Below are 222,762 nucleotides of genomic sequence, written 5' to 3'. Positions count from 1 at the left end.
CGCCTCGACCGTGTCGCAGCGCTCGGCAGGCTCGTTCAGGGCGAAGCCGAACTCCTTCAGCCTCTGGCGCGCTTCCCACTGGGTCGGCGCCAGCTGCGCCGACAGCTCGCCCCAGGCATAGCCGAAGAAGCGCAGCGGGCGGCCGGCGGTAATCCGGGGGTCGAGCTGGCGCAGGCTACCGGCGGCCGCGTTGCGCGGGTTCGCGAACGGGCGCTCGCCGCGCTCCTGCTGCCGGCGGTTGAGATCCAGGAACTCGGTGCGGTCCATGTAGACCTCGCCCCGCACCTCGATGACCCCTGGCGGTGAATCCTTCAGGCGCTTCGGGACGTCGGCGATGGTGCGGACATTCTCGGTGACGTCCTCGCCCTCCGCCCCGTCGCCCCGGGTGGCCGCGAGGACGAGCAAGCCGTCCTCGTAGCGCAGCGAGCAGGACAGCCCGTCGACCTTCGGCTCGGCGACGCAGCAGGGCGGCTCCTTGAGGTTCAGGAAACGCTGGACCCTCTCGATGAACTCGGCCGCCTCCTCCCGAGCGAAGGCGTTGCCCAGCGAGAGCATGGGCATGCGGTGCGCGACCTTGCGGAACCCCGCCGCCGGCGAGGCACCGACGGTCATGGAGGGCGAATCGGTGCGGCGCAGCTCGGGGAAGCGAGCCTCGATCTCCTCGTTGCGCCGGCGCAGCGCGTCATAGGCCGCGTCCGAGATCTCGGGCGCGTCATGCTGGTGATAGAGCCGGTCGTGATGCGCGATCTCGGCAGCCAGGGCCGCCAGCTCGCGGGCTGCCTCGTCCGGGGTCAGGCTGTCGGCGGGAGTGTTCCTGAGGGTCGGCTCGGCCATGCTGGTCCGCGCGAAAGGGGAGGGGCGGTGGCAGGATAGCGGGGCGGCCGTGGGGCGCAATGGCCGCGTCCGCGGGCCGCTCAGACGCGGGCGGCGATCAGCTTCGCGGCCGCGGCGCGGGCTTCCTCTGTGACCGTTGCGCCCGACAGCATGCGGGCGATCTCCTCGCGCCGCTCCGGCTCGGGCAGGGCGACCACGTCGGTCATCGTCCTGCCGCCCTTGGTGGCCTTCTGCACGCGCCAGTGATGGGCGCCGCGGGCCGCCACCTGCGGGCTGTGGGTGACGACCAGGACCTGGTGCGTCTGACCCAGGCGCGCCAGGCGCTCGCCCACCGCGTCGGCAACGGCGCCGCCGATGCCGGTATCGACCTCGTCGAAGACGAGCGTCGGAACCGTGCCGACCTGCGCCAGCACGACCTTCAGCGCCAGCATGAAGCGCGCGAGCTCGCCGCCCGAGGCGATCTTGGCGAGCGGTCCCGGCGGCGCCCCGGGGTTCGTGGCGACCACGAAGGCGACGCGATCGATGCCGTCGGGGCCCCAGCCGGCCTCGCCCTCGGCGGGCTCGACCACGGTCGCGAAGCGGGCCTTGTCGAGCTTCAGCGGGGGCAGCTCGGCCGCCACGGCCTTGTCCAGGCGGCCTGCCGCCCTGACGCGGCCCGCCGACAGCGCCTGGGCGGCCGCGAGATAGGCCTCGCGCGCCTGCGCGGACTGCTGGGCAAGGACCTGGAGGCGATCGCCCTGGTCCTCGATCAGCGCAAGCCGCCCGGCCAGCTCGCGCCGCAGGGCCGGCAGGGCGTCGGTGGAAGTGCCGTGCTTGCGCGCGGCCGCGCGCAATGCGAACAGCCGCTCCTCCATCTTCTCCAGCGTCCGCGGATCCATGTCGATGCTGCTCGACACGGCGTTCAGCGCGGCCACCGCCTCGGCCAGCTCGGCCGCGGCGCGGTCGAGCCCGGCGATCACGGGATCCAGCCGGCCCGCAGCCCTGTCGGCGATGCGCGAGAGCGTGCGCAGCGCGCCCGCGATGGCGCGCTCGGCGCCGCGGTCGCCCGACAGCTCGGCACTGGCGCCGTTCAGCGCCTCCATCAGCCTTTCGCCATGCATCAGCACGGCGCGACGCTCGGCCAGCTCCTCCTCCTCGCCCTCGCGGGGGTCCAGCGCGTCGAGCTCCGCCACCGCGTGGCGCAGATAGTCCTCCTCGGCCCGCGCCCGGCGGATCTCGGCGTCGGCGTTGGCGCGCGCCTCCTCGACCTGGCGCCAAGCGGCCCAGGCTTCGCGGGCGCGGCCGGCCTCGGCGGAGAGCCCGCCGAAATCGTCGAGCACGCCGCGGTGGGTGCGGGGATCGAGCAGGCCGTGGGTCTCGAACTGGCCGTGGACCTCGACCAAGCTCTCGCCGATGCGGCGCAGCAGCGCAACCCCGACCGCCTGGTCGTTGACATAGGCGCGGCTGCGTCCGTCGGCGCTCAGGACCCGGCGCAGCACAAGGGTGTCCTCGGCCTCCAGGCCCTGCTCGCGGACGATCTCCATGGCGGGATGGTCCGGCGGCAGGTCGAACTCGGCCGTGACGGATGCCTGCTCGGCCCCGTGGCGCACCAGCGTGCTGTCGCCGCGGCCGCCCAGTGCAAGACCCAGCGCGTCGAGCAGGATCGACTTGCCCGCCCCGGTCTCGCCAGTCAGCACGCACAGACCCCGCGCCCAGGCGAGCGACAGGCGCTCGATCAGGACGACGTCCCGGATCGAAAGGGCTGCGAGCATCAGGCGCTCAGAACAGCGCGTTCCAGGCGCGGCCGAACCAGGAACGCTCGGCGGGCGGGCGGACGCTGCCGTCCACCAGCAGCGCGTAGCTGTCGGTGTACCATTCGCTGCCCGGGAAGTTGTGGCCGAGGACCGCGGCCGTCGCCTTGGCCTCGTCGATGACGCCCAGCGCCAGATAGGCCTCGGTCAGGCGGTGCAGCGCCTCGGGGACGTGGCTGGTCGTCTGGTAGCGGTCGACGACGGTGCGGAAGCGGCCGATGGCGGCGTTGTAGTGGCCCTGGCGCAGGTACCAGCGGCCGATCTCCATCTCCTTGCCCGCCAGATGGTCGAGGGTCAGGTCGATCTTCAGCTTGGCGTCGCGGGCATAGGGCGTATCGGGGAAGCGGCGCACGACCTCCTGCAGGCCGTCCAGCGCCTGCTGGGTCATCTTCTGGTCGCGGGCGACGTCCGAGATCTGCTCGTAGTACGACAGGCCCTTCAGGTAGTAGGCGTAGGCCACGTCCTCGTTGCCGGGATGGAGCTGGATGAAGCGGTCGAGCGCGATGATCGCGTCGTCGTACTTCAGCGCCTGGTAGTTCGCATAGGCCGCCATGAGCTGGGCGCGCGTCGCCCAGGTCGAGTAGGGGTGCTGGCGCTCGACCTCGTCGAACTCCTTGGCGGCCTCGATATAGGCCCCCTGGTCGATCTGCCGGGCGGCCCTGTCGTAGATCTGCTCGACCGGACGCTCGACATATGGCGTCTCGTTGGGGCTCGAGGAGCAGCCGGCGAGGCCGCCGGCCAGACAGGCGGCCGCGATCAGGGACGGGACGGAGGGGCGGCGCAGGATCATCGCTGGTGTCACTCGGGAATGCGCGGAAGCGTGCGGATATATAGCACGCCCGCGTCCCGCCGAAGCAAGAACAGCCGCGCCCCTGGCGGGCGCGGCGCAATCACGCGCAGGCGGCCGCCACGCGCTTGTCCCACTGCAGGAGCCCGCCGCCGGTGGTCTCCTCCACGCGCTCCCAGGCCGAAGCGTCGGCGAAGAGCGCGTGGAGCAGGTCGTTATTGAGCTGGTGCCCCGAGCGGACGCCGTGGAAATGGCCCTGGATCGGAGCTCCGGCGAGATAGAGGTCGCCGATGCTGTCCAGGATCTTGTGGCGGACGAACTCGTTGCTGAAACGCAGCCCACCCTCGTTCATCACGCGCTGACCGTCGATCACCACGGCGTTATCCAGCGAGCCGCCGCGGGCGAGGCCGATCGAGCGGAGATGGTCGACCTCGTGCAGGAAGCCGAAGGTGCGGGCGCGGGCGATGTCCTCGGCGAAGCTTTCCTCGGTCAGCGTGAAGCTCGCCTGCTGGCGTCCCACGGCCGTGCCGGAATAGTCGAGGTCGAAGCTGAAGCTCGTGGTGGTCCCGGGTGTCAGGCGCGCCATGCGGGTGCCGTCGCCGACCGTGACCTCCTTGAGGACGCGGATGACGCCGCGCGGCTCGGCCTGTCGCTCGATTCCGGCGCAGCCGATCAGGAAGACCCAGGGAGCGGCACTGCCGTCCATGATCGGGATCTCGGGGCCGTTGACCTCGATGACGGCGTTGTCGATGCCGCAGCCGCGCAGGGCCGCCATCAGATGCTCGATCGTGCCGACCCGCGTGCCCGCCTCGTTGGCGATCACCGTGCAGAGCTTCGTGTCCACCACAGCGTCCCAGCGGGCCGGGATCACCGCGCGATCGGCCGGAACGTCAGTGCGCACGACGGTGATGCCCGTGCCGGCGGCGGCCGGCTTCAAGGTCGTCGCGACCCGGGCACCGCTGTGCAGACCGATGCCGGTGCACGGGATGGCGGCCTTGAGGGTGTGCTGGAAAGTCATGGGATGCCCTGGCTCCGGTCCTGCTCGAGACCCTCTTCTCCGAACAGATCCTACTTCCTGTTGGGGTGGATCCGGTTGGCGACGCTAGGTCTCGGCTACTAGCTAGCGGTCGCCCCTGTTGACTACAAATCACCTTTTGTTACGGAATGTTACGCCCCAACTGGGGCCAAGCCCTTGGAAAGAAAAGCCCCCGCGCCTTGGAAGGCACGGGGGCGAGGGGCGGGGGCCATGGGCCCCCGCCAGGCATTCGGACGGAAGGAAAGCTGCCGGGGCCGGCGTCAGTTCGCCTGGCGGCGCAGGAACGCCGGAATGTCCAGCATGTCCTGGTCGTGGGCGGTCACCGGACGGTCGGCCGGGGCAACCGCGAGCGTCGGCTGTTGCGGCTGCTGCGCTGGGGCGGCAGGACGCTGCGGAGCCTGGGCGGGTGCCGACAGCGTGGGGGCCGACAGGGTCGGCGCCGCCGGGGCGGCCTGGGCCGGGGCTGCCGGCGTCGCGGTTTCAACCGGATCGCTGCCTTCGACGATGCGGCGGCTCAGCCCGGTGACGATCCCGAACAGGCCTCCACGCTTCTTCGGCGCGGGATCCGCGGCGGGCGGGGTGAAGCGCTCGGGCGCGGCCACCGGCGCACGGGGGGCCTCGACGGGCTGCGGCGGGATGAAGGTCTCGCCGCGCTGAGCCGCCGGCTGCGCCGGGACAGGCTCGGCCACCGCCGCCTGGGCGGGCTGGGCAGGGGCGGGCGTCGCCGCCGGCTCGACCTGCGCGGGCTGCACGACCGGCTCGGGCGCGTGCTCGAGCTTGCGGGCGGTCGCGGCCGCCGAGGCGACCGGTGCCGGGGCCATGGGGGCCGGAGCCAGGGTGTGGTGGTAGTCGGGGCCGCTGCGGACGGCCTCGGCGCGGGCCGGCGCCGCGGCGGGGCGGAGCGCCGGGGCCGAGGCGGTGCGGCCGCCGACCACGGCCAGCGCGGGCGCCGCGACCGGGCGGGTCTGAGCGATCGGCAGGGTGTCGATGCCGGTCGCCACGACCGAGACGCGCATGCGGCCGTCGAGCGAGGGATCGAAGGTGGAGCCGAAGATGATGTTGGCGTCGGGGTCGACCTCGTCGCGCACCCGGTTGGCCGCCTCGTCAACCTCGAACAGCGTCATGTCCATGCCGCCGGTGATGTTGATCAGCACGCCCTTGGCGCCCTTCATCGAGACGTCGTCCAGCAGCGGGTTCGAGATCGCGGCCTCCGCCGCATCGATCGCCCTCCGCTCGCCCGTCGCCTCGCCCGTGCCCATCATCGCCTTGCCCATCTCGGTCATCACCGAGCGGATGTCCGCGAAGTCCAGGTTGATCAGGCCCGGCTTGACCATCAGGTCCGTCACCCCCGAGACGCCGGCATGCAGAACGTCGTCCGCCATCTTGAAGGCGTCCGCGAAGGTCGTCTTCTCGTTGGCCACCCGGAACAGGTTCTGGTTCGGGATGATGATCAGCGTGTCGACATACTGCTGCAGCTCGCCAATGCCGCTCTCGGCCAGGCGCATGCGGTGCGCGCCCTCGAAGTGGAAGGGCTTGGTCACCACGCCGACGGTCAGGATGCCCTTCTCACGCGCCACCCGGGCGATCACCGGGGCCGCCCCGGTGCCGGTGCCGCCGCCCATGCCGGCGGTGATGAAGCACATGTTGGCGCCCTCGAGATGCTCGAGGATCTCCTCGATCTGCTCCTCGGCGGCGGCGCGGCCGACATCGGGGCGCGAGCCGGCGCCCAGGCCGCGGGTGATCGTGGTGCCGAGCTGGATGCGCTTGGTCGAGAGGCTGCCCTTGAGCGCCTGGGCGTCGGTGTTGGCCACCACGAACTCGACCCCTTCGAGCTCGGAGCGGATCATGTTGTTCACCGCGTTGTTGCCGGCCCCGCCGACGCCGAACACCGTGATCCGCGGACGCATCTCGAAATCCGCCTCGGGCACGCTCAGGTTGATCATCTCTCAGCCTCCAGTCCGAAATTAAACGTCCGTTGCCTCTACGCCCCGTGTAGCCCGCGGGCTCACAGGTATTCCCTTATCCAGGTGCCGACGCGGCCGAGCAGGTGCCGCGGCGCTTCGACCTCGGCCAGCATCGGCAGTCCGTCGACACCCTGCACAGCATGGATCAGCAGGCCGGCGGCGGTCGCAAAGGCGGGACCCCCGGTCGCCTCGGCCAGGCCGCCGACACGCGTCGGGCGGCCGGCCCGGACCTGCTTGTCCAGGATCAGCTGCGCAAGCTCGCGCGTCCCGGGAAGCTGGCTCGCTCCCCCGGTCAGCACGACGCGGCGGCCCGCCGCGCGGCCGAAGCCGCCGTGATCGAGCCGGTCGCGCACGAGCTCGAAGATCTCCTCCAGGCGCGGCTGGATGATCCCCACCAGCAGCGACTTCGGCACGTGGTTCGCCTGTGCGGGCTCGTCCTCGCCGACCTGCGGAACGTCGATGTAGTCGCGCTCGTCGGCGTCGGCCGCCATGGCGCTGCCGTACAGCGTCTTCAGCCGCTCGGCATGGACGACGGGCGTCGTCAGGCCGCGGGCGATGTCGTTGGTCACGTGGGCGCCGCCGACCGGCACGGAATCCGTGAAAACCAGCCGGCCGTCCACGAAGACCGCCATGGATGTGGTGCCGCCGCCCATGTCGATCACGGTGGCGCCGAGCTCCATCTCGTCCTCGACCAGCGCCGAAAGGCCGGCGGCATAGGGCGAGATCACCATGCCGCCGACATCGAGGTGGCAGCGGGCGACGGAGGTCTGCAGGTTGCGCACGGCGCTGCCCTGCGCCGCCACCACGTGGAGCTGCACGGCAAGCCGGTCGCCCGACATGCCGCGGGGATCGCGGATGCCGCGGTTCCCGTCGATGGAGAAGCCGGTGGGAATGGTGTGCAGGAGCTTCTGGTCGGGGTTTGCCTGAACCTGCCGCGCCTGGGACATCACGCGCCGCAGCTCGGCGTCACCGATCTCGCCGCCGCCGAGCGGGACCTCGACCGGGATCGTGCGCGATGTCGGCTGCCCGCCGGACACGTTCACGACGACCTGCCGGATCTGCGCCTCGGCCATCTGCTCGGCCTGGTGGACGGCATGGGCGATCGACGTCTCGGCCGCTTCCATGTCGACGATCGTGCCGGCCTTCAGGCCGCGGGAAAGCTGGTGCCCGATGCCCACGACGCGCACGGCGCCCTTGTCCTCGACCCGGGCGATGAAGCAGCAGACCTTGGTCGTGCCGACGTCGAGCGCGGCGACGATGTCGCCGCGGGCCGGTCGCTTCGCTTTCTTTCCGCCGTTGAGGGCCATGTGAGGTCCGGATCCTTAGCGAATCGCGTTGCGCGCTATACTATCGTTAGGGTTAACCCGAAGTACAGTGCCTTTGTTAACCACGGCCACCAAATTTGGGGCCAAATCAAGATTTAGAGGCTCATATCTTTTCCTGTGGAAGCTTTCGGCGCTCGGCCGAGGCGGTCGAGGTCTGGATCACGAGTCGGTCGGGCAGGCGCAGGTCGATCGCGACCACGTCGCGGTCGAGGATCGGTTGCTTGGCAAGCACCTCTGCAAGGCGGGCGAGCGCCCGGTCCACGCCGGTTTCCGGCAGGCGGACCGAGACGCCGTTGTCCAGCCGCAGGTCCCAGCGGCGCTGGCCGACGCGGACCGCGGCCTCCATGCGCTTCACGAGATCGCCATAGGGGGCGAGGTCCTGGAGCAGCGCCGCGGCGTATTTCGGGGCGTCGCTGCCGACCAGGATCGGCAGGTTGCGGTAGCGGCCGAGATCGTGGTCCGTCAGCACGGTGCCGTCGGTGTCGATCAGCGCCAGCTTGCCGTCGTGCTGCCAGAGCGCCAGCGGGCGCCGCTCGGTCAGGCGCACGAACAACGTATCCGGCAGACGCCGCTCGATCACGGCGGTGGCGACCCAGGGGAGCCGCTCCAACTCGGAGCGCGCCCGGTCCAGGTCGACCGCCAGCAGCGGGCTGCCGCTGCCGACCCCGAGGGCGTCCATGATGTCGCCGCGCGGCGTCTCGCCCCGGCCCTCGACCAGCACGTCGCGGACCGTGAAGCCCGCCCCGGCGGTCACCTCCGCGACCCGCTCGGCGACGCTCTCGCCGATCTGGCCGACGGTGCGCTCGGCATGGCCGCTCTGCACCGACCACCAGCCGAAGCCAGCGATGGCGATGACGGGTGCCGTCCATGCGAAGACGCGCAGCGCCGGACGGGTCCAGGCCGGCCAGGCGCGCCGGCGCGTCGCCTTCTGGGCCGCGCGCTGCGCCGCCTTGCGCGAGCGCTCGGCCGCGCGGGCGCGCAGGTCGTCGGGGGCGCTCAGCGGGCGGGCTTGGCGCGACACAGGGCGTCCTCCACGATCCAGGCGCAGAGATCGGCATAGGAGATGCCGAGATGGCCGGCCTGCTCGGGAACGAGCGAGAGCGGCGTCATGCCCGGCTGGGTGTTGATCTCGAGGAAGTAGAGCCCCTCGGTCCCGGGCTTCGTGTCGTCCCAGCGCAGGTCGCTGCGGCTGACGCCCTGGCAGCCCAGCGTCTGGTGGGCGAGCAGCGAGAAGCGCATGGCCTCGGCATAGACGTCCGGGGGCAGGGGGGCCGGCACCAGGTGCCGCGCCATGCCCGCGGTGTACTTCGCCTCGTAGTCGTAGAAGCCGCTGTTGGCCTGGACCTCGGTCACGGCCAGCGCGCGGTCGCCCATCACGCTGACGAAGAGGTCGTGGCCGGGAACGAACTCCTCGACCAGCACCAGCTCGTCGGGGTCGCCCTCGATGCTGCTTCGGTTGTCGCCCTCGCGCACGACGGCGACGCCGACACTGGACCCCTCGTTGACCGGCTTCACGACGAAGGGCGCCGGCATGGCCTCGCCCCGCGCGGCCGCGGCGCGGGTCACGGTGGCGCCGCGCGGCGAGCGCACGCCCACCGTCTGGAGCAGCCGCTTCGTCATCGGCTTGTCCATCGCGACGGCCGAGGCCAGCAGGCCCGAATGGGTGTAGGTGATGCCGAGCATGTCGAGCACGCCCTGGATCACGCCGTCCTCGCCGCCGCGGCCGTGCAGCACGTTGAAGACCACGTCGGGCCGCGGCTCCAGCGCGCGCAGCAGGGCCGGCAGGTCGCGCGAGACGTCGTAGGTCGCGACCTCGTAGCCCTTCTCGCGCAGCGCCGCGGCGGCGCCCGCGCCGGTGCTCAGGGACACGTCGCGCTCGGCGGACCAGCCGCCCATCAGGACAAGGACGCGCGTCTTCATGCTCGTTCTCCAGCGGCGGGAACGCCGATGCGGCGGATCTCCCACGCCAGCTCGATGCCGGACGTCTCGAGGACGCGGCGGCGGACCTCCTCGCCGAGCCCTTCGAGATCGGCTGCGGTCGCATCGCCCGTGTTGATCAGGAAATTGCAGTGCTTCTCGGACACCTGGGCGCCGCCCAGGCGCAGGCCCCTGCATCCGGCGCGGTCGATCAGCTCCCAGGCCTTCGCGCCGGGCGGGTTGGCGAAGGTCGATCCTCCCGTGCGGGCCCGCACGGGCTGGCTGTCCGCGCGCAGGCGCGCGATCTCGTCGATGCGGGCGCCGATGACGGCGGGATCGCCGGGCTCGCCTTGGAAGGTGGCGCCGGTGAAGATCCAGTCCGAGGGTGCGTCGCTGTGCCGGTAGGACAAGCCGAGCCCCTCGGCCGGGACGCTGTGGCGCCCGCCCGAGCGGTCGACCGCCGCCGCCTCGACGAGCACGTCCTTGACCTCGTGCCCGTAGGCGCCGGCGTTCATGCGCAGCGCGCCGCCCACCGTGCCGGGGATGCCGGACAGGAACTCCAGCCCCGCAACGCCGGCGTCGCGGGCGGACAGGGCCACGTTCAGGTCCAGCGCCGCGGCGCCGGCCTGCACCAGCCCGTCCGCGCAGGACACCTCCGAGAAGCCGCGCGCCAGGCGGACGACCACGCCCGGGACGCCGCCGTCGCGCACCAGCAGGTTCGAGCCGACGCCGATCACGGTCACCGGCACATCGGCCGGACAGCCCGCCAGGAAGGCCGCCAGGTCGTCGGCATCGGCGGGCTTGAACAGCACCTCGGCCAGGCCGCCGGCGCGGAACCAGGTGGTCGCGGCCAGCGGCGCGTCGGCGCTGATCCGTCCGCGCACGGGCGGCAGCCGCTCGATCAGGTGGTTGCGCACGAGCGCGGCCGCGGCCATCAGCGGGTGGCCTCCCGCAGCCGGTCGAGCTCGGCGGGCAGGGCGTTGGCCCAGTTGGTGATGGTGCCGGCGCCCAGGCAGACCACCAGGTCGCCGGGACGGGCCAGGTCCATCACCATGGCCGGGAGCTGCTCCGGCGAGGGCAGGGCCAGCACGCCCTTGTGGCCGCGCAGGCGAAGCCCCTCGACGAGGGCGTCGCGGTCGGCGCCGGCGATCGGCGCCTCGCCGGCGGCGTAGACATCCGCCACCAGCACGACGTCGGCGTCGTTGAAGCAGGTGCAGAACTCCTCGAACAGCGAGGAGAGCCGGCTGTAGCGGTGCGGCTGCACGACCGCGATGGTGCGTCCATCGCCGGCCATGCGGGCGGCCTTCAGCACCGCCTGGATCTCGACGGGGTGGTGTCCGTAGTCGTCGATCACCGTCACGCCGCCGCTCGTCCCGGTCTTGGTGAAGCGGCGCTTCACGCCCGTGAACTTCGCGAAGGCCTGGCGGATCGCGTCGTCGGGAATGCCCATCTCGGCCCCGACCGCGATGGCGGCCAGCGAGTTCTGCACGTTGTGCAGCCCGAACATGGGGAGGAAGATCTCCGGGATCACGCGCTGCTCGCCACCCACGCGCTCGCTGACCGTCACGTCATAGCGCGCGCCCTCGGTCGAGGTGCGGACGTTGACCGCGCGGATGTCGGCCTGGGGGCTGAAGCCGTAGGTGATGATCCGCCGGTCGGCGACCCGCGGGATCATGGCCTGCACCTCCGGATGGTCGATGCAGAGCGTCGCGAAGCCGTAGAAGGGGATGTTCTGCACGAAGGTGTCGAAGGCGGCGCGGACGGCGTCGAAGGTCCCGTAGTGGTCGAGATGCTCGGGATCCATGTTGGTGACGACCGCGATCACCGCCGGCAGCTTGGTGAAGGTGCCGTCGGATTCGTCGGCCTCGACGACCATCCATTCGCCGGAGCCCAGGCGGGTGTTGGTGCCGTAGGCGTTGATGATGCCGCCGTTGATCACCGTCGGGTCCAGCGCCGCGCTCTCCAGCACCGCGCCGACCATGCTGGTGGTCGTGGTCTTGCCATGGGTTCCGCCGATCGCGATCGACCAGCGCAGGCGCATCAGCTCGCCCAGCATCTCGGCACGGCGGACCACGGGGATCAGCGCGGCGCGGGCCGCCTGGACCTCGGGGTTGTCGCGCTTGACCGCGCTGGAGATCACGACCACGGACGCGTCGGCCAGGTTCTCGGCGCGGTGGCCGACCTCGACCGGGATGCCCAGCGCGCGCAGGCGCTTCACGTTGGCGTTCTCGGACAGGTCCGAGCCGCGTACGGCGTAGCCGAGGTTCTTCAGCACCTCGGCGATGCCGCTCATGCCGATCCCGCCGATGCCGACGAAATGGATGGTGCCGATGTTCAGGGGAAGGGCTCTCATGCGGCGTTCTCTCGGGTCTCGATCTTTCGGCCGGCGGCCGCGGCAAGCGCGACCTCGGCAAGGCGGGAGGCGGCGTCGATGCTGCCCCAGCCGCGCGCGGCGCCGGCGGCAGCCGCCAGGACGCCCGGCGCGTCCAGCAGGGCAGCGAGGCGCGCGGCGAGCGCGTCGGGCGTGAAGTCGGGCTGCTGCATCAGCCAGGCGGCGCCGGCGGCCTCCGCCGCGCGGGCGTTCGCGGTCTGGTGGTCGTCGGTCGCGTGGGGGTAAGGGACCAGCAGGGCGGGCCGGCCGGCGGCCGTCAGCTCGGCGACTGTGGACGCGCCGGCGCGGCAGACCATCAGGTGGCAAGCGGCGAGCCGCTCGGGCATGTCGCGGAAGAAGGTCTCCAGCTCCGCCCGAACGCCGAGGGCGGCATAGCGGCGGCGGACCTCCTCGATGTCCTCGGGGCGGGCCTGCTGCGCGAGGCGCAGGCGCGCGCGGTGCCCAGCGTCCAGACGCTCCAGCGCCGCCGGGACGACCTCGCTGAAGATCCGCGCGCCCTGGCTTCCGCCGGTCACCAGAATCGACAGCACGCCGCCATCGGGCGCGGGATAGGGACGAGCGCGCAGCGCCGCGATCGCGGGGCGGACGGGGTTGCCGGTCAGCACCAGCTTCCCGGCATCGGCCGGGCGGACGGCCTCGACCTCCGGGAAGGCCGTGCAGATCGAGACGGCGCCGCCGGCCAGCAGCCGGTTGGCGCGGCCGAGGACGGCGTTCTGCTCGTGCAGGACGGTCGGGATCCCCGCGCGCTGGGCTGCCAGCACCGCCGGGACCGAGGGATAGCCGCCGAAGCCGACCACGGCGGCCGGGCGCAGCCGGCCCAGCAGCTTCTGGGCCTGCAGCGTGCCGAGGCCGAGCTCAACCAGCGCGCGCGCCTTGCCGAGCAGCCCGCCGGACGGCGAGGCCGCCCGGATGCGCAGGACCGGCACCTCGGGCAGCGCGTCGCCGAAGGCCTTGCCGCGCCGGTCGGTCACGAGGGCGACGGCGTGGCCGCCGGCCAGCAGCTCGCGGGCCAGCGCCTCGGCCGGAAACATGTGGCCGCCGGTGCCCCCGGCCGCGAGCAGGATGGGGCGCCCGGTCATGGTGCGTCCCCCGCGCCGAAGCGCTTGCGCGTGAGGGCCAGCAGCATGCCCATGCCGAAGCCGAGGGCCAGCATGGAGGAACCGCCGTAGCTGATGAAGGGCAGGGTCATTCCCTTGGTCGGGATCAGGTGGAGCGAGGACCCCATATTGATGATCGCCTGCAGCCCGAACTGCATAAGAAGGCCGGCGACGGCCAACATCACGAAAAGGTTCTCGTCCCGCATGGCGCGCGAGAAGCCGCGCAGCACCACGAAGGCGAAGAGCGCCACCAGCACGAGGCACCAGATCAGCCCGAACTCCTCGCCCGCGACCGAGAAGATGAAGTCGGCATGGGCGTCGGGCAGGCTCATCTTCACGGTGCCCTGGCCGGGGCCGGTACCGAACAGGCCGCCGTTCTGGAAGGCCTCCAGCGAGCGGTTGACCTGGTAGTTGTCGCCCGCCGCGGGGTCCAGGAACCGGTCGACGCGGCTCGTGACGTGCGGGAACATCAGGTAGGCGCCCATCAGGCCAAGCGCGCCCATGGCGACCAGCGCCGCCACCAGCACGATCGGCAGGCCCGCCAGGAAGAACTGCCCGAACCACACCGCGGAGATCACGAAGGTCATGCCCAAGTCGGGCTGCAGCATCAGCAGCATCACGACCAGGAGGTACAGCGCGATGGAGATGGCGCCGCCCGGGATGTGATCGGTGGTCTTCTGCAGCGTGAAGAGCCAGGCGGCTACGACCGCGAAGGCCGGCTTCACGAATTCCGAGGGCTGGATGGAGATGCCGGGCACGTGGATCCAGCGCCGCGCGCCCTTGATCTCGAAGCCGACCAGCGGCGTGAGCGCCACCAGCGCCAGCGCCGCCAGGAACACGATCAGCGCCGTCCGGCGGATGCCGCGGGGCTCCATCAGCGAGACGCCGACCATGATCGCGAGGGCCGGGAGCAGCGTCAGGACGTGTCGCTGCACGAAATGGAAGTTGTCGAGGCCGATGCGCTCGGCCACCGCCGGGCTTGCGGCCTGGACGAGGACGACGCCGAAGCCCATCAGCAAGGCGACAGCCGCGAGGGTCCAGCGGTCGACCGTCCACCACCAGCGGCCGAAGACGGACTGGTCCGTGCGCGAGAGCGTGATCACGGAGGGGTCCCTCCCTTCTCGATCTCGGCTCGGGCCAGGGCTGCGAAGATCTCGCCCCTGTGCTCGAAGCTCCGGAACTGGTCGAAGGAGGCGCAGGCCGGCGAGAGCAGGACGGTCGCCCCCGGCAGGCGTTCCGCACGCGCCATGGAGGCGGCCTCCGCGACGGCCCTGTCGAGCACGCCGCAGCGGGTGAAGGGCACGTTGCGGTCGGCGAGCCAGGCCGCGAAGGCCTCGGTCGCGTCGCCGATCAGGAAGGCATGGCGGATCCGGCCCATATGGGGCTCCAGCCCGGCGAGGCCGCCGTCCTTCGCCTGGCCGCCCAGGATCCAGTAGATGTCGTCGTAGCAGACCAGCGCCTTTTCGGCGGCATCGGCGTTGGTCGCCTTGCTGTCGTTCACCCAGCGGACGCCGTCGGCCTCGCCGAGGAACTGTTGGCGGTGGGCAAGGCCGGGAAAGCTGCGGATGCCCGCGACGATGGCATCGACCTCCACGCCGGCGGCCCGGCAGGCGGTGAAGGCCGCAGCGGCGTTCTGCCAGTTGTGCCGGCCCGGAAGCGTCGGGATGCCGCGCAGATCTAGGACGGGCTCCGCGCCGCCGTCGAAGAGCAGGCCGTCGCGCACCCAGACGCCGGGCACCTCGCGCTCGGCCGAGACCGGGATCACGGCTACGCGGCCCTCGGCCTCGAGCTCGTCGAAGATCGCACGGGTATGGTCGTCGTCGACCGCGACCACCGCCGTGTGGGACCGGGCGGGATGCTGAAAGATCCGCCGCTTGGCCGCGACGTACCCGTCCATGCCGCCGTGGCGGTCCAGGTGGTCGGGCGTGACGTTCAGCAGCACGGCGACGTTGAAGCGGATCGAGGGCGTCAGCTCGAGCTGGTAGGACGACATCTCCAGCACGTAGACGCCGGCCTCGCCGAGCGGTGCGAAGGTCAGGACGGGCGTGCCGAGATTGCCGCCGACCTCGACCGGCCTGCCGGCCCCCTTCAGGATGTGGCCGATCAGCGAGGTGGTGGTCGACTTGCCGTTGGTACCGGTGATCCCGACATAGGCCGCCGCCGGGCGGGCCCGGAAAAGCAGCTCGACGTCGCCGATGATCGGGATGCCGGCGGCGCGGCAGCGCGCGGCCACCGGGCTCGGAACGGGAAAGCTGTGCGGGATGCCCGGCGAGAGCACCAGGGCCTCGACCCCCGAGAGCTCGGCACCGTGGAGATCCGTCAGGGCAAGGCCTGCCGCCTCGGCTGCCGCGCGGGCGCCGGCGCCGTCGTCCCAGGCCAGGACCTCCGCCCCGGCTGCGGCGAGCGCGCGCGCCGCCGCGAGGCCCGACTTGCCGAGCCCCATGACCGCGAAGCGCTTGCCCCTGGCGAAACCCAGCTCGATCATGGCGTCACCGAAGCTTGAGCGTGCTGAGGCCGACCAGGGCCAGGATCACGGCGATGATCCAGAAGCGGATCACGACCGTGGGCTCCGCCCAGCCCTTCTTCTCGAAGTGGTGGTGCAGCGGCGCCATGCGGAAGACGCGCTTGCCGGTCAGCTTGAACGAGGCGACCTGGACGATCACCGAGACCGCCTCCAGCACGAACAGGCCGCCGATGATGGCCAGCACCAGCTCGTGCTTGGTGACCACGGCCGTCGCGCCCAGCGCGCCGCCGACCGAGAGCGACCCCGTGTCCCCCATGAAGACCATGGCCGGGGGCGCGTTGAACCACAGGAAGCCGAGCCCGGCGCCGACCAGCGCGCCCAGCAGCACCGTCAGCTCGCCGGTGCCGGGCACGTGGTGGATCTGGAGGTAGTTCGCGAAGACCGCGTTGCCGACGAGATAGGCGATCAGCCCGAAGCAGGCCGAGGCGATCATCACCGGGACGATCGCGAGCCCGTCCAGCCCGTCGGTCAGGTTCACGGCGTTGGAGGCGCCGACCATCACGAAGGCCGCGAAGGGGATGAAGAGGATGCCCAGGTTGATCAGGACATCCTTGAAGAACGGCAGCGAGAGCCCGTTGGCGTTGGCCGGCGTGCTGACCCAGGTGATCAAGGCGCCGGCCACGAGGCCGATCGCGATCTGGCAGATCAGCTTGCCCTTGCCCGAGAGACCCTTCGGGTTGCGCTTGGTCAGCTTCAGGTAGTCGTCGCCGAAGCCGATCATGCCGAAGCCGATGGTGACCATCACCACGATCCAGACATAGGCGTTCGACAGGTCGACCCAGAGCAGCGTGCTGATGATCACGGAGATCAGGATCATCAGCCCGCCCATGGTGGGCGTGCCCTTCTTCTTGAAGTGCGTCTCCGGCCCGTCGCTGCGGATCGGCTGGCCCTCGCCCTGCTTGGTGCGCAGCCAGCGGATCAGGTTCGGGAAGAAGACGAAGCTGATCACCGCCGCGGTCAGCACGGCCCCGCCGGTCCGGAAGGTCAGGTACCGGAAGAGGTTGAAGAGCTGGAACTCGTCCGCCAGCGGGAACAGGAGGTGGTAGAGCATTCCTTGAAGCCTCAGCGTGCGGCGGCGGCGGTCGCCGCCTCGTTCCCGGCCTGTCCGGCCGCGGAGCCGCTTTCCAGAAGGGCATCGACCACGCGGCCCATGCGGCTGCCGGCCGAGCCCTTGACCATGATCACGTCGCCCGCCCGCACCGCCTTGGCGACGAGCGGCGCGAGGGCCGCGCTGTCCGCCGCATGGGCGCCGCGCATGGCCGCGGGCAGCCGGTCGAAGAGGTGGCGCATGTTGGGGCCCGAGCAGAAGACGAGGTCGACGCCGACCTCGGCCAGCGGCTGTGCCAGGCCCGCATGGAGCTGCGGCGACTGGGCGCCGAGCTCGAGCATGTCGCCGAGCACGGCGATCCGCCGCCCGCCGGCGCCGGGATCACTGCGGCCGAGCACCTGCAGCGTCGCCGCGATCGAGGCGGGGCTCGCATTGTAGCTCTCGTCGATCACGGTGAAGCTGCCCTGGGGCAGCTCGACGCGCTTGCGCTGGCCTCGGCCCTTCATGGGCGGCACCCGGCTCAGGGCCTTGGAGGCCTCGACCACGTCGCCGCCCAGGGCGCTGACCGCCAGCAGGACGGCCAGGCTGTTCAGGACGTGGTGACGGCCCGGCATGGACAGGCAGTACTGGATGCGTTCGCCACGGATCGATGCGGTGATGCCGCTGCAGGTCGCGTGCAGCGAGCATTCGATCAGATGCGCGTCGGCGTCCTCGTGGGAGCCGAAGCTCAGGACGCGGGACAGCCCCTGGGTGCGTGCGGCGGCGACCAGCCGGGCGTAATGGGGGTTGTCGCGGTTCAGCACGGCGGCGCCGTGGGGATCCATGCCCTCGAAGATCTCGGCCTTGGCGTCGGCGATGGCCTCCACCGAGGAGAAATGCTCGAGATGCACGGCCTCGACGGTGGTGATGATCGCGACGTGCGGGCGGACCTGGCGGGACAGCGGTCCCAGCTCGCCCGCATGGTTCATGCCGAGCTCGAAGACCCCGTATTCCGCGCTGCGCGGCAGGCGCGCCAGCGAGAGCGGCACGCCCCAGTGGTTGTTCAGGCTGCCCTCGGTCGCGAAGGTCGGGCCGAGCGCGGACAGGGCCTGGCGCATGGCCTCCTTGGTGCTGGTCTTGCCGACCGAGCCCGTCACGGCGGCGATGCGCGCCGGAGCACGCAGGCGGGAGACGGCGCCGAGATCGCCGAGCCCGGCGAAGGTGTCGGCGCAGACGACCAGCGGCGCGCCGTCACCGAGGCCTGCCGGTACGCGGGACACGAGGGCTCCGGCGGCGCCGGCGGCCAGCGCGGCCGCGACGTAGTCGTGCCCGTCGAAATTGGGGCCCTGCAGCGCCACGAAGAGATCGTCCGGCTTCACGGTCCGGCTGTCGATCGAGACGCCCGTGGCCGTCCAGTCGGTTCCCGCGGCCCGGCCGCCGGTCGCGGCCGCGGCCTCGGTGGCCGTCCACAGGATTTCGGGCGCGGTGCTCATGCGCGAAGCTCCTTCACGGCCTTCCTGGCCTCCTCGGCATCGTCGAAGGGGCGCACCTCAGTGCCGACGATCTGGCCCTGCTCGTGGCCCTTGCCGGCGATCACCAGCAGGTCGCCCGCCTTCAGGCCCGCCACCGCCTCGCGGATCGCGCGGGCCCGGTCGCCGATCTCGATCCCGCCGGGGCAGCCCGCCATCACGGCGGCGCGGATCGCGGCGGCGTCCTCGGTGCGCGGGTTGTCGTCGGTCACGATCGCAAGGTCGGCCAGCTTCGCCGCGATGCCGCCCATGACAGGCCGCTTGCCGCGGTCGCGGTCGCCGCCGCAGCCGAAGACGGCGACGAGCTTCCCTTGAACGTGGGGGCGGAGGGCGGTCAGGATAGTCTCCAGGGCATCGGGCGTATGGGCGTAGTCGACGTAGATCGGCGCCCCCGAAGGGGTCTCGGCGACACGTTCGAGCCTGCCCCGCACGGGTTCGAGCGTCTCGAGCGCCGCGACGGCCGGTCCAACCTCCGCCCCCGCGCCCAGGACCATTCCCAGCGCGCAGAGCGCGTTCCAGGCCTGGAAACGACCCGCGAGCGGAAGCTCGACCGCGAAGTCGTCGCCGAGCACCCGCAGGTCGAGCCGCTGGCCATGGGGCAGCGGCGTCACGGCCCTGACGGTCAGCTCCCGGCCGTTGAAGCCGTAGCCGAGCAAGCGGTGCCCCCGCTGGGCGCACCGCTCCGCCAGGACCTCGAACTCGGGGACGTCGGCGTTGAGCGCGGCGGCACCGCCCGGCACCAGCACACGGTCGAACAGCATCGCCTTGGCCGCAAGATAGGCGTCCATGGAGCCGTGGTAGTCGAGATGATCCCGTGACAAGTTCGTAAAGCCGGCGGAAAGGATTCGAACACCGTCCAGCCGGTGCTGGTCGAGCCCGTGGCTCGACGCTTCCATGGCCAGATGGTCGATGCCGGCATCGGCGAGCTCGGCCAGGGTGGCGTGCAGGCTGACCGTGTCGGGCGTCGTCAGCGAGCCGTAGCGATCGAGCCCGCGGGCGGTGACGCCCAGCGTTCCGAGCGATGCCGCGCGACGGCCGAGGCGCTCCCAGATCTGGCGGGTGAACTGGACGGTCGAGGTCTTGCCGTTGGTCCCGGTCACCGCGACCACCGTGGCGGGCTGCCGCCCGTAGAAGGCCGCCGCCAGGAGCGCGAGGCGCCGGCGCGGATTGGCGTCGGCGATCAGCGCCGCCGTGGCGCCGGCGGGCAGCGCGGTACCTTCGGCGGCCAGCACGGCGACCGCGCCAGCGGCCAGGGCCTGAGGGATGAAGCTCGCGCCGTCGGCCTTCGTGCCCGGCAGGGCCGCGAACAGGAAACCCGGGCGCACGGCCCGGGAGTCGCTGGTCAGGCCCGTGATCGCGGGGTCCGCCACGCCGGCGGAAGGCGCTGCGGGGCGCGTGCTCGTTCCGGGTGCGCGGGCGAGGAGGTCAGTGAGACGCAAGGAGGCTGCTCCGCGGCGGAGGGGCGGTGATGTCGAGCGCCTGTCGGATGTCCGGACGGTTCTCGTCGACCGGCGTCAGCCCCAGCAGCGGCGCGACCTGACGGATCACGCGCCCGCCCAGGGGCGCCGCCGCGGCGCCGCCGGTGGCGTATCCGCCGGTCCGCGCGATGCCCTTGGGCTCGTCCAGGATCACCAGGATCACGTAGCGGGGGTCGTTGATGGGGAAGGCGCCCACGAAGGACGACATGCGGGCCTTGGCGTTGTAGCCGCGGCCGGTGATCTTCTCGGCGGTGCCGGTCTTGCCGCCGACCACGTAGCCCTCGGCCTTGGCGCCGCCGGCGGTGCCCTCGGTCACCACCAGCCGCATCATCTTGCGCATCAGCATCGAGGTGGCCGGCGAGACGACGCGCTCGCCCGACATGGGCTCGGCCTCGTTGCGCTTCAGGATCGTCGGGTGGCGCATGATGCCGCCATTGACGACCGCGGCGGTCGCCGTCACCACCTGCAGCGGGCTGACCGACAGGCCGTGCCCGAAGGAGATCGTCATCGCGTTGATCTCGCGCCACGGGTTCGGGACCATGGGCGCGCCGACCTCCGGGATCTCCAGCGTCGGCTTGGAGGTGAGGCCGAGCTTGGTCAGCAGCGCCCGCTGGGCAGGCACCCCGGCTTCCAGGACCATGCGCACGGAGCCGATGTTGGAGGAGTACTGGAACACCTCCGCGACGCTCAGCACGCGGTTCTTCCCGTGATAGTCGCTGATTGTGTAGCGACCGACCTGGATCGGGCGGCTGGCGTCGAAATGGCTCGTCGGCGTGATGCGGCCGGTCTCGAAGGCCAGCGCCGAATTGAAGATCTTGAAGGTGGAGCCCATCTCGTACACGCCGAGCGTGTTCCGGTTGAACCGGGTGTTCTCATCGAGCCCCACCGGGTCGTGCGGATCGAAGTCCGGCAGCGAGACCATGGACAGGATCTCCCCGGTCCGGATGTCGAAGATCATGCCGGCGCCGCCGATGGCGCTGAATTCCTCGACGGCGCCCTTGAGTTCGCGGCGCATGATGTGCTGGAGGCGCACGTCCAGCGAGAGGTTCACGGCCTCGGTGGAGCCGCGCAGCTCCTTGTCGAAGGACTGCTCGATCCCCATCAGGCCGTTGTTGTCGACCCCGGTGAAGCCCACCACATGCGCGGCCAGGCTGCCCTGGGGGTAGACGCGGCGCTCCTCGCGCTGGAAGGCGACGCCCGGGATGCCCAGGCGGTTCACGATGTAGCTCTCGCGCGGCGACAGGTTCCGCTTGATCCAGACGAAGCGCTTGTCGGCCTTCAGCTTCTGCAGCACGTCCCCATAGTCGAGGTCGGTCAGGGCCGCCGTCAGCTTTTCCGCGGCCTCGACCGGGTTGATCACGAGCTTGGGGTCGGCATAGAGCGACTGCGTCACAAGGGAGGTCGCCAGCACCACGCCGTTGCGGTCGACGATGTCGGCGCGGCTCGCCTGAAGCGTCCGCGCGGGCGCGGCCTGGGCGATGTCGGGCTCGGCCGACTGGCGCAGCACCGTCGCGTTCACGAGCCCCAGCGAGATCCCGACGAACGCCATGCCGAAGGCCGCCATGGCGACGCTTAGCCGCGCGCGCCCCTGCTCCAGGGCATGCACGGCGCGGTTCGGCCGCGGCGCGACGCGGACCGGGAGGCCGAAGCCGGCGGTCGGGACCATGCCTGTCATCAGTCGGCCTCTCCTCCGAACTGGGTGAACATCACGCCCGGGATGCTGAGCGGCGCCGTCACGTCCGCTTCGGTGGCCCCCTCGGGCAGGAAGGGAAGGTCCGCCACCTGACCCTGGCCAGCGGCGAAGGGCCGCGCCGGCGCCGGCTGCTCGGCGGGAAGCTGCGGCGCTGGCTTGGCCGCGGCGATGCGCGGCGAGCCGGGCTTCAGCCGCGGCAGGGGCATCGCGGAAACGAAGGCGGGGCCGAAGCTGTCGACGCGCGGCGGCACGACCTCGGCCGAGGTCGCGAGCTGCACGCCGGCGATCGGGGCCAGGGCGGTGTACTTGCGCGCCAGCACCTCGATCCGGCCGGGCTCGTTGAGATAGGCCCATTCGGCCTTCAGGATCTGGATCGCTTCCTGTTCCCGGATGATCTCGCGGTTCACGGTCTGCAGCTTCTCCTGAAGCTCCTGGACCTCGTAGCTCGTATGGAACAGCACTCCGCTGGAGAGGCCGATCAGGCCGAGCCAGAGCACGTGAATCTTGCCGATCATGCAGCCTCCTCGAAGGCCGGGGCCTCCGTACGTTCCGCGGCGCGGAGCCGGGCCGACCGGGCGCGCGGGTTGGCCGTCGCCTCGGCGGAGCCGGGCGCTACGGGCTTCTTGGTCAAGGTGCGGAAGCTCGGCGCGCGGCCGGGCTGCTGCACCGGGGCGTGGCGCGAGGGCGCGGGCACGCGGCCCTCGCGCCCTCGCAGGAAATCCTTGACCCTGCGGTCCTCGAGCGAGTGGAAGCTGACCACCGCCAGCCGCCCGCCGGGGACGAGAAGGCGCTCGGCCGCGGCCAGGCCGCGGTCCAGCTCGCCCAGCTCGTCGTTCACGAAGAGCCGGAGCGCCTGGAAGGTCCGGGTCGCAGGATCGATCCCGTCCTTGGAACGCGGCACGACACGGCGAACGGCTTCGGCCAGCTCCAGCGTGCGCTCGAAGGGCTTGGCGCGGCGTGCCTCGATGATCGCGCGGGCGACGCGGCGCGCGTGCCGCTCCTCGCCCAGGGAGAAGATGATGTCGGCGAGCTCGGCCTCGGCCGCGCCGTTGACGACGTCGGCGGCGGTTTTCCCATGCCGTCCCATGCGCATGTCGAGCGGTCCGTCGCCCCGGAACGAGAAGCCGCGGGCGGGATCGTCGAGCTGCGGGGAGGAGACGCCGAGGTCGAGCGCCACACCGTCCACCCGTTCGACGCCGTGCGCGGACAGCAGGCGGTCCATCTCGCTGAAGGAGCCCTCGATCACCGCGAGCCGGTCCGGATAGGCCCCGGCGAGCGCCTCGCCCGCGGCAATGGCCTCGGGGTCGCGGTCGATGCCCCAGACCCGGCAGTCCGCGGCGTCGAGGATGGCGCGCGCGTACCCGCCGCGCCCGAAGGTGCCGTCCACGTAGACGCCGCCGGCGCGGGGGGCCAGGGCGGCCACGACCTCGTCGCGCAGGACCGGGATGTGAGGCTGGGTCGCCATGGCCTCAGCCCCCGACCTGGCGGCGACGGGCCGCCGATGCGATCGCGGAGAGGGAGATGCCGCCGGCGCCACGCTTGGCCTGGGCCTGCGCCATGCGCTCCTGGAAGCTCTCGGGATGCCAGATCTGGAAGGTGTTGCGCTTGCCGACGAAGGCCACCTGCTCGCCGATCCCGGCGAAGTCGCGCAGGTCGTCGGGCAGCACGATCCGGCCCTCGGGGTCGATCGGCAGGTGCTGCGATGCGCCGAAGATCGACAGTTCCAGGTCCTCGCGCTCCTCGTCCGTGATGTCCATCAGGTCGAGGTCGGCGGCCAGATCCTCCATGTGCTTGGCGCTACACGCTTCGAGTGCATTGGCGCTGGTCGAGCGGAAGACGATCACGCCGCTCGCGACGCCGCCGGGGGTCTGCTCGGCCAGCACCTGACGGAACGGCGCAGGGACGGAGACGCGTCCCTTCCGATCGATCCTGTTCACGAAGGTGGAGAGGAAAACCGCCATCGACCCCTCGAACCGGCCGTCCCGCGTCTCCGGATCCGGCCCTGTGCCCCGCCCCCTCGGATCCACATCCCTCGGGCTTACGCCTTGGGGGTAGGACACTCCAATTGGGTGCCCATGGGATAACATGGGATTTTGTGGGCGGTCAACGCCGTTCCCAGTAAAAGCCGCAGACCGCAAAGAAATTTCTATATTTTGGTTCACTCGACTGCCGCCGTCCCAGGGGCCGGTGCAGTGTTAACCCCAAGAGGGGAGGGGGCTATTCTGGTTGAACTATTGCATTAAGTTCGTTCTGGAAATGTTCTCATTGTCCTTGGCGGCCCTTGACCTTCGTCATTCAGGCTCGTTCCCGACTCGGCGGAATATAAGGCACGATCCGTTAACGTAACGAAATGGGAGTCGAGCGGCGCGAGGGGGTGTCCGGGCCTGGTCGCAGACTTGTCCCATGCCATCCCATGACAGGGCGCTTGCCGACAGCCGGGAGTTGTGAAAGCTGGAGGGCAGGCCGGAGCGCCCGGGCGCCTTCCGGCGCTGCCGGGCAGTCTTGCCCGCCTCTGCATCCATGTCTGGCTGGCTGCAAGTATTCGCCGATGCTTCCGTTCTTCGGGCCCATCGCCGTCAAGCGGCTTGACGGATGACCCAAGGGCCTGTTGGGTCCCGGTCGGCCGTCCGGCCGGAAGAACCAGGAGAGCCGTGGTGCGTATCGTCGAAATCCGCGAGAAGACCGTCTCGATCGCTTCGCCGATCGCGAACGCCTATATCGACTTCAGCAAGATGACCTGCTCGGTCGTCGCGGTGATCACCGATGTCGTTCGGGACGGGAAGCCCGTGATCGGCTTCGGCTTCAATTCAAACGGCCGCTACGGGCAGGGCTGCCTGATGCGCGAGCGCATCCTGCCCCGGCTGGCCGAGGCGGACCCTGCCAGCCTGGTGGACGAGGCCAACGGCAACCTGGATCCCTTCGCGATCTGGCGTCGGATGATGATCAACGAGAAGCCCGGCGGCCACGGCGAGCGCTCGGTCGCCGTGGGAACCATCGACATGGCGGTCTGGGACGCGGTGGCCAAGATCGAGGGAAAACCCCTCTACCAGCTCCTCGCCGACCGCTACCGTGGGGGACAGGCCGACGACAGGGTCTGGGTCTATGCGGCAGGCGGCTACTACTATCCCGGAAAGGGGCTGGATGCCCTGAAGGACGAGATGAAGTCGTACCGCGACCGCGGATACACGGTCTGCAAGATGAAGATCGGCGCTGTGCCGCTGGCCGAGGACCTGGCGCGGATCGAGGCGGCGCTCGAGGTCCTGGGCGAGGGCCGGAACCTCTGCGTGGATGTCAATGGCCGCTTCGACCTCGAAACGGCCATCGCCTATGGGAAGGCGATCGCGCCCTATGGCCTGCGCTGGTATGAGGAGGTCGGCGATCCCCTGGACTACGCCCTGCAGGCGGAGCTCGGAAGGCATTACGACGGCCCCATGGCCACCGGCGAGAACCTGTTCTCCATGCAGGACGCGCGGAACCTGATCCGCTTCGGCGGCATGCGACCGGATCGCGACATCCTGCAGTTCGACTGTGCGCTGAGCTACGGCCTGGTCGAATACATGCGAACGCTCGACATGATGGCCGAACACGGCTGGTCGAGCCGAAGCGTCGTACCGCACGGCGGTCACCAGATGTCGCTCAACATCGCGGCCGGGCTGCATCTCGGCGGCAACGAGTCCTACCCCGACGTCTTCAGGCCCTTCGGCGGCTTCGCCGACGGCGTCGCTGTCGAGGACAGCTATGTCGGCCTGCCGCAGATGCCCGGTATCGGCTTCGAGGCCAAGGCCGAGCTCCATGCCCTGCTGCGGCGCGAGCTGCTCGACTGAGCCGCCGCGCCGTCGGCCGGAGAAATGGGTGCCAGACGGCCTGTAAGCCGGGTTCTGTCGCCGGCGCCCTTTCGCGATGCGAGGTGCGCCGGCGGATGGCCATTCATCTGGGACGCCCGTTGCCGGACGCCTCGCGCGACCAACCCGGACGGTGGCGCGGGAACACGCCTGGCCGGCGAACCGGCCGCACCGTCCCTATTCGGTCTTGCTCCCGGTGGGGTTTACCTTGCCGTCCCCGTTGCCGGGGCCGCGGTGCGCTCTTACCGCACCCTTTCACCCTTGCCTGCGAGACCGGGAACCGAGGTCCCCGGCGCGCCGGCGGTTTGCTTTCTGTGGCACTGTCCCTGGGGTCGCCCCCGCCGGGCGTTACCCGGCACCGTGTTCTCGTGGAGCCCGGACTTTCCTCCCCCCGCCCGAGGGCGGAGAGCGGCCATCCGGCCGTCTGGCAGCGCCGTACATAGGCCCTTGCGCGGCGCCGCTCAAGAGCAGATGGCGCCGCTGCGCGCCAGAGCCCGCAGCAGGCGCAGGGTGTCGGCATCGGCCGGCGCGTCCAGCGCCTCTGGCCGGTAGCGCCGGTGAAAAGCGCGGACCAGCAGGGGCGGCGGGCATTCCGGGTCGTAGCCGAGCGCCAGCAGCAGGCGGTGCGCCTCCTCCGCGCCACCGGAGCCGTCCTCGCCCGGGTCCCGATCCGGCCAGTGACCGACGCCGCGCGCGGCCAGGTCGCGCCAGTCGAACAGCTCGCCGGGATCCTCCTTGCGGGCGGGCGCCACGTCGGAATGGCCGAGCACCCGAGCGGGCGGGATCCCGTGCCGTGCGATGATCCCGCGGGCGAGCTCGGCCACCGCTTCCATCTGCGCGGCGGGGAAGGGGCGGTAGCCCCATTCGTGGCCGGGGTTCACGATCTCGACCCCGATCGAGCGCGAGTTCACGTCCCGCTCCCCCTGCCAGAAAGACCGGCCGGCATGCCAGGCCCGCCGGTCCTCGGGCACCATGGCCCAGACCATCCCATCCTCGCCCACGACGTAATGGGCGCTGACCTCCGCCCCGGGGTCGCGCAGCCGGTCGAGAGCGGACCGGGCGTCCGGCATGCCCGTGTAGTGCAGCAGCAGGATGTCGATTGGGGCATCCGCCCGGCGGGGTCCGTGGTTCGGCGAGGGCAGATCGATCATCATCCCATTCAAGCCCAGCAGGCGCCGCCGTCAAGCGGCCCGTCCTGATGGCGCCCCATCCCGATGGGGGCCCATCTGGTAGCGTCCTATCACAACGACCGAGGCCGCGCACCCCGGCTTGACGCAGGGCGGTGCGGCTTTGATGCTGCAATGCAACTCAGGGGAATCAAGGAATGGTCGCAAGCGTCCTGATCCTGCCCGGCCTTGGCGGCTCCGGTCCCGAGCACTGGCAGTCCCTTTGGGAGGCGCGAAATCCCGCCTTCCGCCGTGTCGAGCAGGCCGATTGGGATGCGCCCGAGCGCGACAGCTGGGTAGCGCGGCTGGAGCAGGCTGTCGTCCAGGCCGAGGCGCCGGTGGTCCTGGTCGCCCACAGCCTCGCCTGCGCGCTGGTCGGCCACTGGGCGCGTGCCGGCTCGGCGGCGAAGGTCTCGGGGGCGCTGCTGGTGGCCCCGGCCGACGTCGATCAGGGCGAAGAGGATCTGCCGATCCCCATCCCTCCCGAGACGCGCAGCTTCGCCCCCATGCCGATGGAGCGCCTTCCCTTCGCCTCCATCCTGGTGTGCAGCACCGACGATCCCTACTGCACCCCCGGGCGCGCCCGCGCCTTCGCCGCCGCCTGGGGCTCCCGCCCGGTGCTGGTCGACGGGCTCGGGCACATCAACGCGGCCTCCGGCCTGGACGCCTGGCCCGAGGGCGAGCGCCTGCTCGACGAGCTGGTCCGGGGCGCCGCCTGACGCCGCGGAGATGTCTGTCCTCTAGCGGATCTCGTCGGGCAGCCCGGCCGGGTGCTCCTCGACCGGGCCGCTCTGCGGGGAGGGGTCGCCCGGATTGGCGGGATCTCCGGTGTCGCCGCGGCGCAGCCGGGCCAGCTGCTCGTCGCCGATCTTCGGGGTCTCGGGCTTGTCGGTCTCGGCCATGGCGGGGGCTCCCGTTTGCGGTTCCGCGCTTTGCGGTTTCCGGGGGACCAACAGCCGCGGGCCGAAGCCGTCCCCGCTCAGGTCGTGCTTCCGGCCGCGGGTTCGACGGCCCGTTTCGGTCTCAGGACGATCAGCGCGACGCCGACCAGCGTCAGCGCCCCGCCCAGGATCAGGGCGGGTGTCAGCGGGTCACCCAGCACCAGGACGCCCGAGAGGACGCCGAAGATCGGCACGGTCAGCGTCCACGGCATGGTCTGGCTGACGTCGTAGCGCGTCAGCAGCGGGTACCAGAGCCCGTAGGAAATCCCCGTGACCAGTACGACCATGTAGAGGATCGAGGCCCAGCCCAGCCAGGTCGCCGCGCCCAGGGCCTCCCATTGGCCCTGCTCGGTCGCGAGGCTCGTCCCCAGCAGCAGCGGCGCCGCGAAGAGGCTCATCCAGCCGTTCAGCGCGAAGACGTCCACGGGGCCCATGCGCTTGACGTGGATGTTGGCGATGGCGAAGACGAAGCTGGCGCCGACGATCAGGGCGAGATGCACGAGGCTCGCGGAGAGCCGCGGCTCCCCGGCGATCACCACGACCCCGCCGAAGGCGATCGCCATACCCAGCACCTGCCGCCAGGTCGGACGGTCCTTGAAGACGACCGCCGCCATCATGGCCGCGAAGGGGACCTGGAGCTGGATCGCGATGGAGGCCGTCGAGGCGTCCACCTGGGTCAGCCCGCGGAACATCATTGGGAAATGGATGCCGCCGAGCAGCACCCCGAAGATGCCGATCCCGACCAGCCGCTCCCGCGGGACCCGGACCAGCGGAACCAGCATCGCCGCGACCAGCGCGAAACGCAGGAACATTGCGAAGACCGGCGGGAACTCCGCCAGTGCCCATTTCGCGACCACGAAGTTGAAACCCCAGATCACCATGATGGCGAGCGCGGCCGCCATGTCGCGCAGCGCCATCAGGATCCGCCCAGCTCTTCGCGCAGCGCTTCGAGCTCCAGCCAGCGGTCCTCGGCGGCGGCCAGCTCGGCCTGCGCCTTGGCGAGCCGCTCCGTCGCCTTGGCGAAGCCGGCGGGGTCGCGCCCATAGAGGCCGGCGTCGGACAGCGTCGCGTTCAGCCGCGCGATCTCGGTGCCCAGCGCTTCCATCCGGCCCGGAAGCTCGTCGAGTTCGCGCTGCTCCTTGAAGGCGAGCTTCCGGCGCTGCTTCGCCGGCGCCGCGGGCGGCGGCTCGGCGCGCTTCTGCCTCGCCGGCTCAGGGGCCGTGCGTGCGGGCCGCTGGACGAGATAGTCGGAATAGCCACCGGGATACTCCATCACCTCGCCATCGCCCTCGACGGCGATTACGGAGGTCACCAGCCGGTCCAGGAAGTCACGGTCGTGGCTGACCAGCAGCAGCGTGCCCTCGTAGTCACCCAGCACCTCCTCAAGGAGGTCCAGCGTGTCCATGTCCAGGTCGTTGGTGGGCTCGTCCAGGATCATCAGGTTGGACGGGCGCGCGAACAGCCGCGCAAGGAGCAGCCGGTTGCGCTCGCCGCCCGAAAGGCTGCGGACCGGCTGGTCCTTCATCCTGGGCTCGAACAGGAAGTCCTTCATGTAGCTCGCGACGTGCACGGGCTTGCCGCCGAAGGTGACGATGTCGCCGCCGCCAGGCACCAGCGTCTCCTGGATCGTCATGTCCGGATCCAGGTTCATGCGCTTCTGGTCGAAATAGACCGGCTCCAGATTGGCTCCCAGGCGGAGCGTGCCGGCATCGGGGGCCAGCTCGCCCGTCAGGATCCGCAGCAGCGTCGTCTTGCCGGCGCCGTTAGGGCCGATGATGCCCACCCGGTCGCCGCGCAGGATGCGCGTCGTGAAGCCGGTGACGATCGGGCGACGGCCGGCGGGCCCCTCGAAGGCTTTCGAGATCCCCTCGGCCTCGATCACCATGCGCCCGCTGGATTCCGCCTCGGCAATGGCGAGGCGCACCTGCTGTCCGCCCCGGATGCGCTCCGAGCGGTCGATGCGCATCTGCTGCAGCTTGCGCACGCGGCCCATGTTGCGGGTCCGGCGCGCCGAGATGCCGCCCCCGTACATCCATTTCAGCTCGGCCTCGATCTTGCGGTCGAGCTTGTGGGCGGCCTCGGCCTCCAGGGCGAAGACCTCGTCGCGCCAAGCCTCGAAGGCCGAGAAGGGCCGGCCGGTCTCCCGCAGCGTGCCGCGGTCGAGCCAGACCGTCCGCTGCGCCAGCCGGTTCAGGAAGGCGCGGTCGTGGCTGATCAGCAGCAGCCCGCCTCGCCAGGCCGACAGCTCGCCCTCGAGCCATTCGATGGTCGGCAGGTCGAGATGGTTCGTGGGCTCGTCGAGCAGCAGCACGTCCGGCTCGCCGACCAGCGCCTGGGCCAGGGCCGCGCGCCGCGCCTCGCCACCGGAAAGGTTCGCGGGCAACCGGTCGGCGGGGACGGACAGATGGTCCATCACGGCCTCGACCCGGTATGCCTGGTCGCTCTCCCTCTCCGGCAGCCCGGCGGCGACGAAGTCCCGCACGGTGGCGAAAGCCCCGAAATCAGGCTCCTGCGAGAGATAGGCGATGCGGGCGCCCGGCTGCAGGAAGCGTTCGCCGCCGTCGAGCTGCATCGTGCCGGCGAGCACCTTCATCAGCGTCGACTTGCCGGTTCCGTTGCGGCCGACGAGGCAGGCCTTGTCGCCGCGGCCAAGCGCCAGGTCGACGCCCTCGAAGAGCGGGCGTCCGCCGAACGTCACGGCCGCGCCGCGCAGGGCCACCAGGGGAAGGGGAGGAGCCATGGTCCCTAAGGGTTCAGGTGAGCGCGCGCTGGTCGCGCTTGATGCGGTCATAGGCCGCGTTGATGGCGGCGAGCTTGTCCTGCGCGATGGCGACGAACTCGGGCGGCAGGCCCTCGGCCACGAGGCGGTCCGGGTGCAGCTCGCGCACCAGCCGGCGGTGCGCAGCCTTGGTCTCCTCGGCCGTGGCCGTCGGCTCAAGCCCCAGGACCGCATGCGGATCGTCGGTGTCGGCGGCACCGTTCGCGGCCCGGATGCGCCGGAACTCCGCCTCGCCGAAGCCGAAGACCTCGGCCACGGAGCGCAGGTAGGAAATCTCGGCCTCGTGGATCTCGCCGTCTGCATGGGCGATGTGGAACAGCGCGTCTAGCAGATCCTCGAGGACGGCCGGATGGTCCCTGAGGAGGCTCGCGATCTGGCGGGCATAGGGCTCGAAGCCGGTCGCGTCCTTCTTGGCGCGGTCGAACAGCCAGGCGACGTTGCTCATCTCCTCGGGCGGGATCGAGAAGACCTGCTTGAAGGCCGTCACCTCGTGCCGGGTCACCACGCCGTCGGCCTTGGCCATCTTCGCGCCCAGCACGACGGAGCCGATGGTGAAGGCGACCCGCTGCTTCAGGATCTCGGGGTCCTGCGGGCCCTCCTCCCGGTCCCCCCAGTAGAGGTCCGCGGCGTGGCCGGCCGCCGCGCCGACGAGCGCGCCCAGGGGACCGCCCACCAGCAGGCCGGCCGCGCCGCCGAGGATCTTTCCCCAGATGCTCATGGAATCGTCGCCCGCTGCGGATCGGAAGTGGGCGAGCATAGGGGTTGGTGGCCGCCATTCCAACCGCGAGTTACGGCTGACAGCCATGCCCGTCCGGGCGGCGGCACTCAGAGCGCGTCGCGCACGGGAAGGAAGACGCGCTCCACCCGGAGGTCGATCTCCTGCGCCATGCGGTCCAGCGCCGCCAGATGCCGCAGGCGCAGCGCCTCGGCCAGCGCCTGCCTCTGATCATGCAGGGCCGCCAGCAGCTCCTCGCGCATGGCGGCGCGGTGCAGCGCCTCGTCGATCTCGATGAAGGCCATGTCGGTCCCAAGCCAGGCAGCGGCGCCCGCCAGGAGGCCGCAGAGCATGGCGGCAGGTCCCCCGGGGGCGCAGGCGGCCGCGGCGCCCGCCGCGGACATCAGTGCCGATCCGCCGGTCCGCGCGGCGGCCCGGCCGGCCGTGCGGCTGGCGACGCCCAGCGCGGCCTGCGCTCCGCGACGGGCGGCAACCCTTGCCGACAGGACTTTCGCCGCGACGCCGCCGCCCGCAACCAGCGCGGCCGTGGTCCCGGCCACCCCGGCCAGACGCGGCAGATCCCGCTCCAGCCCCGCAAGGGCCGGCAGATCGAGCCGGTGGAGCCGGCAGCCGGCGGCACCGGCCCGTGCCGAGGCGCGCGAGCCCAGGCGCTGCGGGAGCCCGGCCATCACCGCCTGCGCACCGGTGGCGATGGCGTGGTCCATGCGCTCGAGGCCGGTCTGGAAACCAGCCGGCCCGAAAAGGTGCCCGTCTAGGCGCTGGGCCATGGATTCCGCCAGGCTGCCGGTCGCCAGCGCGGCGAGCCGCTGGTATTCCCCGCGCAGCGAGAAATGCCAGTCGAGATAGCGTTCGATGCCGGCCTCGGCCCCGGAGAAGAGGGCGTCGAGGTCGCGCTCCACCGCGAGCAGGACCTCGCGCCGGGCCACGTCCTGCGCGGCCGCGATCTCGGTCGCCATGTCCGAGCGGAGCGCGGCCATCGCGCGCCCGTCGGGCCGGCAGGGGTCCATCCAGGAGGCGACCTCGCGCAGGCCTGGGGGAAACGCGGCCGGGCCGAGATCCCGGACCAGAGACGCCGCGAGAAGGATGGGAGCGGCGAAGGCGAGAACAACCGCAGCGAAGACGCCCCATGGCGCGGACCCGCCTTCGGGCGCGCCGCGTCGCCGTGCGGCCAGCGCCCCGACGCCGAGCTGGAAGCAGGTGTAGATCCAGGCGACGATCCCGGCCTTCAGCAGAAACAGCAGGCCGGCAGCGATCCTGGCGCCGGTGCCGGGAAGCGCGGGGACGAGGCCCTGGTAGACGTGCCAGGCCAGGGCGTCCGCCGCCGCGAAGATGCCGGAGAGCATGCCTGCGAGCCCGCAGGCCGAGGCAGCGGTCGCCGCGGCGAAGGCATCCTCGGCGACGCCGTGCCAAGCCAGTCCGCGCGTGTCCGGCGCGCCGGCGATCAGGAAATCGATGGCGAAGAAGGCCGGGGCCAGCACGGCGAGGTTCGCTGCCGGCAGAATCCAGCCCCGCGCCGTGGTGCCGAGCCGGTCGGGCCGGAGATGGCCCGCCAGGAGCCGCTCGGCGGGACCTGCGGCGAGGGCCAGGAACAGCGTGCTGCCGCCCAGCGCGGCCAGGTGCCAGGGCCCCAGCGCGCCGGCGCCGGCGAACAGCACCACCGCCAGGGCCAGCGCCTTCAATGCCTGCAGGGCGCCCAGGACGCGGCCCTGCCGGAGCCATTGGCGGATGCCGCTGGCCTCCAGCATCAGGCCGTCCAGCAGCGCCTGCCGCTCCATGAGGGCGCGCTCGCGCCGGTTGATCCAGATCGGTACGGCGGCGAGGCCTGTCAGGACTGGCAGGCTCCAGCATGGGGCCGCAGGGAATGCGAGGATCAGGAGGTAGAGCGCGCCCGCACCCGCGGCCATCGCGAGCAGGCGGTAAGGAGCGATGTTCCGCTCGCCTGGCTGCGCGCCGCTCATGTTTGTCCTGCGAGGGCTGGGCGCCCGAGCGGCGGCTAACGGATCATCCAGGCGAGCGTGCCAAGCACCAATGCCACGACCACCATGAAGCCGACGACGCGGATCGAAGCCTCCTGCAGCGTGGTGCCGAACAGCTTGCGGCCGAGGTCGTCGACATTGTCCTGAACCATGCTCAATTCCTTTCGTTCTCTGCCCAGGCGCCCGGCCCGATGCGGCCGATCCCCGGCAGCCTGAGCGCCGGAGCCAGCGGATCGATGCCGAAGCTCATGCCCAGCACGTTTACCTCGATCCCCTCTTCGCGCGCCAGCAGGATGCCGAGCAGGCCGAACAGGCTCATCTGCCAGCCCGTGCCGCTGGGGGCGCGCGCGACGATCCGGGTGCCGAGATAATCCTTGCCCAGCGCGTTGGATGGCAGGTCGGCGCGCAGCTCCGGCACCGCGCGGGCGACCCAGGCCGCGAAGGTGTTGCTGTTGGGGCCGGGCCAGATTCTGTAGTCGCGGCTGTAAGGATAGCTTCCGGCGGCCTCGGCGATCTTGGGGATCGCCGCCGCGGCCTCGGCCCCGCGGAGCTCGGCCAAGATCGCGGGGCGCTGTCCGAACCAATGGGGATCCGGCGTCCCGTTGCGGACGACGACCCCGTCGAGCCCCCGGAAGGCTCGCCAGCCGATCAGCTCGTAGACCGTGTACTCGTCCGCGCCCTCGGGCTTCACCGCGAACCAGGGGTGCACGCCGAAGGCGCCGCGCCACGAGAAGGCGCGCGCGGCATAGAGCTGGACCACGGCCTCACGCGTCTTCGCCGGGTCAGGCGCGAGCCCCGCCGAGCCCCGATGGGCGGTGGCCCAGTCGTTGCGCATGGTCACGATGCCGGTGGCAAGGACGTAGGCGGGTCCAGCCAGGAGCGCCGCCAGCAGCAAGAGGGTGAAAAAGACGATCTTCATGCATGATCCATACATGCATGATCCATATGGGATCGCATGTGCCCGCGGGCCAAGGGGCACGCGCATCCGAACGGCGTCCGGATGGCCGCCGCACGGCCGCCATGCGCAGGCGGCGGGACCGTTCCCGTCGCACCCGCGTCGTGGCGCGGCTAGTCTCGCGGAGACGACCAGCCCGGAGGCTGCCATGCCCGATCCCGCCACCCTGATGCTCTTTCTCGGCGCGTCCCTGGCACTCAACCTCACGCCGGGCCCCGACATGCTGTTCTGCATTGCCAATGGCGTCGGCCGGGGACGGACCGCCGGCGCCGTGGCGGCCCTCGGCATCGGGGCGGGCTGCCTCGTCCATGTGGCGGCGGCGGCGGTGGGCCTTGCGGGCCTGCTCGCGGCCTCGCCCGCGCTCTTCGACGCCGTGCGCTATGCAGGCGCGGCCTATCTGGCCTGGATCGCCTGGAAGACGTTCCGGGCGCCGCCGACGGCGCTGCACGGCGGGGTGGCCGCGCCGGGCGGCCTGCGCCGCGTCTTCGTGCAGGGCCTCGTCACCAACCTGCTGAACCCCAAGGTCGCCCTGTTCTTCCTGGCCTTCCTGCCGCAGTTCGTCGATCCCGCGGCCGGACCTGCGGCGCTGCAGGTGCTGGTCCTCGGCATCGTGGTGGACATCTCGGGGACGCTGGTGAACCTGGCGGTGGGCCTCGGGGCCGGCGGGATCGGCGGCTGGCTGCACCGCCATCCCACGATCGCCCGCGTGCAACAATGGGCCACGGGCGCGATCTTCCTGGGCCTCGCGGCCCGGCTGGCCTTCGCCGGCGGGCGCAACGCCTGACGGGTTCCCGGGGAGGGCGGAGCGGCCCGGGCTGTGCTAGGAGGATAGTGGCGGCCGGGGAGCCGTGCGGAAGGAACGAAGCGGAGGGAAGGTCCATGTCGATGCCCCAGCCGGTGCGTCGGGCGACGGCGAACGCGCTGACCAGCGCGCTGGAGGAGCTGCGCGGCCTGCTGGGCGAGCGGCTGAGCACGGCGGCGGCGGTGTGCGCGCATCACGGCAAGGACGAGAGCTACCATCCGGTGGTGCCGCCCGATGCCGTGGCCTTCCTGGAGAGCACCGAGGAGGCCGCGCGTGCGGTCGCGATCTGCGCGCGCCATGGCGTGCCGGTGATCCCGTTCGGCACCGGCACCTCGCTGGAGGGCGGGGTGGCGGCGCTGCAGGGCGGGGTGTGCCTGGACGTCTCGGGCATGCGCGCGATCCTGCGCCTGAGCCCCGAGGACCTGGACGTCACCGTGCAGGCGGGGGTGACGCGCAAGCAACTGAACGAGCACCTGCGCGACAGCGGGCTGTTCTTCCCGATCGATCCCGGGGCCGATGCCTCGATCGGCGGCATGGCCTCGACGCGGGCCTCGGGCACCAACGCGGTGCGCTACGGCACGATGCGCGAGAACGTGCTGGGGCTGACGGTGGTGCTGGCGGACGGGCGGGTGATCCGGACCGGCGGGCGGGCGCGCAAGAGCTCGGCGGGTTACGACCTGACGCGGCTGTTCGTGGGGGCGGAAGGCACGCTGGGGCTGATCACGGAGGTGACGCTGCGGCTCCACGGGATCCCCGAGGCGATCTCGTCGGCGGTGTGCCCGTTCCCGAGCATCCGGGCGGCGGTGGACACGGTGATCCAGACGATCCAGCTCGGCGTGCCGGTCGCGCGCATCGAGCTCCTGGACGAGCTGACGGTCGCAGCCGTGAACCGCCATGCGAAGCTGGAGCTGGCGGAGGTGCCGACGCTGTTCTTCGAGTTCCACGGCACGTCCGCGGGCGTGGTGGAGCAGGCCGAGCTCGTGCAGGCGGTGGCGGCGGAGCAGGGCGGGACGGACTTCCAGTGGGCGACCCGGCCCGAGGAGCGCTCGCGCCTGTGGCAGGCCCGGCATGACGCCTACTATGCCTCGCTGGCGCTCAGGCCCGGGGCGCGCGGCTGGCCGACCGATGTCTGCGTGCCGATCTCTCGCCTGGCCGACTGCATCATGGAGACGAAGGCCGACATCGCCGAGTCCGGCGTCCTGGCCCCGCTGGTCGGCCATGTCGGCGACGGCAACTTCCATCTCGTCTACGTGATCGATCCCGAGAACCCCGACGAGCTGAGGCGCGCCGCGGCCCTGAACGAGCGCCTGGTCCGGCGCGCGCTGGAGATGGGCGGGACCTGCACGGGCGAGCACGGGGTCGGCTACGGCAAGATGCCGTTCCTGCCGATCGAGCATGGCGAGGGCTGGGAGGTCATGGCCGAGATCAAGCGCGCGCTGGACCCCCACAACCTCATGAACCCCGGAAAGGTCGTCCGGTTCTAGCCTCGTCGCGCGAGCTGCGCCTCGATGGCGCTCTTGTCGATGACGGACCAGACCCTCGCGATCCTGGACTCCCGGAATTCGTAGAAGACGTTCTCCGCGAAGGAGACCCTGCGCCCGTCGACGCGGAGGCCCAGGAACTCGCCCTTCGGCGAGCATTCGAAGGCGAGGCGCGCCGCCACATGCGGACCTTCGCAGACGAGAAGCGCGATGTTGAAGCGAAGATCCGGGATGTCCTCGAAGTCCTTCGCCAGCATTTCGCGGTAGCCGGACAGCCCGAGTGGCCGCCCGTTGTGCTCGACCCCGTCATGGACGTAGTCCGCGGCGAGCCGGGCCCAGTCCCGGCGATTGAGGCAGTCGATGTAGGCGCGGTAGACGCCGTGCAGGGATGTCTCGGCCAAGATCACGTCCTCCTCGCAAGGTCATACCCTCTCCGGGTTCCCTTCGTCTGGGAGAGGACCGCCCGCCGGACCTGCGCGCGGATCTGATCCGCCGGGACGGGTTGCGGCCGCGCGGGTTGTAGGCGGGCGGGGCTGTGCTAGAAACAGGGGAAGCCGCGCCCAGCGCGGTGCCATCACGGGGACAGGAGCCATGGCCGAAAAGGCGACGCGTGTCGAGACCGACACCTTCGGACCCATCGATGTGCCGGCGGACCGGTACTGGGGCGCGCAGACGCAGCGCTCGCTTCAGAACTTCCGGATCGGCGGCGAGCGCATGCCGGGCCCGCTGGTCAGGGCGCTCGGGATCCAGAAGAAGGCGTCCGCCCAGGCGAACATGAAGCTCGGCGTCCTCGACGCCAAGCTCGGGCAGGCCATCGTCGATGCCGCCGAGGAGGTCATCGACGGCACGCTGATCGACCATTTCCCGCTGGTGGTCTGGCAGACCGGATCCGGCACCCAGACGAACATGAACGCCAACGAGGTGATCGCGAACCGCGCGATCGAGATCCTGGGCGGCGAGATCGGCAGCAAGAAGCCCGTCCATCCCAACGATCACGTGAACATGGGGCAGTCGTCGAACGACAGCTTCCCCACGGCAATGCACATCGCGGCGGTCGAGCAGCTCCACCACGAGCTGATCCCATCGCTGGAGCACCTGCATGCGGCGCTGGGCGCCAAGGCGCGGGACTTCGCCGATATCGTGAAGATCGGGCGCACGCACCTGCAGGACGCGACCCCTCTGACCCTGGGGCAGGAGTTCTCGGGATACGAGACGCAGGTGCGCTACGGGATCGATCGCGTGAAGGCCTGCATGCCCCGCCTGCTGGAGCTTGCCCAGGGCGGCACGGCGGTGGGTACCGGCCTGAATGCCCGCAAGGGCTTCGCCGAGGAGTTCGCGCGCCAGGCCGAGGAGATTACGGGCCTGCCCTTCCGCACGGCCCCCAACAAGTTCGAGGCGCTGGCGGCCCATGACGCGCTGGTCGAACTGCACGGCCAGCTCAACACGGTGGCGTGCTCGCTGATGAAGATCGCGAACGACATCCGCCTGCTGGGCTCGGGCCCGCGCTGCGGGATCGGCGAGATCGCCCTGCCGGAGAACGAGCCCGGCTCCTCGATCATGCCGGGCAAGGTGAACCCGACCCAGTCCGAGGCCATGACCATGGTCTGCGCCCAGGTGATGGGCAACCAGACCGCGGTCAGCGTGGCCGGTGCGCAGGGGCATTTCGAGCTCAATGTCTTCAAGCCCGTCATCATCTACAACGTGCTGCAGTCGATCCGCCTGCTTGCCGACGCCTGCCGCAGCTTCACGGACAACGCGGTGGTCGGGATCGAACCCAACCGCGACCGGATCGCCCGGTTGCTGGATGAATCGCTGATGCTTGTGACCGCGCTGAACCCGCATATCGGCTACGACGCGGCCGCGAAGATCGCCAAGACCGCTCATCGCGAGGGCAGGACGCTGAAGGAGGTCGGGGTGGCGCTGGGCCTTCTGACCGCCGAGCAGTTCGACGAATGGGTGCGCCCGCAGGACATGACCGGCCCGCGCTGAGCTCGAGCCGAGGAGGCGATGGAAGGCGCGGTCCGCAAGCGCTCGGTCACGATTGCCGGGCACCAGACCAGCATCTCGCTCGAGCCCGCCTTCTGGGATGCCCTGCGCCGGCTCGCCGCGGTGCAGGGTATCTCCGTGAACGCGCTGGTCGAGCGTATCGACCAGGACCGCGGCGGCAATCTGTCTAGCGCGATCCGCGTCTTCGTCCTGGAACAGGCGATCTCCGGCCGCTTGGCCGATGACAGCGACCGCGGCGCGGCTTAGCATCCCCGCGGTTGCACCTTACGGATCCAGTCCTTGCTGCCCCCCGACATCACCTGGATCGACGCATTGGCGCTGGCCTGGTTCGCGACGAACTGGTTCGGCTACACCGTGATGCTGGACTGGCGCGTCCAGCGCCTCCCGGCCATCAACCAGCGCATGGCGCGCATCCGCCACTATTGGATGATGCGGTTCCTGGAGCGCGAGAATCGCATCTTCGATTCCCAGCTCATGGGGCAGACCATCGCCAGCGTGACCTTCTTCGCCTCCACCTCGGTGCTGGTCGTGGCGGGGCTCCTGAGCGTCTTCGGAACGGTCGAGACGGTCTGGCGCGTGATCGGCGAGAGCGGCGTCGTCCAGCAGACCAGCCGCGCCCTGTTCGAGGCCAAGCTGGTGCTGCTGGTGGTGATCTTCATCTACGGATTCCTCAAGTTCACCTGGGCGCTGCGCCAGTACAACTACACCTGCGCGCTGATGGGAGCGGCTCCCTCCCAGCACGCGCCGGAGGCCCTGCGGGAACGCATCGCGGTCGAGCTCGGCCGTGCCATCACCAGCGCCATCAGCGCCTTCAACGGCGGGCTGCGCGCCTACTACTTCGCGCTGGCGGTCCTCGCCTGGTTCATCCAGCCCTGGCTTTTCATGATCGCGACCACCTGGGTGACGGCGGTCCTTCTGTACCGGCAGATGCGCTCCGGCTTTGCAGGCACCGTCGGCCGGATGGCGGAGATCCTGGACGAGGAGGCGGCCGGCGCCAGACCCGGCGGCTGAGCCGCCGCCGCCGTGCCATGGACAGGCCGCGGGTTCCTTCCGGCAGGGCCGTCCGGAGGCCAGCCGCTCGAAGCCTGCCGCTTGAAACCTATCGCTTGAAGAAGGTGTCGGCGCCTTGGCGCGCCGCCCGCTTCTGGTCGATGGCGGCACGGGCGCGGGAAATCTCGGCCTGCAGCCCGGCGATGTAGCTCTCGATCTCCTCGATCCCCATGACCGAGAGGTCCTTGGGCTTCGGCGTCTCCCTGCGGGGCTCCAGGTCGTCGAAGAAGCTCATCCATGTCCTCCCTCGCTTGCCGCCGGGATCCGGCGGCCTTAACTCTGCACCAACTCTGCACCCTGCCGCCCATTGTGAGAAGGGGAGGAACCCATGGCCGAACCCGTGCCCGACAGCATGACCTGCGTTGAGATCACCCAGCCCGGAGGGCCGGAGGTCCTGCGCCCGGCGCGCAGGCCGGTGCCCCGGCCGGAGGCCGGCGAGGTCCTGATCCGGGTCCACGCGGCCGGGATCAACCGTCCGGACGTGTTCCAGCGCCAGGGCGCCTACCCGCCGCCGCCGGGCGCCTCGGACCTGCCGGGCCTTGAGGTCGCGGGGACCGTCGCCGCGCTCGGGCCAGACGTGGACGGCCTCGCGATCGGCGAGCCCGTCTGCGCCCTGCTCGCCGGCGGCGGATACGCCGAATACGCCGTCGCGCCGGCGGTGCAGGTCCTGCCGGTGCCGCGGGGCTTCTCCATGGCCGAGGCCGCGGCGGTGCCGGAGACCTTCTTCACGGTCTGGACCAACGTCTTCGAGCGCGGCCGTCTCGCCAGGGGCGAGACGCTGCTGGTCCATGGCGGGTCGAGCGGCATCGGGACCACGGCGATCCAGCTCGCCAAGGCCTTCGGCGCGCGGGTGCTGGCGACGGCCGGCAGCCCCGAGAAATGCGTGGCCTGCGAAAGGCTCGGCGCCGACCGGGCGATCAACTACCGGACCGAGGACTACGTGCCCGCGGTGCTGGCCGCGACCGACGGGCACGGCGCCGATGTGGTGCTGGACATGGTCGGCGGCGACTATGTGGCCCGCGACATAGCCTGCATGGCGGTCGAGGGGCGGCACGTCTCAATTGCGTTCCTCGGCGGCTCGAAGGTTTCGCTCGACCTGCGTCCGCTGATGACCCGGCGGCTGACGCTGACGGGATCGACCCTGCGTCCGCGCAGCGCGGCCCAGAAGGGCGAGATCGCCGCCGCGCTGCGGGACAAGGTCTGGCCGATGCTGGAGACCGGGCAGGTCCGCCCCCCGATCCACGCGACGTTCCCCCTGGCCGAGGCCGCCCAGGCCCACGCGCTCATGGAGAGCAGCGCCCATGTCGGAAAGATCGTGCTGGTCGTCGCGGATTGACAAAGAATCCGTGAACGGGAACGCCTTTTCCGTATATTGAACCCGCTGATGCTCATTCCGAGATTCTTGGTGGTGGGCGCCGGGCGGGTTTGAAAGGCCTGCCGGGACAAGGATAACGTTACTTTGGAGGATCGATGCCGCTGCCCCTGATGCCGAAGGCGACCGCCGTCTGGCTGGTCGAAAACACCACGCTGACCTTCGAGCAGATCGCGGCCTTCTGCGGGCTTCACGCCCTGGAGGTGCAGGCGATCGCGGACGGCGAGGTGGCGGTGGGCATGGTTGGCCTGGACCCGGTCGCCAATGGCCAGCTCACCAAGGAGGAAATCCTGCGCTGCGAGCAGGATCCGGAAAACCGGCTCCAGCTCCTGCAGGTCGATCTGCCCCAGCCCGTGGCCCGCTCCAAGGGGCCGCGTTACACGCCCGTGACCAAGCGCGGCGACAAGCCAGATGCGGTCGCCTTCCTGCTGAAGACCTATCCCGAGCTCTCGGACGCGCAGATCTGCCGGCTGATCGGCACGACCAAGCCGACGATCCAGTCCGTCCGCGAGAAGTCCCACTGGAACGCACAGAACATCAAGCCGCGCGATCCCGTGCAGCTGGGCCTGTGCACCCGGCGCGAGCTCGACGAGGCGCTGGCCCAGGCCCATGCCCGCGGCGGCCGCCGGGAGGTCGAGGCCGACGCGCCCGAGGCTTCCGAGCCCGCCGACGAGGCGACCGACTGACCGGCGCGCCGCCGCCGGACGGCATGTCCGTCCCCCCGATGGACGGCACGTCCGCCCCGCCGCGCCGCCTCGTGGTCGGCATCAGCGGGGCGTCGGGGGCCGTCTATGGCATCCGGATGCTCACGGCGCTGCGGCGGATCAGCGTCGAATCGCATCTGGTCCTCAGCCGTTCGGCAGAGGCGACCATCGCCGCCGAGACCGACCTGCGGGCGGCCGATGTCCGGGCCATGGCGGACATCTGCTATCCCGTCCAGGATGTCGGGGCGGCGATCGCGAGCGGCAGCTTTCGCACCCTGGGCATGGTGGTCGCGCCCTGCTCGATCCGCACCATGGGCGAGATCGCGACGGGGGTCACCTCGACCCTGCTGACCCGCGCGGCCGACGTGGCGCTCAAGGAGCGGCGCCCGCTCGTGCTGATGGTCCGCGAGACGCCCCTCCATCTCGGGCATCTGCGGACGATGGCCCAGCTCGCCGAGATGGGTGCGATCGTCGCCCCGCCGGTCCCCGCCTTCTACGCGCGCCCTGAAAACCTTGAGGCGATGGTCGACCACACCGTCGGGCGAATCCTCGATCTCTTCGGGCTCGACGCCGGCTTGGTGCGCCGGTGGGGCGAGGACGGCGGCAGTGGCCGGGGCAAGCGCTCCCCCACCTGAAGGCAAGGGACGCGCTGCTTCCGGTCGCAGCCGAGACCCTCGCCGCCCTTCACGAGGCAGGCACGGCCGGGCTGGGCGCGCGTGACCGCGCCTACGTCCCGGCTTACCTACGTCCCGGCTTACTGGATGAGGCAGCGCCGTCACCCTCCCGTGGACGGCGGGCGCACCGCACATCCGGACGAATAGGCAAGAACGCGCGAGCTTCCTGCAATGGTCTGTGCCCAGGCTGGGATAAACTCGGCCCGGCAGGTCGGCGGCGACCGGCTATTCACACGAGCTCCATGGACCGAGAGGTCTGGCGATCGCCATCCCGGACGAGGCGCGATTGGGGCCGTCGTCCGGGAGCGCCGACCGGAACCGCATAAGGGGCCGACCCGATGCCCGCTTCGCAACCCGCATCCGCGCGAAACACGGAGGCTGTCTCATGGTGAACCTGACGATCAACGGAACGACGCATGCGGTCGATGCCGACCCTGACATGCCGCTCCTATGGGCAATCAGGGATCTGCTGAACCTCACCGGGACGAAGTACGGCTGCGGCATCGCCGCCTGCGGCGCGTGCACGGTCCACCTCGACGGCCAGCCGGTGCGCTCCTGCCAGACGCCAGTCTCCGAAGCCTCGGGAAAGGCCGTGACGACGATCGAGGGCGTCGGCGGCCAGGTCGCGGAGGCGGTCCAGGCCGCGTGGATCAAGCTCGACGTGCCGCAATGCGGCTACTGCCAGTCCGGGCAGATCATGTCGGCCATCGGCTTGCTGGCCGAGAACCGCAGGCCGACAGATGCCGACATCGACGCGGCCATGAGCGGAAACCTCTGCCGCTGCGCGACCTACCAACGCATCCGCGGCGCCGTCAAGGAAGCCGCCAAGACCCTGGGAGCGTGACATGCTGGCCGGACATCTTCCCAAACTGGCGCCCGGCTCGGGCGCGGTCTCGCGCAGGCGCTTTCTGATCGGGGCGGCCGCGGTCGGCGGCGGGCTTGCGGTCGGCTTCCGGGTGGCCGGGGCCGCGGATAGCCCCGTGCAGGCGCAGGCGCCCTTCGCGCATGTCGAGATGAACCCGTTCTCGGCCTATCTCACCATCACGCCCGAGGGGCTCGTCGTCGTGCATTCGGCCCATCTGGAGATGGGCCAGGGTTCCTATCACGGCCTCGCGACGCTGGTCGCGGAGGAGCTCGACGCGGACTGGTCGCAGATGCGTGCCGATGGTGCCTGGGGCAACACGCAGGCCTACGGGAACCTCGTGTGGGGCGGCGCCATCCAAGGCACCGGCGGCTCGACCGCCATCGCGTCATCGTTCGACCGCTACCGCCAAGCGGGCGCGGCAGCGCGCGCGATGCTGATCGCGGCCGCGTCGAGCGCCTGGAAGGTTCCGAAGGCCGAGATCACCGTCGAGAATGGCGTGCTCTCGCATCCATCGGGACGGCGCGCGGGCTTCGGCGACGTCATCGGCGCAGCCGCCGCGGTGCCGATCCCGACGGACGTGTCGCTGAAGGACCCGAAGGACTGGAAGCTCATCGGCAATCCCAACCTGCCCCGGATCGACAGCCGCGAGAAGTCGACCGGCCGGGAACGGTTCACGATCGACGTGAAGCTGCCGGGCATGCTGACGGCCGTTATGATTCATCCGCCGCTGTTCGGCGCCACGCTGAAGTCTTTCGACGCCACGCAGGCGAAGGCAGTGAAGGGGGTCGTGGACGTTGTGTCGACGCCCCGCGGGATCGCGGTCGTCGCCGAGAACATGTGGGCGGCGATGAAGGGGCGCGAGGCCGTGACGGCCGAGTGGGACGACACGAAGGCCGAGAAGCGTTCCACGGCCGAGCTCGCGGCGTCCTATCGCGATCTGGCGTCCCGGCCGGGCACCGTCGCGCGGGACGAGGGCAATGTCGAAGCGGCGCTGTCGGGCGCCGCGAAGGTGCTCGAGGCCACGTTCGAGTTCCCCTATCTCGCCCATGCGGCCCTGGAGCCGCTGAACGCGGTGGCCCGGCGCACCGAGGACGGCATCATCGAGGTCTGGGGCGGTCACCAGATTCCCGATCTTTACCAGGCCACCGCGGCGCAGGTGGCCGAGACCACGCCCGACAAGGTCCGGCTGCACGTCATGAAGACGGGCGGCAGCTTCGGCCGGCGGGCCGTGCCCGATGCCGACGTCATCGTGGAGGCCGTTTCGGTCGCGAAGGCGCTCGGCTGGCGCGCGCCGGTCAAGGTGCAATGGACCCGCGAGGATGACATGCGCGCCGGGCGCTACCGGCCGATGTACGTCCACGCCCTCCAGGCGGGGCTCGATGCGCAGGGCCGGCTTGTCGCCTGGCGGAACAGGATCGTCGGCCAGTCGATCGTCACGAACACCCCCTTCGCGGGGCTCGTGAAGAACGGCATCGACGTGACCTCGGTCGAGGGCGCGGCGACGATCCCCTATGCGATCCCGAATCTCCGCGTCGAGCTGACGACGACCGAGAACGGCGTGCCCGTACTCTGGTGGCGCGCGGTGGGATCGACCCACACCGCCTTCGCCGTCGAGGCCTTCCTGGACGAGGTGGCGGAAGCCGCCGGCAAGGACCCGGTCGCGTTCCGGCTCGAGCTCCTAAGCGGGCATCCCCGCCATGCCGGTGTGCTGCGGCTCGCGGCCGAGAAGGCCGGCTGGGACCGGCCACCGCCCGAGGGCCGGTTCCGTGGCGTCGCGGTCGCAGAGTCCTTCAGCACCTTCGTTGCGCAAATCGCCGAGGTGAGCATGGAAGGCGGGCGGCCGAAGGTCGAGCGTGTCGTCTGTGCGGTCGACTGCGGCGTGGCGGTGAACCCGGACATGATCCGTGCGCAGATGGAAGGCGGTATCGGCTTCGGCCTCGGCGCCATCATGAAGTCCCAGGTGACGCTGGACGGTGGTGCCGTGCAGGAGAGCAACTTCGACGGCTACGACGTGCTGCGCATCGATGAGATGCCGCATGTCGAGGTCCACGTCGTTCAGAGCACCGAGCGGCCTACGGGCGTGGGTGAGCCGGGCGTGCCGCCGATCGGCCCGGCGGTGGCGAACGCGGTCTATGCGGCGACGCGCCAGCGCATGCGCGTTCTTCCGTTCTCGCGGGCCCAGGGAGTCTGACCGACGCAGGCTCCTGGAGCGGCTTGAGCTTCAGGCGAAGCTCAAGCCGCTTCCGGCGAAGTATCAATGCCAGGAGGTATCGTCCTTCGGCAGCCGACCGGCATCGTCAATGACGCGGCGCTTACGTCGCGGATTCGACGCTGCGGGTCGAAGAACCCTCCGTTCGGCGCCGCTCCCTTGCCCGAGACCAGATCGCGCCTCCTCAGCGCCGTGGTGTAGCCTTTCCCCAACTTCCGACAGGAGGGGGAATGGACGCGCTGTTCGGACCGACCGTCATCCCGATGCGGGACATGCTGCTGCGGCTCGGCATCGCCTGCCTCTTCGGCATGGTGCTGGGGCTGGACCGCGAGATCCGGGGCAAGTCAGCCGGCATCAGGACGCACATGCTCGTCGCGCTGAGCTCGGCGATGACCATGCTGATCGCGCTGGAGATGGCCGAGGAGCTGGCCAAACTGGGGCGCGGCGATACGGATCCCGTGCGGGCGATTCAAGGCCTCGCCCAGGCGATCGGCTTCCTGTGCGCAGGGATCATCTTCGTAACGCGCGCGGACGTCCATGGCGTCACCACCGCGGCCGGGCTGTGGATGACGAGCACGATCGGCATGGCGGCCGGCGCGGGCCAGTTCCGGATCGCCCTGGTAGGCACCCTGCTTGCTGCTCTGATCGTCACGGCCATGTGGCTGCTGATGCGCATTACGGCGCTCCGCAGGCCTACCAGCAGCCATGATGATGAATAGCTGAGGCCTCAGGCTTGATGGTCTATACATCAATTATCGCATCAGCTATATCTAAGTCCACGGCTGAGGGAGGATCGATCCGTGATGAGCGCAGCGCAGATGCGTGCCGCGCGCGCCCTGCTTGGCCTCGACCAAAGGCAGCTCGCGGAGCTCGCAGGCGTGTCGCTTCCGACCATCCAACGGATGGAGGCGAGTGAGGGCAACGTGCGCGGCGTGATCGACACGCTCACCAAGGTCGTCGAGGCCTTCGAGCGCGCCGGCGTCGAGCTGATCGGAGACAACGCAACGAGCGCGGGCGGCGGCCGCGGCGTGCGCTTCAAGGAGCCGAGACCGCCCGGCACTTCGCTGTCCTAGCGCCACGCCGCGACGGCGACCGCCGACCCAAGGCCGACGATCCCGCCGCACCTCAGCGGGCCGCACCCAGCGGCAAGAAAGAACTTTGTCATGGCCGCACACCCCGTCGAACCGAGTTTCGCGGAACTCTTCACGCCCAAGCTCGTCACGGTCCTGCGCGAGCGCTACGGGCTCCAGGATCTTCGCGCCGATGCAGTCGCCGGCCTGACCGTCGCGATCGTCGCTCTGCCGCTCTCCATGGCGATTGCCATCGCCTCCGGCGTGACGCCGGATCGCGGGCTCTTCGCCGCGATCGTCGGCGGCTTCTTCATCTCGCTTCTGGGCGGGAGCCGTTTCCAGATCGGCGGGCCGGCGGGAGCCTTCATCGTGCTCGTCGCCGCGACCGTCGAGCGACACGGGGTCGACGGTCTGCTTCTGGCGACCATGCTCTCCGGCCTGATGCTCCTGGCGATCGGCTTCCTCCGGCTCGGCACATTCATCAAGTACATCCCGTTCCCGGTCACCGTCGGCTTCACGGCGGGCATTGCCGTCATCATCTTCGCGAGCCAGATCAAGGACCTGCTGGGCCTCACCCTTGCGAAGGAGCCGGGCCCGATCCTGCCCAAGGTCGTCGCCCTGTCGGAGGCGCTGCCCACGCTGAACCCTGCCGCGCTCTTCCTCGCCGTCCTCACCATCGGCACGATCCTCGGGCTGCGCTGGTACCGCCCGCATTGGCCGGCTATGCTGATCGCGGTGGCGCTTTCGGCCACAATCGGCTGGGCGCTGGCCCTGCCGGCTGAGACGATCGGCTCGCGCTTCGGCGGCATTCCGAGTGCGCTGCCGTCCCCGCGGTTTCCCGTCATCTCGACCGAGGCCGTTCTGGCGGTGCTTCCCGACGCCCTGGCCTTCGCGCTGCTGGGCGGCATCGAAAGCCTGCTCTCGGCGGTGGTCGCGGATTCCATGAGCGGGCGCCGCCATCGCTCAAACTGCGAGCTCGTGGCGCAGGGCGTCGCGAACATCGCATCCGCGCTGTTCGGGGGCATCTGCGTGACGGGCACAATCGCCCGTACGGCGACCAATGTCCGCTCGGGCGCGCGAGGGCCGGTCGCGGGCCTGCTCCATGCGCTGTTCCTGCTGCTGTTCATGCTCGTGGCGGCGCCGCTGGCGAGCTACATCCCCCTGGCAGCGCTGGCCGCCGTGCTCGCGGTCGTGGCCTGGAACATGGCGGAAAAGCATGCGTTCGCGACCCTGCTGCGGACCTCGCGCGGCGATGCGGTGGTTCTGCTCGCGACCTTCCTGCTGGTCGTCTTCCGCGATCTGACCGAGGGCATCCTGGTGGGCTTTGGCCTGGGCGCGCTGCTGTTCCTGCACCGCATGGCCCAGGCGGTCGAGGTCGAGAGGACGGGGCCCGTGGTCGAGGAGGACGTCGCCGACGCGGCGGACGCCGGGGGGCGCATTCCCTACGATGTCGCGACGGCGACCGACCCCGACGTGGTCGTCTGCCGGATCTCGGGCGCCTTCTTCTTTGGGGCGGCCGCGACCGTCGGCTCGGTCCTCGACCGCCTGGCCGAGCACCCCAGGGCCTATGTGATCGACGTCTCGGCGGTGCCTTTCCTGGATTCGACCGCAGCCGCGACCATCGAGGGCTTCGTGCGCAAGGCGCGGCGGCAGGGGGCGACGGTCTATGTCGCGGGCGCAGCCCGGCCGATCCGCCGGGTCCTTCTCGCCCATGGCGTCCGGCCGCCGCGGGTGCGCTTTCGCACGACGGTGGCCGAGGCGATCGCCGCGGCGCATGCGGCCGGCAGGTCGCTCGGAGCCGAGGCCTTGCCGGCGGGGGCGTGACGCGAGGGTGGCCTTTGCGGCAGGCCGGGCTCAGGGCGACGTCGGCCCCGCGATGGGTTCGGAAGCGGCGCCGGCATGTAAGGCTACGGGCGGCGCAGAGGGGGACGGTGGCGCGCGGTGGGGCCGCAGGCATGCGCCGATCTCGCGTCGGCCGGCCTCGCGGCTCCCGTCGGCCGGCGTCCCGGGAAAGGCGATGCTCCGTGCGGCCGCCTCGGCGCCGACATGGCGGAAGGCCCGCCGGCCGGACGGCGGCGACAGGCGGGAGCGCCGCCGCGCCAGGGCGCTGCGATGGGCGAGGGCGAGAATTGCGTAACCCGCCACTCCGCTCAGCCCGCCCCAGGTGAAGGTCGCCACCTGGACGGGATCCTGGCCCAGGAGCTCCTGTCGGATCATTCCCGATGCGAACAGCGCGAGGACCACCGCCGCGAAGAAGAAGGCGGCATGGTCGCTGGAACTCCACTCCCGGGGCCAGCAGCTCGGCGGCATCCCGTCCACCCAGCGCCCGAAAGCCTCGCGCTCCTCCGGATCCTCGTTCATGCGCCCCCCTTTGCCCGGGCACATTCTCGGCGAGCCCGGGGCGGGGAACAAAGCGACTTCCGAGCCGGCCCCATCATCATCGGATTAGCCCGCGAAGTGCGTGCCGGGGCCAAGGCCGATCACGTTCCCGCCAGCACCGCGAGCGCCCGCTCGTCTTCCGGTCCCTCCGGCGGGCAGAGCAGCGAAAGATTGGCGAGCGCGGCAGCCATGCCGACCGCCTTGGGCACGGGCGCCGGCGCCAGGGGCAGGGCGGTTGCGAGCGCGGCCAGCTCGATGCGCTCGGCGTCGATCTCCACGGCCTGAACGCGCGCGCGCAGCGCCGCCGTCGATGCGTCCGGCGCCGGCGCCGGGCCGGTCTTGAGCCGCTTCCTCACGGCCCGAAGCGCCCGGACGATCTCGCCGTGCCAGGGGGCGACGGCCGTGCGAAGCGCCGCCGCCTCGGCCTCTGATAGGCGATGCCCGCAGGCCATCCCGGCCCATTGGGCATAGAGCAGCAGGCAAACGTCCATTCCGCGCCGGTCCTGCAGCTCCAGGCAGGCCGCGGCGACGCCGGGACGGGCATAGAGCTCCAGGACATGGCGCCAGAGCTGGTTGCCGCCTTCTGCATGGGCGTCCGCTGGCTGCTGCTGCATCGGGCTTCGTCCGGGCGGGTTGCGTTTCAGGTCGTGAGCAGGAGGGCGGTGGCCCGGATCCCGGCCAGAGCATCCACGATCACGGCGGCGAGCGCCAGCAGGCGCCATCCGCTCGGGGCGCGCCCCCGAACGAGCATCACGGCAAGGACGATCGTGGACACGCGTCGTCGCGCCTTTCGTCGCCGGTTTGTGGACTAGTTCACATCCAGCCGGCGCGCCTGCCGATAGGGTCGGGATCAGACGGGCCCGCCCCGTGAACCGCAGGAGGCCAGCATGTCACAGATTGCCGAGACCTTCCGACCCACCACGCCTTCGGGGCGTCAGCCCGGGCTGCTCGGGCCAGTACGCCTGGTGCTGCAGCGTTGGTGCGAGCACCGCCGCAAGCGGCGCGCCCTGATCCATCTCGCAGGGCTCGACGACCACCTGCTCCGCGACGTCGGTATCACCAGGGGCGAGCTCTACCACGAGATCGCCAGGACAACCTGGCGCTGGTGAGGCTGCGGGCGGGGCGGCAGGACGGGATGCGGATTCCCGTCGCCGTCCTGCCGCCCGGCAACCGTCGGACTCAGTCGCCCAGGCTGATCCCGAGCCCGCGCGCCGTCTTCACGAGGGCGTCGTCGAGCCCGACCTCGTTGTAGGTCTCGATGGCCTGCTCCAGCGGCACGTCGATGACCTGCCGGTTCTGCCAGGCCACCATGCGATCGAACTTGCCCTCGGCGATCAGGTCGACCGCATGCACCCCGAAGGCGGAGGCGATCAGCCGGTCGCGCGGGCTCGGCATCGAGCCGCGCTGGACATGGCCGAGCACCGTCACCCGCGTCTCGGCCCCCGTGCTGCGCGCGATCTGCTCGCCGATGTAGTTGCCGATCCCGCCGAAGCGCTTCTGTCCGTCGGCGAAGGCCTTCTGCATGGCCTCGCCCTCGGAGGTGCGAACCGCCTCGGAGACCACGACCAGAGCGAAGTTGCGCCCGGTCTGGCGGACCTGGCGGATCTTCTGGGCGACGGAATCGATGCTGTAGGGGATCTCGGGGATCAGGATCACGTCGGCCCCGCCGGCGATGCCGGCCTGCAGCGCGATGTGGCCGGCGTCACGGCCCATGACCTCCAGCACCATCACGCGGTGGTGGCTGGCCGCCGTGGGCTGCAGCCGGTCCAGCGCCTCCGTCGCGACCTCCACCGCCGTGTCGAAGCCGATCGACAGCTCGGTCATGTTCACGTCGTTGTCGATGGTCTTGGGAATGCCCACCAGGTTCATTCCGCCCTTCGCCGCGAGCTTCCTCAGGATCGCGAAGCTGCCATCGCCGCCGATGCCGATCAGCGCGTCCAGGCCGAGCTCGCGGTACCCGCCGATGATCTCGTCGCTGCGGTCCTTCACCGTGCCGTCGGACATCGGGAAGGCGAAGGGATTGCCCTTGTTCGTGGTGCCCAGCACCGTGCCGCCCAGGCGCATCATGGTGCCGCTCACCATGCCGAGGTCCAGCCTGTCGTACTGGACCGGCCGCGCGAGCAGACCCATGGTTCCCTCGCGGATACCGATCACCTGCCAGCCGTAGGTCAGGATCGCCCGGTGCACAACCGCCCTGATCGCCGCGTTCAGTCCGGCGCAGTCGCCGCCGCTGGTCAGAATTCCGATGCGTTTGTTGCCGCTCATGAACGCTCCGGTGCATGGATTTGGCGCGCCGCAGTCTCTCCCATTGGAGCCCGGGCCGCAATGCTCGTAAACCCTCTCCGGGGGCCGGGAATTCTGCTATAAGACCGCCCTCGTCCGCCCCACGAGCCCACTTCAACACCCGGGATGCGTCGTCTGTCATGGAAGAACGGGAAGCGCTGTTCGAGAAGCTGGCCATGCTCAAGACCGAGCATCGCGACCTCGACGAGGTCATAGCGAGGCTGGCGGGGCAGACCGTCTACGACCAGCTTCAGCTCCAGCGCCTGAAGAAGCGCAAGCTGCTCCTGAAGGACATGATTGCGCGCATCGAGAGCAAGCTGCTACCGGACATTATTGCCTGAAAGGCCCGAGAGACCCCGTGACACCAGCCGATCCAGGCCGGCCGCTGGTCGGCATCATCATGGGCAGCCAGTCCGACTGGGCGACCCTGCGGCACGCAGCCGAGACGCTCGAGGCGCTCGGCGTCCCCCACGAGACCCGCATCGTCTCGGCCCATCGCACGCCGCACCGGCTGGTCGAGTATGCGGGATCGGCCAAGGGGCGGGGGCTCAAGGTCATCGTTGCCGGCGCCGGTGGGGCGGCACACCTGCCCGGCATGTGCGCCGCCATGACGCTGCTGCCGGTCTTCGGCGTCCCGGTGGAGAGCCACGCGCTCAAGGGGATGGACAGCCTTCTGTCGATCGTCCAGATGCCCGGCGGGATTCCCGTAGGGACCCTGGCGATCGGCAAGGCCGGCGCCATCAATGCCGCACTGCTGGCGGCGGCCGTGCTGGCCCTTCAGGATCCCGCGCTGGCCGAGCGCCTGGACGCCTGGCGCGCCCGGCAGACTGCCTCGGTCGCCGAGGCGCCGGCGGAGGACGCGTGATGGCGGAGCCGCGCATCGTCGCCCCCGGCGGCACGATCGGGATCCTTGGCGGCGGCCAGCTCGGGCGCATGACCGCGCAGGCGGCGGCCCGGCTCGGCTACCGCGTGCACGTCTACCACGACGAGCCCGATGCCCCCTGCTGTCAGGTCACGCCACTGCAGACCATCGCCGCCTGGGACGACCTGGAGGCCCTGGCCCGCTTCGCCCGCGCGGTCGACGTGGTGACGCTGGAGTGGGAGAACATCCCCGTCCGGACACTGGCCTTCCTTCAGCAGTTCGTCCCCGTGCACCCGGGGCCCGGCGTGCTCGCGATCACCCAGGACCGTCTGCTCGAGAAGGACTTCGTGAACCGCCAGGGGGTGCCCACCGCACCGTGGCGCCACGCGCGCACCGAGGCCGAGGCGGTCGCCGCCTTCGCCGAGCTCGGCGGCCCGGCGATCCTGAAGACCGCCCGGCTCGGCTATGACGGCAAGGGGCAGGTGCGCCTCGATCCCGGCGCCGATGCCGCCGCCGCCTGGCGGGGGCTTGGCGGCGTGCCGGCGATCCTGGAGGGTTTCGTGGCCTTCACCTGCGAGGCCTCGGTGATCGTCGCGCGCGGTCAGGACGGCACAGTGCGCTGCTATCCCCCCGTGGAGAACCGCCACGAGTCCGGCATCCTGGCCGAGACGATTGCCCCGGCCGCGCTGCCAGGGCGCGTCCGTGCCGATGCGGAGGGCATCGCGCGCCACCTGGCCGAGGCCCTGCAACTCGTCGGCGTGCTGGCGGTCGAGATGTTCGTGACCCGAGAGGGGGCTGTCCTCGTGAACGAGCTGGCGCCGCGGCCGCACAATTCGGGCCATTGGACGATCGATGCCTGCGTCACCAGTCAGTTCGAACAGCTCGTCCGCGCCGTGTGCGGACTGCCCCTGGGCGACACGGCCGCGATTTGCGACGCCGTGATGCGGAACCTGATCGGCGACGAGGTCGAGACCTGGCGCGAGGCTCTCGCATCCGACGGCCTGCGCCTGCACCTCTACGGCAAGGCCGAGGCGCGGCCCGGCCGCAAGATGGGACATGTGACGCGCCTGATCCCGTCGTCCCGCCCTGGGGGCTGAGCAGGGGGACGGAGGACGGCTGGGCCGGCGCGGGGCGCCGGCCCATGGACGTCAGTCCGCCACCAGGTCCTTGTAGGCGTGCCAGGAGGCGTGCGCGATCAGCGGCATCGCCAGGGCAAGGCCGATGAAGGCCGTCGACAGGCCCGCCGCCGTGAACAGTGCGATCAGGGCGGCCCAGCCGGTCATGGCGCGCCAGTTCAGGGTCACCGCCCTGATGCTGGTGACCACCGCGGTGAAGACGTCGCAGTCGCGGTCCAGCAGCATGGGCACCGAGACGGCGCTGATTGCGAAGACCGCCGCGGCGATCGCACCACCGGCCAGCGTGCCGACCGCCAGGAACGGCAGCCCCGCGGTCGAAAAGAGGACGAGGTCGATGAAGCCGCGCAGGTCGACCGGCGGCTGCAGCCCGAAGAAGAGCGCGAAGAGAAGCAGCGCCGTGCGCACCCAGAACAGGAGCGCCAGCGCCAGGATGAGCCCGACCAGCGAGAGCTGGACGGCGTTGCGCGAATAGGCCCGGACCGCGGCGCCCAGCGAGACCGGCTCGCCGGCGGCAAGCCGGCGGCTGACCTCGTAGAGCCCGACGGCGACCAGGGGGCCCACCAGCATGAATCCGCAGGCCAGCGGCAGGATCAGGTAGAACATACCGGCCGCGGACAGGCCTACCGCCAGGGCCAGGCTCGCCGGCACCAGGGCCGCGCCATAGAGCAGGCTCACCTGCGGCGCCCGGGCGACGTCCCGCCACCCGAGGGCCAGCCAGACCCAGGGTCTGTCGAGTCTCACCTGCCGTACCGCCGGAAGGGCTCCGCCATGCGCTGCCCGTCCGTTCTGCGACTGCGATGCCGAGTTCATTTCCGCCTCCGCCCGAGGTGAGGCATGCCTCAACGCCTCTCGGAGACGAAGCTACGTTGGTCCGTCAAACAAAGGAATACGGTATTCCCCTAGCATGGTTCGGCAATGCCGGCATCAGGCGGGGTCGTCGAGCTTCTTGCCGTCGAGGTCGCGGCCGATCTTCTGGCTTTCCTCGCGGTCCCGGCGTCTTTCCTCCTTCGTACGGCCGAAGCGCGTACGGTTCTGCTCGGCCAGGGTTTCCTTGTCGCGGCGGGCGCGTTCCTTGCGGAAGCGGTTGAGGTTGACGACCTCGCCCATGTACACCTCCTAGGGGTCGGGGCCGGCGCCTGCCTCAGCGCCGATTTGCTTACTTCCTCCTGCTTCTTTAGCTTAGCGCGCGGGGCCGGAGGTTCAACGGGCCCTTTCGGGACCGGATCGGCGGAACGGCATCGGCGGATCGCGTGAAGAAGTTCCTCATCGGTGTGCTGTTCGTCGTGCTGGCGGTGCTTGGCATCGTCCTGGTCGCGCCGAGCCTGATCGACTGGAACCGGTACAAGGACGAGATCGCCTACCGCGTCAGCGTTGCGACCGGCCGGACCCTGACGATCGCCGGCGACCTGGACCTGACCGTGCTGCCGCGGCCGACGCTGCGGGCCACGGGGGCGCGGCTCGCCAACCTGCCCGGCGCGGCAGAGGCCGACATGGTCCGCATCGGCGAGCTGCGCGTACGTGTCGCGCTGATGCCGCTGCTCTCGGGACAGATCCAGGTCGAGAGCATCACGCTGGTCGAGCCGGTCGTCGCGCTGGAGACGCTGCCCGACGGGCGGCGCAACTGGCAGTTCGGCTCGCAGCCCAGCGGCTTCCTGGACACCGTCCGGCTCGACCAGGTGCGCATCGAGCGCGGCACGGTGGTGTACCGCGACGACGCGACCGGGGCGATCGAGCGATTCGAGTCGATCGACGCGTCCATCGTCGCGGGCAGCCTGGTTGGACCGTTCCAGATCCAGGCCGGCGTGACGGCGCGCGGCGTTCCCTTCGACGTCGAGGTCTCCGCTGGACGGGTCGGGGAGGGCGGGGCCCTGCCGCTCCGCGCCTCGGTCCGCCTGCGCGGCACCGAAACGGTGCTGCGTTTCGCCGGAATCGCGACGACCGGCCCGAATGCGCGGCTTCAGGGCGACCTGCGGGCGGAGGGAGCCGACCTGCGCCGCCCCCTGGGCGCCGTGCTGACGGCCGCCGGCCGGGGCCCTGCCGAGGAACTCCCGAGGCTGCTTCAGCAGTCCTTCAACCTGCGGACCTCCTTCACGGCCTCGGCGCGCCTCGTCGAGCTGAACGGCGTCGAGCTGCAGGTCGGCGAGACGCGCGGCTCGGGCAGCATGCGCTTCCGGCCTGGTTCGCCCGAGAGCGGCAGCGACGACCTGGAGCTGACGCTCAACGTGAACCGGCTGGATCTCGACGCCTGGCTCGCCCTGCGTCCCGCGGAGACCCAGCAGGGTCAGGGCTCGGGCTCGGGGGCCGTGGCCGACAATCCCGGCTTCACGCTGCCCACCGATCTCGGGGCGAGGCTGACGCTGGGCGTCGACGCCATCGGATATCGCGGCAGCATCGTGCGCCAGGCCCGGCTCGAGGGTCAGCTCGCCGACGGCGTGCTGACCCTGGCGCGCGCGGGCGCCTCGCTGCCCGGGGGGTCCGAGCTGTCGGCGGCAGGCACCATCGGGGCGGCCGACGGCTGGCCTGAAATGGCGCTGACGGTCGAGGCCACCTCCGACAACCTTCGCGCCCTGCTGGAATGGGCGGGCATCGACGTCGCGCGCGTCCCGGCCGACCGGCTGCGGAAATCCTCGCTGGCCGGCACCCTGACCGGTACCCCGCAGCAGCTCCAGCTTTCAGGGGTCGATCTGCGGGTCGACACGACGGTCGCAAGCGGCGCGGTGTCCTTCGCCAACCGGGAGCGGCCGGCCTTCGGCGCGCGGCTCGAGGTCGACCGACTGAACCTGGATGCTTACCTGCCCCAGGACGGGCAGGGCGGGCGTCGTTTCGAGGCCGGCTGGCTTTCAGGGTTCGATGCGACCCTGGATGCCCGGTTCGCAAGCTTGACCCTGGCCGATACCCAGGTCCAGGACCTGCAGCTCGATGCGACGCTGGCCTCGGGATCCCTGACGCTCCGCCGCGCCGAGGCGCGGGACGTGGCCGGCGCGAACCTGTCGCTCACCGGCACCATTGCCTCGCTCTCGCCCCTCGGTGGGCTCGATCTCGGCGTCAACGCGGCAGCGGAATCCGTGGCACCGCCGCTGCGCCGGCTGGGCATCGAGGCCCCGGTGCCGCCCGATCGCCTTGGCCGTGTGACGGTCCAGGGGCGCATGACCGGAAGCCTTGACCGTCTCGGGCTGGAACTGGACGCCGCGGTGTCGCAGGGCCGGCTGCAGGTCGGCGGCGCGGTGGACCGCCCCTTCGCCGACCCGACCTGGGACGTGAAGCTACGCGGAACCTGGCCCGAGGGGCGGAGCTTCGCGAGGCTGTTCTGGCCGGACTGGCGGCCGGCCGAGCTGGGCACGCTGGACGTCTACGCCGAGATCGGCGGAACGGCCATGGCCCTGTCGGTCTCGGGGATCCAGGGCGTCGTGGGGCCCATGTCGGTCACCGGCGAGGCGACGGTGGACTTGGCCGGCGAGCGCCCGCAGGTCCAGGCGCAGCTCGCGACGGGCGAGCTCATGATCGACCGGTATCTGGAGGCACCCGTGGCCGGCGCGCGCCCGCGCTCGCCGCTTGGCGTCGCGCTGGCCATTGCGCCGCCGCAGAATGCCGAGCTGCGCCTGACCGTGAATGCCCGCGCCCTGGCCGCCGGCGAATGGCGGGTGGACGAGCCGTCGCTGACGCTGGTGGCAGCACCCGGGGCCTGGACCCTGGAGCGCCTGGAGGGAGGCTTCCGCGGCGGCCGGCTGGGGCTGGACGGCCGTATTGCCCGGAACGAGAGCGGGCGTGCCGAGCTCGGCGCCTCCGCGACCGTCACGGGCGCGACGCTTCAGGACGGGCTGGTGCCCGGCCCGGCGCAGGGGCAATCCCAGGGGCAATCCCAGGCGCAGGCTCAGGGACAGGGTCAGGCGCGCATCGATCTCGCCGGCGGCCGCTACGACCTGTCCGTCGAGCTGAGCGGCGAAGGCGCTGCGGAGGCAGGCCTGCTGCGTTCGCTGGACGGGCGTGGACGGTTCCTGTTCCGCGACGGCACGGTGACGGGCCTGGACCTCGGCCAGCTCGCGCCGCCGGCCTTCGAACGGCTGCAGGAGGGGACCGGCCTCGCGCGCGGGCTGCGCGCCCTGCTGGACAAGGCGCTGAGCTCCGGCAGCACCCCGGTCGAGCGGGTGGAGACCGGCTTCACCCTGCAGGATGGCGTCATCGCGACCGAGGGCCTGAGCCTGGCCTCGCCCGCGGGATCGGTGACTGGCGGCGGGCGCATCGACACGGTGGAACGGCGCGTCGATCTGAACCTGGAAGTGCGTCCCGCCGGGCTCGGCGACCTGCCGCCGCCGCGTGTCGCTATCACTGGCCCGCTGGCGGCGCCCCAGCGAGCCGTCGCGGCCGACGAGCTCGAGGCCGCGCTCGCGCAGCGTGCCGAGGCGGCAAGGCGCGCCCGCGCCGAAGAGCAGCAACGCCTGGAACAGCAGCAGCGCCAGGAGCAACAGCGGGCCGAACAACAGCGGGCCGAGCAACAGCGGGCCGAGCAGCAGCGCCAGGAGCAACAGCGGGCCGAGCAGCAGCGCCAGGAACAGCAGAGGCAGGAGCGGCAGCGGCAGGAGCAGGAGCAGGAGCGGCAGGAACAGCAGCGCCAGGAACAGCAGAGGCCGCCGGCATCGGCTCCGGCCCGGCCGCCGGCACCGACCGCCGGCGAGGATCAGCCCGAAGGCACCGTGCGGGGCATCCTGGACCGGCTGCGACAGTGATTGCGGCGCCGGCCTTGCCGCGAGCGGCGTGGATTCCCGGCGCGGAACCGCTTAGAACGGGTGCCGCCGCGCTGCGGCTCAGCGCCGGCGGGGACTAGAGGAAAGGCATGGACATGCTGAAGGGTAAGACCGCCATCGTCACCGGCTCCACCAGCGGGATCGGGCTGGGCATCGCGCGCGCGCTAGCCGCACGCGGCTGCGCCGTGATGCTGAACGGCTTCGGCGACGCCGCCGAGATCGCCCGGATCAAGGACGGGCTGGCGGCGGAGTTCGGCGTGCGCACGGCCTATGCCCCCGCTGATATCGGCGATGCCGGCCAGGTGAAGGCGATGGTCGACCAGGCGGCCGAGGAGCTGGGTTCCGTCGATATCCTGGTGAACAACGCAGGCATCCAGTTCGTCGCCCCGGTCGAGGAGTTCCCGATCGAGAAGTGGCAGCAGGTGATCGCCATCAACCTGTCCGGCGTCTTCTACGGGATCCACCATGCCCTGCCGCGCATGCGCGAGAAGGGCTGGGGGCGCATCGTGAACATCGCCTCTGCGCACGGGCTGGTCGCCTCCGTGTCGAAGTCCGCCTATGTGGCGGCGAAGCACGGCGTCGTCGGCTTGACCAAGGTGGTCGCACTGGAGACCGCCGGCAGCGGCATAACCTGCAACGCGATCTGCCCGGGCTGGGTGCTGACGCCGCTGGTCCAGAAGCAGATCGACGCGCTGGCGGAGCGCGAGGGCATCCCGCTCGATGCCGCCAAGAAGAAGCTACTGGGCGAGAAGCAGCCCTCTGGCAGCTTCGTCACCCCCGAGCAGCTCGGCGAGTTCGCGGCCTTCCTGTGCACCGATGCCGCGGCCGAAATGACAGGGGCTGCTCTGACCATGGACGGCGGCTGGACGGCCCAGTGACGGACGCGGCCCGGAGACCGCCAGGCCCATGCCGAGCGAGATCCTGCTGCTGACAGGGGCGCGCGAGGCGCCCCACCTGTTCGAGTTCCTGCAGCGGCAGAACTCCCTCGCCGCCCTGCATTACTGCGGCACCCTCGCGCAGCTCGAGGCCGCGGCGCGGCCCGGTGCCCTGCTGATCGCGTTCCTGACCGGCATCGTGGTGCCCGAGGCCGTGCTGCAGCGGCTGGGGCGGCCCGCTTACAACTTCCATCCCGGGCCGCCCCATTGCCCCGGTCGCTACCCCGAGAGCTTCGCGGCCTATCGCGGCGAGACCCGGTTCGGCGCCACCGCCCATGTGATGACCCGGCGTGTCGACGAGGGCGAGATCGTCGGGGTCGAGTTCGTCGACGCGCCGGCCGGGGCGGGCCAGATGCAGCTCGCGGAGCTCGGCTATGCGGCAGCGATCCGCCTGTTCGGGCGCCTGGCGCCGCGCCTTGCGACGGACGACGCGCCCCTGCCGGGCATCGGGCTCGCCTGGAGCGGTCGCAAGACCACGGCCGCCGAATACGATGCGCTGTGCGAGATCACACCCGACATCGACGCCGAGGAGTTCGCCCGGCGGCTGCGGGGCTTCGGCGAGAACCCCGCGACGCCGCTGCACCTGACCTTGCACGGACGCCGCTTCGTGATGGGGGGCTGAGCGCCGCCGGCGCTCACCACCCCGTCAGGCCCACGGTAGGGTCGAGTTGGGCGCGCAGGGCCATCGCCGCCTCGGTGACCGCGTCGTCGGCGGCGGCAACCCGTCTACCCATGGTCGCGAAGCCATGCGGCAGCCCGCGCCGGACCTCCAGCCTGTGCGGCACGCCCGCCTGCCTCAGCCGGTCCGCCAGCCGCAGCGTGTCGTCCAGTAGGCAGTCGAGCCCGGCTCCGACGAGCAGCATCGGCGGCAGCCCCCGAAGGTCCGCATTCAGCGGCGCCGCGCGCGGGTCGGGCGTGCCAGCCTCGCCCGGGGCATCGCTTCCGAGATACTGGTCCCAATACCAGCGCATGCGTGCGCTGGTCAGGCCGAAGGCGCCGCCGCCGAAGCGGCGGTGCGATTCCGTGTCGAAGTCCCGCGCGAACATCCCGTAGAACAGCAGGCCGCAGGCGATGCGCGGAAGGTCCGCCGCGCGGCAGGCGAGCGCTGCCGCCAGCGCCAGGTTGGCGCCCGCGGAATCCCCGCCGACGGCGAACCGATCGGCATCGAGGCCGAGCGCGCGCGCCGAAGCGGCGACCCAGCGCAGCACGGCCAGCGCCTCCCCGTGCTGGTGGGGGAAGCGCCGTTCGGGCGCCTTGGCGTAGCCGACGCCGCAGACCACGAAGCCGGTTCGCAGGGCCAGCGTGCGCATCAGGCGGTCGTGTGTGTCGAGGCTGTTCAGCACGAAACCGCCGCCGTGGAAATAGACGAGCACAGGCAGGTCCGGCCACAAGGAGCCCCGGTAGAGCCGGATCGGGATCTGCCCGGCGGGACCCTCGACCACGTGCTCCTCGGTCCCGACCGCCGGCCGCGGCCCGGCATCGAGGAACCGATGGAACCGCTCCGCCGCCATGCGCGCTTCGGCCAGCGGCTGCGCCGTCGGGTCGGCCGGCGCGGCGCCTCGGCGGGCGGCCTCCGCATAGAGCGCCACCACCGCGGGGTCCAGCTCCCCGGCCGCGGGGACCCGGCCGCGCCTTGCCGCCGCGGCCGTCATGGCCGCCCGCCGAGGCCGGCATAGCCGGCCTGCCAGTAGAGAAGGGCATCGGCGGCCGAGCCCAGATGCACCGCCTTCACGCGGCCGACTACGATCGCCTGCGAATGACGCGGTATCAGCTCCTCAAGCTCGCAGTCCAGCGCCGCCGGCGCATCCGCCAGGATCGAGGCGCCGGTCGCCAGCGCGATCCAGTCCGCCCCCGCATACCGCTCGGGCCCCTTGATGCCGCCCCTGCCAGAAAAGCGCTCGGCCACGGGTTGGTGGCGCTCGGCCAGGACGTTGACGCCGAAGGCCCGGAAGCGCTCGAGCACGGGAAGGCTGGACCCCGCCACGTTCAGGCCGAAGACGACGCAGGGCGGTTCCGCCGACAGCGACGCAACCGAAGTTACGGTCAGCCCGGTGCGCTCGGCGCCCGAGCCCGTCGTGACCACGCTGACCCCGCTGGCGAGCCGGCGCAGGGCGCCGCGGAAATCGGCCGGATCGGCATCGGGGGCCGGCGGGTCGAATTCCTGTCCCGGAAGCGGCAGGAAGGCTCGGGAGATCGTCATGGATGGGCTCCCATCGGGCGTTCAGATCATATAGTCCGGCTGGTCTCGGTCCTGCCGGAGCAGGATCCGGAGAATCCGCTCCTCGAGCGCTGCCAAGGCCACCGAGCCGCGCCGCCGCGGCCGCGGCAGGTCCACTGGCAGGTCGAGTGCGATCCGGCCCTCCTCGATCAGGAGGACGCGATCTGCCAGGGCCAGCGCCTCGGAGACGTCATGGGTGACGAGGACCGCGGTGAAGCCTTGCTCCCGCCAGACACGCTCCAGCAGGGATTGCATCCCGATGCGGGTCAGCGCGTCCAGTGCCCCGAAGGGTTCGTCCAGGGCGAGGAAGCCGGGCTCGCTGACCAATGCGCGGGCCAGGGCGACCCGCTGCCTCTGGCCGCCCGAGAGCGCCGCCGGCCAGTCCGCCTCGCGGCCGGACAACCCGACGGCGGCCAGGGCTTCGAGAACACGCGCAGGCGCGCCCGGCTCCTTGCGCCGCGGGCCGAGGCCGACGGCGACGTTGTCCGCGACCCGTGCCCAGGGGAGCAGGCGCGCCTCCTGGAACATGATCCGCGCGGCGGTCGGCCGCTCGAAGGCGATCCGGCCCCCGTCGGGGGCGTCGATCCCGTTGAGCAGGCGCAGGAGCGTGCTCTTCCCGCAGCCGCTGGGCCCGACGACGGCGACGAACTGGCCGGCCTCGACGGCCAGGTCGATCCCGCGAAGGACCTCCCGCGGGCCGAAGCTCCGCCTTACGCCCAGGAGCGCGATCCCGACGCCCCGCCGCGGTGCGGTCGGTTCACCTACGGCCATCGGGTCCCTGGCGATGGTGATGGCTGTCATGAATGTCTCCTCATGCGTCCCGGAAGCCGGGATGCCAGGCCAGGAAGCGGCGCTCGAGCGTGCGCACGACCACGTCGGCGAGCTTCCCGAGCAGCGCGTAGACGAGGATCGCCAGGATCACGACGTCCACCAGCATGAACTCCCGCGCGTTCATGGCGAGGTAGCCGATGCCGGAGCGCGCCGCGATCGTCTCGGCCACGATCAGCGTCAGCCACATGATGCCGAGCGCGTAGCGCAGCCCGACCAGGATCGAGGGCAGCGCGCCTGGCAACACCACCCGGCGGAACAGCTCGAGCCCGCCCATGCCGTAGCTGCGCGCCATCTCCAGGAGTTGGGCGTCCACCGTCCGGATGCCGTGAAAGGTGTTCACGTAGACCGGGAAGAGGACGCCGAGCGCCACCAGGAACAGCTTCGCCTCTTCGTCGATGCCGAACCAGAGGATCACCAGCGGCACGAGGGCGAGGTGGGGGATCGTCCGGACCATCTGGATGGAGCTGTCGAGCAGGCGCTCGCCGCTGCGCGAAAGCCCGTTCAGGAGGCCGAGGGCGAAACCGAGGCCGCCGCCCACCACCAGCCCTGCGACGGCGCGGGCGGTGCTGGCCGCAATATGGTCGGCGAGTTCGCCGCTGAGCGTCAGGCGCCACCCGGCGGCGAGAACGCTTGCCGGGCCCGGCAGCACGTTGGAGCGGAGGAGCCCCAGGCTGGCGGCGGCCTGCCAGGCCACGACCAGCGCGATCGGAAGCAGCCATGGCACCAGCGCTTGGCGCAGTGGGGCGGATGCCGCCACTCCCGGCAGCGCCCGCAGGCGACGGCGCGCCGCGGACACGCCGGCCAGGGCGCCCGGCCCCGGAAGCGCGTGGCTCTCGTTGGTCATGGATCCGTCCTTAGGAGGCGGCGGCGACGCGGATGCCCGTGCCGCTGATGCCGAACTCGCCCACCTGCGTCTCGTGTACGGGGGCGCCGCCGGCCCTGATCCCGAGATGCGGGAACAGCAGCTCAGCCACGGTGTATGCTTCCTCGAGGTGCGGATAGCCCGAGGCGATCACGGTCTCGATGCCGATGTCCTGGTATTCGCGCAGGCGCGCCGCGACCGTCGCCGGATCGCCGACGAGCGCCGTGCCAGCTCCGCCGCGGACGAGCCCGATGCCGGCCCAGAGATTCGGCGCGATCACCAGGGAGTCGCGCCGGCCGCCGTGGAGCTGGCTCATCCGCTTCTGGCCCACGGAATCCGATTCCTCGGCAAACTTCCTCTGGGCCGCGGCCACTGCCTCGTCCGGCAGCCGGGAGATCAGACGGTCGGCGGCGGCCCAGGCGTCGGCCTCGGTCTCACGCACGATCAGGTGGATGCGCAGCCCGAACCGAACCGTCCGGCCATGACGCGCCGCCCGCCGCCGCACGGCGTCGAGCTTCTCCGCGACCTCCGCCGGGGGCTCTCCCCAGGTCAGATAGACGTCCACATGCTCGGCCGCGACGTCCAGCGCCGGGTCCGACGAGCCGCCGAACCAGATTGGGGGCCACGGCTTCTGGACCGGAGGGAAGCCGAGCGCGGCACCCTTCACGCGAATGTGCCGCCCCTCGAAGTCTACGACCTCGCCGGCCAGGACGCGGCGGTAGACCGACAGGAACTCGGCCGTGTGGGCATAGCGCTCGTCATGGCCCAGGAAGATGCCGTCGCCGGCAAGCTCGCCCGGGTTCCCGCCGGTCACCACGTTCACCAGGAAGCGGCCGCCGCTGATGCGGTCGAGCGCCGCTGCCTGCCGCGCGGCATAGGTCGGCGAGGCCACGCCAGGCCGAAGCGCCACCAGGAAGCGCAGGCGCTCGGTCGCCGGGGCCAGGGCGGCGGCCGTCACCCAGGGATCGTCGCACCCGCGCCCCGTGGGGATCAGGACGCCGCCAAAACCCAGCCGGTCGGCCGCCTGGGCGATCTGGCGGAGATACCCGATATCGGCCGGCCGGTGCCCCTCGGTCGTGCCGAGATAGGTGCCGTCGCCCGAGACGGGGATGAACCAGAAGAGATCGAGGGGATTGCGCGAGATGGTCATGGGAGTCTCGTCCCGTCGGTGGATCGGTGAATGGGGCGGGGGATCGGAAGGCGCGGCGGAGACCGTCAGGAGGTCGGTTTCCAGGCCCAGACGATGTCCCGCACGGCGATCGGCCGGGGGATCAGGCCGAGGGCATGGAAGCGGTCGGCGACGGACTGCTGCTCCGCTGCGATTGCCTCCGTCACAGGGGTGACCGCGAATTCCGTCCGCGCCACCGCGCGGGTCTGGATGGCCCGGTCGATGCCGGTCGCCTCGGCGAGCACGCGCGCGACCTCGTCGCGATTCTCCGCGGCCCAGCGGGCGACCTCGGCAAGGACCTCGTTGATCGCCGCCACCGTCTCGGGGTTACGCTGCGTGAAGTCCCTGTTGGCCAGGAGATAGGAATTCTGCGGCGCGATGCCCTTGCCGGTGGCAAGGATGCGGACGCCGTCCCCCTGCTCGGCGACCGCGTAGTAGGGGTCCCAGATCGTCCAGGCGTCGATGCTGCCGCGATCGAATGCCGCCCGCGCGTCCGCCGGCGGCAGGTAGACCGGCGTCACGTCGGAATAGGTCAGGTCGGCTTTCTCCAGCGCGGCGATCGTCAGGTTGTGGGAACTCGATCCCTTGGCGAAGCCGACGCGCTTGCCCTTGAGGTCGGCCAGGCTGCGGATCGTCGAGCCTTTCGGCAGCAGGATCGCAGACCCCGACCCGGCGGCCGGCTGGGCCGCCACGTAAAGCAGGTTCGCGCCGGCCGCCTGCGCGAAGATCGGCGGGCTGTCGCCGGTGGTGCCGTAGTCGATGCTGCCGGTCCCCAGCGCCTCGAGCAGCGGCGGGCCGAAGGAGAATTCGGCCCATCGGATTGTGATCCCCTGGTCCGCGAAGCGCTTCTCGAAGAGCCCGCGCTGCTTGGCGATCAGCAGCAGGCCGTTCTTCTGGTATCCGATGCGGATTTCCTTGGGCGCGCCGAGGGCGGGTCCCTGGAGGAGGGGGAGGAACGCCGCGGCGAAGGCCGCCGCGGTCAGGATCGTGCGCCGGTTGGGCATGATGGTCCTTCCGTCGGGCATGGGGGTGCGAAGCCGCGCGGCGCCCGCTGCGGTTCGATCGGCTTCTCTGGATTTCAAGGGGCTATGCCGCCGTGCCGGGGGCCTAGGCGAGGCAGGGTCCCGGCATTTGGGGACCGGTCAGGCCAGGTCCCGGCAAGTACAGTCGATCACGGCGATCCTCCATGTCCATCCGGTCGGGGCTTTCCCGAGGCGACCGGGCGGAGACTTCCGATGCCGTTGATCCTGACCTTGGAAATTGTCCTTGGGAAGCCAAACAGGATTTTTTTGTTCGGGCCGCGCGTGGAAGTTTCTCCTCGACGCACGGGACACGGCAGCGGATTCCTTCTCTCTCTCTGCCGCGCCTTACGGGATCGGCAGCGCGGTCGTCGCTTTCAGCCGTTCCATCACGAAGCGCGAGGTCACCTTCTTCAGCGCGAGGCCATCAATCAGCCGGCGGTAGAAGGCGTCATAGGCCGCCATGTCGGCGACGACCACGCGCAGCAGATAGTCGACGTCGCCGGCCATGCGGTGCAACTCGACGACCTCCGGCAGGGCCGAGATGCGCTCGGTGAAATCCGCGAGCCACTGGGCGGAGTGGTCCGCCGTTTCGACGGCCACATACACGGTCAGGCCCAGCCCGACCCTCTCCGGCGCGACCAGCGCAACGCGGCGCATGATGACCCCGGTCGCCTCGAGGCGCTGAATCCGCTTCCAGCACGGTGACTGCGACAGCCCGACGCGATCGGCGATCTCGGCAATCGAAAGCGTGGCGTCGTCCTGCAGCAGGCGCAGGATGCGGCGGTCCGTCTCGTCGAGCTCCCGCCCAGGCGGAGGGACGGGCGGAGCGTGGGGCAGGCCGGTATCGGGCATTGCACCTCCGAGCGGGAGTCCTGCCTGGGCCGGGGCATCGAACATGCAGAATAACAAAACATATATGTTGTTAATCGGCTATCAGGCGACATGCATTGTTGTATGCTTCCGCCTTTCGCGCAAGAATTCGTGAAAGGCGCCGGGACAGGCGATGCAGGCCGCGGTCAGGCGAGGACGCGTTCGCTCGGCAGCAGCACGGTGACGCTGGTGCCGCCGCCCGGCCGGCTCGTCACGTCGAGGCTGCCGCCGTGAAGCTCGGCGAGCGAACGGGCCAGCGGCAGGCCAAGCCCGAGGCCGCCGTGCCGGCGGCTCAGATCGGCGTCGGCTTGGCCGAAGGGCTGCAAGGCTACCGGGATTGCGGCGGCGTCCATGCCGATCCCCGTGTCGACCACCGTGATCGAGAAGCCTTCCGGCCGCAGCGACGCCTTCAGCGTGACGCGGCCGCCGCGCTGGGTGAAGCGGAGCCCGTTGGACAGCAGGTTGGAGAGGATGCGGCGCACCGCCCGGCGATCGGCTAGGATCCGCGGCAGGTCCGGGGCCAGCTCGGAGGTCAGGGTGACGCCGGTCTGTCGGGCGATCGGCGCGAGCTCGTGAAGGCACGCCTCGGCCACGGGGTGGAAGGCGACGTTCTCCATCTCGAGCGCGTAGGTGCCGGTCTCGATGCGCGAGACGTCCAGCAACGCGTCCACCAGCATCAGCAGATGACGCCCGGCGCTGAGCACGTCGCGGGCGTAGTCCGCGTGGCGGGCAAGCCGCGGGTCCTGGCTGAGATCGACGTTCAGCAGCTCGGCGAAGCCGATGACCGCGTTCAGGGGCGTCTTCAGCTCGTGGCTGACGGTGGCGAGGAACCGGGTCTTGGCGCGGCTGGCGTCCTCGGCCTTCTGCTTGGCCGCCAGGAGCTGCTCCTCCGCGAGCTTGCGCCGGGTGATGTCCTCGACCGTGCCCTCGTAGTAGAGCAGGCGGCCCTCGGGCGTGCGGACCTCGCGGCAGCTCTCCGATATCCAGATCTGGCTGCCGTCGCGGCGGAAGATCTCGGACTCGAAGCCCGAGATCGCGCCCTCCTCGTGCATCCTGCGGACGAACTCGCCCCTGCGGTTCGGATCGACGTAGAGCTGGCGCCCGATATCCGTCAGGGCGCTCAGCAGGTCGGCCGTGTTCTCGTAGCCGTAGATCCGCGCGAGGGCGGGGTTCGCGGCGAGATAGTGCCCCTCCGGTGTGGTCTGGAAGATGCCCCAGACCGCGCTCTCGAACATGTCGCGATACCGGTGCGCAAGTCGGACCGCCTCGGCAGCCGAGGTGTCCGCATCGTCGAGAAGCCGCACCCCTGCATATGCCGGTCCCGCCATGCCGGCGCCGACGCAAAGCCCGTGCCATGCCGAGCATCCGGTCGCCGCGCAGGACGGGCTCGGCGGCAACGGCTTGGCCCGTGTGGCCTGGCAAGTTGCGTGAGCGACGAGCGAGGTCGCCACGCGGCAGTGCGGGCAGCCGGCCTTCGGGCGAATGACGCCGCATTCGTGGACAAATGGCGCGGAATGCGCCAGCGGCGATCACAGGGCTCGCCGGCAGGGCTCGCCGGCAGGGGTATGCGGGGCATTGCGTATTTTCCTGGAAGCCCGCGATCCCGCAAAATCCGGATGCGGCCGGCCCGCCGGCCGCAGGGAGAAACGCCAAGGCAAAGAGAAGGCTCTGCAATGACCGGCCGATACGACGAGTTGCACGCGCGCTCGCTGCGCGATCCCGACGGATTCTGGGCGGAGGCGGCGGAGAAAGTGGATTGGATCCGACGCTGGGACGTCGTCCTCGACCGCTCGGACGCGCCCTTCTACCGCTGGTTCTCGGGCGGCGTGCTGAACACGTGCTACAACGCGGTCGACCGCCATGTCGAGCGCGGTCGGGGCGGGCAGGCCGCGATCATCCACGACAGCCCGGTCACGGGCACTGTCCGCACCCTGACCTATGCCGAGCTGCTGGACCAGGTCTCGCGCTTTGCCGGCGCGCTGCGCGGGCTCGGGGTCGCGAAGGGCGACAGGGTGATCATCTACATGCCGATGGTGCCCGAGGCGGTGGTCGCCATGCTCGCCTGCGCGCGGCTGGGCGCCGTGCATTCGGTGGTCTTCGGCGGCTTCGCCCCGCACGAGCTCGCGACGCGCATCGAGGACGCCAAGCCGCGCGTCATCGTCTCCGCGTCCTGCGGCATCGAGGGCAGCCGCGTGATCGCTTACAAGCCCATGCTCGATTCCGCCATCGAGCAGGCTGCTCACAAGCCCGAGGCCTGTGTCGTCCTCCAGCGGCCGCAGGCCACGGCGGCGCTGACGCCGGGCCGGGACCACGACTGGGCCGGACTGGTCGCGGGTGCGAGCCCGGCCGAATGCGTTCCCGTCGCGGCGACCGATCCGCTCTACATCCTCTACACATCCGGCACGACCGGTCAGCCGAAGGGCATCGTGCGCGACAATGGCGGCCATGCCGTGGCGCTGACCTGGTCCATGGCGCATCTCTACGGCGTGCAGCCGGGCGAGGTCTTCTGGACAGCCTCGGATGTCGGCTGGGTCGTCGGGCATTCCTACATCGTCTACGCGCCGCTGATGCACGGCTGCACGAGCCTGGTCTACGAGGGCAAGCCGGTAGGCACGCCCGATGCCGGAGCGTTCTGGCGCGTGATTGCCCAGCACGGCGTGCGCACCTTGTTCACGGCCCCGACGGCTTTCCGCGCCATCAAGCGCGAGGATCCCGAGGGCCGGATGATCCGCGAACGCGATCTCTCGGGCTTCCGGGCGCTGTTCCTGGCCGGCGAGCGCTCGGACCCGGACACGCTGCGCTGGGCCGAGGAGAAGCTCGGCGTCCCCGTGATCGACCACTGGTGGCAGACCGAAACCGGGTGGTGCATCGCTGGCAACCCACTCGGGGTCGAGCTTCTGCCGGTCAAGCACGGCTCGGCGACCAAGCCGATGCCGGGCTGGGACGTGCGGTGCCTGGACGTGTCGAACCATGAGGTCGCGGCCGGCGACATCGGGGCCATCGTGTGCAGGCTGCCGCTGCCCCCGGGCGCATTGCAGACGCTGTGGAACGCCCGCGAGCGCTACGTGAAGTCCTACCTGACGGACTATCCCGGCTACTACCAGACCGGCGATGCCGGGTTCATCGACGAGGACGGCTACGTCCACATCATGGCCCGCACCGACGACATCATCAACGTGGCCGGCCACCGCCTGTCGACGGGCGCCATGGAGGAGATACTGGCGTCGCACCCGGCCGTTGCCGAATGCGCGGTGATCGGCGTCGCCGACGACCTCAAGGGCCAGCTCCCGCTCGGCCTCATGGTGCTCAAGGCCGGGATCACCCGCCCGCACGAGGAAATCGTGAAGGAGGTCGTCCAGCTCGTCCGAGACCAGATCGGACCCGTCGCGGCCTTCAAGCAGGCCGTCGTGGTCGAACGGCTTCCGAAGACGCGCTCGGGCAAGATCCTGCGCGGCACCATGCAGAAGATCGCCGACAGCGAGACCTACAGGATGCCCGCCACGATCGACGATCCCGCGATCCTTGCCGAGATCGCCGAGGCGCTGCGCCGGCTCGGCTATGCGAAGGTCGAGCAGACGGCGTGATGGGGCCGCGTGACAGACTAGGAGGCACACGGGGCGCGGATGCTTGTTCTTCCCGGAGCAGGGGACGCTGATCGTCCCGAAGGAGATCCGAAGATGAAGAACGCAGTCCTCGCCCCGCTCGCCATGACCATCGCAGTCGCCGTCCTGGCGGGTTGCGCGGATGACCAGCGGAGGGCGAGCACCACGCTCGAGCCCGTCTCCGTCGGCGCCGAGAGTCCGCTGAAGATGCAGCCGAGCCGGCGCAACCCGACGGGCTATTCCGGCCGGCCAGTGGATTCCTCGCCGACGACGCTGGAGGTCGAGGACGGGATCGGCTCCGGAAGCGGCACGGGGATCGGGGGCAGCGGTCTTACCTCCTACTAGGGCGTGCCGGCGAGATCGCGCCGCACCCGCGGGGCGTGTGGCGGCAGGTAGCGCACCGCCTTGACTGCGGCGCCCGGGGCGCACTAGGGTTGGCGCAAATGACCGGCTCGAGTTGAGCAGGCGAGGCAAAGAGGAGGGCCGCCATCGTGCGGCCCTCCGCATTTGGGGGGGACCCGGGCCGCGGAGCACCGTGGCCGGGGAGGTGCCATGGAGGTCCTGCTGGATGGACGGAGGGGCCATGCCGGCGCGGCCCGCGGGCCAGTGCCGGGGCTCATGCTCGTCCATGGCGCGGGCATCGACCACCGCCCGTGGTCGGCGCAAATCGAGAATCCCTCGGCCGCATTGGCGGCGCCGACCGGATGGCGCCGCCTGAGGCCGGCCGGCGGCCTGCCGCCGCGCTCTGCGCGGCGATGCTCGAGCTCGACGGGATCGGGCACATGATGATGCTGGAGGCGGCGGACCGCTTGTCGGACGCGCTTGCCCGCTGGTTTCCGAACGCGAGCACCACCTGAACCAAGGAGCGCAATGGCGATGACCGACCAGCCGATGAAACTGGCCTTTCTGGGCCTCGGCGTGATGGGCTTTCCGATGGCCGGGCACCTGGCCTCCAAGGGACACCAGGTCGCGGTCTACAACCGCACGCAGGCCAAGGCCGAGGCCTGGGCCGGGCGCTTCGGCGGCCGGGCCGCTGCAAGCCCGGCCGAGGCAGCGGACGGGGCCGACATCGTCTTCGCCTGCGTCGGTGCCGACAACGACGTGCGCGCGGTGACCCTCGGAGACGGCGGCTGCTTCGCCGCCATGCGTCCGGGCGCCATCTTCGCGGACCACACCACCGCTTCGGCCGAGGTCGCGCGCGAACTCGACGCTGAGGCACGGGCGCGTGGGCTGCTGAGCCTCGATGCCCCGGTCTCCGGCGGGCAGGCCGGTGCCGAGAACGGGCAGCTCACCATCATGGTCGGGGGTGCCGAGGAGGCCTTCGCCAGGGCCGAGCCCGCCATGCGCTGCTATGGCAAGGCCGTCACGCTGATGGGACCGGCGGGATACGGCCAGCTCACGAAGATGGTGAACCAGATCTGCATCGCGGGGCTTGTCCAGGGACTGTCGGAGGGGCTCGCCTTCGCCATGAAGGCGGGGCTGGACGCCAACCGCGTGCTCGACGTGATCGGGAAGGGCGCGGCTCAGAGCTGGCAGATGGACAACCGGGGCCGCACCATGGCGGAGGGGCGCTTCGACTTCGGCTTCGCCGTCGACTGGATGCGCAAGGATCTCGGCCTCGTGCTGTCCGAGGGGCGGCGCAACGGCGCCGCACTGCCGGTGACCGCGCTGGTGGAGCAGTTCTATGGCGACGTGCAGCGCATGGGCGGAGGGCGCTGGGACACGTCGAGCCTGATCAAGCGGCTGTAGTGCAGGGCAGGTTCGTGGCGCCGCCCCGGCTCCCCAGTGCCGGAGCGGCGCCCGTCCGCGCGTTCAGGCCGCGGGAGCCTCGGCCATGCGGCCCATCAGGGCTGCCAGCCGGCCGACACCCTCGCGGATCCGCTCGGGGCGGTTCGTGGTGAAGCTCAGCCGGCAGGTGGCCTTGCCGGAACGGTCGGGGAAGAAGGCCGCTCCGGGCACGAAGGCGACACGCTCCTCGGCGACGGACCGCTCCAGCATTCGGGCGCCGTCGATGCCCGCCGGCAGGTTCAGCCAGACGAACATGCCACCCGCCGGACGCGTCCACGTGACGCCCTCCGGCATGGTCTCCTGGAGCGCCGCCAGCATGGCGTCGCGTCGGCGGTGATAAGCGCCGCGCAGCACGGCGACGTGGCTGTCGTAGATTTCCTCGACGACCGCGTGCATGACCATCTGGTTCAGCGTGCCGACATGCAGGTCGGCCGCCTGCTTGACCAGCACCAGCTTCTGGATAACCGGGGCCGGGCCGGCCAGCCACCCCACGCGCAGCGCCGGGACGACGGTCTTCGAGAAGGTGCCGGCATGGATTACGACGCGCCCCTCCTGGCCCGCCTCCAGGTCGATCGCCAGGAGGGTCGGCAGCGGCTCGCCGTCGTAGCGCAGCGCCGAATAGGCCGCGTCCTCGATCAGCGGCACGCCGAAGCGGCGGCACAGCGCCACCACCTGGCGGCGGCGCTCCAGCGACAGGGTGACGCCGTTCGGATTCGCGAAGTCCGGGACCAGGTAGAGGAACCTGGGCCGCTGGGCCAGCGCGACCTCCAATTCGTCGGGCAGGATGCCGTCGGCATCGGTCGGAACCGGGATGTACTGGGGCTGGTACGGCGAGAAGGCCTGGAGCGCGCCCAGATAGGTCGGTGCCGTCACCACGACCTTGTCGCCGGGCGAGATCAGGAGCTTGCCCAGGAAGTCGAGGCCCTGCTGGGAGCCGTTGGTGACCAGGATCTCGTCGCGGGCCATGGCGCAGCGGCCTGCGATCCAGTCGCGGAGCGGCGTGTACCCCTCGGAGATCGTGTACTGGAGGGCCGTCGCGGCAAGGCTGTTGGACTGGAGGACCCGCTCGTGGGCACGCAGGATCGCATCGCGCGGGAAAAGATCAGGGTCCGGAATGCCGCCCGCGAAGGAAATGACGTCAGGCTGGTCGATCAGCTTCAGCAGCTCGCGGATCTCGGAGGCCGTCACGCCGGCCATGCGCGGCGCAAAGAGACCGTTCCAGTCAAGCGGCAAGGCGGTTCCTCCCGGTGCTTGTCTTGTTCGTCTGCCCCGCAGAAAAGAAGAAGACCGCAGCCGGGTCAACCCCCGGAAAGCGAAGGTCGGCCACGCGGCTCCGCGCAGACGAAAAAGGCGCCCCGCTCGCGCGGGGCGCCGCTCTTCGCTGGAAGGACCTGACCTGCGGTCAGGCGGCCTTCTGCTCGATCGCCTGGGGCGTGCCGGCAGCGGTCTCAATGCGGATGCTGCGGGGCTTCAGCGTCTCCGGGATCTCGCGCACGAGCTCCACATGGAGGAGGCCGTTCTCCAGATGCGCGCCCAGCACCTTGATGTGGTCGGCAAGCTGGAAGCGGCGCTCGAAGGCCCGGCCCGCGATGCCGCGGTACAGGAACTGGCCCTGCTCCGTCTCCTTCTTGTTCCGGCCCGCGATCACCAGGGTGTTCTCCTGGCTGGTGATCTCGAGATCCTCGGCGCCGAAGCCCGCAACCGCCATGGTGATGCGGTAGGCGTCCTCGCCGGTCTTCTCGATGTTGTAGGGAGGATAGGAGACGGTGGAATCGTCCGCCTTGAGCGCCGTCTCAAGCAGGCGCGTCATGCGGTCGAAGCCGATGGTCGAGCGGAACAGCGGCGAAAGATCATAGCTACGCATGGGATCATATCCTCCTGAGAGCGATATCGCCATCCGGGGCACCTTTACGGTCGCACCCTTCGGCATGGGATCGGCGGCCCCGATTGGGCATCCGCCGACGCTCCTGGATATAGGCGCGCCAATCGGGGGTTCAAGAGGTCGGATTCGTGACGGGCGGGTTGATCCGCCGGCGGCTGCGCGGGCAGCCTTTGCACGGGTGCGGGCGCGCTGAACGCCTTGTTAAGTTCGCCGTGACGACCATGTCCGTGTTAGGCGGGCCCGACCGGAGGGGTATGGCTGGTGGAAGCGTCGACCTTCTTCAACCGCACCTATGACGACGCCATGGCGCTGCTCGTGGAGGCGAGGAACTACATCGCCTATCAGGAGGCGGCCGACCAGCGCGGCCTGCCGCCCGGCGTGCGGCTGCAGGTCAGCTACGAATCACTCCGGGTCACCAGTCGCCTCACGCAGGTGATGGCGTGGCTGCTTGCCCAGAAGGCGGTGCATGCCGGAGAACTGACGATGGAGCAGGTTGCGACGGAGGAATACGCGCTGGCGGGTGGCGCCGTCTGCAGCGACGAGTCCGGCCCGGACAACGAGCAGCTTCCCGCCGGACTGCGCAGCCTGCTCGAGCGCAGCCACAAGCTCTACATGCGCGTCGCTCGGCTGGACGAGCAGGTCCGCCGCGCTGTGGCATAGCGCCGCACCGCGCGCCGGCGGCCGGGACATCCCCCGGAAAAGGAAGAGGCGCCCGGCCGAAGGCCGGGCGCCTCGATGCGTTGCGGACGCCGTGCCTTACTTCTTCAGGCCGAAACCGGCGTAGCGCTTGTTGAACTTGGCGATCTGGCCGCCGGTGTCCAGCAGCTTCTGCACGCCGGTCCATGCCGGATGCGACTTGGGATCGATGTCCAGGCGGAGCGTGTCGCCGGCCTTGCCCCAGGTCGTCCGGGTCTTGAACGAGGATCCGTCGGTCATGACGACGTTGATCTCGTGATAGTCCGGATGGATATCCTGCTTCATGCCCTGGGCTCCCGAAAAACGAGCCGGCCTTATACAGGACGGGTGGGGGCGAGGCAAGGGCGTATCCGCGAAATCCCGCCGTGGCGGCGGGCGCGGGGACGGCCGGACGGGCGGCCTTTCCTTGGCGCATCGGCCCCCGCTTGCTATACCGCGGGGTCCCTTGGGGCTTAACGTTCAGGAAAGGCTAGCACCTTGGTGTTCCGCGAGCCCTCCCGCGATCTGCCCGGCCCGGCGACGGGCACGCCGCCTGCGCGCCGCGATCTCTCTCCGCTGCGCCGGCTGCTGCCGTTCCTCAGGCCCTACGGCCTGGCGGTCGCGGGGGCCTCGGCCTCGCTGGTGGTGGCTGCCGGCACCGTGCTCGGCGTGGGGTCGGGGCTGCGCGTGCTGGTCGACCGGGGCCTCGCCGCAGGCGATCCGGGCTTCCTTGACCGCGCGCTTCTGGGCCTGCTGGCGGTGATCGTGCTGATGGCCGGGGCGACCTTCGGCCGCTTCTATCTCGTCTCCTGGCTGGGCGAGCGGGTGGTGGCCGACATCCGCCGCGCCATCTTCGACCATGTGGTCCGGCTGAGTCCGTCCTTCTTCGAGACGACCCGCACCGCCGAGGTGCTGTCGCGCCTGACCGCCGACACAACGCTGCTGCAGTCCGTCGTCGGCTCCACCGTGTCCGTCGCGCTGCGCAACCTCCTTCTGCTGATGGGCGGCGTCGTGATGCTGATGCTGACCTCGCCCAAGCTGACGGGCCTGGTCCTGCTGGTGGTCCCGCTGGTCGTCCTGCCCATCGTTGTCTTCGGGCGGAAGGTGCGCGCGCTCTCGCGCGAGAGCCAGGACCGCATCGCCGATGTCGGCGTGCATATCGACGAGACGCTGGGGGCGATCCGGACCGTCCAGGCCTATGTCCAGGAGGCGCGGGAGCGAGAGCGCTTCGCCGGGCGCGCCGAGGCCGCCTTCGCCGTCGCCGTGCGCCGGATCCGCGCCCGGGCCTGGCTGACCGTCGCGGTGATCGTCCTGGTCTTTGGCGCGATCGGCGTCATCCTGTGGATCGGCGGGCACGACGTGCTGGCCGGGCGCATCAGCGCGGGGGACCTCTCGGCCTTCGTCTTCTACAGCGTCGTGGTCGCCGGGTCCTTCGGCGCCATCAGCGAGGTGATGGGCGATCTCCAGCGTGCCTCGGGCGCCACCGAGCGCCTGTTCGAGCTGCTGGACACCAATCCCGAAATCACCGCACCGGCGGCGGCGCAGCCGCTGCCGGAGCCGCCGCTGGGTGCCGTGGCGTTCGAGGACGTGCGCTTCCACTACCCCTCGCGCCCCGGCGATGCGGCGCTGGAGGGATTCTCGCTGGACGTCCGCCCCGGCGAGACGGTGGCGCTGGTCGGGCCCTCGGGCGCCGGCAAGACCACGGTCTTCCAGCTTCTGCTGCGCTTCTACGACCCGCAGGCGGGACGCGTCCTGCTGGACGGCGTGGACCTGCGCCGGGCCGATCCGCTGGCCGTGCGTGCGCGGCTCGGCCTCGTTCCGCAGGATCCCATGATCTTCTCGGCCAGCGCGCGGGAGAACATCCGCTACGGCCGTCCCGCGGCCAGCGACGCCGAGGTGCGCCGGGCCGCCGAATCCGCCAACGCGCTGGCCTTCCTGGAGGCGCTGCCCCAGGGGCTCGACACTTATCTCGGCGAGAAGGGCGTTCGTCTTTCCGGCGGGCAGCGCCAGAGGATCGCCATCGCGCGGGCAATCCTGAACGATCCCCGCGTCCTGCTTCTGGACGAGGCGACCTCCGCCCTCGACGCCGAGAGCGAGCGCCTGGTGCAGGACGCGCTGGAGCGCCTGATGCGCGAGCGCACCACGCTGATCATCGCACATCGCCTGGCGACCATCCTGAACGCCGACCGCATCGCCGTCATGGAGGGCGGCCGGATCGTCGCAACAGGCACCCATGACGAACTCGTGAGGGCCGGTGGCCTTTATGGGCGCCTGGCGGCCCTGCAGTTCGATCGCGCCGGGACTTCTGCTATGGTGGAGCCGGGGCCGCGCCGGGCGACCCTCTAGCCGCGCGCTTGGCGCCGGCATCCAACGCCGACCCAGGAACGAGGACGCGCAATCGTGGACAACGGCACCCGCATCGGACGTTCCGGCAATACGCCTGTCCGCCCCGACATCGGCCGCGGGCGGCCCGCCGCGCCCGGCGGCGCGGCCGAGCCCCTGGCGGGCGGTCCTGCGCCGCGCGGCCAGCGGATCCCGTCGCTGCGCCAGATCGCAAGCCTGCTGATCGACGGCGTGCTGACCTTGCCGCGCGGCTATCGGCGTGGCACCTATCTCGACCTGCTGGTCTGAACCCGGGCGCTGGCTTCAGCGCTGGTCGAACTTGATCTCGATCCGGCGGTTGCGCGCGAAGGCCGTCTCGGTGTTGCCGGCCTCCAGCGGCTGGAACTCCGCGAAGCCCGCCGCCGCCAGCCGCTCCGGCGGGATCCCCTGCTCGCGCAGGGCGTTCACGACGGCGATGGCGCGCGCGGTCGACAGCTCCCAGTTCGACGGGAACTGCGGGGTGTTGATGGGCCTCAGATCCGTGTGGCCGTCGACGCGCAGCACCCAGTTCACGTCCGGCGGGATGGTCCCGGCGATCTCCAGCAGAGTCTGGGCCAGCTTCGCGAGCTCGTCGCGGCCGCGGTCCTCCAGCATAGCCGAGCCGCTGTTGAACAGCACCTCCGACTGGAAGACGAAGCGGTCGCCGACGATGCGGATGTCCGGACGGGCGCCCAGTGCCTCGCGCAGGCGGCCAAAGAACTCCGAGCGGTAGCGGTTCAGCTCCTCGACCTTGCTGGCGAGCGCCACGTTCAGGCGGCGGCCGAGATCGGCGATCTGCGTCTGCTGGTCGCGGGTCCGGGCCTCCGAAGCGCCCAGGACCGCGTTGATCGCCGCGAGCTGGTTGCGCAGCTCGGCGATCTGGCGGTTCAGCAGGTCGACCTGCTGGCGCGCCTGCTCGTTCGCCGTCCGCGATGCGCCGAGCTCGTCCTCCAGCGCGCCGATGCGCGTCTCGCGCGTCTCCACCTCGCGCTGGGCCAGCATGGTGCGCTCGGCCTCGCTCGCGACCTGGGCCTCCAGGCTCCTGCTGCGGTCCCGAAGCGCCCCGAGCTCGGCAAGGAGGCGGTCGCGGTCCTCGCGCGTGAGGCGCAGGTCCTCGCCCGTCCGGGCCTGCGCCTGCTCGGCCTGTTCGCGCGCCGTGCGGTTCTGATCCGCCAGTGTCGTCAGTGCCGCCACTTGGCCCTCGAGCTGCTGGCGCACCTCGCGGAGCTGGCGGATGTCGGCTTCGAGCCCCGCGATCTGGCGGAGCTGCATCTCGATCTTGCCGCGGTCCGCCTCGATCACCCTGTAGGCGTCCTCGAGCTGCTGGGACACCTGGGCCAGGTCGCCCGCGTTGCGGTCGGCGCGCCCGGTGAGCGCGCCGAGGCGCGCCTCCAGCGTATCGCGCTGTGCCCGCGCCTCGGCGAGGCTGGTGACCAGCCGGTCGCGCTCCAGCGTCGAGGACTGCAGCTCGACCGAGAGCTGCCCGATATTCGTGCGCAGGTCCGCATTGGCCTCGCGCTCCATGGCCAGCAGCTCGCCGAGCTCGGCGAGCTGCCGGTTCAGGCGCGTCAGTGCCTGGTCGCGGCCGTTCAGGCTCGTCGACAGGTAGGCCTGGGCCACCACGAAGACCATCAGCACGAAGATGACGACGATCAGCAGGTTCGACAGGGCGTCGACCCAGACCGGCCAGGCGTCGGCCCGCGCGACGCCGCGCCTTCCGATGCTGCCAGCCATCGCTCAGTCCTCCCCGGCCGTCATCGCGGCGGCTCCTCGGCCAGGGCCGCGATGGTGCGGGCCAGCAGCTTGATCTCGCTGCGGATCTCGTGCGTCGCCTGGGCGCGGCCGGCCGTCGCCTCCTCCAGGATGCGGGACGCGTAGACGTCCAGGTTTCGGATGTGCTGGCGCGTCGCCTCGTCCATGCCGAAGCTGTGGCCGGCGCCCAGCACGTCCGACAGCCGCTGCAGAAGCGGGCGCAGCTCCACCTGGCTCTCGGCCAGCCGGAGCATCAGCGTCTGCTCCGTGCGCATCTGGTCGGTCAGGGCCGAGAGCTTTTCGGTCAGGGCCATCAGGTTTGCGTTGCTGTGGCGGCGTCCTTCCTCGCTCTGCGCCACGGTGCGCTGCAGGATGTCGAGATTGTCGGCGGTCTGCTCCAGAAGCGCCTGAAGATAGGCCGGCACCGGCGCCTCGCCTTCGGTGCCCACGATGCCGCTGGACAGCCGGGCCTGCCCGGCAAGCCAGTCCTCGAGCGCGGTGTAGAACCGGCTCATGGCGAGGCCAGCCTGGAGATCGAGGAAGCCGACCACCAGCGACCCTGCGAGGCCGAAGAGCGATGCGCTGAAGGCCGTCCCCATGCCGGCGAGCGGTGCCGACAGCCCCTGCTGGAGCTGGCCGAACATCTCGCCCATGTCGCCGGTGCCCTGGAGGTTCAGCCCGCCGATCACGCTCGCGACCGAGCCGATGGTGTTGATCAGGCCCCAGAAGGTGCCGAGCAGTCCCAGGAAGATGAGAAGACCGGTCAGATAGCGCGACAGCTCGCGTCCCTCGTCCAGCCGGGCGCTGATGCCGTCCAGGACCGAGCGCATCGAGATCGCAGAGATCGACAGCCGTGCATGGCGGTCTCCCAGCATCCGGGCCAGCGGCGCCAGCAGCGCCGGCTCGGGGGCTGCCCTTCCTGCGGCCGGACCGCCCTCGCGCACGCGCTCGATCCAGTCGACCTCGGGCCGCAGGATCAGAACCAGGCGGAAGGTGTAGACGATGCCGAGCAGCAGCACGGCCAGGATCACGCCGTTCAGCCCGGGATTGACCATGAAGGCCGTGGAGATCGTCGGGAAGAGCGCCCCGGCGATGCCGATCACGATCAGCAGGAACAGTCCCATGCGGGCGAGATACCGGCGGGGATCCGGCATGGGCGCCGCGGGCACGGCATCCGTCCGGTGAAGGGTGGCCTGGGTCCGGGTGGAGAGCGTCATCAGTTCACCACTACGAGATCGACGCGGTCGGGAGGGCCGCCCTCTGTGCGGGCGCCCATGGCGCGCACGTCGATGCGCGTTCCGCGGATGCCCTGGCTCATCAGATAGTCACGCACCGCGACGGCCCGGGACAGCGAGAGCCGCCGCGCGTCACGGTCCTCGGGCCGGGCGGCGCCGGCATAGGCGGTGAGCCGCAGGCGGGCATCTGGTTCCGCCGCGAGGCGCGCGGCCAGACCCGTCAGGAGTTCGTGGTCCGCCGGCTCCAGCGCTTCTGACCCGCCCTGGAAGAGCAGGCGGAACTCGCGCCCCGGCGGGATCGCGACGGGACGGCCGGGCCCGCGGTCGGGCGGCGGGGCGGCGGTCGGCCGCGCGGCGGAGGGCAGGGGGGGCACGCCGCCGACGGTGGGCGGAGGCGCGGGCATCGCCGTATGGCCTGTCCCGGGCGGTGCGGGGACCGCCCCGCCGGGTCGTGCCGAAGGATCGAGGGCGCCCGGCGGCGGGATCGGGATCGCAAGGTCGGGCTGCGCGGGTGCGCGGCCGGCATCCAGCGGCGGCGCGGGCCGCACGGCCCGCGGAGCCGGAACGGCCGGCGAGGGAAGTGGGGTACGCTCGGGGACCGGCAGCGCCTGCGGCGGCTGGCTGCCCGGTGCGGCGGGCGCGGCGGGCTTGCGGGAAGGCAGGGGAACTGGCTCCGCCGAGGGGGAGCTCTGCTGCGCGGCCGCGTCCTGGGCGGCGGCAGGGGACGATAGCATCCCCGCGCAAATAAGGACCGTCAGGGCAAGCATCGCCGCAGCCGATCGGTCGCGGCGCGTGTGGCGGTCTCGTTCGATGCGGCGCCGCATGGTGTCGGCCGTGCCTCCGGCAAAGGTCGCGGCCCGGCGCTGGGCCGGACCCACCATATCGGAAGCGGCACTCCGGGAACAACCCGTACGGGCGGAGCCTTCGCCGCCCGGACGGGGTGCCTTCATCAGCCGGCCGAGGGGGCCTGCGGCCGGGGCGCAACCCGGGGTTTTGCCGCGCTCTTCAGCAGGCGGAGCAACTGCAGGTGCATCTGGTCGTTGGCGGCCAGGACGCTGCCCGTGCCCAGCGGGTCGCGGGCGCCGTTGATCTCGGTCACGAATCCCCCGGCCTCGGACACGATCAGCATGCCGGCGGCCATGTCCCAGGGCGCAAGCCCCGTCTCCCAGAACCCGTCGTACCGGCCGGCCGCCACATAGGCGAGGTCCAGCGCCGCCGAGCCGAATCGGCGGATGCCGGCGACCTCGGGCATGATCGCCCCGAGCTGCGCCAGGAAGGCCGGCGAATCACCCCTGCCCTTGAAGGGGGTCCCGGTCGCGATCACCGCGTCCTCGAGCTTCCGGCGCCCGGAGACGCGCAGGCGGGTGTGGTTCACGAAGGCGCCGCCGCCCTTCTCCGCCCAGAACAGCTCGTCCCGGATCGGGTCGTAGACGACGCCGGCGAGCACCTCGCCGTCCTTCTCGGCGGCGATGGAGATCGACCAGTGCGGCAGGCCGTGCAGGAAGTTCGTGGTGCCGTCGAGGGGGTCGACGATCCAGCGATGCCCGTCACGGCCCTGCGTCTCGCCGGACTCCTCCATGAGAAAGCCGAAGTCGGGCCGCGCGCGCTGAAGCTCGGCCCGCAGGATATCCTCCGCCTTGCGGTCGGCGGCCGAGACGAAATCGGCCGGCCCCTTGCGCGAGACCTGGAGCTGCTCGACCTCGCCGAAGTCGCGCACGAGGCCGCGGGCCGCCTTGTCGGCGGCCTTGGCCATCACGTTGATCAGCGCTGATCGCGTCGCCATTCCGATGTCAGTCCTTGGCCCGCTCCAGGTACTCGCCGGTCGAGGTGTCGACCACGATCCGGGTGCCGGACTCGATGTGCGGCGGCACCATCACGCGCTCGCCGTTCTCGAGCTTGGCGGGCTTGTACGAGGAGGAGGCCGTCTGACCCTTCACCACCGGGTCGGCCTCGACGATCTGGAGCGTCACGGTCTGCGGCAGCTCGACGCCGAGGGGCGAGCCCTCGTGGCTCTGCACCGTGACCTTCATGCCCTCCTGCAGGAAGACGGCGGGATCGCCGATCACGTCCCGCGGGATCACGATCTGCTCGAAGCTCTCGTTGTCCATGAAGGTGAAGTTGTCGCCCTCGGAGAACAGGAACTGCATCTCGTGCTCGTCCAGGCGCGCGCGCTCGACCGTCTCCTGGGTGCGGAAGCGTTCGATGTTCTTGTTGCCCGTGCGAGCGTCCTTCATCTCGAGCTGGATGAAGGCGCCGCCCTTGCCGGGCTGGACGATCTGGGTCTTGGTGATCACCCAAAGCTTGCCGTTGTGCTCGAGCACGTGGCCGGGGCGCATCTGGTTGGCGTTGACCTTCATGGCCGTCTACCGATCTTGTCTTGGCTCTGGAATCGAGGCGCGGACCGTATCAGGTTGACCGCAGCCGTTCAACTCGCGGTCTGCCCGACGTCCTTTGCCGGCGCCCGCGGTCGGATCCGCGGCCCGATTGCCCAAGAACAGGCGGGGAGTTCAGCCGTTGCCCAGAGCCGACGCGTCCCGTGCGCCATGGTGGCGCCCCGACGTCTTCGCGCGCCGCCGCGGTGCGCTCGAGGCCCGCGTGCGGATCCGCAGGGCGGTGCGCTCCTATTTCGACGAGCGCGGCTTCCTCGAGGTCGAGACGCCGGCGCTTCAGGTCTCGCCCGGCATGGAGCCGCATCTCAAGGCCTTCTCCACGGTGCTTGAGGGACCGAATCCCGACGACGTGCAGACGCTGCATCTGCACACCTCGCCCGAGTTCGCGATGAAGAAGCTGCTGGTGGCCGGGGTCGAGCGGCTCTACCAGCTCGCGCCGGTGTACCGGAACGGCGAGCGTTCGGACACCCACAGCCCCGAGTTCACGATGCTGGAGTGGTACCGGGCGGGCGCTACCTACCGCGACCTGGTCGAAGACTGCCGCGGACTCGTACAGGCCGCGACGCGGGCGGCCGGGGCCGACCGCCTGCGCGGGCGGGGCGGGGAGAGCGATCCCTTCGGCGACTGGGAGATTCTCGGCGTGGCCGAGGCCTTCGCGCGCCATGCCGACATCGACCTGCTGGCGACCGCTCCCGATCCGCGCGCCCCCGATCGCGACATGCTGGCGTGCGAGGCCGCACGCATCGGAATCGCGCCCCATGACGGCGACAGCTGGGAGGACCTGTTCTTCCGCATCGCGTTCGAGCGTATCGAGCCGCATCTGGGCTTCGGGCGGCCGACCGTACTGATCGACTATCCCGTCAGCATGGCCGCGCTGTCCCGCCCCAAAGCGGATGACCCGCGCCTGGCCGAGCGGTTCGAGCTCTATGTCTGCGGCATCGAGCTGGCGAACGCCTTCGGCGAACTGACGGATCCCGCGGTGCAGCGGGCCCGGTTCGAGGCCGATATGGCGCTGAAGGAGCGGCTCTACGGCGAGCGCTTCCCCATCGACGAGGACTTCCTGGCCGCGCTGTCCCACGGCATGCCGGACAGCGCGGGAATCGCGCTGGGCTTCGACCGCCTCGTGATGCTGTGCACGGGGCAGGATGCCATCGACGACGTGCTGTGGGCGCCGGTCGCTCGGCCGACGCATGGCGGGCGGGGCGACTGACGCGCGCCGGCATGATACTGGCGCGGGCTTGGCGCGGGCCGGGGCAACGCAGGCCCCATGCCGCTGTTGCTGGTCTCACAGGCTAGCAGCGGAGTGCGCGGCATGGACGAGAGGGAAGGCAGGGATCGCGGGCTGCCCGGGACGGCGCGGGGACCGGCGAAGCCGGAGGCGGCGGCCGGGATCCCCACGGGCGATGCGATCACCGGCGATCCGGGGGCAGGCGTCGCGAATCCGGCCGGCACGGCGACAGGGATCGGCGGGTCCGGTGGCGACAGCCGCGGCGGGCCGGAGAGCGCCGGCGGCATCGGGCGGGCGAAGGCGGCGCTGGGCGGCTCCGGCGGCGAAGGGCCGGCCGCCGACGTGACCGCGGGCGGGCCGGCGACGCCTGCAGGGGGGCGCACCGACGGCATCGGCAGCACCGGCGTGACCGGGATGGGAAGCAGCGCCATGGGCCATCCCTCCGACGCGACAGCAGGTGACACCGGGGGGCGCGACATCCCTCCGAGCGTCTCCGAGCGGGCGCAGGGCGTGACCTCGCAGCGCGAGGTGGGGATCATGGGCGATGCCGGCCTCGCGCGCGAGGCGGCGCTGCCGGACTCGGGCGCGGGCCCCTCGCTCCAGACGGGCGCGCAGGGCTCCGGCTCGACCACGGACGTGCCCGGCGGGCGCGAGATCCTGGGCCACGGGGCCGGAACGACGGGTGGAACGCCGGGAACCGGGATCGGCGGGACCAACACGCCGCCGGCGCCCGAGGTCCAGGCGGGAATCCGTGGCGCCGGCGCCCGCGACGCCGGGCGCAAGGACGAGGCCTGAGATCCCGTCAGAGACCGTCGAGGGGCAGCTTCAGGTACCGAAGTCCATTGTCGTCGGGCTTCGGGAGCTGTCCCGCCTCGATGTTGACCTGGATCGAGGGGATGATCAGGGCGGGCATGCCCAGCGTGCGGTCGCGCTCGGTCCGCATGGCCACGAACTGATCCTCGGATATGCCGTCATGGGTGTGGATGTTGGCGGACCGCTGCGCTGCGACGGTGGTCTGCCAGGCGATCTCGCGGCCGTTCGGCTGATAGTCGTGGCAGACGAACATGCGCGTCTCCGGCGGCAGCGCCAAAAGGCGCCGGATCGAGCCGTAGAGCTCGTGTGCCGAGCCGCCGGGAAAATCGCAGCGTGCGGTCCCTCCGTCGGGCATGAACAGCGTGTCGCCGACGAACACCGCGTCGCCGATATAGTAGGAGACGGAATCCGGCGTGTGGCCTGGGGTCGCGATCACGCGGCCCTCTGCCGATCCGACGCGGAAGGTCTCGCCGTCCCTGAACAGGTGGTCGAACTGGCCGCCGTCCTGGCGGAACTCCGGCGGCATCGCGTAGACGCCGGCGAAGCGCTTCTGCACCTCGACCACACGCCGGCCGATGCCGACAGTGCCGCCGAGCTCCTTGCGCAGATAGGCCGCGGCGCTCAGGTGGTCGGCATGGACATGGGTCTCGAGGATCCAGGCGACCGAGAGCCGCCGGGCGCGAACGAAGGCGGCAATCCCGTCGGCGAAGGCCGTGCTGGTGCGTCCCGAGGCATAGTCGAACCCCAGGACGGGATCGATGATCGCCGCCGATCCGCCGTCCCCGTCGAAGACGACGTAGGACAGCGTGGAGGTCGGCTTGTCGAAGAACGCTTCCACGATGACGGGCATCGCTCTCGTTCCATCGTTCCGGCGGACCGTATGGGCCGCGCGGCGGGCAGCCCGCCGCGCGGCGGCGCCAGGGCCCCCGGGGCGCCGCGTGGCGCTCCGCCCCAGGGCCGGCACATGCTCGATATTACGCGGTCGGCTGCTTCACGACACGAAGATAGGGCTTCAGCGTCTTGAACCCCTGGGGGTACTTCTCCCGGGCCTGCTCGTCGGAGACCGAGGTCGGGATGATCACGTCGTCCCCCGGCCGCCAGTTCACAGGGGTGGCGACGTTGTGGACCGCGTTGAGCTGGAGCGCGTCCAGAAGCCGCAGCACCTCGTCGAAGTTGCGGCCGGCGCTCATCGGGTAGGTGAGCATCGCCTTGATCTTCTTGTCGGGGCCGACGATGAAGACCGAGCGCACGGTCGCGTTGTCCACCGCGGTGCGCCCGTCCGAGGTGTTGCCGGCGCCCTCGGGAAGCATGTCGTAGAGCTTCGCGACCTTCAGCTCGGGGTCGCCGATCATCGGGTAGTTGACCGCGTGTCCCTGGGTCTCCTCGATGTCGCTGGCCCAGCGCGAATGATTCGTCACGGGGTCGACGCTGAGACCGATGATCTTGGTCCCGCGCCTGTCGAACTCCGGCTTCAGCCCGGCCATATAGCCGAGCTCGGTGGTGCACACCGGCGTGAAATCCTTCGGGTGCGAGAACAGGATCGCCCAGCCGTTGCCGATCCATTCATGGAAATCTATCGTTCCCTGCGTGGTCTCGGCCGTGAAGTTCGGTGCTTCGGAATTGATCCTGAGAGACATTGCATCCTCCTCGTTCTGCCATTTGCGGGACTTTTGCAGCCCGGTCGCGCGTCACCGTTGCAGGCGGCGATATTCGCCCCGCGTCAGGGGCGGCGTCAACGCGTTCGCCGCCCCTCGATACAGATTCTTGTGGAGAATGTCGCGTATTAACGAATTACGTTTGTAATTAAGCCTTCGGCTCGAAGCTGAGGGCGGCACCGTTCATGCAGTAGCGCAGCCCCGTGGGCTGCGGCCCGTCGTCGAAGACATGGCCGAGATGGCCGCCGCAATCGGCGCAGTGCACCTCAATCCGGACCATGAAGAAGCTGCGGTCCTCCGTCGTGCCGACCGCTTCGGGAATGGGTTCCCAGAAGCTGGGCCAGCCCGATCCGCTTTCGAACTTGGCATCGGATTCGAACAGCGGCTTTCCGCAGCCCGCGCAGTGGAAGGTGCCGGGCCGGTGCTCCTCGTTCAGTGGGCTGGAGCCGGGCGCCTCGGTTCCGTGCTGGCGGAGCACCCGGAACTGATCGGGCGAGAGGGTCGCGCGCCATTCCGCCTCGGTCCTGCGCACGGGATAGCTCTCGTCGCTCTCATGCGACTTTCCGAACAGCCGCGCCGTAAGTCCGCCCAGGCCGGTCTTGCTCATGGGGATCCTCCTTGCTCAGGGACGCCGATCCATATGGGAACTCCGCCGTCCCGGCGGCAGGGGGCAGGGGCAGGGATCAGGAGGCGGCAGAGATGGCGGCGTTGAACTCCCTAACGGCCGCGTCCGGTCCCCGCGGGTGGTTCCAGACCGCGGAGATCGCGCAGAGGAAGTCGGCACCGCTCCGCACCAGCGGCGCGCAGTTCGCCGGCGTGATCCCGCCTATCGCGACGCAGGGAACCTCGAACAGCTCGGCCCACCAAGCCAGCAGCTCGATCTCGGCGACGTCGCCGGCATCGGGCTTCGTGGAAGTCGGGAACATGGGGCCGAAGGCCACATAGTCGGCGCCATCCTCGGCCGCCACCATGGCCAGATGGCGCGAGCCCTGGCACGACACGCCGACGATCGCATCGGGTCCCACGATGCGGCGGGCATCGCGGTAGGGGGTGTCGTCCTGCCCGACATGGACGCCGTCACAGCCGAGCTCGCGGGCGAGGTCGGGGCGGTCGTTCATCAGGAACGCGACATCCGATGCCTGCGCGATGGGCATCAGGATCTCGGTCGCGCGGCGGATCGCGTCGTCGGGAACGTCCTTGAGGCGGAGCTGGAGGCAGGCAACGTCGCCCGCCCCGAGAGCCCGCCGGAGATCCTCGGAGAAGGCCGCCGGCTCGAAAGCCGGCGGCGTGATCAGGTAGAGACGGCAGTCGGCCAAGGGGCCGGTCACTCCTTGCCCTGATAGATACGCACCAGGCGGTCGAGCAGCACCAGGGCATCCTCGCGCGGGCGCTGGAAGGCATTGCGCCCGATGATCGAGCCGTTGCCGCCGCCGTCGCGGATCGCTCGGGCGTCCTCGAAGACCGAATCCTCGCCCTTCATGGCGCCGCCCGAGAAGACCACGATGCGGCGGCCGTTGAAGGACGACTGCATGACGTGCTTCACGCGGTCGGTCAGCGTGCCGATCGGGATGTTCTGGCTCTGGTAGACCTTCTTGGCCTCGGCGTTCTCGAGGTGGTCGGTCGGCAGCTTCACCTTGATGATGTGCGCGCCGAGCAGCGCCGCCATGTGGGCGGCATAGGCGATCACGTCGACCGCCAGCTCGCCGTCCTTGGAGAGGGCGCCGCCGCGGGGATAGGACCAGATCACGGTGGCGATGCCGTATTCCTTGGCCTCGGCCGACAGCTCCCGGATCTCCTCGTACTGGTCGTACATCGCGTCCGAGCCGGGATAGATCGTGAAGCCGATCGCCGACGCGCCGAGGCGGACGGCGTCGAGGACCGAGCCGGTCACGGCCTGGTCGGCGCCTTCCTTGGTGCGCGAGAGGCTGTTTGCGCTGTTCAGCTTCAGGATCGTGGGGATCTGGCCGGCCGTGACGTCGGCCGCGGCCTCCAGCGGGCCGAGCGGGGCCGCGTAGGCGCTGAGGCCCGCGTCGATCGCGAGCTGCGGGTGGTACTTGGGGTCGTAGCCGGCCGGGTTGGCGGCGAAGCTGCGCGCCGGGCCGTGCTCGAAGCCCTGGTCGACCGGCAGGATGACCAGCTTGCCCGTCCCGCCGAGCCGGCCTTCCATCAGGATGCGGGCCAGGTTGGCGCGGGTCGCCGGGTTGTCGCTCTCGTAGTTCGCGAGGATCTCTTTGACGCGGCGGGTGAGCTTCATGATCCCTTGTATCCCCGGTTCCGGTTTTTCGAAGGTGCGGCCCTCATAGCCCGCTGCGGTGCGCATTGCAACGCCGCCCGTCCCCTTTTTCGGTGTTACCTCAGCAGCCAGAGGCGGCACGCCTCGAGGGCGTCGCGGCGCCCCCGCAGATCGAGGCCTCCGGCGCAGGGGGTATGTAGGCGGGCGCCCTGGGCCTCGGCGATGGCCCGCACCCGCTCCAGCAGATCGGGCTTGCCGGCTAGCGCCACGTCCGGCACGCCTGCGCGCAGGGCTGCCAGCGCGGCACCCGGCCGGTCCGCGCAGTCGAGCACCGCGGTGACCGGCACCTCCGGAAACTCCCGCCTTCCGTCCTCGATGAGCGCACGGAACCAGGCGCCGCCGCCATGGCATCCGGCGCCGGGCGCGCTGCAGAGCCGCACCCCGACGCCAAGCGAGGCCGCGGCGCCCAGGGCTGCGCGGACCTCGGCCGAGCCATGCACCAGGATCGGCCTGTCCGCGTTGACCTCGTGCACGCTTCCCTCTAGCACCGCTCGACATGCTCCCCGGGACCGACTCGGGGGCGCCACGCCGCGAGCCGCATGACCGACCGAGCCGACGCCGAAACCCGCCCCGCGACCGCTGCCCGGATGCCCGGACTCGCGACCCGGATCTGGGGCATGCCCTACCTGCTGCTGATGGTGCCGCCGCTGGCCTGGGCCGGCAATGCCGTAATCGGCCGGGCCGTAGCAGGGCAGGTGCCGCCGGTGGGGCTCGCCTTCTGGCGCTGGATCCTCGCCTTCCTGCTGATCATGCCCCTGGCCTGGCCCCATCTGCGCCGCGACCTGCCGGTGCTGAGGGCACGCTGGGGGCTCGTGCTTGTGCTGTCGGCGCTGGGCATCGCGGTCTTCAACACCTTCCTCTACATCGGCCTGAAGCAGACGGCGGTGGTGAACGCCGTGATGATGCAGTCGACCATGCCGGTGCTGATCGTGCTGATGAGCTTTGCGCTCTTCGCCGAACGCGTCGGCGTCCTCCAGGGGCTGGGAATCCTGGTCTCGTTGGCGGGCGTCCTGGCCATCGCCACGCGCGGCGATCCGGACGTCCTGCACTCGCTGAACCTCAATCCCGGCGATCTCTGGGTCTTCGCGGCGGTCGTCTGCTATGCCGGCTACACGGCGCTGCTGCGCAAGCGTCCCGCTACCAATCCCTTCAGCTTCGTCGCGCTGACCTTCGGGGTCGGCGCCCTGATCCTGCTGCCCTTCTATGTCTGGGAGAGCCTGACGGTGCAGGCCATGCGCCCCGACTTCGCCAGCCTGGCGGCGGTCGGCTACGTCGCGGTCTTCGCCTCGATCCTGGCCTATCTCTGCTACAACCGCTCGGTCGAACTGCTGGGCCCGAACCGGACCGGCCTCTCGATTCACCTGGTTCCGGTCTTCGGCAGCGTGATGGCGGTTGTCTTCCTCGGCGAGAGCATGCACGGCTATCACGCCGTGGGAATCGCTCTGATCGCGCTCGGCATTGCAATGGCGAGCCGGAAGACCCGCTGAGCGGGAGCCGCGCCGCGCTGCGCGGCCGCCGTCCCGGCCGTCTCCCCTTACACCGCGATCAGCGCATAGGGCCGGCCACCGATCTTGGGGATCTGGGCCGCGACGTTGTAGACCGGCGTGCCGCCGGGGGTCTTTCCCTCGAAGCTGCCGTGATGGGCATGGCCGTGCACGACCGCGGAGATGCCGTCGAACCGGTCGATGGTCTCGGCCAGGCGCGAGGAGCCCAGGAAGGGGAAGATCTCCCGCGGCTCGCCTTCCACCGTGGCGGCGATCGGCGCGTAGTGCAGGACGACGACCTTTCTTTCGGTGTCGAGATTCTGCAGCGCGTTCTCCAATCGCATGGATTCCGCGGTGGCTTCCTGCACGAAGGTCTTGATGGCTGCCTCGCCGAAGGATCCGAGCATGAACTTGCCGAAGCCGCCGGCGAAGCCCTTCACGCCGGCGAAGCCGACGCCCTTCACGATATGGCTCTCCTCGCCCAGGAACTTGACCCCGGCATCGCCCAGGATGCGCATGACCTCCTCGGGGTTGCCGCATTCATGGTCGTGGTTGCCCAGGACGGCCACCACCGGGATCGAGCACGCCTTCAGGTCCTCGGCCACCATCTCGGCCTCGCGCGGCTTGCCGAGATTGGTCACGTCGCCGCACAGGGCGAGCACGTCGGCACGGTCCGAGATCTCGGCGAACATGTCGCGATAGCGCGTATCGTGCGAGTCCGAGACGTGGATGTCGCCGATCGCCGCGAGCGTGATCAAGCCTTCCAAGCGATGTCTCCGTCAGCTCTGGCCGTCGTGCCGGCCGTCAGTCCTTGGCTCCGGACGTCCGGTCGCCGTCCACGCGGCGTGCGATCTCGGGCCCGTGGTCGACGGGCACGACCGGCACGCCCTCGCCGCGGCCGACCACGTCGGCGAAGCCCCATTGCTTCACGTCGATTTCGTAGTCGTGCGGCGAGAACAACCGGCCGCGGCAGATCTTGATCCGCGCGGTGGGCAGGTCCTCCTGGAGCTTCAGGCGGTCCAGAAGCTCGTCCAGCAGCCAGCGCGGGATGATCTCGCGCTCGCTGGGATAGATGAAGCGGAAGTTCAGGATGTGCATTAGCAGCACTTCCCAGTGCGCCTCCATGTAGCAGAGCAGGCGGTGCCAGTCGATATGCTCATGCTGGCGCAGGATCATGTGCGCGACGTCAGCGCCGTCGTAGCGCTCCCGGTTCTGCACGAAGGCCTTGGAAAAGACCATCTCGGTCGGCGGAACCAGCTTGACCTCGACGCCAAGGACCTCGGCCTTGAAGTTCTCGTCGAACCACTGGTCCGTGATGATACCCAGCCCTGCCGTGGAGTTGAAGATCACGTCGAAGAAGTAGTCACCCTTGTGGACCTTGGCCAGCCAGCGCTCGTCCTCGATCGTTATGGTGAATTCCGGCTTCGGGAAGAGCTGCAGGATGCGCGGGAAGTCGCCGGCCTTGCAGAAGACGTCGATGTCTTTGGTCGGCCGCCTCAGCCCGGTATAGGCGTTGATGGCGTAGGTGCCGGACACCAGGAAGGGCAGCCCCGAGGCCTGGAGGCGGCGAAGGCTCTCCGCATAGAAGGCGATGGCTTCAGGCTGGAGCGAGGCGAGCGTCGGTTCGGCTGTGTCCATTGCGCAGGTCTGGAGCCTCCGGGCCGCCGAGGCGGCGGAACGACAGGTGAAACACCTGCCGCCGCGGACGGGTTCCGCATCCGGTGCGGTTCCACGCGGGGTTGTGATAAAGCTGGGGCATCGCCGTTCCAGGGTATCAGTTTCGAAATTCGCGTGATAATCGGGCTATTCCTCAGTCCGGCGGTCCGCGCCGGGCGCCAGAAAATCAATCCTTCCCCGACGAAAACACGAGAGAAGGAGATCTCATGGCGGAAGTCAGTCCATCGCTCATCCAAGTCATCCACGATGACTTACCACTCTGCTTGGGTGGGGTGAGCTTACTTTAGATTGTCTGTCCTGAAAATCGTCTGAACTGACCGGGCCGACCGAGGCGCCGGACGGGCGACGCATTCCCATCGCATGCACGCCCGGCCGCAGCACCGGGCGGCGTGCCGATCCCATCCGCCGGCCCCGCCGGTCCGGAGATGCGGCCGGCCGCCCATTCCGAGCGGCGGGCACGGCCTTCCCCGTGTCCCGTCCGTCCCAAGCAGAAGAGAGGGAGACACACCCATGGCCACCCTGTGGGTCGGGCCCAACGAGGCCTACAAGAAGCTGTCCAGCGCGATCGCGGCGAGCAGCGCGGGCGACACGATCAATGTCCGTGCCGGCACCTACGTGAACGATTTCGCGACGGTGACGCATGCGCTGAAGATCGTCGGGGTCGGCGGCAAGGCCGTGCTCCAGGCGACCGCGGCGCCGCCCAACGGCAAGGCGATCCTCGTCACCCGCGGCAACGTGGAGATCCAGAACCTGGAGTTCACTGGCGCCCGCGTGCCCGACGAGAACGGCGCCGGCATCCGGCACGAGGCCGGGAACCTCACGGTTCGCGACAGCGTCTTCCGGAACAACGAGAACGGGATCCTGACCTCCGACGTCTCCGGAGCCAAGGTCCTGATCGAGGACAGCACCTTCTCCGGCAACGGGCGGGGCGACGCGCGGACCCACGGCATCTACGTGAACAAGGTGGCGAGCCTGGTGGTGACCGGCAGCACCTTCACCGACACGGAGGACGGCCACCACATCAAGAGCCGGGCCGCCAGCACGACGGTCGAAGGATCGACCCTGAAGGACGGACCCGACAGCTCGGTCTATTCCATCGACCTCGCCAACGGCGGCACCGGCGTGATCCGGGGCAACACCATCCACAAGGGCGAAGGGTCGCTGAACAACCACTTCATCGGCTTCGCGGGGGAGGGCGGCCGCGGCGGCGACAGCCTCGTGGTCGAGAACAACACTTTCACCAGCGACTACGACCGGGCGGTGCTCGTCAACAACGCGACGTCCAATCCGGTCCGCTTCTCCGGCAACAACGCGAGCGATCCCGACATCGACCGCTTCGCCGACGGTCCCTACACCAATTCGGGCGGCTCGTCGGGCGGCGGCTCCTCGGGGGGAGCGACCGGCCGGACGGTCGAGAAGTCGACCAGCTACACCCTGGGCAGCGGCGAGATCGATCTGAAGCTCCTGGGCTCCTCGGGGATCAGCGGAACCGGCAACGGCTCCGACAACAAGATCACCGGGAACTCGGGCGGCAACCTGATCAAGGGTCAGGATGGCAACGACACGCTGCTCGGGATGGGCGGTGCGGACACCCTGCAGGGCGGGGCCGGAAACGATCGGCTCGAAGGCGGGGACGGCAGTGACATCCTGACCGGCGGGTCCGGCAAGGACGTGCTGGTCGGCGGGTCCGGCTCGGATCGCTTCGACTTCAATCTGGCCTCCGAGAGCAAGGGCTCGTCGCGGGATCAGATCCTCGACTTCAGCCGCAGCCAGGGCGACAAGATCGACCTGGCGGGCATCGACGCCAGCACGAAGGCCAGCGGGAACCAGGGCTTCTCGTTCCTGGGCACCGGAAGCTTCACGGGCAAGGCCGGGCAGCTCCACATCAAGACCATCGACGGCCAGCACGTGCTCGAAGGGGACGTGAACGGCGACAAGGTCGCTGACTTCCAGGTCACCCTGAACACGGGATCCCTGTCCTCGGGCGATTTCTTCCTGTGATCGCCGGCTCCTGATCCCAGGTGTGGGGGCGGTTCAGCGGGCGGGTCCGCCGTCCGAGCCGCTCCCTCCCGAGCTGCCGTCGGGCAGCGGGGCTGCGGGGCTCGACCCGGCGGCGCCGTCGGGATCCGGTGCGCCGGGGACGAGTTGGGCCGCGACCCGCCTGTCCCCGTCGCCGTGCCAGAACACCTGGACGGGGTCCCCCTCGGCCACGCGGACGGTCTCCAACGGGACGCTGGGCGCGATCTCGTAGCGCGTTCCGTCCGACAGCGTCAGGATTCGGCCGTCGCGGTCGAAGGTCTGGACCGTGCCGGTCGCGACCGAGAGATCTGCGGTTGTCGTGTCGGTGATCAGGTTCTGCTGGGCGGTTGCCGGGGCCCAGGTCAGGGCTGTGGCCAGCATGGAGAGGGCCAGAGAGGCGCGGGCCAGAGATGCGCGGGCCGGAGAGAGGCGGGCGGTGGCGCGGTTCGATGGGCCCATGGCCGGCTCCTGCCGTCGGTTGTCCGTCCTGGGACCAACCGGGAAGCCGCCCGGGGGGTTCCGCCCCTCCCCGAGGGGAGGGGCGGCTCGGCCTTGGCCGATCTTCTTTACTTTAGCCGATCTTCGCCATAGCGACTGCGGTGTCGCTCATGCGGTTCGAGAAGCCCCACTCGTTGTCGTACCAGGTCAGGATGCGCACCAGCGTGCCTTCGATGACCTTTGTCTCGCCCAGGGCGAAGATCGAGGAATGGGGGTCGTGGTTGAAGTCGGTGGAGACCAGCTCCTCCGTGTAGTAGCCGAGGATGTTCTTGAGCGGGCCGTCCGCCGCCTGGCGGATCGCCGCAGTGATCTCCTCGACCGAGGTCGCGCGCTTGGCGATGAACTTGAAGTCGACGACCGAGACGTTCGGCGTCGGCACGCGGATGGCGGTACCGTCGAGCTTGCCCTTCAGGTCGGGCAGGACCTTGCCGACCGCCTTGGCCGCGCCGGTCGAGGTCGGGATCATGTTCAGGGCCGCCGCGCGGGCGCGATGCAGGTCCTTGTGCATGGTGTCCACGATCCGCTGGTCGCCGGTGTAGCTGTGGATCGTAGTCATGAAGCCCTTCTCGATGCCCACCGTGTTGTTCAGCACGAAGGCGACCGGGGCCAGGCAGTTGGTAGTGCAGGAGGCGTTGGAGACGATCCGGTGCTCGGGGGTGAGCTTGTCGTGGTTCACGCCGAAGACGACCGTCAGGTCCTCGTCGGTCGCGGGCGCCGAGATCAGGACCTTCTTCGCGCCGGCCTGCAGGTGCTTCTCCGCATCGGCGCGCTTGGTGAAGATGCCCGAGCATTCCATCGCGATGTCGACGCCCAGGTCACCCCACGGGAGCTGGGTGGGATCGCGCTGCTGGATCACCTTGATCTCGTGGCCGTTGACCACAAGGGCGCCCTCGCGGGCCTCGACCGTGCCGGGGAAGCGGCCGTGCACGCTGTCGTACTTCAGCAGGTGCGCATTGGTCTTCACGTCCGCGAGGTCGTTGATCGCGACGACTTCGAGATCGGTGCGCTTGGACTCGTAGATCGCGCGCAGCACCAGCCGACCGATGCGCCCGAAGCCGTTGATCGCCACCTTCACTGCCATCGACCCCTCCTTGATTGACGTTTCGAAAGCCCGCTTACAGGCGGGCCTTGACCGCCGCCACGGTAGCGTCGGCGGTAATTCCGAAATGCTTGTAGAGATCCTGGTACGGGCCGGACTCGCCGAAGCTCTTCATGCCGATGAAGATGCCCTCGGGGCCGATCCAGCGATCCCAGCCCAGCCGGACCATGGCCTCGATGCCGACGCGCAGCGTGCCCTCGCCCAGGACCTCGGCGCGGTAGGCCTCGTCCTGCTCCGCGAAGAGCTCCCAGCTCGGCATGGAGACGACCGCCGTGGCGATCCCCTCGGCCTCGAGCCGGTCGCGCGCGGCGACCGCGATCTCGACCTCGGAGCCGGTGGCGAGAAGCGTCACCCGGCGCTTGCCGGCCGCGGCCTCGCGCAGGACGTAGGCGCCCCTGGCGCTGAGATTGGCGCTCTCGTGCTCGGTGCGCACGGTTACGAGGTTCTGGCGCGTCAGCGCCAGAACGCTCGGCCGGTCCTTGTGGCGCAGCGCGAGCTGCCAGCACTCGGCCGTCTCGACCATGTCGGCCGGCCGGAACACCATCAGGTTCGGGATCGCGCGGAGCGCGGCGATGTGCTCGACCGGCTGGTGGGTCGGCCCGTCCTCGCCGAGCCCGATGGAATCATGGGTCAGCACGTAGACGACGCGGCGGCGCATCAGCGCCGACAGGCGGATCGCCGGACGGCAGTAGTCCGAGAAGACGAGGAAGGTGCCGGCATAGGGGATCACGCCGCCATGCAGCGTCAGGCCGTTCATGCAGGCCGCCATGCCGTGCTCGCGCACGCCGTAATGGATGTAGCGGCCGCCGTAGCTGTCGCGCCGCACCGCCTCCATCCCCTTCACGCGGGTGTTGTTGGACGGCGTCAGGTCGGCCGAGCCGCCCAGCAGCTCGGGAACCAGGGGCACCAGCGCCTCGAGCACCTGCCCGGAGGCAACGCGCGTTGCAGTCTTCGGCCTTTCGGCGGCGGTCTTGCGCTTGATCTCCTCGATCGCGGCATCGGCCGCCGCCGGCAGGTCGCCGGCGATCGCGGCCTCGAAGGCGGCGCGCCGCTCGCCCGCGGCCTGCAGCCGGTCGCGCCAGGCCGCGTGGGCGGGGGCGCCCCGGGCGCCCACGTCGCGCCAGGCCTTCAGGATCGTGTCGGGGATCACGAAGGGCGCATGGCTCCAGCCGAGCTTCTCGCGCGCGGCATCGATCTCCTCCTGTCCCAGGGGAGAGCCGTGGCAGTCCTTGGTGCCGCCCTTCTTGGGCGCGCCGTAGCCGATGATGGTCTTGCAGGCGATCAGAGAGGGCGCGTCGGTCGTCCGCGCGTACTCGATCGCGGTCGCGATCTGCTGGGGGTTGTGCCCGTCGATCTCGCGGACGTCCCAGCCATAGGCGCGGAACCGGTTCAGCGTGTCGTCGGTGAAGCTGAGCTGGGTTGAGCCGTCGATCTGGATCGAGTTGTCGTCCCACAGCACGATCAGCTTCGAGAGGCCCAGATGCCCGGCCAGCGACGCGGCCTCGTGGCTGATGCCCTCCTGCAGGTCGCCGTCGGACGCGATCACATAGGTATAGTGGTCGACCAGCTCCTCGCCGAAGCGGGCGGCCAGGTGGCGCTCGGCCAGCGCCATGCCGACGGCGGTCGCGATGCCCTGGCCGAGCGGGCCGGTCGTCGTCTCGATGCCGCTCTCCTGCAGGATCTCGGGATGGCCCGGGGTCTTGCTGCCGACCTGGCGGAAGCGCCGCAGCTCGTCCAGCGGCATGCCCTCGTATCCCGCCAGGAAGAGCAGGGAGTAGAGCAGCATGGAGCCGTGGCCGGCCGACAGCACGAAGCGGTCGCGGTCGGGCCAGAGCGGCGCCTTGGGATCGAACTTCAGGAAGCGCGAGAACAGCACAGTCGCAACATCCGCCATGCCCATGGGCATGCCGGGATGTCCGGATTTCGCCGTCTCGACCGCGTCCATGGCGAGGACGCGGATGGCGTTCGCCATCTGCTCGTGGGTCACAGCCTGGGGGGAGGCGGGCGGCTGCGTCGTCATCGTGCCGGATTCCTGAAGGTGGAGCTGAAGGCCAGCGGGGGCTGGACGCGGTAGCGGCAAAGGCCCGCGGAACGGTCGGTGCGGGCTGGTCGCAGGGCGCGGCGCACCATGCCCGCCACCGCCCGGTCCCGTCAACCCGTGCGTGACCCTGCCACGTGCCGCGCGTGGTCGCACCACGTGCCGTGCGTTGCCCTGGCGGTTGTCTGGCAGTTGTCGCGCGTGGACGCGCCCCGTCGGGCGTCGCCAAGGCACGTGCCATCGGTCGTTGACGGCCCAGGCGCCCGCCTTCTAGTGTCGCGGCCGGAAAGGCCCCGAACACGCGCAAACGGATCCCGCCAGCCATGCACCCCCTGCAAGCCGCCATCAGCCGACTGGACGCGGCGGTCTCCCGCCTGGAGGCGGCGCTCGACGCCCGGTCCTCGGCCTGGCAGGCCGAGATCGCTGCCTCGCGGGAGGCCGAGGCGCAGGCGCGGCAGCGCGTGGAGACCGTCGCGGGTCGCCTTGACGTCGCGATCGGGCGCCTGCAGGGCGTGCTGGAGGAATAGGACGATGCCGCGGGTCGACGTCACGCTGAACGGCCGCACCTACAGCGTCGCTTGCGAGGAGGGCCAGGAGAACCGCGTGCGCGAGCTCGGGCGCCACGTCGAGGGCAAGCTGCGCCAGGTCCTATCGCGCGGGGCAGGCGGCGCGAACGAGCCGCAGCTTCTCGTCCTGGCGGCCCTGATGGTGGCCGACGAGCTGTTCGACCTGCGCGCGGAGCTCGCCGCGCAGACTGCGGCGCTGCCGCGCGAGGACGCCGGCGTGGCCGACGCAGTCGACCAGCTCGCGCAGCGAATCGAGGCCATTGCGGCCCGGCTCGATCGTTCCTAGATTGGATGCGGGAAGGCTGCTGCGCGGTGCGCCAGGCTGCATTATCCCCGGGGCCGATACCTATCTTCCCAGGGAGCTGTCCCTGCCGGGATCGTGGTCTCGGTACACGGCGCCCACCTGCATAGTGCAGGCCGCGGAGGATACGCATATGCCATCGGCCGAGGCGGCACCTTCCCGCTCATTCCATGCCCGTGATCCCGTACGGGACGAGGCCGAGCTGGCCGCGCTGAAGCGGACGGCTCGCGCCGCCGCGCGCCGCCGCCGCGCCGAGGCGGCGCGGTCCGTGCCCGACGCGGCCGACCGGGTGCGCGAGCATGCCCTCGCAGTGCTGCCCCTGTCGCCGGGAACTCCGGTTTCGGGCTACTGCCGCGTCCATGACGAGCTGGACCCCCTTCCGCTGATGCTGGCGCTGAACGGGCGCGGAGCCACCCTGGCGCTGCCGGTGGCCGAGGCGCGCGGAAGGCCCCTGAAATTCCGCCGCTGGTCGCCCGGCGATCGACTCGCCCCGGGCGCGCTCGGCATTCCCGAGCCCCTGGCGGGAACCGAGGAGGTATCGCCGCGCCTGGTCCTGGTGCCCATGCTCGCCTTCGACCGCCGCGGCGGACGTCTGGGCTACGGCGCCGGCTTCTACGACCGGACGCTCGCGGAGCTGCGCGCCCGCGGTCCCGTGCTGGCCGTCGGGCTCGCCTATGCCGCGCAGGAGGCTGACGCCGTTCCCTGCGACGGGCTGGACGAGCCGCTGGACTGGATCGTCACCGAGACAGAAGCCATCGACCTTTCCGCCCTGCGCGGGAGCCGCGCATGAGGCTGCTTTTCCTGGGCGACGTGGTCGGGCGCAGCGGCCGCGACGCGCTGCTGCGGCACCTGCCCGAGCTGCGCGCTGCGCTCCAGCCCGACTTCGTGGTCGTGAACGGCGAGAACGCGGCCGGCGGCTTCGGCATCAACGACAAGATCGCCCAGGAGTTCTTCGCGGCCGAGGTCGACTGCATCACGACCGGAAACCACGTCTGGGACCAGAAGGAGCTGATCGGCGCCATCGACCGCGAGCCCCGGATCCTGCGACCCATCAACTTCCCCGAGGGGACGCCGGGGCGGGGCGGGGCGGTCTTCCAGACCGATCGCGGGCGCCGGATCCTCGTCCTGAACGTGATGCTGCGGCTCTTCATGGACCCGCTCGACGATCCCTTCGCCGCCTGCGACCGCGCCCTGCGGCAGTTCCGCCTGGGACCCGGCGGGGTCGACGCGGTGATCGTCGACGCCCATGGCGAGGCGACCTCCGAGAAGATGGCCATGGGGCATTTCCTGGACGGCCGCGCGTCGCTGGTGGTGGGGACCCACAGCCACGTGCCGACCGCAGACCTTCAGATCCTGCCGGGCGGCACCGCCTATCAGTCCGATGCCGGGATGTGCGGCGACTACGACAGCGTGATCGGGATGCGCAAGGAACCCGCCATTGCGCGCTTCGTCCGCAAGATGCCGGGCGAACGGCTGAGCCCCGCCGAGGGTGAGGGGACGGTGTGCGGCGTCTTCGTCGAGACCGACGACCGCACGGGCCTCGCGGTCCGGACCGAGCCCGTGCGGCTGGGCGGGCGCCTGTCCCGCGCCATGCCCGAGCTCTCGCAGGGCTGATTCCTGTAGGAAAGGGTCCTCAGAAGGCCGGCAGCCCTGCGATCCGCATGCCGTCCCGGGTGAAGACCGTGCGCATGCGGCAGTCGGTGTCCATGTCGGCCACGAGATAGCCGGGCTGGTCCTGGACCCGGACCCAGGCGAGATGGCCGATCACCCGGTGTGCAATCCCTCCCGAAACGATGGGCTCGTAGAAGACCTGCCGCACCTGCGCGGCGCTCAGGCCGGCGCCGGTCAGCACGCGCGCCGTCGCCTGGCTGCACTGATGCGCTGGGAAGGCCGCGACGCGAGCCGCCATGTCCGGGGGGGCGGGCGGCTGCGGCGGCAGTGCCGCGCAGGCGGCGAGCGCCAGCGCCGCCGCGGGCGGAAGGAACCTCATGGCGATCTCCAGGATGCTGCCCAGGACCATATGGCGTCGCGCCCTGCCGCTGTCAGGAGGCGCATACCTTCCCCGGGTGGAGCGCTGGCGCTCTCCGCGCTGGGGCGCGCCGTCGGCTGGGTCGGCCATGTGCTGGAGCAGTATGCCGATGCGCGCCTGATCCGGCCGCGCGCCCGCTACGTGAGGCCACTTCCTGGCGGAGTGAGTGGTGCCGGCAGGGTCCAGGCCGGCGTCCGGTACCGCGCCGCGAGGAAGTCCACGAAGCTCCGGACCTTCGCCGAAAGGCTGCGTGTCGGCGGATAGACGGCATGCACGGCGAGTTCGGGCAGCCGCCAGTCCGGCAGGATCTCCACCGCGCGCCCGGCGCGGATATCCGGCGCCGCGATGAAGTCCGGCTGCACGGCGATGCCCACCCCGGCGCAGACCGCGGCCATCAGCGCCGTTCCGCTGTTGGCCGACAGGCGGCTGGAGAGCTGCACCGTCACCGCCCCTTCGGGCCCCTCGAAGGTCCAGTTGCCGCGGAAGGAATCGTAGGCATAGGCAAGGCAGTGATGGCGTGCGAGATCCGCCGGGTGCCGGGGCTCGCCATGCTCCGCGAGGTAGGCTGGCGAGGCGCAGGCCAGGATGCGGCAGACGGCGAGCCGGCGCGCCACAAGCGTGGAATCCGCCAGCCGCCCGATGCGGATCGCCACGTCGAAGCCTTCCTCGACAAGGTCGACGACGCGGTCGTTGAGAGCCAGCTCGACCGTGACCTCGGGGTTCAGTCGCATGTAGTCGCCGATGTCGGGCGCAACGTGCAGAGGCCCGAAGCTCATGGGCGCTGAGACGCGCAGCACGCCGCGCGGCCGGGCATGCAGGGCCGATGCCTCCTCGTCGGCTTCGGCCACGTCGGCCAGGATTCTCTGGGCGCGCCGGCAATAGGCCGCGCCCGCCTCGGTCGGGCTGAGCCGCCGCGTGGTCCGGTTCAGCAGTCGCGTTCCCAGCCGCTCCTCCAGGTCGATGATTGTGCGGCTGGCCAGGGCGCGCGACATGCCGAGCTGCTCTGCCGCAGCCGAGAAGCTGCCGGTCTCCACGATCCGGACGAACAGCTCCATGGCGGCCAGGCGATCCATTCAGCACCTCTTGGATTGTCAACCTGCCTTTGACGATCAATTGCGCAATCGACCGATTATGTCCAGGCCTGGGCATGGGACACTGGCCGACACGAAAAGGGCCTGCCAAGGCCCGCCGCCCCACATCGCGAGGTGTCCTGCCATGACCGAGTCCCGCAACGCCGACTATGCCGCCCTGATCCTCCGTGTGGCGCTCGGCGCCATGTTTCTGGCGCACGGCCTGACGAAGGTTTTCGTCTTCACCCCGGCCGGCACGGTCGGCTTCTTCGGCTCGCTCGGCATTCCCGCCGTCTTCGCCTATCTCACCATGCTCGCCGAGGTCGGCGGCGGCCTGCTGCTGATCCTCGGCGTCCAGGTGCGCTGGGTCGCGCTGCTCCAGATGCCGGTCCTTATGGGGGCGGTGGTCGTCCATAGCGGCAAGGGCTGGGCCTTCGGCAACCCAGGCGGCGGCTGGGAGTACCCGGCTTTTCTGGCGGCCGCCCAGGCAGCCCTGATCCTTCTCGGCGACGGCGCTCATGCGCTGCTGCCGTCCTGGCGGATCGTCCGGCGCGCCGGCCCCCAGCCCGCGTAATACCAAAGGGCGGGACCAGCGGCGGCGCGGGGCCTTCCGCCCCGCGCCGCCGCATCATCGTGCGAAGGGGCCCCCTGAATCCTTGACCCCGGAACTCCGAACCCCTGCGCGGACCCTCGACGCTGGGCCGGGCCTGTGCTCGACTGCCGGCCTTCGGGAGGAGGGGGATCACCATGGAGTTCGACGTCGCGCGCGCTCGGGCCGAGACGCCCGGCTGCGGCACGGTGCTGCACCTGAACAATGCCGGCGCGGCCCTGCCGCCGCGCCCCGTGCTCGACGCGGTTCAGAGGCATCTGGTCCGCGAGGCCGAGATCGGCGGCTACGAGGCCGAGGCCGAGGCGCATGGCCGTATCGAGCACGCCTACGATGCCGTGGCGCGCCTGCTGAACTGCCGGCGGGACGAGATCGCGATGGTCGAGAACGCGACCCGCGCCTGGGACATGGCCTTCTACGCGCTGCCGCTCGGGCCCGGTGCCAGGATCCTGACGGCCCGCGCGGAATACGCCAGCAACTACATCGCCTTCCTGCAGGCCGCGCGGAACCGCGGCGTCTCTGTCGAGACGGTGCCGAGCGACGAGACCGGCGCCCTGTCGGTCGAGGCGCTGTCGGGCATGATCGACGAGCGGGTGAAGCTGATCGCCGTCACCCATGTGCCGACCAATGGCGGCCTCGTGAACCCGGCGGCCGAGATCGGCGCCGTCGCGCGCGCCGCCGGCATCCCCTACCTGCTTGATGCCTGTCAGTCGGTGGGGCAGATGCCCGTGGACGTGGAGGCCATCGGCTGCGACATGCTGTCGGCGACGGGCCGCAAATACCTCCGCGGCCCGCGGGGCACCGGCTTCCTCTATGTCCGGCGCGGCCTGATCGAACGGCTGGAGCCGCCCTTTCTCGATCTCCACGCGGCGAGTTGGACGGCGCCGGACCGCTACGAGATCAGGCCCGACGCCCGCCGTTTCGAGAACTGGGAGAGCTTCGTCGGCGGCCGCATCGGCCTCGGCGTGGCCGCGGACTACGCGCTCTCTTGGGGGCTCGACCGCATCGCCGCCCGCGTCGGAGAGCTGGCCGAGGGGCTGCGCGCGCGTCTGGCCGCGCTGCCGGGCGTCCGGGTCGCCGACCTGGGGGTGCGGCGCTGCGGCATCGTCGCCTTCGCGCCTGCGGGCGAGGCGCCGGAGGCCGTGAAGGAGCGGCTGCGCGCCCGCGGCATCAATGTCTCGGTGACGCGGGTGGGCTCGACCCGGCTCGACATGGAGGCGCGCGGCATCGAGAGCCTCGTGCGCGCATCGGTCCACTACTACAACACCGAGGAGGAGCTGGACCGCTTCTGCCGGGCTCTGGCCGAGGCCGCCTGAGGAGGCCGGGCCCGGGGCCTTGGGGACACCCGCGGGCCCTTGTGCCGGGCCGGTGGCTGCGTCAAGGTGACGCCGCCCATCCGCCCAAGGGGACCGACGATGCCGCGCGAGATCGAGTACTTCTTCTCCATGGCCTCGCCTTGGAGCTATCTCGGCCACGCGGCGTTCCAGGAGATCGCGGCAAGCCACGGGCTCCGCGTGGCGTACCGGCCCGTCGCGCTTGGCGCGCTGTTCCCCGAGACCGGCGGCCTGCCACTCGCCCGGCGTCACCCGGCGCGCCAGCAGTACCGCCTGGTCGAGCTGCAGCGCTGGCGTGACCGGCGTGGCCTGCCGCTGGTGACCCGGCCCAGGCACACGCCCTTCGATCCCTCGCTTCTCGACCGCGCGGTGATCGCGCTGGCGGCATCCGGCCACTCCCCCGACGCCTTCATGCGGCGGGCCTTCGCCGCCGTCTGGGCGGAGGAGCGAAACCTCGAGGACGCCGCCGTGGTGGCCGAGGTCGCCACGTCGTGCGGCCTAGATGCCGCCTCCCTGCTGGACCGTGCGGGCAGGGCGGAGGCGACCGGGGAATACGCCGAGAACCTGCAGGCCGCCCTCGCCGCAGGGGTGTTCGGCGCGCCGTCCTGGGTGCTCGACGGGGAGGTGTTCTGGGGGCAGGACCGGCTGGATCTGCTCGACGAGGCGCTGCGCTCGGGGCGGGCTCCCTACACCCCCGGTTGAGGCCGCGGCAGCCGCTCGCCCCGTGGCATTTCCGGGGTGCATGTACCCCTTCTGGGCGCCGTATTGCTGCCATATTGACTTTCTATTCAGGACCTGCGCTGTAAGCGGCCTCCGCCGCCGCGGCGCTCCCGTTCCGGGCCAAGTGTCGCGTGCGGCACTGCACCAGATGTGGTAGAACGCCGCCACTTTTCACACAATCGGCACGGAGCGGAAGGGGCTCGAGACGCATGGCCGGCCATTCGCAATTCAAGAACATCATGCATCGCAAGGGCGCTCAGGACGCCAAGCGGTCGAAGATCTTCAACAAGCTCGCGCGCGAGATCACCGTCGCGGCCAAGGCGGGCCTGCCGGACCCGGCGGCCAATCCGCGCCTGCGCGCCGCGATCCAGGCCGCGCGCACGCAGAACATGCCGCGCGACCGCATCGACCGCGCGATCAAGTCGGGCAGCCCGGGCGGCGACGACGCCAGCTACGAGGAGGTCCGCTACGAGGGCTACGGCCCCGGCGGCGTGGCCCTGATCGTCGAGGCGCTGACCGACAACCGGAACCGCACGGCCTCCGAGGTGCGTTCGGCCTTCTCCAAGCATGGCGGGACGCTGGGCGAGACCAACTCGGTCTCCTTCATGTTCAGCCGCGTCGGCGTGATCGTGTATCCCGCCGCGGCCGCCGAGGCCGAGGCGATGTTCGAGGCGGCGCTCGAGGCCGGGGCCGAGAACGTCGATTCCGACGCCGAGCGCCACGAGGTCACCACGGCGGTGGAGGACCTGTCCGCGGTCCGCGACGTGCTGGAGGGCCGCTTCGGCACGCCCGAGCAGGCGAAGCTCGAATGGCGGCCGCTGAACACGGTCAGTCCTGACGAGGACACGGCCAAGACCCTGCTGAAGCTGATAGACATGCTGGACGACAACGACGACGTCCAGACCGTGACCGGCAACTTCGACATCCCCCAGGACGTGCTGGAGCGCCTGACGGCCTGATGTCCATGCCTGCGAAGACGCCTGCGGGCCCGGCCTTCCGGGTGCTCGGTCTCGATCCCGGCCTCCGTCACACCGGCTGGGGCGTCGTGGACGTGCGCGGCAACCGGCTGACCTACGTGGCCGACGGCGCCGTCCACACCGACGAGGCGCTGTCGCTCGCCGAGCGGCTGGTCCAGATCCACGACGGCCTCGCCGCCGTGATCGGGGAGTGGTCGCCCGAGGAGGCCGCGGTCGAGGAGACCTTCGTCAACGTGAACCCGGCCTCGACCCTGAAGCTCGGCATGGCCCGCGGCGTCGTGATGCTCGTTCCGGCGCGGGCCGGGCTCCACGTCTCGGAGTATCCCGCCAGCCTCGTGAAGAAGTCGGTCGTGGGCTCCGGGCAGGCCGGCAAGGACCAGGTGCAGGCGATGGTGCGGCGTCTGCTGCCGGGGGCCGTGGCGGCGACGGCCGACGCGGCCGATGCGCTGGCGATCGCGATCTGCCATGCGCACCACGCCCAGACCCGCCGCAAGCTCGGCGGCGTGATGGCCGGGGCCGCGCGATGATCGGCAAGCTCACGGGGACCGTCGACAGCATCGGCACCGACCACCTGATCGTGGACTGCGGCGGCGTCGGCTATGTCGTCTTCTGCTCGGTGCGCACGCTGCGCCGGCTGGAGGGGACGGGAAGCCGCGTCTCCCTGCGGGTCGAGACCCAGGTGCGCGAGGACGCGATCACCCTCTACGGCTTCGCGGACCAGGCCGAGCGCGACTGGTTCAAGGTGCTGACCACGGTCCAGGGGGTCGGGTCCAAGGTCGCGCTGGCGATCCTCTCGGTGCTGGAGCCCGACCGCCTGGCCCAGTCCATCGCGGCCCAGGACCGCACGGCACTGGCGCAGGCGGACGGCGTCGGGCCGAAGCTCGCGGCCCGCATCGTCAACGAGCTCAAGGACAAGGTGGCCGACCTGCGGATCGGGCCGGCCGCCGCCGGCGCCGCGGCGGGCGCGGCGCTCGCCATGCCCGTGGGCGCCGATGGCGGCGGGGCCACGGCCGATGCGGTCTCGGCGCTCGTCAATCTCGGCTACCGCCGGGCCGATGCGTTCACGGCGGTCGCGACCGCCGCCCGGCAGCTCGGCGATGGTGCCACCGTGCAGGCGCTGATCCGGGCCGGTCTCAAGGAGCTGAGCGCCTGATGCCCGACCCCGCCGACCGTTCCCCGGACCGGATGGTCCAGGCCGCGGCGCTGCCCGGCGAGGCGCCGGACCAGACGATCCGGCCGCTCTCGCTCGCCGAGTTCATCGGCCAGCGCCAGGTGCGCGAGAATCTCGGCATCTTCATCCAGGCCGCCCGCAGCCGGGGCGAGCCGCTGGACCACGTGCTGCTGTTCGGGCCGCCCGGCCTCGGCAAGACGACGCTGGCCCAGATCGTGGCCCGGGAGCTTGGCGCGGGGTTCCGGGCGACCTCGGGGCCGGTGATCGCCCGCGCCGGCGACCTCGCCGCGCTGCTGACCAACCTCCAGCCCCACGACGTGCTGTTCATCGACGAGATCCACCGCCTGTCGCCCGCCGTCGAGGAGGTGCTGTACCCGGCGATGGAGGATTTCCATCTGGACCTCATCATTGGGGAGGGCCCCTCGGCGCGGTCCGTGCGCATCGACCTGCCGCCCTTCACCCTGGTGGGGGCCACCACCCGCTCGGGGCTGATCACGCGGCCGTTGCGCGAGCGCTTCGGCATCCCCCTGCGCATGCAGTTCTACGAGCCCGACGAGCTGGAGCTGATCGTCAGCCGCGGCGCGCGCGTGCTCGGCTTCGACCTGACGCCCGACGGTGCCGGCGAGATCGCGCGGCGCGCGCGCGGCACGCCGCGCGTCGCCGGGCGTCTGTTGCGCCGGGTACGGGATTTCGCGGCCGTCGCGGGAGCGGCCGCCGTCGATGCCGGCATCGCGGACGCGGCGCTGAACCGGCTCGAGGTCGACCGCATGGGGCTCGACGCCATGGACCGGCGCTATCTCGGCTGCATCGCGGGCAACTACGCGGGCGGGCCGGTGGGCGTCGAGACCCTGGCCGCAGCGCTTTCCGAGGCGCGCGACGTGCTGGAGGAGGTGATCGAGCCCTACCTGATCCAGCAGGGCCTGCTGCAGCGCACGCCGCGCGGGCGCATGCTGACGGACCAGGGGTTTCGCTATCTCGGCCTGGCCGTGCCACCGGTGCCGGGGCGCCAGCTCGACCTGCTTGCGGCCCGCGACGAGGCGGATGCGGGAGAGCTCGATGACTGAGGCGGCTCGCGCGTTGTCCGGTGCGCTGGAGGGCGGCGTGCACGTCCTGCCCGTCCGCGTCTACTACGAGGACACGGATGCCGGGGGCATCGTGTACCACGCGAACTACCTGCGCTGGGCCGAGCGGGCACGCACAGAGATGATGCGGCTGCTGGGCACCGAGCACCGGAGCATGGCCGAGACCGAGGGGACGATCTTCGCGGTCCGGCGCTGCTCCGTCGAGTTCGACCGCCCGGCCCGGCTGGACGACCTGCTGCGGGTGCGCAGCCGGATCCTGGCCGTGCGCGGCGCCACGATCGACATCGAGCAGATCGTCGAGAGCCAAGATCGTGACATGGATGCCGCGCCCGCCGGGCGCGGAGCTCAAGTTCGGATTTCGTTAACCTTGTGCTGCCTCAATCGCGACGGCAGGCCCGTGCGTCTGCCGGCTGCGGTCGGCAGGGCGCTCGAGGCGCTCGCGGCGGCGGCCGAGGGCGGGCGGGACTGAGGAATCGAGGAGAGATGGGATGATGGGTGCTGCGGCTCAGGCGCACGACCTGTCCATGTGGGGCCTGTTCCTTCAGGCCGACTGGGTGGTCAAGCTGGTCATGCTGATGCTGCTGGCGGCGTCGGTCTGGTGCTGGGCGATCATCTTCGACAAGCTGGTGCGGCTGCGGAAGCTGAATTCCGAGGCAGCGGCCTTCGAGGACAGCTTCTGGTCCGGCGGCTCGCTGGATTCGCTGTATGAGCGCGTGGGCAAGCGCCCCGGCGACCCCATGTCCGCGACCTTCGCGGCGGGTATGCGCGAATGGCGCCACGCCACCGAGAAGGGCTTCCCGGCGGGCGTCAAGGCCAGCCTGCAGCAGCGCATCGAGCGCGTCATGTCGGTCACCATCGGCCGCGAGATGTCGCGGGCCGAGCGCTACATGCCGGTGCTGGCGACGGTCGGCTCGACCGCGCCCTTCGTCGGGCTGTTCGGCACGGTGTGGGGCATCATGAACTCGTTCAGCGCCATCGCGGGCTCGAACAACACGAGCCTCGCGGTGGTTGCGCCGGGCATCGCCGAGGCGCTGTTCGCGACGGCTCTGGGCCTGGTCGCGGCGATCCCCGCCGTGGTGGCCTACAACAAGTTCTCCAACGATCTCGGCCGCTACGGCGACCGGCTGGATGCCTTCGCCTCGGAGTTCAGCGCCATCCTGTCGCGCCATCTCGAGGAGCGGGCCTGACATGGGCGTTCAGCTCTCCGGATCGGGCGGGGGTCGGGGCGGCCGCAAGCGCGGCTACCGCCCGCTGGCCGAGATCAACGTGACGCCGCTCGTCGACGTCATGCTGGTGCTGCTGATCGTCTTCATGGTCGCGGCGCCGCTGATGAGCGTCGGGGTGCCGGTCGACCTGCCGCGCACCCAGGCGCCGCCGATGCCGCAGAACAAGGATCCGCTCTTCGTCACGGTCGCGCCGGACGGCAAGGTCTTCGTGCAGGAGACCGAGGTCGGGGTCGACAACCTGGTCGCGCTCCTCGAGGCCGTGACGAACGCGAACCCCGAGGCGCGCATCATCGTGCGCGGCGACAAGTCGATCCAGTACGGGCGGATGCTCGAGGTCATGGGGACCATGAGCGCCGCCGGCTATACCAAGGTGGGGCTGGCGGCGAACCTGCCGGAACCCCGCCCGGTCCGCTGAAACCCCGCGGGACAGAATGCGCCACGGCCTGATCCTCTCGGCAGTCCTTCACGTCTCGGCGGTCCTGCTCGCCGTGCTCGGCGTGCTGCCCGGGCCGAAGCCGCTCGAGATGCCGGTGCAGGCGATCCCGATCGAGGTCGTCGACATCGGCGAGATCACCAACACGCGGATCGACGAGAAGCCGCCCGAGCCGAAGCCGCCTGCGCCGCGCCCGGCCGCCGCGGCACCCCCGCCGCCACCCGCGGCGGCGGCACCGCCGCCGCCGCCGCCGCCGCCGCAGCAGCGCGCGCCCGATCCGCCGAAGCTGGCAGAGGCCCCGCCGCCGCCGCGACCGCCGGAGCCCCCCAAGGCGCCGGAGCCCGAGCCCGTGCCCGTCAAGGCGCCCGAGCCGCCGAAGGCGCCGGAGCCCGAGCGCAAGCCCGAGCCGCCCAAGCCGCCGCCCGAGCCCAAGAAGGAGCAGGTCGCGCAGAAGCCGCCCGAGCAGAAGCAGCCCGAGCAGAAGCCGCCGGAGAAGAAGCCGGAGCCCAAGCCCGAGCCGAAGAAGGAGCCTCCGAAGAAGGATCCGCAGCCGGACTTCAACCAGCTGTTGAAGGATCTGACCAAGAAGGAGCCGCAGAAGCCCGCGCCGCCGCAGCCCCAGAAGCAGACCGAGGTCGCCGAGGCGTCGCGCACGCCGGAATCGAGCGCGCCGCGGCTGTCGGACCGGCTGACCATGAGCGAGCAGGACGCCCTGATCGCGCAGATCGCGCAGTGCTGGTTCATCGATCCCGGCAAGCCCGGCATCTCGGACATCTCGGTCGAGATCCGGGTGCAGATCGGCCGGGACCGGACGGTGCAGCGCGCGGACGTCGTCGACAAGGCGCGCTTCGCAAGCGACCGCGTCTTCCGCTCCGTCGCGGAGAGCGCTATGCGCGCCCTCCACAAGGAGGAGTGCAAGCAGCTCAACCTGCCTCAGGAAAAATTCGACACCTGGCGTGACGCCGTCTTGACCTTCAACCCGCGCGACGTGATGTAGACGTCACGCACGTACCCCTTTCGCGCCACGCTTCCGACAAGATGCCACCCAATCATCAGCCTTGCCCTGCTGACGGGCCTCCTTGCCGAGGGGATGCTTCCTTGACCATGTCCGCCTTCATGACCCGCTGCGATCGTCTCGCCCGGCTCGCCGTTCTGGCGCTGGCGGTGCTCGTCGCCGGCGCCGCAGCGGCCCGGGCCGAGCTGCGCGTCGACATCACGCGGGGCACCGTGCAGCCGATGCCGATCGCCATCACCGACCTGCTCGGCCAGGGCCAGAGCGAGGGGCAGATCGGACGCGACATCTCCGCCGTGGTCTCCGCCGACTTGGAGCGCTCGGGCCTTTTCAAGCCCATCGACAAGCGCGCCTTCATCCAGGACCTGGTCTCGCTGCAGCAGCAGCCGCGCTTCGCCGACTGGCAGGTCCTGCGCGCCCAGGCGCTGGTCTCGGGCACCGTCGAGCCGCAGCCCGACGGGCTGGTCCGCGTGGCCTTCCGCCTTTGGGACGTGGCCGCGCAGCAACACCTGACGGGATTCGCCTACCGTATCGAGCCGAAGGCGTGGCGCCGCGTCGCCCACAAGATCGCCGACCAGATCTATGAGCGCATCACCGGCGAGAAGGGCTATTTCGACAGCCGCGTCGTCTACATCGCCGAGAGCGGGCCGGCCAACCAGCGCGTCAAGCGGCTGGCGGTGATGGACCAGGACGGCGAGAACAACCAGTTCCTGACCGACGGGCGGTCGCTCGTGCTGACGCCCCGCTACTCGCCGACGACGGAAGAGATCACCTATCTCAGCTTCTTCAACAACCGGCCCCGCGTCTACCTGTTCAACCTGGAGACCGGCCGGCAGGAGGTCCTGGGCGACTTTCCCGGCATGACCTTCGCGCCCCGCTTCTCGCCGGACGGCAACCGGGTCCTGATGTCCATGGCGGCCAACGGCAACACCGAGATCTACGCCATGGACCTGCGGACCCGGCGGACGCAGCAGCTCACCAACCATCCGGCCATCGACACGGCCCCGAGCTTCTCGGACGACGGCAGCCGCATCGTCTTCGAGTCCGACCGTGGCGGCACGCAGCAGCTGTACGTGATGGGTGCGGACGGCAGCGACGTGAAGCGGATCACCTTCGGACAGGGCCGCTACGCGAACCCCGTCTGGTCCCCGCGCGGCGACCTGATCGCCTTCACCCGCCTCTATCAGGGCCGCTTCTACATCGGCGTGATCCGGCCCGACGGCACCGGCGAGCGGCTGATCACCGAGGCCTACCACGTGGAAGGCCCGACCTGGGCGCCCAATGGCCGCGTGTTGATGTACTTCAAGGAGACGCCGTCGAGCGACGGCCGCAGCCGCCGCGCCAGGCTCTACAGCATCGACTTGACGGGGCAGAACGAGCGCGAGGTCGTCACGCCAATGGACGCCTCGGACCCGGCGTGGTCGCCCTTGATTCCTTAACCTTTCGCCTTTAATTTCCGCACCGCACGAACGGCGTCAAGACGACCATGCGAAAAGCCCGTAAAACGGGCCCGGCCGATAGGACGCTGGGGGCAAATACTTCGTGCTGTAACCACTTGTACGCTTATGGGGGTCAATAACATGCGTCTCAAGCTTCTCGGCCTCGCGGCCGCCGTTGCGCTTCTCGCCGCCTGCAGCTCCGACCAGGATGCCGCCGGCACCGGCAGCGTGACCGGCGCCACCTCGGCCACCGCTCCGACCACCAACGCCGGCGCGGTCCGTCCGGGCACCCGTCAGGACTTCGAGGTCAACGTGGGCGACCGCGTCTTCTTCGGCTTCGACCAGTACGACCTGTCGCCCGAGGCCCGCTCGACCCTGGACCGTCAGGCCCAGTGGCTGAACCAGTACCGCGCCGTGACCATCCAGGTCGAAGGCCATGCCGACGAGCGCGGCACGCGCGAGTACAACCTCGCCCTCGGCGAGCGCCGCGCCAACGCGGTGAAGAACTACCTGGTGGCCCGCGGCGTCGATCCGAACCGCGTCGGCGTCATCAGCTACGGCAAGGAGCGTCCGGCCGTCCTCGGTTCGAACGAGGCCGCCTGGGCCCAGAACCGCCGCGGCGTCACCGTCGTCCAGTAATCTGGACGCGCGGAACCGCGCGACAAGGCGCCGTCTCCTTCGGCCCATGGACCCGTCCATGGGCGGGCAGGGGACGGCGCCTTTGCGTTTCGGGCGCGACGCGACGTGGCCGCGCCACACTTTCGCCCCCATGGGGCGTCACCTTCGACCCTCAGCAGCCTCCGAAGACATCATGATCCCTGCGTCCCGCTCCATTCACCGTCATCGCCGCCTGGCGGCGGTCCTGCTGTTCGGCGCGGCGATGGCCGCGACCCTTCCGGCCGCGGCCCAGGACATGGGCACGCTGCTGAACAGGCTGAACCGGCTGGAGAACGAGGTCGACACGCTGAACCGGCAGGTCTACCGCGGTAGTCCGCCTCCGGCCTCGGCGGCTGCCCCGGCGCCCGGCGGATCGCTGACGCCTGGCAACCTGGCGGCGGATTTCGAGGTCCGGCTCAGCCGGCTCGAGCGCGAGATCGCGACGCTGACGGGCAGGAACGAGGAGCTGCAGTACGGCCTGACGCAGACACGCCAGCGCCTTGAGAAGATGCAGGAGGACCTGGAGATCCGCCTCCAGGAGCTCGATCAGAAGCTGGCTGGCGCCCCGGCAGGGAGCCCGTCGGCGCAGCCCGCGGCCGGCGCCGCTCCCGCCGCGCGTCCGCCACAGCAGGCTGCGGCGCAGGCGCCGGCCGCTCCCGCTGGCAGGCCCGACGCCCAGGCGCAGCTTCCCGCCGGCAACGCGCAGGAGCAATACGATCGCGCCTTCCAGATGCTGCGCAGCGCCGACTACGCCAAGGCGGAGCAGGCCTTCGCCCAGTTCGTGAAGGCCAACCCCAACCATTCGCTGACGCCGAACGCGCAGTACTGGCTGGCCGAGACCTATTACGCCCGCAACCAGTTCCGCCAGGCGGCCGAGGCCTATGGCGAGGGCTACCAGAAGGCACCCAAGGGGCCGAAGGCGCCGGACAACCTTCTGAAGCTGGGCCTTTCCCTCTCGGCGCTCGGCCGCAAGGACGACGCCTGCCTCGCCTTCGCCCAGCTCGGCAAGGCCTTTCCCGACGCGCCGGCGACCATCAAGCGCCGCGCGGATCAGGAGCGCGGGCGCCTGAACTGCTCGTGACAGACGACGACAGCCCGCTTTCACAGGCCGCCTTTGCGGATCTCCTCGACCGGCTCGGACCGTTCGAGCCGCGTCCGCGCCTGGCGGTTGGCGTGTCGGGTGGCCCCGACAGCCTGGCACTCTGCCTCCTGGCGCATGGCTGGGCCGTCGCGCGCGGCGGCCACGTCCTGGCGCTGACGGTCGATCATGGCCTTCGACCCGGCTCGGCCGCCGAGGCAGCACAGGTCGGGACCTGGCTGGGCGCCCGCGGGATCGCCCACGCCGTGCTGTCCTGGACGGGGCCGAAACCCGGCACCGGCATCCAGGAGGCCGCCCGCGCGGCGCGTCTGGCTCTGCTGGAGGCGCGCTGCCACGCAGAGGGCATCCTGCACCTGCTGCTGGCTCATCAGCGCGAGGACCAAGCCGAAACGGTGCTGATGCGCCTGGCCCGCGGCAGCGGCCCGGACGGGCTGGCCGGGATGCCTGCGGTCCGCGAGTCGCAGCTCGTGCGCATCCTGCGCCCCCTCCTGACCGTTTCGCGTACCCGTCTTGCGTCCATGCTCGCGCAAGATGGGCAACCTTGGGTCGAGGATCCCGCCAACCGGTCCCAGACCTTCGCACGGGCGCGGCTGCGGCGCAGCGCCGCAGTTCTGGCCGAGGAGGGGCTCACGGCGGGAGGTCTCGGGGAGACGGCGCGCCGCTGCGCCGGCGCCCGCGCCGCGCTCGACCGCGCCGTCACGGCGCTGCTGGCCCGGTCGGCCGAGATCCGGCCGGAGGGCTGGATCCTGCTGGACGCTGCGGTCCTGGAGGCCGCGGAGCCGGAGCTGCGGCTGCGCGCTCTGCTCCGTTGCCTGGAGACCGTCGGCCAGGCGCCGGTTCGCCGCGCAGCGGCCGAGGCGCTGGCGGCGGAGCTGCCGGGCTGCCACGGAAGGACGCTTGGCGGCTGTCTGGTCCGGCGCTGGCGGGGCCGGATCCTGGTCGCGCGCGAGCCCTCGGCGGTTCAGCGCCGCATTCCTCTGGTGTCCGGTGAACCGCAGCGGTGGGATGGGCGTTTCCTCGTCGATATGCAAGGGACCGGCGGACTTGCGGTCGGCGCGCTGGGAGAGGCGGGACGGCAGGCAGTGCAGCGGGCGATGGGTGCCGCGACGGCCGGACTTCCGGCGCCGGTACTCGAGACGCTGCCGGCATTCTGGTCCGGGGAGCGCCTGATCGCGGTTCCATCGGTGGGGTTCCGTGACATGGATGGGGACAAAGATGGGACCGATCCCGGCATGCGCGCCACGGCCCTGGCGGCCCGGGCGGTCTTCGCACCGGAAAGGCCCCTCGGCAGTGCCCCCTTCGCGGTTGTTTGATGAGCAACCGTCATTATCTAATCTGCTTAGGAGCGCCTCCCCCGCACGGGGGCGGAGCTTGCCGCGCCGTACAGGCTCGGGGCTGTTCGACGAAAGGCTTGGACCGTGAACAACTTCGGTAAGAATCTGGCACTCTGGATCATCATCGGGCTGCTGCTCGTAGCCCTGTTCAACCTGTTCCAGAGTTCGTCCACCCGCAGCCCCCAGGCCAGCGTCCCGTTCAGCGACTTCCTGAACGACGTCGAGCGCGGCCAGATCGCTGACGTGACGATCAAGGGCAACCAGATCAGCGGGCACTTCACGGACGGCCGTTCCTTCAGCACCTATTCGCCGCCCGAGGCGAACCTCGTGGACAGGCTGGCCAACAAGAACGTCCGCATCAGCGCGATGCCCGACGACAGCAACGTGCCCTCGCTGTTCAGCGTGCTCCTGTCGTGGTTCCCCATGCTGCTGCTGATCGGTGTGTGGATCTTCTTCATGCGCCAGATGCAGTCCGGCGGCGGCAAGGCCATGGGCTTCGGCAAGTCCCGCGCCCGGCTGCTGACCGAGAAGGTCGGCCGCGTCACCTTCGACGACGTCGCCGGCATCGACGAGGCCAAGCAGGAGCTCCAGGAGATCGTCGAGTTCCTGAAGGACCCGCAGAAGTTCCAGCGCCTCGGCGGCAAGATCCCCAAGGGCGTTCTGCTCGTCGGCCCGCCGGGCACCGGCAAGACGCTGACCGCGCGCGCCGTCGCCGGCGAGGCCAACGTCCCGTTCTTCACGATCTCGGGCTCCGACTTCGTCGAGATGTTCGTGGGCGTCGGCGCCTCGCGCGTGCGTGACATGTTCGAGCAGGGCAAGAAGAACGCCCCCTGCATCATCTTCATCGACGAGATCGACGCCGTCGGCCGCCACCGCGGCGCGGGTCTCGGCGGCGGCAACGACGAGCGCGAGCAGACCCTGAACCAGCTGCTGGTCGAGATGGACGGCTTCGAGGCGAACGAGGGCGTGATCCTCATTGCCGCGACCAACCGCCCCGACGTGCTCGATCCCGCGCTGCTGCGTCCGGGCCGCTTCGACCGCCAGGTGGTCGTCCCGAACCCCGACGTGCTCGGCCGCGAGAAGATCCTGAAGGTCCACATGCGCAAGGTGCCGCTGGCGCCCGACGTGGACGCGCGGACGATCGCCCGCGGCACGCCCGGCTTCTCGGGCGCCGACCTCGCCAACCTCGTGAACGAGGCGGCGCTGCTGGCCGCGCGCATGAGCAAGCGCGTCGTCGGCATGAACGAGTTCGAAGCCGCCAAGGACAAGGTCATGATGGGCGCCGAGCGGCGCTCGATGGTCATGACCGAGGACGAGAAGAAGCTCACGGCCTATCACGAGGCCGGCCACGCCATCGTCGCGATCCACATGAAGGACAGCGACCCCGTGCACAAGGCCACCATCATCCCGCGCGGCCGCGCGCTGGGCATGGTGATGCGCCTGCCGGAAGGCGACCGCATCTCGCTGAGCAAGGCGAAGCTGGAGGCCGACCTGGCCGTCGCGATGGGCGGCCGCGTCGCCGAGGAAATCATCTTTGGCGTCGAGCGCGTCACCACCGGCGCGTCCTCGGACATCAAGATGGCGACCGACATCTCCCGCCGCATGGTCACCGAGTGGGGCATGAGCGAGAAGATGGGCCCGCTGATGTACGGCGAGCCCAGCCAGGAGGTCTTCCTGGGCCACTCCGTGACCCAGCACAAGAACATGGCCGACGCCACCGCCCGCGAGGTCGACGCCGAGGTGCGCCGCATCGTCGACACGGCCTATGCCACGGCGCGGCGGATCCTGACCGAGTACAACGACCAGCTCCACACCCTCGCCAAGGGCCTGCTCGAGTACGAGACCCTGTCGGGCGACGAGATCAACGCGTTGCTGCGCGGCGAGCCCGTCATCCGGCCGGACCGTACCGACGCGCCGCCCCGGCCGCAGCCGCCGGCGGCCGGCCGCCGCACCTCGGTGCCGACCAGCGGCCCCAAGGACACCGGCGGCTTCGAGCCAGAGCCGCAGCCGGGGACCTGAACCAGGGGTCCGGTCATGAGCCTTTCCGGCCAGGAGCCGGCGCAGGGCCCCGGGGAGACCCGGGGCCTTCGCGTCTCTATACCCCCCGGCGCCCGCGTCTTCCTGCGGCCGCTGGGCATTCTCGGCGGCGGCACCGCTGCCCGTGCCGTCGAGGCGGGCACGGCCCTGCCGCTGGCGGGCGGGCCCCTGGCCTTCACGGCGGCCGAGGTGATCCTGCGCGAGGGGACGGAGATGTCCCGCGCCTTGGTTCCGCTGACGGAGCTGCGGGGCTGGGTGCGTGCGCAGGGCCTGGACGATGACCTCGACCGGCTGGTCCGGCCGCGTCCGGACTTCGGCGGCCTGTCCATGGACCGCCCGCGGATCATGGCGATCCTGAACGTGACGCCGGACAGCTTCTCGGATGGCGGGGACTTCTTCGATCACGGCCAGGCGATCGAGCGCGGCGCCGCGATGCTGGCGGCCGGGGCGGACATCCTGGACGTCGGCGGAGAGTCCACGCGCCCCGGCGCCGATCCCGTCGCCCCCGAGGAGGAGATCCGCCGCGTCGTCCCGGTCGTGAGGCATTTCGCCGAGCGCGGGGCCGTCGTGTCCATCGACACGCGCCACGCGCGGACCATGGGCGCGGCGCTCGAGGCCGGCGCGCGCATCGTCAACGACGTGACGGCCCTGTCCGATCCGGACGCGCTGCCGCTGGTTGCGAAGGCAGGCGCGCCGACGGTTCTGATGCATATGCGGGGCGAGCCCCGCACCATGCAGAACGAGCTTCATTACGACGATGTCGCAACGGATGTGATGGCTTGGCTGGCCGGCCGGATCGAGGCGTGCCGGGCAGCCGGCATGGCCGATGCCGACCTCGCGGTCGACTACGGCATCGGCTTCGCCAAGGGCACGGCGCACAATCTGGAGCTGATCCGCGCGACAACGATGTTCCACGGCTTCGGCCTGCCGGTGCTGGTCGGGCTCTCGCGCAAGGGCTTCATCGGCCGCCTGTCGCGCGAGGAGCCGCCCAAGGACCGCATCGCTGGCTCGGTGGCAGCGGGCCTTGCCGCCGTCGACCAAGGCGCCCAGATCCTGCGTGTGCACGACGTCGCGGAGACCTTCCAGGCCTTCGCCATGTGGCGCGGCCTGCACGGCGCTGGCTGATCCTCTGTACGGACGCTTTTTGGACCCTGCCAGGGCCCGTGATCTTTCGGGGTAGGGAAAGGCTGCCGCGGGCGGGCGGTTCAAATCACGCCGCCGGCTCGGTATAACGGCTGGACCAATCCGGAGAGGGCATCATGTCGCGCAAGCTGTTCGGGACCGACGGGATCCGTGGCACCGCCAACACGGGGGCCATGACGGCGGAAACGGCCCTGCGCGTGGCCATGGCGGCGGCCGTGCAGTTCCGCCGCGGCAGCCACCGCCATCTGGCCGTGATCGGCAAGGACACGCGGCTGTCGGGCTACATGCTGGAGCCGGCGCTGGTGGCCGGCTTTACGTCCATGGGCATGGACGTGGTCACGGTCGGCCCCATGCCGACCCCGGCGCTGGCGCTGCTCACGCACAGCCTGCGCGCCGATCTCGGCGTGGTGATCTCGGCCTCGCACAATCCCTTCGAGGACAACGGCATCAAGCTGTTCGGTCCCGACGGCTACAAGCTCTCGGACGAGGTCGAGCTCGAGATCGAGCGCCGCATGGAGCAGCCCTTCGCCGGTGAGCTTGCGCCGCCCTCGGCGCTCGGCCGCGTGCAGCGGCTCGAGGACGCGCGCGGCCGCTACATCGAGGCCGCCAAGGCGACCTTCCCGCGGGGGCTGCGCCTCGACGGCGTGCGCGTCGCCATCGACTGCGCCAACGGGGCCGCCTACAAGGTCGCGCCCACGGTCCTGTGGGAGCTCGGCGCCGACGTGGTTCCGCTCGCCGTGTCGCCCAACGGCACCAACATCAACCTGAACTGCGGCGCCACGGCGACCGCCATGCTGCAGGAGCAGGTCGTCGCCCAGGGCTGCCATCTCGGGATCGCGCTGGATGGTGATGCGGACCGGGTGATCATGGTGGACGAGAAGGGCCAGCAGATCGACGGCGACCAGCTCATGGCGCTGATCGGCCGCTCCTGGGCCGAGGACGGACGGCTGCGCGGCGGCGGCATCGTCGCCACCGTGATGTCGAACCTCGGCCTGGAGCGGAGCCTCGCGGCCGCCGGGCTGAAGCTGGCCCGCACGCCGGTCGGCGACCGCTACGTCGTCGAACACATGCGCGAGAACGGCTTCAACGTGGGCGGGGAGCAGTCCGGCCACATCGTGATGAACGACTACACGACCACCGGCGACGGGCTGATCGCGGCGCTCCAGGTGCTGGCGGTGGTCCAGCGGCAGGCCCGTCCCGTCAGCGAGGTCTGCCGTGTCTTCGATCCGGTGCCGCAGCTCCTGAAGAACGTGCGCTTCGGGGGCGGAAAGCCGCTGGAGGAGGCGCGCGTGAAGGACGCCATTCGCGCTGCCGAGGCGCGGCTGGGCGCTTCCGGACGGCTGGTGATCCGCAAGTCCGGCACCGAGCCGCTGATCCGCGTAATGGCCGAAGGCGATGACCGCGCTTTGGTCGAGGCCGTGGTCGGCGAGATCGTGGAGGCCGTGCAGGAGGTCTCCAAGGCGAGAGAAAACGTCGCATGAAAGGCCGGGTGCTGATCGCCGCGGGGTCGGATTCCGGGGGCGGCGCCGGCATACAGGCGGACATCAAGGCGGTGACGGCCCTGAACGGCTTCGCCATGACCGCCATCACCGCACTCACCGCTCAGAACACGCAGGGTGTCTTCGGCGTCCTGCCGGTGCCGCCCGAATTCGTGGCGCAGCAGATGCGCGTCGTGCTCGACGACACCGGCGCGGACTGCGTGAAGACCGGCATGCTGAATACGCCCGAGGTGATCGAGGCCATCGCCGCCGTGCTGGGTGAGCATCCCGGCATCCCCCTGGTGGTCGATCCCGTGATGGTGGCGAAGGGCGGTGACCGCCTGCTGCAGGAGAATGCGCAGCAGGCGCTGGAGCGGCGCCTTCTCCCGCGCGCCGCGATCGTGACGCCCAACCTGCCCGAGGCCGAGGTGATGACCGGCCTGCGGATCTCGGATGTTTCGGGCATGCGCGAGGCCGCGCGGCGCCTGCTTGCGATGGGGCCCGGCGCCGTGCTGCTGAAGGGCGGGCACCTGCCCGGCGACACGCTCACCGACCTGCTCGTCACGGCGGACGGCGAGGAACGCTTCTCCTCCCGCCGGTTCGACAGCCCTCATACCCATGGGACCGGGTGCACGCTCGCCTCGGCCATCGCGATCGGCATCGCCCAGGGGCTGGAGCTCGGCGAAGCGGTCGCGCGGGCGCGCGCCTACGTCGTCCGCGCTATCGAGACGGCACCCGGCTTCGGCAAGGGGCACGGCCCGCTGAACCACGCTTGGCCGCTCGACGCCTGAGGCGTTCGGCGAGGCTCCTGATCCGGCGCAAGGCCGGCTTCACCTGCGAACCGCCTTCGCCGCCCCGAAAAAGCAACCTGCGTGTGCATTTGCGCTGCGGCGCGTGCGTCATTTCGCTCGCTGGCCTGTTGGCTTCGCGTTCGGGCTTTCGCAGGAGCACCGTGCGGTGCGCCGGCGCAAGGCCTCGCAGGGCCGAGGAGAAGACGCCGTGGCTGCCATCTACGATCATAGACCGCCAAGGGCGATCCAGCCCGTTCATGCAGTGCTGCTCGCGGCCACCATTCCACTGTTCCTGGGCGGCCTGCTCAGCGACGTCGCCTATACCCGGAGCTACGAGATCCAGTGGAGCAACTTCTCCGCCTGGCTGATCGCAGGCGGCATGGTCTTTACCGGCCTCGCGCTCCTGTGGTCGCTCATCGACCTTATCCGCGCGGATAGGCGGGGCCGCCCGTTCATCTACTTTCTGCTGCTGCTCGCGACCTTCGTGCTCGGTCTCGTCAACTCTTTCGTCCACGCGCGGGACGCCTGGGGGACCATGCCGGACGGCGTGATCCTGTCGGCCATAGTCACCGTGCTTGCCATCCTGGCGACCTGGATCGGCTTCTCCAGCCTTCGTCCGGCCAGCCTTCGCGCCGGAGAAATGAAATGAGATCGTCCAGCCTCCTGGCCACCGCCGCGACCCTCGCCCTGCTGACCGCCTGCGATGGCGATCCGGCCCCGGTGGAATATGGCCCGGATCCGCGGCTTCCCGAGCAGCAGCACGGGCTGCTTCCCAGCATGAAGATCGCCAATCCCGCACCGTGGGGCGATCACCGGCCGAGGGTACCGGATGGCTATACCGTCACAGCCATCGCTACCGACCTCGGCATTCCGCGCCAGACTCTCGTCCTGCCCAACGGCGATGTCCTCGTCGCGGAAGGACGAGGAGGCGCTGCGCCGACGCTGCGGCCGAAGGACGTCATCGCCGGCTTCATCAAGGCAAAGGGAGTTACTTCGGTCCCGAGCGGCAATCGCCTGACCTTGTTGCGCGACGCCAACCGCGACGGCACATACGAGGAGCGCGCCGTCTTCGCCGACAGCCTGAACGCGCCCTACGGGCTCGCGCTGGTCGACGGCCAGATCTACGTCGCGAACCAGGATGCCCTTGTGCGGTTCTCCTACCGCGACGGGCAGACCCGCGCCGAAGGACCGCCGATCAAGGTCACCGATCTGCCATCCCACATCAACCATCATTGGACCAAGGCTCTGGCCGCCAGCCTGGACGGACGGTTCCTCTACGTCGGCATCGGCTCGAACAGCAACATCACGGAGCGCGGCATGCCTGCCGAGGCCGACCGCGCGATGGTGTGGCAGGTCGATGCCCAGACGGGGGCTCACAAGCCCTACGCCACTGGCCTTCGCAACCCCACCGCCCTCGCCGTTCAGCCAGGGTCGGGCACGCTGTGGGCCGTGGTGAACGAGCGCGACGAGCTCGGCCCGAACCTCGTCCCCGATTACCTGACCTCGGTCCGCGAAGGCGGCTTCTACGGCTGGCCCTTCAGCTATTGGGGGCAGAACGTGGATCCGCGGGCGCAGCCGCAGGATCCGCAGAAGGTCGCCTCGGCGATCAAGCCGGATTACAGCCTGGGCGCTCATGTCGCCGCGCTGGGCGTCGCCTTTTCCACTCCCGCGATGGGCGAGCGCTTTGCAGACGGGGTGTTCGTCGGCGAGCACGGAAGCTGGAACCGGAGCGTGCCGAGCGGGTACAAGGTGATCTTCGTTCCCTTCCGCGATGGCCGCCCCGCCGGTCCCCCGGTCGACGTCGTGACGGGGTTCTTCGGCGAGGATGGCAGGACCTACGGCCGGCCGGTCGGCGTCACCGTCGACCCGCGCGGCGCCCTGATCGTCGCCGACGACCTCTCGAACACGATCTGGCGCGTCACTCCCGCGTCCCCGTCGCCCTCCGCCGAGGCGCCGTCGCCATCAGGTGTCCAGACGCCCGAGGGCGGCCCGCCCGGCACGCCTCCGTCCTGAGGCGTGCGACGGCAGGCAGGCTGCTTGCGTCAGCCCTTCACGATCCGCGTCTCGCCGAAGTCCAGGACGCCGAAGGACGCCTCGGCAACGCCACGGGCGGCGCGGGCGGCGGCGAGATCGTGCACCGGCGCATCGATCGCCTCGTCAGTGAGGCCGCGGAACGTGCCGAAATGCATGCCGATGCTGGTCGGGCCGCCCAAGTCCAGATGGGCCTGCACGGCTTCGTCGGGGTTCATATGGGCTGCGGTCATGAACCAGCGGGGCTCGTAGGCACCGATGGGAAGCAGCGCCAGGTCGATGCGCGGGAACCGCTGGCCGATCTCCGCGAAATGCGGGCAGTAGCCGCTGTCGCCGGCGAAGTAGACCGTGGCGCCGTCCGCCTCGACCACGAAGCCGCCCCAGAGCGCGCGGTTCCGGTCGAACAGGCCGCGCGCGGAGAAATGCTGCGCCGGCACGTAGGTGATCCGGGTGCCGGCGACCTCCACCGACTGCCACCAGTCCAGCTCGGTCGCGGCGATGCCCGCCTCGGCCAGCAGCGGCGCGTTGCCGAGCCCGGTCACCGTGGGCGGCGCCCAGCGTGCCTGCACCTCGCGCAGGGTCGCAAGATCCAGGTGGTCGTAGTGGTTGTGGCTGACCAGCAGCAACTCGACGCCGGGAAGGGCGGCCAGCGGCTGCCCCGGGTCGCGCACGCGCAGCGGCCCAACGAAGGAGAAGGGGCTGGCGCGCTCGGACCAGACAGGGTCGGTGAGGATCGCGACGCCGCCGACCTGGACGAGGAAGCTGGCATGCCCAACGAAGGTGACGGCGACCTGCCCGCGCGAGACCCGGTTCGGCACTGCGTAGGCGGCGTTCTCCACCCGCTCCGGCCAGGGCACGGGCTGGCTCGTCAGGCGCCAGCGCAGGAGATCGCCGAAGCCCTTGTCGGCGGGGGCGTAGAGGTTGCGAAAGCGCGTCCCGTCGAAGTGGTCCGAGACCGCGCTGGCGGTTCCCGCCGGACCGGCCGCGCAGCCGGCCACGGGCATCGCCGCGCCGAGCCCAAGCAGGCGAAGGACGGAGCGGCGCCCCGGGTCTGCCATGGCGTAAGTCTCCTGCGTGCCAAACCACCTGGCCGCAGCTACTTCGCCTCGACCGTCACCACGATGGTGTCGTCATACGATCCCGCGCGCAAGCCGTCTGCGGGGCGCGTCTCCACGTAGAGGTCCTTGGTCTCGGTACCCGGCGGACGCGCCGCCACGACGCGGCCGGCGCCCGCGGGCGTTGCGTCATCGTAGGTCATGACATAGGGCAGCCCCGCGCCGGCGCCACCCTCGGGGCGCAGCTCGCCGCCGTTGCGCGAGCTCAGCGTCACCGTATAGCCCGCAGGCGCGTTGCAGCGCTCCTCGATGGCGGCGACGGACCGCGACTGCGCCGCCGCGCCCAACTCGAAGACGACGCCGCGGTCCTGCACGGAGACAGAGCAGTCCTGGGGGACGATGCCGCGGAGCTGGATGACCGCGCTGGATCCCCCGGCCCAGGCGAGCCGGGGAGACAGGGACGCCGCCATGGCCGCGGCCAGCGGAAGGGCGAGGGCGAAGCCAGCCACCCGGAGCATGCGTAGCCCCCTCATCGCGTCACGACCGTCACGGTGATGTCGTCGCGGTACTTGCCGGCTGCAGCCTGGCCGACATCGCCGATCTCCACCTCGAAGCGGTGGCTGTTGACGGTCCGGCCGAAATCCGTGGCGGGCGCGGCCGACACCTGGGCGGGCTGCCGGAGATCGAGCCCGCGTCCGTCGAGGGTGAGCAGGTAGGGAATGGTCGAATCCTTCGCCTGGCCCTCGCCGGCAAGCACGCCGCCGTTCTCCGAGCCGATCTCGATATCGTAGCCGAGATTGCCGCGTGCCTCGAGATCGAAGCCGAGGCGCCGGCCCTGCGTGATCTCGCCGAAGTCGAGCTTGCCCAGAAGGCCGCCGCGCAGGGCCTTGCGCGCGCCCTCGATGACGATCTCGAAGCCGGCCACAGCCGAGACCATGGTGGTCACCTGGACCGAGCGGGCGTCGAGAACCCGGCCCGGCACGCCGTCCACGAGCTCGTAGAGCGTGAAGACCACGGTGTCTGCATAGGGGCCGGCGGCGACCATCTGCCCGTCGGGCACCAGCACCGCGATCTCCAGGTCGATCTGGTCGCGGCCGCCGAAGCGGCCCAGGATCAGGCTGTCGGCACCGCCGGTATCGGGATCCCGCAGCGGCCTGCCGTGGTTCCCGTCCGTGTAGATCCCATAGGCGAGCCGGGAGGCGCCCTGGCTCATGTGTCGGGATGTGCCGGCCGCCTGGCCCGGGCCGGCGCCCAGGGCGAAGTCGCAGGCGCCGGAGACGCGTCGCACGGTGAGGTCGGCGCGCTGCTCGCCGGCGCGCTGGGCCAACGGGTCGTAGGGGCGCGCGAGGGCGATGCGTCCGAGCCCTTCCAGGCGGAGCTGGCAACCCTGGGCGGCCGCCCTGCCGGCAAATCCTGCCATGACGGCGATCCCCGCGGCAAAGACGAGGAGAAGCCTGGGAAGCGATGTCATGGCTGCACCGTGCCGGGTTGGATGATGCCAAGGTCGAGGCGGCCCTCGGACCCTGGCGGGATCTCGACGCGCGCCGCGCGGCCGTCCTGCAGGACCAGCGTCCAGCGCCCCGGGCGCAGCCCCTCGACGAGGAAGCGGCCGCCGCGGTTCGTGAAGAAGACGATGGGATCGCCACTGGCCTCGGGGACGAAGCGCCCCGACTGCAGGGCCACCGGTGTGCCGTCGGCGCCGCGCAGGATGCCGGTCGCGCTGGCGACCGCATCGGTGCCGACGGGCAAGAGGATGCCGCTGCGATAGCCCGGCATCAGGGTGGGGCGGTCCTCGCCGAGATCGTAGCCGGCGGGCGTCTCGGGCACGTCCACCAGCACCTCGCGCATGCGGTAGGCCGAGAGGTTCGGCACCACCGCGGGGCCAAGCCAGTCGCTGCGCGCGAGATAGCTCTCGCCCGCGGGATCGACGCCGTGGGCGAGGCCCGCGATGCGCGGATGGGGCGTCACGATCGCGAACCCGTCGGTGATCGGTCGCGTGAGACCGACATGCCCGTCGGCGAAGGCGATCCCGGTTGCGAAGGTCGCGGTGCTGCGCCGGTCGTAGCCGCCCTGGCGCCCCTCGCCGCCGAGCCGCTCGATCCGCTCGTGGCGCAGGGTGCCGGCGAAGCGGTCGTGGACATAGGCGGCATCCCCGAAGGCGGCGTCGCCTTCGTCGCCGCGCGCGACCTCGAGGCTGGCGCTCAGCGAGCGCACGGGCTCGAGATCCTGGTAGCGCCATTGCGCGCGGGTCTCGTGCTCGGGGCTGGAATAGGTCAGCGCCGCGGAGTTGCGCGCGTCGCCGAGGATCACGCGAAGCCCTGCGAAGACGAGAAGCTCGTCCCGACCGGTGGCATCGCGCTGGCGCGAGGCCGTGACGTCGAAATCGACGCCGGGCAGCAGGCGCGCCCGGGTGCCGAGCTCGATGCTGTGGGAATCCGAGCTCGTTTCCGACCGGCTGGCCTGGTACCGGCCGCCCAGCGTCACCGTCACGGCCGGGGCGACGGGCTGCCCGATGCGGGCCGACAGGTCCCAGGCCTGCGTGTTGCTGGGGCGGTCGGTACCGAGGGTGGCGAAATCCGCGCCGCGCCAGGTCGCCTGCGCGGTGACCGTGCGGCGGTGCCAGAAGTCGGCTCCGCTGCGGTAGTCGCGGTAGCGCAGCGCGCCCGCGAAGTCGGACCCCGTCCCGTCGAGGGAGCTGAACGTGGGCTCGACGGAGAAGGTCCCGAGCGCCGTCGCGAGCAGCGCCTCGCCCCCGACCTGCCGGAAATGCGGGTCGGCCTGGGCATTCAGGCCGAGGGTCAGCGTCTCGCCGAGCCCCAGGCGGTGCAGGCCGCTCACCGTCGGGCGGTCGCCGTCGTAGACCATGCGGCCCCGCCGCAGGGACGAGGGAGCGCCGGCGGCGTAGGCGAACTCGTGCACGCCGGGCGCCAGAAGCTGGCGGTCCAGGAAGAACGGAAACTCGATCACCTGGTCGCGGCCGAAGGGATCTGTGATCCGGATCCGCACGTCGTTGGTGCCGCTCGTTCCCGGGAAGTTCTGGAGGCTGTAGGGCCCGGGCGCCAGGCGAAAGGTCCGCGTCGGCCTCCCGTTCACCGTGACCTCCACCGTCGACGCTTCCGTTAGGACGAAATCCCGCTGCCCGGTCGGCTGATAGGTCGAGTAGGGCTGGAGCAGGAAGTCCCGGGCGATCGCGGCGCCGCCAAGGGGGCGGCCGGCCTGGAAGCTCGCGACGGGATAGCCGACATCCCCTGCGCTCAGGCGGATGCCGTGCTCCGGCAGATCCCTGACAAGGCGGACATCGCCGCGGCGCCAGCGCGGCTCTCCGCCGCTCTCCTGGTAGAAGAGGGCGGCCTCGAGAACCCATGAATCGAGGCTCAGATAGCTCTCCGCGGTCAGGCGCAGCGGCAGGCGGCCGTCCTCGTCCTGCGGGCCGGCGAGATCCTGATGGCCGCCGGTCGCGCGGAGGTTCGCATAGGCGCTGAGGAAGGCGGGGCGGAGCTGGACCGCTCCGGCGCGCGGCGACGGCCCGAGATCGATGGTCCGGGTGCGGCGCTGCTCGGGCCGCAACACGACCTTTACCGCCAGCTCGCCGGGATCGTAGACCGCCGCGACGTCTTTGGCGGCGATCCCCGCCAGCGGGGCGGTTCCGGCCGGCCCGGTCTCGACGGAGCGTATGGCGGCGGCAAGGTCCGGCTGGGCCAGCGGCTCCAGCAGCTCGGCGAGTTCCCTGGGATCAACGGCCACGGCGGACGGATCGTCGGCGATCCGGGCGCGCAGCGCGCCGGCATCGCGCCCGTCGACCAGCACGGGCACGGTGATGGCCTGGGCGGCGGGCTGCGGCCGGTCCTTGCCGCGCGTGCCGAAGACCTGCCGGAAAATGTCCTGCGCGGATGACGGAGCCGTCGACGGCGCGGCCGTCTGGGCTGCTGAGGCACGGGCGAACAGCGCGAGCGCCATCGTCACTGCCACGGCCGCGACGCGAAGGGGACGGAAGCCGCCCCTGCCTGCCGTCATGGGGCCAGGTTCAGCGACGCGGTGATGGCGCCCTGCGGAAGACCGCCGGGCCAGGGCAGGAGGAACCGGCGCTCCACCCCCGCAAGGATGTTCTCGCCGCCGAGGCCCTTCAGCGCCTCGCCCTGGAGCGTGACGCTGCGTCCCCCGCCCGAAACCGTCAGGACGGGCTCGCGAAGGATGCGGTGGGCCGTGCCGCGGTTCACCAGGACGAGCTCCAGCATGCCGCCGGGGGCGGAATTGGCCCGCGCCACCTGGACATCCGGCCTGGCGCCCTGCGGCGCCACGTAGACCGAGGCGACGTAGCGCACAAGCAGCCGGACCTGGCCGCCCTGAGGCGGCGCTGCTCCCAGATCGACGGGGAGCTGCTCGGCCACCAGGCGGAAGGGCAGCTCCCGATCGGGGGCGGACGGCCCGGCCCACTGGACGCGAACGCTCTGCCCCTGGCCCGGCATGAGCACGATCTGAGCGGGATGGACCACGAAGCTGTCGTCGGCCGGCGTCAGGCGATCCTCACCGTCGGCCGTCATCTCGCGTCCCATCATCCGGATCTCGATGGCCGCGGGGTCGCTGCGGTCGTTCTCCACCCGCACGATCTGCGTGGCCCCGCGGCCCGAGGGCGCGAATTCGATCTCGATCGGAACCAGCCGGAAGGCCTGGGCGGCCGGAATGCCGGCCAGGAGGCCGAGGACGAACCCTGCGGTGGCGAGCGGCGAATGGGCAAGCATGCGGTGGGCACTCGTGCTGGAGGACAATCGGTAGACTGAGCCACATTCATTAAATATGGCTCAATATGTATGGAGTGGGGCGCGGTGCGACAACAGGGAGGGCGAACGGTCGTGCGGGGTGCCGCGACCGTCGGGCAGTGGCTGCCCGTCCGATTGGGCGCTCCTGCGGTGCGCGGCTCAGCCCGCGGTCAGGAACGCCCGGAGGGGCCCCGTCTGCGTGGGGACGTTCAGCGCCGGGGCGTGGCCGCAGCCGGGGACGACGCGCAGCGTCGCACGCGGATTGGCTTCGACCATGGCGGCCGCGGTCGCCGGCAGCAGCAGGTCGCTGTCCTCGCCCCGCAGCAGCAGCGTCGGGCAGGCAATGGCGCGCCAGGCGTCCCACTGCACGTAGTCATCGGGCGCCTCGGTGAACTGCCGCACGATGGCGGGATCGTAGTGCAGGGTCAGCCGTCCGTCGTCGCGGCGGCGCCACGACGTCAGGCTCATGGCGCGCCATTCGGCCTCCGACATGAAGCCGTAGGGAGCATAGACCCGCCTCAGGTATGTTTCGAGTTCTGCCAGCGTGTCGAAGGCCGGCGGCGTTCCGACATAGGTCAGGATGCGTTCGATGGCGGCGCTCGGCAGCTCCGGGCCGATGTCGTTGACGACCAGGTGCGTGATCCTGCCAGCGAGCGCCCCGGCGGCGAGGCGGATGCCGAGCGCGCCACCCATGGACGTGCCGACCCAGCGCAGGCGCGAGAGGCCGAAGCGGTCAACGAGCGCCGTCGCCAAGCGCTCGTAGCGCTCGAAGCGGTACTCGCCGGGATCACGCGCCCAGGCAGAGGCGCCACGGCCGAGGGTGTCCGGCGCAAGGATCCGGAAGCGGTCCGCCAGCGCGTGCGCCATGGACGCGAAGTCCGCACCGCTGCGGGCCAGCCCGTGCCAGGCGACGATTACGTCGCCCTCCGGCGGGCCCCACTCTGCGAGGTGGATCTCGGCCCCGTCGAGCTCCAGCAAATGGTGTCGCGGATCGCTCATCCTGCCCTCCTGCGCAGGCATCCGGGGATGCCGTACGGGAGGGAGTATAGGGGCAGGATCACGGGCACGCCCAGACGCGCCAGCGGCGGTCGGACGGGAGAGGCTCGGACGGGGAAGTGTCGGGCGGGGAAGCGTCGGGCGGGGGAGGAGCGCGGCCTCGGGATCGGGCGTGGCCGCGGGAGCGGGCTTGGGATCGTGGCGCGCGCCGATGCCGGCCTCCGCGCCACCTCGACGTCCGCCGCCCCGCTGCGATCGGTGGGGACGGCGGACCGATGGTCCCTAGGCCGGGACTGCCCTGGCCTAGTCGCGGATGGCGGCCTCGCGACCGAGATCACGGGGGCCGAGATCGCGGCTCGCCATGTCGCGGCTTGCCATGTCGCGGCTGGCCATGTCGCGGCTGGCCATGTCGCGGCTGGCCATGTCGCGGGCGATGTCCCGCGCCATGTCGCGAACCACCGGGCGCGTGGTCGGGGGCACCCGTGGCTGTCGCATCTGCACGGCGGCCTCGGCGGCGGCCGTCGCAGCCGCCCGGGCGGCGCCGCGCTCGCGGCGCAGCGCGTCCAGGATGGCGGCGATAGCCCAGGAGGCGGCCTCGGCAGCCCGCGGCGTTGGCAAACCCTCCTCGCGCAGGCTCATCCAGGTCCAGGCGTCGCTCAGCACGCGGATGATCGCCTCGGCGTCTTGGCGCCGCCATGAAGGAAGGCCCGCCGTCTCCTCGGCCAGCCGGTAGCGCAGGGCCGTCTTCGCGACCGCCATGGCGTCGCGCCGCGCCGTGCGGCCATGGGTCGAGAACAGCGCGGCCAGCGTCAGCCCCTCCTGGGCGTCCATGCGGGCGAAGGACTTGCGCGGGATCGCCGCGATGTCCGTGAAGGCATCCGGCGCCTCCCACAGCCGCTCGCCGACCCGGGCCCAGGCCGCGGCGAGCAGATCGTCCCTAGTCGCGAAATGCCTGTAGAGCGTGCGCTCTCGCACCCCGGCCGCGCGCGCGACCTCGATGGCGGTCGGCCCCTCGTAGGGCGAGCTTTCGATCAGGCGGACGGCGGCCCGTATGATGAGCTCGCGCGTGGCCGCGGCCTGGGCGGCGCGCAGGGGGCTGTGATAGCGGGGCGCGGTGTCCTGAGCGTCGAGGGGCCGATCGGTCGCGGGCCGGGTCATCTCACATTCCTCCTGCTGCATGGTGCGGGGTGGCGTAGGCGGCCATGCCGTGTCTGGGACCGACCTCGCGCAAGGCGACCTTCGCTCTCGCATGGGCGCGGAAAGCCTGGGTCGCGAGGAAGTCGCCGAGCGTCAGCGCGGGTCCGGGCAGAACCCTGCAGCGATCGCCGGAGAGCGCGTTCTGCACCTCGATCATAGTCAGGCCCCGGATGGCGGTGCCGATTGGGCGCGGCATGAAGCCGATCACCCCGTCCTCAGAGAAGCGCCCCAGCAGCGATGCGTCGATGGCTTGGCAGAGCAGCAGCGTCGGAATCCCCCAATGCGACCAGACCGTCGCCGCGATGCGCGGACCATCGGCCCTACCCCCCAGGCTGACATCGGTCAGCAGGAGGTCCGGGCGGTGGCATTCCGCGGCGGCCAGCGCCTCCGCCTCGTTGGCGGCGATCGCGACCACCTCGTGCCCGCTGGTCCTGACGATCTCGACCAGTCCGAGGGCAAGCGGCAGCTCTTCCTGAGCAATGACGATCTTCATCGGGCTCATGCGCGGTTCGATCCCGGCGAAAGCCGGCGACCGCGCCCTTTCCATTGGTTGGGGAGCGATGACGGGGTCAGGCGTGCGCGGAGGTGTGCCGCATGGCGAAGTGCGGCGGGAGCGGCGCAACCGGCCCCGAGAGCGTGGCTCTGACGTTTTCGAGCGTTGTCCGGAGCTGGATGAAGCCTATGGGCTTGGACAGGCTGCCAAGAACGCGCATCCGCGCGGCGCGGCCGGCATCGACGGCGGCGGGATCGCCGGTGATCAGCAATGAGCGCAGGCCGTGGCGGTTCCACGCCACCTCGGCGACGCGCATTCCATCGTCGCCGGCCTGGAGGCGGACATCCACTGTGAGAAAGTCCGGAGCCACCTCGTCGAGAAGCATCAATGCAGTCCTCTCTGAAGGTGCGGTGCCGCAAACCTCAAATCCAAGGCTCTCCATGGCCAATCGAAAGGCCAGCGCGACAACAACGTCATCTTCCACGATCAAGACGCGCATGACTGCTCTCCCCGCTGGGGCCTTGAGAAACGGGCCTCCGGCCCGGATCCCTGCAGGCCGGCTGAAATCGATTGTCGATTTGTACTAATCAACTATCCGGGTCGGACGACTCGGACAAGGTAGCGCTCGTGACGGCTGGTCGGGGCACATGTAAATAGTTGTCCCGTAATATTATTATTTGCGGCGTCTGAAGCGTTACAGAATTATTGATGTTCCGATTCGTGATGTCAACGAAGCCTAGGCAGCGAGCGCGTGTACTCTTGGTAGATTGACATCTAAGGAGCCTGAAAAGCCCTTCCGTAAGTCAATCCTTCTAGACAATCCGTCGAAATGACAGTCCGGCAGCGATTTCCGGACCCAGGAACAGTGCTTGTTTCCATGGAGCATTCCGGGAGGCTGTTGGCTCCGTCCGGTGTACCCCCTCACGCCCAGGCCGCCCGCCCCGGAGGTGCATCCTTTGATGCCCGTGCCTCCCTCGGTTCGGCGGGTCGGGAATGTCCTCAGCCATCGCGGCGGCTCTCGTCGATATGCCGGCGCCGCGCCGCCAGATCGACGATCTCGGCAAGATGCGGGCGGGCAGGGGCCTGCCCGGACGCAACATGTCCAGAGACGCCCCGCGGCTGTGACCAGGGAACCAGGTGCGCAGCCGGATCGAAGTGCGGGTCCGGCAGGACATAGAGGCGTATCGCCAGCCCCAGGGGCAGTTGCGCCTGTTCGAGTGGCGTCCAGCCCAGCAGGTCCGCAGGCGGGACGGCAACCAAGGGGAGATCCGGTCGGGGCCGCTGCTGAGGCTCGCCCGGGGTGCACTCCGTGCGCGGCATCGTACCTTTGAGCTGCCCCGCATCCGGGCGGATGCCCAAGGCCGCCAACAGGCGGCGCCAAGGTTTCGCCCAAGCCATCTTGGCCGGCTCGTCCTTACGAATGCCATTCCCGTGAGAGCCGCCCCCGTGTGCGCCGCAGGTGCAGACCCGTTCCTGGACCATGACATCCTCCTTCGGCGGGCCTTTGTCGCCTGCCGGGTAAGAATTTTGCCTGGGGTTTGTAGAGAAGCTTTCCGCCGGTGGAGCGAATATTCTTATCCGTCGGAACTGCCTCTGGTTCCAAAGCCTCAATCATTCAAATGCTTCAGTCAATCGGAAAATGGCAAGATTATGAACTTTCTGTTCCTACTGTGTATGTCAGGGGTAGTGACTGAAAGTCAATTTTGGTGACTTGAATTTTATTGGTTCGGTGGCGCTAATATTGTCACAGTCAACATCCTTTGGTCGTTTGGGTGCGGGCGGTATCTCTGCCGCTCCACGCCATGGGAAAGGGAGGCAGGTCGATGGGTCTCGGCTCCAAGCCGCGCGGCGAGCGCGCAATGAGGGCACGTCCCGCCGCATTCAAGGCTGTCCTTGTGCTGGCTGTTGCCGGAGCAGGCGCGCTGGCAGGCTATGGGCAGGGCGCTGCTGGCGCTGCAGGCGCACTCGACGACGCGCGGATGGCCGTCCTGCGCCTGGACCGCGAGACGTCGAAGCTCGCTGCGCGTACGGCCGAGTTGCAGGCCGACCTGGCGGAGAAGACCGCCGAACTGGAAGCTGCCACCACGAGCGCCGAACGATTCCGCCAGCTCTATGAGGACGCGGCGCCGCCGCCGGTCCAGACGATCCTGACCGAGGCCCTGGCGCGGATCCATGAGGGGCTATCGCCGCAGCGCATCGCCTTTGTGGTGAGCCAAGCCGGCGAGCCGCGCGCCTGCACCGCGACGATCCTGCGTCGGGTGGCCGCGCGCACCGCCCACCACGACGGACCGGGCACGAGGGCCCGCGTCGACGAGTTGGTGACGCTCACGGTGTCGGGGACGGGCGGCGAAGGCGGAAGGGCCGCCTGGTTCGACCCGGAGCGCGAGGTGACCGTCGATTTCTCTGTGCTCGGCGGCGATCCGGCCCCCGTCACGGGACGGCTGCCCCTCGAGCACGCCTTCGTCTTGAAAGGGCGGGAGTACCGCCTGATGCTGTCGCCGGGCGCCCGCGGCTATGTGGACATCGCCGCCGATCGTTGCGATCACCCTTCGCCCCCGACCCTTGCGGCCGGGGATTGAGGGCCGGGGAGTGAAGGCTGGGGACTGAGGACAGGGGAGTGAGGCCGCCGGGTCTCGCCCGGCGGTCCCCGCCCGTGCTAGGCGGCGCGGTACTCGGCGAGGACCGTGGGATCCTCGGACACGCCGCCGTCGGCGACCCGCAGCACCATATCCGCGCTGCGCAGCGTCGACAGCCGGTGCGTGATCATGAAGGTCGTGCGGCCCTGCATCAGCCGCTCGACGGCCGCGATGATGGCTGCCTCGGTCGCCACGTCCACGGCGCTGGTAGGCTCGTCGAGGATCAGGATCGGCGCGTCCTTCAGGAAGGCGCGGGCGAGGGCGATGCGCTGCCGCTCGCCACCCGACAGGGTCAGGCCGCGCTCGCCCAGACGCGTCTCGTAGCCCTTTGGAAGGGCCGAGATGAAGCCATGGGCATCGGCGGCCTGGGCCGCGGCGATGATCTCCTCCCGGGTGGCGCCGGGCCGGGCATAGGCGATGTTCTCCGCGATGGTCGTCGAGAACAGCACGGGCTCCTGGCTGACCACGGCGAACTGGTCGCGCAGGTCGGCCAGCCGGAAGTCGCGGATATCTGCCCCGTCCAGGAGGATCCGCCCGGCCGCCACGTCGAACTGGCGGATCAGAAGGTTCAGCAGGGTCGATTTGCCGGATCCCGTGCGCCCCACGATGCCGACGCAGGCGCCTGCCGGGACGTCGAAGCTGACATCGGCAAGCACCGGCGTGCGGCCGCCATAGCGGTACGCGACGCTGCGGAACTGCACGGCGCCCTTCGCGCGGGCGAGGGGGCGCGCATCCGGGCGGTCGGTCACGGGATGCCGGCGATCAAGCATCTCGAAGGCGCGCTGGGCGCTGGCCAGGGCGCGCTGCTGGCCCGTGATGTGCCCGCCGATCTGCTGCAGCGGTGCGTAGAGCTGGGCGACGTAGCCCATGACCATCAGCAGCCCGCCAGTGGTCAGGGCGCCCGCCTGGACGTCGCGCACGCCGAGATAGAGGATCGCCGTCGTCCCGAATGCGACGGCCAGGGTAAAGGCAAGGCTGAGCAGCCCTTCGGCCCGGATCACGGCGAGCTTCGCCCGGGCGGCACCCCAGCCTGCGTTCAGGAAGCGCGCCTGCTCGCGCGGCTCCTGTCCGAAGATCGTGACGATGCGCTGGGCGCCGAAGCATTCCTGGACGACCGCCAGGCTGTCGCTCTCGGCCTGCCGCACGCCGTGCCAGCGGTCGCGCAGCCGGTTCTGGTTGGCATGAATGATCACGATCAGCGGCACCGCGGTGCCGAGTGCCACCAGCGCCAGAGGCGCGCTGATCATCGAGGTCACCGAGAGCATCCCGACCAGCGAGGTGCCGGCGACGATCAGCGGCATGACGCCGTACAGCGATGTCCAGACGAGGGCCGGCGCGTCCTGGGTGATCCGCTGGACGGCATCGAAGCTGCCCTTCTCGTCCTCCGCGAGCGGCAGGCCCAGCCCATGACGGAACAGGCGCCCGCGGAAGTCGAGGACCATGCGCTCGGACAGCCATTCGCGGAAGGTCCAGTCGAGAAAGCCCCACCCCGCCTGGAGCAGCGCGAACCCGACCGCCATTCCGACCGCGAGCATCAGCGTCTCGTCCGCGATCCAGGCGGGGAGCCAGGCTGCAAGGCCGGCGGGCAGCGGCTGGCCGCCGATCACCGTGTCCACCACGATCCTGAGCGGCAGCGGCATCAGCAGGGCAATGGGCGTCGACATCAGCCCGATCAGCAGGGCCGCCGCGATATGTGGCCAGTAGGGCCGCGCCTCGCGGAAGGCCCGCATGTAGAGGCGCATGGCCTGCCCGGAGCGGCGGTGCTGGTCGTTTGCGGGCGCGTGCGGCGCGGCTTGCGGCATGATGAAGGCTTTCCTGACGCGGACCGTTGTCCGCGCCATCCTCCATCGTTAAGGTTAACTCGATATTACTTTGGTGGGACCCCTATCCCCTCGGGCGTAGTGTCTTGCCGCTCAGAGCTCCAGGCGTCTCGAAAGCAGCGAGGAGAAGCGCTCGGCTCCGGAGGCCCGTCGGATCGTCAGGAACCGGTCCAGCTGGGGATAGCCCTGGCGCAGCATCGCAGGCGGCATGCGGGCGTCCTTGGCGAGGTAGATCCGGCCGCCCTGCTCCGCGACGATGGCATCCAGCCTGTCGGCCAGCGCGAGCGTATGCGTGCGGATCGGGAAGTCGAGCGCCAGCGTGTAGCCCTCCATGGGGAAGGACAGCAGCCCCGCGTCGCCGGGCCCGAACAGCTTCAGCACTGCGAGGAAGGAGCCCAGGCCGGAGCGTGCGATCGCGTCCAGCAGCGCTTCGAGCCCGGCGGATCCTGCCGCTTTCGGCAGCACGCACTGGTACTGGATGAAGCCCCGGCGGCCGTAGATCCGGTTCCAGTCCAGCACTGCGTCCAGCGGATAGAAGAAGCGGTCGTAGTCGACGATCTGCGTCCCGGGCCGACCCGCGCGATAGTAGATTTCGTTGAATGCCCGCACCGAAAGGGACGTCAGCGCGAAGTCGGGGAAGGTTGCGGGCACGCGGCGACGGGGGCGCGGGGGCAGGATCAGCGGGGTCGCCCCGCGCCCGGGATCCAGCTCGTCCGGCCAGGCATGCTCGCCGCGGTGGAGCAGCGAGCGCCCGCGGGCGGTGCCGCCGGCCAGGCAGTCGATCCAGGCGACGGAATAGGTCCAGCCCTGCGAGGCCTCGAAGGCCGCCATCACTTCGGCGAGGTTGGCGCAGCGCAGGGTCTCCTGGCGGATCCAGGCGGACGCGATCGGCAGCAGGCGGAATGTCGCCGTGACGATCACCCCCGTCAGGCCCATGCCCCCGCAGGTGGCCAGAAAGAGATCCGCGTTTTCGGTGGGCGAACAGGTGAGGACGCGCCCGTCCGCCTGCATCAGCTCCAGGCCCTCGACATGACGGCAGAAAGAGCCGGCGACATGGTGGTTCTTTCCGTGGACGTCCGAGGCGATCATGCCCCCCACGCTGACGAGGCGCGTGCCCGGCGTGACCGGCGGGAACCAGCCGCGCGGCACCAGGATTTCGAGCAGATCGCTCAGCAGGATCCCGCTCTCGCAGGTGATGCGCCCCGTCTCCCCGTCGAAGGCCAGGATCCGGTCGTGGCGGCGTGTCAGCAGCGTCGCCTCGGGGTTCAGAGCCGCGTCGCCATAGGCGCGCCCGTTGCCGCGCGCGATCGCCGAGGCATGGCCGGCCAGCCCGGCGGCGATCTCCTCGGCGCCGCGCACCTCGACGGTCCGGCACTCGGCGCGGGGATAGTTCCCCCAGCCGCTCAGTCGCATGGCAGGCAGCCCCCCGGCACGTGGACGGCAAACGGCCGCGGGGCCGGTCGGGCGGGGAGATTGGTCATGAAGGTATCCATCGGCCGTCCTCGTTTCTCACCGCGCTTGTTGATTGCCGCGCCGCGGGGACGTCGGGCCTGCGGCGCGTCCCGCGGGCGAGGCCCAGGAGCGCGTAGAAGGGCAGCGTCGGCAGGAACAGAGCGGCCGTATCGATGTACCGCAGCGCCGGGAAGGTCACCACCACCATCAGGATGCCGGCCGAGACCGCGTAAAGGAGGGTCAGGCACAGCAGCGCGTTCACGTCCAGGCGCACCTGGGCGCTAATGTCCGGATGCACCTGCGCGCTCATGGCCGGACGCGCCTGCGTGCTCGCCGTTCCCGCCGATGCCGGTGCGCCGCGCCAGACATGGAGAGGAAAGAGGACCGCGAGGCCGAGCAGGGCGAGCAGGAAGGGCGCGTTCGTCGCCACCGCATGGCCGAGGAAGCGCGTCGTTGCGCCGACCAGCCAGGCGACGTAGCGCTCGGGCGCCGCCCTGAGCGTCGCAAGCGAGAGCCGCATCATCCGCCTGTCGAAGGCGACCCAGGTCTCGCCCGGGTGCCGAAGAGGGGCGACGACGCCGTACAGAACCTCGTCATGGGTGCGTGCGAAGATATCGAAATATCCCAGCGCCGCCGACACGAAGGAGCGCTGTCCGGTCGAGTTCCGGGGGACCGCGATGACAGCGCCGCGTTGCTCGGCCGCGCTGCGCCGGTCGACGATCTCGCGGGCTAGTGGCCGCAGGTCCTCGGGAAGCTCGCCGGCGATCTCGTGGGTGAGCATCAGCCCGGCCATGCCGGAGAGCTGGAAGCCTCCGAAGGATACGACGTTGAAATCGCCCACAACAGCCTGACGAGCCCCTGACACGGCGAGGAAGGGCAGCGCGCCCGCCAGTGCAACGGCAAGGACGCGGCCGGCCCCGGCCTTCGTTCCGCGCAGGCGCGCCAGCGCCAGGTAGAGCAGCGGGAACACCAGGAAGGACGGGAGGAAGGTCGGGCGCAGTACGTAGGCAAGCCCGAGCGCGAGCCCGAATGGCACCGCATGGAATGCGATCCTGCCGCCAGCGGCCATGCGGAAGGCAAGCGCGACGCCGACGATCGAGAAGGCGACCGCGGGAAGCTCGGGATGGACGGCGTTGTTCCAGATCAGGACGACGTTCGCCAGCAGCAGGGCCGCCGCCATCGACGCGCCCGCCCTAAGCGACAGCCCATAGGTCCGCACGGTGGCGTAGAGGAAGCAGACGGCCCCGAAATAGAGGGCAGTCTGGACCAGGGGGATGGCGGCGAAGCTGCTGCCGCCTGCCATGAACGGTGCCGCGAGCCAGCCATAGAGAGGGTTGCGCATCTGCCCGAGCGATTCCGGCAGCGGCCCGAGATCGAAGTAGCTCGCGGTGTCCGGCGTGATCCAGGGCTCGAAGCGTCCCGCCGTCCAAAGCAGCAGGCTGAGGCCGGCGACTGCCAGCGCGAGGGCGACGGCCTCGGCTCTTCCCAGTGCGGCTTTCATGGAGGCTTCGCGTTTCGGTGCGCTGTCGCCGGGTATGTCGGGCCGACCTGCGCCTGTCAATCCTGGCCGCGGCTTCCGGCGCGGCACGCCACTGGTCACGTCAAGCGGGACAGGCGCCGCGCGGACGTGGCGGGGCGATCCGTCGCAGGCACGGGAAAGCCCACGAGGCGCGTTCCCGCGGCGGCAGCGGGCAGGGCGGTCCGGTCGGCTACGCGAACTGGGGCTTGCGTGCCGCCTTGGCGTGCTACAAATAGCGTGTCCCGGGCCCGAGCCCGGGAAACATGGCTGGGGTGCCCGCGTCCGGGGAAGCGTCCTCGGGTACGGGCTGAGATCACACCCATCGAACCTGCCTGGGTCATGCCAGCGAAGGGAGCCCGTCTTGTCGTTCGGTCACCTCAAATCCAGCCCGTCGCGGCGCGTTGCCATCGTCGGCGCCGGCGCCATAGGCCTTTCCATCGGCTGGCGCCTCGCCGCGGCCGGATGCTCGGTCGACATCTTCGACCGCGGCGCCGCAGGGCAGGGCGCGACCCGCGCCGCCGGCGGAATGCTGGCTGCCGCCGCCGAGGTCGAGCCTGCGGAGGACGCGCTGGTCGCGCTGTGCCGGCGCAGCCAGGCCATGTGGGCCGATTTCGCCGCCGAGCTGGAGGCGGCATCCGGCATCGACGTGGAGCTGCGGCGCGAGGGCACGCTGGTGATTGCCCTGACCGCCGACGACCTGGGCAAGCTGCGGCGCACGGCCGAGCTGCAGCAGCGCCTCGGCATCGGGACGCGCTGGTTGCCGGGTGGCGAGGTCCGGCGGATCGAGCCCTACCTGTCGCCGCGGGTGTCTGGGGCGCTGCACTGCCCGGACGACCACCAGGTGGAGAACCGGAAGGTCGGCGCCGCGCTCGCGCGTGCCTACCAGGCGGCAGGCGGCCGCCTGCACGAGCACGTCGCGGTGGAGGGGATCGCGACCACGGATGGCCGCGTGCTGGGCCTGCGGATCGGTGACGGGCTACACGAGGCCGACACGGTCGTCGTGGCGGCGGGCGCCTGGTCCCGGGGTCTCGGCGGCCTGCCGGACGGGCTGCGCCCGCCCGTGCGCCCCGTGAAGGGCCAGATGCTGGCGCTGCGCATGCCGTCCGGGGAGCCGCTGCTGCGCCACGTGCTCTGGACCCCCGGCGCCTACCTGATCCCGCGGCGCGACGGCAGGCTCCTGATCGGGGCGACGGTCGAGGAGCGCGGCTTCGACGAGAACCTGACGGCCGGAGGGCTCCTCTCGCTGCTGGAGAGCGCCTGGCGCGCCGTGCCGGGCATCGAGGAGCTGCCGGTCGAGGAGACCTGGGTCGGCTTCCGTCCGGGGTCGCGAGACGATGCGCCGATCCTCGGGCCCGGCGGCATCGCGGGCCTGGTAATGGCGACGGGTCATCACCGCAACGGCATCCTGCTCACCCCGGCGACAGCCGAGCTGGTGGCGCGACACGTCCTGACCGGGGAGGTCGACCCCGCCATGGCACCTTTCGGGATCGACCGTTTCTCGAGGACGCGATGACCCTTGCCGCGGATTCCAATGCGGGCGCCGCCCCTGCCACCATCCGCGTGAACGGCGTGGACGAGCCCCTGGCCGCCGGCACGCTGGGCGAGCTGCTGGCAGCGCGCGGCATCGTGCCCGGCGCGCGCGGTGTCGCCGTGGCGCTGGACGGGACGGTGGTGCCCGCGGCGGACTGGGCTGGCACCCGCCTTGCGCCGGGAGCCGAGATCGAGATCGTCCGCCCGTTCCAGGGCGGCTGAAGGAGGAAGGATCCGTGGAGGACGTTTTCGAGATCGCCGGGCGGCAGTTCGGCTCGCGGCTGCTGATCGGCAGCTCGGGCTACCCGAACCGGCAAGTGATGATGGCTGCGCTGGAGGCCAGCGGGGCCGAGGTCGTGACGGTTTCGATCCGCCGCATCAGCCTCGACGGATATGCCGAGAGCATGCTCGACCTGATGGGTGGACGCTACGTTCTGCTGCCCAACACCGCGGGCTGCCAGACCGCGCGGGAGGCCGTGCTGACCGCGCGCCTCGCGCGCGAGGCGCTGCAGACCGATTGGGTGAAGCTGGAGGTGATCGGCGACGCCGAGACGCTGCACCCCGATGTCGAGCAGCTCCTGCGCGCGACCGAGGAGCTGGTGGCCGAGGGCTTCAAGGTCCTGCCCTACTGCAACGACGACCCCGTCACCTGCCGCAAGCTCGCCGATGCCGGCGCGGCGGCGGTGATGCCGCTGGGCTCGCCCATCGGATCCGGCCTCGGCATCTGCAATCCGCGGGCGATCGAGCATATCTGCGCGCGCATCGGCGTGCCGGTGATCCTGGATGCCGGGATCGGGACGGCATCGGACGCCGCGCTTGCAATGGAGCTCGGCTGCTCGGCGGTGCTCCTGAACACGGCGGTGGCCAAGGCGGACGATCCCCCCGCCATGGCCAGGGCCATGCGGCTGGGCGTGGAGGCGGGGCGCCTCGCCCGCCGGGCCGGCCGGATTCCGCGGTTGGACCGCGCGGAGCCGTCGAGCCCGCAGCTCGGCCTGATCGGCACGTGATCCCGTCGCCGCTGCTGGTCGTGACGGACCGGCGGCAGGCATCCCGCCCGCTCGATGCCGTCGCGGCCGCGTGTCTGGACGCTGGATGCCGCTGGATGGGGATCCGCGAGCGCGACCTGCCGGCCGCGGAGCTTACCGAACTGGCGGGCCGCCTCGGCGCTCTGGCGCGTGCGGCGGGAGCCCGGATGGTGCTCTTCGGACCACCCGAGGCCGCCGTCGCGGCCGGGCTCGACGCCGTCCACCTGCGCACCGGCGAGGACCTGGCGATGGCGCGGCGCGTCCTCGGCCCCGGGGCCCTGGTCGGCGTGTCCGTCCACGACCGGGCGGAAGCCGTGGCGGCCGCGCGGGCGGGCGCGGACTATGTGCTGCTGGGCCCCGCGTTCCCGACGGCGAGCAAGCCCGGCTATGGCCCGACCCTGGGGCCCGCCGGCCTTGCCGCCGCGACGGGGCTCGGCCTGCCGGTGGTCGCGATCGGCGGAATCGATGCCGGGAATGCAGGTGCCTGCCTCGCCGCAGGCGCCGCCGGCATCGCGGTCATGGGCGGCGTGATGCGGGCGCCGGATCCCGGCGCCGCGGTGCGGGTGCTGCTCGCGGCACTGGATCAGGCGGCCTGGCCGGCCGCCCAGCCCGACGACCAGGCCCATTGGAAGTTGTAGCCGCCGAGCCAGCCCGTCACGTCCACCGCCTCGCCGACGAAATAGAGCCCGGGCACCGCCTTCGCCTCCATGGTCCTGGAGGACAGCGCGTCCGTGTCGACGCCGCCCACCGTCACCTCGGCGGTGCGGTAGCCCTCGGTTCCGGCCGGCATCACGGCCCAGCCCTTCACGTCTCGGGCGATGGCGTCCCAGGTCCGCGCGCCGGCCTGGCCCGCAGGACGTGCCGCCAGGGCGGGGTCCAGCAGCCGCTGGGCCAGGCGCCGGGGCAGCATGTCGCCCAGCAGGGTCTTCACCTCGGCCTTGGGCCGCTCCGCCGCCGCGTCGCGCAGCCGCGCCGCGAGGTCGATGCTTGGCGCGAAGTCGATCTCGACGTTCTGCCCCTCCGACCAGTAGGACGAGATCTGCAGGACGGCAGGGCCGCTTATTCCGCGATGGGTGAAGAGCAGCGCCTCGTCGAAGCTGGTGTCGCCGCAGCGGATCCGCACGTCGCAGGCCACCCCGGTGAGGTCCCGGAAGTTGCGGGGATCTTCCGGCGCGAAGGTGAAGGGCACGAGCCCGGGTCGGGTCGGCACCAGCGGCATTCCGAAGCGGCGCGCCACCTCATGGCCGAAGCCGGTGGCGCCGAGCTTGGGGACGGACAGCCCGCCGGTCGCGACGACGACGCTCTCGGCCAGCAGGCGCCCCGCCGTGCTGTGCAGCTCGAACCGGTCCCCGCGGCCGATGCTCTCGACGCGCGTCGACAGGCGGAAGCTCACCTTCGCGTCGGCGCATTCCCGCATCAGCAGGGCGACGATCTCGCGGGCGGATCCATCGCAGAAGAGCTGCCCCAGCTTCTTCTCGTGAAACGCGATGCGGTGCCGGCGCACGAGCTCCACGAAATCGTGCTGGGTGTACCGGCGCAGGGCCGAGATCGCGAAGTGCCTGTTGGCCGAGACAAAGCGGTCCGGCACCGCGTGCAGGTTGGTGAAGTTGCACCTGCCACCGCCCGAGATCAGGATCTTGCGGCCGGGCTCGTCGGCATGGTCCAGCACGAGCGTCCGGCGACCGCGCCTTCCGGCCTCTGCTGCGCACATCAGCCCGGCGGCGCCGGCGCCGATCACGATCACGTCGAAATTCTCTGGGCTCACTGGGCTCAACGCCGGCAGGGGAAGGCGGGAGGGGGAGGCGGGCGCGCATCTTGCACATCCGCCGGGTCTGCGTCCATGCCGGGAGGATGCCGCTTCCGGAAAGGCGCCCCGCCGCGCCGAGGAGGGCGACGGCGTCGGCGGCACGGATGCCCTTTCCGGAAGCGGCCACGGCGGCCCCGCGCGCCGCCGGCCCGCCGGAACCGCTGCCTGGGCCCGGCGGAGCTTCCGTCAGCAAGCCGCGTGCCATGCGCCGGAATCCAGCGGCGCGGCGGCGCCGGGCCATGTCCGTGCCCGCGGCTGCAAAGGAAGCTGACGCGCCGCGTCGGAACCGACTGACCAGCGCGTGTAAGCGGCGTGCCGTGCTGTGCGAGGTCTGCGCGACTGCGCCGGGCTTCCTTATTGCCTGACCGAAGGTCGAGACCCAGGTCTCCGTCATCGAGCAGCGCCTGAGCCTAAACGATCCCGAAGGACACCAGGCTCGTCGAGACGCCAAGCTCGTCGAGAGCTTGCTGGCGCTACCGGACCCCTTCGGGCCTGGCTTCGGAACCTCTGCGCCAAGGGTATGGAGGCAAAGGATCTTCCGCCCTCGAGGTACCCAATGACGATCCCAGGGGCGCGCACCAGATTCCGGTTTGATTGTCTGCGCATTTAGCGCGACCTTTATTTTAGGGTATGTGGAGCAGAATCCTGCAACCATGGAGAATGGCTGCGGAATCCTTTTGCTGAGCCCTCGATGTGCCTTAGAGTTTATTCTGCTGGGATCAAGCAGTGTGCGGATCTGGTGCTCGTTTCGCTTACGCCTGCCGACTTCTGCTCGCAGGGCTGCAGAGAAGATCGACCGCATGACCAAGGACGCTGGAATTTTCGAGCTGATCCGGACGCGGCTCTTCACGGCCGTCATCGGCGATCAGATGGATGCGCGGGGACTGACGCGTCAGTTCCTGCCGCCCGAGATCCGCGGCCTTACTCCGGAAACCCTGGTGGTCGGCCGCGCGATGCCGGTCCTGGAGGCGGATTGCTGCGGCGAGGTCGTCGGGCATTCCGGTCGTGCCGAGGCGTTCGGTCTCATGTTTCAGGCCCTTGATGACCTGAAGCCGGACGAAGTCTACATCTGCACCGGCAGCTCGCGCCGATACGCCCTCTGGGGCGAGCTGATGAGCACGCGCGCGCGGACCCTCGGCGCCGCGGGCGCCGTCGTGGGCGGCTTCCACCGGGACACGAAGGGCATCCTGCGGCTGGGCTTTCCGGTCTTCTCGGAAGGATCCTACGCACAGGACCAGCGGCTGAGGGGCCGCGTCGTCGATTTCCGCTGCACCATCGAATTCCCGAATGGCGCCCGCGTGCGTCCAGGCGACGTCGTCGTCGGCGATGTCGATGGGGTTCTCGTCATCCCGCAGGAGGATCTGGAGGACGTCGTCGCCCTGGCCTTGAAGAAGGTCGAAGGCGAGGAGGCCGTCCGCCAGATGATCGAGCAGGGCCAGAGCACGAAGGAGGTCTTCGACAGAACCGGCATCATGTAGGCGCCGGGATGCCCGCGACTGTGCCGAAGCGCGGTGCGGCAAGCCAACATAAGACAGATAACGGAGGGAGGAACCCATGAGGGCAGTGGTCGGTAGCGCCGTGGTTGCCGGCCTGCTCGTCGGAGCGGGCCACGCCAGCGCCCAGGAGACGCTGAACGTCTTCTGGGTCAAGGGCTTCTACAAGTCGGAGGACGAAGCCCTCTTCGCCGCCGTCAGGAAGTTCGAGCAGAAGACCGGTGTCAAGGTCGAGCTCTCCCAGTATCCCGTCCAGGACATGATCCCGAAGACCGTGGCCGCCCTCGATTCCGGGAGCCCGCCCGACGTCGCCTATGCGGATGTCTACGACTTCCAGGTCACCGGGAAATGGGCCTTCGAGGGGCGCCTCGAGGACCTCAGCGACGTCATCGATCCCATCAAGGATCGGTTCGCGAAGAACACGGTGGAGACGACCTATCTCTACAACGATGTCGACAAGAGGCGCGCCTATTACGCGTTTCCGCTGAAGCAGCAGACCATGCATATCCAGTACTGGTCCGACATGCTGGAGAAGGCGGGCTTCAAGGAGGCCGACATCCCGACCGCATGGAACGACTACTGGGCGTTCTGGTGCGAGAAGGTACAGCCAGCCTATCGCAAGGCGGCGGGCGCCCGGGCCTATGCAATCGGGCAGCCGCTGGGCGTCGATTCCAGCGACGCCTTCTATTCCTTCCTGACCTTTGCCGATGCCTACAATGTCCGCCTCGTCGACGACGAAGGCAGGCTTCTGGTCGACGATCCGGCCGTCAAGGCCGGACTGGTCGGCGCGCTCAAGGCCTATACGGACGTCTATTCGAAGGGCTGCGTCCCGCCCTCGGCGACGAGCTGGAAGGACCCCGACAACAACGTCGCCTTCCACAACAGGACGACGCTGCTGACCCACAACGCGACGATCTCGATCGCGGCCAAATGGCTCGACGACATGAACAACGAGACCCTGTCCGCCGAGCAGCGCGCCGATGCGAAGAGGAACTACACCCAGCTGATCCGGACTGCGGGCTTCCCGCACAAGCCCGACGGCAGCAAGATGGTCTACCGCACCGCGGTCAAGACGGGCGTGGTCTTCTCCGGCGCCAGGAACAAGGCGCGGGCCAAGGAGTTCGTTCGCTTCCTGCTCGAGGAGGACAATCTCACGCCCTATGTCGAGGGTGCGCTGGGCCGGTGGTTCCCCGTGACGAAGGCGGCGCAGGAGCGCCCGTTCTGGAGGGAGGATCCCCACCGGACCGCCGTGTACAACCAGTACGCCGACGGCACCGTGCCCTTCGAGTTCACGAAGAACTACAAGTTCACCATTCTCAACAACGAGAACGTCTGGGCGAAGGCGGCCAATCGGGTCCTCAACGAGAAGGTTCCCGTCGACAAGGCCGTCGACGAGATGATCGCCCGCATCAAGACCGTCGCGGGCTGATCCCGTTGGCCCTGGCCGGCCGCGCCTGCGCGGCCGGCCGTCCTCCCAGCAGGGCGCCGCCCATGAACGATATCGCCGTCTACGAGGCAGATCTTGCGACGAAGCGCGTCCGCCGACGCTGGTCCGCGTGGGAGGTCTGGGGCGTGGCGCTCCTGGTGCCCTATGTCCTGGTCTTTCTGCTCTTCGTGATCTATCCCGTCGCCTACGGCTTCTGGCTGGCGCGGGATCCGCAGGCCTATGTCGCGCTGTTCGAGGATCCGATCTTCGTCCGGGCGGTCTTCAACACGCTGGTCTTCATCCTGGTCGGCGTGAACCTCAAGATGATGATTGCCCTGCTGCTGTCGGGCTTCTTCGTCCATGAGCGGTTGTGGATCCGATGGCTGTCGGTCCTGTTCATCCTGCCCTGGGCCGTGCCCTCGATCCCGACGATCCTGTCGCTCCGTTTCATGCTGAATCCCGAATGGGGGCTCGTCAATCAGCTGATATTCAGGCTGACCGCCGAGGACGGGCCGAACTGGCTCAACGACCCCAGCCTCGGCCTGACCTTCGCGATCCTGGTGCACATCTGGAAGTCGCTTCCGTTCTGGACGCTGGTCCTCGTCTCGGGGCGGCTGGCAATCTCGCGCGACCTCTACGAGGCGGCCGCGGTGGACGGGGCCGGCAGGATCCAGCAGTTCCGCTTCATCACCTGGCCGTCCATGAGCACGCTCTACATCACCTGCCTTCTGCTCTCGATGATCTGGACGCTTGGCGACTTCAACAGCGTCTACCTGCTCACGGGTGGCGGCCCCGCGGATCTCACCCATGTGCTGGCGACGCTCGGCATCCGCTATCTCCGGCTGGACGCCGTCAACCTGTCGATGGCGACGATCGTCTCGGCCATGCCGATCGTGCTGCCGCTCGTGTACTTCATGATGAAACGGCTTTCGCGATGACGAGAAGACGTCTTCAGGCCGTCGCCAACGAGGCGAAGCTGCTTCTGATCGGCATCCCCGTCCTTCTTTGGACGCTGCTGCCGATCTATCACCTGTTCCTGTTCGCGATCTCGCCGAAGCAGTCGGCGTTCTCGGGCAATCTCTGGCCGGAAGAACCGACGCTGCGCAACTTCGAGATCGTGCTGAGCCAGCAGCATTATTTCCTCACCCATTTTTGGCAGCAGCTCGGGAATTCGATCCTGATCGCGGTCGCGACCGGTGTGATCACGCTGTTCATCGCCACGACGGCCGCCTTTGCGATCAGCCGTCTCCGCGCGCGGGGCGGCCGTCTGGTCATGAACCTGGCGCTTTTCACCTATTTCATCCCGGCCGCATTCCTGGCCGTGCCGATGTATCGCACGATGGGACTCTACGGCCTTCTCAACAGCCGCTGGGCCCTGATCCTGGCGATGGTCACCGTCGCCTCGCCCTATGCGATCTGGGTGCTGAAGCAGGCCTCGGACAAGCTGCCCTACGAGCTCGACGAGGCGGCCATCGTGGACGGCGCCTCGCCCATGCAGCTTTTCCGGCTGGTCTATCTGCCCCTGATGATGCCGTCGCTGGTCGCGGTGGGGACCTACGCGCTGCTGCTGGCATGGAACGAGTATCTCTACGCATTCCTGCTGCTCTCGCGCGACACCGACATCACCCTGCCCGTGGCGCTCGGCAACTTCCTGGCGGCCGACGACTCACCCTGGGAGCTCCTGATGACGACCGGCTTCATCTACGCGTTGCCGCCGGCGGCCATCTACTACGCCTTCAGGCGCTACATGGTCGCCGGCCTGACGGCCGGCGCGGTCAAGAGCTGAACGGGAGCAGCCCGCCGCCTTTGGCGCGGCCACGACAGGAGGGGACATGGCCGAGGTCGAGATCAGGGAAGTCCGCAAGAGCTTCGGACGGCTGGAGGTGCTGCACGGGGTCAGCATCGGCATCCAGGACGGCGAGTTCGTCATCCTGGTGGGGCCGTCGGGATGCGGGAAGTCGACCCTGCTTCGGATGGTTGCCGGTCTCGAGGACATCACGCGCGGCGAGATCCGGATCGGCACGAGGGTGGTCAACGACATGCCGCCGAAGGAGCGCGACATCGCCATGGTGTTCCAGAACTACGCGCTCTACCCCCACATGACCGTCGCCGAGAACATGGCCTTCTCCATGCGTCTGCGCAGGGCGCGCCAGGCGGAGATCGACACGAGGGTAAAGCGCGCGGCCGAGATCCTGGGGTTAAGTGCGCTGCTCGACCGCCACCCCCGCGAACTCTCGGGCGGGCAGCGTCAGCGGGTCGCCATGGGCCGAGCGATCGTGAGGGATCCGCAGGTCTTCCTATTCGACGAGCCGCTCTCGAACCTCGACGCGAAGCTGCGGGTCGCCATGCGCGCGGAGATCAAGGAGCTGCACCAGCGTCTGGGCACCACGACCATCTACGTCACCCACGACCAAGTCGAAGCCATGACGATGGCCGACAGGATCGTGGTCATGCGGGACGGGGTCGTCGAGCAGATGGGAGCACCGCTGGAGCTCTATGACCAGCCCGACAACATCTTCGTCGCGGGCTTCATCGGCTCGCCGGCCATGAACCTGCTGGCCGGCCAGGTCGAGGCCGACGGCTTCCGTACCGAAGGCGGCCTGAAGCTGCCCATTGAGCGTGTTCCCGCCGGGTGGATCGGCCGGCGCGCGCTCTATGGCGTGCGGCCCGAGCATATCGAGCTCCGCGACGATGGCGTCCCGGTCGAGGTGCTGGTGGTGGAGCCCACCGGATCGGAAACGCTGATCATGGTCCGGAACGGCGCCGCGCAGCTGGGATGCCTGTTCCGCAGCCGCATCCTGCCGCAGCCCGGCGAGACGATCCGCATCGCCCCCAATCCAGCCCTCGTCCATCTGTTCGACGCCGAGACGGAGCGGCGCCTCGTTCATTAGGGCGGCTCCGGCACAGCATGGTGCCGCGGACCGTCAGCGCGGCTACACGCGGTAAAGCCGTGCCAGGGCGGCGACGGCGGTGGCAAGGGCCTGGCGCAGCTCGGGCGGTGCGAGGACCTCGACAGTGTCGCCGAGGCCCAGCAACTCGCGCACGGCGATCTCGACGGATTCCACGGGGATTTCCACCGTCCGCCATCCATCGGGATCGGGCGGCCCTGCTTGCCGGACGGCATCCGCCAGCGCCCGGTTCACGCGCCCGAGCCGATGCAATGCCGACGGCGATGCTCGCACCGTCGCCCGGCCCGCCTGCATCCGCGCCTCGTAGTCGCGCGCAAAGCGGTCCCAATGGCCGCGCAGGTCGAAATCCGCGGGGCGTTCGAACGGCACCTGCGTGACGGTGAGCTCGCGTATGCTCGAAACCCTGTAGGTCCGCACCTGCGCGCCAGCCTCCGCGACGAGATACCAGAGGCCCGCCTTGAGAACGAGGCCGAGCGGCCCGGCCTCGCGCTCCACGATCCCCTTCCAGCTCTCGTAGCGGATCCACACCTTCCGCGCGGTCCAGACGGCCAGGGCGAGCGTCGGCAGAAGCGCGATCTGCTCGGGTCCCTGGAACCAGCCGACGGGATCGAGATGGAAGCGTTCCCCGACCCGCTCGGCGTCCGCCCGGGACGTCTCCGGCAGGGCAGCCAGCAGCTTCAATCGCATCTGCGCCGTCGCCTCGGAAAGCCCCAGATCCGCCGCGGGGCCCGGAAGTCCTGCCAGGAACAGCGCCTCGGCCTCGCGCGCGGTAAGGCCGGTCAGCCGCGTGCGGTACCCGTCCAGAAGCCTGAAGCCGCCGCCGTGGCCCTTCTCCGCATAGACGGGTATGCCCGCGGCGCTGAGCGCATCGATGTCGCGGTAGACCGTGCGCACGGACACTTCGAGCCCGGCTGCAAGCTCCGCGGCCGTGGCCTGTCCGCGTGCCTGCAACGTAAGCAGGATCGAGAGAAGGCGGCTTGATCGCATGAATCGCAATCTATCCGATTTCAGCTGACATTCCCCGTCAGTTGATGCGGCGCATGCTCCCCTCGGTTCAGCCATATCGGAGGGTGCCATGAGTGATCACCACAACGTCCACTCCGCGGCCGGTTCGCGTCCGGCCATGTCGAGCGTTGCCGGCTTCGATTTCCTGATCGGGGACTGGAAGGTCCGCCACCGGCGTCTGAAGCACCGGCTGGCGGGGTGCACCGACTGGGCCGAATTCGACGGGACAACCTCAGCCCGAAAGATCCTCGGCGGCATGGGAAACATGGACGAGAACCAGATCGGCCTGCCTGACGGCGCCTATTCGGCGCTGTCCGTCCGGCTCTTCGACGCGCGCGCGGACCGATGGTCGATCTGGTGGATCGACGCGCGGCGGCCAGATGCGCTCGACCCGCCCGTCATCGGCGGCTTTGCCGACGGGCGCGGCGTCTTCTACGGCGACGACCGATTGGAGGGCCGCCCGATCCGGGTCCGGTTCATCTGGTCCGACATAACCGACACCACGGCCCGGTGGGAGCAGGCCTTCTCGCCGGACGGTGGGGCGAACTGGGAGACCAACTGGGTGATGGAGTTCATCCGGGCCTGACGCCGGGGGCGCATCCCGTATGCCCAGGTCGGGAGCGGCGTCAGGTCCCGCGCCGCTTGGCCCGCGCGGTCGGCGCGGCGGACATGGGGTCGTCGGGCCAGTGGTGCTTGGGGTACTGCCCCTTCATGTCGGCCTTCACGGCCTTGTAGGAGCTCGCCCAGAAGCCCGCGAGGTCGCGTGTCACCTGCACTGGCCGGTGGGCCGGGGACAGCAGGTGCAGAAGCAGCGGCACGCGGCCGCGCGCGACGGCGGGCGTCTCCGCAAGGCCGAACATCTCCTGGAGGCGCACCGCCAGCACGGGGATCTCGCCCGAGGCATAGTCGATGGGGATGCGCGATCCGCTGGGCACGCTCACATGGGTCGGCGCCAGCTCGTCGAGCCGCCGCTGCAGGGTCCAGTCCAGCGTCGCGCGCAGAGCCTGCGCGAGGTCCAGGCGGTCCAGATGGGCCCGGCGGGTGACGCTGCCGAGATGGGGCGCCAGCCACGTCTCCAGCCCTTCAAGCAGCGCCGCGTCCGAGAGGTCGGGCCAGCCGGCCTCCTCGCCCTCGACCCGGCGCAGGAAGGCGACCCGGGCCCGGAACTGCTCGGCCTCCTTGGTCCAGGGCAGGGCGTGCAGCCCGATCTGCCGGATTCCGTCGCAGACCGCCTGCGCGACCTTGTCGCGCGGCGGGTCGGCCAGCGGCCTGTCCTCCAGCACCAGGGCGAAGAGGCGCCGCTGCCGGCGCGCCTGCACCGCCGCGTCGCGCGGGTCCCAGGACACGAACGCCTCCTCGCGCAGGTGGTCCTCGAACAGGGCCTCCAACTCGGCCTGGGTCACCGGCGCGGCAAGCCTGATACGGGCGTTGCGCCGGTCTCCGTCGAGATCCGCCACGGCCAGGAACGGCTCGGCCGCCAGCGCGTCATGCTCGGCGAAGAACGCGCCGCGGCCGTTGGACAGGCGGTAGGAGGGCTCGCCGCCGGGACGGCGCTGCCCGATGCGGTCGGGATAGGCTAGCGCCACCAGAATGCCGGCATCCGCGGGGCGCCCGTCCTCTGCCCGGATGCCGAGCTGGCGCTGCCACTGGCGCGCCTGCTGCCGGATCGCATGGAGCGGCCCTGGGGCGCCGCCCTCGCGCAGCATCTCGACGCGCAGGCGAAGATCGGCGTCGCGCCGGCCGCGCAGCACGTCCCGCTCCGAGAGAAGCGCAGCCAGCTCGCAGGCCAGCCCGCCGAGGCCGCGCTCCCTGCCTGCCAGGACCATGTGGGCGAGGCGCGGATGCATGCCGAGCTCCGCCATGGCCCGGCCGTGGCCGGTGATCCGCCCGGCCTCATCCAGCGCGCCGAGGTCGGCCAGCAGGGCCGTCGCCTGGGCGTAATGGGCCGGCGGCGGCGCATCCATCCAGCGCAGCGCCAGCGGATCCGCGACGCCCCACTGGGCCAGCTCCAGCGCCAGCGGCGCCAGGTCGGCGGCCACGATCTCGGGCGTGCCGTGGGCGGGCAGGGCGCGGTGCGCCGCCTCGCTCCACAGGCGGTAGCAGATGCCTGGCTCCAGCCGTCCGGCGCGGCCGCGTCTCTGCTCGGCCGAGGCCTGGCTGATGCGCACGGTCTCCAGCTTCGCCATGCCGCTGCCGGGATCGAAGCGCGACACGCGGGCGAGGCCGCTGTCCACCACCACGCGGATTCCCTCGATGGTCAGCGACGTCTCGGCGATGTTCGTCGCCAGCACGACCTTGCGCCGGTCCGGGGGCGTCGGGCCGATGGCCCGGTCTTGCTGCTCGGGCGGCAGATCGCCGTAGAGCGGCGTGACCAGCACATCGGGGCCGAGCCCGGTCTCGTCCAGCCGGACCTGGACGCGCCGGATCTCGGCCGTGCCCGGCAGGAAGACCAGCACGTTCCCGGGCTCCTCGCGCAATGCACGCAGCACGGCGTCGGCGACGGTGTCCTCGGTCCGCCGCTGGCCGGGATCGACGTGCCTGACTTCGACCGGAAAGCTCCGGCCCTCGCTGGTGACGACCGGGGCGCCATCCAGCAGCCCCGAGACGGCGGCACCGTCGAGCGTGGCCGACATTGCGAGCAGGCGCAGGTCGTCGCGCAGCGCGCCCTGCGCCTCCAGGCAGAGGGCGAGGGCCAGGTCGGCGTCCAGGTTGCGTTCGTGGAACTCGTCGAGCAGCACGGCGGCGACTCCGTCGAGCCCGGGATCCGCCTGGAGGCGTCGAATGAACAAGCCCTCGGTCACGACCTCGATCCGGGTGCGGGGGCCCACGCGGCTGTCCAGCCGCACGCGGTAGCCCACCGTCTCCCCGACCGGCTCGCCGAGGCTCGCCGCCATGCGGCGCGCCGATGCCCGGGCGGCGAGCCGCCGCGGCTCTAGCATCACGATCTTCCGGCCTTCGGCCCAGGGCTCGTCCAGCAGGGCCAGCGGGACCCGGGTCGTCTTGCCGGCGCCGGGCGGCGCCTGGAGAACGCCGGCGGTGCCGTCGCGAAGGATGCGCCGGATCTCGGGCAGGACGGGGTCGATGGGCAGCGGCGCGTCGAAGGCGGACATGGCCGCTCTATGGCCCGGCAGCGCCGGGCGATCAAGGCTCCTGCGGCGGGGAGTGGCCGGCGCCCGTCGCGGATGCTGGCTCCGCCACGGTCGTCGCCACCGCAACGGCCCCTGCGGGCGCCGGCGGCCCGATCAGCAGCCGCAGCGCGCGCAGCATGGCCCAGAGTAGCAGAGAGGGCAGGATCATGGCGCGCAGCGCGAAGGCGGCGATCAGCAGGACGAGGTCGTGGAACAGGTCCTGCAGCCCCGAGAGCAGGCCGGCGACATCGACCCGCTCCAGGTTGCGGGAGACGATGTCGCGCATCTCGGCCAACCGGTCCAGCAGCGAGGTGCCGCGGGCGGGCGCCTCCGCCGGCGCCTGTCCGGTCCTGGCCTCCCAAGCCGACAGGCCCTGCGCGGCGAGCCGCCAGTCGGGCTCGATCAGCGATCGCGAGATCTCGGAAGCCCCGAGCACGGCTGCGGGCATGAAGAAGCCGAGCGCGAGGCCGCCTACCGCCAGCGCGCGGCCGAGGCGGCGCGCCGCCGCGCCGATCCGCGGCGCACCGCCGCCGGGAACGAGGCCGAGCAGCGCCGCCGCCACTAGCAGTGCCAAGCCGACCGGCAGCAGGACCGGCGTCCCCAGCGCGGCCCCAATGCGCAGCAGGATCTCGATGGCCGCGGCGGCGGACGCGACCGCCAGCATCACGCTGCCGAAGCTGCGCACCAGGTCGGCGACCGGCCGCAGGGCGCTGCCGGGCGCCACCGATGCTCCGACGCCGCCGACGAGCGGCACCGTGCCGGAGACCTCCGCACTGGCGACAACGGCCAGCGTCGCGTCGATTGCCTTGGTCGCCGCAAAGGCCGCAGCGGCGCGGGCCAGGACCTCGCGGTTGGCGGCAACGGCGCGTCCGAGCAGGCCATCGCCCGCGGCGGGGCCGGGTAAACCAGAAAACGGCAGGGCGAGCACCAGGAGCAGGGCGAGGGCCGCCGCCGCGGCGGGTCCCAGCCTCCGGGCCGTTGCCATCATGCGATCCCTCCGCCTTGGACTGCCCCGGTCTGCCCTTGTTCGTCCCGACCCGGCCGGGGAGGTTAGGCGCCGGTCCCCGCACGGGGGAAACGCTGTGAGGGCGTAATCCCAACGGGCCCGTCGCCGGCCTGCAGCACGGCACCGCGAGATATTGCCTCGGAGAGGGGGTGCAGCCAGAGTGGTCTCCCCGAGACCGGGACCCGCCATGACGCTTTCCAGCCGGATCCGAGCCGGCCTGATGGCCCTGATGATCGCATTCCCCGCCCCGGCACCGCTGCCGGCTGGCGCCGCCCTGCGCGTGGCCGCGCCAGCCGCGATGCTTGCCGCGGCCGCAGCCGCATTCGGCGCGGAGCGGGCCGAAGCTCGGGCCCGGATACGCTCGGGCGGGTATTCCCGGCCGTCGTCCGGAGGCTATTCCAGGCCTTCGGTGCGCACGCCCTCGTTCAGCGTCCCGAGCCGGCCGCCAGCCTCCAGCGGCGGCTACTCGCGGCCGACCTCGCCGGGCCTGTCGGTGCCGAGGAGCGAACCGCCGGCCTTGGGGTCCGGCGACCGCTCGGTCTCGCGCCGCTCCTCGGGAGAGGCGCTGGACCGGTACCGGGAATCGCAGCGCCCGGCTCCCGCGCCGGCGGCGCCGAACGCCCCCACGACCGGTCGTGGGGGCGCGTCCGGCGGCTCCTGGTCCTGGGGGACGGGGTCGAGCGGCGGCTGGGACACGGGATGGGGATCGCGCCGACGCGGCAATGTGGGAACCGGCTCCTGGGGCGGATGGTCGGGGGCGCGCGGGTGGAGCCCGCCGATCTGGGCAACGCGGTCGGCACCGCGCTTCGGGATCTGGGACGGCCTGTTCCTGTGGTTCCTGCTCGACCATCTGACCAGGCCGGGCTATGCGGACTGGTTCCACAATCACCAGAACGATCCCGGCTATGCCGCCTGGCGCGCCGAGGCGGAGCGAAAGGCGGCCGAGGATCCCGCGCTGCGCCAGCGGCTGGAGGATCTCGACCGCCGGCTCGACGACCTGGAGGGAACACCGCGCGACCCCGACTACCTGCCGCCGGGCACTCCGCGCGAGGTGGCTCTGGCGGAGCCCGCCGCGGGCGCGGACACGGATGCGGCGACCGGCGCGGGGGACGGCTGGGGCAGCGTCGTCGTCGTCGCGGTCCTGGTCGGGGGCGGGCTGCTTATTCTGTTCGTCCTGGGCCGGCGCTTCCGCGCCGCGGCCCGAAGGCGAGGAGGGACCGGTTCCATGGGAAGGCTCGACACGGCCGCCGAGATGCTCCGCCGCAAGGTCACGGGTGAGCGCTACTCGCCATCGCTGTTCCGCGTCGGCATGACGCTGACGCTGGATCCGACGCCTTTCGTCCTTGCGGGGGCGGCGACCAAGGTGGTGCCGCCCGGCGGCAGCGGCGGGCAGGGCCTGGTAAGCGTCGAGGCGGTCGGCGCACTGACCGGGGCCGGCCTTCTCCATCGTCTGTATCTCGATGGCGGGCGGGGCTTTTTCCAGATCCATCTCGGCGCGGATGGCACTCCGGACGAATGCCGCTGGTTCTCGGTCGTCGATGAGGTCCACCCGGCCGACGAGGCCGAGTGGGGGTTCTGGATCGACCGGGCGGAGGGCATGGTCGGCTGGCCCCAGTTCCAGACGAAGGACGGGCGTGTCTACGACCGTATCTGGACGCCCGGTTCCGCGCGGGTCGAACCCGTCGGCTTCCAGGAGACCATCACCGACCACCAGGGCAGCCGGACCCGGCGGCTCTCGGCCATGCTCTACGCTGCCGCGACAGGCGCCGCGGCGCCGGCGCCCGCCAGCGAATATCTGCTGGCCACCGTGATCGAGGAGGCCGATTCGGCCTGGGTCGAGATCGCGGTCGGCATCGACGTGAACCCCGCTTCGCTATCGCTCGCCTGACTGAGGACCGCATGGACCAGCCGACCCTACCTCTCATTCTCCAGGGCCTCTCGTCTGGCCTGCCGGTGCTGCTGCTGCATTTCGGCGCGACGCTCGGCCTCTTCTTCGTCGGCGTGGCCGCCTATGTGCTGCTCACCCCGCTGCACGAGAGGGCGCTGCTGGCGTCGGGGAACCCGGCGGCGGGGATCGTGCTCGGGGGGACCGTGGTCGCGATCGCGATCCCGCTGGCAGCGACGCTGGCGACAAGCCTCTCGGTGACGGATGTTCTCGTGTGGGGCTCGGTCGCCGTGGTGCTGCAGCTCGCAACCTTCTTCATCGCATTGCTGTTCTTCCGCGATCTCCGTCCCATGATCGAGACGGGCAACGCGGCCGCGGGAACAACCCTCGCGGCCGTCCAGATCGCGGTCGCCCTGATGAATGCCGGCGCGATGGCCGGCTGAGGACAACGGAGGAGCCCATCATGTACGCCTTCATCCGCAATCTCGTGGGCGTGAAGACCGACCAGGCCGTGCAGTCAGCCGTCGAGGCCCTGGTGCGGTGGGATCCCAGATCGGCGACCGAGGCGGAGCTGCGCACCATGGAGCAGCACCTCGACGCCCTCGGGCTCCAGGTCGCGCAGGCGCGCGCCGCCTACGAGAAGGAGCGCAAGGAGGCCGAGGCGATCGGAGCGCTCTCGCGCCAGCGCATGGCTGCGGCCGAGCACCTGCAGCACCAGCTCGAAGCCGAGCAGGACGCCGGGCGGCGCGGACAGCTCGAGAAGAGCCTGGAGACGCTGGTCGGCATGCTCGAGCAGATGGCGCCCGACATCGACCGCGAGGTCCAGGACGAGAAGGATGCGCAGGAATTCCTCGACATGCTCGAGAAGACCTACCAGGAGGCCGGCCAGAAGCTGAAGGCCGCGCGCAGCGAGCTGTCGCGCGCCGAGCGGGACATGGCGCGCGCAGCGCAGCAGCGCGATGCGGCCGAGCGCCGGTCGGAGGCGGCCCGCCAGGCCGCCGGCCTGTCGGGCGCGACGTCGAGCCTGGGGACCGCGCTCAAGGCGATGCAGGATGCGGCGGCGCGCGATCTCGCCAGCGCCGAGGCAGCGAACGCCAAGGCGAAGCTCCTTAAGCCGTCCAGGCCCGAAGAGGAGGATGCCAACATCCGCTCGGCCCTTTCCGCGGTCGGCGGGGCAAAGCCGACGCCGGAGACGATGCGCGACCGTCTGGCGGCGCTGAAGTCGCGACACGCCCTCTGAGACCACGGACGGCGCGGCCTGGGTGCATCCGGCGGGCGTGCGCCTATTGCTGGTGGCACAAGCGACCCCATATTGGGGTTGCGGCCGATCCGAGCCGCGACCGTACGGGATGACAATGAAACAGACCCTTCGCTCACGCCGCTTCGTCGCGTTCGCCGCTGCGCTTGCCATCCTGGCGGCACCGGTCGCGGCCGAGGCCCGCGCCGGCAAGGGCGGCTCCGTTGGCAGCCGCGGCGCCCGCACCTATTCGGCGCCGCCGGCCACCAACACCGCGCCGGGGGTCGCCAACCCCATGGAGCGTTCGGCGACGCCCGCGCCGGGCGTGCAGCGTCCGGCGGCTCCCATGGGTGCGCCGGCCGCGCGCCCGGGCCTGCTGTCCGGGCGCGGCGGCTTCTTCGGCGGCCTGATGGGCGGCCTGCTCGGCGCTGGCCTGATTGGCATGCTGCTCGGCAACGGCTTCCTCGGCGGCATGGCCGGCTTCGCCTCGATCCTGGGGCTGCTGCTGCAGGTCCTTCTGGTCGTCTTCCTGGCGCGTCTGGCCTTCCGCTGGTTCCAGCGGCGGCAACAGCCGGCGCTTGCCGGCGCGGGTGGCCCCATGCGCCGTGAGAGCACCGACTGGCCCCAGCGCCCGGCGGGCAGCGCCGGGGGCGGCCTTGGCGGCTACGGCGCCGCGCCCGCGGCCGCGGCCTATGGCGCCCAGCGTGCCGAGCGGCGCGATGACGTCGGCATCGTCCAGGATGACTATGCGGCCTTCGAGCGGATCCTGACCGGCGTTCAGGAGGCCTATGGCCGCGAGGATGTCCAGGGGCTGCGCATGCTCGCGACGCCCGAGATGACGGGCTACTTCGCCGAGGAGATCGAGCAGAACGCGCAGCGCGGCGTGGTCAACCGGATCTCGGGCGTCCGGCTTCTCCAGGGCGACCTGGCGGAATCCTGGCGCGAGAACGGTGCCGAATACGCCACCGTCGCCCTGCGCTTCGCGCTGCGCGACTGGACGCTGGACCGTGCCTCCGGGCGCGTGGTCGACGGCGACGCCGACCGCGACACCGAGGCGACCGAGGTCTGGACCTTCCGCCGGGTGCCGCGGGGGCCGTGGCTCCTCGCCGCGATCCAGCAGGCCTGATCCCGGCCTGACCTCCGGCAGGCCCGGTCAGATGCGCCCGGCGGGAGCCCTCCCGCCGGGCGTTCTTTTTGACGGTGCCTTCAGGACGTGGAGCCGACGACGGCTCGTCCGTTCTTCAGGCTCTCCGTGAAGAACCCAACGGCATCGGTCGTCGTGTTGCCGCGCCAGTCGAGCTGGGCCCCGGTGGTCACGCCGCTCTTGCCGCAGCGCTGCTCGGCCGCGGCGCGGTAGGCCTTGAAGTCCCCGCGGAGCACCACGGAGCCCTTGGGCAGGTTCTTGCCCTCCAGCGCGGTCTCCCCGCTCGGGGCAATGGCGTGGAGGCAGTCGCCGACATGCTTGACCTCGGGTCGCTGGCGCACCTCGATCGGCGCCATGTCGAAGCCGTGATAGGTGTTCGCATAGCGCTTGGATGCGACCGCGTTGCCTGCTGCGGTCAGGGCCACGGCGACGGGCAGGCAGGCCTCGGACGGCGTCCAGTCGTCCTTTTCCGCGAACAGGAACAGCATGGGCACCGCTGCGGCCTGGACCTTCTCGATTCGCCAGCGGCAGTCGGGATAGACCGGCATCAGCGCCGCGAACCGGGCATCCCCGCCGGCGACGGCACGGATGAAGGGGCTGTGGGCCGCCAGATATGCGGCAGTGCCGCCCCGCGAGAACCCGAGAACGCCGATGCGCCGCCGGTCGAAGCGCGCGTCGGAGCCGAACTTTCGGTAGGCCGCGGCGAGATCGTTGAGCTGCGCCGCGATCGAAAGCGCGCTCTCGTCCCCGCGCGGCTTCAGGCTGTCCAGGATCGCCGCGGCGAAGCCGGCGCGCATGAGCTCCCCGGCATACATCCGCTCGCGGTCCGTGATGCCCTCGTCGCCATGGGCGATCAGGACCAGCGGCAGCGGCCCGGACGCCCCGGGAGGCAGGTACAGCTCCGTATCGATGCTGCGCTTTTCGCCGCGGGCAGCCAGGAGATCGGCGAAATCGACGGGATCCGCCGATTCCACCGATTCGCGGATGGCCCCCGCGGCCGGCTGCTGGACTGCCGAGGCCGAGGGCTTCGCGGGACCTGCGGTCTCGCAGGCGGCGAGCAGGAGGAATGCCGACAGCGCGGCGGGAAGTCTGGATCGGCTCACGATTCGTCTCCGCTGGCGGGCGGCCGAGTTTAGTCGCGGCCGGTTCACGCGCAACCCATGCATGGGGCGACCGCGCCGCGCCCAGCCTTTATCCTCGGCCAGGAAACGAAAAATAAACGTTCCCACGAGTTGTATGGAAGGCTGCCTGGGGGGCGAGGACGGAAGAGACGCCATGACGACCGGGGATCTCCTGGAGCTTAGCGAGGAAGAATTCCTCTCGATGGAGGAGCAGCTCGCCGCGAGCGCGCGGGGGCGGGCCTTCCTGCGCATGCGCGACCGCCGGACGCGGCTGCATTCCATCGACGAGTGGCGGCGCCTGGGCGACCGGCTCGCGCGGCAGGTCGACCGGCTCAGCCATGTCGGCGGCGAGGACGTCGTCGCGGGGCCGGTGGCCGGCGGCGGCACGCATATCCGGATCCTGCGGCAGGAGCTGCAGGAGATGAGCGCCTATATCCAGCAGACCCGCAGCGAGATCGCGGCGCTGGGCCCGCTGGACGCGGGATCGAACCGGATCATGGCGGCGACCGGCGAGTTGGACGCGGTGGTGACCGCAACCGAGCGGGCGACGACCGAGATCCTGAACGCGACCGAGCACATCCAGGAGATCGCCGGACGCCTGCACAAGATCGTCGGCGACCGCGACGAGGCTGTCGACCTGGTCGACATCATCGAAGGCCAGTGCATCGAGATCATGACGGCCTGCTCGTTCCAGGACATCACCGGGCAGCGCACCAGCAAGGTCGTGAACACGCTGCGCTACATCGAGCAGCGCGTGAACACGATGATCGGGATCTGGGGCGTCGAGGGCGTCACCGCGTCCGCCGACGTCTCGACCGCGCACCGCAGGAGCGACGACACCCGGCCGGACGCGCATCTGCTGAACGGCCCCGCCAACGGCGACGGGATCGACCAGGATGCGGTCGATGCCTTGCTGAACTCCTTCGCCGCGCCGGCGGCCGAGCCTCCCAAGCCCAACGGCCATGCCGCCCCGGCGCCACGGAGCGCTCCCCAGCCGCCGGCGTCTCCGAAAGCGGCGCCGCCTCCGGCGCCGCCCAAGGCCGCGGCCCCGCCTCCGCCGCCCAAGGCTCCCCCGCCGCCGCCCGCCCCACCGCCCGCGCCGCCCAAGGCGGCCGCGCCGCCACCGCCTCCGCCGCCACCGGCTCCACCGCCGGTCGCAAACGGCAAGGCGGAGATCAGCCAGTCGGACATCGACGCGCTGTTCGGCTGAGCGATGGCGATCGAAGACGAGCGCAAGGCGCGGGTCAGGCTGACTCAGGAGCAGCTCGACCGCGTCTGCGAACGACACCGTCGCTTCATGGAGGGCCGCCCGAACGGAGCACGGGCCAACATGCCCTTCTTCGACCTCTCGGGGCTCGACCTGTCGGGGCGGGACCTGACGGGCGCCCATCTCTCGGGCGCGATCCTCAGGGATGCCAACCTGTCCTATTGCGTGCTGCATCAGGCGGACCTGTTCGGGGCCGACCTGCGCTCCGCGGACATGACCGGCGCGCGGCTGCAGCGGGCCGACCTCCGGGGCGCGAACGTCAAGGGAGCGCGGCTGGACGGCGCGAACATGGCCGAGATCGACCTGCGGGACGCCAGCATCGCGCAGCGCTCGGCGGACGGCGAGGTCAAGGTGATCGGGTTCGACCCCGGCGCCGCCGACATGAGCGGCGCCGTGATGGCCGGGGCGAACCTGACGCGCGCCAAGCTGTCGGGATCCGTGGCCCGGGCGACCGACTTCTCGGGCGCGCGTCTGGTGGGGGCGCGCCTGATCCGTACCGACCTGCGGGATTCGAAGCTCGTCAACGCGCAGCTCGACGGCGCCGACTTCAGCGGCTCGGACCTGCGTGGCACCGACATGACAGGCGCCTCGACCGAGGGGGCGAAGCTCGGGGACGCGATCCGGAGCGAGGCCGACTACGAGCGCGTCCAGGCCCTCCTGCCGGGCCTGACGGCCGCCATCGCCGAGACAGAGGAGCCTGGCGCGCAGCGGCGCAGCTTCGACGAGCTCTACGCCATGCACATCGCCTGGCTGAAATCGGCGGGCAAGGACGGCCGCCAGCTCAACTTGGCCGGCCTGGACCTGGAAGGGGCGGATCTCCGTGGGCGCGTCCTGACGCTGGCGCTCGGTGCAGGAGCGCGCCTGCGCGGAGCGCGGCTGGATGGCGCCCAGTTCCAATCCGCCCGCCTCGAGGGGGCGGACCTGCGCTCGGCGGACCTGCGGGGCGCGGACCTGCGCGGGGTCCGGCTCGACCGCGCGATCTTGATCGATGCCGGCCTGGAGAACGCCAATCTGGGGCCGCTCCGGATCGGCGCCGACGGGCGGGTCCTCCGCTCGTCCCTGGTGCGGGCGAGGCTGGCGGGAGCGCGGCTCTCTGCCGCCAATCTCCAGGACTGCGACCTCAGCCATGCCGACCTCACGGGCGTCGACCTGGCGGGCGCCAACCTTGAAGGGACCGGCCTCGCGCCGTGAGCATGCGCCGCCGGCGCGGCCCGGCGGAGCATTGAACGGCGGCGGGCGGCTGCTAAGCTCCGGCCGCGGGCCGGGCCCGGCGATCGGACGAGGGGAGTGCGCTTGGGATGAGGATCTTCGGCCTCGCCGGCTGGAGCGGAAGCGGCAAGACGACGCTGATGGTGCGCCTCGTGCCCGAGCTGGTCTCGCGCGGGTTGCGCGTCTCCACCGTGAAGCACGCGCATCACGCCTTCGACGTGGATCAGCCAGGCAAGGATTCCTACGAGCACCGGCGGGCTGGCGCCACCGAGGTGATGGTCACCTCCGCCAACCGTTGGGCGCTGATGCACGAGAACCGCGGCGACCCGGAACCGGCGCTGGACGAGCTGGTGGCTCGCATGACGCCCGTGGACCTGCTTCTGGTAGAGGGGTTCAAGCGCGGGTCGCACCCGAAGATCGAGGTGTTCCGCCGTGCGAACGGCAAGGCGCTGCTGGCCCTGAACGACCCGTCGATCCTTGCGGTGGCGTCCGATGGCCCGGTTCCGGAGGTGGCCGTGCCTGTCCTCGATCTCGACCGCGTCGACAGCGTGGCGGATTTCATCCTGGCGGCGGCCGGACTGGATCGCGCCGGCGGCTGAGCGGGGACCGCCGCACCGTCAGGAGGCGGCGGCAACATGGCCGAATTCAGGGCTCAGTCGGTCACGCTCCGCGAGCATGAGAGCCAGATCGTCGCTCTCCCAGGCATGTCGGCAGCACCGGCAGAAATCCATGACGGCTTGCGTCCCGGCGGTCACGCTGCGTAGCTTCTGCTGGAAGGCCGTGGCCTCGGCCGTCATCCGCTGCACCGCATCCGCCAGGGTCGCCATGGTCTCGCGGATATCCGCGGCCGGCCTTCCGAGCCCGTTGCGCATGCCCCCAACGGCACCCCCCATGCTCGGCATCGTGTTTCCCCCATTCCGTTGATCTGGCCGTTGCGGACGACCGGTCCGCACGACGATCTGCATGAAACAAAGAGGCCGGTATTTGTGCGGGTGCGAAGGATCAGACGAGCCTTATCCGGACGAACAGGTCGCCAGCGCTCGCCTGACAAAGAGCATATCCCGCATGTCATATGTCTCGAAGGGGTGGGCAACCCCCCGTCGACGGGGCTGCCGGAACAACGCTTCGGCCGCGGGGTTGAAAACAGTGCGTTCCGCAAGCTGGGCGACCCCCATCCATGAACCTTCCTTTTGAGCCGGCACGGCAAGACCGCCGCGCCGTCGCGGGGCTGCCCGCCGGTTACGACGCTTTGTGGCTCGTGCGTGCCGCGGCCGAGGCCGGCGCGGCGGGGCTTCTTCACGTCACCGCGGACCGCGAGCGGCTGCGGCGCCTCGCGGCGGCCGCCCGCTTCTTTGCGGGGGATGTCGAGGTCCTAGTCCTTCCACCCTGGGACTGCGCACCTTACGACCGCCTTTCGCCCTCCGCCGCCGTTTCTGCCGAACGGGTCGCGACGCTGTCGCGCCTGCTGAACCCTGGCTCGGCCCCGCGCCTCGTGCTGACTTCGCCCATGGCCCTGCTGCGTCGTCTGCCGCGCCGTGGGGATCTCGAAGCGGCCATGCGGCGGCTCCGGGTCGGCGATGCGCTGGAGGAGGAGGAGTTCGAGGATTACCTGCTCGATGCGGGCTACGTCCCCGCCGAGGCCCTGGCGGGGCCTGGCGACTTCCTGCGGCAGTCCAATGACGACCGGGTCGCGCTCTGGCCGCCGGGCTTCACCGGCCCGGTCCATCTCGAGCTGCGCGGGGGAACCCTTGGCGGGATCGAGCGCGACGGCTCGGCGGTTGCCGAGGTCGGCATAGCACCGCTCTCGGAGCTCGTGCTCCGTCAGGAGACGGCCCGCTGCTTCCTGAAGTCCTACGGAGCTCTGTTCGGGGCGGAGGCCGAGACGGCGGACCCGCTGCCGAGGGCGGTGGCGGCCGGGCGCCGCCACGCGGGGATGGAGCACTGGCTGCCGCTCTTCCTGGAGGGCACCGAGACGCTGTTCGACTGGATGCCCGCGGCAGCGCTGACCATCGACGAGACCGTCGACGACGCACGGGAGGACCGGCTGTCGCAGATCGCCGAGGCCTATGAAGGCCGCCGGCGCATGGACGCCATGGCCGATCGCGGGGGGCTGCCGGTCTATAGGCCGATTCCGCCCATCCAGGCGTTCCTGACGGCCGAGGAGTGGGACCGAGCCCTGGACGAGCGGCCGCTGCGGGTCCTGCGCCCGTCGCCGCCCGAGCCTGGCGAGGAGGATGCCGGCGGACGGGCCGGACCCGACCTTTCGGGCAGCCCAGAGGACCTGGCCCATCACGTCGCGGCCCAGCAGGCGGCGGGCTGGCCGGTCGTCCTGGCCGCTGCCCGGGACGGCCAGCGTGCAACACTGGTTCGCCGTCTTGGCGCCCGCCCGCCGCTGGCGCGGGCATTCGACCCGGCGGAGCCGGTGTCGATCGCGGTGCTGCCGCTGGTCCGCGGATTCACGGCGCCGGATCTCGCGGTCGTCGCCGCTGCAGATCTTTCGCCACGGCGCGAGGAGGAGGCCGGCGGCGCCGCGCTGGCGGCCGCCTTCGACGTCCCGCTGCGGCTGGGCGACCTCGTCGTCCACGCCGACCACGGCGTCGGACTGTGCGACGGGATCGAGGCCGTCGACGCGGGCGATGCCCCACATGCGTGCATCCGCCTGATCTACCGCGACAACGACCGGTTGCTGGTGCCCGTCGAGAGCCTCGACCTGCTCTGGCGCTTCGGGGCCGCGACCGAGAAAGCGCCGCTCGACCGGCTCGGTGGCGTGGCGTGGCGCAACCGGCTCGCCCGGACCATCGGCGACCTTATCCAGGCGGCGGATACGCTGGTGGCGACGCAGGCCCGCCGCGCCGCCACGCGGGCCGAGCCCGTGGTGCCGCCGCCGCGGCCCTGGACGCGGTTCCTGGCGCGCTTTCCCTACCAGGAGACCGAGGACCAGCAGCGCGCGGTTGACGACGTCCTCGCGGATCTGGCCTCCGGGCGGCTCATGGATCGCCTGGTGATCGGCGATGTCGGCTTCGGCAAGACCGAGGTGCTCCTGCGGGCCGCCTTCGTGATTGCCCAGTCCGCGCGGCAGGTGGCCGTGGTCGCGCCGACGCTGCCGCTCGCCCGCCAGCATTTCCGCGAGTTCCAGGCCCGTTTCTCGGGCTTCGGGATCACCGTGGCCGAGGCGACGCGCGGGGGGGAGGATGCCGAGGCGGTGCGCAAGGCGGCGGCCGAAGGCAAGGCGCGGATCGTGATCGGCACCCATGCGCTGCTCGACCTCGATTTCGCCGATCTCGGCCTGCTGATCGTCGACGAGGAGCAGCGCTTCGGCGTCGACCAGAAGGAGAAGCTCAAGCGCGTTGCCGAAGGCGTCCACGTCCTGACGGCCAGCGCGACGCCGATCCCCCGCACGCTCCAGATCGCGATGGCCGGCCTGCGCGACCTGTCGGTGATTGCGACCCCGCCGGTGGCACGCCGGCCGGTGCGCACCCGTGTGCTGGAGTTCGACGAAGCCGCCGTGCGCGAGGCGCTGCTGCGCGAGCAGCGGCGCGGCGGGCAGAGCTTCTACGTCTGCCCACGCCTGTCGGACCTGAAGACGGTGGCGGAGCGCTTGGCACGGCTGGTGCCCGGCCTGGAGATCGCGACGGCGCACGGGAAGATGTCGCCGGACGAGCTCGACGCCGCCGTGTCCGGTTTCGCTGAAGGCGGCGCCGACGTGCTGCTTGCGACGAACATCATCGAATCCGGCCTCAACATTCCGACGGCCAACACGCTGGTCGTTCACCGCGCGGACATGTTCGGCCTCGCCCAGCTCTACCAGCTGCGTGGGCGGGTCGGACGCGGCGGCTCGCGCGGGATCTGCCTGCTGACGACGGAGCCTGGAGCGGCGTTGAAGCCCGAGGCCCGGCGGCGTCTTGCGACCGTGGCCGAGCTGGCCGATCCGGGCTCGGGCTTTGAGCTCGCCAGCCGCGACATGGAGCTGCGCGGAGCCGGGAACCTGCTGGGAGAGAAGCAGTCGGGCCATGTGCGCGGCGTCGGGGCCGAGCTGTTCCAGGAGCTCCTGCGGAGCGCGGTCGCCGCGGCGGCGGACGGCCGGCCCGTCGAGGTGCCGTGGGCGCCGCGCATCACGCTCGACCTTCCGGTGCTGATCCCCGACGCCTATGTGCCGGACCTGAACGAGCGCCTGGCCCTCTACCGCACCATCGCGAACCTGCCGGACGCGGCCGCGGCCGACGCCTTCGCCCAGGATCTGGAGGAGCGCCGCGGCCCGCTGCCTCCCGAGGCCCGGACACTGCTCGTCCTGCCGGAGCTGAAGCGGCTCTGCCGCGAGGCGCAGGTCGAGCAGCTCGACATCGGCCCGCGCGGCGCGCTGATCACCCTGCGCGCGGCTGGCGGGACGCAGGGCGAAGGCTTCCTGGCCGGCCGTCCGGAAGCGCGGCGCCGGCCCGACGGCCGCATCTCGGTGACCTTCGCCGAAGCGGCGACGGGCACCGCCCGGCTGCCTTACCTGCGGCGCATCCTGAACGAGCTCGCCGGCGCGGCATTCGCCGAAGAACCCAGGAGGAGGGCTGCCTCATGAACGGGGATCACGTGCGGTGGTGGCAGAGCGGCATCGTCTACCAGATCTATCCACGATCCTTCCGCGACCTCGACGGCGACGGCGTGGGCGACCTGAGGGGGATCACGGAGAAGCTGGACCACCTGTGCTGGCTGGGCGTGGACGCGATCTGGCTCTCGCCGATCTATCCCTCGCCCATGAAGGATTTCGGCTATGACGTCTCAGACTACGTGGGCATCCACCCGCTCTTCGGCACCATGGATGATTTCGACCGGCTGCTGCACGAGGCGCACCGCCGCGGGCTGAAGGTGATCCTGGATTTCGTGCCCAACCACAGCTCGGACCAGCATCCCTGGTTCCTCGAGAGCCGGTCCTCGCGCGACAATCCCAAGCGCGACTGGTACATCTGGCACGATCCCGGCCCGGAGGGCGGTCCCCCGAACAACTGGCTCTCCACCTTCGGCGGCAGCGGCTGGGAATACGACGCCGCGACGGGACAGTATTACTATCACGCCTTCCTGAAGGAGCAGCCCGACCTGAACTGGCGCAACCCCGAGCTGCGCGGCGCCATGTACGACGTGCTGCGCTTCTGGCTGGGCCGCGGCGTCGACGGGTTCCGGGTCGACGTGATCTACCACCTGATCAAGGACGAGCAGTTCCGCGACAACCCCATGAACCCGGACTGGCGTCCGGGGCAGGACCCGTTCCAGCGTTTCGTGCCGTTCTACACGACCGATCGGCCCGAGGTTCAGAACATCGTGCGCGAGATGCGCGCCGTGATGGACGAGTTCCCGGACCGGCTGCTGATCGGCGAGATCTACCTGCCGGTCGAGCGCTTGGTGGCCTATTACGGCGCGGACCTCGACGGTGCGCATCTGCCCTTCAACTTCCAGCTGATCGAGGCGCCGTGGCATGCCCGCACCATCGACTTCATGGTGCAGGAGTACGAGCGGCACCTGCCGCCCGGCGGATGGCCGAATTGGGTGCTCGGCAACCACGACAAGCCGCGGATCGCCAGCCGGGTCGGCCGCGATCAGGCGCGGGTCGCCGCGATGCTGCTGCTGACGTTGCGCGGCACGCCGACGCTCTACTATGGCGACGAGATCGGCATGACCGATGTGCGGATCCCGCCCGAGCGGATCCAGGACCCTTTCGAGAAGAACGTTCCGGGCCTCGGCCTCGGCCGCGATCCTCAGCGCACTCCCATGCAGTGGGAGGGCGGAAAGGGCGCCGGCTTCACCGCCGGGGATCCCTGGCTGCCCATCGCCGAGGATGCGGACTGGGTCAATGTCGCGGCCCAGCGCGAGGATCCCCGGAGCCTGCTCTCCTTCTACCGCGAGCTGATCGCGCTGCGCCGCCGGGAACCGGCCCTTGCCATCGGCGACTTCCGGCTGATGAGCGCGGGCGGGGACGTTCTCGCCTTCGAGCGGGAGCACGGCGGCCGACGCTTCGCCGTCGCGCTGAACCTCGGCCGCATGCCGCACCAGATCGCCGTGCCCTTAGGGCGCATCGCGCTCTCGACGGCGCTGGACCGCCAGGGCGAGGCGGTGAGGAACGAGGTCAGGCTACGCGGGGACGAGGGGGTCGTGATCGCGCTGGACGGACCCTGATCCGGTCCCGTGGCGAAAGTTCGCCGCCCCGCCGCGGAGCCTTTGGCCCGAACGCTCAGGCGAGGTCGGGCATGCTGCCGGGAAAGCGCGGATCGGACGGCGTCTTTGGCCGGCCGGGGATCTCGCCGGGGATGATGCCGGCCTGCTCGGGGGCGTCGCGGCGGCGCTCCGCCTCCTCGTCGGGCAGGGATGGATCATCCATTCCGGGATGCGATGGATCGGGTTGCATGGACGTCTCCTTCCACCGTGGCGAAACACAGCTGGGGTGAAACATAGACCGCTGCGCCGGCGTTCCCCCTTCATGACCAGCAAGACCGCCGAAACCGGAAGCGTGGAGATTGCCGGGGTCGCCCTGACCCACCCGGACCGACCGGTCTGGCCGGGCCAGGGCGTCACCAAGGCCGAGTTGGCGCGCCATTTCGAGCGCGTGGCCGCGCGCATGCTGCCCCATGTGGCCGGCCGTCCGCTGACGCTGGTGCGCTGCCCGCGTGGCAACGGCCGGCGTTGCTTCGTGCAGCGGAACGTCGGGCCCGGATTCGGCAAGGCGATCCGGCGGGTACCCGTGCTGGCGACCGAGACGACGGTGCTCGTCCCCGTCGTCGAGGATCTGGCCGGGCTCGTTTCCCTCGTCCAGGTGGGAGTGCTGGAGATCCACCCCTGGGGCGCCCTCGCCGACGATCCCGGGCATGCCGACCGCCTCGTCTTCGACCTGGACCCCGGCGAGGGCATCGACTGGCGATCGATCGCCGCCGCGGCGCGGGACGTCGCCGGGCGGATCGAGGCCGCCGGGCTCGCGCCTTTCCTGAAGACCTCGGGCGGAAAGGGGCTGCACGTGGTCGTGCCGCTGGCGCCCCGCCAGCCCTGGGAGCGCGCCGCCGCCGTGGCGGGCCGCATCGCTGAGGAGTTGGCGGGCGATGCCCCGGACCGGTTCACCACCGCGCTCGCCAAGACCGAGCGTGCCGGCCGGATCTTCGTGGACGTGCTGCGCAACCGGCGCGGCGCCTCGGCCGTAGCGCCCTATTCGCCGCGGGCCCGCAGCGGCGCGCCCGTCAGCACCCCGCTGGCGTGGGACGACCTGCCGTACATCGAGGGCCCGGGCGAGCTTTCCATCGCGACGCTCCCCGGCCGGCTCGGCGGGCCCGATCCCTGGGCCGGCTTCTTCGAGGCCGGCCGGCCGCTCCCGTCCGCCAACGCCTGAGAGCGGTCGTCCCGAGTCGAGCCCCGGAAGGGTCTTCCGGACGGAACGAGGCCGTACCTTCGGACGTTGAAATTTCAGGGACGGCGTGGTCCCCAGGCCGAAACGGACGGGGACAAATTGCGGTGTCGTCGCGTCGAAAGGGCTTATTAACGCCGCCCGTCCTAGGGTATCAATTAACCATTGTAGGCGAGGAGGGTGTCAGGCTTGAAGCCATGCCCCGCAGTCCCGGGTCCCGCAGGCTGCCCTTCGGCGGCGGCCGCAGGCCGGACTGTCGCAACCGGGGCGGGGCTGCCGCCGGACCTCCCCGAAAGAGCCATGGTCTCGCCACGACTGGCGCCGAATCTGTTTGGTGGTGGTGCGTCCCCCGCGCCCCGGTTCGGCTCCGGTGACCTTTTGAGCGATAACGCTTTCCGCCCATTTCGTTCGTGGACAATCCCGCGTCCGATTATACGCTCGATGAAGATCGAGCCGGGATCACGGATCGGGACGTGTCGAACGGCCTCGCAGCATCAAGGACGAGGCCGGCTGGGAGAGATCGTAGCCACCGTCGCATGCGGACGCGGTTTCGCGCCGCGGCCGAGCGCGCCCGTCGCGCGAGGCGGGGCTGGAACACAGAGCTCGATGGAGTGAACTATGCAGGCCGAGGACCTTTTCAGCCGCTACTCCCGTAACTACGAGGGCCGACGGGAGACTGAAATGTCCCTGTCCGAGTACCTCGACCTGTGCAAGCGCGACCCTATGGCCTATGCCACGGCCCCGGAGCGCATCCTGGCCGCCATCGGCGAGCCCGACGTCGTCGACACGGCGAGGGACCCGCGGCTGTCGCGCATCTTTCTGAACCGCACGATCAAGGTGTACCCGGCCTTCTCCGACTTCTTCGGCATGGAGGAGACCATCGAGCGCATCGTCGGCTTCTTCCGCCATGCGGCGCAGGGGCTCGAGGAGCGCAAGCAGATCCTGTACCTGCTGGGTCCCGTCGGTGGCGGAAAGTCCTCTCTGGCCGAGCGCCTGAAGAGCCTTATGGAGCATCATCCGATCTATGTGCTCAAGGCCGGCAAGGAGATCAGCCCGGTCTTCGAGAGCCCGCTCTGCCTGTTCGATCCCGAGCTGATGGGCGAGGAGATCGAGGATCTCTACGGCATTCCGCAGCGGCGGCTGACCGGCTTGATGAGCCCGTGGGCGATCAAGCGGCTGGACGAGTTCGGCGGCGACCTCTCGAAGTTCCGCGTCGTCCGGCTGATGCCCTCCAAGCTGCGCCAGATCGGCATCTCCAAAACCGAGCCCGGCGACGAGAACAACCAGGACATCTCCTCGCTGGTCGGCAAGGTCGACATCCGCAAGCTGGAGGTGTTCAGCCAGAACGATCCCGACGCCTACAGCTTCTCCGGCGGCCTGAACCGGTCGAACCAGGGCATCCTCGAATTCGTCGAGATGTTCAAGGCGCCGATCAAGATGCTGCACCCGCTGCTGACGGCGACGCAGGAGGGGAACTACGTCGGCACCGAGAACATCGGCGCCATGCCCTTCTCGGGCATCATCATGGCGCATTCCAACGAGTCCGAGTGGCAGAGCTTCAAGAACAACAAGAACAACGAGGCCTTCATCGACCGGATCTGCGTGATCAAGGTCCCCTACTGCCTGCGGGTGACCGAGGAGATCGCGATCTACGAGAAGCTCGTCCGCGGCTCTGACCTGGCGACGGCCCCGTGCGCGCCGGCGACGCTGGAGATGCTGGCCCGCTTCTCGGTGCTCTCGCGCCTGAAGGAGCACGAGAACAGCTCGATCTACAGCAAGATGCGGGTCTATGACGGCGAGAGCCTGAAGGAGACCGACCCCAAGGCCAAGTCCATGCAGGAGTACAAGGACGCGGCCGGCGTCGACGAGGGCATGGAGGGGATATCCACCCGCTTCGCCTTCAAGGTCCTGGCTTCGACCTTCAACTACGACAACAACGAGGTCGGCGCCGACCCCGTGCACCTGATGTACATCCTGGAGCAGGCGATCCGCCGCGAGCAGTTCCAGGAGGAGACCGAGAAGCGCTACCTGGAGTTCATCAAGGGCGAGCTGGCGCCGCGCTATGCCGAATTCATCGGGAACGAGATCCAGAAGGCCTACCTCGAGAGCTACAACGACTACGGGCAGAACCTCTTCGACCGCTACGTCGACTATGCCGACGCCTGGATCGAGGACCAGGACTTCAAAGATCCCGACACCGGCCAGCTTCTGAACCGCGAACTGCTGAACCAGGAGCTGACCAAGATCGAGAAGCCGGCGGGCATTGCGAACCCGAAGGACTTCCGCAACGAGGTCGTGAAGTTCGCCCTGCGCTCGCGCGCCAACAACGCCGGACGGAACCCGTCCTGGACCTCCTACGAGAAGATCCGCGACGTGATCGAGCGGCGGATGTTCAGTCAGGTCGAGGACCTGCTGCCGGTAATCTCCTTCGGCTCCAAGAAGGACAGCGAGTCCGAGAAGAAGCATACCGAGTTCGTCAGCCGGATGATGTCGCGCGGCTACACCGAGCGGCAGGTCCGGCGCCTGGTCGAGTGGTACATGCGCGTGAAGCAGGCCGGCTGAGCGCCCTGAGCGAAGGTGGGAAAGCGCATCGAATGAACATCATCGACCGGCGGCTGAACCCTCAAGGGAAGAGCCTGGCGAACCGCCAGCGCTTCCTGCGGCGTGCCAAGGAACAGATCGTCAAGGCGGTGCGCGACTCCTCGAGTCGCCGGAGCATCCAGGACATCGAGAACGGCGAGAAGATCTCGATCCCGACCGGCGGCGTCCGCGAGCCCAGCTTCCATCACGGCTCCTCGGGGGGGCTGCGCGAGCACGTCGTCCCCGGCAACAAGGAGTATGTGGAGGGAGACCGCATCCCTCGCCCGCAGGGCGGGGGGCAGGGGCGCGGCAACGAGGCTTCGGACAGCGGCGAGGGCGAGGATGATTTCCGGTTCGTCCTGTCGCGGGACGAGTTCCTGGACATCTTCCTCGAGGACCTTGAGCTGCCCGACCTCGTGAAGCAGAAGGTCAAGCGCAGCGAGAGCTACTCGATCCACCGGGCCGGCTACAGCCCGACGGGCTCGCCCTCGAACCTCAACCTGGTGCGCACCATGCGCAACAGCCTGTCGCGTCGGATTGCGCTGAAGCGGCCGAAGCCGGCGGAGATCGAGGAGCTCGAGCAGCGGATCCGCGAGCTCGAGGGCGGGCACGGCGACGTCGTCGAGCTCCAGGAGCTGCGCGAGCAGCTCGAGCGCTACCTGCGGCGGTCGCGACTGATCCCGTACCTGGACCCGATCGACGTCCGCTACAACCGCTTCGAGCGGGTGCCGCGGCCGGTGGCCCAGGCCGTGATGTTCTGCCTGATGGACGTCTCGGGCTCCATGACAGAGCACATGAAGGACCTCGCCAAGCGGTTCTTCATGCTGCTGTTCCTGTTCCTGAAGCGCCGCTACAGGCACGTGGACATCGTCTTCATCCGCCACACCCACGAGGCGAAGGAGGTCGACGAGGAGACGTTCTTCTACTCGACCGAGACCGGTGGCACGATCGTCTCGACGGCGCTGGAGGAGATGCAGAAAGTCGTGCGCGACCGCTATCCGCCGGACGAGTGGAACATCTACGCTGCCCAGGCGTCGGATGGCGACAACATGTCCAACGACAACAGCCACGCCGCCTCGCTGCTGGAGGATGTGATCCTCCCGATGTGCCAGTATTTCGCCTACATCGAGGTGGCGCAGGATCACGAGGGCTCGCTCGGCGGGGCGCTCGGTGCCGCCTTCGGGCGCGAGACCGACCTGTGGCGGACCTACAAGCACGTCGCCAACAAGCCCGGCCAGGCCATGGCCATGCGGCGGGTCAAGAACCGGCGCGAGATATTCCCCGTCTTCCGCGAGCTCTTCGCCCGCGAGAACGCCCCAGGATAAGGCCCCAGGCCACGAGGCAGCCCAGCATGCTCAACCAGCTCAGCGAACCCGGCCTGCTCTACGAGGGGGCCGACTGGGACTACGACAAGATCAAGCGGGTCTACGACGCGATCGAGACGGTCGCGCGGGGCGAGATGGGCCTGGACATCTATCCCAACCAGATCGAGGTGATCACCTCGGAGCAGATGCTGGACGCCTATTCGTCCATCGGCATGCCGCTGATGTACAAGCACTGGTCGTTCGGGAAGCATTTCGCGCGCGACGAGATGCTGTACCGCAAGGGCCTGCGCGGCCTCGCCTACGAGATCGTGATCAATTCCAGCCCCTGCATCAGCTACGTCATGGAGGAGAACTCCATGACCATGCAGACGTTGGTGATCGCCCACGCCGCCTTCGGCCACAACCATTTCTTCAAGAACAACAACCTCTTCCGGCAGTGGACGGATGCCAAGGGCATCCTGGACTACCTGGAATTCGCAAAGAACTACATCTCGCGCTGCGAGGACCGCTACGGCCAGTCGGCGGTCGAGCGGGTGCTGGACGCGGCGCATGCGCTGATGTCCCACGGCGTGCACCGCTATCCCCGCAAGACGGCGCCGGACCTGCGCGAGGAGGAGCAGCGCGAGCGCGAGCGGCAGGCGTATCAGGAGAAGATGTACAACGACCTCTGGCGGACGGTGCCGACCAAGCCCGGCCGCCCCGAGGCGTCGACGGCCGTGGCCGAGCGCAAGGCGCTGCTGGGGCTGCCCGAAGAGAACATCCTCTACTTCCTCGAGAAGAAGGCGCCGCGCCTCAAGCCCTGGCAGCGGGAGCTGCTGAGGATCGTGCGCCATATCTCGCAGTACTTCTATCCGCAGAAGCAGACGAAGCTGATGAACGAGGGGTGTGCAACCTACACCCACTACTACATCATGAATCGGTTGCACCAGAAGGGGCAGATCAACGAAGGCGCGATGCTGGAGTTTCTGCATAGCCATACGGCCGTTGTCTTCCAGCCGGAATTCGACGACCCGCGGTATTCCGGCATCAACCCCTATGCCCTGGGCTTCGCGATGATGCAGGACATCGCCCGCATCGCGAGCGACCCGACGCTGGAGGACCGCGAATGGTTCCCCGACTGGGCCGGCAACGGCGATCCCATGGGCACGCTGCGGGACGCCTGGGCCAATTTCCGGGACGAGAGCTTCGTCCTGCAGTTCCTGAGCCCTGCGCTGATGCGCAAGCTGCGCCTGTTCCAGGTCCGCAACGACGCGACCGAGCCGGAGCTTGTGGTGGAGAACATCCACAACGAGCGCGGCTACCGCAGCCTGCGCAAGGCCCTGGCACGCAGCTACGACATCGCGCGGCTTGAGCCCGACATCCAGATCGTCGACGTGGATCTCGCGGGCGACCGCAAGCTGCTGCTGCAGCACCGGGTCACCAACCGGATCCTGCTGGACGAGTCGGATGCGCGCGCCGTGCTCCGGCACATCGCGAACCTTTGGGGCTACGAGGTCGCGCTGATCGAGGTCGACGCCACCTCGGAGGCCGTCCTGAAGGAGCATACCGTCGCGGGCAGCTCAGTCCTGCTGGGATGACGGAAACGGGAGCTTCCGGCATAGCGGCGCTCGCGAGGCGGTGTCGGGCGGCCCCGTCGGACGTTCTACGGACTATGCGGAAGAATAGGCATTCGTCATAATCGATAAGTATGCTGCCGGTCCAAACGACGTCACGGATGTGCGATGCGCGTGCTGCTTGCCGACGACCACAACCTGGTCCGTGACGCGCTGAAGAGCTACATCGAGCGCCTGGAGCCCAGCGCCGAGGTGCTGACCGCAGATTCCCTCGGGGCCGCGGTGGAGATCGCCGACACGGGCACGGCCCTCGACCTCGTTATCCTCGACCTGAAGATGCCAGGCATGAACGGGCTGCAGGGCCTCGCCCGCATGCGGGAGAAGGTGGGGCAGGTCCCGGTCGTCCTGATGTCCGGCGGCGCCACCCAGGAGGAGGTCCGCGGGGCGCTCGACATCGGGGCCAAGGGCTTTCTGCCGAAGACGCTGACGGGGCCGGCCCTGGTCTCCGCCATCAAGCTGATCCTGGCCGGCGAGCGCTTCGTCCCCTTCGACGCCTTCGAGGCGCAGGCCGAGGAGCCGGACGGGCCCGGCCCCGAGGGCATGACCCCTCTGACCCAGCGCGAGCGCGAGGTGCTGGGTTATCTCGAGAAGGGCTGGTCCAACAAGGAGATCGCCCGGGCGCTGGACCTCCAGGAGGTCACGATCAAGCTCCACATCCGCGGCATCTGCCGCAAGCTCGGCGCCAAGAACCGGACCCAGGCAGCGCTGCGCGCGCAGGAGATGCGCCGGGCCCTCTGATCCGGCGCGGCCTTTCGCGCCCATGCCCCGCCCGCTAGACTGCGCGCCGGGCTCCGTCGCCCGCCGTGCAGAAGAAGGGAAGGGCCCATGGATCCCGTCGTCACCGCCTGCGTGCTGATCATCGGCAACGAGATCCTTTCCGGCCGCACCCAGGACACGAACCTGGCCTTCCTCGGACGCAGCCTCGGCGAGCTCGGAATCCGGGTCCGCGAGGCGCGAGTCGTGCCCGACATTGCCGAGGAGATCGTCGCGGCCGTCAACGCCTGCCGGGCCCGCTACGACTACGTCTTCACGACCGGCGGGATCGGCCCGACCCATGACGACATCACCAGCGAATGCATCGCGCGCGCCTTCGGCGTGCCGCTGGAGCGCAACCCCGAGGCGGTGCGCCGGCTCGATGCCCATTACGGCGACCCGGCGAAGCTGAACGAGGCGCGGCTCCGCATGGCGGCGATCCCGAGCGGCGCGACGCTGGTCGACAATCCGATCAGCGCCGCGCCGGGCTACCAGATCGACAACGTCTTCGTGCTGGCCGGCGTGCCCTCGATCATGCAGGCGATGTTCGAGCAGCTCGCCCCCCGGTTGAAGAGCGGTCCGCCGGTCCTCGCGCGGACGGTGAGCTGCCGCGTCCCCGAGGGCACGATCGCCGAGGGCCTGGGCGCGCTGCAGCAGCGCTACCCCGCGCTCGATATCGGAAGCTATCCCTATTTCGGTGTCGGCGGCTTCGGCGTCAGCCTCGTGCTGCGCGGGACCGACGAGGCCGAGCTGGAGCGCGCAACCGGCGAGCTGTGCGCGCTGGTCCGCTCGCTGGGCGGCGAGCCCACGGTGACCGTCGGACAGGCATAGGGCAGAGGACGCCTTTATCGGCTCCGGAGTGGAACCACCGCGCGTGAATCCCATTCTCGGACTGAGAGACCTGCGTCTCCGGAGCACCCCATGCAGACGACCCTTCTGCTCTTCCTGGCGAAGCACCTGGTCTGCGGAGCGATGGGCGGCGCCTCGCTCGGCCTCGGCCTCCTGGCCCTGGATGTCGGCAGCCTGCGCACGCTCCTGGGGGCCAGCGACGACTGGCTGATCGGCGCCTTCATGCTGTTCTTCGGGCTGATGGTGACCTTCGGCGGCGTCGCGGTCGCCGCCGGTGTCATGACCCTGGGCCGCGCTAGCGACGAATAGGGCGGATGATCGCCCGCGCCGCTGCGCACGCGCCGCGAAAACACGCTCGCGCCCGGCTCCGCGCTGTGGCACGACAGGATGCGTGCGGACGTGGCGAAACCGGTAGACGCAGCAGACTTAAAATCTGTTTTCCGGAAGGGAGTGCGGGTTCGAGTCCCGCCGTCCGCACCAGCGGCAGACCGTGCGTTTGCCATCAGTCCGTGCCGGAAATCGCGCGGGGCGTCCACAGCGCCAGGACCGCGCCGTCGAAGTCGCGGCGGTCCATCTCGGCCATGCCGAAGCGGGCGGGGATCCTCGGGCCGGAAGCTGACGATCCAGGCGCGCTCGGGGAGCCCGGGGCCGGCAAGGGCGCGCCAGCCCACGCGCAGGGTCAGCCCGCCGGCGGAGATCGCGTCGCTCCGCGGCTCCAGCCCCACCAGGGGCAGGATGGCCGGCGGCAAATAGGCGCGGATCGCCGCCCAGCGTTCCTGGAGATCGGGGTCCTGAACCGCAAGGACCGAGCCCTAGCGCGGTCCGGCGGCATAGCGCGCCAGGCTCCAGAAGGCGAAGTTGTCGGTGGCGAGGATCGTGTCGCCCGGTTCCGCCTGGGCACGCAGGGCTCCTGCCAGGGTCTGGAAGACGTTGGGCTTGGGCGCTGCGGCCAGCTCGCGCCCGCGCTCCGCCATGACGAGGACAAGCGCGGCCGCGGCGAGGACGAGCGTCATGCGCAGGCGACGGCCGCGGAAGGTCCGGTAGAGCGTGACCAGCGCCGCTGCGAGGATCAGCGTCAGGATCGGCAGGATGACGACGAAGTTCTGCAGATGCCAGGCCGGCCGCAGTGCGTGGCTGACCAGGAACAGGAGTCCGATGGGCAGCACGAGGAAGGCGAGGATCAGCGCGAGCGGCCGCCGGTCCACCGTCAGGCCGAGCGCGATGATCGCCACCGCCGCGGCAAGCAGGCCCAGCGCCGGGCCGACGGACGAACCGGCCGTCATGGTCGAAAGCGTGTCCAGGACGATCCAGCCATCCGGCACGGTCACATGATTGACCGAGCGGATCATGGCGTTGGCGATGGCCGGAAGGCGAGCGCGCCGGTGATCGCCCGCGATCCCAGCCACAAACCGAAGCGCCTTCGGCCGTCCGGCGCCTTGCGCATCAGGAGCAGGCCGTACGCCGAGGTCGAGACGACGAGCATCACGCCGGTCGCCTGGCTGTAGATCACGGCCACTTCGGCCAGGCCGGCCAGCAGCGCTGCAAGCCGGGGGCGCGATCCCGCCGCCATGCTGTGGGTGAAATACCAGGCCGGCACGGCAAGGCAGGTGATCATGGAATACATGCGGAGCTGGCCGGCGAAATGCAGCGACATCGGCGACACGGCCAGCAGGAGCGCTGCCGCCAGCGCCACGGCCTCGCCGTGGACCCGGCGTGCGCACAGGTACAGAAGCAGGATCGCGGCTAGGCTCCATGCCACCGAATTGGCCATCAGCCAGCGATCGCCGACGCCGAAAGCGGCCAGAGGTTGAGCTGCGCGTACCAGGCCGGCGGATGCAGGTCGAAGCGCAGGGCCCCGATCAGGGCGTCCCCGAAGCCCTGCGCCACGTAGGTCGCTCCGAAGATCTCGTCGAGCCAGAGATGCCCTGTGCCGGCATCCACCCGCAGCAGTGCCAGCACCGGCACGCAGGCGATCGCGGTGCCGCCGGCCAGCCGCAGGGGCGGCGCGTCATCCCGGAATGCTGCCGAGGCCGCCCCGGTCATGGTCCGGTTCCGCCGTCCCTGGCCGCTGATGCGTCCGGTGCGCCGTGGCGGCCCGGGGGGTGGAGGATGCCTGATCCGGCATCGCCGGTCCTGACCATCGCTGATCCCCGCCGCTGGGGGTGATCTCCGGATCGTCCCTCGGCGCGGATGCGGATCAATGGATCCTGCGAGCATTTTAGGTGAATTCCGCAATACCGCCGCCAGCGCGGTATGGCGCCACGGCAGTCCTCCGTGGCGGTGCCGCGCAGGACTGCCGCCGACGCGATGCGGGTCGCGCAGGTGCCTTACTGCTGCGCCCGTGCCTGCCAGCGCAGGAACTGCTCGAACAGCGCCTCGGCCTGCTCGCCCGGAATGCCGCGCCGTGCGGCGAAGTTGCGGAAGGCGTCCCGCGCCGCCGGATCGGCCTCGGCCACGGAGGCCTGGCGCAGCCAGGCCACGGCCGGCTCGAACGGCGTCCAGCCCGGAACGGTTGCCGCGAGGTTCACCTCGGCCCATTTCGGATGGCGCGGCGGCTTCAGGAACTCGTCGAAGCGGCTGAAGAACGCCTCCACGAACCGGGCAACCTTGCGGTAGCGCTCGCTGTTGCGCTCCCAGTTGTAGACAGCCATGACGGCGCCGACCGCCACCGTGTCGACGGGCGCGTCCGGCGCGATCAGGCCTTCGTATTCCCTGTGGCTGAGCTGCGAGGGCAGGTAGTCCTGGAGCAGCTCGGGCGTCGGCGGGATAGCCAGGAAATGCAGGCCCTCCTCGGGCCTGACGTCGCGAAAGAGGCGCGCGGGCTTGCCGGCGACGTAGGCCAGCGCCGCGATCTCGCCCCGGCGCAGCTTCTCCAGGGCCAGGGACTGGTCGAAGTTCGTGGGCTCCACGGCGATTTTCAGCGCGCCGAACACCAGCGATGCCGTCATGGCGGTGCCGCTGCTGCGGACATCCATGTTGACCTTGCGCCCGGCCAGATCCTCGATGCCGGCGATCTCGGGCCGAGCAAGGACGTGGAACTCCTCATTGTAGAGCTTCGTGACGTAGCGGACCCGGTTGGCGAGGTTTGGGAACAGGTTCTCGCGCCGGGCATAGGCCAGCACATCGGATTGCACGATGCCGATGTCGATGCCCCTCAGGTGCAGAATGTCCCCGAGATTCTGGACCGATCCCTTCCCCAGCACCGGCAGGATCCGGAGCCTGTCGCCATCGTCGAGCACCGCCGCCAAGTCGGCCGCGATCCGGACATAGGTCCCCTCGACGCCGCCCGAGACGATGCCGACCGTGCCGGCGTTCACCCGGTCCGACGGCTGGTCCGCGGCGCGCGCCGGCAGGCTCGCCGGCCCGGCGAGTCCCAGAACCGCCCCGAGGAGACCCATGGCCAGGCCCCGGCGCGCGCCCGGCATCAACCGCCGCGTGATCGCCCACTGCATCCGATCCTCCCTGCTTCCGTTCTTCGTTGGTCGTCCACCACGCCTTCGTTCAGCGGCCCTGCCGCGCACGCGCTCAGCGGCCCTGCCGCGCACGCCAGGCCGCGAGGTCACGCAGCCGGGCCTCGGCCTCGGCGCTGCCGGCGGCCATCGCCCGGCGGTACCAGCTTTCGGCCTGGTCGGGCGCCGCGGTCAGGCCGCGGACCCCCATCTGCCTGTGCACCACGGGATCGTGGGTCCTGCCGAGCGCGACGGCAGCCTCGCTGCTGCCCTGGTCGGCAGCGCGCTCATAGAAGAGCCGCGCCGCCGCCACGTCGCCTTGCTGCAGCAGCTCGTCCCCGCGCCGGATCAGCAGCGGCACCGAAGGTCCCGGTGGCGCGGCGGGGCGCTGTGCCGCCGGCCGCTGCATGGCGGGCGGGGGCGGGGCGGGGGGCTGCGGGACGGCGTGGACGGGTTCGGCCGTCTCCTGCGCAGTTGGCGATGGGGGCGGGGCGGTCACGGCCACTGCCGTGTCCGACGGGGACGGCGCAGGTGAGGGCTGGGCAGGTGAGGGCTGGGCAGGCGAGGGGTGGGCAGGCGAGGGCGGCGCAGCGATGGGCGCCGCAGCCGCGGGATCTCGGGCCGGCGTATCCGGAGGCTGAGCCGCATCTGGCAGCTGCGCGGCTTCGGACCCTCCCATCTCCTTGGGCGTGCCGGTCGGGAGTGTCGCAGGCTCCGCCGCAACCTCCGCCGGCAGTTCCGCGGCGGGCGCTTCCCCGGCGGGCGCTTCCCCGGCGGGCGCTTCCCCGGCGGGCGCAGTCCCGATGGCGGCTTCCGTAGCCACCGCAGCGGGTTCGGCCGCCTCGGCTGCTGGTTCGGCCGCCGGTTCGGCCGCTGCGGCAGTCGGTGCCGATGTCACGGCCGCCGGTTCTATGGACAAGGCAGGGCTTTCGGCCGACACGGCAGCGGGCGGCGCCATGTCGGGTCGCTCGTCGGGCCGCTCCTCTGCGGTCGTGGGTTCCATCGCCGGTCCGGGCGCCCCGTCGGGAGATGGCTCGGGCGCGGGCCGCATCTCCTCGGCTGTCAGATCGGGTGCTGCGGCTGGCGTGCCGGGTTCGCTTGGCTCACCGGGCTCGCTTGGCTCACCGGGCTCGTGGGGATCGCCAGACTCCTGGGGCGCTACCGCCGCGGCACCGATGAGCGCGTCGATAGCCTCCCCGTCCCTGGCGACCGGCGGGGCATCGTCCGTGGCCGGCATCGAGGGGATGGTTTCGCCGGCATATGCATCTGGGGCCGGGGACGTGTCTTCCAGTTCTTCCGCCGCGTTGCCAACTTCGTCGCGCGTCGCCTCCTCGGGCGGGGGGCCGGACGCCCCCGATTCGCCGGGGCCATCGGAGTTCCCGTAGCCCGCCTCGGCCTGTATGAGGGGAGGCTCGGCTGGCGCCGCAATCGACTTTCCCGGCAGCCCGCCGGGCGCCGCGCCGGCCAATCCGGCGGACGGCGCGGCGCCGGGCGCCGGGACCAGGGCGGCAAGGTCGGGGGGCGATTCCGGCGGGATCTGGTGACGTTCGGCCCGAACCGTGGAGCCTGGCTCCGGGAGCGCGGGCAAGGAGGACGGCTGCATCGTCACGCGCGCGTCCGGCGATTCCGCCGCTTCTGCGGTCCATGCCCGCCCGAGCTCGGCCCATAGGGTCCGGCCGCCGTCGATCACCGCATCCACGTTCTTTCCGAGGGCCGCCGCGGTCAGGAAGCTCGCGGCAAGCAGGCCATAGCCGGCGAGGGGCCGGCGCGGCGCGAGGGGGGGCTCGGGCGGCATGTCCGGCGTGGTGACGGGGGGCACGCGTGACGGGCTTCCGTAATGATCCTCCAGGATCTGCCAGCAGGGGGGCTGCGCCACGCCAACGGCTCCGGTGCCGCCCGGGGCGCGACCTATAAGCGCGGGCGGGGCCGAAATGGAGCGCGCCACCATGTCGACGATCTCGGCAGGGATTTCATCGAGACGCGCCTGTGTTGCCGCCCGCAGGGCGGCGTCGCACAGGGCCAGGATCCTGCCCACGTCGCCGCGCGAATACAGAGCGAGCCGGCCGTAGGCCTCGGGCGTGAAGAGATCGGGGCCGACATAGCCGGCCTCTCGGAGCCGCGCGCTGACGAAGCCCGCCGTTCCATACAAGGATACCGTACCAGGACTGCCCCCGCTCAAGCTCCGGACGGAGCGGATCCGCTGTCCGGCCACGAGATACGGAGCATCCATCGGTCACCCTCCGGCGCGTGACGCGCCTTCTTGGCCATGCCGGCCGCATGGCGGTTGGGCTCGGTGCCTAGGCCTCCCTTTGGGTCCCACAGGCCCGAGCCGGCCCGGCACCTCACCGTGGTGGCCGGACGGGACATTATATTACGATTGTGTAACGATGTAGGAAGCGATTGTGCGCGCGCTGGCCTGCCGCAAGGGGGTAGCCCATTGGGACGGGTATGCACTTCGGGGCCGCGCCCTACCGTCCGGACCTTTAGGGGCGCAGCGCCCAGGCGAGCTGATCGGCGCAGGTCCGCAGCGGCTCTGCGCTCTGCGCGGCCTTGGCCATCGCCATGGCCCCGGAATAGGCCGCAACTACCAGAGTCGCCGCCGCGCCGGGATCGAGTGGCCGCACCAGGCCCTGCTCGAGATCGGCACGCAGCTTCTCAGCCACGGCGGCGCGCCAGCGTCCGAAGATCGCGTCGATCGCCGCGCGGAACTCGGTGTCCTGTCCCGACAGCTCGAGCGCGAGGTTGTTCAGCGGGCAGCCCCGGACGACCTGATTCCGATCCAGCTCCACCGCGATCGCCTCAAGGACGGAGTGGACGCCTTCGATCGTCGTCGGGGCGTCACGGAGCGGGGCGAGCCAGGTCCGTTCGACCGCATCGGCGACCCGGTCACGGATCACCGCAAGGACCAATTCCTTCTTGCTCGGGAAATGATGGGAGAGGGCACCGCCGGTCACGCCCGCGGCGGTCCTCAGCTCGTGCATGGCCGTGGCATGGTAGCCCTGGCCGCAGAAGGCCGAAAAGGCCGCATCCAGAACCCGCCGTCGCATGCCGTCGGGATCATTGGTCCGCAGCCCTGCCATTCTTGTCTCCATCCATCCGGTCACGGGCGGAAACTACGCCCGTTGACAAAACAGGACAACTGACCTGTTAATGAAAACAGGACGATCATCCTGTTTCTGGAGGGGCATGTGGCCGAGGATCTCGGAGTGGTCGAGCTGCGGCGCTACCGGCTTCATGCGGGGGCGCGGGAGGGGCTGATCGCGCTGTTCGAGCGCGAGTTCGTCGAAACGCAGGAGGCGGAGGGAATCTCCTTGATCGGGCAGTTCCGCGATCTCGACGACGCGGATGCCTTCGTCTGGATCCGCGGCTTTGCCGACATGGCCGCGCGGAAGGCAGCACTGGCGGCGTTCTACGGAGGCCCCGCCTGGGCGGCGCATCGCGAGGCCGCCAATGCCGCCATGATCAACTCGGAAAATGTCCTGCTGCTGCGTCCTGCCTATCCCGGATCGGGTTTCCCGGACGCCGTTGCGCCGCGACCTGCGCTTGCCGTGGACGTCGAGGCGTCCGACCTGATCCTCGCCACGGTTTGCCATCTCGCACCTGGCACCGATGGGAGCTTCGCGGCCTTCTTCGCCGAGGCGATCGCGCCGCTGCTGGCAGAGGCTCGCGCGCCGGCGCTGGCATCCTTCATGGTCGAGCGGAGCGTCAACGGCTTCCCACGGCTGCCCGTCCGCGAGGGCGAGACGCTGTTCGTCTGGTTCTCGGCCTTCGCTGGCCCGCAGGACCATGCCGCGCATCTTTCGGCGCTCGACGACTTGCCGGCGTGGCGCCGCGAGGTCCTGCCCGAGATGGAGCGCCGCGTCTGGCGCCGCAATGAGGTTTCGCGTTTGGCGCCCACCGCGCGCTCGCTGCTGCGCGGCGTCCCACCTTTCGCGCTTGGCGTGCGTACCCAGGCACGCCTACCCTGAAGGAACAGATGGCGCATGAGCCCCGAGCTTCCCATCTGCAAGGAAGTCGCGACCTGGAGGCATGATGAAGGATCCGAGGAGCAAGGCCGAGCAGACCAGGGAACTCGATGCCATGATGCAGGAATTCCTGAAGCGGGGCGGTGCGGTGACGCAATGCGCCCCCGGCCCGTCCGAAGAGATCGTCTACAAGGGCACCTTCGCCCGCCGCGCGAAGAAGCAGGAAGGCTGACGCCAGCACGGCCGCCCAGGGGCGTTCCGACATGGTTCGGGGCGCCCCTGGGCGACCGCTGCCCACTTGACCGCCGGCGAGCGGCACAGGCAGTTTCTCGCGTCCGGGGACGTGGACACGAGAGATCATGGATTCCGCCCAGCGCCACCAGCAGATCGTCACCCTCGTCCGCGAACGGGGCCTCATCGAAGTCCAGTGGCTCGCCGAGCATTTCGGCGTCACGCCGCAGACCATCCGCCGCGATGTCGAGGAACTGTCCCAGCGCTCGCTGGTGCGCCGCTTCCGCGGCGGTATCGCGGCCCCATCCAGCGTCGAGAATCTCGCCTACGGCACCCGCAAGCTCCTGATGGCCGAGGAGAAGCGCCGGATTGCCGAACTGGCGGCGGCGCATGTCCCGGACGACGCCTCGCTCTTCGTGAACATTGGCACGACCACCGAGGCGGTCGCCCAGGCGCTGACGGGTCATTCCGGCCTGCGCGTGATCACGAACAACCTGAACGTCGCCAACATCCTGCACAACAGCACCCGCTTCGCCCTGACGGTCGCGGGCGGGCAGGTGCGCGAGCACGACGGCGGCATCGTCGGTCCCGCCACCATCGACTTCATCCGCCAGTTCAAGGTCGATATTGGGATCATCGGGATCAGCGGGATCGACTCGGAAGGCGACCTCCTTGACTACGACTACCAGGAGGTCCGCGTCGCACGGACCATCATCGAGAATTCCCGCCGCGTCTTCCTTGTGACGGACCACACGAAGTTCGGGCGCAGCGCCATGATCCGCCTGGGCCATGTGGGCGAGGTGGACGACCTCTTCACGGACCTTGCGCCGCCCGCGCCGCTGGCCGAGGTGATCGAGCAGACCGGCTGCCGGGTCCATGTGGCCGGCACCGCCGCGGACGGACGTCCCGCCGCGGTGCAGGCGGAGCCCCGCTGACGGCGGGGCGTGCGGCGCGCCCCATCCTCCGTGCAACTCCTGCGAGATCTGGAACGCCCGCGGCGCGACATTCGTGGAACCCTCGGCGCCACCCGCCGTTTTCGCTTGCGAACATGGATGAACACATCCATTTTCTGAAGCGAACATGCCGGGGCAGGTTTCCCGGAAATGCGCACGGAGGATGGACATGGCGGCAGCGGGCCCGACGGCTGATCTCCTGGTGGTCGGGGGCGGCATCAACGGCGCGGGAATCGCACGTGACGCCGCGGGGCGCGGGCTATCGGTCTTGCTGTGCGAGCAGGGCGACCTGGCCTCCGCGACGTCCTCGGCCAGCACCAAGCTGATCCATGGCGGGCTGCGCTACCTCGAGCATTACGAGTTCCGGCTGGTCCGCGAGGCGCTGGCCGAGCGCGAGGTGCTGCTGCGCGCGGCGCCGCACATCATCTGGCCGCTGCGCTTCGTACTGCCCCACGACCGCAGCATGCGGCCGGCCTGGATGCTGCGCCTGGGCCTGTTCCTCTATGACCATCTCGGCGGGCGCAGGTTGCTGCCGCCATCGCGCGGGATCGACCTTGCGCGCCATCCCGCGGGCGCACCGCTGGCGGAGGGCTTCACCCGCGCCTTCGAGTATTCCGACTGCTGGGTCGAGGACAGCCGCCTCGTCGTGCTGAACGCCATGGATGCCGAGGCGCGCGGCGCGCGCGTGCTGACGCGCACCCGCCTCGTGGCGGCCCGGCGCGAGCGCGGGCTGTGGATCGCGACGCTGGCCGACCTCACGACGGGCGCAACCATGGAGGTGTCCGCGCGCGGCCTCGTGAACGCCGCAGGGCCCTGGGTCGCCGACCTGCTGTCGGCGCGCCTGGGCACGCCGTCCCGCCACAAGGTCCGGCTGGTCAAGGGCAGCCACATCGTCGTGCCCCGGGTCTTCGAGGGCGATCACGCCTACATCCTGCAGAATACGGACCGGCGGATCGTCTTCGCGATCCCCTACGAGCAGCGCTTCACCCTGATCGGCACCACCGACCTGGACTATTCCGGCGATCCTGCTTCCGTCGCCATCGCGCCGGAGGAGGTCGACTATCTCTGCGCCGCGACCTCGCGCTACTTCCGCAAGCCCGTGCGCCCGGAGGACGTTGTCTGGAGCTACAGCGGCGTCAGGCCTCTGCAGGACGACGCCGAGGGCGACGCCTCGAAGGTCACGCGCGACTATGTGCTGGAGATGGACACGCTCCACGGCGGCGCGCCGCTGCTCTCGGTATTCGGTGGCAAGATCACGACCTTCCGGCGCCTTGCCGAGGAGGCCGTCGACCGGATCGGCCATGCGCTGGGCAACGGCGCGACACGCTGGACCCGCGATGCGACCCTGCCCGGTGGCGACATCCCGGACGCCGATTTCGACGCCTTCGTCGCGGCTCTGGGGTTGGAGTACCCCTGGCTGCCCGAGGGGCTGCGTCGGCGTTACGCCCGCAGCTACGGCACCCTGACGCGGGAGCTTCTGGCCGGGGCCGACCGGCTGGCCGCCCTCGGGACCTGCTATGGGGGCGATGTCTACGAGGCCGAGCTGCGCTGGGCGCGCGACCGCGAATACGCCCGCACCGGCGAGGACTTCCTGTGGCGCCGCTCGAAGCTCGGCCTCCATCTCTCGCCAGGCGAGCGCCGCACGGTGGAAACTTGGTTCGCGGCCGCCGAGGTGCCGGTCCGCGCGGCCGAATAGGCCCGGCGCGACCGGTCCGGCGGGGCTGAGTGTGCCGGTCCCGGGCGCTAGCCGCTGGGCTGGGGCACGAACCAGAGCAGCGCCATCGTCGTGGTGAGGGCCGAGATGGCGGTCGACACCAGCACGGCGCTGGCGACGGGTCCCACATGGATCCCGTAGCGCTGGGCGAAGATGAAGACGTTCAGCCCGACCGGCAGGGTGCCGAGGACGACGGCCACGCCGAGCTCGAAGGGCGGCAGGGCGAACACGTACGTCCCGATCAGCCAGACCACGCAGGGCAGCGCCATCTGCTTGATGGCGACGATGGCGAGCGTGCGGCCGAGCAGGCCGCGCACCCGGATGCCGACCAGATCGGCCCCAAGGGCGAAGAGCGCGCAGGGCACGCTGGCCGCCGACAGCATGGAGATCGTGCGGTCGAGCGGGACGGGCAGACCGATCCCCGTCGCGCCCCAGGCCGTCCCCGCAAGGATCGCCAGGATGATCGGGTTCTTCAGCAGCGCCAGCACCGTCCGCCCGAGGATCGCCAGGGGCTTCCCGCCGCCCGCGCGGGACATCTCCACCATAACGGTGGCGCTGCCGATCAGCGTCACGGCGTGGCAGGTCACGATCAGCAGCACCAGCGGCAGGCCGCGCTGGCCGAAGGCCGGGACCGCCAGCGGTATGCCGATCAGCACGAGGTTCGAGAAGATGGCCCCGAGGGTCAGCGTCGCGGCCTCGGCGAGGGGCTCGCGGAAGACGCCGCGCATGAATACCAGCGCGGGCACCGCGGTGACCACGAGCGCCAGGTAGTAGGTCGCGAAGAAGGCCAGCTCGTCACGGCCGGGAAGCCCCCGCTGGGCCATGGAGCGGAACAGCAGGGCCGGCAGCGCCAGATAGAAGACGAAGGTGCCCAGCGCGCGGGCGGAGCCCGCCCCGAAAAGGGGAGGACGTCCGACCGCGAAGCCCAGCAGCACCAGGCCGAAGACCGGGAGGACGACCTCCAGGATCTGGTTCAAGGCGGCGCCTCGGACGCCACCGCCTCTGCCGTGGAGCCGCGGGCGGCCTGCTGCTCGCGGTGGAAGATGTAGAGGCCGCTGGCAACGATCAGCAGGGCGCCCGCGCCCGCCTGTGCCGATGGCACGTCGTTCCAGATCGTGACACCCAGCACCACCGCCCAGACGATGGAGATGTACTGGAAGGGCACGACAATCGCCGCGGGGGCGAGCTGCAGCGACCGGTTCAGCGCCAGATGTGCGCCCAGGGCGACGATGCCCAGCAGACCCATCAGCAGGAAGTCCACGGGCCCGGGCGGTACCCAGATCCAGGGCAGGAGCACGCCGCCGCACAGCAGCGACACGACGGTCTGCTGCCATGCCAGCACCGCAGGCCCGGTATCGCGCAGCGAGCGGGTGGCCAGCATGCCCAGCGAGAAGCATACCGTGCCTAGAACCGCTACCAGCGACGGCATGGGCGCCAGCGCCCCGGAGGGCTGCAGCACCATGACGACGCCGCCGAAACCGACGCCCACGGCGAGCCATCGCCGCCAGCCCACCCGCTCTCCCAGGAGCGGCACCGAGAGAGCGGTGACCAGCAGCGGCGCCGCCATGTAGATCGTCATCACCTCGGCAAGCGGCAGGTCGCGCACCGCCCAGTAGAAGCAGCCGATCTCGGCGGTGTTGCAGAAGGCCCGGAACAAATGCGTGCCCGGGCGTCGGCGCACGGCGTCCCAGCGCAGCCCGGTCCGCCGCAGCGGCGGCGTCAGCACCGCCAGGGCGAACAGGCTGCGCACCGCCAGGATCATGGCGACGGGATAGCCCACCACGAGCCACTTGCCGAGCGCATCGTTCCAGGCGAACAGCGTCATGCCGAGCAGCATCATCACGATGCCGCGGCGATTGTCCTGGTCCTGCATGTCAGATCACGGCGGCCCGGCGGAGATCATCGATGGCGTCCTCGCCGAGCTCCAGCCAATCCGCCAGCACCTCGCCGGCATGCTGCCCCAGAAGCGGCGGCGGGCGGCGATACTCGACCGGGGTCGCCGAGAGGCGGAAGGGCGATGCCACCAGCGGGACCGTACCGGCCGCGGGATGCGGCATCTCGACTCTGAGGCCGCGGGCCTCCGCCTGCGGGTCGGCGAAGACCTCGGCCATGTCGTTGATGGGGCCGCAGGGCACGCCCTGGCGCTCCAGCGCCTCCAGCCAGGACGCGGAGGGCCGCTCGCGGATCGCCGTCTCCAGGATCGGGATCAGCTCGGCCCGGTTGCGCACACGGTCCGCGTTGCGCGCGAAGCGCGGGTCGGCCGCGATCTCGGGGCGGCCGGCGACGGCGCAGAACTTCTGGAACTGGCCGTCGTTCCCGACCGCCAGGATGATGTGCCCGTCCGACGTGGCGAAGACCTGGTAGGGCACGATGTTGGGATGCGCGTTGCCCAGGCGCCGCGGCGCCCGGCCCGAGCTCAAGTAGTTCGTGGCCTGGTTCGCCATGCTGGCGACCATCACGTCGAAAAGCGCCATGTCGATGGCTTGGCCCTCGCCGGTCCGGTCGCGGTGCGCGAGCGCTGCCAGGACAGCGATCGTGGCATTGAGCCCCGTCAGGATGTCCACCAGGGCCACGCCGGCCTTTTCTGGCGGGCCGTCGGGCTCGCCGGTAACGCTCATAAGCCCGGCCATTCCCTGGATCATGAAGTCGTAGCCCGCCCGCGCGGCGTAGGGGCCGTCCTGGCCGAAGCCGGTGATCGAACAGTAGACGAGGCCGGGGTTGATGGCCTTCAGGCTCGCATAGTCGAGCCCGTATTTCGCCAGGGTGCCGACCTTGTAGTTCTCCAGCACGACGTCCGCCCTGGCGGCCAAGGCCCGCGCGACCTCGCCGCCGCGGGGCGAAGCGATATCGAGCGTCAGGGACCGCTTGCCCCTGTTCGCCGCCAGGAAATACGCGGCCTCCGAGGTATCGCGCCCGTCGGCGTCCTTGAGATAGGGCGGACCCCAGCCGCGGGTGTCGTCACCCTGGCCCGGGCGCTCGACCTTGACCACGTCGGCGCCCAGGTCGGCCAGCGCCTGGCCGGCCCAGGGGCCTGCGAGGACGCGGCTGAGGTCCAGGACGCGCAGATGCGCGAGCGAACCCGGCATCAGGAGAAGGCCTGGATGCCGGTGATGGCACGGCCGAGGATCAGCGCGTGGATGTCGTGCGTGCCCTCGTAGGTGTTCACGGCCTCGAGGTTCATCACGTGGCGGATCACGTGGTACTCGTCGGCGATCCCGTTGCCGCCGAGCATGTCGCGGGCCACGCGGGCGATGTCGAGCGCCTTGCCGCAGTTGTTGCGCTTCATCAGCGAGATCGCCTCGGGCGGGCAGCGATCCTGGTCCTTCAGCCGCCCCAGGCGCAGCGCCGCCACGAGGCCCAGCGTGATCTCCGTCTGCATGTCGGCGAGCTTCTTCTGGATCAGCTGGTTGGCCGCCAGGGGGCGGCCGAACATCTTGCGCTCGAGCACGTAGTCGCGGGCCTGGTGCCAGCAGAACTCGGCCGCGCCCATGGCGCCCCAGGAGATGCCGAAGCGGGCGTTGTTCAGGCAGCCGAACGGTCCCTTGAGGCCTTTCACCCCCGGCAGCATCGCGCTCTCGGGAACACGCACCTCGTCCATGGCGATGCCGCCGGTGATCGACGCGCGCAGCGAGAACTTGCCCTCGATCTTCGGCGCCGAAAGGCCCTTCATGCCCTTTTCCAGCACGAAGCCGCGGATCACGTCCTCCTCGTCCTTGGCCCAGACCACGAAGACGTCGGCGATGGGCGAGTTCGTGATCCACTGCTTGGAGCCGGAGATCACGTAACCGTCCGCCGTGCGGCGGGCGCGCGTCTTCATCCCGGCGGGGTCCGAGCCGGCATCGGGCTCGGTCAGGCCGAAGCAGCCGACCAGCTCGCCCGAGGCCAGGCCCGGCAGGTAGCGGCGGCGCTGCTCCTCGGAGCCGTAGGCGTAGATCGGATACATGACCAGCGAGGACTGCACCGACATGGCCGAGCGATAGCCACTGTCGACGCGCTCCACCTCGCGGGCGATAAGCCCGTAGGCCGTGTAGGAGGTCCCGGCGCAGCCGTATTCCTCGGGCAGGGTCGAGCCCAGCAGGCCGAGCGCGCCCATCTCGGACATGATCTCGCGGTGGAAGATCTCGTGCCGGTTCGCCTCGAGCACCCGCGGCATCAGCTGCTCCCGGCAGTAGGCGCGCGCGCTGTCGCGCACCAGCCGCTCTTCCTCGGTCAGCTCCTCCTCGAGAAGAAGCGGGTCCTCCCAAACGAACGGCGCACGGCTCATGATTCGACTCCTCCAGCGGCCACGACGGGGCCCTTGCCGCGGGCCGCGGGGCACTCAGTTTCTTTGAACTACCATAGCGACGCGTCCCGCGGCGAGGCAACATGCCGCCCCCTGCGCGGTGCGCGTCCCGGGGTCGCGTCGCCGGGTCGCGTCCAGACCGGCTGCGCCACCATGCCGGGGGAGGCCAGATGTCCGACGCCATACTCGCGGCGCGGCGCGCCGCGGTCGCATCCGTGGAGCTGCCCGCGGTGCTGTACCTGGTCGCCCCGGGCGGTGCGGTGGATATGCTGGCGACCTCCGGCCCGGCCGCGGCGCTGTGGGTCCCGGACCCACCCCCGACACCCTGGCGCGGCCGCCTGGCGGCCCGCCGCTTCGTGGAATGGAGCGAGGACGGGAGCCCGGAAGGGCCGCTGCATCTGACCCTGGCGCCGCTTTCCCGCGACCCGTCGGGGCAGGCCATGCTCGTGACGGCCCATGGACGGGGCTATCCCGCCATCGTCTCGCCCGACCGGCTGGCGGTGCTGCGCGCCTTGATGGGCCCGGAGCTTGACGAGCTTGTGGCGGCGTCCGCCGCGGCTGCAGACGCGGAGCTCGCCTCGATCCGGACGGCGCTGCTGCGCGGCGACGCCGACGGTGCCGCGCGCATCGCCCATGGCATGAAGGGCATGGCGCTGAACCTCGGCGCGGATGCCCTGGCGGCCTCCCTGGAACACCTTCAGCAGGCATCCTTCGACCCGGACGCCCTGGCCGCCGTATCGGCCATCCTGTCCCTGAGCGCCGCGATGCTGGAGGCGCGGTTCGCCGCCGGCACGTCATGACCTGCGCCGGCGGCGGTCGTCGCTTGCCAACGGTCCCGAGGGTCGGCGAAGCTGCGCACCGGGTTGATCGGAGTGCAGGCGTGTCGAGCTGGATCGAGTTCTGGGGGCGCCCCCATGCCATCTACGTGAACCAGCGCAATCTCGAAGCCCATTTCGACCGGCTCGCCAGCGATATCGAGCCCCTGCTGCCGGACCGCGCCGACAGCCGCGTGCTGGACTGGGGCTGCGGGGACGCGCTCTGCGCCGGGCGGCTGTCGGCGCGGATCGGCACCCTCTTCCTGTATGACGCGGTCGAGGCCGTGCGGGCGCGCCTGGGCCAGCGCCTCGGCGATCACCCGCGCATCCGCGTGCTGGATCCCGGGGACTTGGCCGCGCTTCCCGATTCGAGCCTGGACATGATCCTGGTCGTCTCGGTGCTGCAGTATCTCGATGCGGGCCAGCTCTCCGCCGCGATGCGCGACTGGCACCGGCTGCTCAAGCCCGATGGACGGCTGCTGATCGCCGACGTGATCGAGCCGGACACGCCGGTCCTGCGCGACGTCCTTTCGCAGCTCCGCTTCGCGCGGGCGAACGGCTTTCTCGGGGCCGCGCTGCTCGGCCTGGTGCGGATGGCGCTGTCGGATTACGGCCGCGTGCGGCGCCAGGCCGGGTTCTCGACCTACCGCCCCGATACCATGCTGGGCCTTTTGCGCGGCGCTGGCTTCGCCGCCGAGCGGCTGCCCAGGAACGTCGGGCCGACGCCGCACAGGAACAGCTTCATGGCGCGCCGGGCGCCCGCCTCTCAGGACGACCGGGGGGCGGCATCCCCGCCGAAGGTCCAGAACCGGTTGGCGCCGTAGCTCCACAGCATCACGGCGAGCGTCGCCGCGACCTGCGAGGCCAGGTAGTGAAGGCCCGCCCGGTGGGTCAGCGCCGCCATGACGAGGCTATTGAGCCCCAGCCCGAACAGCGCGACGGTCAGGAACCGGGCGGCGGTGGGCAGGTGCTCGCGGTCGCTGCGGAAGACGTAGCGGTAGTTCAGGGCGTAGCTGACAGCGGCGCCGGCGACGAAGCCCGCAGCGGAGGCGGAGACCGGACCGACCCCCGCCAGCTCGGCCAGGACGATCAGCGTCCCGTAATGGGCGACGGCGGCGGCGCAGCCGACGAGGGCGAACAGAACGAACTGCATCATGGCGCGCGCTCTATAGCACGCAGCTTCGCGGCGCCGCACGTCGCCATGGCAAAGCGGGCGCGGAAGGGGTAGTGTCTGAGCCTCTCTGTCGCTCGGGTGATGGCATGAAGGGCGAGGTCAGGACCTTCAAGATTAGGGACAGCGCGACCCAGGAGGACGAGGAGCATCTCGCCGGGTTTCTGCGCACCGTCGAGGTCAAGCGGATCGAGACCGCCTATGCCGAGGGCGCCTGGCATATCCTCGTCGTCTTCGAGGATCTGCGCCGGCGCGAGGAGAGCGCCCAGATCCGGTCGGCCATCCTGGAGAGCCTGAGCAACTGGCGCAACCGCACGGCACAGGACATGGGCTTTGCGCGCGATGCGCTGATGCCGGACGCCGCGCTCCAGGAGATCGCCCGCTACGCCCCCACCACCGAGGTCGAGCTTTCGGTGATCGCGGGATCGCTGGGCCTGAACCTGGCCGAGCATGGCGCCGCCCTCGTCCAGGTGGTGCGCCAGACGCTCGAGGATCTGACGGCAGTCGACTGAAGGCGGTTGCCCGACGGTGTCTCAGCCGGCCTCGCGCTGCGCGGTGGCCCGGCGCGGCAGGCGGCGTCCGATGGCCGGGACCACCAGCACCAGGAACAGCCCGGCGACCACGAGCGCGAGCGAGGCGATCTCGCTGACCCCGATGCGCTCGCCCAGCATCAGCGCTCCGCTGAAGACCCCGACCACGGGGACGGCCAGCGAGCCGATCGCGGCGATCCCCGGCGGGAAGATCTCGACGATGCGGAACCAGGTCCAGTTGCACAGCATCATCGCAACCACGCATACATAGGCGATCGCGATCCAGGCCGTACCCGAGGCGGTGAGCAGCGTCGACGGCGAGCCGGCAACGAGCATGCCGGCGAGGGGCGCCAGCCCGCCGATCAGGAGTTGCCAGGCGGCAAGCTGGATCGCGCCGAGCCGCCAGGGCACCGCCTTCTGGATCACGGTGCCCGCCCCCCAGGAGAAGGCGCTGGCCAGCATCAGGAGGACGCCCCACGGGGCGCGGGCGAGGTTCGCGACGTCGGGCGCCAGCAGGACGGCGAGTCCGCACAGGCCCAGCGCCAGCCCGCCGAGCCGGAGCCCGTCGATTCTCTCCTTCAGGAAGACGGCGCCCAGGATCACCGCCCAGAGCGGCATGGTGAAGCCGATGATCGCCGCGCGGCCGGCCCCCATCATGCTGATGGCGTAGCCGCTGAAGAGCTGCCAGCCCGTCACGTTCAGCAGTGCGGCCAGCACCAGCGGCGGCAGGTCGCTCCGCGGCACCGCGAGCGATCGGCCCTGGATCCGGGCGATCGCCATCAGCCCCGCGGCACCTGCGAGGATGCCGAGGGTGCGGAAGGTCAAGGGCTCGACCTCGGTCAGGCCGATCTTCATGACCGGCCAGTTCACGCCCCAGGCGAGGCTCAGGAAGACGAGAAGGGCCATGCCTTCGGCCGGAACGGTGGCGTCGGTCTTGGCGGTCACGGCGTCTGGCTCCGTCGCTGGCGGGGACAGGGGAGCCTAGCCTAGCCGTGCAATGTCAGGGACAGGGCGGCGCGCATGGCTGCTGCGCCTGCGAAGCGCTGCCCGCTAGGCTCCGCGCACGAGATAGGCCGCCCCCTCGCCGTAGCTCGCGAGCTTCGCGCGCAGCTCCGGACCGGGCGGGTGGGGATGGAAGCCGTGGCGGGACCAGTAGGGCCCGGTGCCGCTCACGGCCACCAGGGCAATGGCCGCAAGGCCGCGGGCGCGCGCGAGGTCCAGAAGCCGCCCGACCGCCTGCGCGCCCAGCCCGCTCCCGCGCGCCTCGGGAAGCAGGGCGACGTCGTGCAGGTACAGGCAGTCCGCGCGTTCCGGGAGGGTGTCCAGAAGCGAGTCCAGCGCCGGCGCGCGGCCGATCAGCCACGGATGGCTGAGGAGATAGCCGAGCGCCGCGCCGCCGGCTTCCTCGGCCATCAGGCAGCCTGCGGGGAACAGGCGCAGCCGCTCCGCCGGGACGGCGCCGGACTCGGGATAGAGCGGATGGACGCGCTCGGCGATCGCCTCGACCTGCTGCAGGTCGGCCGCCGTCATGGGTCGCCAGCTCAATCCAGAACCTCCCGTCCAGCCCTTTCGATCGCGCTTCCAACCTGGCCTCGCTGCCGGCAGGATCCGCCCGTCCCGGTACCAGCTCCGGCGCCCGCCACCCATCCCGCAAAGACGGCCTCCTGTCCATGGGTCCCTTCGACGCTTCCTACCGCGATCTCGGCCGTCCGCTGCCGCGGCGCGCCCCAGCCTTCGTCGCCCTGATGGTCCTGCGCTTCCTGCCGGGCCAGGCGGCGCTGATGGCGTTCGCCGCGGCCGGGGCGATCGGCCTCATGGGGCTGGAGCCCGTCTTCCTGCGGCGCCTGGTCGACGCTCTCGGCGCGGCGCAGGGCGGTGCCGGCGGGGATGCGGCAGGGGCGGGCTGGACGGCGGGGATCCTGCTCTGGCTCATGGCGGTGGGCGGCGCCTGGATGGGGTCGGCGCTCTTCAACCGGCTGCAGGACTGGGCCGAAGGGCAGGCGGGGCCGGCGCTGCGCAGGCTCGTCCAGTCGGTTCTCTTCTCCTACGTAATGGAGCACGCGCCCCTCTACTTCCAGGAGAACCTGGCCGGGCGCCTCGCGCAGCGGGTCAAGCAGGCCGGCGACGCGGCGGTGGTGATCCTTGGCATCGTGCTTTTCGAGGTCGTCCGCACCGTGACGATCCTGGCCATGTCGGTCGCGATCCTCGCGGGGGAGAACGGGATCTTCCTCGGCGTGATCCTGATCTGGACCGTGGCCTTCCTGGGCACGGCCGTCCTGTGGGCGCCGCGCTGCCTGCGCCTGTCGGCCGAGGCCTCCTCCGCCGTTTCGGCCGTCGGCGGGCAGCTCGTCGACGTGATCTCCAACGCCTCGCTGGTGCGGTCCTTCGGGCGGATCGCCCACGAGCGACGGATGCTCTCGGAGACGCTCGGCGAGGAGATGGCGGCCGCGCGGCGGCTGCGCGCCTATCTGATCCGCATGCGCCTGGTCCAGTACAGCGCGACGATCCTGTTCCAGCTCGCCCTCGCGGGGCTCGCCGTCTCCGAGGCGCTGGCCGGCCGCATGGGCGTCGGGGAGTTCGTGATGGTGGTCTCGCTGGCCAACATCCTGGCCCTGAACGTCTGGATCCTGTCCCAGCGCGTGCTGGACTTCGTGGAGCAGACGGATGTTCTCGGCGAGGGGCTGCGTCTCGTCGCGGCGCCCCACGCAATCGTCGACCGGCCGGGCGCGCCCGCTCTGGCTGCGACGCGTGGCCGGGTCGAGTTCCAGGGCGTGCGCTTCGCCCATGCCGGCGGGCCGGCGGTGCTGGGCAGTCTGGACTTGGTGATCCGAGGTGGCGAGAAGGTCGCCCTGGTCGGCTCGTCCGGCGCCGGGAAGAGTACCCTCGTCCGACTGCTGCGGCGCGACTTCGATCCCGACGCCGGGCGCATCCTGATCGATGGACAGGACATCGCGGCGGTGACCCAGGCCTCCCTGCGCGCCGCGCTCGCCGAGGTGCCCCAGGACCCCGCGCTCCTGCACCGGAGCCTGCGCGAGAACCTGCGCTACGCCCGGCCCGATGCCGGGGATGCGGCGATCCTGCAGGCCGTGCGGCTCGCGCGCTGCGACGCCCTGCTGGCGCGGCGTCCGGAGGGGCTGGACGCCGTCGTCGGCGAGCGCGGCCTGCTGCTCTCGGGCGGCGAACGGCAGCGCGTCGCCATCGCGCGGGCGCTTCTGAAGGATGCGCCGATCCTAATCCTGGACGAGGCCACCTCGTCACTGGATTCGGAGATCGAGGCGCTCGTTCAGGATGCCCTGTGGCGCCTCTTCGAGGGGCGCACCGTGATCGCCATCGCCCACCGGCTGACGACCATGGCGCGCATGGACCGGATCCTCGTGCTCGATGCAGGCCGCATCCTCGAGGAGGGCAGCCATGACGAGCTGCTGGCGCGCGGCGGCGCCTATGCGCGCCTGTGGCTCCGGCAGGCCGGGGCAGGCGGCGCGGCTGTCGGCGCTCCGGATCCATCGTTCCGGCTCGCGGACAAGGTCTGAAGACGCTGCGGGGGCGGCCGGGCCATCCGCCTGGGTTGCCCGTCGGCGCCCCTTGATCGGCGGCTTCGGTGTGGCCGCGCACGGGGGGCGGACCGGAGCCGCTCGGCGTGTGAAACCTCACCCGACCGAAGCCCGTCTCGGCCCCGTCGGGGCAAGATTTCGTCCGGAAAAAAGACAGTTCATATCATTGCCGAGGCAGTAAAGGCCACCGCACCGGCCGCTATAGTTAACGCAAATTAACCAATTTGCGGCTTAATTTGTTGGTAATACTGAATCTTCATTCTCTGTTCTGAAGTGGACCTGATGGCATCGCTGAGGCCGCCGGGACCGCTGTGGTCGGTGATTTCGTCACGGTGGCGTTCGGCTTCGCCGGCACCGCCGCGTACATGGCATCCGCTGCGTGAGCGCCGCGGGGGGAACGGAAGGGTGATGCGATGATGAAGCGGGCTCTACTGGGAATGACGGCGGCTTTCGGCCTTTGGGCAGGTGCGGCCCTGGCGGCCGAGCAGGGGACCGCGGACGAGGCCAAGGTGCTTGCCGAGAAGGCCGCGGCCCATGTCAAGGCCGTGGGGCCGAAGGCCCTGGCGGATTTCGACGATCCGAACGGCGGCTTCATGGTGAAGGACCTGTTCGTGGTCGTCTACGACTCGAAGGGCGTGATCGTCTCCGCCGGCGGCAACAAGGCCCTGATCGGCAAGGATGCAACCAAGTTCCGGGACACCGAGGGCAAGGCCTTCGGGCAGGAAATCCTGGATACCGCCACGAAGAACGGCTCCGGATGGGTCGACTACAGCTTCCTGGATCCCGCGACCAAGAAGGTCCGGCCGAAGTCCAGCTACGCCGTCAAGGCCGGCGAGCAGGTCGTCTTCGTCGGCTATTACAAGTGAACCGTGGCGGGCGCGCAGGGTGAGGTGAGCATGATCTCGTGGCTGAACGACCGCCCGCTGGTGGTCAAGCTCCTCGTCGCGCCCGCCGCGATCCTGGCCATCTTGGTGGCTGCAGCGGTCGTCGTGCAGGGCGTGCTGCGCGACGAGCAGGCCGGCGTCCGCGAGCTCAGCGGCGGTGCCTTCGAGGCCTTCGCCCGCACCGTCCAGGCGGAGCAGGCCGTCGAGGCGCATCACCGCGGCATCTATCAGATGCTGTCGGTCGCCGCCAACGAGGCGGCCACCGGGCGGCTCGAGAAGATCCAGGCGGCCCTGCCGCAGGAACTGGCGCGTGCCCGCGAGGCGCTCTCCGTGCTTGCGGGGCTAGGCGTTGACGCGACGGCGCTGGCCGGGATCGGCGAGGCGGTGAACGCCTATGCCGATGCCGCCGGTACGGTCGTTGAGTTCGGCGCCGACGCCGGCATGGCGCAGACCATGATGCCCGCGGCCGAGGCCGCATTCGCGACGCTGCTGGAGAAGACCGCCGCCCTGCGCGAGGAGGCGGACCGTCACCGCCAGGCAGTCGCCGAGGACCTGGACCGGCGCCTCTCCGGCACGGTGCGGATGTTCCTGGTGCTGGTCGGCGTGGCGCTGGTCGCCTCGGTCGCGATCTCCGTCGCCGTCGCCCGGCTGATCTCGCGGCCTGTCGAGCATCTGACGCGGACCATGGGCTTGCTTGCGAGCGGGGACAGGACGGCGGCCGTTCCGGAGAGCCGGCGCAGGGACGAGATCGGCTCCATGGCCCGTGCGGTCCAGGTATTCAAGGACGGCCTGATCGAAGCCGAGCGGCTGAGCGCGGTGCAGCAGGCCGAGCAGGAGGCCAAGCGCCTTCGCGGCGAGCGCGTCGAGCGGCTGGTCAGCTCCTTCGAGGGCGCCGTCTCCGACGCGCTGCACACGGTCAGCGCGGCCGCAAGGACGCTGGACGGCACTGCACAGGGAATGGCGACCGTCGCCGACAGGACGAGCGCCCAGGTGGCCGCGGCCGCGAACGCCGCCGACCAGACGGCCGCGAATGTCGGCACGGTGGCTGCGGCGGCCGAGCAGATGGCCGCGGCGATCCGCGAGATCGGACAGCAGGTCGGCCGGTCCACGGCCGCGGCATCGGCAGCGGTCGACGAGGCCGCCCGCACGCGCGAGACGGTGCGTAGCCTGACCGAGGCCGCCCAGCGCATCGGCGACGTGGTTCAGCTGATCCACGACATCGCGAGCCAGACCAACCTGCTGGCGCTGAACGCCACGATCGAGGCGGCGCGCGCCGGAGAGGCCGGCAAGGGCTTCGCCGTCGTGGCCAGCGAGGTGAAGAGCCTGGCCAACCAGACCTCGCGGGCGACCGAGGACATCGACGCCCAGATCCGGTCGATCCAGGACGCGACGGCCGGCGCCGTCTCCGCGATCGCCAGCATCAGCGGCACCATCGGGACCATCAACGAGATCTCCGCCGCCATCGCAACGGCGGTCGAAGAGCAAGGCGCCTCGACCGCCGAGATCGCGCGCGGGGTGCATCAGGCCGCCGGCGGCACGCAGGAGGTCTCGGACACCATCGCGGAGGTCAGGCGCTCGGCCGAGGACAGCGGCGCCAACGCGGGCGCGGTGCTGACCGCCGCCGGCGACCTGTCCCGTCAGGCCGACCGCATGCGCGAGGAGGTCGAGCGCTTCCTCGCCGAGATCAAGAGCGCCTGATCCCGCACGCATCCGGGGGGGCGCCGGCGCGCGCTCCCCGGGGCTCTTCGCGTTCAGCTCCCGGCCGTGTCCGCGGCGGGGCGCGTGCCGTCTTCGGGCGGCAGGGAGCCGAGCAGGGCGCCGACGCGGGTCAGCGGCGGATGGTGGTCGAATATAATCTTCAGCGTCGCCAGGATCGGCACCGCGACGATGGCGCCGACCACGCCCCACAGCCAGCCCCAGAAGACGATGGAGCAGATCAGTGCCACCGGGTTCAGGGTCAGTCGGCGGCCCAGGATCATGGGGGTGAAGATGTTGCCCTCGACCCAGTTCAGCACCAGGAAGACGAGCGTCGGGATCAGCATCCAGCGCCAGTCGTCGTAGGTCATCACGGCCACGGTCGTGAGCACCAGGCTCGTCACCGTGCCGCCGATCATGGGCACGAACTTCATCAGCGCCGACAGGATGCCCCAGAGCAGGGCGTTGGGCAGGCCGAGCAGCCACATGGAGCCGCCGATGATCACGCCCATCACGGCATTGATGGCGGCGATCGTCCCCAGGTACCGGCCGACATGCTCGCGGATCGTGTGGGCGATGCGGTCGTATCGTTCTCGCCGCTCGGCATTGGGCAGCGACGCGATGGCGAAGTCCACTGTCCGGCGCCCGGCGAACAGGAAGAAGTAGAGCAGCAGCAGGATCACCAGGAAGTCTGCGCCGGCGAGCTTGGCCTGGTCGAGCATGCCGCTGAGCAGGCCGGCCCCAGGCACCGCGCCCGAGGGCGGCTCGCCGGGCGAGGCCGCGTTCTCGACCTGTCGCGCCGCCTCCTGCACCTGCTGGACGGAGTCGCGGATCCAGCCGAGCTTGGTGCGCACGCGTTCAATCACCTGGGGCGCCCGTTCGGCCCAGTCGCCGACCTGCTGGCCGACGATCCAGACGACGCCGCCAACCGCCAGGAGCAGGACGAGCGGCACGAGCGCGGCGGCGAGGGGCGCCGGGATCCTCACCCGCACGAGCCAGTCGACCACCGGCTGGAACACCAGCGTCAGCAGCAGCGCCAGTACCGTGGGGATCATCAGCGAGGATGCCGCCTTGAGGGCGAAGAGCACGGCCAGCACCAGCAGGCCCAGCAGGGCGGTCCGCTCCGGTCTGTCAAGGCGCAGCGCCGCCGCGGCGGCGCCGGCGAGCCTGGTTTCGCGGAGGTCGGGCATGGACGGGACCGGGGCCTTGCATGTTTAAAGGGCGTGCGGAAACGCCAGACGGAAGGAGCAGCCGCCATGCGCGGTGTCGCACGCATCATCAACGCAGCATCCCTCGCATTGTTTCTATTCGGGCTTCGGCCGGTGCCAGCCCTGGCCGAGGAGGTCGGCCGCTTCTCCAACGACTGGACCGGCAACGATCTCGTCGTCGAGGCGGTGGCCGATCCCAAGATCGAGGGAGTCACCTGCCATATCGTGCGCTTCGACCGCTCGCTGATCGACCGGCTCAGCAAGGGCAACTGGTTCGAGGATCCCAGCAACGCCTCCATCGCCTGCCGGCAGACGGGGCCGCTGCGGATCGGCAAGATCGATCTCGACCGCAACGGCGAGGAGGTCTTCTCGGACCGCATCAGCCTGATCTTCAAGGCGCTGGCGATCCGCCGTATCTACGACAAGCCCAACGACACGCTGGTCTACGTGATCCACAGCCGGCAGATCGTCGAGGGCAGCGCCAAGATGGCGATCAGCACGGTCCCGCTGCACGGGGCCGACGTGACCTGGATCGGGGCGCGGCCCTGACGGGCCGCGCCGCTCTCAGCCGCCGGGCTTCAGGCGCAGCAGGCGGAAGACCGCCGGCGCCAGGGTTACGATCATCAGGATGCGAAAGACGTGGTGCGTCGACACGTAGGCGACGTCCGCGTGCAGCGCCAGGGCGATCAGGCTCATCTCGGCCAGGCCGCCCGGCGCATAGGCCAGCACCAGCGTCTCTCCGGCTGCATCGGTCACGCGCTCCAGCGCCAGCGCCATTGCGACGGCCAGCCCCAGCATCGCGACCGTCAGACCTGCGGCCACGGCCGCCGCGCGCCCGATGGTCCGAAGGCCCACGCCGGCGAACCGGCAGCCCAGGGCGGCGCCGACCACGATCTGGGCCGCCGCGACGAGGACCCCCGGGGGCCGTCCATCCGTGACGCCCGCGAGGTGCAGGGCCGCGGATGCGAGCATCGGGCCGATCAGCGCGGCGGCCGGCAGCCGGAGGCGCGCGGCGACCGGCGCCCCCAGGGCGCAGACCGCCAGCAGCATGAGGTCCCAGGCCGGGATCGCACCCATGCCCGGCCCGAGCGCCCCGCGTCCCCCGGGCACGTAGCCCTCGAAGATGCGGAACCAGAACGGGATCGTCATCACGACGATCATGATGCGCACGCTGTGCACCAAGGCGATCATCCGGTCGTCGCCGCCCATGGCACCGCCGACCAGGACCATCTCGTTGAGGCCGCCGGGCGCGGCCGTGAAATAGGCCGTCACGGGGTCGAAGCCCGCGATGCGCCGCAGGTACCAGATGCCCACGGCCGTCGCCGCGCAGACATAGAGGGCGAGCCCGCCGAGCGAGAGCGCCCAGGCCCCGGCCTGGCCGAGGATCGACGGGGTGAAGGCACTGCCGAGCATGACCCCCAGCACCATGATCATCACGGCGCGCAGGCGCGGAGGCACCGCGACCCGCAGCCCCGCCATGGCCGCGACGGCGCAGGCGACCATGGAGCCGATCATCCAGGCCAGCGGCAGGGACGCCCAGGCCGCGAGCGCGCCGCCAGCGGTCCCGATCGCCAGCGCCAGGCCGGCGCGGCGCAGCAGCATCGCCGTGCCGAGGCTCATGGGGTGCCCGCGAGGCGGCCGAGCCGCACGGCGGTCTGTCCCGGATGCGGCTGACGCGCCGGCATCAGGAGCACGCAGTCGGGATAGGGCGTCGCGATCGGACGGCCGCCGTCATGGCCGATCACGGTTCCCGGCGCCGCGACCAGCTCCAGGCTTTCGAAGCCCCGCGTCCAGGTGAAGGGCTCCGCGCCGGCCGTGACGACCTCCGTGATCTCGACGAACCGGCGCGGCACGTCCGCGCCCGACAACCCGGCGGGGAGGTGCGGCGCCGCATCCTCCGCATCGATGACGCCCTGCTGAACCAGGAAGCGCAGGCTGCCCTCGATCGCGGCCAGTGCGCTCGCGCGGGCCCAATGCTGCCCGCATTCCAGCAGCACGGCCGTGCGATGCTCCTCCGGCGCGGCGAAGGGTCGGTAATCGATCAGCCGTGGGCCCGCCACATGCCCGCCGTCGGCGACCACCCAGCCCGGCCAGCCGAGCTCGCGCGCCAGCCGGCGTGCGCGACCCGCCCGCCCGCACAGCAGCAGCGGAGGTCCCGGAAGCTGCATGGAATGCAGATCGAGCAGGGCATCCGCCTGCGCGTAGAGCGGGCGCAGCGCGCGGGCCCGGTCCAGCTCCACGCCGCGGCGCGGCCCGTCCAGGATCGCGTCGTCCCAGACCCGGTTCATGTCCTCCTCGACGAAGCGCGAGCGCGCCGGGTGCCGGGGGTCGAAGCGGGCGAAGGCGGCGACATTGGCGTGCACCAGCGTGATGTGCCCGCGCCGCGGGCGGATCGAGCGGTGCAGGAAGTCCAGCGCGATGGCGCCGCCGAGCTCGTTTCCGTGCATCAGCGCGTTGATCAACGCATGCGGTCCCCGCACGCCCGAGTCGTAGGTGGTGGCGAATTCCGTCCCGGTGTTGCCGCGGCGGAAAGGGGTGATGTCCGGGGGTGCCAGCTCGACCGGCGGATCGGTCGCGTTCAAGGGAAAGTGTCTCCTGGGGGGCGGGCAAGTTTCCGTCGACGGCCGGCTGGACGGGCCTGTATAGACTGTAGCACGAATGTGACGGTCTCCAGACGCCCCGGGCCGGGTATCGGCCATGACGGGGCCGCAGGGCGCCGTGTCGCGGAGGGACAATGAGTTTCGTTATCGAGGACGTGCTGGTCAGGGCGGAACCCCTGGGCGAGCGTCTTCCCGTCGTGGTCGATTCCCCGCACAGCGGCAACGTCTATCCCCCCGATTTCGGCTTCGTCTGTCCCATGCCGGTGCTGCGCCAGGCCGAGGACAGCTACGTGGACGAGCTGTTCGCGGCCGCGCCCGAGGCCGGCGCCGTGCTGCTGGCGGCGCTGTTCCCGCGAACCTACATCGACGTCAACAGGGCGCCGGATGACATTGACGCCGGGCTGCTCGACGGCCCCTGGCCGTGGCCTCTCTCGCCCTCGGACAAGACCGCCGCGGGGATGGGCCTGATCCGGCGACTGTGCCGGCCCGGGCAGCCGATGTACGACGGCCGGCTGACCGTCGCGCAAGTGATCGAGCGCATCGAGCGCTGCTACCGTCCCTACCACGAGGAGCTCTGCGCCGCGATCGAGGGGCTGCATCGCCGGTTCGGGCGGGTCTATCACCTGAACTGCCACTCCATGCCCAGCATCGCGGTCGCGGACCGCAGCGGCCCCGTCGACTTCGTGCTGGGGGACCGGGACGGGACGACGAGCGATCCCGCTTTCTCGAACTTCGTGTGCGAGGTCCTGACGGAGCTCGGATACCGCGTGCGCATGAACGACCCCTACAAGGGCGTCGAGCTGGTGCGGCGCTATTCCGATCCGCGCCGCGGGATCAGCAGCCTGCAGATCGAGATCAACCGCGCCCTCTACATGGAGGAGCAGAGCCTGCGCAAGACCTCCGGGTTCGAGGGGCTGCGCGCGGACGTGACGACCCTGCTCCACCGCATCGGCGACTTCGCTCGCCTCTCCCTGGCGGAAGCCGCCGAGTAGGCGGCGTCCGCGCCGGCGGGAATACGACGGCGGGAATGCGCCGTCCGGGGAACCGGCGGTGCACCGGTGGGTTCTTCCTTCCACCGATCCGGTCGCGGCGGGGCCGGGCCCCGGATGCGGGCACCGGCCCCTGGGGAAGGCGGAGGGATGGCAACCGAAGACAGCAGCCAGGCGCAGGCCGCGCCGCTTGCGCCGAGTGCCCCCTCGTCGCTCTCGCCGTTCCGCTATCCCATGTACCGGGCGATCTGGATCGCCACCCTGGTCTCGAATCTCGGCGTGTGGATCCAGTCGGTCGGCGCCTCCTGGCTGATGACCTCCATCGCGCCCAGCGCCGACATGGTGGCGCTCGTGCAGTCCGCGACGGCGCTCCCCGTGCTGCTCTTCTCGCTGGTGGGCGGCAGCCTCGCCGATCTGTGGGACCGCCGGCTGGTCTTCCTGACGGGGCAGCTGATCGTGCTCGCGGGGGCCGTGGCGCTCGCGATCCTGCAGGGGCTCGGGAGCATCACGCCCTGGCTGCTGCTGGGGCTGACCTTCGTCCTCGATTCAGGCTCCGCCCTGCGCCAGCCCGCCTACCAGTCCACGGTCGGCGAGCTTGTCCCGCGGTCCGAGCTGGTCGCCGCCATCTCGCTGAACAGCATCGCCTTCAATCTCGCGCGGTCGGTCGGGCCGGCGCTCGGGGGCCTCGTGGTCGCCAGCATCGGCGTCCAGGCCTCCTTCGTGATCAACGCGCTCTGCAACCTCTTCATCATCGGCGTCCTGCTGACCTGGCGGCGGCCCCGCCCGGTCAGCGAACTGCCGCGCGAGACCTTTCCCGAGGCCGTGCGGGCGGGCTTCCGCTACGTGCGTGGCTCGCCGGCCATTCTCGTGGTGATGCTGCGCTGCTTCGTCTTCACGGCGCTGGCCGGCGCGGTCTGGGCGCTTCTGCCGCTGGTGGCGCGCCACGACCTCGGCGGCGGGCCCATGACCTTCGGCATCCTGCTCGGCTGCTTGGGCGCGGGCGCGATCCTCGGCGCGCTCGTCATCGGCCCGCTGCGGCGGCGCGTCCCTGGCGGCGGGCTCGTGGCGGCGGGGTCCCTGGGCTTCTCGGTGCCGTGCCTGGCGATCGCCGCGGCGCCGACGCTGTGGGTCGCGGTGCCGGCGCTCGTGGTTGGGGGCGCGGCCTGGATGACGACGCTGTCGAGCTTCAACGTGATGGTCCAGGTCTCCTCGGCCAACTGGGTGAAGGCGCGGGCGCTTGCGATCTACTTCATGGCGCTTTTCGGAGGGCTGGCCCTGGGAAGCTGGTGCTGGGGCCATGCGGCGGAGGCCTTCGGGAACCAGGCCGCGCTTGCGGGCGCCGGCGCGGGACTCCTGCTCAGCCTGCTGCTTGTTCCGGTCACGCGCCTGCCGGCGGACCTGAACCTGGACCTGTCGCCGCTGACCGAGACAGCGGTTCCGACGCTGGCGCCCGGGGTCGTGCCAGGTAAGGCGAGCGTCGCGGTCACCATCGAGTACCGGATCGCGCCCGAACGCGCGGCCGAGTTCCTGCGCGCGATGCGTCCGCTGCGCCGCCTGCGGCTGCGCGACGGCGCGCTGCGCTGGACGATCTACCAGGACTCCGCCGATCCTGGCCGCTGGATCGAGGCCTTCATCCTGCCTTCCTGGTCGGCCGACCTGCGGCACCAGCGGCGCCTGACCGCCGCGGACCGCGTGATCCTGGAGCGGGCCGCGTCCTTCCACCAGGGCCCGGAGCCGCCGCGGACATCGCACCTGCTGGCGCGCGGGGCGCGCCGCATGGGATGGCCGCCGGGCCGGTGACGGCGGGGCTCAGGGCAGGAACTGCTCCTTCAGGATCCGCTCCTCGAGGCTCTGGTCGGGATCGAAGAGGAGCGTGAGCTCGACCGCGCGGTCCTCGCAGACGTCGACGCGGACCACGTCGCGGACCTCGGTGAAGTCCGCCACCGCGCTGACGGGGCGCTTGGGCGCCTCCAGGATCTCGAAGGAGACGCGCGCCTCGTGCGGGAGCAGCGCGCCGCGCCAGCGGCGCGGCCTGAACGCGCTGATCGGGGTGAGCGCCAGGATTCCCGCCCGCAGCGGCACGATGGGCCCGTGGGCGCTGAGATTGTAGGCGGTGCTGCCGGCCGGCGTCGCCAGCAGGCAGCCGTCGCAGATCAGCTCGGGCAGCCGCACCACGCCGTCGATGCTGATGCGGAGCTTGGCGGCCTGGCGCGTCTCGCGCAGCAGCGAGACCTCGTTGATGGCGAGGCCCTGCACGAGCTCGCCGGAGACCTTCGTGGCGCGCATGCGAAGCGGGTGGAGCGGCACCCGCCGTGCGCGCGCGACCCGCTCGGGCAGGCCGTCCTCGGCATACTCGTTCAGCAGGAAGCCGACGGAGCCGCGGTTCATCCCGTAGACCGCGACGGGGCGGCCCAGGGTCGCGTGAAGCGTCTCCAGCAGGAAGCCATCGCCGCCCAGCGCCACGACGACGTCGGCCAGGCGCGGGTCGCCGGCGCCGTAGCGCGCCTCCAGCCGCTGCTTGGCCTCCCGCGCGTCCGGCGTGTCGGCGGCCGCGAAGGCGAGGGATAGCATCCCCTCAGCCGCCGGTGACGGACATGTGGCGCGACACGGCGGGGCCGTGGCGTCGGCGGTCGATCACGAAGTCATGTCCGCGCGGCTTGCGGGAGACCGCGTCGCGGATGGCCGAGACCAGCGCCGCCTCGTCCTCCGAGGCGCGCAGAGGACCCCGCAGGTCGGCGGCGTCCTCCTGGCCCAGGCACATGTAGAGCGTGCCCGTGCAGGTCAGGCGGACCCGGTTGCAGCTTTCGCAGAAATTGTGCGTCAGCGGGGTGATGAAGCCGATCCGCTGCCCGGTCTCGCGGCAGCGGGCGTAGCGCGCGGGGCCGCCGGTGCGGTAGTCGGTCTCGTCCAGCGTCCAGCGTTCCTCGAGCTGCGCGCGCACCCGGGTCAGCGGCAGGTACTGGTCGAGCCGGCTCTCCGCGCCGAGGTCACCCATGGGCATCACCTCGATGAACACCAGGTCGAAGCCATGCTCGCCGCACCAGGCGACCATGCGGTCGAACTCGTCGTCGTTGACGCCCTTGAGCGCGACGCAGTTGATCTTGACGGCCAGACCCGCCGCCTTCGCCGCGGCCAGGCCGTCCACCACGGGCTCCAGCTTGCCCCAGCGGGTGATCGCGCGGAACTTGGCGGGGTCGAGCGTGTCGAGCGAGACGTTGATCCGCCGCACGCCGGCATCGCGCAGCTCTTCGGCGAAACGGGTGAGCTGGGAGCCGTTGGTGGTCAGCGTCAGCTCGTCCAGCGCGCCCGAGCGCAGGTGCCGCCCGAGCGAGCGGAAGAGCGACATCACGTTCTTGCGGACCAGCGGCTCGCCGCCCGTCAGGCGCAGCTTGCGCGTGCCAAGGGCCACGAAGGTCGAGCAGACCCGGTCCAGCTCCTCGAGCGAGAGGATCTCGGCCTTGGGCAGGAAGCTCATGTCCTCGGACATGCAGTAGACGCAGCGGAAGTCGCAGCGGTCGGTGACCGAGACCCGCAGATAGGAGATGGACCGCCCGAAGGGGTCGATCAGAGGCGGCAGGCCGCCGTCCGCCGGGGCTCCTCCCTCGGTGATGATCTCGCTCATGCCGTTCCGTCCTCCCGCCCGCGGTCCCAAGTGGTCGCCGGACCCGCGTCTGCCATCCCTATACCATAGTTGGATGCGACGAGCGCGTTCGCAACATCATCCCTCCGACTGCCGAACTTCCGCTGCCCGAGGGACGGCGCTAGCCTCCGGGAAAAGGACGGACCCGACCCATGAAGAAGATCCTGACGGCCCTGATCGTCGTCGTGGTGGTCGTCGTGGCGGCGGCCATCGCAGTGCCGATGCTCGTTCCCGTCGAGCCGAGCGCGCGCGCTCTGGCCGCGTCCCTGGGCCAGCGCATCGGCCACGAGGTGGCCCTCGACGGGCCCATCGGGCTGAGGGTGCTGCCGCGCCCCTCCATCGAGCTGCAGGCCGTGCGCGTCGCCGGCAGCAACGGCGGCCCCGACCTCGCGCGCATCGGCAAGGTTTCGGTGACCCTGCGCCCGCTGCCCCTGCTGACGGGCCGGATCGTCGTGGACGAGCTGGTCCTGGCCGATCCCGACATCAGGCTGGCGCGCGATGCCGGTGGCCGCGGCAACTGGGAGCCCCAGGCCACGGCCGGACGTCCGGCCCCGGGCGGCTCCGGGACCGAGCCCGGCGCGCCCAGCGAGCCCGTGGAGCCCGCCGGTGCCGGGGGCGGGCCCGTTTTCGAGACCATCGAGATCCGCAACGGCCGCGTCGAATGGACCGATGCGGCGGCTGGCACGCGTCACCTGGCCGAGGCGATCCAGGCTCGGGGGAACTGGTCCGGCCTCTCGGCCCCCGCGGCGGTCGAGGGTACGATGACGCTGGACGGCCGGCCCATGACCGTCGCCGCGTCCCTGGGTGCCGGCGATCCCGGCAGCCGCCCCCTGACCCTGAGCCTGAAGGGCGGTCCCGCGACCCTCGCCTTCGATGGAACGACCGATACCTCGGCGCCCGGCCTGGCCGGCCGCATCGAGGTCAAGGCGGAGTCCCTGGCGGCAGCCGGCGCCTGGCTCGGCACGGGCGGGCAGCTTCCGGCGGAGGCCGCGTCGCTGGCGGGCCGGATCGAGGCGCGGCGCGAGCGCGTCGCCCTCGCCGGGGCTGAGCTGGCGCTTGGGCCTGACAGGGGCCGCGCCGACCTGGCCCTGGCCCTCGGCGGCGCCCGCCCGCGCCTGACGGGATCGCTCGCCACGGGCCGCGTCCGCCTCGACCGGCCGGTCGCGCCGGCGGGCCCTCCGGGGCCCGCCCCGGCTGCCGATCCGGCCGCGGGCGGAGCTGGAGGGTCGGCCGGTGCGCCGGCGCCGGCCACTCCGGTCCCGCCCGACCAGCCCATCGACATGGCACCGCTGCGCATGCTGGACGCGGCGCTAGACATCGCGGTCGAAGGCGTCGGCGGCAAGGGCCTGGATCTCGGCGCGACGAAGGCGAAGCTGACGCTTGAGGACGGCCTCCTGCAGCTCGCAGTCGCCGACACGGCCCTGCACGACGGCACCATCGGCGGCCGCATTGGTCTGGACGGCCGCCGCCCGATGCCGGCAGCCTCGCTCGACCTGCGGTTCAACGGCGTGCAGGCGGGCCCGCTGCTCGCCCAGGCCGCTGACTTCACCGCCCTTCAGGGCCTGGCTTCCGGCACGCTGTCGCTGCGCGCCGAGGGCTCGACGCGGCGCGCGATGCTCGCCTCGCTGGACGGGGAGGGCGCGGCGCAGCTCCGCGACGGGTCCTTCCGCGGCATCGACCTGCTCCAGGCGCTGCAGGGGGCCGTCGCGGTGCTGCGCGGCGGCGCTCCGAGCGAGGGCGGCGAGCGCACCGACTTCGCCGATCTCGGCGCAAGCTGGACGATCCGCGACGGGATCCTCGGCACCGAGGATCTTTCCCTGAAGGCGCCGCTGCTCGCGGCGAGCGGCCGGGGCACTGTGGACCTGCCGGCGGCCACCGTCGACATGCGCATCGAGGCCCGCACCGAGGGGATCGACTTCGCGGTGCCCCTGCAGGTGCGCGGCCCGCTGGCGAAGCCCGGTGTCAAGCCGGACCTGTCCGGCCTCGCCGGGCAGGCCCTCGGCGGCCGGAAGCCCGAGGAGGCGGTGAAGGGCGTGCTCGACGGGCTGTCGGGCGGCGGCAAGCCGATCGACGCTCTGAAGGGGCTCCTCGGCCGCTGATAGGTCCGGCGGAACGGGCCTAGGGGGTCAGGCCCGGCAGTCCGCCAGGCTGCGCCGCTGCCGGGCCTCGGCGTCGAAGTTGGAGGGGTCCAGCCAGCGCTCGAAGCCCCGGCGGACGGCCGGCCACTCGCGGTCGATCACCGAGAACCAGGCGGTGTCCCGGTTGCGCCCGCGCACGACCACGGCCTGCCGGAACACACCCTCGAAGGTGAAGCCGAGGCGGGCCGCGGCCCTGCGCGACGGCTCGTTCAGCGCATCGCACTTCCACTCGCAGCGCCGGTAGCCAAGCTCGTCCAGGGCCCGGCGCATCATCAGGTAGAGCGCCTCCGTCGCGGCCGCCGTGCGTTGCAGGCGCGGGGCGAGGGCGATGTTGCCGATCTCGATCACTCCGTTGGCGGGATCGATCCGCATGTAGCTCGCGACGCCGACGGCGCGGCCCTCGGCATCGAGGATCGCGAAGAACATCGGGTCGTCGCCGGCCGCGGCTGGCTCGGCCCAGCGCCGGTAGTCCGCCACCGAGGCGAAGGGCCCGTAGGACAGGTAGGTCCACATCCGCCCTTCGGTATCGGCGGCATAGGCGGCGTGCAGGTCGGCCGCGTGGCGCGCGGGGTCCAACGGCTCCAGACGGCACAGCCGCCCGGTGATGGGCGCACGCGGCGGCCGCGGTCGCGGCGCCCAGCCTTCGACGTCGGGACCGACCGGCTGGCCAAAGGCGTTCGTGACGTGCATGCGGCTGGGATCCGAAGACGGTTGCGGGCAGGCCAGTCCTACGCCGCCGCGCGTGTGGCCGCAACCGCCGCGACGCCGCCTCCGGAGCTGCCCGGAGGACGGCTTGCTCAATCCTGGTCGCGGTCGAGGACCTCGAGCGTGACGACGCCGATGTCGATCACCTGCTTGCCGGCGTCCTCGAAATTCGCGGTCACGCGGCGTCCGATCACCGACTGGACCTGTCCGATGCCCCAGTCGGGGCGGCCCGGAAGGCGCACGAAGGCGCCGGGGACAAGGAATGGGTCGCTCAAGCTGCCTCTTGCCGGACCGGGGTGGAGTGCGCCACGGTGTCAGTTCCGAAAATCGAAAGTTCCCGGAGCAGTTGCCGTGACCGTAGCCCTGGACATTCGGGTCCTCGAACTTCTGTGCTCGCGGCTCTGCCATGAGTTGGTCAGTCCGGTGGGCGCGGTCAACAACGGCGTCGAGCTGATCGAGGAGATGGGCGCGGACATGGCCGACGAGGCCATGGGCCTGATCGCCCACAGCGCGCAACAGGCCGCGCGCCGGCTGCAGGTGCTGCGGCTGGCCTACGGCGCCGCGGGCACCGATGCCTCGTCCTTCGGCGAAGTCCGGACCGCGGCGGCCAACTACCTTTCGGGATCGAAGATCGCGCTGGAATGGCCGGCCGGTGTGCTGGACGACGCGCTGGCGGGCCATCGTGGCTTCGCCAAGGTGCTCCTGAACCTGATCATCATGGGCGAGGATGCGCTGGCCTATGGCGGGACGCTTGCGCTCGTCGGATCCGGGGGCACCGTCACGGTCTCGGCGCGCGGGCGGGCCGCGGCGCTGAAGCCGGACATCCGGACCGCCTTCGACGGCGCCTGCGCCCCCGGCGACCTGTCGCCGCGGACCGTGCACGCCTACGCGACCGGCCGCTTCGCCGAGAACTACGGCCTGTCCATCGCTCCGTCGGAGACGCCCGACCGCCTGGACCTGCAGCTCAGCATCGCCGCGTAGGCGCCTGCCTTAATCTTTGCCGGCCCATGCGCCTGGACCGGGCCGGCGCGGCGCGTCCGCGTCATGGTGGCTCGATGCGCCAGCATGAGGCGCCGCTACCCCCTTGGGCCGGAATGCTCGTGCTTCCGGCGGGGCGGCGTAAAGCGGCGCACCTGTCCCCGCGGAGCTTCATCGCCGCGGCCGATCACCGGGGGTAGGGGAGCAGGAGCAGGGAGCGCGTGTTCTCGTGATCGAGGCCTGCCTGCTCGGCCTCCATCGGTGCGGGCTCCTCCGTCGCGTGTTCCGGCTGCTGGCGCGCCTGCCATCGCAGCATCGCCGCGGCAGCCCCGGCCGCCACGGCCATGATGGCCAGCGTCGCCATCGTCCTTCTGCGCAGACCTCGCCGCCTGACGCCGCGATCCATCACTGGGCTTCTCCCTTCATGCCGAGGGATGAGAAGGTCTATCATTCGCTCAGCCGATCTAGTAGGGGAAGTTCAGTGACAAAAGAGTAGGTCATAAGTATGTTGGTGTTAATTCCAGCTAATGACTTCAAGTCAGCACCCCTGACCCGAGCATTGCGATAACTATTGTCACCGCGTTCTTTGTTGACTGTGGCATTTATTCAATCCATCGTCGGGCGTCGTCAAGAAATCGAGGCCGACATGATCAACTTGAGCGTCCCCGTACCGGATCTCGAGATGCGTCCGCGGATCACGGTGTTCGGTGTCGGCGGGGCCGGCAACAACGCGGTGAGCAACATGATCCGCTCCGAGCTCGAAGGGGTCGAGTTCGTGGTGGCCAACACCGACGCCCAGGCGCTCAAGGGCAGCCTCTCGACCAAGCGCATCCAGCTCGGCACCACGATCACCCGCGGCCTCGGCGCCGGCTCGCGCCCCGATGTCGGCCGCGCCGCCGCCGAGGAGCAGATCGAGGAGATCCTCGAGCATCTCGAGGGCGCCAACATGTGCTTCATCACCGCCGGCATGGGCGGCGGCACCGGCACCGGGGCGGCCCCGGTGATCGCCCGGGTGGCGCGCGAGAAGGGCATCCTGACCGTCGGCGTGGTGACCAAGCCCTTCCACTTCGAGGGCGCGCACCGCATGCGCCTGGCCGAGAGCGGCATTGGCGAGCTGCAGCAGTATGTCGACACGCTGATCATCATCCCGAACCAGAACCTGTTCCGGGTGGCCAACGAGAAGACGACCTTCGCGGACGCCTTCAAGATGGCGGACGACGTTCTGCATGCCGGCGTCTCGGGGGTGACGGACCTGATGGTCAAGCCGGGCCTGATCAACCTGGACTTCGCGGACATCCGCTCGGTGATGACCGAGATGGGCAAGGCGATGATGGGCACGGGCGAGGCGACGGGCGAGCGGCGGGCGATCGATGCGGCGGAGGCCGCGATCTCGAACCCGCTGCTGGACGACGTCTCGATGAAGGGCGCCAAGGGCGTGCTGATCAACATCACCGGCGGCATGGACATGACGCTGTTCGAGGTTGACGAGGCGGCCAACCGGGTGCGCGACGAGGTCGACCCCGACGCCAACATCATCTTCGGCTCCACCTTCGATCCCTCGCTCGGGGACCGCATGCGCGTCTCGGTGGTCGCGACCGGCATCGATACCGTGCCTGCCACGCTCCAGGTTCCCGTCGCCGCCGAGGCGGCGCGGAGCGGCCCCGTCTATCACCGCGGCCTCGCACCCGCGCCGGCCCATCCCGCCACTCCCGCGCCGTCCGCGGCCGCGCCGTCCATGTCCGCGGTGCTCAACGGGATGGCCGCCGCGCCGCCTGCGCCTGCTCCCGGCCTCACGCCGGCCCCCATCCCCGCCGCTTCTGCGGCGATGCCGGCGCCGCCGTCGGGGCTGCACCGGTTCGGCTCGCACGAGGCGGTGGAGGCCGCGGCGGCGCGGCCCGCGGGCGGAAGAGGCGTGAAGTTTCTGTTTTCCCGCGCGACCGGGCGGGCCCGGGCACCGGAGGAGGCGATCATCCCGCCCGCGGAGTTGCCGCCCACCGGAACCGGCGGCTACTACGAGGCGGCGGACCCGCACCAGACGGACACGCCAGCCTTTTTGCGGCGCGCCAAGTTCTAAGGCAGGTCGCGATCTGGCGTGGATGCCGGATCGCATGAACCCGGTCTGAATTCAGCGAGTTGGGAGTGGCTTGAGGTTCAGGGCGAGCCTCCAGCCGCCTCGACCTCCGGCGGGCGGCCCGGTCAGGCTCCTGGGATGCCCGCAGGCGTGAGGACGACGGCGGCGCCTGCCTCGGGCGCCGCCGTCACAGCTGCTTGTAGATCCTCGCTTCGACCACGACCATCGGCGCGCCGCCCGCGGTCTGGTGCGTAGAGCTTTCCAGCTCGACCTTCAGCCCTCCGCGCGCGGCCGTGGCCAGGACCGCGTTGAGCTCGGCAATACGTTGCCGCAGCTCCGCCGCCACCTCGTCATCCGTCATCGGCGACCAATCCTTCCGCCGGATCCCCGCTCCGCGAGCCGTGCCGCCGCGGCGGGCGTAAGACACTTTTAATCAGTGTTTGCGACGTTGGCCACCGTCCCGAAGGGCAAGGCCGCCGACCGGCCCGCGATGCGGCGCCGGCCCTGGCAGCAACAGGCTAAGAGCCAAGACAGGCAGTGGGAACCCGATCATGGATGATTTGCTCAGCGAATTCTTGACAGAGACGAACGAGAACCTGTCGGTTCTCGACGTCGAGCTGGTGCGCCTGGAGCAGAATCCGAACAATCCCGAGCTGCTGAGCAACATCTTCCGCCTTGTCCACACGATCAAGGGGACCTGCGGCTTCCTTGGGTTGCCGCGGCTCGAGCATGTCGCCCACGCGGCCGAGAACGTCCTCGGCAAGTTCCGGGACGGCGAGCTGGCGGTATCGCCGGGTGCCGTGTCCTCGATCCTTGAATCGCTCGACGTCATCAAGGGCATCCTCGCGGCGCTGGAGCAGACCGAGGCCGAGCCGGCCGGCGACGACAGCGCCCTGATCGCCCGCCTGAACGCGATCGCCGAGGGCAAGGACGTGGCGGCGCCCGGCAAGGCCCCGGCTCCGCCCGCCGTCGCGGCGGAGCCCGAGCCCGCGCCTGCGCCGGCCGTCGCGGAGGCCAAGACGCCGGCCCCCGTCGTCAAGGCACCCCCGCCGCCCGCCGTGGCCGAGGTGGCCCAGACCAAGGAGCTGGTCGTCCAGGAAGCGGCGCCCGAGCCGCCGGCGCCCATTGCCCCGCCGCCGCCCGTCCACGCCGCCGCACCCATGGGCGGCGATGCCGATCTCAACAAGGAATCGGCGGTCGCGGCTCAGACGATCCGCGTCAACGTCGACCTGCTCGAGAACCTGATGACCATGGTCTCGGAGCTGGTGCTGACGCGCAACCAGCTCCTGCAGATCCTGCGCTCGCAGAAGGAGAGCGAGTTCGCGGCCCCGCTGCAGCGCCTGAACCACGTGACCTCCGAGCTGCAGGAAGGCGTCATGAAGACGCGCATGCAGCCGATCGGGAACGCCTGGGCGAAGCTGCCGCGCCTCATCCGCGACCTCTCGCACGAACTCGGCAAGAAGATCGACCTCCAGATGCTCGGTGCCGACACCGAGCTGGACCGGCAGGTCCTGGAGCTGATCAAGGACCCGCTGACGCACATGGTGCGCAACTCGGCGGACCACGGTCTGGAGACTCCGGTCGAGCGCCTGCGGGCGGGCAAGCCCGAGACCGGACGGGTGACGCTGAACGCCTATCACGAGGGCGGGCACATCATCATCGAGATCTCGGACGACGGCCGAGGCCTCAACATCGAGCGGATCAGGCAGAAGGCGATCCAGAACGGTCTCGCGACCGAGGCCGAGCTGGCCCAGATGTCGGACCAGCAGATCGCCCAGTACATCATGCGGCCGGGCTTCTCCACCGCGCAGCAGGTCACGAGCGTCTCGGGCCGCGGCGTGGGCATGGACGTCGTCAAGACGAACATCGAGAAGATCGGCGGCACGATCGAGATGAAGTCGCAGACCGGCCGCGGGTCGAGCTTCATCATCAAGATCCCGCTGACGCTCGCGATCGTCTCGGCGCTGATCGTCGAATGCGCCGCCGAGCGCTTCGCGATCCCGCAGATCAGCGTCATCGAGCTGGTCCGCGCGGCCTCCGACAGCGAGCACACGATCGAGCACATCAACGGCACTCCAGTGCTGCGGCTGCGCAACCGCCTGCTGCCCCTGGTCTCGCTGCAGAAGCTGCTGCGCCTGGGCGACGCCCAGGAGCAGAGCGAGACCTTCATTGTGGTCACGCAGGTCGGCACCTACACCTTCGGCATCATCGTGGACCGGGTCTTCGACACCGAGGAGATCGTCGTCAAGCCGGTCGCCCCGATCCTGCGCCACATCGAGATGTTCTCGGGCAACACGATCCTGGGCGACGGCTCGGTGATCATGATCCTCGACCCGAACGGCATCGCCTCGGCCTCCGGCGAGATGATGGTGTCCGAGACCGCGCAGTCCCGGGAGACCGCGGTGGCCCAGACCACGAACCGCGACGACAGGATGGCGCTGCTGCTCTTCCGTGCCGGCGGCGAGGCTCCGAAGGCGGTGCCGCTGTCGCTGGTTGCGCGCCTGGAGGACATCGACCTTGCCACGGTCGAGATCTCCAACGGCCAGCCCGTCGTGCAGTACCGCGGCAAGCTGATGCCGCTGGTCCCGATCGACGCCGGCTGGGAGCTCAGGCGCGAGGGACGCCAGCCGGTGCTGGTCTTCGCCGACGGCGACCGCTCCATGGGCCTGATCGTCGACGAGATCGTCGACATCGTGGAGGACCGGATGAGCGTCGAGCTCGCCCACGAGCGGCCGGGCCTCATGGGCTCCGCCATCATCGCGGGCAAGGCGACCGAGGTGATCGACGCCGGCTTCTTCCTGACCCAGGCCTACAAGGACTGGTTCGGTTCCGCCAAGATCGAGGGCTTCGACGAGGAGCGTCAGAACCGGGTGCTGCTGGTCGACGACAGCCCGTTCTTCCGCAACCTGCTGACGCCGCTGCTCTCGGTGGCGGGCTACTCGGTCACGACCGTCGAAAGCCCCGAGATCGCGCTGGAGCTGCGCGAGCAGGGCGAGATGTTCGACGTGATCGTCAGCGACATCGAGATGCCCGGCATGAGCGGCTTCGAGTTCGCCCAGGCCGTCCGGCGCGACCCGCGCTGGCAGGACGTGCCGCTGGTGGCGCTGTCCAGCCACGCCAGCCAGCGTGACCTCGATCGCGGCCGCCAGGCCGGGTTCACCGACTACGTCGCGAAGTTCGACCGCGACGCGCTACTCTCCGCCCTGTCCCAGACCCTGGTCGAAGCCAAAGGGGCCGCCGCATGAGCACCAATCTTCCCGCCACCACCAAGGCCCGCACGGACGTCGCCATCGCCACCGGCAACGACGACTTCGTGACCATGACGATCGCGGACCAGCTTTTCGGCATCCCCGTGCTGCAGGTCCAGGACGTCCTCGGGAACCAGAAGATCACCCGCATCCCGCTCGCCCCGCCGGAGGTCGCAGGGTCGCTGAACCTCCGCGGTCGCATCGTCACGGCGATCGACGTGCGGCTGCGCCTCGGCCTTCCGGCGCGCGACCGCGACAAGCCCGTGATGAGCATCGTGGTCGACCACCGCGGCGAGCTCTACAGCCTCATGGTCGACAGCGTCGGCGAGGTCCTGAGCCTGTCCTCGGACAAGTACGAGCGCAATCCCGCGACCATGGACCCGCGCTGGCGCGACCTGTCGAACGGCATCTACCGGCTCGACGAGACGCTGCTGGTGGTGCTCGAGGTCTCGAAGCTGCTGAACTTCGCCAATCTCGAGGCCGCCTGAGGGAACCCGGCGGGAAGCCACGGCTTCCCGCAGGCCCGCGCCCACGCGTACCAAGGCCACACCGATGAAGTCCTGCCTCGTCGTCGACGACAGCCGCGTGGTCCGCAAGGTCGCGCGAAAGATCCTGGAAGAGCTGAGCTTCGCCTGCACCGAGGCCGAGGACGGCAGGCAGGCCATGGAGGTCTGCCAAGCCGCGATGCCGGACGCAATCCTGCTGGACTGGAACATGCCCGTGATGACCGGGATAGAGTTCCTGCGGCGTTTGCGGAAGATGGCGGGCGGCGACCGGCCGAAGGTCGTCTTCTGCACCACCGAGAACGACCTGGCGCATATCCAGGAAGCCCTGTCGGCCGGCGCCAACGAGTACATCATGAAGCCCTTCGACAGCGACATCATCCAGACGAAGTTCGCTCAGGTCGGCCTGATCTGAGGGCGTGCCATGATCGACATGCCGGGCCGCCCCGTGCTTCCTTCCGCAGCCGCAGCTCCCGCCGCGGACGATCCATACCGGGTCATGGTCGTGGACGACTCCGCGGTGATCCGCGGGCTCCTGACGCGGGCCCTGGAGGGCGACGCCGATCTGCGGGTCGTCTCCTCGGTCGGCGACGGCCAGATGGCCGTGAACGCGCTTCAGCGCCAGCCGGTCGACGTGATCGTGCTGGACATCGAGATGCCCGTCATGGACGGGCTGACCGCGATCCCGAAGCTCCTGGCCGTGGATCCCCATGTGAAGATCATCATGGCCTCGACGCTGACGCTGCGCGGCGCGGAGGTCTCGATGAAGGCGATGCAGCTCGGGGCCGCCGACTACATCCCCAAGCCGACATCGACCCGCGAGATCAGCGGCGCCGACGTGTTCCGCGAAGAGCTCAAGCAGAAGGTCAGGGCACTGGGCCTCGCAGCGCGGCGCGGCGGGACGAGGCGCACCGATCCGCGCGGCGAGCGCGCGCCGCTGCCCGCCCCGACGATCCGCAGGCCCGTCACGCATGCGCCCGTGGTGCTGCGCTCGATGCCGGTCGGGCTGCATCCCGACATCGTCGCGATCGGCAGCTCCACGGGCGGGCCGCAGGCCCTGTTCGAGGTGCTTTCGCATCTGAGGGGCGGGATCTCGCAGCCGATCCTGATCACCCAGCACATGCCAGCCACCTTCACGACGATCCTGGCCGAGCACATCACGCGCCAGTGCGGCATACCCTGTGCCGAGGCGAAGGACGGCGAGGCCCTGCAGGGCGGCCGGATCTATCTAGCGCCCGGCGACTTCCACATGGTTCTGGCGCAGCGAGGGGCAGGGACCGTCGTGACCATCAACAAGGAACCGCCCGAGAACTTCTGCCGTCCCGCGGTCGATCCAATGATGCGCAGCATCGTGCGCATCTTCGGCCGGCGCGTGCTGGCGGTGATCCTGACGGGCATGGGGCAGGACGGGATGCGCGGCTGCCAGGAGGTCGCGGCGGCCGGGGGGCTCGTGCTCGCGCAGGACGAGGCGAGCAGCGTCGTCTGGGGCATGCCCGGGGCGGTCGCGCATGCCGGCGTGTGCAATGCGGTGCTGCCGCTCAAGGAGGTTGGCCCTGCGATCCGCAAGCTTGCCATGAGGACGGCGGCATGAAGGTCGAGGATTTCGACATGTTCAGCGCGCTGCTCAAGCAGCGCTCTGGCCTCGTGCTGACGCCGGACAAGGCCTACCTGCTCGAAAGCCGGCTGATGCCGGTTGCGCGCAAGTGGAACATGAAGGGCCTGGACGAGCTCGCCGGTAGCGTCAGGACGCGGCGGGACGAGGCGCTGCTGCGCGACATCACCGAGGCGATGACCACCAACGAGTCATCGTTCTTCCGGGACCAGCGGCCCTTCGACCTGTTCCGCGACGTGGTGCTGCCGCCGCTGCTCCAGACCCGGGCCAGCCGCCGCACGATCCGCATCTGGTCGGCCGCCTGCTCCAGCGGGCAGGAAGCCTACTCGCTCTGCATGCTGCTGCAGGAGCTCGGCCCCAAGACCGCGGGCTGGCGCTTCGAGATCCTCGGCACCGACATCTCCTCGGAGATGGTCGAGCGCGCACGCGCCGGCATCTACACCCAGTTCGAGGTGCAGCGCGGCCTCCCCATCCAACATCTGGTGAAATACTTCAAACAGGTCGGCGACAAGTGGCAGATCAACGAGCAGATCCGCTCGATGGTCCAGTTCCGCGAGTTCAACCTGCTGGGGGACCTGTCGCCGCTGGGCCAGTTCGACGTCGTGTTCTGCCGGAACGTGCTGATCTACTTCGACCAGCCGACCAAGACCCGGGTTCTCGAGAACATCGCGCGCCTGCTGCCACCCGACGGCGTTCTGTATCTCGGCGGCGCTGAGACCGTGCTCGGCATCACCGAGCGGTTCAAGCCCATGGACAACCAGCGGGGCCTCTACGTGACGGCAGCAAGCCCGAAGCTCGCCCCCGCCGTCTGAGAACGGCGGGGCCGGCCGGGTGCGTCACAGCCGATGCGGACCGGCCAAGGCCGGCCGCTCGGGCCGGCCCGGTTAGCCGGCCTTCTGCGCGAGACGGGGATTGGAACCCGCGTCCTCGTGCGGATCGCGCAGCACATAGCCGCGGCCCCACACCGTCTCGATGTAGTTGTCGCCGTTGGTCGCGTTGGCGAGCTTCTTGCGCAGCTTGCAGACGAAGACGTCGATGATCTTCAGCTCGGGCTCGTCCATGCCGCCATAGAGATGGTTCAGGAACATCTCCTTGGTCAGCGTCGTGCCCTTGCGCAGGCTCAGCAGCTCGAGGATGCCGTATTCCTTGCCGGTGAGGTGCAGCGGCTGGCTGTCGACCTCGACGGTGCGGGTGTCGAGGTTCACTGTCAGGCGGCCGGTCCGGATCACGCTGTCGGAATGACCCTTGGAGCGGCGTACGATCGCCTGGATGCGGGCGATCAGCTCGCGCTTGTCGAAGGGCTTGGTCAGGTAGTCGTCGGCGCCGATACCGAGGCCGCGGATCTTGTGATCGGGCTCCGAAAGGCCGGACAGGATCAGGATCGGCGTCGAGACCCGCGCGGCCCTGAGGCGCCGCAGAACCTCGTAACCGTCGATGTCGGGCAGCATCAGATCGAGGATAATAATGTCGTAGTCGTAGAGCTTGCCAATCTCCAGGCCGTCCTCGCCCAGATCGGTGCTGTCCACGATGAACCCTTCAGACTGGAGCATCAGTTCGATGCTCTTGGCCACCGAAGAGTCGTCCTCGACAAGCAGAACCCGCATGATTGCTTCCTGAGGTTGAGGGGAGGGGCTCGCCACGCACTGGCCGAACCGTCGCAGATGTTAACAGACGATTCAGCTTAACGCTACGCTTGGCATCCTTTACCCAAAGTTAATCACTCGGACCGGATCATCAAGTTACCCACCCGATCGAATGTAGTAGCGATCGGTTAGGGTTAATTCCAATAGATAAGCACAGACGTGGCCGCTTCGCAAAGCCAATTCGTTAACGAGATCGATCGACTGCCGGACTATCGCTGGTTTGGGCGTGTCACGGCGGTTCTTGGTCTTCTTGTGGAGGTTGCCGGCATCGAGCGGCGGCTCTCCATTGGCGACCGGTGCAACGTCATTGCGCGCGGCGAGCGCAGCGTCCCCTGCGAGGTCGTCGGTTTCCGGACCGGCCGCGCCCTGCTGATGCCGCTGGGTTCGCTGGACGGCGTAGGCCTCGGCTGCCGGGCAGAAATGGCCCCGGGACAGGCGGAAGTCTACCCTGATGATGCATGGCTGGGTCGCGTGGTTAACGCCTTGGGCGAACCCATCGACGGGAAGGGCCCGCTGGTCACCGGGACGCTGGGCATTCCGATCCGCAACGCGCCGCCGGCCGCCCACTCGCGCAAGCGCGTGGGGCCGAAGATCGACCTTGGCGTGCGTGCGCTGAACACCTTCCTCTCCATGTGCCAGGGACAGCGCATGGGCATCTTCGCGGGCTCGGGCGTCGGCAAGTCCGTGCTGATGTCGATGCTGGCCCGCAACACCTCGGCGGATGTCTCGGTGATCGGGCTGATCGGCGAGCGCGGCCGCGAGGTGCAGGAGTTCATCACCGAGGATCTCGGCGCCGAGGGCATGGCGCGTTCCGTCGTCGTGGTCGCGACCTCCGACGAGCCGCCGCTGATGCGCCGCCAGGCCGCCTACATGACGCTCTCGATCGCCGAGTACTTCCGGGATACCGGCCGGCAGGTTCTGTGCATGATGGACAGCGTGACCCGCTTCGCCATGGCGCAGCGCGAGATCGGCCTGTCGGCGGGCGAGCCTCCGACGACCAAGGGCTATCCCCCGACCGTCTTCGCCGAACTGCCGCGGCTGCTCGAACGCGCGGGCCCGGGCGCACCTGGGCGCGGCGACATCTCGGCCATCTTCACGGTTCTGGTGGAAGGCGATGACCACAACGAGCCCGTCGCCGACGCCGTGCGCGGCATCCTGGACGGCCACATCGTGATGGAGCGCGCGATCGGCGAACGCGGCCGCTATCCCGCGATCAACATCCTGCGATCGGTCTCGCGCACCATGCCGGGCTGCAACACCAAGGACGAGAACCGCGTAGTCAACCGGGCGCGTCGCCTGATGTCGGCCTATAACGACATGGCGGAGATGATCCGGCTGGGCGCCTACCGGCGCGGCAGCGACCCTCTCGTGGACGAGGCCATCCACTACAACGAGCCGCTCGAGGCCTTCCTGCGGCAGGACAAGCGCGACGTCTCCGACCTTGCCGCCGGTTACAGGCAGCTCGCGGACGTGCTGGGCGAGGCGTGGTCCTCATGAGCGAACTGAAGACGCTGATCCGGCTCCACAAGTGGAAGCTCGACGAGAAGCAGCGCGCCCTGGCGGAGCTGGAGGCCCTGGCCGAGCGCCTATCCGGGGAGAAGCAGCGCCTGGAGGACGAGGTGCTGGCCGAGCAGGCCGCGGCCCGAGAGTCCGCGGAGGTCGGCTACGGCTACGCCGCCTATGCCAAGGTCGCGATCGAGCGGCGGCGGCGCCTCGAGGAATCTATCGAGCAGGTCGCCCGGCAGATCGAGGCCGCGCGCGACGAGATGGCCGACGCCTTCCAGGAGCTCAAGCGCTACGAGCTCGCCCAGGAGGGGCGCGACCGGCGCGAGCGCGAGCGCCTGCGCCGACGCGAGGGAGCCATGCTCGACGAGGTCGCCGTCACGGGCTTCGCGCGGCGCCGCCGCGAGACCGCCGGTCCTTGAGAGGTCCTGCCGTCCCCGCGGCGGCTTTCTGTTCTCAGCGCCGCATTGTGCCCTGCATGCCGCGCAGCATCAGCTCGAGTCCGGCGCGTCCCACGCCTTCGACCATGTCCGCCAGCGCGCTGTGGAAGGCAGCGAACGCGTTGTTCGCGATGCCCATCGGGGTGCCCGAGCCCGCGCCGAGCCGCTCCAGCTCGGACTCCGCCCAGGCATAGTGCCGCGCCTCGTCGGCCGCGGCGCGCTCCAGCACCGCGGCGGCTTCGGGAAGCGTCTCGCTCGCCGCCATCCGGGCGTACTTCTCCCGGGCCTGCAGCTCGTTGGCCTTGAAGGCCAGCAGGACGGCTCGATCTCCGCCGCCCGCCGCGCCGATCGCCTGCACGGCGAGCTTGAAGAGCCCCGTCGGCAGGTGCGGCAGCGGCACCGCGATACCGCCGAGATCGCGGATCAGCGCCGTCAGCTCCGCGGCGTGGCGCTCGTGATCCGCGCGCCACGCGCGGGCAGCCTCGCGGCGATCGGGGTCGCGCAGCGCATGGATCGCGAGCGTATAGGCGGGCAGGGCGTCGTGTTCGAGCTGCAGCAGGTCCGCGAGGCGGGCGAGGACGGGCGCGGGGCCGTCGATCCGGGCTATCATGCCCATCCGGTTCCTCCGGAAGCGGTTTCGGGATTCCGGAAACAGCGGCGCGGCGCGGGCGTCCCGCAGCACCGGAGCGTGCTGGGCCTGTTCAGGCCAGCAGGCCCCGGATCGGATGCGGCGCGGGCTGGACCGTGACCCAGCTCCTTTCGCCGGGCTGGAACGAGACAGAGCCGCTCATCCCCATCGCCGTGACGGTCTCGGTGAAGATGCGCAGGATGTCGTGCCTGATCTCGGCCTGAAGCGGCTGGCGCGAGCGCAGGATCAGGTCGAAGCGCTTCTCGCGGATCAGCCCGTCGAGCTGAAGCGGCCCGAGCCGGCTGAGATCCACCTCGACAAGAAAGCGGTGGGCGCCGCCCTGGCCGGACCGCTGCTCGTCCGCCTCGGCGTCCTCGTCGACGGGCTTGCGCAGGAAGAGCTGGATGCGCCCGATCTCGGCGCCGTCGGAGAAGGGCAGGGAGAGGGCCCGCCAGTCGCCCGGCAGCGGCTCGGCGGCCTGCCGCGCGAGCCTGCCGAAGTCCTCCTCGAGCCCGCTGATCTCCTTCTCGCCCCCGGCGGCCAGCAGAGCCGCGGCGCCACGCTCGCCGAGCCACCTGCGGGCATCGCCATCGCGCACGGCGCGGATGGAGTGGGACAGCGTCGCCGCCAGGCGCGGCGCGACCTGCGGCAGCACCTGGAGCGCGACGGCACGTGCGGTGGCGGGGTCGTTCTGGGCGATGGTCTCGAAGGCGCGCCTGAGGTTCGGCCAGTCCGGCCCGCGCATGGGATCGAAAGCGGCAGGCGCCGGCGCGGCCGTGGCCGCCGCCAGCGCGACGGTGGTGCCGGGCGGCAGGGTCGTCCGGGTCTGGACGGCCACCGGGCCCTGCGCCGTCAGCACGACCGTCTGGCCGCCCGGAACCGAAGAGGCGACAGTGCCGGACAGCGCCGTCCCGACCGGCGGAGCTGGCAGCCCGTGCCCGTCCGGAATGCCCGGCGCGGCCGGCAGCGACAGCACCTGGATGTCGACGGGGACCCCGGCGCGCAGCCAGGCGGGCAGCGGTGCGGCGCCGGCCTGGAGATCGGCCTGCGGCATCGGCCGGACTGCCGGCTGTGCCGCCGCCTGGGGCGGTCCCTGAGGCGTAGCCGGGGAAGGAGTGCCTGGCGGCAGGCCCTGGGGGGCTTCTTGAGGCGCTGCCGGCAAGGCCGCCGCGACCGGGGCGGCCGTCAGCGGCGCGTTTGGCGCGGCGGACATCACGGCCGCTGCGGCATCCTGCGACGGCGGGGCCGGCCAGGCCTGCACCGGCAGCGTCGGTATGCCGTAGGCCGCGGCGGCGGCGGCCGGCGTGGCGATTGGCGGTGCAAGGGCCGGTTGGGATGGCGGCGGCCGCGGCGCGGCAGGGGGGGCGGGGACCGTCAGCACGGTCCCGGGCAGCGTGGTGCCGGGCGCGGCGGGGCGCGCCGCGGCGGCGATCTCGGCCGCGATGTCGTCGGGCAAGGCCCCGGGCGGCATCGGCGCGCTCCAGGACGGGGACGCAGGACCGGACGGCACGGATGCCGGCACGCCGGTGACGGGGGGCTGCGCGCTGCCGGGCTGGGCGGCCTGCCCCTGGCCCGCGGCCGGCGGAGCCACGAGAAGCAGGACCGCCCGCGTGGGCGGCTCGCCCGGGCCGATCTGCAGCATCAGGTGCCGATC

217 protein-coding genes, 1 tRNA gene, 2 other RNA genes, 1 pseudogene and 1 riboswitch (2 of these 222 running past the window's edge) are annotated in these 222,762 nt (G+C 70.5%); of the genes and pseudogenes, 110 read left to right on the top strand and 111 right to left on the bottom strand.

Features of this window, described 5'->3' with window-relative positions:
- From ligA to JUB13_RS02325, 20 genes are all read right to left on the bottom strand, one after another.
- Positions 1–834 carry the 5' portion of an NAD-dependent DNA ligase LigA gene (gene ligA / locus JUB13_RS02420; RefSeq protein WP_207476899.1) on the bottom strand. 1,266 nt of this gene lie to the left of the window's left edge, so 834 of the gene's 2,100 nt are visible here — the first part of the coding sequence; it begins with the start codon at positions 832–834; the stop codon falls past the left edge of the window.
- 80 nt (positions 835–914) lie between these two features.
- A complete protein-coding gene (gene recN, locus JUB13_RS02415; protein ID WP_207476898.1) occupies positions 915–2,585 on the bottom strand; it encodes a DNA repair protein RecN in 1,671 nt (556 codons plus the stop codon).
- Positions 2,586–2,592: 7 nt separating this feature from the next.
- Positions 2,593–3,414 carry an outer membrane protein assembly factor BamD gene (locus tag JUB13_RS02410; RefSeq protein ID WP_207476897.1) on the bottom strand — a complete coding sequence of 274 codons (822 nt, stop codon included), beginning with the start codon at positions 3,412–3,414 and terminating at the stop codon, positions 2,593–2,595.
- Between the two features lie 100 nt (positions 3,415–3,514).
- On the bottom strand, positions 3,515–4,429 hold the full coding sequence (gene lpxC / locus JUB13_RS02405; RefSeq protein WP_207476895.1) for a UDP-3-O-acyl-N-acetylglucosamine deacetylase: 915 nt from the start codon (positions 4,427–4,429) through the stop codon (positions 3,515–3,517).
- A 278-nt stretch (positions 4,430–4,707) separates the two neighbouring features.
- Positions 4,708–6,390 carry a cell division protein FtsZ gene (gene ftsZ / locus JUB13_RS02400; RefSeq protein ID WP_207476894.1) on the bottom strand — a complete coding sequence of 561 codons (1,683 nt, stop codon included), beginning with the start codon at positions 6,388–6,390 and terminating at the stop codon, positions 4,708–4,710.
- Positions 6,391–6,452: 62 nt separating this feature from the next.
- Positions 6,453–7,718, bottom strand: a complete 1,266-nt coding sequence (ftsA, locus tag JUB13_RS02395; protein ID WP_207476892.1) for a cell division protein FtsA — start codon at positions 7,716–7,718, stop codon at positions 6,453–6,455.
- Positions 7,719–7,839: 121 nt separating this feature from the next.
- A complete protein-coding gene (locus tag JUB13_RS31115) occupies positions 7,840–8,757 on the bottom strand; it encodes a cell division protein FtsQ/DivIB (protein WP_207476890.1) in 918 nt (305 codons plus the stop codon).
- Entirely contained in the window at positions 8,733–9,656 is a 924-nt protein-coding gene (locus JUB13_RS02385) for a D-alanine--D-alanine ligase (RefSeq protein WP_207476888.1), read from the bottom strand. Before JUB13_RS02385 ends, JUB13_RS31115 begins: the two co-directional genes overlap by 25 nt.
- Positions 9,653–10,588 (bottom strand): UDP-N-acetylmuramate dehydrogenase, encoded by a 936-nt coding sequence (gene murB / locus JUB13_RS02380; RefSeq protein WP_207476886.1) that lies wholly within the window; start codon positions 10,586–10,588, stop codon positions 9,653–9,655. The genes JUB13_RS02385 and murB overlap by 4 nt, the downstream gene beginning before the upstream one ends.
- The gene (gene murC, locus JUB13_RS02375; protein WP_207476884.1) at positions 10,588–12,006 is read right to left on the bottom strand and encodes a UDP-N-acetylmuramate--L-alanine ligase; all 1,419 of its coding nucleotides are present in this window, start codon (positions 12,004–12,006) and stop codon (positions 10,588–10,590) included. The genes murB and murC overlap by 1 nt, the downstream gene beginning before the upstream one ends.
- Positions 12,003–13,124 (bottom strand): undecaprenyldiphospho-muramoylpentapeptide beta-N-acetylglucosaminyltransferase, encoded by a 1,122-nt coding sequence (gene murG, locus JUB13_RS02370; RefSeq protein WP_207476882.1) that lies wholly within the window; start codon positions 13,122–13,124, stop codon positions 12,003–12,005. Before murG ends, murC begins: the two co-directional genes overlap by 4 nt.
- A complete protein-coding gene (gene ftsW / locus JUB13_RS02365; RefSeq protein ID WP_207476880.1) occupies positions 13,121–14,245 on the bottom strand; it encodes a putative lipid II flippase FtsW in 1,125 nt (374 codons plus the stop codon). Before ftsW ends, murG begins: the two co-directional genes overlap by 4 nt.
- Positions 14,242–15,627, bottom strand: a complete 1,386-nt coding sequence (gene murD / locus JUB13_RS02360; RefSeq protein ID WP_207476878.1) for a UDP-N-acetylmuramoyl-L-alanine--D-glutamate ligase — start codon at positions 15,625–15,627, stop codon at positions 14,242–14,244. The genes ftsW and murD overlap by 4 nt, the downstream gene beginning before the upstream one ends.
- 4 nt (positions 15,628–15,631) lie before the next feature.
- Positions 15,632–16,717, bottom strand: a complete 1,086-nt coding sequence (gene mraY / locus JUB13_RS02355; protein ID WP_207476875.1) for a phospho-N-acetylmuramoyl-pentapeptide-transferase — start codon at positions 16,715–16,717, stop codon at positions 15,632–15,634.
- An 11-nt stretch (positions 16,718–16,728) separates the two neighbouring features.
- Positions 16,729–18,186, bottom strand: coding sequence for a UDP-N-acetylmuramoylalanyl-D-glutamyl-2,6-diaminopimelate--D-alanyl-D-alanine ligase (locus JUB13_RS02350; protein ID WP_207476873.1), 1,458 nt, complete (start codon positions 18,184–18,186; stop codon positions 16,729–16,731).
- The gene (locus JUB13_RS02345) at positions 18,183–19,661 is read right to left on the bottom strand and encodes a UDP-N-acetylmuramoyl-L-alanyl-D-glutamate--2,6-diaminopimelate ligase (protein WP_207476871.1); all 1,479 of its coding nucleotides are present in this window, start codon (positions 19,659–19,661) and stop codon (positions 18,183–18,185) included. Before JUB13_RS02345 ends, JUB13_RS02350 begins: the two co-directional genes overlap by 4 nt.
- On the bottom strand, positions 19,648–21,375 hold the full coding sequence (locus JUB13_RS02340; RefSeq protein WP_207476869.1) for a peptidoglycan D,D-transpeptidase FtsI family protein: 1,728 nt from the start codon (positions 21,373–21,375) through the stop codon (positions 19,648–19,650). The genes JUB13_RS02345 and JUB13_RS02340 overlap by 14 nt, the downstream gene beginning before the upstream one ends.
- The gene (ftsL, locus tag JUB13_RS02335) at positions 21,375–21,908 is read right to left on the bottom strand and encodes a cell division protein FtsL (RefSeq protein ID WP_207476867.1); all 534 of its coding nucleotides are present in this window, start codon (positions 21,906–21,908) and stop codon (positions 21,375–21,377) included. Before ftsL ends, JUB13_RS02340 begins: the two co-directional genes overlap by 1 nt.
- Positions 21,905–22,858: a 16S rRNA (cytosine(1402)-N(4))-methyltransferase RsmH gene (gene rsmH / locus JUB13_RS02330; RefSeq protein ID WP_207476866.1), complete on the bottom strand. Its 954-nt coding sequence runs from the start codon at positions 22,856–22,858 to the stop codon at positions 21,905–21,907. Before rsmH ends, ftsL begins: the two co-directional genes overlap by 4 nt.
- Positions 22,859–22,862: 4 nt before the next feature.
- Complete coding sequence (locus JUB13_RS02325; protein WP_207476864.1) at positions 22,863–23,354, bottom strand: division/cell wall cluster transcriptional repressor MraZ; 492 nt, start codon at positions 23,352–23,354, stop codon at positions 22,863–22,865.
- A gap of 693 nt (positions 23,355–24,047) precedes the next feature.
- On the opposite strand from JUB13_RS02325, the gene JUB13_RS02320 reads away from it, so the two are divergent.
- Complete coding sequence (locus JUB13_RS02320) at positions 24,048–25,217, top strand: mandelate racemase/muconate lactonizing enzyme family protein (protein ID WP_207476862.1); 1,170 nt, start codon at positions 24,048–24,050, stop codon at positions 25,215–25,217.
- A gap of 27 nt (positions 25,218–25,244) precedes the next feature.
- On the opposite strand, the gene rnpB is transcribed toward JUB13_RS02320, so the two are convergent.
- Positions 25,245–25,663, bottom strand: an RNA gene (gene rnpB, locus JUB13_RS02315) — RNase P RNA component class A.
- Positions 25,664–25,696: 33 nt separating this feature from the next.
- A complete protein-coding gene (locus tag JUB13_RS02310; RefSeq protein ID WP_236024659.1) occupies positions 25,697–26,386 on the bottom strand; it encodes an N-acetylmuramoyl-L-alanine amidase in 690 nt (229 codons plus the stop codon).
- 173 nt (positions 26,387–26,559) lie between these two features.
- On the opposite strand from JUB13_RS02310, the gene JUB13_RS02305 reads away from it, so the two are divergent.
- Positions 26,560–27,120, top strand: a complete 561-nt coding sequence (locus JUB13_RS02305; RefSeq protein WP_207476857.1) for an RBBP9/YdeN family alpha/beta hydrolase — start codon at positions 26,560–26,562, stop codon at positions 27,118–27,120.
- Positions 27,121–27,141: 21 nt separating this feature from the next.
- Here JUB13_RS02305 and JUB13_RS02300 read toward each other — a convergent pair whose 3' ends face one another.
- From JUB13_RS02300 to JUB13_RS02275, 7 genes are all read right to left on the bottom strand, one after another.
- Positions 27,142–27,303, bottom strand: coding sequence for a hypothetical protein (locus JUB13_RS02300; protein ID WP_207476855.1), 162 nt, complete (start codon positions 27,301–27,303; stop codon positions 27,142–27,144).
- A 77-nt stretch (positions 27,304–27,380) separates the two neighbouring features.
- Positions 27,381–28,259 (bottom strand): DMT family transporter, encoded by an 879-nt coding sequence (locus JUB13_RS02295; protein WP_207476853.1) that lies wholly within the window; start codon positions 28,257–28,259, stop codon positions 27,381–27,383.
- Positions 28,259–30,082, bottom strand: coding sequence for an ABC-F family ATP-binding cassette domain-containing protein (locus JUB13_RS02290; RefSeq protein WP_207476851.1), 1,824 nt, complete (start codon positions 30,080–30,082; stop codon positions 28,259–28,261). The genes JUB13_RS02295 and JUB13_RS02290 overlap by 1 nt, the downstream gene beginning before the upstream one ends.
- A 13-nt stretch (positions 30,083–30,095) precedes the next feature.
- Entirely contained in the window at positions 30,096–30,839 is a 744-nt protein-coding gene (locus JUB13_RS02285; RefSeq protein ID WP_207476849.1) for a TerB family tellurite resistance protein, read from the bottom strand.
- Positions 30,840–30,946: 107 nt separating this feature from the next.
- Positions 30,947–32,815: a hypothetical protein gene (locus JUB13_RS02280; RefSeq protein ID WP_207476847.1), complete on the bottom strand. Its 1,869-nt coding sequence runs from the start codon at positions 32,813–32,815 to the stop codon at positions 30,947–30,949.
- Positions 32,816–32,850: 35 nt separating this feature from the next.
- Positions 32,851–32,985, bottom strand: a complete 135-nt coding sequence (locus tag JUB13_RS31750; RefSeq protein ID WP_268914310.1) for a hypothetical protein — start codon at positions 32,983–32,985, stop codon at positions 32,851–32,853.
- A 2-nt stretch (positions 32,986–32,987) separates the two neighbouring features.
- Positions 32,988–33,752: a DUF3750 domain-containing protein gene (locus JUB13_RS02275; RefSeq protein WP_207476845.1), complete on the bottom strand. Its 765-nt coding sequence runs from the start codon at positions 33,750–33,752 to the stop codon at positions 32,988–32,990.
- A gap of 184 nt (positions 33,753–33,936) precedes the next feature.
- Here JUB13_RS02275 and JUB13_RS02270 point away from each other — a divergent pair, with 184 nt between their 5' ends.
- Positions 33,937–34,572, top strand: coding sequence for a LysE family translocator (locus JUB13_RS02270; protein WP_207476844.1), 636 nt, complete (start codon positions 33,937–33,939; stop codon positions 34,570–34,572).
- A 101-nt stretch (positions 34,573–34,673) separates the two neighbouring features.
- Positions 34,674–36,074, top strand: coding sequence for an FAD-binding oxidoreductase (locus JUB13_RS02265; protein WP_407928071.1), 1,401 nt, complete (start codon positions 34,674–34,676; stop codon positions 36,072–36,074).
- Here JUB13_RS02265 and JUB13_RS02260 read toward each other — a convergent pair.
- Positions 36,071–36,472, bottom strand: coding sequence for an ester cyclase (locus JUB13_RS02260; RefSeq protein ID WP_207476840.1), 402 nt, complete (start codon positions 36,470–36,472; stop codon positions 36,071–36,073). The two genes, JUB13_RS02265 and JUB13_RS02260, sit on opposite strands and share 4 nt — an antisense overlap.
- A gap of 190 nt (positions 36,473–36,662) precedes the next feature.
- Here JUB13_RS02260 and fumC point away from each other — a divergent pair, with 190 nt between their 5' ends.
- Genes fumC through JUB13_RS02245 form a run of 3 tightly spaced genes read left to right on the top strand, consistent with a single transcriptional unit; the run spans position 36,663 to position 39,089 of the window.
- A complete protein-coding gene (gene fumC, locus JUB13_RS02255; RefSeq protein WP_207476838.1) occupies positions 36,663–38,060 on the top strand; it encodes a class II fumarate hydratase in 1,398 nt (465 codons plus the stop codon).
- A gap of 18 nt (positions 38,061–38,078) precedes the next feature.
- Positions 38,079–38,324: a ribbon-helix-helix domain-containing protein gene (locus JUB13_RS02250; protein ID WP_207476836.1), complete on the top strand. Its 246-nt coding sequence runs from the start codon at positions 38,079–38,081 to the stop codon at positions 38,322–38,324.
- Positions 38,325–38,357: 33 nt separating this feature from the next.
- A complete protein-coding gene (locus JUB13_RS02245; protein WP_207476834.1) occupies positions 38,358–39,089 on the top strand; it encodes a DUF599 domain-containing protein in 732 nt (243 codons plus the stop codon).
- An 88-nt stretch (positions 39,090–39,177) separates the two neighbouring features.
- On the opposite strand, the gene JUB13_RS02240 is transcribed toward JUB13_RS02245, so the two are convergent.
- Positions 39,178–39,363 carry a DUF1192 domain-containing protein gene (locus tag JUB13_RS02240; protein WP_207476832.1) on the bottom strand — a complete coding sequence of 62 codons (186 nt, stop codon included), beginning with the start codon at positions 39,361–39,363 and terminating at the stop codon, positions 39,178–39,180.
- Between the two features lie 93 nt (positions 39,364–39,456).
- Here JUB13_RS02240 and JUB13_RS02235 point away from each other — a divergent pair, with 93 nt between their 5' ends.
- The 8 genes from JUB13_RS02235 (at position 39,457) to JUB13_RS02200 (ending at position 47,846) form a co-directional block, all read left to right on the top strand.
- The gene (locus JUB13_RS02235; RefSeq protein WP_207476830.1) at positions 39,457–40,464 is read left to right on the top strand and encodes an NAD(P)H-quinone oxidoreductase; all 1,008 of its coding nucleotides are present in this window, start codon (positions 39,457–39,459) and stop codon (positions 40,462–40,464) included.
- A 134-nt stretch (positions 40,465–40,598) separates the two neighbouring features.
- Complete coding sequence (locus JUB13_RS02230) at positions 40,599–41,186, top strand: DUF1013 domain-containing protein (RefSeq protein ID WP_207476828.1); 588 nt, start codon at positions 40,599–40,601, stop codon at positions 41,184–41,186.
- Positions 41,187–41,209: 23 nt separating this feature from the next.
- Positions 41,210–41,839, top strand: a complete 630-nt coding sequence (locus JUB13_RS02225) for a UbiX family flavin prenyltransferase (RefSeq protein WP_328702844.1) — start codon at positions 41,210–41,212, stop codon at positions 41,837–41,839.
- A gap of 424 nt (positions 41,840–42,263) precedes the next feature.
- Positions 42,264–42,722: a (2Fe-2S)-binding protein gene (locus JUB13_RS02220; RefSeq protein WP_207476826.1), complete on the top strand. Its 459-nt coding sequence runs from the start codon at positions 42,264–42,266 to the stop codon at positions 42,720–42,722.
- Between the two features lies 1 nt (position 42,723).
- The gene (locus tag JUB13_RS02215; RefSeq protein WP_207476824.1) at positions 42,724–44,934 is read left to right on the top strand and encodes a xanthine dehydrogenase family protein molybdopterin-binding subunit; all 2,211 of its coding nucleotides are present in this window, start codon (positions 42,724–42,726) and stop codon (positions 44,932–44,934) included.
- A 248-nt stretch (positions 44,935–45,182) separates the two neighbouring features.
- Entirely contained in the window at positions 45,183–45,671 is a 489-nt protein-coding gene (locus tag JUB13_RS02210; RefSeq protein ID WP_211115445.1) for an MgtC/SapB family protein, read from the top strand.
- Positions 45,672–45,755: 84 nt separating this feature from the next.
- Positions 45,756–46,025 carry a helix-turn-helix domain-containing protein gene (locus JUB13_RS02205; protein ID WP_236024658.1) on the top strand — a complete coding sequence of 90 codons (270 nt, stop codon included), beginning with the start codon at positions 45,756–45,758 and terminating at the stop codon, positions 46,023–46,025.
- A 90-nt stretch (positions 46,026–46,115) separates the two neighbouring features.
- Complete coding sequence (locus JUB13_RS02200) at positions 46,116–47,846, top strand: SulP family inorganic anion transporter (RefSeq protein WP_207476820.1); 1,731 nt, start codon at positions 46,116–46,118, stop codon at positions 47,844–47,846.
- A 30-nt stretch (positions 47,847–47,876) separates the two neighbouring features.
- Here the strand turns inward: JUB13_RS02200 and JUB13_RS02195 are convergent, their stop codons facing one another.
- The 3 genes from JUB13_RS02195 to JUB13_RS31745 form a co-directional block, all read right to left on the bottom strand.
- The gene (locus JUB13_RS02195) at positions 47,877–48,383 is read right to left on the bottom strand and encodes a hypothetical protein (RefSeq protein WP_207476818.1); all 507 of its coding nucleotides are present in this window, start codon (positions 48,381–48,383) and stop codon (positions 47,877–47,879) included.
- Positions 48,384–48,502: 119 nt separating this feature from the next.
- Positions 48,503–49,015: a TIGR02444 family protein gene (locus JUB13_RS02190; RefSeq protein ID WP_207476816.1), complete on the bottom strand. Its 513-nt coding sequence runs from the start codon at positions 49,013–49,015 to the stop codon at positions 48,503–48,505.
- A 26-nt stretch (positions 49,016–49,041) separates the two neighbouring features.
- Positions 49,042–49,176, bottom strand: coding sequence for a hypothetical protein (locus JUB13_RS31745; protein ID WP_268914309.1), 135 nt, complete (start codon positions 49,174–49,176; stop codon positions 49,042–49,044).
- A gap of 112 nt (positions 49,177–49,288) precedes the next feature.
- On the opposite strand from JUB13_RS31745, the gene JUB13_RS02185 reads away from it, so the two are divergent.
- A complete protein-coding gene (locus tag JUB13_RS02185; RefSeq protein ID WP_207476814.1) occupies positions 49,289–49,510 on the top strand; it encodes a DUF1127 domain-containing protein in 222 nt (73 codons plus the stop codon).
- Between the two features lie 70 nt (positions 49,511–49,580).
- On the opposite strand, the gene JUB13_RS02180 is transcribed toward JUB13_RS02185, so the two are convergent.
- Positions 49,581–50,666: an ATP-dependent 6-phosphofructokinase gene (locus JUB13_RS02180; protein WP_207476812.1), complete on the bottom strand. Its 1,086-nt coding sequence runs from the start codon at positions 50,664–50,666 to the stop codon at positions 49,581–49,583.
- Between the two features lie 158 nt (positions 50,667–50,824).
- Between JUB13_RS02180 and JUB13_RS02175 the strand changes: the two genes are divergently transcribed.
- From JUB13_RS02175 to JUB13_RS02165, 3 genes are read left to right on the top strand one after another with little or no spacing between them, the layout of a single operon-like run.
- Positions 50,825–51,025: a YdcH family protein gene (locus tag JUB13_RS02175; RefSeq protein WP_207476810.1), complete on the top strand. Its 201-nt coding sequence runs from the start codon at positions 50,825–50,827 to the stop codon at positions 51,023–51,025.
- A 59-nt stretch (positions 51,026–51,084) separates the two neighbouring features.
- Complete coding sequence (purE, locus tag JUB13_RS02170; RefSeq protein WP_207477424.1) at positions 51,085–51,549, top strand: 5-(carboxyamino)imidazole ribonucleotide mutase; 465 nt, start codon at positions 51,085–51,087, stop codon at positions 51,547–51,549.
- Positions 51,549–52,643: a 5-(carboxyamino)imidazole ribonucleotide synthase gene (locus JUB13_RS02165; protein WP_207476808.1), complete on the top strand. Its 1,095-nt coding sequence runs from the start codon at positions 51,549–51,551 to the stop codon at positions 52,641–52,643. The genes purE and JUB13_RS02165 overlap by 1 nt, the downstream gene beginning before the upstream one ends.
- Before the next feature lie 51 nt (positions 52,644–52,694).
- On the opposite strand, the gene JUB13_RS02160 is transcribed toward JUB13_RS02165, so the two are convergent.
- Positions 52,695–53,423 (bottom strand): DUF2189 domain-containing protein, encoded by a 729-nt coding sequence (locus JUB13_RS02160; protein ID WP_328702843.1) that lies wholly within the window; start codon positions 53,421–53,423, stop codon positions 52,695–52,697.
- Between the two features lie 183 nt (positions 53,424–53,606).
- A complete protein-coding gene (locus JUB13_RS02155; RefSeq protein ID WP_207476804.1) occupies positions 53,607–53,789 on the bottom strand; it encodes a DUF4169 family protein in 183 nt (60 codons plus the stop codon).
- Positions 53,790–53,932: 143 nt separating this feature from the next.
- Here JUB13_RS02155 and JUB13_RS02150 point away from each other — a divergent pair, with 143 nt between their 5' ends.
- From JUB13_RS02150 to JUB13_RS02140, 3 genes are all read left to right on the top strand, one after another.
- Positions 53,933–57,406 carry an AsmA family protein gene (locus tag JUB13_RS02150; RefSeq protein ID WP_207476802.1) on the top strand — a complete coding sequence of 1,158 codons (3,474 nt, stop codon included), beginning with the start codon at positions 53,933–53,935 and terminating at the stop codon, positions 57,404–57,406.
- Between the two features lie 113 nt (positions 57,407–57,519).
- Positions 57,520–58,302, top strand: a complete 783-nt coding sequence (locus JUB13_RS02145; protein ID WP_207477423.1) for a 3-hydroxybutyrate dehydrogenase — start codon at positions 57,520–57,522, stop codon at positions 58,300–58,302.
- Positions 58,303–58,330: 28 nt separating this feature from the next.
- Positions 58,331–58,981, top strand: a complete 651-nt coding sequence (locus tag JUB13_RS02140; RefSeq protein ID WP_207476800.1) for a formyltransferase family protein — start codon at positions 58,331–58,333, stop codon at positions 58,979–58,981.
- Positions 58,982–58,994: 13 nt separating this feature from the next.
- Here the strand turns inward: JUB13_RS02140 and JUB13_RS02135 are convergent, their stop codons facing one another.
- The 8 genes from JUB13_RS02135 to JUB13_RS02100 form a co-directional block, all read right to left on the bottom strand.
- Complete coding sequence (locus tag JUB13_RS02135; RefSeq protein WP_207476798.1) at positions 58,995–60,011, bottom strand: alpha/beta hydrolase fold domain-containing protein; 1,017 nt, start codon at positions 60,009–60,011, stop codon at positions 58,995–58,997.
- Entirely contained in the window at positions 60,008–60,559 is a 552-nt protein-coding gene (locus tag JUB13_RS02130; RefSeq protein WP_207476796.1) for a flavin reductase family protein, read from the bottom strand. Before JUB13_RS02130 ends, JUB13_RS02135 begins: the two co-directional genes overlap by 4 nt.
- Before the next feature lie 21 nt (positions 60,560–60,580).
- Positions 60,581–61,378 carry an ATP-binding cassette domain-containing protein gene (locus JUB13_RS02125; protein WP_236024657.1) on the bottom strand — a complete coding sequence of 266 codons (798 nt, stop codon included), beginning with the start codon at positions 61,376–61,378 and terminating at the stop codon, positions 60,581–60,583.
- A gap of 10 nt (positions 61,379–61,388) precedes the next feature.
- Positions 61,389–62,252, bottom strand: a complete 864-nt coding sequence (gene ssuC / locus JUB13_RS02120) for an aliphatic sulfonate ABC transporter permease SsuC (RefSeq protein ID WP_207476794.1) — start codon at positions 62,250–62,252, stop codon at positions 61,389–61,391.
- Positions 62,253–62,262: 10 nt separating this feature from the next.
- Positions 62,263–63,420: an FMNH2-dependent alkanesulfonate monooxygenase gene (ssuD, locus tag JUB13_RS02115; protein ID WP_207476792.1), complete on the bottom strand. Its 1,158-nt coding sequence runs from the start codon at positions 63,418–63,420 to the stop codon at positions 62,263–62,265.
- Positions 63,421–63,485: 65 nt separating this feature from the next.
- Positions 63,486–64,442, bottom strand: a complete 957-nt coding sequence (locus JUB13_RS02110) for a sulfonate ABC transporter substrate-binding protein (RefSeq protein ID WP_207476789.1) — start codon at positions 64,440–64,442, stop codon at positions 63,486–63,488.
- A 363-nt stretch (positions 64,443–64,805) separates the two neighbouring features.
- The gene (locus tag JUB13_RS02105; protein ID WP_207476787.1) at positions 64,806–65,312 is read right to left on the bottom strand and encodes an Lrp/AsnC family transcriptional regulator; all 507 of its coding nucleotides are present in this window, start codon (positions 65,310–65,312) and stop codon (positions 64,806–64,808) included.
- A gap of 164 nt (positions 65,313–65,476) precedes the next feature.
- Complete coding sequence (locus JUB13_RS02100; protein ID WP_207476785.1) at positions 65,477–66,658, bottom strand: sensor histidine kinase; 1,182 nt, start codon at positions 66,656–66,658, stop codon at positions 65,477–65,479.
- 345 nt (positions 66,659–67,003) lie between these two features.
- On the opposite strand from JUB13_RS02100, the gene JUB13_RS02095 reads away from it, so the two are divergent.
- From JUB13_RS02095 to JUB13_RS02080, 4 genes are all read left to right on the top strand, one after another.
- Positions 67,004–68,914, top strand: coding sequence for a propionyl-CoA synthetase (locus JUB13_RS02095; RefSeq protein ID WP_207476783.1), 1,911 nt, complete (start codon positions 67,004–67,006; stop codon positions 68,912–68,914).
- Between the two features lie 93 nt (positions 68,915–69,007).
- Positions 69,008–69,277 (top strand): hypothetical protein, encoded by a 270-nt coding sequence (locus JUB13_RS02090; RefSeq protein WP_207476782.1) that lies wholly within the window; start codon positions 69,008–69,010, stop codon positions 69,275–69,277.
- 359 nt (positions 69,278–69,636) lie between these two features.
- A complete protein-coding gene (locus JUB13_RS02085; RefSeq protein ID WP_207476780.1) occupies positions 69,637–69,789 on the top strand; it encodes a hypothetical protein in 153 nt (50 codons plus the stop codon).
- A 19-nt stretch (positions 69,790–69,808) separates the two neighbouring features.
- Positions 69,809–70,681, top strand: a complete 873-nt coding sequence (locus tag JUB13_RS02080) for an NAD(P)-dependent oxidoreductase (protein ID WP_236024656.1) — start codon at positions 69,809–69,811, stop codon at positions 70,679–70,681.
- Between the two features lie 63 nt (positions 70,682–70,744).
- Here the strand turns inward: JUB13_RS02080 and JUB13_RS02075 are convergent, their stop codons facing one another.
- Together JUB13_RS02075 and JUB13_RS02070 are read right to left on the bottom strand one after the other, a co-directional pair.
- Positions 70,745–71,953, bottom strand: coding sequence for an aminotransferase-like domain-containing protein (locus JUB13_RS02075; RefSeq protein ID WP_207476778.1), 1,209 nt, complete (start codon positions 71,951–71,953; stop codon positions 70,745–70,747).
- A gap of 169 nt (positions 71,954–72,122) precedes the next feature.
- Positions 72,123–72,584: an Hsp20 family protein gene (locus JUB13_RS02070; RefSeq protein WP_207476776.1), complete on the bottom strand. Its 462-nt coding sequence runs from the start codon at positions 72,582–72,584 to the stop codon at positions 72,123–72,125.
- Positions 72,585–72,860: 276 nt separating this feature from the next.
- Here JUB13_RS02070 and JUB13_RS02065 point away from each other — a divergent pair, with 276 nt between their 5' ends.
- Positions 72,861–73,262, top strand: a complete 402-nt coding sequence (locus tag JUB13_RS02065) for a DUF1465 family protein (protein ID WP_207477420.1) — start codon at positions 72,861–72,863, stop codon at positions 73,260–73,262.
- A 96-nt stretch (positions 73,263–73,358) separates the two neighbouring features.
- Here the strand turns inward: JUB13_RS02065 and rpmE are convergent, their stop codons facing one another.
- Entirely contained in the window at positions 73,359–73,583 is a 225-nt protein-coding gene (gene rpmE, locus JUB13_RS02060; RefSeq protein ID WP_207476774.1) for a 50S ribosomal protein L31, read from the bottom strand.
- A 195-nt stretch (positions 73,584–73,778) separates the two neighbouring features.
- On the opposite strand from rpmE, the gene JUB13_RS02055 reads away from it, so the two are divergent.
- Both JUB13_RS02055 and JUB13_RS02050 read left to right on the top strand, forming a co-directional pair.
- Positions 73,779–75,623 (top strand): ABC transporter transmembrane domain-containing protein, encoded by a 1,845-nt coding sequence (locus JUB13_RS02055; protein WP_328702860.1) that lies wholly within the window; start codon positions 73,779–73,781, stop codon positions 75,621–75,623.
- 54 nt (positions 75,624–75,677) lie between these two features.
- Complete coding sequence (locus JUB13_RS02050) at positions 75,678–75,908, top strand: hypothetical protein (protein WP_207476772.1); 231 nt, start codon at positions 75,678–75,680, stop codon at positions 75,906–75,908.
- Between the two features lie 15 nt (positions 75,909–75,923).
- Here JUB13_RS02050 and JUB13_RS02045 read toward each other — a convergent pair whose 3' ends face one another.
- The 5 genes from JUB13_RS02045 to efp form a co-directional block, all read right to left on the bottom strand.
- The gene (locus JUB13_RS02045; RefSeq protein ID WP_207476770.1) at positions 75,924–77,372 is read right to left on the bottom strand and encodes a peptidoglycan -binding protein; all 1,449 of its coding nucleotides are present in this window, start codon (positions 77,370–77,372) and stop codon (positions 75,924–75,926) included.
- A 20-nt stretch (positions 77,373–77,392) separates the two neighbouring features.
- Positions 77,393–78,607: a flagellar motor protein MotA gene (locus tag JUB13_RS02040; protein WP_328702840.1), complete on the bottom strand. Its 1,215-nt coding sequence runs from the start codon at positions 78,605–78,607 to the stop codon at positions 77,393–77,395.
- Positions 78,607–79,029 (bottom strand): OmpA family protein, encoded by a 423-nt coding sequence (locus JUB13_RS02035; protein ID WP_207476769.1) that lies wholly within the window; start codon positions 79,027–79,029, stop codon positions 78,607–78,609. Before JUB13_RS02035 ends, JUB13_RS02040 begins: the two co-directional genes overlap by 1 nt.
- Positions 79,030–79,574: 545 nt before the next feature.
- Positions 79,575–80,408, bottom strand: coding sequence for an inositol monophosphatase family protein (locus JUB13_RS02030; RefSeq protein WP_207476767.1), 834 nt, complete (start codon positions 80,406–80,408; stop codon positions 79,575–79,577).
- 7 nt (positions 80,409–80,415) lie between these two features.
- Positions 80,416–80,982: an elongation factor P gene (efp, locus tag JUB13_RS02025; RefSeq protein ID WP_207476765.1), complete on the bottom strand. Its 567-nt coding sequence runs from the start codon at positions 80,980–80,982 to the stop codon at positions 80,416–80,418.
- 157 nt (positions 80,983–81,139) lie between these two features.
- Between efp and epmA the strand changes: the two genes are divergently transcribed.
- Together epmA and JUB13_RS02015 are read left to right on the top strand one after the other, a co-directional pair.
- The gene (gene epmA, locus JUB13_RS02020) at positions 81,140–82,225 is read left to right on the top strand and encodes an EF-P lysine aminoacylase EpmA (RefSeq protein ID WP_207476763.1); all 1,086 of its coding nucleotides are present in this window, start codon (positions 81,140–81,142) and stop codon (positions 82,223–82,225) included.
- Positions 82,226–82,327: 102 nt separating this feature from the next.
- Entirely contained in the window at positions 82,328–83,038 is a 711-nt protein-coding gene (locus JUB13_RS02015; RefSeq protein WP_207476761.1) for a hypothetical protein, read from the top strand.
- A 7-nt stretch (positions 83,039–83,045) separates the two neighbouring features.
- Here JUB13_RS02015 and JUB13_RS02010 read toward each other — a convergent pair whose 3' ends face one another.
- The 6 genes from JUB13_RS02010 to JUB13_RS01985 all read right to left on the bottom strand — a co-directional run bounded on the left by JUB13_RS02010 (position 83,046) and on the right by JUB13_RS01985 (position 87,477).
- Positions 83,046–83,906 (bottom strand): MBL fold metallo-hydrolase, encoded by an 861-nt coding sequence (locus JUB13_RS02010; protein ID WP_207476759.1) that lies wholly within the window; start codon positions 83,904–83,906, stop codon positions 83,046–83,048.
- Positions 83,907–84,030: 124 nt separating this feature from the next.
- On the bottom strand, positions 84,031–84,693 hold the full coding sequence (locus tag JUB13_RS02005; RefSeq protein ID WP_207476757.1) for a peroxiredoxin: 663 nt from the start codon (positions 84,691–84,693) through the stop codon (positions 84,031–84,033).
- Positions 84,694–84,859: 166 nt separating this feature from the next.
- Positions 84,860–85,318: a peptide-methionine (R)-S-oxide reductase MsrB gene (msrB, locus tag JUB13_RS02000; RefSeq protein ID WP_207476755.1), complete on the bottom strand. Its 459-nt coding sequence runs from the start codon at positions 85,316–85,318 to the stop codon at positions 84,860–84,862.
- A gap of 76 nt (positions 85,319–85,394) precedes the next feature.
- A complete protein-coding gene (thiE, locus tag JUB13_RS01995; RefSeq protein ID WP_207476753.1) occupies positions 85,395–86,027 on the bottom strand; it encodes a thiamine phosphate synthase in 633 nt (210 codons plus the stop codon).
- A gap of 8 nt (positions 86,028–86,035) precedes the next feature.
- Positions 86,036–86,965 (bottom strand): class I fructose-bisphosphate aldolase, encoded by a 930-nt coding sequence (locus JUB13_RS01990; RefSeq protein WP_207476750.1) that lies wholly within the window; start codon positions 86,963–86,965, stop codon positions 86,036–86,038.
- A 95-nt stretch (positions 86,966–87,060) separates the two neighbouring features.
- Positions 87,061–87,477 carry a hypothetical protein gene (locus tag JUB13_RS01985; protein ID WP_207476748.1) on the bottom strand — a complete coding sequence of 139 codons (417 nt, stop codon included), beginning with the start codon at positions 87,475–87,477 and terminating at the stop codon, positions 87,061–87,063.
- Positions 87,478–87,543: 66 nt separating this feature from the next.
- Between JUB13_RS01985 and JUB13_RS01980 the strand changes: the two genes are divergently transcribed.
- A complete protein-coding gene (locus JUB13_RS01980) occupies positions 87,544–88,491 on the top strand; it encodes a DMT family transporter (protein WP_236024654.1) in 948 nt (315 codons plus the stop codon).
- A gap of 47 nt (positions 88,492–88,538) precedes the next feature.
- Here the strand turns inward: JUB13_RS01980 and JUB13_RS01975 are convergent, their stop codons facing one another.
- Positions 88,539–89,255 carry a metallophosphoesterase family protein gene (locus tag JUB13_RS01975; protein WP_236024653.1) on the bottom strand — a complete coding sequence of 239 codons (717 nt, stop codon included), beginning with the start codon at positions 89,253–89,255 and terminating at the stop codon, positions 88,539–88,541.
- Between the two features lie 37 nt (positions 89,256–89,292).
- Positions 89,293–90,126, bottom strand: a complete 834-nt coding sequence (locus JUB13_RS01970; protein ID WP_207476746.1) for a nucleotidyltransferase family protein — start codon at positions 90,124–90,126, stop codon at positions 89,293–89,295.
- 549 nt (positions 90,127–90,675) lie between these two features.
- On the opposite strand from JUB13_RS01970, the gene JUB13_RS01965 reads away from it, so the two are divergent.
- Positions 90,676–92,166 (top strand): right-handed parallel beta-helix repeat-containing protein, encoded by a 1,491-nt coding sequence (locus JUB13_RS01965; RefSeq protein WP_207476744.1) that lies wholly within the window; start codon positions 90,676–90,678, stop codon positions 92,164–92,166.
- 33 nt (positions 92,167–92,199) lie between these two features.
- Here the strand turns inward: JUB13_RS01965 and JUB13_RS01960 are convergent, their stop codons facing one another.
- The 3 genes from JUB13_RS01960 to tkt form a co-directional block, all read right to left on the bottom strand.
- Complete coding sequence (locus JUB13_RS01960) at positions 92,200–92,643, bottom strand: hypothetical protein (RefSeq protein ID WP_207476741.1); 444 nt, start codon at positions 92,641–92,643, stop codon at positions 92,200–92,202.
- Between the two features lie 112 nt (positions 92,644–92,755).
- Entirely contained in the window at positions 92,756–93,763 is a 1,008-nt protein-coding gene (gene gap / locus JUB13_RS01955; RefSeq protein WP_207476739.1) for a type I glyceraldehyde-3-phosphate dehydrogenase, read from the bottom strand.
- 34 nt (positions 93,764–93,797) lie between these two features.
- Positions 93,798–95,801, bottom strand: coding sequence for a transketolase (gene tkt / locus JUB13_RS01950; RefSeq protein WP_207476737.1), 2,004 nt, complete (start codon positions 95,799–95,801; stop codon positions 93,798–93,800).
- 341 nt (positions 95,802–96,142) lie between these two features.
- On the opposite strand from tkt, the gene JUB13_RS01945 reads away from it, so the two are divergent.
- The 5 genes from JUB13_RS01945 (at position 96,143) to JUB13_RS01925 (ending at position 98,300) form a co-directional block, all read left to right on the top strand.
- Positions 96,143–96,346, top strand: coding sequence for a hypothetical protein (locus tag JUB13_RS01945; RefSeq protein ID WP_207476735.1), 204 nt, complete (start codon positions 96,143–96,145; stop codon positions 96,344–96,346).
- A 4-nt stretch (positions 96,347–96,350) separates the two neighbouring features.
- A complete protein-coding gene (locus JUB13_RS01940) occupies positions 96,351–96,671 on the top strand; it encodes a cell division protein ZapA (RefSeq protein ID WP_207476733.1) in 321 nt (106 codons plus the stop codon).
- A gap of 13 nt (positions 96,672–96,684) precedes the next feature.
- A non-coding RNA gene (ssrS, locus tag JUB13_RS01935) (6S RNA) lies at positions 96,685–96,845 on the top strand.
- Between the two features lie 43 nt (positions 96,846–96,888).
- Positions 96,889–97,476: a 5-formyltetrahydrofolate cyclo-ligase gene (locus JUB13_RS01930; protein WP_207477415.1), complete on the top strand. Its 588-nt coding sequence runs from the start codon at positions 96,889–96,891 to the stop codon at positions 97,474–97,476.
- Complete coding sequence (locus tag JUB13_RS01925; RefSeq protein WP_207476731.1) at positions 97,473–98,300, top strand: TIGR00282 family metallophosphoesterase; 828 nt, start codon at positions 97,473–97,475, stop codon at positions 98,298–98,300. The genes JUB13_RS01930 and JUB13_RS01925 overlap by 4 nt, the downstream gene beginning before the upstream one ends.
- 19 nt (positions 98,301–98,319) lie before the next feature.
- On the opposite strand, the gene JUB13_RS01920 is transcribed toward JUB13_RS01925, so the two are convergent.
- Positions 98,320–98,676: a hypothetical protein gene (locus JUB13_RS01920; RefSeq protein WP_207476729.1), complete on the bottom strand. Its 357-nt coding sequence runs from the start codon at positions 98,674–98,676 to the stop codon at positions 98,320–98,322.
- A 176-nt stretch (positions 98,677–98,852) separates the two neighbouring features.
- Positions 98,853–99,788 (bottom strand): LysR family transcriptional regulator, encoded by a 936-nt coding sequence (locus tag JUB13_RS01915; RefSeq protein WP_207476728.1) that lies wholly within the window; start codon positions 99,786–99,788, stop codon positions 98,853–98,855.
- A 142-nt stretch (positions 99,789–99,930) separates the two neighbouring features.
- On the opposite strand from JUB13_RS01915, the gene JUB13_RS01910 reads away from it, so the two are divergent.
- From JUB13_RS01910 to JUB13_RS01810, 21 genes are all read left to right on the top strand, one after another.
- Entirely contained in the window at positions 99,931–100,359 is a 429-nt protein-coding gene (locus JUB13_RS01910; protein WP_207476726.1) for a DoxX family protein, read from the top strand.
- Between the two features lie 173 nt (positions 100,360–100,532).
- Positions 100,533–101,708, top strand: coding sequence for an aminotransferase class V-fold PLP-dependent enzyme (locus JUB13_RS01905; protein ID WP_207476724.1), 1,176 nt, complete (start codon positions 100,533–100,535; stop codon positions 101,706–101,708).
- Positions 101,709–101,807: 99 nt separating this feature from the next.
- Positions 101,808–102,428 carry a 2-hydroxychromene-2-carboxylate isomerase gene (locus JUB13_RS01900; protein WP_207476722.1) on the top strand — a complete coding sequence of 207 codons (621 nt, stop codon included), beginning with the start codon at positions 101,808–101,810 and terminating at the stop codon, positions 102,426–102,428.
- Positions 102,429–102,655: 227 nt separating this feature from the next.
- Positions 102,656–103,405: a YebC/PmpR family DNA-binding transcriptional regulator gene (locus tag JUB13_RS01895; protein ID WP_207476720.1), complete on the top strand. Its 750-nt coding sequence runs from the start codon at positions 102,656–102,658 to the stop codon at positions 103,403–103,405.
- 5 nt (positions 103,406–103,410) lie between these two features.
- Positions 103,411–103,950, top strand: a complete 540-nt coding sequence (ruvC, locus tag JUB13_RS01890) for a crossover junction endodeoxyribonuclease RuvC (protein WP_207477414.1) — start codon at positions 103,411–103,413, stop codon at positions 103,948–103,950.
- On the top strand, positions 103,947–104,576 hold the full coding sequence (gene ruvA, locus JUB13_RS01885; protein WP_207476718.1) for a Holliday junction branch migration protein RuvA: 630 nt from the start codon (positions 103,947–103,949) through the stop codon (positions 104,574–104,576). Before ruvC ends, ruvA begins: the two co-directional genes overlap by 4 nt.
- A 32-nt stretch (positions 104,577–104,608) precedes the next feature.
- Positions 104,609–105,658 carry a Holliday junction branch migration DNA helicase RuvB gene (ruvB, locus tag JUB13_RS01880; protein ID WP_407928069.1) on the top strand — a complete coding sequence of 350 codons (1,050 nt, stop codon included), beginning with the start codon at positions 104,609–104,611 and terminating at the stop codon, positions 105,656–105,658.
- Entirely contained in the window at positions 105,651–106,145 is a 495-nt protein-coding gene (locus JUB13_RS01875) for a YbgC/FadM family acyl-CoA thioesterase (protein ID WP_236024652.1), read from the top strand. Before ruvB ends, JUB13_RS01875 begins: the two co-directional genes overlap by 8 nt.
- A gap of 19 nt (positions 106,146–106,164) precedes the next feature.
- Positions 106,165–106,863, top strand: a complete 699-nt coding sequence (tolQ, locus tag JUB13_RS01870) for a protein TolQ (protein ID WP_207476714.1) — start codon at positions 106,165–106,167, stop codon at positions 106,861–106,863.
- Position 106,864: 1 nt separating this feature from the next.
- Positions 106,865–107,317 (top strand): ExbD/TolR family protein, encoded by a 453-nt coding sequence (locus JUB13_RS01865; protein ID WP_207476713.1) that lies wholly within the window; start codon positions 106,865–106,867, stop codon positions 107,315–107,317.
- A 16-nt stretch (positions 107,318–107,333) separates the two neighbouring features.
- The gene (locus JUB13_RS01860; protein ID WP_207476710.1) at positions 107,334–108,332 is read left to right on the top strand and encodes a hypothetical protein; all 999 of its coding nucleotides are present in this window, start codon (positions 107,334–107,336) and stop codon (positions 108,330–108,332) included.
- A 107-nt stretch (positions 108,333–108,439) separates the two neighbouring features.
- Positions 108,440–109,786, top strand: coding sequence for a Tol-Pal system beta propeller repeat protein TolB (gene tolB / locus JUB13_RS01855; protein ID WP_207477412.1), 1,347 nt, complete (start codon positions 108,440–108,442; stop codon positions 109,784–109,786).
- 141 nt (positions 109,787–109,927) lie between these two features.
- On the top strand, positions 109,928–110,425 hold the full coding sequence (gene pal / locus JUB13_RS01850) for a peptidoglycan-associated lipoprotein Pal (protein WP_207476708.1): 498 nt from the start codon (positions 109,928–109,930) through the stop codon (positions 110,423–110,425).
- Positions 110,426–110,597: 172 nt separating this feature from the next.
- Positions 110,598–111,524, top strand: a complete 927-nt coding sequence (ybgF, locus tag JUB13_RS01845; RefSeq protein ID WP_207476706.1) for a tol-pal system protein YbgF — start codon at positions 110,598–110,600, stop codon at positions 111,522–111,524.
- Complete coding sequence (gene tilS, locus JUB13_RS01840; protein ID WP_207476704.1) at positions 111,521–112,855, top strand: tRNA lysidine(34) synthetase TilS; 1,335 nt, start codon at positions 111,521–111,523, stop codon at positions 112,853–112,855. Before ybgF ends, tilS begins: the two co-directional genes overlap by 4 nt.
- Before the next feature lie 105 nt (positions 112,856–112,960).
- On the top strand, positions 112,961–114,895 hold the full coding sequence (gene ftsH, locus JUB13_RS01835; protein WP_207476702.1) for an ATP-dependent zinc metalloprotease FtsH: 1,935 nt from the start codon (positions 112,961–112,963) through the stop codon (positions 114,893–114,895).
- A 15-nt stretch (positions 114,896–114,910) separates the two neighbouring features.
- Positions 114,911–116,038 carry a dihydropteroate synthase gene (gene folP / locus JUB13_RS01830; RefSeq protein ID WP_207476700.1) on the top strand — a complete coding sequence of 376 codons (1,128 nt, stop codon included), beginning with the start codon at positions 114,911–114,913 and terminating at the stop codon, positions 116,036–116,038.
- A gap of 131 nt (positions 116,039–116,169) precedes the next feature.
- Positions 116,170–117,537 (top strand): phosphoglucosamine mutase, encoded by a 1,368-nt coding sequence (gene glmM / locus JUB13_RS01825; protein WP_456237105.1) that lies wholly within the window; start codon positions 116,170–116,172, stop codon positions 117,535–117,537.
- Positions 117,534–118,325, top strand: coding sequence for a bifunctional hydroxymethylpyrimidine kinase/phosphomethylpyrimidine kinase (thiD, locus tag JUB13_RS01820; protein WP_207476696.1), 792 nt, complete (start codon positions 117,534–117,536; stop codon positions 118,323–118,325). Before glmM ends, thiD begins: the two co-directional genes overlap by 4 nt.
- A gap of 208 nt (positions 118,326–118,533) precedes the next feature.
- Complete coding sequence (locus JUB13_RS01815) at positions 118,534–118,974, top strand: DUF2231 domain-containing protein (RefSeq protein WP_207476695.1); 441 nt, start codon at positions 118,534–118,536, stop codon at positions 118,972–118,974.
- Entirely contained in the window at positions 118,971–120,338 is a 1,368-nt protein-coding gene (locus tag JUB13_RS01810) for a PQQ-dependent sugar dehydrogenase (protein ID WP_207476693.1), read from the top strand. The genes JUB13_RS01815 and JUB13_RS01810 overlap by 4 nt, the downstream gene beginning before the upstream one ends.
- A gap of 29 nt (positions 120,339–120,367) precedes the next feature.
- Here JUB13_RS01810 and JUB13_RS01805 read toward each other — a convergent pair whose 3' ends face one another.
- From JUB13_RS01805 to JUB13_RS01760, 10 genes are all read right to left on the bottom strand, one after another.
- Entirely contained in the window at positions 120,368–121,414 is a 1,047-nt protein-coding gene (locus JUB13_RS01805; RefSeq protein ID WP_236024651.1) for an MBL fold metallo-hydrolase, read from the bottom strand.
- Positions 121,415–121,452: 38 nt separating this feature from the next.
- Entirely contained in the window at positions 121,453–121,929 is a 477-nt protein-coding gene (locus JUB13_RS01800; RefSeq protein ID WP_207476691.1) for a hypothetical protein, read from the bottom strand.
- Between the two features lie 11 nt (positions 121,930–121,940).
- A complete protein-coding gene (locus tag JUB13_RS01795) occupies positions 121,941–122,882 on the bottom strand; it encodes a spore coat protein U domain-containing protein (protein WP_207476688.1) in 942 nt (313 codons plus the stop codon).
- Complete coding sequence (locus JUB13_RS01790; RefSeq protein ID WP_207476686.1) at positions 122,879–125,425, bottom strand: fimbria/pilus outer membrane usher protein; 2,547 nt, start codon at positions 125,423–125,425, stop codon at positions 122,879–122,881. The genes JUB13_RS01795 and JUB13_RS01790 overlap by 4 nt, the downstream gene beginning before the upstream one ends.
- The gene (locus JUB13_RS01785; RefSeq protein ID WP_207476684.1) at positions 125,422–126,150 is read right to left on the bottom strand and encodes a fimbrial biogenesis chaperone; all 729 of its coding nucleotides are present in this window, start codon (positions 126,148–126,150) and stop codon (positions 125,422–125,424) included. The genes JUB13_RS01790 and JUB13_RS01785 overlap by 4 nt, the downstream gene beginning before the upstream one ends.
- A gap of 177 nt (positions 126,151–126,327) precedes the next feature.
- Positions 126,328–127,167, bottom strand: coding sequence for an alpha/beta fold hydrolase (locus JUB13_RS01780; protein WP_236024650.1), 840 nt, complete (start codon positions 127,165–127,167; stop codon positions 126,328–126,330).
- A gap of 300 nt (positions 127,168–127,467) precedes the next feature.
- Complete coding sequence (locus JUB13_RS01775; protein ID WP_207476680.1) at positions 127,468–128,322, bottom strand: TetR/AcrR family transcriptional regulator; 855 nt, start codon at positions 128,320–128,322, stop codon at positions 127,468–127,470.
- A gap of 1 nt (position 128,323) precedes the next feature.
- Complete coding sequence (locus tag JUB13_RS01770) at positions 128,324–128,863, bottom strand: response regulator (protein ID WP_207476678.1); 540 nt, start codon at positions 128,861–128,863, stop codon at positions 128,324–128,326.
- A 67-nt stretch (positions 128,864–128,930) separates the two neighbouring features.
- Positions 128,931–129,353: a response regulator gene (locus tag JUB13_RS01765; protein WP_207476676.1), complete on the bottom strand. Its 423-nt coding sequence runs from the start codon at positions 129,351–129,353 to the stop codon at positions 128,931–128,933.
- A gap of 500 nt (positions 129,354–129,853) precedes the next feature.
- The gene (locus JUB13_RS01760) at positions 129,854–130,336 is read right to left on the bottom strand and encodes a hypothetical protein (protein WP_207476674.1); all 483 of its coding nucleotides are present in this window, start codon (positions 130,334–130,336) and stop codon (positions 129,854–129,856) included.
- 341 nt (positions 130,337–130,677) lie between these two features.
- On the opposite strand from JUB13_RS01760, the gene JUB13_RS01755 reads away from it, so the two are divergent.
- Complete coding sequence (locus JUB13_RS01755; RefSeq protein ID WP_207476672.1) at positions 130,678–131,433, top strand: hypothetical protein; 756 nt, start codon at positions 130,678–130,680, stop codon at positions 131,431–131,433.
- A gap of 77 nt (positions 131,434–131,510) precedes the next feature.
- Here the strand turns inward: JUB13_RS01755 and JUB13_RS01750 are convergent, their stop codons facing one another.
- From JUB13_RS01750 to JUB13_RS01740, 3 genes are all read right to left on the bottom strand, one after another.
- Positions 131,511–133,292, bottom strand: a complete 1,782-nt coding sequence (locus tag JUB13_RS01750; RefSeq protein ID WP_207476670.1) for an ABC transporter ATP-binding protein — start codon at positions 133,290–133,292, stop codon at positions 131,511–131,513.
- A 111-nt stretch (positions 133,293–133,403) separates the two neighbouring features.
- Positions 133,404–134,723 (bottom strand): FAD-binding oxidoreductase, encoded by a 1,320-nt coding sequence (locus JUB13_RS01745; protein ID WP_207476667.1) that lies wholly within the window; start codon positions 134,721–134,723, stop codon positions 133,404–133,406.
- Positions 134,724–134,787: 64 nt separating this feature from the next.
- Positions 134,788–136,263 (bottom strand): hypothetical protein, encoded by a 1,476-nt coding sequence (locus JUB13_RS01740; RefSeq protein ID WP_207476665.1) that lies wholly within the window; start codon positions 136,261–136,263, stop codon positions 134,788–134,790.
- Positions 136,264–136,539: 276 nt separating this feature from the next.
- Positions 136,540–136,652: riboswitch (TPP riboswitch) on the top strand.
- On the opposite strand from JUB13_RS01740, the gene thiO reads away from it, so the two are divergent.
- The 4 genes from thiO to JUB13_RS01720 all read left to right on the top strand — a co-directional run bounded on the left by thiO (position 136,643) and on the right by JUB13_RS01720 (position 139,474).
- Positions 136,643–137,794 carry a glycine oxidase ThiO gene (gene thiO / locus JUB13_RS01735; RefSeq protein ID WP_211115444.1) on the top strand — a complete coding sequence of 384 codons (1,152 nt, stop codon included), beginning with the start codon at positions 136,643–136,645 and terminating at the stop codon, positions 137,792–137,794. (Overlaps the previous riboswitch by 10 nt.)
- The gene (gene thiS / locus JUB13_RS01730) at positions 137,791–138,033 is read left to right on the top strand and encodes a sulfur carrier protein ThiS (protein WP_207476664.1); all 243 of its coding nucleotides are present in this window, start codon (positions 137,791–137,793) and stop codon (positions 138,031–138,033) included. Before thiO ends, thiS begins: the two co-directional genes overlap by 4 nt.
- A 14-nt stretch (positions 138,034–138,047) precedes the next feature.
- Positions 138,048–138,818: a thiazole synthase gene (gene thiG / locus JUB13_RS01725; RefSeq protein WP_207476662.1), complete on the top strand. Its 771-nt coding sequence runs from the start codon at positions 138,048–138,050 to the stop codon at positions 138,816–138,818.
- The gene (locus JUB13_RS01720) at positions 138,815–139,474 is read left to right on the top strand and encodes a thiamine phosphate synthase (RefSeq protein ID WP_207476660.1); all 660 of its coding nucleotides are present in this window, start codon (positions 138,815–138,817) and stop codon (positions 139,472–139,474) included. The genes thiG and JUB13_RS01720 overlap by 4 nt, the downstream gene beginning before the upstream one ends.
- Here the strand turns inward: JUB13_RS01720 and JUB13_RS01715 are convergent.
- Positions 139,420–140,601, bottom strand: a complete 1,182-nt coding sequence (locus JUB13_RS01715) for a BaiN/RdsA family NAD(P)/FAD-dependent oxidoreductase (protein ID WP_328702839.1) — start codon at positions 140,599–140,601, stop codon at positions 139,420–139,422. The genes JUB13_RS01720 and JUB13_RS01715 overlap by 55 nt on opposite strands.
- Before the next feature lie 842 nt (positions 140,602–141,443).
- Here JUB13_RS01715 and JUB13_RS01710 point away from each other — a divergent pair.
- From JUB13_RS01710 to JUB13_RS01690, 5 genes are all read left to right on the top strand, one after another.
- Positions 141,444–142,121, top strand: a complete 678-nt coding sequence (locus tag JUB13_RS01710) for an RraA family protein (RefSeq protein WP_207476656.1) — start codon at positions 141,444–141,446, stop codon at positions 142,119–142,121.
- A gap of 76 nt (positions 142,122–142,197) precedes the next feature.
- Complete coding sequence (locus JUB13_RS01705; RefSeq protein ID WP_207476654.1) at positions 142,198–143,565, top strand: ABC transporter substrate-binding protein; 1,368 nt, start codon at positions 142,198–142,200, stop codon at positions 143,563–143,565.
- Between the two features lie 62 nt (positions 143,566–143,627).
- Positions 143,628–144,500 (top strand): carbohydrate ABC transporter permease, encoded by an 873-nt coding sequence (locus tag JUB13_RS01700; RefSeq protein WP_207476652.1) that lies wholly within the window; start codon positions 143,628–143,630, stop codon positions 144,498–144,500.
- Positions 144,497–145,348 (top strand): carbohydrate ABC transporter permease, encoded by an 852-nt coding sequence (locus JUB13_RS01695; protein WP_207476650.1) that lies wholly within the window; start codon positions 144,497–144,499, stop codon positions 145,346–145,348. The genes JUB13_RS01700 and JUB13_RS01695 overlap by 4 nt, the downstream gene beginning before the upstream one ends.
- A gap of 46 nt (positions 145,349–145,394) precedes the next feature.
- Positions 145,395–146,453: an ABC transporter ATP-binding protein gene (locus tag JUB13_RS01690; RefSeq protein ID WP_207476648.1), complete on the top strand. Its 1,059-nt coding sequence runs from the start codon at positions 145,395–145,397 to the stop codon at positions 146,451–146,453.
- 42 nt (positions 146,454–146,495) lie between these two features.
- Here JUB13_RS01690 and JUB13_RS01685 read toward each other — a convergent pair whose 3' ends face one another.
- Positions 146,496–147,458 carry a helix-turn-helix transcriptional regulator gene (locus JUB13_RS01685; protein ID WP_207476646.1) on the bottom strand — a complete coding sequence of 321 codons (963 nt, stop codon included), beginning with the start codon at positions 147,456–147,458 and terminating at the stop codon, positions 146,496–146,498.
- Positions 147,459–147,546: 88 nt separating this feature from the next.
- Here JUB13_RS01685 and JUB13_RS01680 point away from each other — a divergent pair, with 88 nt between their 5' ends.
- Complete coding sequence (locus JUB13_RS01680; protein WP_207476645.1) at positions 147,547–148,062, top strand: hypothetical protein; 516 nt, start codon at positions 147,547–147,549, stop codon at positions 148,060–148,062.
- A gap of 40 nt (positions 148,063–148,102) precedes the next feature.
- Here JUB13_RS01680 and hrpB read toward each other — a convergent pair whose 3' ends face one another.
- Together hrpB and JUB13_RS01670 are read right to left on the bottom strand one after the other, a co-directional pair.
- Positions 148,103–150,586: an ATP-dependent helicase HrpB gene (gene hrpB / locus JUB13_RS01675; protein ID WP_207476643.1), complete on the bottom strand. Its 2,484-nt coding sequence runs from the start codon at positions 150,584–150,586 to the stop codon at positions 148,103–148,105.
- Between the two features lie 31 nt (positions 150,587–150,617).
- On the bottom strand, positions 150,618–151,592 hold the full coding sequence (locus JUB13_RS01670) for a hypothetical protein (protein WP_207476641.1): 975 nt from the start codon (positions 151,590–151,592) through the stop codon (positions 150,618–150,620).
- Positions 151,593–151,797: 205 nt separating this feature from the next.
- Between JUB13_RS01670 and JUB13_RS01665 the strand changes: the two genes are divergently transcribed.
- The 4 genes from JUB13_RS01665 to JUB13_RS01650 all read left to right on the top strand — a co-directional run bounded on the left by JUB13_RS01665 (position 151,798) and on the right by JUB13_RS01650 (position 155,858).
- Positions 151,798–153,498: a DUF2491 family protein gene (locus JUB13_RS01665; protein WP_207476639.1), complete on the top strand. Its 1,701-nt coding sequence runs from the start codon at positions 151,798–151,800 to the stop codon at positions 153,496–153,498.
- Between the two features lie 11 nt (positions 153,499–153,509).
- Entirely contained in the window at positions 153,510–153,938 is a 429-nt protein-coding gene (locus tag JUB13_RS01660; protein ID WP_207476637.1) for a DUF350 domain-containing protein, read from the top strand.
- Positions 153,939–153,958: 20 nt separating this feature from the next.
- Positions 153,959–154,735 carry a hypothetical protein gene (locus JUB13_RS01655; protein WP_207476635.1) on the top strand — a complete coding sequence of 259 codons (777 nt, stop codon included), beginning with the start codon at positions 153,959–153,961 and terminating at the stop codon, positions 154,733–154,735.
- A gap of 115 nt (positions 154,736–154,850) precedes the next feature.
- Entirely contained in the window at positions 154,851–155,858 is a 1,008-nt protein-coding gene (locus JUB13_RS01650) for a TIM44-like domain-containing protein (protein WP_207476633.1), read from the top strand.
- An 80-nt stretch (positions 155,859–155,938) separates the two neighbouring features.
- Here the strand turns inward: JUB13_RS01650 and JUB13_RS01645 are convergent, their stop codons facing one another.
- Positions 155,939–156,979, bottom strand: coding sequence for a dienelactone hydrolase family protein (locus tag JUB13_RS01645; protein ID WP_207476631.1), 1,041 nt, complete (start codon positions 156,977–156,979; stop codon positions 155,939–155,941).
- Between the two features lie 172 nt (positions 156,980–157,151).
- Here JUB13_RS01645 and JUB13_RS01640 point away from each other — a divergent pair, with 172 nt between their 5' ends.
- The 3 genes from JUB13_RS01640 (at position 157,152) to mobB (ending at position 160,072) form a co-directional block, all read left to right on the top strand.
- Complete coding sequence (locus JUB13_RS01640) at positions 157,152–158,207, top strand: protein phosphatase CheZ (protein ID WP_207476629.1); 1,056 nt, start codon at positions 157,152–157,154, stop codon at positions 158,205–158,207.
- A gap of 3 nt (positions 158,208–158,210) precedes the next feature.
- Entirely contained in the window at positions 158,211–159,455 is a 1,245-nt protein-coding gene (locus tag JUB13_RS31735; RefSeq protein ID WP_211115443.1) for a pentapeptide repeat-containing protein, read from the top strand.
- A 107-nt stretch (positions 159,456–159,562) separates the two neighbouring features.
- A complete protein-coding gene (gene mobB, locus JUB13_RS01630) occupies positions 159,563–160,072 on the top strand; it encodes a molybdopterin-guanine dinucleotide biosynthesis protein B (RefSeq protein WP_207476627.1) in 510 nt (169 codons plus the stop codon).
- 18 nt (positions 160,073–160,090) lie between these two features.
- Here the strand turns inward: mobB and JUB13_RS01625 are convergent, their stop codons facing one another.
- Complete coding sequence (locus tag JUB13_RS01625) at positions 160,091–160,300, bottom strand: hypothetical protein (protein WP_207476626.1); 210 nt, start codon at positions 160,298–160,300, stop codon at positions 160,091–160,093.
- A gap of 350 nt (positions 160,301–160,650) precedes the next feature.
- Here JUB13_RS01625 and JUB13_RS01620 point away from each other — a divergent pair, with 350 nt between their 5' ends.
- Together JUB13_RS01620 and JUB13_RS01615 are read left to right on the top strand one after the other, a co-directional pair.
- A complete protein-coding gene (locus tag JUB13_RS01620; RefSeq protein ID WP_207476624.1) occupies positions 160,651–164,040 on the top strand; it encodes a DEAD/DEAH box helicase in 3,390 nt (1,129 codons plus the stop codon).
- The gene (locus JUB13_RS01615) at positions 164,037–165,629 is read left to right on the top strand and encodes an alpha-amylase family glycosyl hydrolase (protein ID WP_207476622.1); all 1,593 of its coding nucleotides are present in this window, start codon (positions 164,037–164,039) and stop codon (positions 165,627–165,629) included. Before JUB13_RS01620 ends, JUB13_RS01615 begins: the two co-directional genes overlap by 4 nt.
- Before the next feature lie 55 nt (positions 165,630–165,684).
- Here the strand turns inward: JUB13_RS01615 and JUB13_RS01610 are convergent, their stop codons facing one another.
- Positions 165,685–165,831 (bottom strand): hypothetical protein, encoded by a 147-nt coding sequence (locus tag JUB13_RS01610; protein ID WP_207477455.1) that lies wholly within the window; start codon positions 165,829–165,831, stop codon positions 165,685–165,687.
- 99 nt (positions 165,832–165,930) lie between these two features.
- On the opposite strand from JUB13_RS01610, the gene ligD reads away from it, so the two are divergent.
- The 8 genes from ligD to JUB13_RS01570 all read left to right on the top strand — a co-directional run bounded on the left by ligD (position 165,931) and on the right by JUB13_RS01570 (position 174,442).
- Positions 165,931–166,827: a non-homologous end-joining DNA ligase gene (gene ligD, locus JUB13_RS01605; protein ID WP_207476620.1), complete on the top strand. Its 897-nt coding sequence runs from the start codon at positions 165,931–165,933 to the stop codon at positions 166,825–166,827.
- A gap of 633 nt (positions 166,828–167,460) precedes the next feature.
- Positions 167,461–169,404 carry a PrkA family serine protein kinase gene (locus JUB13_RS01600; RefSeq protein WP_207476618.1) on the top strand — a complete coding sequence of 648 codons (1,944 nt, stop codon included), beginning with the start codon at positions 167,461–167,463 and terminating at the stop codon, positions 169,402–169,404.
- A gap of 32 nt (positions 169,405–169,436) precedes the next feature.
- Positions 169,437–170,747, top strand: a complete 1,311-nt coding sequence (locus JUB13_RS01595) for a YeaH/YhbH family protein (RefSeq protein ID WP_207476617.1) — start codon at positions 169,437–169,439, stop codon at positions 170,745–170,747.
- Between the two features lie 26 nt (positions 170,748–170,773).
- Complete coding sequence (locus tag JUB13_RS01590; protein ID WP_207476615.1) at positions 170,774–172,324, top strand: SpoVR family protein; 1,551 nt, start codon at positions 170,774–170,776, stop codon at positions 172,322–172,324.
- 144 nt (positions 172,325–172,468) lie between these two features.
- The gene (locus JUB13_RS01585; RefSeq protein ID WP_207476614.1) at positions 172,469–173,098 is read left to right on the top strand and encodes a response regulator; all 630 of its coding nucleotides are present in this window, start codon (positions 172,469–172,471) and stop codon (positions 173,096–173,098) included.
- A gap of 87 nt (positions 173,099–173,185) precedes the next feature.
- Positions 173,186–173,944, top strand: a complete 759-nt coding sequence (locus tag JUB13_RS01580) for a competence/damage-inducible protein A (RefSeq protein WP_207476613.1) — start codon at positions 173,186–173,188, stop codon at positions 173,942–173,944.
- Positions 173,945–174,034: 90 nt separating this feature from the next.
- Positions 174,035–174,271, top strand: coding sequence for a hypothetical protein (locus JUB13_RS01575; RefSeq protein WP_207476612.1), 237 nt, complete (start codon positions 174,035–174,037; stop codon positions 174,269–174,271).
- Positions 174,272–174,355: 84 nt separating this feature from the next.
- A tRNA-Leu gene (locus JUB13_RS01570) sits at positions 174,356–174,442 on the top strand.
- 332 nt (positions 174,443–174,774) lie between these two features.
- Here JUB13_RS01570 and JUB13_RS01565 read toward each other — a convergent pair.
- The 6 genes from JUB13_RS01565 to JUB13_RS01540 all read right to left on the bottom strand — a co-directional run bounded on the left by JUB13_RS01565 (position 174,775) and on the right by JUB13_RS01540 (position 180,491).
- Entirely contained in the window at positions 174,775–175,368 is a 594-nt protein-coding gene (locus JUB13_RS01565; RefSeq protein ID WP_207476611.1) for a hypothetical protein, read from the bottom strand.
- A complete protein-coding gene (locus tag JUB13_RS01560) occupies positions 175,308–175,733 on the bottom strand; it encodes a glycosyltransferase family 39 protein (protein WP_207476610.1) in 426 nt (141 codons plus the stop codon). The genes JUB13_RS01565 and JUB13_RS01560 overlap by 61 nt, the downstream gene beginning before the upstream one ends.
- Complete coding sequence (locus JUB13_RS01555) at positions 175,733–176,005, bottom strand: hypothetical protein (protein ID WP_207476609.1); 273 nt, start codon at positions 176,003–176,005, stop codon at positions 175,733–175,735. The genes JUB13_RS01560 and JUB13_RS01555 overlap by 1 nt, the downstream gene beginning before the upstream one ends.
- Before the next feature lie 284 nt (positions 176,006–176,289).
- Positions 176,290–177,414, bottom strand: coding sequence for a TAXI family TRAP transporter solute-binding subunit (locus JUB13_RS01550; protein ID WP_236024648.1), 1,125 nt, complete (start codon positions 177,412–177,414; stop codon positions 176,290–176,292).
- A gap of 73 nt (positions 177,415–177,487) precedes the next feature.
- Positions 177,488–179,641, bottom strand: coding sequence for a hypothetical protein (locus JUB13_RS01545; protein WP_207476608.1), 2,154 nt, complete (start codon positions 179,639–179,641; stop codon positions 177,488–177,490).
- Positions 179,642–179,894: 253 nt separating this feature from the next.
- Entirely contained in the window at positions 179,895–180,491 is a 597-nt protein-coding gene (locus JUB13_RS01540; protein ID WP_207476607.1) for a TetR/AcrR family transcriptional regulator, read from the bottom strand.
- 108 nt (positions 180,492–180,599) lie between these two features.
- On the opposite strand from JUB13_RS01540, the gene JUB13_RS01535 reads away from it, so the two are divergent.
- From JUB13_RS01535 to glpD, 4 genes are all read left to right on the top strand, one after another.
- Positions 180,600–181,379, top strand: a complete 780-nt coding sequence (locus JUB13_RS01535) for an NIPSNAP family protein (RefSeq protein WP_207476605.1) — start codon at positions 180,600–180,602, stop codon at positions 181,377–181,379.
- Positions 181,380–181,443: 64 nt separating this feature from the next.
- Positions 181,444–181,608, top strand: a complete 165-nt coding sequence (locus JUB13_RS01530; RefSeq protein ID WP_207476603.1) for a hypothetical protein — start codon at positions 181,444–181,446, stop codon at positions 181,606–181,608.
- Between the two features lie 127 nt (positions 181,609–181,735).
- Positions 181,736–182,542 carry a DeoR family transcriptional regulator gene (locus JUB13_RS01525; RefSeq protein WP_207476601.1) on the top strand — a complete coding sequence of 269 codons (807 nt, stop codon included), beginning with the start codon at positions 181,736–181,738 and terminating at the stop codon, positions 182,540–182,542.
- A gap of 187 nt (positions 182,543–182,729) precedes the next feature.
- On the top strand, positions 182,730–184,256 hold the full coding sequence (glpD, locus tag JUB13_RS01520; protein ID WP_328702838.1) for a glycerol-3-phosphate dehydrogenase: 1,527 nt from the start codon (positions 182,730–182,732) through the stop codon (positions 184,254–184,256).
- Positions 184,257–184,303: 47 nt separating this feature from the next.
- Here glpD and JUB13_RS01515 read toward each other — a convergent pair whose 3' ends face one another.
- From JUB13_RS01515 to JUB13_RS01500, 4 genes are read right to left on the bottom strand one after another with little or no spacing between them, the layout of a single operon-like run.
- Entirely contained in the window at positions 184,304–185,251 is a 948-nt protein-coding gene (locus JUB13_RS01515) for an AEC family transporter (protein ID WP_207476597.1), read from the bottom strand.
- Positions 185,248–186,147 (bottom strand): DMT family transporter, encoded by a 900-nt coding sequence (locus JUB13_RS01510; RefSeq protein WP_207476595.1) that lies wholly within the window; start codon positions 186,145–186,147, stop codon positions 185,248–185,250. The genes JUB13_RS01515 and JUB13_RS01510 overlap by 4 nt, the downstream gene beginning before the upstream one ends.
- Position 186,148: 1 nt before the next feature.
- A complete protein-coding gene (locus tag JUB13_RS01505; RefSeq protein WP_207476593.1) occupies positions 186,149–187,360 on the bottom strand; it encodes a CaiB/BaiF CoA transferase family protein in 1,212 nt (403 codons plus the stop codon).
- Positions 187,360–188,538: an acyl-CoA dehydrogenase gene (locus tag JUB13_RS01500; protein ID WP_207476591.1), complete on the bottom strand. Its 1,179-nt coding sequence runs from the start codon at positions 188,536–188,538 to the stop codon at positions 187,360–187,362. Before JUB13_RS01500 ends, JUB13_RS01505 begins: the two co-directional genes overlap by 1 nt.
- Before the next feature lie 188 nt (positions 188,539–188,726).
- Here JUB13_RS01500 and JUB13_RS01495 point away from each other — a divergent pair, with 188 nt between their 5' ends.
- Complete coding sequence (locus JUB13_RS01495; protein ID WP_207476589.1) at positions 188,727–189,356, top strand: Hpt domain-containing protein; 630 nt, start codon at positions 188,727–188,729, stop codon at positions 189,354–189,356.
- Positions 189,357–189,436: 80 nt separating this feature from the next.
- Complete coding sequence (locus tag JUB13_RS01490) at positions 189,437–190,195, top strand: class I SAM-dependent methyltransferase (protein WP_328702837.1); 759 nt, start codon at positions 189,437–189,439, stop codon at positions 190,193–190,195.
- On the opposite strand, the gene JUB13_RS01485 is transcribed toward JUB13_RS01490, so the two are convergent.
- Complete coding sequence (locus JUB13_RS01485; protein ID WP_207476585.1) at positions 190,138–190,527, bottom strand: GtrA family protein; 390 nt, start codon at positions 190,525–190,527, stop codon at positions 190,138–190,140. The genes JUB13_RS01490 and JUB13_RS01485 overlap by 58 nt on opposite strands.
- Before the next feature lie 104 nt (positions 190,528–190,631).
- Here JUB13_RS01485 and JUB13_RS01480 point away from each other — a divergent pair, with 104 nt between their 5' ends.
- Positions 190,632–191,054 (top strand): HRDC domain-containing protein, encoded by a 423-nt coding sequence (locus JUB13_RS01480; protein WP_207476582.1) that lies wholly within the window; start codon positions 190,632–190,634, stop codon positions 191,052–191,054.
- Between the two features lie 21 nt (positions 191,055–191,075).
- On the opposite strand, the gene JUB13_RS01475 is transcribed toward JUB13_RS01480, so the two are convergent.
- Both JUB13_RS01475 and JUB13_RS01470 read right to left on the bottom strand, forming a co-directional pair.
- Positions 191,076–192,017, bottom strand: a complete 942-nt coding sequence (locus JUB13_RS01475) for a DMT family transporter (RefSeq protein WP_207476580.1) — start codon at positions 192,015–192,017, stop codon at positions 191,076–191,078.
- 105 nt (positions 192,018–192,122) lie between these two features.
- Entirely contained in the window at positions 192,123–192,617 is a 495-nt protein-coding gene (locus JUB13_RS01470; protein ID WP_236024646.1) for a GNAT family N-acetyltransferase, read from the bottom strand.
- Between the two features lie 125 nt (positions 192,618–192,742).
- On the opposite strand from JUB13_RS01470, the gene JUB13_RS01465 reads away from it, so the two are divergent.
- The 3 genes from JUB13_RS01465 to JUB13_RS01455 all read left to right on the top strand — a co-directional run bounded on the left by JUB13_RS01465 (position 192,743) and on the right by JUB13_RS01455 (position 197,205).
- Entirely contained in the window at positions 192,743–194,602 is a 1,860-nt protein-coding gene (locus tag JUB13_RS01465) for an ABC transporter ATP-binding protein (RefSeq protein WP_207476578.1), read from the top strand.
- A 434-nt stretch (positions 194,603–195,036) separates the two neighbouring features.
- Entirely contained in the window at positions 195,037–195,489 is a 453-nt protein-coding gene (locus JUB13_RS01460) for a cache domain-containing protein (RefSeq protein ID WP_207476576.1), read from the top strand.
- Between the two features lie 30 nt (positions 195,490–195,519).
- Positions 195,520–197,205, top strand: coding sequence for a methyl-accepting chemotaxis protein (locus JUB13_RS01455; RefSeq protein ID WP_207477406.1), 1,686 nt, complete (start codon positions 195,520–195,522; stop codon positions 197,203–197,205).
- 53 nt (positions 197,206–197,258) lie between these two features.
- On the opposite strand, the gene JUB13_RS01450 is transcribed toward JUB13_RS01455, so the two are convergent.
- Complete coding sequence (locus JUB13_RS01450; protein WP_207476574.1) at positions 197,259–198,392, bottom strand: AI-2E family transporter; 1,134 nt, start codon at positions 198,390–198,392, stop codon at positions 197,259–197,261.
- 66 nt (positions 198,393–198,458) lie between these two features.
- On the opposite strand from JUB13_RS01450, the gene JUB13_RS01445 reads away from it, so the two are divergent.
- Positions 198,459–198,959, top strand: coding sequence for a CreA family protein (locus tag JUB13_RS01445; RefSeq protein ID WP_207476572.1), 501 nt, complete (start codon positions 198,459–198,461; stop codon positions 198,957–198,959).
- Between the two features lie 15 nt (positions 198,960–198,974).
- On the opposite strand, the gene JUB13_RS01440 is transcribed toward JUB13_RS01445, so the two are convergent.
- Both JUB13_RS01440 and JUB13_RS01435 read right to left on the bottom strand, forming a co-directional pair.
- Positions 198,975–200,030, bottom strand: a complete 1,056-nt coding sequence (locus JUB13_RS01440) for an AbrB family transcriptional regulator (RefSeq protein WP_207476570.1) — start codon at positions 200,028–200,030, stop codon at positions 198,975–198,977.
- Positions 200,027–200,992 (bottom strand): M14 family metallopeptidase, encoded by a 966-nt coding sequence (locus JUB13_RS01435; RefSeq protein WP_236024645.1) that lies wholly within the window; start codon positions 200,990–200,992, stop codon positions 200,027–200,029. Before JUB13_RS01435 ends, JUB13_RS01440 begins: the two co-directional genes overlap by 4 nt.
- Before the next feature lie 152 nt (positions 200,993–201,144).
- Here JUB13_RS01435 and JUB13_RS01430 point away from each other — a divergent pair, with 152 nt between their 5' ends.
- Both JUB13_RS01430 and JUB13_RS01425 read left to right on the top strand, forming a co-directional pair.
- Positions 201,145–202,002 (top strand): N-formylglutamate amidohydrolase, encoded by an 858-nt coding sequence (locus tag JUB13_RS01430; protein WP_207476567.1) that lies wholly within the window; start codon positions 201,145–201,147, stop codon positions 202,000–202,002.
- Positions 202,003–202,149: 147 nt separating this feature from the next.
- Positions 202,150–203,799, top strand: a complete 1,650-nt coding sequence (locus tag JUB13_RS01425) for an MFS transporter (RefSeq protein ID WP_207476565.1) — start codon at positions 202,150–202,152, stop codon at positions 203,797–203,799.
- Positions 203,800–203,808: 9 nt separating this feature from the next.
- On the opposite strand, the gene JUB13_RS01420 is transcribed toward JUB13_RS01425, so the two are convergent.
- Positions 203,809–204,570 carry an NAD kinase gene (locus JUB13_RS01420; RefSeq protein ID WP_207476564.1) on the bottom strand — a complete coding sequence of 254 codons (762 nt, stop codon included), beginning with the start codon at positions 204,568–204,570 and terminating at the stop codon, positions 203,809–203,811.
- Between the two features lie 4 nt (positions 204,571–204,574).
- Positions 204,575–205,621, bottom strand: a complete 1,047-nt coding sequence (gene moaA / locus JUB13_RS01415) for a GTP 3',8-cyclase MoaA (RefSeq protein WP_207476563.1) — start codon at positions 205,619–205,621, stop codon at positions 204,575–204,577.
- 170 nt (positions 205,622–205,791) lie between these two features.
- Here moaA and JUB13_RS01410 point away from each other — a divergent pair, with 170 nt between their 5' ends.
- On the top strand, positions 205,792–207,738 hold the full coding sequence (locus tag JUB13_RS01410) for an AsmA family protein (RefSeq protein WP_207476562.1): 1,947 nt from the start codon (positions 205,792–205,794) through the stop codon (positions 207,736–207,738).
- Between the two features lie 27 nt (positions 207,739–207,765).
- Here the strand turns inward: JUB13_RS01410 and JUB13_RS01405 are convergent, their stop codons facing one another.
- On the bottom strand, positions 207,766–208,467 hold the full coding sequence (locus JUB13_RS01405) for a GNAT family N-acetyltransferase (RefSeq protein WP_207476561.1): 702 nt from the start codon (positions 208,465–208,467) through the stop codon (positions 207,766–207,768).
- Between the two features lie 107 nt (positions 208,468–208,574).
- Positions 208,575–208,757: a DUF3553 domain-containing protein gene (locus JUB13_RS01400; protein ID WP_207476560.1), complete on the bottom strand. Its 183-nt coding sequence runs from the start codon at positions 208,755–208,757 to the stop codon at positions 208,575–208,577.
- Between the two features lie 76 nt (positions 208,758–208,833).
- Between JUB13_RS01400 and JUB13_RS01395 the strand changes: the two genes are divergently transcribed.
- Complete coding sequence (locus tag JUB13_RS01395; protein ID WP_328702836.1) at positions 208,834–209,463, top strand: histidine phosphotransferase family protein; 630 nt, start codon at positions 208,834–208,836, stop codon at positions 209,461–209,463.
- Between the two features lie 184 nt (positions 209,464–209,647).
- Here the strand turns inward: JUB13_RS01395 and JUB13_RS01390 are convergent, their stop codons facing one another.
- Complete coding sequence (locus JUB13_RS01390; RefSeq protein WP_207476558.1) at positions 209,648–209,824, bottom strand: hypothetical protein; 177 nt, start codon at positions 209,822–209,824, stop codon at positions 209,648–209,650.
- A gap of 282 nt (positions 209,825–210,106) precedes the next feature.
- Here JUB13_RS01390 and ftsZ (JUB13_RS01385) point away from each other — a divergent pair.
- Positions 210,107–211,066 (top strand): annotated as a pseudogene (gene ftsZ / locus JUB13_RS01385) (cell division protein FtsZ); the annotation flags it as partial.
- Between the two features lie 652 nt (positions 211,067–211,718).
- On the opposite strand, the gene JUB13_RS01380 reads toward ftsZ (JUB13_RS01385), so the two are convergent.
- Complete coding sequence (locus JUB13_RS01380; RefSeq protein WP_207476555.1) at positions 211,719–211,892, bottom strand: hypothetical protein; 174 nt, start codon at positions 211,890–211,892, stop codon at positions 211,719–211,721.
- 190 nt (positions 211,893–212,082) lie between these two features.
- Between JUB13_RS01380 and JUB13_RS01375 the strand changes: the two genes are divergently transcribed.
- From JUB13_RS01375 to JUB13_RS01355, 5 genes are all read left to right on the top strand, one after another.
- Positions 212,083–214,776, top strand: coding sequence for a hybrid sensor histidine kinase/response regulator (locus JUB13_RS01375; RefSeq protein ID WP_207476553.1), 2,694 nt, complete (start codon positions 212,083–212,085; stop codon positions 214,774–214,776).
- A complete protein-coding gene (locus tag JUB13_RS01370) occupies positions 214,773–215,267 on the top strand; it encodes a chemotaxis protein CheW (protein ID WP_207476551.1) in 495 nt (164 codons plus the stop codon). The genes JUB13_RS01375 and JUB13_RS01370 overlap by 4 nt, the downstream gene beginning before the upstream one ends.
- A gap of 64 nt (positions 215,268–215,331) precedes the next feature.
- Positions 215,332–215,697 carry a response regulator gene (locus JUB13_RS01365; protein ID WP_207476549.1) on the top strand — a complete coding sequence of 122 codons (366 nt, stop codon included), beginning with the start codon at positions 215,332–215,334 and terminating at the stop codon, positions 215,695–215,697.
- Positions 215,698–215,706: 9 nt separating this feature from the next.
- Entirely contained in the window at positions 215,707–216,873 is a 1,167-nt protein-coding gene (locus JUB13_RS01360; RefSeq protein ID WP_207476547.1) for a protein-glutamate methylesterase/protein-glutamine glutaminase, read from the top strand.
- Positions 216,870–217,706, top strand: a complete 837-nt coding sequence (locus tag JUB13_RS01355; protein WP_207476545.1) for a CheR family methyltransferase — start codon at positions 216,870–216,872, stop codon at positions 217,704–217,706. Before JUB13_RS01360 ends, JUB13_RS01355 begins: the two co-directional genes overlap by 4 nt.
- Positions 217,707–217,778: 72 nt before the next feature.
- Here JUB13_RS01355 and ctrA read toward each other — a convergent pair whose 3' ends face one another.
- A complete protein-coding gene (gene ctrA / locus JUB13_RS01350; RefSeq protein WP_207476543.1) occupies positions 217,779–218,498 on the bottom strand; it encodes a response regulator transcription factor CtrA in 720 nt (239 codons plus the stop codon).
- 198 nt (positions 218,499–218,696) lie between these two features.
- Between ctrA and fliI the strand changes: the two genes are divergently transcribed.
- Positions 218,697–220,034: a flagellar protein export ATPase FliI gene (gene fliI, locus JUB13_RS01345; RefSeq protein WP_207476541.1), complete on the top strand. Its 1,338-nt coding sequence runs from the start codon at positions 218,697–218,699 to the stop codon at positions 220,032–220,034.
- Positions 220,031–220,462 (top strand): flagellar FliJ family protein, encoded by a 432-nt coding sequence (locus JUB13_RS01340; RefSeq protein ID WP_207476539.1) that lies wholly within the window; start codon positions 220,031–220,033, stop codon positions 220,460–220,462. Before fliI ends, JUB13_RS01340 begins: the two co-directional genes overlap by 4 nt.
- A 34-nt stretch (positions 220,463–220,496) precedes the next feature.
- On the opposite strand, the gene JUB13_RS01335 is transcribed toward JUB13_RS01340, so the two are convergent.
- Together JUB13_RS01335 and JUB13_RS01330 are read right to left on the bottom strand one after the other, a co-directional pair.
- Positions 220,497–221,096, bottom strand: a complete 600-nt coding sequence (locus JUB13_RS01335; RefSeq protein ID WP_207476537.1) for a ferritin family protein — start codon at positions 221,094–221,096, stop codon at positions 220,497–220,499.
- An 85-nt stretch (positions 221,097–221,181) separates the two neighbouring features.
- Positions 221,182–222,762, bottom strand: the 3' portion of a protein-coding gene (locus JUB13_RS01330; protein WP_207476535.1) for a hypothetical protein. The gene runs 264 nt beyond the window's last position; 1,581 of the gene's 1,845 nt are visible here — the last part of the coding sequence; its start codon lies beyond the right edge, outside the window; it ends in the stop codon at positions 221,182–221,184.

The sequence above is a fragment of the Arenibaculum pallidiluteum genome (genome assembly GCF_017355985.1).
GTDB lineage: Bacteria > Pseudomonadota > Alphaproteobacteria > Azospirillales > Azospirillaceae > Arenibaculum > Arenibaculum pallidiluteum.
The sequence above is the reverse complement of the archived record's forward strand: the minus strand, read 5'-3'. Positions and strand labels throughout refer to the sequence as shown.

Bases quoted from the DNA above. Each gene is read 5' to 3' on its own strand.
- JUB13_RS01335 (WP_207476537.1), bottom strand. From the start codon at position 221,096: ATGGGCATGATAGCCCGGATCGACGGCCCCGCGCCCGTCCTCGCCCGC.
- thiS (WP_207476664.1), top strand. From the start codon at position 137,791: ATGACCCTTGCCGCGGATTCCAATGCGGGCGCCGCCCCTGCCACCATC.
- JUB13_RS02235 (WP_207476830.1), top strand. From the start codon at position 39,457: ATGGCCGAACCCGTGCCCGACAGCATGACCTGCGTTGAGATCACCCAG.
- JUB13_RS01915 (WP_207476728.1), bottom strand. From the start codon at position 99,788: ATGGATCGCCTGGCCGCCATGGAGCTGTTCGTCCGGATCGTGGAGACC.
- JUB13_RS01560 (WP_207476610.1), bottom strand. From the start codon at position 175,733: ATGGCCAATTCGGTGGCATGGAGCCTAGCCGCGATCCTGCTTCTGTAC.
- JUB13_RS01650 (WP_207476633.1), top strand. From the start codon at position 154,851: ATGAAACAGACCCTTCGCTCACGCCGCTTCGTCGCGTTCGCCGCTGCG.
- JUB13_RS01580 (WP_207476613.1), top strand. From the start codon at position 173,186: ATGGATCCCGTCGTCACCGCCTGCGTGCTGATCATCGGCAACGAGATC.
- murD (WP_207476878.1), bottom strand. From the start codon at position 15,627: ATGATCGAGCTGGGTTTCGCCAGGGGCAAGCGCTTCGCGGTCATGGGG.
- JUB13_RS01585 (WP_207476614.1), top strand. From the start codon at position 172,469: ATGCGCGTGCTGCTTGCCGACGACCACAACCTGGTCCGTGACGCGCTG.
- JUB13_RS01780 (WP_236024650.1), bottom strand. From the start codon at position 127,167: ATGAGCGATCCGCGACACCATTTGCTGGAGCTCGACGGGGCCGAGATC.
- JUB13_RS01440 (WP_207476570.1), bottom strand. From the start codon at position 200,030: ATGAGCCTCGGCACGGCGATGCTGCTGCGCCGCGCCGGCCTGGCGCTG.
- JUB13_RS01510 (WP_207476595.1), bottom strand. From the start codon at position 186,147: ATGCAGGACCAGGACAATCGCCGCGGCATCGTGATGATGCTGCTCGGC.
- JUB13_RS01670 (WP_207476641.1), bottom strand. From the start codon at position 151,592: ATGATGGCAACGGCCCGGAGGCTGGGACCCGCCGCGGCGGCGGCCCTC.
- ctrA (WP_207476543.1), bottom strand. From the start codon at position 218,498: ATGCGGGTTCTGCTTGTCGAGGACGACTCTTCGGTGGCCAAGAGCATC.
- JUB13_RS01460 (WP_207476576.1), top strand. From the start codon at position 195,037: ATGATGAAGCGGGCTCTACTGGGAATGACGGCGGCTTTCGGCCTTTGG.
- JUB13_RS01920 (WP_207476729.1), bottom strand. From the start codon at position 98,676: ATGAGGTTCCTTCCGCCCGCGGCGGCGCTGGCGCTCGCCGCCTGCGCG.
- JUB13_RS01365 (WP_207476549.1), top strand. From the start codon at position 215,332: ATGAAGTCCTGCCTCGTCGTCGACGACAGCCGCGTGGTCCGCAAGGTC.
- JUB13_RS02205 (WP_236024658.1), top strand. From the start codon at position 45,756: ATGAGCGCAGCGCAGATGCGTGCCGCGCGCGCCCTGCTTGGCCTCGAC.
- JUB13_RS01680 (WP_207476645.1), top strand. From the start codon at position 147,547: ATGAGTGATCACCACAACGTCCACTCCGCGGCCGGTTCGCGTCCGGCC.
- JUB13_RS02110 (WP_207476789.1), bottom strand. From the start codon at position 64,442: ATGCCCAACCGGCGCACGATCCTGACCGCGGCGGCCTTCGCCGCGGCG.
- JUB13_RS01420 (WP_207476564.1), bottom strand. From the start codon at position 204,570: ATGCTATCCCTCGCCTTCGCGGCCGCCGACACGCCGGACGCGCGGGAG.
- JUB13_RS01430 (WP_207476567.1), top strand. From the start codon at position 201,145: ATGAGTTTCGTTATCGAGGACGTGCTGGTCAGGGCGGAACCCCTGGGC.
- mraY (WP_207476875.1), bottom strand. From the start codon at position 16,717: ATGCTCTACCACCTCCTGTTCCCGCTGGCGGACGAGTTCCAGCTCTTC.
- JUB13_RS02175 (WP_207476810.1), top strand. From the start codon at position 50,825: ATGGAAGAACGGGAAGCGCTGTTCGAGAAGCTGGCCATGCTCAAGACC.
- JUB13_RS02270 (WP_207476844.1), top strand. From the start codon at position 33,937: ATGCCCGATCCCGCCACCCTGATGCTCTTTCTCGGCGCGTCCCTGGCA.
- JUB13_RS01480 (WP_207476582.1), top strand. From the start codon at position 190,632: ATGAAGGGCGAGGTCAGGACCTTCAAGATTAGGGACAGCGCGACCCAG.
- JUB13_RS01865 (WP_207476713.1), top strand. From the start codon at position 106,865: ATGGGCGTTCAGCTCTCCGGATCGGGCGGGGGTCGGGGCGGCCGCAAG.
- JUB13_RS02265 (WP_407928071.1), top strand. From the start codon at position 34,674: ATGCCCCAGCCGGTGCGTCGGGCGACGGCGAACGCGCTGACCAGCGCG.
- ligD (WP_207476620.1), top strand. From the start codon at position 165,931: ATGACCAGCAAGACCGCCGAAACCGGAAGCGTGGAGATTGCCGGGGTC.
- JUB13_RS01495 (WP_207476589.1), top strand. From the start codon at position 188,727: ATGTCCGACGCCATACTCGCGGCGCGGCGCGCCGCGGTCGCATCCGTG.
- JUB13_RS01550 (WP_236024648.1), bottom strand. From the start codon at position 177,414: ATGCAGTGGGCGATCACGCGGCGGTTGATGCCGGGCGCGCGCCGGGGC.
- JUB13_RS01745 (WP_207476667.1), bottom strand. From the start codon at position 134,723: ATGCGACTGAGCGGCTGGGGGAACTATCCCCGCGCCGAGTGCCGGACC.
- JUB13_RS02105 (WP_207476787.1), bottom strand. From the start codon at position 65,312: ATGCCCGATACCGGCCTGCCCCACGCTCCGCCCGTCCCTCCGCCTGGG.
- JUB13_RS01610 (WP_207477455.1), bottom strand. From the start codon at position 165,831: ATGGATGATCCATCCCTGCCCGACGAGGAGGCGGAGCGCCGCCGCGAC.
- JUB13_RS02285 (WP_207476849.1), bottom strand. From the start codon at position 30,839: ATGAGCATCTGGGGAAAGATCCTCGGCGGCGCGGCCGGCCTGCTGGTG.
- JUB13_RS02295 (WP_207476853.1), bottom strand. From the start codon at position 28,259: ATGGCGCTGCGCGACATGGCGGCCGCGCTCGCCATCATGGTGATCTGG.
- JUB13_RS01455 (WP_207477406.1), top strand. From the start codon at position 195,520: ATGATCTCGTGGCTGAACGACCGCCCGCTGGTGGTCAAGCTCCTCGTC.
- JUB13_RS02005 (WP_207476757.1), bottom strand. From the start codon at position 84,693: ATGTCTCTCAGGATCAATTCCGAAGCACCGAACTTCACGGCCGAGACC.
- JUB13_RS02015 (WP_207476761.1), top strand. From the start codon at position 82,328: ATGGACGAGAGGGAAGGCAGGGATCGCGGGCTGCCCGGGACGGCGCGG.
- purE (WP_207477424.1), top strand. From the start codon at position 51,085: ATGGGCAGCCAGTCCGACTGGGCGACCCTGCGGCACGCAGCCGAGACG.
- JUB13_RS01540 (WP_207476607.1), bottom strand. From the start codon at position 180,491: ATGGCAGGGCTGCGGACCAATGATCCCGACGGCATGCGACGGCGGGTT.
- JUB13_RS01600 (WP_207476618.1), top strand. From the start codon at position 167,461: ATGCAGGCCGAGGACCTTTTCAGCCGCTACTCCCGTAACTACGAGGGC.
- JUB13_RS02155 (WP_207476804.1), bottom strand. From the start codon at position 53,789: ATGGGCGAGGTCGTCAACCTCAACCGCTTCCGCAAGGAACGCGCCCGC.
- JUB13_RS02215 (WP_207476824.1), top strand. From the start codon at position 42,724: ATGCTGGCCGGACATCTTCCCAAACTGGCGCCCGGCTCGGGCGCGGTC.
- JUB13_RS01620 (WP_207476624.1), top strand. From the start codon at position 160,651: ATGAACCTTCCTTTTGAGCCGGCACGGCAAGACCGCCGCGCCGTCGCG.
- JUB13_RS01575 (WP_207476612.1), top strand. From the start codon at position 174,035: ATGCAGACGACCCTTCTGCTCTTCCTGGCGAAGCACCTGGTCTGCGGA.
- JUB13_RS01805 (WP_236024651.1), bottom strand. From the start codon at position 121,414: ATGGCAGACCCGGGGCGCCGCTCCGTCCTTCGCCTGCTTGGGCTCGGC.
- rpmE (WP_207476774.1), bottom strand. From the start codon at position 73,583: ATGAAGCAGGATATCCATCCGGACTATCACGAGATCAACGTCGTCATG.
- ftsL (WP_207476867.1), bottom strand. From the start codon at position 21,908: ATGATCGGCAAGATTCACGTGCTCTGGCTCGGCCTGATCGGCCTCTCC.
- JUB13_RS01910 (WP_207476726.1), top strand. From the start codon at position 99,931: ATGACCGAGTCCCGCAACGCCGACTATGCCGCCCTGATCCTCCGTGTG.
- ybgF (WP_207476706.1), top strand. From the start codon at position 110,598: ATGATCCCTGCGTCCCGCTCCATTCACCGTCATCGCCGCCTGGCGGCG.
- tolQ (WP_207476714.1), top strand. From the start codon at position 106,165: ATGATGGGTGCTGCGGCTCAGGCGCACGACCTGTCCATGTGGGGCCTG.
- JUB13_RS01660 (WP_207476637.1), top strand. From the start codon at position 153,510: ATGGACCAGCCGACCCTACCTCTCATTCTCCAGGGCCTCTCGTCTGGC.
- JUB13_RS02230 (WP_207476828.1), top strand. From the start codon at position 40,599: ATGCCGCTGCCCCTGATGCCGAAGGCGACCGCCGTCTGGCTGGTCGAA.
- JUB13_RS01340 (WP_207476539.1), top strand. From the start codon at position 220,031: ATGAGCGAACTGAAGACGCTGATCCGGCTCCACAAGTGGAAGCTCGAC.
- JUB13_RS02195 (WP_207476818.1), bottom strand. From the start codon at position 48,383: ATGAACGAGGATCCGGAGGAGCGCGAGGCTTTCGGGCGCTGGGTGGAC.
- JUB13_RS01785 (WP_207476684.1), bottom strand. From the start codon at position 126,150: ATGCTTGCCCATTCGCCGCTCGCCACCGCAGGGTTCGTCCTCGGCCTC.
- JUB13_RS02100 (WP_207476785.1), bottom strand. From the start codon at position 66,658: ATGGCGGGACCGGCATATGCAGGGGTGCGGCTTCTCGACGATGCGGAC.
- JUB13_RS01860 (WP_207476710.1), top strand. From the start codon at position 107,334: ATGCGCCACGGCCTGATCCTCTCGGCAGTCCTTCACGTCTCGGCGGTC.
- JUB13_RS01555 (WP_207476609.1), bottom strand. From the start codon at position 176,005: ATGACCGGGGCGGCCTCGGCAGCATTCCGGGATGACGCGCCGCCCCTG.
- murC (WP_207476884.1), bottom strand. From the start codon at position 12,006: ATGAGAGCCCTTCCCCTGAACATCGGCACCATCCATTTCGTCGGCATC.
- JUB13_RS02220 (WP_207476826.1), top strand. From the start codon at position 42,264: ATGGTGAACCTGACGATCAACGGAACGACGCATGCGGTCGATGCCGAC.
- JUB13_RS01750 (WP_207476670.1), bottom strand. From the start codon at position 133,292: ATGCCGCAAGCCGCGCCGCACGCGCCCGCAAACGACCAGCACCGCCGC.
- JUB13_RS01925 (WP_207476731.1), top strand. From the start codon at position 97,473: ATGAGGCTGCTTTTCCTGGGCGACGTGGTCGGGCGCAGCGGCCGCGAC.
- recN (WP_207476898.1), bottom strand. From the start codon at position 2,585: ATGCTCGCAGCCCTTTCGATCCGGGACGTCGTCCTGATCGAGCGCCTG.
- JUB13_RS01755 (WP_207476672.1), top strand. From the start codon at position 130,678: ATGGGTCTCGGCTCCAAGCCGCGCGGCGAGCGCGCAATGAGGGCACGT.
- ftsZ (WP_207476894.1), bottom strand. From the start codon at position 6,390: ATGATCAACCTGAGCGTGCCCGAGGCGGATTTCGAGATGCGTCCGCGG.
- JUB13_RS01795 (WP_207476688.1), bottom strand. From the start codon at position 122,882: ATGACATCGCTTCCCAGGCTTCTCCTCGTCTTTGCCGCGGGGATCGCC.
- moaA (WP_207476563.1), bottom strand. From the start codon at position 205,621: ATGAGCGAGATCATCACCGAGGGAGGAGCCCCGGCGGACGGCGGCCTG.
- JUB13_RS01960 (WP_207476741.1), bottom strand. From the start codon at position 92,643: ATGGGCCCATCGAACCGCGCCACCGCCCGCCTCTCTCCGGCCCGCGCA.
- rsmH (WP_207476866.1), bottom strand. From the start codon at position 22,858: ATGGCGACCCAGCCTCACATCCCGGTCCTGCGCGACGAGGTCGTGGCC.
- JUB13_RS01445 (WP_207476572.1), top strand. From the start codon at position 198,459: ATGCGCGGTGTCGCACGCATCATCAACGCAGCATCCCTCGCATTGTTT.
- tkt (WP_207476737.1), bottom strand. From the start codon at position 95,801: ATGACGACGCAGCCGCCCGCCTCCCCCCAGGCTGTGACCCACGAGCAG.
- murG (WP_207476882.1), bottom strand. From the start codon at position 13,124: ATGACCGGGCGCCCCATCCTGCTCGCGGCCGGGGGCACCGGCGGCCAC.
- JUB13_RS01710 (WP_207476656.1), top strand. From the start codon at position 141,444: ATGACCAAGGACGCTGGAATTTTCGAGCTGATCCGGACGCGGCTCTTC.
- JUB13_RS01625 (WP_207476626.1), bottom strand. From the start codon at position 160,300: ATGGCGACCCTGGCGGATGCGGTGCAGCGGATGACGGCCGAGGCCACG.
- JUB13_RS01355 (WP_207476545.1), top strand. From the start codon at position 216,870: ATGAAGGTCGAGGATTTCGACATGTTCAGCGCGCTGCTCAAGCAGCGC.
- JUB13_RS01390 (WP_207476558.1), bottom strand. From the start codon at position 209,824: ATGGCGACGCTGGCCATCATGGCCGTGGCGGCCGGGGCTGCCGCGGCG.
- JUB13_RS02095 (WP_207476783.1), top strand. From the start codon at position 67,004: ATGACCGGCCGATACGACGAGTTGCACGCGCGCTCGCTGCGCGATCCC.
- JUB13_RS02185 (WP_207476814.1), top strand. From the start codon at position 49,289: ATGTCACAGATTGCCGAGACCTTCCGACCCACCACGCCTTCGGGGCGT.
- JUB13_RS01970 (WP_207476746.1), bottom strand. From the start codon at position 90,126: ATGGACACAGCCGAACCGACGCTCGCCTCGCTCCAGCCTGAAGCCATC.
- efp (WP_207476765.1), bottom strand. From the start codon at position 80,982: ATGAAGGTCAACGCCAACCAGATGCGCCCCGGCCACGTGCTCGAGCAC.
- JUB13_RS02140 (WP_207476800.1), top strand. From the start codon at position 58,331: ATGCCGAGCGAGATCCTGCTGCTGACAGGGGCGCGCGAGGCGCCCCAC.
- JUB13_RS02145 (WP_207477423.1), top strand. From the start codon at position 57,520: ATGCTGAAGGGTAAGACCGCCATCGTCACCGGCTCCACCAGCGGGATC.
- JUB13_RS01775 (WP_207476680.1), bottom strand. From the start codon at position 128,322: ATGACCCGGCCCGCGACCGATCGGCCCCTCGACGCTCAGGACACCGCG.
- JUB13_RS02280 (WP_207476847.1), bottom strand. From the start codon at position 32,815: ATGAGCGGCGCGCAGCCAGGCGAGCGGAACATCGCTCCTTACCGCCTG.
- thiD (WP_207476696.1), top strand. From the start codon at position 117,534: ATGAAAGGCCGGGTGCTGATCGCCGCGGGGTCGGATTCCGGGGGCGGC.
- ruvA (WP_207476718.1), top strand. From the start codon at position 103,947: ATGATCGGCAAGCTCACGGGGACCGTCGACAGCATCGGCACCGACCAC.
- folP (WP_207476700.1), top strand. From the start codon at position 114,911: ATGAGCCTTTCCGGCCAGGAGCCGGCGCAGGGCCCCGGGGAGACCCGG.
- JUB13_RS02040 (WP_328702840.1), bottom strand. From the start codon at position 78,607: ATGACGCTCTCCACCCGGACCCAGGCCACCCTTCACCGGACGGATGCC.
- JUB13_RS02070 (WP_207476776.1), bottom strand. From the start codon at position 72,584: ATGCGTAGCTATGATCTTTCGCCGCTGTTCCGCTCGACCATCGGCTTC.
- JUB13_RS01905 (WP_207476724.1), top strand. From the start codon at position 100,533: ATGGAGTTCGACGTCGCGCGCGCTCGGGCCGAGACGCCCGGCTGCGGC.
- JUB13_RS02325 (WP_207476864.1), bottom strand. From the start codon at position 23,354: ATGGCGGTTTTCCTCTCCACCTTCGTGAACAGGATCGATCGGAAGGGA.
- JUB13_RS02210 (WP_211115445.1), top strand. From the start codon at position 45,183: ATGGACGCGCTGTTCGGACCGACCGTCATCCCGATGCGGGACATGCTG.
- JUB13_RS01500 (WP_207476591.1), bottom strand. From the start codon at position 188,538: ATGAGCCGTGCGCCGTTCGTTTGGGAGGACCCGCTTCTTCTCGAGGAG.
- JUB13_RS01615 (WP_207476622.1), top strand. From the start codon at position 164,037: ATGAACGGGGATCACGTGCGGTGGTGGCAGAGCGGCATCGTCTACCAG.
- fumC (WP_207476838.1), top strand. From the start codon at position 36,663: ATGGCCGAAAAGGCGACGCGTGTCGAGACCGACACCTTCGGACCCATC.
- JUB13_RS01450 (WP_207476574.1), bottom strand. From the start codon at position 198,392: ATGCCCGACCTCCGCGAAACCAGGCTCGCCGGCGCCGCCGCGGCGGCG.
- JUB13_RS01965 (WP_207476744.1), top strand. From the start codon at position 90,676: ATGGCCACCCTGTGGGTCGGGCCCAACGAGGCCTACAAGAAGCTGTCC.
- ruvC (WP_207477414.1), top strand. From the start codon at position 103,411: ATGCCTGCGAAGACGCCTGCGGGCCCGGCCTTCCGGGTGCTCGGTCTC.
- JUB13_RS02080 (WP_236024656.1), top strand. From the start codon at position 69,809: ATGACCGACCAGCCGATGAAACTGGCCTTTCTGGGCCTCGGCGTGATG.
- JUB13_RS02410 (WP_207476897.1), bottom strand. From the start codon at position 3,414: ATGATCCTGCGCCGCCCCTCCGTCCCGTCCCTGATCGCGGCCGCCTGT.
- JUB13_RS01700 (WP_207476652.1), top strand. From the start codon at position 143,628: ATGAACGATATCGCCGTCTACGAGGCAGATCTTGCGACGAAGCGCGTC.
- JUB13_RS02125 (WP_236024657.1), bottom strand. From the start codon at position 61,378: ATGACAGCCATCACCATCGCCAGGGACCCGATGGCCGTAGGTGAACCG.
- JUB13_RS01770 (WP_207476678.1), bottom strand. From the start codon at position 128,863: ATGAGCCCGATGAAGATCGTCATTGCTCAGGAAGAGCTGCCGCTTGCC.
- JUB13_RS02090 (WP_207476782.1), top strand. From the start codon at position 69,008: ATGAAGAACGCAGTCCTCGCCCCGCTCGCCATGACCATCGCAGTCGCC.
- JUB13_RS01705 (WP_207476654.1), top strand. From the start codon at position 142,198: ATGAGGGCAGTGGTCGGTAGCGCCGTGGTTGCCGGCCTGCTCGTCGGA.
- JUB13_RS01900 (WP_207476722.1), top strand. From the start codon at position 101,808: ATGCCGCGCGAGATCGAGTACTTCTTCTCCATGGCCTCGCCTTGGAGC.
- JUB13_RS01640 (WP_207476629.1), top strand. From the start codon at position 157,152: ATGACGACCGGGGATCTCCTGGAGCTTAGCGAGGAAGAATTCCTCTCG.
- ruvB (WP_407928069.1), top strand. From the start codon at position 104,609: ATGGTCCAGGCCGCGGCGCTGCCCGGCGAGGCGCCGGACCAGACGATC.
- JUB13_RS02290 (WP_207476851.1), bottom strand. From the start codon at position 30,082: ATGGCTCCTCCCCTTCCCCTGGTGGCCCTGCGCGGCGCGGCCGTGACG.
- JUB13_RS01425 (WP_207476565.1), top strand. From the start codon at position 202,150: ATGGCAACCGAAGACAGCAGCCAGGCGCAGGCCGCGCCGCTTGCGCCG.
- JUB13_RS01990 (WP_207476750.1), bottom strand. From the start codon at position 86,965: ATGAAGCTCACCCGCCGCGTCAAAGAGATCCTCGCGAACTACGAGAGC.
- ssuC (WP_207476794.1), bottom strand. From the start codon at position 62,252: ATGACCAACGAGAGCCACGCGCTTCCGGGGCCGGGCGCCCTGGCCGGC.
- JUB13_RS02010 (WP_207476759.1), bottom strand. From the start codon at position 83,906: ATGCCCGTCATCGTGGAAGCGTTCTTCGACAAGCCGACCTCCACGCTG.
- JUB13_RS02180 (WP_207476812.1), bottom strand. From the start codon at position 50,666: ATGAGCGGCAACAAACGCATCGGAATTCTGACCAGCGGCGGCGACTGC.
- JUB13_RS02085 (WP_207476780.1), top strand. From the start codon at position 69,637: ATGGCGCCGCCTGAGGCCGGCCGGCGGCCTGCCGCCGCGCTCTGCGCG.
- JUB13_RS02310 (WP_236024659.1), bottom strand. From the start codon at position 26,386: ATGATCGATCTGCCCTCGCCGAACCACGGACCCCGCCGGGCGGATGCC.
- ssuD (WP_207476792.1), bottom strand. From the start codon at position 63,420: ATGACCATCTCGCGCAATCCCCTCGATCTCTTCTGGTTCATCCCCGTC.
- JUB13_RS01685 (WP_207476646.1), bottom strand. From the start codon at position 147,458: ATGCGATCAAGCCGCCTTCTCTCGATCCTGCTTACGTTGCAGGCACGC.
- JUB13_RS01655 (WP_207476635.1), top strand. From the start codon at position 153,959: ATGTACGCCTTCATCCGCAATCTCGTGGGCGTGAAGACCGACCAGGCC.
- JUB13_RS01665 (WP_207476639.1), top strand. From the start codon at position 151,798: ATGACGCTTTCCAGCCGGATCCGAGCCGGCCTGATGGCCCTGATGATC.
- JUB13_RS02340 (WP_207476869.1), bottom strand. From the start codon at position 21,375: ATGACAGGCATGGTCCCGACCGCCGGCTTCGGCCTCCCGGTCCGCGTC.
- JUB13_RS31735 (WP_211115443.1), top strand. From the start codon at position 158,211: ATGGCGATCGAAGACGAGCGCAAGGCGCGGGTCAGGCTGACTCAGGAG.
- murB (WP_207476886.1), bottom strand. From the start codon at position 10,588: ATGGCCGCGGCCGCGCTCGTGCGCAACCACCTGATCGAGCGGCTGCCG.
- JUB13_RS02385 (WP_207476888.1), bottom strand. From the start codon at position 9,656: ATGAAGACGCGCGTCCTTGTCCTGATGGGCGGCTGGTCCGCCGAGCGC.
- JUB13_RS01485 (WP_207476585.1), bottom strand. From the start codon at position 190,527: ATGATGCAGTTCGTTCTGTTCGCCCTCGTCGGCTGCGCCGCCGCCGTC.
- JUB13_RS01525 (WP_207476601.1), top strand. From the start codon at position 181,736: ATGGATTCCGCCCAGCGCCACCAGCAGATCGTCACCCTCGTCCGCGAA.
- JUB13_RS02045 (WP_207476770.1), bottom strand. From the start codon at position 77,372: ATGGCTGGCAGCATCGGAAGGCGCGGCGTCGCGCGGGCCGACGCCTGG.
- JUB13_RS01370 (WP_207476551.1), top strand. From the start codon at position 214,773: ATGAGCACCAATCTTCCCGCCACCACCAAGGCCCGCACGGACGTCGCC.
- JUB13_RS02250 (WP_207476836.1), top strand. From the start codon at position 38,079: ATGGAAGGCGCGGTCCGCAAGCGCTCGGTCACGATTGCCGGGCACCAG.
- JUB13_RS02165 (WP_207476808.1), top strand. From the start codon at position 51,549: ATGGCGGAGCCGCGCATCGTCGCCCCCGGCGGCACGATCGGGATCCTT.
- JUB13_RS02300 (WP_207476855.1), bottom strand. From the start codon at position 27,303: ATGGCCGAGACCGACAAGCCCGAGACCCCGAAGATCGGCGACGAGCAG.
- gap (WP_207476739.1), bottom strand. From the start codon at position 93,763: ATGGCAGTGAAGGTGGCGATCAACGGCTTCGGGCGCATCGGTCGGCTG.
- pal (WP_207476708.1), top strand. From the start codon at position 109,928: ATGCGTCTCAAGCTTCTCGGCCTCGCGGCCGCCGTTGCGCTTCTCGCC.
- JUB13_RS01360 (WP_207476547.1), top strand. From the start codon at position 215,707: ATGATCGACATGCCGGGCCGCCCCGTGCTTCCTTCCGCAGCCGCAGCT.
- msrB (WP_207476755.1), bottom strand. From the start codon at position 85,318: ATGAGCAAGACCGGCCTGGGCGGACTTACGGCGCGGCTGTTCGGAAAG.
- JUB13_RS01465 (WP_207476578.1), top strand. From the start codon at position 192,743: ATGGGTCCCTTCGACGCTTCCTACCGCGATCTCGGCCGTCCGCTGCCG.
- JUB13_RS01790 (WP_207476686.1), bottom strand. From the start codon at position 125,425: ATGACGGCAGGCAGGGGCGGCTTCCGTCCCCTTCGCGTCGCGGCCGTG.
- JUB13_RS01875 (WP_236024652.1), top strand. From the start codon at position 105,651: ATGACTGAGGCGGCTCGCGCGTTGTCCGGTGCGCTGGAGGGCGGCGTG.
- JUB13_RS02240 (WP_207476832.1), bottom strand. From the start codon at position 39,363: ATGAGCTTCTTCGACGACCTGGAGCCCCGCAGGGAGACGCCGAAGCCC.
- JUB13_RS01810 (WP_207476693.1), top strand. From the start codon at position 118,971: ATGAGATCGTCCAGCCTCCTGGCCACCGCCGCGACCCTCGCCCTGCTG.
- JUB13_RS01590 (WP_207476615.1), top strand. From the start codon at position 170,774: ATGCTCAACCAGCTCAGCGAACCCGGCCTGCTCTACGAGGGGGCCGAC.
- JUB13_RS01410 (WP_207476562.1), top strand. From the start codon at position 205,792: ATGAAGAAGATCCTGACGGCCCTGATCGTCGTCGTGGTGGTCGTCGTG.
- JUB13_RS01895 (WP_207476720.1), top strand. From the start codon at position 102,656: ATGGCCGGCCATTCGCAATTCAAGAACATCATGCATCGCAAGGGCGCT.
- JUB13_RS01505 (WP_207476593.1), bottom strand. From the start codon at position 187,360: ATGCCGGGTTCGCTCGCGCATCTGCGCGTCCTGGACCTCAGCCGCGTC.
- JUB13_RS02275 (WP_207476845.1), bottom strand. From the start codon at position 33,752: ATGAAGATCGTCTTTTTCACCCTCTTGCTGCTGGCGGCGCTCCTGGCT.
- JUB13_RS02200 (WP_207476820.1), top strand. From the start codon at position 46,116: ATGGCCGCACACCCCGTCGAACCGAGTTTCGCGGAACTCTTCACGCCC.
- JUB13_RS01380 (WP_207476555.1), bottom strand. From the start codon at position 211,892: ATGACGGATGACGAGGTGGCGGCGGAGCTGCGGCAACGTATTGCCGAG.
- JUB13_RS01375 (WP_207476553.1), top strand. From the start codon at position 212,083: ATGGATGATTTGCTCAGCGAATTCTTGACAGAGACGAACGAGAACCTG.
- JUB13_RS02225 (WP_328702844.1), top strand. From the start codon at position 41,210: ATGTCCGTCCCCCCGATGGACGGCACGTCCGCCCCGCCGCGCCGCCTC.
- JUB13_RS01940 (WP_207476733.1), top strand. From the start codon at position 96,351: ATGCCGCGGGTCGACGTCACGCTGAACGGCCGCACCTACAGCGTCGCT.
- JUB13_RS01595 (WP_207476617.1), top strand. From the start codon at position 169,437: ATGAACATCATCGACCGGCGGCTGAACCCTCAAGGGAAGAGCCTGGCG.
- JUB13_RS31750 (WP_268914310.1), bottom strand. From the start codon at position 32,985: ATGGTTCAGGACAATGTCGACGACCTCGGCCGCAAGCTGTTCGGCACC.
- JUB13_RS01405 (WP_207476561.1), bottom strand. From the start codon at position 208,467: ATGCACGTCACGAACGCCTTTGGCCAGCCGGTCGGTCCCGACGTCGAA.
- ftsA (WP_207476892.1), bottom strand. From the start codon at position 7,718: ATGGCCCTCAACGGCGGAAAGAAAGCGAAGCGACCGGCCCGCGGCGAC.
- JUB13_RS01980 (WP_236024654.1), top strand. From the start codon at position 87,544: ATGACCGACCGAGCCGACGCCGAAACCCGCCCCGCGACCGCTGCCCGG.
- JUB13_RS01765 (WP_207476676.1), bottom strand. From the start codon at position 129,353: ATGCGCGTCTTGATCGTGGAAGATGACGTTGTTGTCGCGCTGGCCTTT.
- JUB13_RS01695 (WP_207476650.1), top strand. From the start codon at position 144,497: ATGACGAGAAGACGTCTTCAGGCCGTCGCCAACGAGGCGAAGCTGCTT.
- JUB13_RS01945 (WP_207476735.1), top strand. From the start codon at position 96,143: ATGCACCCCCTGCAAGCCGCCATCAGCCGACTGGACGCGGCGGTCTCC.
- JUB13_RS01800 (WP_207476691.1), bottom strand. From the start codon at position 121,929: ATGCTCCGGGTGGCTGGCTTCGCCCTCGCCCTTCCGCTGGCCGCGGCC.
- JUB13_RS02350 (WP_207476873.1), bottom strand. From the start codon at position 18,186: ATGAGCACCGCGCCCGAAATCCTGTGGACGGCCACCGAGGCCGCGGCC.
- JUB13_RS02190 (WP_207476816.1), bottom strand. From the start codon at position 49,015: ATGCAGCAGCAGCCAGCGGACGCCCATGCAGAAGGCGGCAACCAGCTC.
- lpxC (WP_207476895.1), bottom strand. From the start codon at position 4,429: ATGACTTTCCAGCACACCCTCAAGGCCGCCATCCCGTGCACCGGCATC.
- JUB13_RS02135 (WP_207476798.1), bottom strand. From the start codon at position 60,011: ATGACGGCCGCGGCGGCAAGGCGCGGCCGGGTCCCCGCGGCCGGGGAG.
- JUB13_RS02035 (WP_207476769.1), bottom strand. From the start codon at position 79,029: ATGCCCGCGCCTCCGCCCACCGTCGGCGGCGTGCCCCCCCTGCCCTCC.
- JUB13_RS01740 (WP_207476665.1), bottom strand. From the start codon at position 136,263: ATGAAAGCCGCACTGGGAAGAGCCGAGGCCGTCGCCCTCGCGCTGGCA.
- JUB13_RS02305 (WP_207476857.1), top strand. From the start codon at position 26,560: ATGGTCGCAAGCGTCCTGATCCTGCCCGGCCTTGGCGGCTCCGGTCCC.
- JUB13_RS01530 (WP_207476603.1), top strand. From the start codon at position 181,444: ATGAAGGATCCGAGGAGCAAGGCCGAGCAGACCAGGGAACTCGATGCC.
- mobB (WP_207476627.1), top strand. From the start codon at position 159,563: ATGAGGATCTTCGGCCTCGCCGGCTGGAGCGGAAGCGGCAAGACGACG.
- JUB13_RS02130 (WP_207476796.1), bottom strand. From the start codon at position 60,559: ATGACGATCTCCCGAGCCTTCCTGCCGCTTCCGGGACAGGAATTCGAC.
- JUB13_RS01690 (WP_207476648.1), top strand. From the start codon at position 145,395: ATGGCCGAGGTCGAGATCAGGGAAGTCCGCAAGAGCTTCGGACGGCTG.
- JUB13_RS01760 (WP_207476674.1), bottom strand. From the start codon at position 130,336: ATGGTCCAGGAACGGGTCTGCACCTGCGGCGCACACGGGGGCGGCTCT.
- hrpB (WP_207476643.1), bottom strand. From the start codon at position 150,586: ATGTCCGCCTTCGACGCGCCGCTGCCCATCGACCCCGTCCTGCCCGAG.
- JUB13_RS02030 (WP_207476767.1), bottom strand. From the start codon at position 80,408: ATGGCGACGCGATCAGCGCTGATCAACGTGATGGCCAAGGCCGCCGAC.
- tolB (WP_207477412.1), top strand. From the start codon at position 108,440: ATGTCCGCCTTCATGACCCGCTGCGATCGTCTCGCCCGGCTCGCCGTT.
- glpD (WP_328702838.1), top strand. From the start codon at position 182,730: ATGGCGGCAGCGGGCCCGACGGCTGATCTCCTGGTGGTCGGGGGCGGC.
- JUB13_RS01545 (WP_207476608.1), bottom strand. From the start codon at position 179,641: ATGGATGCTCCGTATCTCGTGGCCGGACAGCGGATCCGCTCCGTCCGG.